The organism is Paenibacillus sp. FSL H7-0323 (assembly GCF_038002725.1).
Taxonomy (GTDB): domain Bacteria; phylum Bacillota; class Bacilli; order Paenibacillales; family Paenibacillaceae; genus Paenibacillus_AQ; species Paenibacillus_AQ odorifer.
The window spans coordinates 3921229-4151914 of record NZ_JBBODB010000001.1; the positions used below are offsets into that span (position 1 = coordinate 3921229).

The following is a 230686-nucleotide window of genomic DNA, read 5'->3' on the forward strand; positions in this document are numbered from 1 at the left end:
AATTGGAATAACAGTACAATCGCAATCGAAGCAGGTAATTGTTCAACGGCGAAGCCATAAAATATGCCAGTTAAACTGATGGTGATCCCAGCGGCTAATAATTTCCCGCCTGTTTTTAACCCTAATTTCTTTCGAGAAAATAATAAGACCAGCAAGAGCAGCATACACCATCCAAAAAAGTATTGTGATCCTACCAATTGTTTCATTCTAAAGCCATCGTTCATTCCAAGCTTGACGATCGTAGAGAGTGAGCCATAACTACAAGCGCCTAAAAAAACTAGTAAAGCATATTTAAATAACTTCATATTCATCGTAAACCTCTTCCCTTTCTCTTGAGCAAGCTCATTAACATAATAAAGCCCCTTGTCATCGAAATGACAAGGGGCGATTGAAACCAAAGAATACATCTTTGACAAAATTCCGCCACTCCATCCACTGGATAGAGTTTGGTTTATTTACTTATAACAACTCCAATCATAATATGATAAATCACACAGGGTGTCAACTTGAAATTTAAGGATTTAGCTGGAACAATCGATAGACAATAACAGCTGCCTGAGCACGAGTTGTATTGGCTTTAGGTGCAAAGTTATCTTTTCCTACACCTTGAATAATCTTTGCTCCGCTCATGAATTGTACAGCCTCACGAGCGTAGGCTGAAACATCAGCGGCATCATTGAAATTCACTGGCTGGTCCACTTCCACGACCGTAAGCTTAGCGAGCTGTGCTGCACGATAAGCCATCAACGCCATTTCCTCACGGCTAATTGTTTCATTAGCACCGAAGGTTCCATCAGATCTGCCCTGAATAATTCCTAGCTGCTGAGCAGCAGCAACGGAGCTGTAGTACCAAGCATCCAGCGAAACATCCTTAAATGTACTTGCCGCATTACTTTCCTCTAGCTCTAATGCAAGCATCAGCATCTTTAGGAACTGTGCCCGAGTTACATTCAGCTGTGGCCCGAAGTTATGATCTCCGGTGCCATTCAGGATGTCTCTGGCGGCGAGGGCTTGAATGCTATTTTGTGCCCAGCCTAGTCCAGCGATATCCTTAAAGGAATTTTCCGCATATGCTACTGCGAATCTGCTGGAATTGTCTGGTCTAAAGATGATTTTGCCAGTTGTCAGATTAAACTGAGAGTTTCTAACCACCTCCACAGTCCCGTCTTCACGGATTTGGTAGACTACTATTTGTTCTACACCTGAAGTTGTCTTTGGTTTGTAATCCCGTTCAACCTTCAGTCCACGCCCAAAGCTGTCAAACTGTTTGCCATCAACAAAGAACTTAAACTCATAAATATCCCCGACATCTGTCTGAAGCGACAGTGTCTTCGCGTCAACTTTGCCAACTACAAGCTTCACGCTTGCGGCGTCAGATCCTGCCATCGCAAGAAGCAGGTCAGCATTTATTCGGAACGTAGACAATCCCATGTCTATATCTAAAAGTTGAATTGCTTTTGCTCCCGCTCCAGCCAACTCACGAGCTGGCAAGGTCAGTTCAACCACCGAGCTGGCAGAGGATGGCTTCATTGTGATTCTCAATACTCCATTCTGCATTGAGCCAATTGCTTGTTGCAGAATCGCTGAGGATACCTCTGCAATAGCTTTACCATTCACATCCGCTGTCACGGAAAGAGTAACTCCATCTGCGTTCACAGTTGGTTCCGGTTGTTTCACTGGTTTGACTGTCGTTGAAGATGAAGTACCGCCCGATTCTGAAACCTGCGATTTTGCCTTAATCTCAATGGACATCGTACCTACAACACCGGAGCCATCTTTAGCTGTCGCTCTCACGGTTACCGTGCCTGCTGCAATTGCAGTGAGCAAGCCGGTATCCGTAATAGTTGCTCGCTCAGTAGCTGATCCATCCTCATTCACTACTGACCAGCTCACTGCTGGATCGGATGCATGGTCCGGCAGGATTACAGCTGCCATTTGCAGGGTTTGCCCTGACTTGATTTCGCTCACATTATCTTTGGAGGAGACTTTTATCTCCATGACGGATATAGGCATGACATGAACAACCGACTGTGCCTCATGCAGGATGTCAAATTCAACATCTGTGTTGGATCCCCGGAAAGAAATAAATCCAAGCGGCACGGCGATTTCACGGGTTGTCTTCTTCGCTTTGAAGATCATTTCTAAGAATTCCGCATCATCGGTCAGGATATTTCCTGCCTCCGTTCCAGCTACACTAACTGTTATTAGACCTGGACTGTCCTCATTAATATGAGTGATGCTGAATCCGTCTGGCAAGGTCTGAGCGGATACGAATTCCACACCAGATACGTCATATGCCATGGTAAAGTCTACAGCATACACTTCCTTGTAGACGGAGGTAGTAACATTTGTAAGCCCTACACGGTAAGTGAAATCCTGTCCTGCCGCCACTTTGACGGGTCCGTTAAGCGTTGCAGCGGGCAGATTACGGGCAATCTCATCTTGTCCGCTGATCTTAATCTCTAGGCTTCCGGATACTCCACTTCCATCTAGAGCTCGCGCCGTTACTTGAACGCTACCGTTCTTTCTAGCTGTCAGCAAGCCCTTCTCATCAATAACCGCTTTATCCGTTGAGGTTACCCCATCTGCTTCAGTTACCGTCCAGATAACTTTAGGATTCGTCGCATTTTCTGGAAGCACAGAGGCTTGCAGCTGCAAGGCACTGCCCTTCGACTCAATGCTGCTAATTCCATCTTTACCCGCTAAAGTAATTGAAGAGACATGTACCGCAGGTATCTGCTCTTGTCCCACTAAGATCTTGGATTGCTGTGGATTCCAGCCATCACTTCCACCAAGCATTGCTTCAATCGTATAGGCAGCCGCCTCTTCTGCTGTTAATTGTTTGGACCAGCTGTAACGTGAAGCTGCATTAGCACCCTCTCCGTAACTTAAAAACTCAGAGAACCGTGCAGTTTTGGAACGACCTTCATACCATTCATGCCAGCCAGTAGCACGAATATGAGCTCCCAGCTCCGTGTTAATGAAGGTAGAGCTGCCATATTCTCTCCATGGCCGGCCCAAATAAACGGTTCCAGCAGCAACGCCCTCACTGGCAGTTAGTCGATTATTGATGAACACATAACCAGGCTTACCCGTTGCCGTGGAAGGCGCAGTAACATAGCCAGCACCCGCACTTTGAATCACATTATTCTCGAATACGGCAGCGGAATTACCGAAGATAAAGTCTACTGTACCTTCAATATGGCTGTCGACGAAATAGGCTCTTCCCTTATCTGCGAACAGGGTATCCTGATATCCTAGAAGCTTAACATTTCTGTACACTCCCCGGTCTCCTTCAGCATATAAAGCGACTGCCTGACCGGCATCCCGCCCAGCACTGTTCTCAACCGTCATGTTCTCCAGTGTGAAATCAGTTGCAGCAGCCTTTAGTGTATAACTGCCGCTGGTGCCCATTTCTTTACCATCTGAGCCAATGGTTTTCGCGGAGTCACCGTTAATAAGTACGGTACCTTCCCGGCTCTCACCGATGATACTAATATTCATCTTACTAGAAGGTACAAGCACCTTCTCCTTATACGTGCCGTTCTTCACTTTAATAATCGTGGTTAGGGCACTATTATCAGGTGCTGCTTGAATAGCGTCATTAATCGTTTTATAATCTCCTGTCCCATTCTGAGCAACAATAATGACAGGAGCTGGAATTCCCTTGACCACCTCGGATGGAAGACTGGCACCCTTATCACCGATGGCGATTACCGCATATTGATAGGCAGTCCCGTTGCTCAAGCCTTTATCGGTATAATCGGTTGCTTCGATGCCGTCGGCCACGACCGCATAACTGCCACCGCTCTCCGAGCGTAGAATTTGATAGCTGCTAGCTCCATCAGCTACATTCCAAGTCAGATGGATATCAGTGTTGCCAGGCTCAGCACTAACTCCTTGTGGAGCCTGCGGCTGGCCGGAATTCTGGTATGGAACCGCTGAGGCAACAGCTGAATCTAGACTACTACGGGTACCATTTATTGCTTTGACTTTGTAATAATACGGTGTTCCGTTTACGAGCCCACTATCAGTAAAGCTTGTGTCTGATAAATCAGACCCGAGCACTTCATAAGGACCTTTCGCCGATGAGGCACGTTTGACAATATACTGGTTCGCCTCCTCAATCGCTGGCCAGCTTAGTTTCACTACACTGTCACCAGCTTCAATGGAAACCACAGGCGTTCCCAAAGGAGATTGCGGAGTAGCTTCAACAGGCGCTGATTCTTTTCCCTCTCCGGCCACATTGGTTGCAGATACGACGTAACGGTAGGTTTGCCCGTTGGCCAGACCTCCGACGCGGTAAGTTGTGCCGGCGATTTCTTTTGCCACGAGTTCATAGCTGCCTGAAGTCTCATTCCACTTCTTGATGCTGTAGCTGGCTGCATTCTCCACAGCATTCCAGCTGAGATCCAGCTGAGCATTCCGGCTTATAGCCGCGAACGATTCTGGCGCAGGCAATTTCACCGCCAAAGCGGATGGGGTAATACTAATTTCATTGGAATTTCCCGATTCACCAGTGGGCGCCATCGCCGAGATAACATAATAATAGGTAGTTTCGTTGGTAACTTCAGTATCAATATATGATGTCTCTGTAATAGCGTTGGCAATAGTCTCATAAGGCCCCCCGCTCTTAAGACTTCTCTTAATATTGTAGGAAGTTGCCCCTTCAAGAGCAGGCCAGGATAGCTGGGCTGCTTGGTTTCCTGGAAGTCCAGTCAGTCCAAGCGGTGTTTCAATCGGCTCAACATAGATCTTTAAATTATCTAAGTAATAATTTCCTGAGCCGCCGCCCGGTGTCTTGGACAAAATACGCCCAATGCCATAGCTGGCGAAATTCGTGGTTGTGAACGGAAAAGAGCCCGCAGGCTGATCATCGATATATACATCCACTTTATCGTTGTTCACATCCACCTTTAGCTTCAGGTTATACCATTGTTTTAGGGAATAAGAGTTCATCAGTTGATGATACTGACTGCTTCCCCTACTCATGGTTAGCGTATATTTACCTGTAGCTTCAGGAAGCGTTGGCTTTCTGCTCTCAATGGAGAATGCCGTTTTGCTTCCATCTGTACTCTGGGCCTGCAGGAACACCGAGGTTCCCGATTCTGTCGCAAACATAAAGTCAGTGTCAATAACGAGTGCACCCGTAATTGGCGCGAATTTGCGGATAAACTGCACGCTGCCGTTCGCACCATCGAACACATTCAACACTTGATCTGACGTATTCCCCTTACTGTCAGACGGTGTGGGAGATACAATAACCTTTTGAATTTCACTCTGTGGATTTGGAGTCACATCATAATACTCTGGTGTCACACCCACAGCAACCTGTTCAAAGTCTTCATCCACATAATACACATTACCTGCTTCACCTTCAGCCGTAGCGCTGGCCTCATCGGAATCAAAGCTTTCACCAAGCTCATTCACTGCACTGACCACGTAGTAATAAGTTTTTCCGGAGCTGAGTCCGGAATCAGTATATAGGCTATCTTTAATTTCAGTATTGATCGTCTTGTATGGACCGCCTGAAACCTCACTACGTTTAACACTATACGACTTGGCAGAACCAACATCCTCCCAGTTCAGCTTCACTTTTTCCTCACCTGCTGTCGCTGTAAGACCACGGGGCGCAGTAGGAAACTGATCACTAAGCGGTTTCAGCTCCACCTCACTGAAGACAGATGCATTATAACGATTAACCTCGTTATCTACCTTAGCGGCATCGGCTGCCAGACCAAAATAAACCGTATCATTCAGGTCAAGCTTCACCGTGCCTACCTTGCTCCATGTTACTTTATCCGGCGATACCAGGCCTGTCACTTCGTTACCAAGACGAACCAGCTTCACCCAATAAGGTGTATTGATGAAGCTGTCCGGTTCTGTTTTTACCACCTTGGCTCCTGTGGTGGAGCGGGTAATCATAACTCCCTTCTTGCCATATTTGACATAAGGGATTGCCAGCATTGTCATTTTAGAGTTCTCATTGAGATTATCACGAATCATGACACCTGCTTTGGCATAATCGTCAGTTCCCGTTACAGAATCGATTCTAGCAATAATTTCACCATTGCCTGTCAGGGTTTGATAAGCAAACTGAAAGTTATCAACAGCCGTTTCGCTCTCTGATGTTGCTCCGATAAGTCCAGCCGATTTGAGCGTAATCTTCCCGCTATCCGGATGAAGCGTAGTCACTCCCGCTATCCCTGGATGGCCAATATCCACCGAAGTCCAAGGAAGAACGGATCCAGACGTGTTGACATGAATAGCCACGTTATCAGATTGTGTCTTGAGACCCTTATTGTCTATAGCCTGAACAACGAGATAATAGGTACCATCCTGCACATTGTTCCAATCGAAACTATAAGGTGCTGTGGTAGCTTCGGCTTGCTTCACACCATTAACGATAAATTCCACCTTAGCAATACCATCACTATCACTGGCAGAGGCTGTAACCTTCACATTGTTGCCTGACTCTATGATTCGGTTATTCACAGGATAATTGATAGCGGTTACAGGATTGTCTGTATGCTCATTCCCTGCTTTTCCCAAAACAATCAGATCATTCAGATACACTTCTAGATTCGTATAGCCCTCCGTAGATAACGTCGTCTTCTTACCATCCTCAGAATCGGTAGGGTCTAGTCCATTAGCAATCTCCCAGCTGTCATCCATACCGTCATGATCCATGTCGATTACATTGGAAGCTGTCTCTGTATAGTCTGGGTAACCGCCTATTTCAATAGGTGAATTAATATGCTGTCCAGTGCGATTCTTCACATCATTAATGACCCGCGCATCGTAAGCATCACGCCTTGGCAAAGTGGCACCAGCATCCGCCATTACATTTGCGTAGGCTTCTTCCGCCGACACTGCCGTATATGGGTTAGGCATCTTTGCCGGCTCCGTAAGCTTAGAGATATCCGAATACTTTTGCACACCCTTCCAGTTGTCTTCAGTAACCTTCGGATTACCATCCATGATGTTCCCATCTATAAACAACCGGGTTTCTGGTGACACTTCCCCAAACAATTGATTTTTTACACTGGTGTAGGTGTTTGGACCATTTTTATAATAATTGTTTGTGATATTATATCGATAATCTTCTGCTCCCCCACCATAGGTCGAAGCGAATCCCCAGTTATAGATAACGTTATTAGACATTTCCGTCAGGTCCACCAATTTGGTCACCGTCGGCAAACGGGGGTTGCGGCTGGTGCTATGAGCAATCAGATTGTGAAGGAAACTGGCATTTTTGCCACCCCAGATTCCTCCGTAGCCGTGACGTCCCTTCTGGTGTGTCGTCATCAGCATACTTTCAGCGGATATCGACCATTGCACAGTAGTATTCTCGTTATCATACAGACTGACCACTTCATCCACCGACCAGCTGAATGAGCTATGATCGATAATGAGATCCTTATGGTACCTTGATCCAAAAGCATCATCTTCACTAGCTACCCGGTCGCCTAACCGGAAACGCATATAGCGCATAATAATATTGTCAGCTTCAACAGAGGTTGTGTAGTCGGCAATTGTAATTCCGTCACCTGGAGCCGTTTGCCCGGCAATCGTCAGATTTGATCCGGTAATCTTGAGGGATTCCTTCAGATGGATGGTTCCCCCCACTCGAAAAACAATGGTCCGATTACTTTGGCTTACCGCATCGCGGAAGGAGCCGGGGATCGGAGTTTCCTTGATACCATAATCAGCCAACGTCGTTACTTCATACACAGGTTGAGCTCTTCCGCCGGTTACATATTTGCCGCCGCCTTCCGCGCCCGGAAAAGCAGGAAGCGCTTCCAAAGAAGCGGCCTCGACACCACCAAATGGCATACATGTTGCAAGAAGACTCGCAACCAGCGCCCCGGATAACCATTTTCTCTTCATACAAGACCTCCTAATATCTATTGGAATAAGAAGGGGGCCCTGTCCTCAGAGCAACCCCTTCCTTAGTAAAGCCGTGTGTATTATTCCTTGCCCTGATAACGGAAATATGCGAAATCAGCACTGCTGCCACCGAACTGCTGCATATCATGCGCCGCAATGCCAACAAAGTTCCCAGTGAAGCCTCCCGACAAAAAGCTGATATTCTGCGGATCGCCAAGTGGCTTCCACTCCGTATCGTCACCCTTAAGATAAACAAATTGCCCAGTCACTTCCTGCACCTCAACCGCGATCCGCACTGTCTCCCTTGCATTTAGTTCAATCATTACAGGCTCCGCAGTGAATTCATCGCGCTGACAGCGCATTAACCGCAGCACCTTGCCACGTCCTTCTTCCTGGCTGATATACGCATAAAGATAGTTATCCTCATTCAGGTATAACAGTAGTCCTGCCATCTGCAGATAAGTATTCGGTTCATATTCAAGCGCTGTTTCAGCGCGGAAGCTTATATCCGTCTGGCGAATAGCCAGAATATGATGCTCAAACAGACTCTGCACGGACTCCCCGGCCCTGATTCTTAACCAGCCCGGTCTTTCAGCAAGGGAACACCAGCTTTCATTCCTAGGAATCCGCAATGTATTCCAGTTCTTTTTCAATTCTGGGCCGTTAAAATCATCCTCAAATTCAAGCGTCCGCACTTGGTTCAGGAACTGTGTTCCTTTAGGTGCTGGTACCTTGAGCTGTGGTGTATTTCCGCCTGAGGTTAGTCTTAACCAGCCCTCCTCATTCCAGTGTACCTGCTGAACGGCAGTCTCTCTCCCCAGTATGGCGTATTCGCCTTCCAGGGGTCGCGTACACAAATGGGCCATATACCATTCACCTTCTGGTGTCTCTACCAGACTTCCATGGCCTGCACATTGAAGCGGCAGCTCGGGATTATCCCGTGAGGTCAACATTGGATTGAGCGGATCCACCTCATACGGACCAAGCAGCGCCTTGGAGCGCGCTACGGTTACCGCATGCCCTGATCCAGTGCCGCCTTCTGCCGTAATTAAGTAGTAATAACCTCCCCGCTTGTAAATATGCGGCGCTTCCGTCTTCTTCAGCGGCGTGCAATCAAAGATTTTCACAGGTTCACCTATTAATTGGCACTGCTCTGGATCGTACTCCTGAATTACAATCCCGCAGGACTTATTGCCTTCCGTAATCCGGTAATCCCACAGCTCATTCAGCAGCCATTTGCGCCCATCCTCATCATGGTACAGAGATGGATCGAACCCGCTGCTGTTTAGGTATACCGGTTCAGACCAAGGTCCCTCAATACCCTCCGCAGTGATCAGATAGTTATGACAGTCTTTAAAAGGCCGTTTGGTGCTCTTAACATCGGTATAAATCAGATAAAACAAACCGTCATAATAACTAAGCTGTGGAGCCCAGATACTGCAATTTTTCGGATTTCCCCGCAGATCCACCTGATGAGTCAGAATATCTGTGCAATGCTCCCAGTCTGCTAAGTCCGCTGATTGATACACCCTCACACCGGGCAGCCATTCAAAAGAAGAAACAGCAATATAGTACATCTCCCCCGCTCTTACAATACAAGGGTCAGGATTGAAGCCTTTTAATATGGGATTGTGAATAACTCCTGTCTGAATGTTATCTGTAATCATCTTCATACTCCTTCCTATTTCCATACATCCGCACCCTTCACCCAAAGCAAATCTGCAGTCTATCCTGTCAATTATCAGTCTGTCTGCTCACTTAGATCTTCCTGTGACGGGATAACGGTTACTTGCTGCACTAATTCTTCCACTTTACGGGTGTTTCTCGATTGGCAGCCGGTGATATCTACCGTTTCTCCATTTTCAATATAAAAAGCCGGTCCTTCATGATTCTCGATCGTCACTTGGCGGAAGCGAATATCTCTTACGTTGCCCAGATAGAACCCACGGTTGTTCATATCCTGGATTCCTGACATCATGGCTGGACGACCAGGGATTGCATTCTCTGCCATGGAAATATCAATATCGGAAAAGGTAATTTCTGAAATGTATTGCTCCGCAAGGCCGTAAAGAAAACCTGCAGCCGCGTGAACATTCCGAGCAGTAATATTAGCAAAATGAATCCGTCGGAAGCAGGGGGTCTCCTCCGTCACCGGATAAGGATTCTTATCCCATACATATTTGTCCTTACCACGTGGTCCGCAGAAATAATAAAGATTAAGAATAAACGGACAGATCACGTCCTCCATCACGATATTGCTGACACGAATATCTTCGACAACACCTCCGCGCCCGCGTCTGGACTTCAGCCGAATGCCGCGGTCCGTCTGCTTGAACACGCAATTGCTGATCACGATATTACGGATATCTCCGCTCATTTCGCTTCCCAGCACCACACCGCCATGACCATGAATCATCGTGCAGTTAGTTATCGTGATATTCTCGCAGGCAACCCGCTCCTTCGTATCCTCCGTCCCTGCTTTAATGGCGATGCAGTCATCACCCACATCGATATTGCAGTTGCTGATGCGGACATTCACACAGGATTCTGGGTCAATACCGTCTGTATTAGGCGAATCCGCCGGATTATAGATCGACAGATTATCAATCGTAACATCATGGCAACAGATAGGATTCACAGTCCAGCTTGGGGAGTTCACGAGTGTCAGATCTCTGAGCGTGACTCTACGGCAGTTGTCGAAGCTGATAAGCTTCGGGCGGGGATACAGCAGTGAATCAGGAGAATTCCGATGTTTATCCCACCAAGGTGCGCCCCTTCCATCCAGCTTGCCTGCACCTGTAACCGATACATTCTCTAGATTTATTCCAAAAATACATGAAGCATGGACGTTCTGCTTCACACCCTCCCAACGGGAATCCACCACCGGATAATCGTTAGGATCAGAGCTGAAGCTAAGCACAGCTCCAGGACTGAGCTTCAGCTCAATATTGCTTTTCATGAAGATAGCACCCGTCTGATAGTGCCCGGAAGGAACATAAACTGTTCCTCCCCCTGCCTCGCTTGCCGCATGAATGGCACGGGCTATCGCTTCCGTTGAAGGCTCTACACTATTAGGATGTGCTCCGTAGTCATTTATATTGTAGATAGACATGTGCTTCACTCGCTTCCTTTCGTCACGACGGGACGCTGCAAATATTCATATTCTCCACAAGCCAGGAGGAATGCGCCAAGCCCCTTCTGATCATTGGTTACGATCGGTTCACTGATATAATAGGCGTAAGTACCATCTCTCCGGTCCTCACCACCGAGTCCAGCGACCTGGCAGTTTTTATTCAGGTTAACCCAGCCATTTTTGGTTTCCAGCACAAATTCAGCAATAAGGCCTTGATAAGCACGGTTAAGAGTCTCGAACCAACTATCATCGAGTACACCAATCCGAATGCCCTTAGCCATTGCATAGGTGATCATGCTAGAGGCGGAAGCCTCCAAATAATTGCCTTTACGGCCGCCCATATTTACAACCTGATACCAGACTCCAGCATCCGCATCCTGAACCTGACGAAGCGCTGTCAGCGTATCTGTCAGTATACGTGCCACGATCTCGTAATCCGCGTGTTCCTTAGGGAGCATGCCGAGTACATCCACTAGCGCCATCACATACCACCCCAGCGAACGCCCCCAAAAGTTCGGAGACAACCCCGTTTCAGGATCGCACCACGGCTGTACCCGCTTTTCATCCCATGCGTGAAACAGGAGACCCGTCTCAGCATCCTTGGTATGACGCTCGCACAGAATAAATTGCCGGGTCACATCGTCCAAACCCTTGCCGCCTTCATACTCAAGTAAATACTCCAGATAGAAAGGAGAGCCCATATACAAGCCATCCAGCCAAATCTGATAAGGATATACATTCTTATGCCAAAACGCACCTTCTGAGGTTCGAGGATGCGTTGTTATCTGCTTTCTTAATAAATCTGCAGCCATTTTATATTTCGCTAACCCAGTTTCTTTATGGAGCACAAATAGGATCTTTCCGTTATTTAAGTGATCAATATTATGTTCGCTCAGGCGATATCCCTTCACAGAGCCGTCTTCCTCAATAAAATAATCCATATTATCTTTGATGAATTGATAATATTTAACCTGCCCGGTCTGTCTCCACAGCAGCTCAAAACCCTTCAAGATGACTCCATAATCATAAGACCATTTTCCATGATATCCGTTATCCTCATATAATCTTGGCGTTCGCTCCATAATCGAATCTGCCATTCGAACACCCCAGCCCATACTCCTAAGTGCATTGTTGTCTTTCATTTTTTCCTCCTGTTTGAATAGATATGGTCCTAAACGCAGCCTCCCCATTTAGGACCCCTCTACTATTTTCTTAGAATATAGTCTGTAGTACGTCTTAAGGATTTACAGCTTTATAAGCTGCTTCATATTCAGTAATGATTTTGCTGCCGCCGGATTTCTTCCACTTTTCAACCTCAGCTTTAAATCCGTTCAAATCAATTTTGCCTAGGATATATTTATAAGTGGCATCTGTCATAATCTTCTGCAACTCAGATCCTTGAGTAGAATAGGTCTCAGATTCCAGAGAGTAAGCAGGATTCAGTACAGCATATTTAGCATTCTCAACGATCAGCTTATCAGCTTCAACTTTGAGTGGATCAGCATCATGGATAATGAATCCATTCTCTAATGGACGAGATGCCGAAAATGGCTGAACTTCTTGCTTCCAGAGATCTGTATCCTTAATCGTAACCGCTTGTTCTCCATCGATTGTATAGTGGACATCCTTAATACCATAAGTCATCAAGCCATAGACATCTTCATTCATAAGATCATTAACAAATTTCAAGATCCGTCTTAACTCATTTTCATCCTTGACTTCGGATTTCGGGAAAGACAACAGTCCCCCAATTCCGTTATTACCAGCCCAGATGGCGCGATCCGCTTCATTACCGGTGGAAGTGATATCGTTAACCATAACCAAATCCATACCATCCTGTATGCCTTTAGACAGATTCAGCAGGTTCTTGCTGTCAAACAAGGCACCCACATAAATTCCAGCCTTTCCTTGCGCAAAATTCTGCTGCTGATCTGTTTTAGCCGTCACAGCGAAATCCTGATTGATATAACCACCATCATAAAGAGTCTTCATATAATCCATGGTCTTGACATAAGCCTCTGTATCGAACTCCGGTGTCATTTTACCCGCATCATCTACACTCCAATAGTTCGGTGTTCCAAAGTATGAGCCCAATGTCTTAAATGCTCCATATACAAGATCGCTGCGGTCCATGAAGCCTGTGGTATCCTTTTTGCCATTACCATCAGGGTCTTTTTCGGTAAACGCTTTCGCAACTTCCATCAACTCATCTGTTGTTTTTGGAACCTGCAGTCCAAGCTTATCCAGCCAATCTTTACGGAGAACAACGCCGTTTCTAGCCAAGGACTTCTGGAAAGGAACCCCGTACAGCTTACCTGCAATCGATGCCGATGTACGTGTATCCTGTGAAATTTTAGCCAAATTCGGGAACTCATCAAGATAAGGACTTACTTCCCAGAACATGCCGGCCTTCAGTGCATTACGTACAGAAGAGTTATCAAGAATAGTCAGGGTAACGATGTCTGCTAGGGAATTCGATGCTAATGAAGTATTAATACGTTCTTCTTTGGAAGGATCCGGAATCCATGAGAATTCAATCTCTGTATTCGTCAATTCTTCAATTTTGTCCAGAATAGGACCCGTTGGTGTTGTAGACGTTTGTAAAATGTTCAGCCAGCTAATCTTTGCTTTAGCATCTAGCACATCTGCAGGTGCAGCAGTTGTTTTAGCCGTTGAATTCGTTCCCTCATTTGAAGAATTTGACTCCTTCGCGTTATTGCCTCCTCCGCATGCAGTGAGTACTAACCCGCTACACAACATTAAGGCTGCAATTTTTTTGTAATTGCGATTCATCAACATTACCCCTTTTACTAATGTATTTGTGTTGTATCTTCCACCTCTGCCCTTAAGGCAGAGGTAAGAATTCAGCATACTGTGAAGCCTAGTAAACACCATCTTCGCCGATTTTTTTGGCTAACTTGTTCGACAGCATAACGAGAATCAAGCCAACCACACCCTTGAACAGACCTACTGTGGTACTGAAACTCAATTGTCCGTTCTTTAAACCAGCTGTATAGATATAGGTATCGAAAATTTCTCCAACTTCGCGGTTCAAGGAATTGATCAGCAAGTACATATGCTCAAAGCCCAGATCCAGCGTGTGGCCAATCTTCAGAATAAGCAAGGTAATAATGATTGGGCGAATTGCCGGCAGGGTGATATGCCATGTTTTGCGCAATCTTGCCGCTCCATCCATCTCAGCTGCTTCATATAACTGCGTATCCACTACGGTAATGGCTGCCAAATAAATAATGGTTGACCAACCAATTTCTTTCCAAATGATCTGTCCGATATACACGGTACGCAACCACTCAGGAGAAGTCAAAAAGCTGATCTTCTGCATCCCAAGGGCCGCCAACATCTCATTCAGCACCCCTCCATCCACATTCATAAATACATAGGAAATGGAGACGATGATAACCCATGACATGAAATGGGGGATATAAATAATCGTTTGAATGGTGCTCTTAAATAACTTGTGCTGAACTTCGTTAAGCATCAGCGCCACTATAATAGGTAGCGGGAAGAAAATAACAATGTTTAATGCAAACAAGATAAGTGTATTACTCAATAGCATAAAGAAGGTAGGTTCTGTAAACAATCGGACGAAATGCTTAAACCCTACCCACGGGCTATCCGCTATACCCAGAAACGGCTGATAGTCCTGAAATGCAATGATAAGACCGCCCATAGGCAGGTACTTAAAAATAACAAAATACAAAAATCCCGGGAGTATCATCAGATACAATAACTTGTTTCTTTTTAAACTCAGCCAGCTAGGCCCCGTTCGCTTTTTTCTTACTGGATTAACTTTCGTGTTCAGCATGGTGACGTTTGCCTCTTTCACCTGATCGGCCTCCTTGATCGCGTTTCTTTACGATTCCCAGATTACGATCATTCGTCCATTACGTATATAATCATCAGATACTGATACTCCAAGAACCCTACAGCTATAAGGTTTTCCAGGCCCGTGCATCTTATAGTGATTACTACAATACATAAAGATCATCTATGCCTTATCACGCTTTTTCCTCCCAAAACAAAGCCCAAGCTAATGATTATATACGGAATAACAGACCCCTGTTAAAGTTTCAATGAAACGATTACAAGGAGGATATCTGCATGTCGCAATCATCTTTTAAAAAAGAAAATATGGGTAGCCGGCTGTTTACTATTGTAAATACCACACTGCTTACACTCATTGCCCTAGCCTGTCTTTTACCCTTTGTCAATGTGTTTGCCAGTTCCTTTGCTTCAACACAGGAGGTAGTAGAAAAAAGCTTCATCCTGTTCCCGACGACATTCTCTTTGGATGCTTACCGTTATATACTGTCAACGCCTACTATCTTTAAAGGGCTTGGCGTATCCATCGGTGTAACCTTAGTGGGTACAGTTGTCAGTATGGTTCTTACCTCTTTAATGGCTTATGGATTATCTAGAAAATATCTATACGGAAGAGATTTCATCAATTTCGTAATCGTGTTCTCCATGCTCTTCAGCGGGGGAATGATCCCTACTTTCCTGGTAGTTAAATATTTCGGATTAATCGATTCCTACTGGTCCATGATCATGCCTGTTGCGATCAATGCTTTTAACCTGATCATTATGCGTAACTTCTTCCAGGCGCTGCCGGAAGGGCTAGAGGAATCAGCCAAGATTGACGGCTCTAATGATTTTGGTGTATTTTTCAAAATCATGCTTCCGCTGGCGATGCCATCTATCGCGACCCTCTCCTTGTTCTACGGGGTAGCTTACTGGAACACTTATATGAGTGCAATTTTATATATGACAGACTCCACTAAGTGGCCTATTCAAGTCCTGCTGCGCCAAATTGTTATCGTCGCCAGCGGGATGCAGGGAGATAATGCTTCTGTTGATATTATCCCACCTGCTCAAACCATCAAAATGGCGGTTATCGTAGTCGCAACCGTTCCAATGCTGCTCGCCTATCCTTTCGTACAAAAACACTTCACCAAAGGAGCCCTGCTGGGTTCTGTAAAAGGCTAAAACATTGCAGCTGCACAAACAGCCAGCCCCGGTCTCCCGGGGCTGGCTGTTTGTGTTCAGCGCCTTACTTCTCCTGTTTCTGGGTTCGGTATGCACCTGGTGTTACATGTTCTTTTTTACGGAAGGATCGAATAAAGTTCTGCGGATTATGGTACTGCAGCCTTTCAGCAATCTCTTTAATGGTCATATCCGTTTCCACCAGCCACTTCTTAGCCATTTCCAGACGATAGTTCATTAGATACTCGCTAAACGTCATCCCGTACTCTTTTTTGAAAATACTGCTTAAATAGTTCGGACTGTAATGGAGGCGATCACCAATTAATTCTAGCGTTAAGTCCTGATCAAATTCCGAGCGGACAATCACCGCAATTTTATCGGATAAGAGGCGGAACTGACGGTCTGTCTTCTCCTTAACGCTGGTCACCATCGGATGGATAACTTCTTTGACCAAAATGCGTTCGATCTCTTCCGGATTACGGATGTCTAACAATCGGTGATACAACGTAGAATTGTCCTCTGTCAGCAGAACCTCTACACCCAGCAGCTGCTCCAGCTGAATCAGATTGTTGACGAAACGTATTAATGTGACTTCGAAATTCAAAGGGTTCTTACTGTGCTTCATCATTTCCCCGAGTAATGGATACAGAGAACAGGAGACTTGTTCTTCATCTCCAATCCGAATCGCGTCAAATAACTGGGACTCAAACTCAGACGGATAATGCAGTAGAACTGGACCCGAGATCACCTTCGATATATCCTCATAGAAGATGATAGACTCTTTGCCCAGATTTAAACGATGATGCAGCGCCTGCTTACTCATCTCGCAAGCTTCCCTACTAAACAATAAATTATCATAAAAATTGCTGATTCCAACGCTAATGGATAGTTTCAAGATTTCTCTAGCTGTTCGAATAATTGTCTTGGCATAGTCCAGTGCTATTCTCCGGTTCTCCTGTTCATTCGCTCCCTCAAAGATCAGGATAGTCGCTTGTGTACGGTCATTTAATAAGATAGGAATCATCCGCCTCTCCTGCGGAATCAGCTCTTCCACCAGTTTGTTAACCGCTACGAGCAGAAGATCCTTATCACTAGCCTGCCGTTCCCCATAGTTATCCAGCTGTATTAGCAGCGTTGCGTACACCGAATTCTGTGACAGCTCATAACCGAAACGAGGCAAACCCAGATTAAGCTCTTCTTGGGATATCCGGCTACGAAACAGATTTAGAATAAACTGAGTTTCCAACTTAGGCATCTCAGACTCAATCAGACCCTCTAGACTTTCTTTCTCCGATAAGATGGTATCAATCGAATTAATAATCCAGTCTACCTCATTCTTAGGCTCTAGCTCCGCATTGGCAGGCAATAATCGGCGCTGAATCTGCCGGAATGGCTTGGTGAAATACAAAGAGATCACATAAGCGACTACCGCAATCAACAACGTAATAAGCAGTACCATCATCACAATCCCGAATCGGGTTGTCTTTAGTGCATCAGAAATTTCTGATTTATCCAAAATAGTTACGTAAATCCAATTATTATAAGAAGATTTAGCATAAATAGCTTTTATCGATTGGTGATCAGCCCGCTCCATGGCAATCGTCCCCAATTGCCCCCCGCCTCCGGCAACATTAGTGATATGGCTAAGTTGATTATTAGTCAGCAGGGACTTTCCAGTTTCCGACTCATATAAAAGCTCACCCTCCCGGTTAAGAATAAACACCGGTGTGTTTCCTTCGGTCTGAAGGGTGCTCTGCAAGGTCTGAAGGGATATATCAGATAAGGCAATCGCCTGTTTGGTCTGTGAGAATACCGGCAGGGTATTTACAAAGCGGATACCCTTATCCGTCTTAACCCAAAACAACCCCCGGCTACGGTTATTAATATAGCTCTCATAAAGTGTCCTGCTCTCTTCTTCCGTTAAATGTGAAAGCTTACCATTGGAAATCTGCCATTTCTGCTCCAAACTGATTAGAGAATAATTAACAAAATCCATCCCCATGCTGGCAATGTAGTTAAGCTGGGAATTAATCTCGCGATACTTCTCAAAATCCTGCTCTGTGATCGGATTTTGCACGACCTCCCTGAAGGAACTGGTGGTACTGTAAGTATTAAAAGCGTATTCAATGGTCTGAATTTTCTGTTCCAGGGTGTTTTTAATTTGAGTAATTAAACTCTGTTTATCATCCGCTACTCTTTCATTTACCGAATTAATCGTCGTCAGATAAATATAGCCACCGAAGCTAATAACCAGGCCAATTCCCAGCACCAGAATAGGAACAAAAATCTTGTAGAATATCCTGCCTCTTTTCATGATAGACTCCTTAAGCATGTAATTATTTTCAATTATAGCGCTTCCAATAGGTTAAACCAAATGTTTTAAATGTGTATAATCGCAACCCTATTTTTATAAAAAATAGAAAACAAAAAAACAAGGCAAAAAGCGCTTCATCAAGCCCAGTGCTCAATGAAGGTTTTTTGCCTTATATTATAATGATTTTATTCCCTATCCTTATATTTCAATCTCTTCCGTTGAATCCGAAAGACCACCACTCTGCACGCCATTATTATTGGCTACCGCAAGAACATATACTTTATATTTAACACCCTTAACAATTAATGCACCATTAACATCTCTTCTCGAGGCTACAATTGTAGGATTCGTTCCGTTAGGCGTTATCGACGTATAATACGAGGATTTCACCTCAATTGCTTCCGCTGAACCAAAACCTTGTTTGGACGGAACCACCAGAATTCGATATTCCGAAATGTTAGACTCGTTAGAGGAACGGTTGAAACTTACTAGTATTTTACCCTCATCCACACTGTACGTTACATTGGTGACAGAGGTTACCGGCAGCTTAGTGGATAAAGTTATGGCATTCGACTCTGAGGACAACACATTAGTGCCTGAGTACTTGCCGCTGCCAATCGTTAACACATACACTCTGTAACTGATTCCACTCTTTATTAAATTTCCGTTTACGTCTCTGGCTGAAGAATCCAAGACTTGACTGGTGTTATTTCCTGAAGTGCCTACCGCTGTGTAATTGGAGCTAGAAACCGCATTTGCCTGGGTTAAACTAAAGCTGCTGTAATAGGAAGTAGGTACAATCAGGATTCGATACTGGCTAATGTACGTTTCATCTGTGGCATGGTTAAAGGATACTTTTAAATCCCTGCCGTCTTCGTAATCATTAACGTCCCTTACATCCAAGCTCGAAATAGGAGCCAATTTGTAATCTACATTCAACGTAATTAAAGGTGAACCAGAAGAAAGAACATTGCTGCCCGAGTAATTCCCGCTTCCGACGGTTAAAACATATACTCTGTAATTGATTCCACTCTTTATCAGGTTACCGCGCACGTCCCTTGATGACGAGGTTAACACTTGATTGGTGCTGGATCCTGTTGTGCTCACTGCTGTGTAGTTGGAACTGTACACATTATTGGCGTCAGATAAACTGAAGCTGCTGTAATAGGAAGTAGGTACAACCAGGATGCGATACTGGCTAATATACGTTTCATTCGTAGCGTGGTCAAAGGATACTCTTAAATCACGGCCATCATCATAGTCATTTACGTCGCTTACATCCAAATTGTAGACAGCACTCACATTGTAGTCAACAGCCAACGTAATTAATGTTGACTCCGTTGAGAGAATGTTGGTGCCCAAATTCTTCCCGCTTCCAATCGTTAACACATACACTCTGTAAGGTGTTCCATTCTTAATCAAATTACCACGCACGTCTCTTGCTGACGAGGCTAACACTTGACTGGTGCTAGATCCTGTTGTGCTCACCGTTGTGTAATAAGAGCTGGAGACATTATTCGCCTCAGATAAACTAAAGTTGTTGGAATAAGCTGTAGGCACAACTAGAATTCGGTACTGGCTAATATACGTTTCATCTGTAGCGTGGTTAAAGGATACTTTTAAATCACGGCCATCTCCAAAGTCACTAACGTCGCTTACACTTAAATTAGAGACATTGACCGAGGACAGCGTAATCGCAGATGAAGCAGCAGACAATAAATTATTGGCTGTATTACTGCCACTATCTACACCCATAACAAACACACGGTAACCAACTCCCGTCTTAATGAGGGCTCCATCCACATCCCTCGCTCCTGACGATAGGATCTGAGTGATATTGGAGCCTGTTTTGTTGACCTGTGTGTAATTTGAACTGCTAACAGCATTTGCTGCCGCCAAATTAAAAGAAGAATAATTAGTAGCTTTGACTACAAATATCCGGTAAGAACTCACCTTGGATTCATCCGATACCTTATTAAAACTTACGGCTAAATCGCGGCCATCACTATAATCGCTCACATCACTTACTTGTACATTACTTGGAGCAACGACTACAGTATTAGTATTAAGCGATATAGTCGAAGAACTATACGAGAGAGCGCTGGTATTATTGCCTTTGCCCACTGCGAAAACATAAGCTACATAGGTTTGATTACCTTTAATGAGGTCACCATCCACATCCCTTGAATTTGCGGTCATTCTAATCGTAGGATTAGTGCCTGTAGCTAAAACAGTAGAATAATTGGCGGATGTAACCTTTTGTGCAGATGAGATATTAAAAGTGCTCCAAGCCTTTACAATCATTACCCGGTAATGATCCACAAGAGCTTCATTAGAAGATTGGGTGAAGCTGACCTGGAGATCACGGCCGTCACCGTTATCACTTACATCCTTTAACTGCACATTCGATGCCGGATTTACAGTTCCAGTTTTACCGCCGGAAGTCGTTATGGTCACTACTTTGGTGCTCGGATTCCAACCCACATCATGACCCAATGACTCACTTACAAACCGTGTAGGAACCATCGTTCTTCCTTTCAAATTCTGTCCCGGCACATCTAGAGTTACAGCTTTATTGTTAATCGTGGCTGTCTTTGAGCCAATCTTTAACATAATCGTTGTATCATCTTTAGTTGCAGTTACAGTTTGTGTTTTCTGATTCCACTTGATGGTGGCATTAAAGGCTTCAAAGATTGCCCGTAGGGGTACCATCGTCCGTCCATTTACCATCACCGGTGCTTGATCTGTGGACAATCGAACCCCGTCAATAAAAATACTGATGGGCGCAGTAGCAGCTTTCACTGAAGATTGAAACATCATCGGCAAAACTAATAAGCCCACTAAAATAGAAATCCATAACTTCTTCACAGATTCACCCTCCTGGAATGACGAATACATTTTTTTCCTAACCTTTTGACGCTCCCACTAGGATAAAAGTTTCACGCTTTATGGTTACAATATTTTAATCTGGAACCCGTTCCTTCGATCCGCCACAAACCGCTCTGTAAAAAGAAAAAGAAAGCGCAGTGTGCGCTCTCTCCTTTGTGTTATTCGCTGATACTTTTATCCACATTTTTCTTCGGAATTCCATCCAATCCGTACTCCCAATCATAAGCATCAAAAATTTTTCTCGCTACAGGTGCTGCACTGCTAGATCCAAATCCGCCTTCAGGAATAACTACAGCTACAGCAAGTTTTGGATTTTCACGTGGTGCAAAAGCTATAAATACTCCGTTATCACGGTTTATGTTTTTACTATCCGTCTGTTGTGAAGTTCCTGTTTTACGCGCAAAATCATAGGGGAAATCTCCGAAGGCACTTTTAACGTCACTGTTCATCCCTTTCTTTATCTCCCGCCAATAGGATTTATCGAAAGTAGTCACTTCATCAAGCACTTCCCGTTTGAATTCTTTGATAACTTTACCTTTGGAGTCCGTGATCTTGCTTACTAGCTGTGGTTTGATTCGTTGCCCTTCATTGGCTAGTGTAGCCGCATATTGCGCCAACTGAAGAACGGTATAACGTCCCTGCTGCCCAAAAGAAGCATAAACAAGTGCCGACTGAACTGAACCCGCTTTAGCTTCAGCTTTATAATTCAGATCACCCAAGTATTCCCTTGGTAAACCTATCCCTGTTGGAACACCTAGACCGAATTCTTTCATATATGTGTCCCATACCCCAATGCCCTTAGACTTGTATTTGTCATACAATTTTTTCCCGATCATATCAACCATATATACGTTTGAAGATTTTTCAATGGCTGTATAAGGATACAAAGAGCCGTAAACATGATTGGATGAGTTCCTTACATTAGTCTCATGTCCTTCCCTACCAAATGAGGTGATCCCCTTATCTTGGTAAGTAGAAGAAGTACTTATAAAGCCCTCTTTTAAGCCAATTAACACACTCAATGGTTTTATGGTCGAACCAAGTAGCACGGTGGATTCAAAATTATGCCCTGATCTTCCCGATGAGTATGGAGTTATCGTTCCATTTTGGTAATGCTTTTCAATTTTTTTATACACCTCTGGAGAGATCGAACCCGTAGCCCAGCTGTTGGTATCATAGTCAGGCATACTTGCCATTGCAATAATATTACCTGTATCCACTTCCATGGCTACAGCGTAACCTGTTAAAGCATCAGGATGTGTTTCTCCCTGAACGGTGTGTGAATGCAACCACTGAATCTGATCTTTAATGGCTTCTTCGGTCTTCAGCTGAATTTTTTTATTAAGGTTCGTCCAGATAGTGCTTCCTTTGACCGGGGGTTCAATACTCACAATTTTTTCTGCCATATTCTGCGGATCTACAGAAACTTCCTTATAACCATTCTGTCCCCGAAGCTCCTTCTGGTATTGCAGCTCCAAGCCATCAAAGCCTACTAGCTCATCCTCTTTATAGTTAAGTCCAGGGTGCTGATTATTTTTCATCGCCTGAAGTACATCCTTATAAAGATCTAAACTAGTAGAGGATTTGAAAAATTTCACGTAGCCAACAGCTTGTACAGCCACCGTATCGGTATCATAATGCCTGCTGCTTTCCTCTATCACTTCAAGGTTTGGATATTCGTTTTTGTGTTCTAAAAAATAAGCGATTTCTTTCTTAGTTAAACCTGATTTAATTCTTCGCGCTACATAACCAGAGAGTTTTTTTGAATATAAATCCATAGACTCAAGGATCTCTTCTGTGGTTAGTTTTTTCTCATTAGAATCACCATAAGTTTCGAAGGCTTCTGCTAACTTGCTGGCGAGCGCCTTTGATTTATTATTTGCCTCAGCAGTTAAGGTAACTTTTTTCGTAGTTTTATCTGTTTTTGTTGCGGTATATTCCTTATCCAAAGTAAGGTACAAAGATTGAACGGGCGTTGAGTATGCCAATTTCTCACCATCAGCAGCGAGGATATTCCCTCTCAATGCCGATAATGCCACTATTTTCGTATCCCGATTAGCCTCAGCTTCAGATAACGTAGGTCCTTCGACAAATTGCAAGACCGCAAGGCGTAGGATAATCACACAAAAAATAATAAAAGTGCTAAAGAAAAAAATGTTGATTCTTAATTCGCCAGAGTTGTTAATAGTTTTGCTGTCGTCTTGTACACCTTTTCTGTCGAAGAGCCTCACATAATCCCACTCCTTATTTCCAAAATTCTACAGCATAAGATTAAAGTATAAACTAGCAAATGGAAATATACAAAATTAAGAATAATAGTTAAATAATTGTTCACAAATCGATAATATCCAATTAAAAAAGCAGCTTTCCCCGGTATGGGAGAATCGCTGCTTTTTGTTTATGGGCGTTGGTGGCCTGCACCAATAAATTGTCATCATTCGTTGAGGCCTACGGACTCAGATGACGTTATATGCCCATTTTTAGCCTTTGGAGCTTGGTTTCGGACTCCAATGACGTTATTTCATAGGAAGAAGGGCAAATCGGGTGCTTTTCATGCCAATAGCGACTATGCGGTCCGTTGTCACTTCAAATGCGAAATAAAGCTGCGTTTAAGGTCATCTGTGTCCGATAGCTGTAGCGTAAGGAAGGGGAATTTTAAACAGATGAAACGATGTTTGAGGCGTTCTTGATGGAGCAAGCTCTAATTAATCAGGGGGTGCCCAGCAGCCATTTTACGGCTGATGGGGCACCCCCTGATTTTTTCTTATAACAAAATCTACACTTTTCTAACCTGTGACCGGTACATTAGAAACAAGAAATACGGAGCCCCAATCAGCATAATAATAAGGCCTGAAGGGATTTCTTTCGGCGCCATTATGGTTCTTCCGAGCGTATCGGCAATGACGAGCATCAAGCCGCCAAGTAATCCTGACAAAACAATCGAGCGTCTCGTATGATGACCAATCATCATCCGCACCGCATGCGGCGCCATGAGTCCGAGAAAGCCAATTGTTCCCACACTTGCAACGGCTCCCGCTGCAAGCAAAACGCCGATAATCATAGCCCAAAGCCGCGTTCCTCGAACCGGCAAGCCCAATCCTGTTGAACTCTCGTCACCAAATGCCAACAAATCGCATTTTCGGCCCAAATAGTATGCAATCGGAACAAGTACAAGCAGGAATACAAATAGGATGTAAAATTGATTCCAGCTTCGTCCATAAGTCGAACCCGTTAACCAAATTAAGGAGCTACTGCTCCATAAACTTCCTTTGACGATCATGACCTGGATTCCGGCAGAGGCAATTGCAGAGACTGCGATTCCAAGCAAGATCAGAACCGATGGATTCAAGGACCTGCGCCAGGCCATAAAAAAGACAAAAGCTGCAGCCAGTGCCCCACCCACGATTGCGGCAAGCGGAACTGCAAATACCGTCAATGCTGGCCAAACGGTCATTACGGCCAAAGCACCAAAGCCAGCCCCTGAGGTCACACCAATAATAGAAGCATCTGCCAGTGGATTTCGAACAGCACTTTGAATCAGTACACCACTGATTGCAAGTGCGATCCCTCCTGCAGCCGCTACGAGTGTACGGGGAAGCCGTAAATTCAGCAGGACGGAATAGGATTGATCCCCCCTATGGAACAGACTGCTCAGCAATTCGCTGATCGGTATTTTTGTTCCCCCAAACGATAAGCTTACGAGGATAATAGCAATCAGCAGCACAGTCATAACTATAGCCGTCGGCACAAAGCGCAGACGCAGTCCCGCCCCACCGATACTCATCGATGATTGGCCAGCGCCTGAGCCCGATATATTTTTCATCTTGGTGAGTACCAGCCAAATGAGCCACGGGGCTCCAATAATCGCCATAACTGCACCAACAGGCATTTCACCCACACTGCTTCGCACTACACGCGCTAGCGTATCCGCTGCCGTGATGAGCAAGGCTCCCCACAACGCGCTTGCAGGAATGAGCAGGCGATGCTTGCGAATTCCACTAAGCCGGACAAGATGGGGAGCCACTAAGCCGACGAAGCCAATCGGGCCGACCACGCTGACTACAACCGCAGCCATTAATACCGATAGGCCAAGCCCCGTCGCCCGAATTAACCCTACTCGCTGTCCAAGTGAACGGGCCGTTGACTCATCGAGCTCCAGCGCATCAAATTGTCTGCCGGCAAATATCGCTGCCAATAGCAGCACTACGACAAAAGGCCAGGCATATATAACACCGTCCCAATCCAACTGGATTAGGGAACCTGAACCCCATAAAAACAGATTTTGTGTTTCTGTTCTTTTAAAAATATGTATGGCCGATGTAAACGCTCCGAGCACCATGGAGACGATCATACCTGACAAAGCCAGCCGAACAGGTGTGGCCGCCTTGCCTCCACTCAATAAATAAGCGGCTAAAGCAGCAAGCAGTCCCCCTGCAACTGCCAACAAAAATGGAAACTCATGCTGCAAAGCAGGAAAAGCTACCATACCAAGCACGACCATAAAGTATGCCCCGGCATTAATCCCAAGTGTATCTGAGGAAGCAAGCGGGTTCTTCGTTATAGTTTGCAATAATGCCCCAGCCACAGCCAGAGCAGCCCCGGCCAGCAGACCAATAACTGTACGTGGCATGCGGATATCCCAGAGCAGATTATGTTCCATTATATCTTGGCGATTCAGCAAGCCATCTATTACAGTAGCTGCAGGGATCTTGGCTTCCCCAAAGCCCAAACTTAAAACGAACAGAATGAAGAGGACGGCAAAGCCGCCCCCAAATATTCCAATGATCCGCCAGTTCATGCCGATAGAGGCTTCTTTGCTACTCTTTTCGTTCATAACCGCACTCATTTCGTTAATGTATTTACAACTTCATCCACGATAACTTTGGAGGAGATCGGACCGCCGAACACCCAAGTAGTACTGCTCAATCCGAAGGTGCGATTCTCTTTCACAAAGTTAAGGCCATTCCAAACGGAATTATCCTTCAGTTCTTTCGTGAAAATATTATCATCCTCTTGGACGATATAGATCAGATTTGTATCCTGAACCGCAGGCAATGCTTCAACTGTAGAGGTGCTGAATCCGTAAACTTCGAAATTTTCAGGTTTCCAGTCGTTTTTCAGACCGATCCGATCCAAAGTTTGTACCGCAAGTGAATTATCTGTAAAAAGACGCATCGTTGCTGCATTCTGGTAGCTGTATGCTTGTGTCAGTACATAGTTCAAGCCTTCTTTGCCTGCATCAGCCAGCTTTGCTTTTGCATCTGCATAATGTGCATCCAAATCAGCAAGAACCTTATCGGCTTCTGCTGTTTTACCTACTGCCGCTGCAATTGTTTTGAAAGTATCTTCCATCAGTGTGTACTGATTACCTTCTCCTTCATTCGGATACAAGCCGAAAATCAATGTTGGAGCGATACTTTTAAGTTGATCATAGATTCCTTCATGCCCACCCGTATTGGCAATAATCAGATCAGGCTTTAATGAAGCAATTGTCTCCAGATCTGGCTCGTCACGGGAACCAACATCAGTCACGTTTGCATCAAGTGGTGCTTCAGAAGTCACATACAGCTTATAGTTTTCGTTATCTGCGTTACCTACTGGCTGCACTCCCAGTGCAATAACATCCTCCGTAAAGGTCCATTCCAATACCACAACTCTTTGCGCAGGTTTGTCCAGCGTAATCTCACCTTTAGAATCCTTTAAAACAATAGGACCGCTTGTAGATTCACTGCCCGCGTTTTCAGCAGCTGGTTTATCAGTTGCTCCCGCGTTCGATGTTGAATTGTTCTTTTGGTTAGTACCACAGCCTGATACGACCAATATAATAGCAATAACCATAAATAAACTAATTAACCTTTTGTGCATTTGCTTTATCCCCCTGGATTCAACGTTCGAAGTTGATTCCATGATAACCGTTATCAATCTATTGATAATGATTATCACAGAAAACATATTAGTAATCTTATACGCGATTCTCCCGAAAGTCAAAGTTAAAATTTAAGGCTTAACCGTCCCTACTCCATGATCTGGTTTGTAATTCTTTCAATGTGTATGGTCAGATACAGCATTTCATCATTTGTTAACTCCCGATTATATGTTTTATCAATATAGATTTTAATTTTCTCGACGCTTGCGAAAGCTTCCTTATACTGCTGCTTTACCAAAATAAATAAGCCATTCTCATTATCAGGAGGTGGAGTACCGTTGATGAGACGTTGTGCAAAAAATTTCAAATGAGTGATAAAACGGTAATAAGCAAGGGACTCCTCATCGTACTCTAGCCTGAAATGGCGCTTCACGATATTTAGGATGTCGTTCATGATCTTGGTGATATTCACCATGTTAGGCATCTCTTCATTTAGTTCTGCATTCACCAGATGGAGCGCAATATGTCCGGCCTCATCTTCGGGAAGTCTGACTCCGAGCTTGGAATGTATAATTTGAAGCGCAGCTTTCCCAACCTCATATTCTTCTTTATAGAATTTTTTGATTTCCCAAAGCATGGCGTTTTTAATCTTCATCCCTTTTGAGAATCTCTCCAGCGCAAAACTGATATGATCTGTCAGACTAACATAAATACTGTCATCCAGCATTTTACCGAGCTGCAGTTTGGCGAAGTTAATAATCTCTTCTGAGAGCTCCATGTGCTCGATTGGAATCTCGGAAAGCAGCGTTTTTAGCTTATCTGAAAGTTTTTGATTACTTAAAGTGAATATCTTTTCAATTTTATCTTTTTCTAAAAAGTCTCCACGTTTTTTCTTAAAGGCCAGTCCTCTTCCCATAACTACTAGTTCAAAATTTTGGTCATCTATGACAGTAACAACATTGTTGTTTAACACTTTTTCGATCCGCATATTACAGCTCCTTACCTTTTCATTTTACGAAGCTAGCACTTTTTTATAGTATTCTATAATAAAAAATCGATCTCTAAGTAGCAGTACTAAGAGATCGATTCCATTCATACCTTATGACTCTTCAATAGATCACACTACAACAGTCAGCAAATCTTCACCCGGTGTAATAACTGTTTTATTGTTACCAATCACATCACTATAATTAGCCGTATTGGTAATAATTATCGGTGTTGTGCATTGATAACCTTCATTTTTTATTTGTTCAAAATCAAACTCAATCAATAGATCACCCTGTTTAACGGTTGCTCCTTCTTGCACCTTCACATCAAAGTATTTACCTTTTAGCTTCACGGTTTCTATACCGATATGAATCAAGACCTCAACACCCTCATCCGATACTACCGCAATACAATGACCTGTTCTGAAAATAGTGGATACAACTCCACTTACCGGTGAATAAAGCTTACCTTCTGTGGGTTCAATTGCAATCCCCTTGCCCATTGCTTCAGAAGCAAAGGCAGCATCATCTACTGAGGTTAACGGGATTACGTTACCAGCCAGAGGGCTTACAACGGTTGAACTTTTAACGGCGTGAGGGAGGATAACCCCGCTTTTTTCAGTATTCGTTTTTTCTTCTACAATATTCACTTTCTTTTTATCTTCATAACCAAATACCATGGTAATTACCATAGCCAATACAATGGTCACACCTGCTATAATCGCTTGAACGACCAGCGGAGAGAATGCGGGAAGACTTAATACGCTCACAAATGCGAAGACTTCCATCTTCACTTTGAAAAGACCACTAAGTGCTCCACCTACACCGCCGGCAATGGTTACATAAATGAAAGTTCGTTTGTAACGAGTCAGCAAACCGTAAATAATAGGTTCAGTTACACCGGAAAGCGCGCCTGGTATAAATGTACTGCCGGCCAATGTTTTCAACTGTTTGTCCTTTGTTTTCAGGAAGATACCCAACGCTACACCCAGCTGCGCGAAGATGGCCATGCCGGCCATTGCATATATTGGATCTCCACCCTTAGCAATGTTCTCAAGAATAATTGGCACAAGTCCCCAGTGCAATCCGAGTACAGTCAAATACGTCCAAGCTATTCCCACAATTGCCCCTGTAACAATACCGCTTTTCGTACTGAGGAACAAAATAGCGTCTCCAATTAAATTCCCTACATTCACGCCAAACGGTCCGAAAGCCAAAATAGTTAACGGAACAATGACAATCAAACATAGCATAGGGACCAAGAACATCTGCAAATCCTTGTGTATAAACTTTCTTAGCTGCTTATCCAATAAAGCGTATATACAGATGGCGATAAAAATCGGAAACACGCTTGATGAATAGTCCGAAATTACTAAAGGAATACCTAAAAAATGCGGAGATTCAACACTTGCTAATCCCGTAATATTAGGTTCAAGTAAAGCCGCACCGATACTGCCACCCACATAAGCATTCACACCCAGCCTAATCGATAACGTAATTCCTAAGAAAATGGGTAGAAAATAAAACACAGCATTACTAGCGCCGGCTAATACTTTGTAAGTTTCACTATCCGCACTTAGAACATGTAACGAAGCAAGTACGGTTAATAGCGCTTTCAACATACCCGCACCTGCTAAAGCACCAATCAGAGGCGAAAAGCTTCTAGAAATAACATCAAAAATCAGAGTCCCTATAGGTTTCTTTACCTTGTTCTCGCCAGAGTCACTGTTAGGGGATATGGATTTGGCAATTTCTTTATACACATCAGCAACATGGGTACCCACTATAACTTGAAACTGTCCCCCTTTGCTAACTACCCCAATAATCCCTTCCATTTTCCCCAAATTTTCTTTATCAGCTTTTTGCTCATCGTTAAGTGTGAATCTTAGTCGCGTGGCACAATGAATCACATTGTTAATATTTTTCTCCCCACCGACAGATTGGATAATGTCTTTACTTAGCTGTTCATAACTCATTTTTATACACCCCTCTGTAACAGATCAATTAATCACGGATATCAGGGAACACAAAAAAACCTAAATCACATCTATGTACGAGTGAGATTATCCCCGTAATCATAAATGAAACTTAGGTTTTGCCTGCTATGCAGTAGCAATCCTGATATCCGATTAATTTAATATTTACAAATTAACATGTTCAATTGATGATGTCAACAATAAACCAGGTCCTGTATAATATTGGATAACAAAAAAAGCCCTGATAGATCAAGAATATCTTGATTATCAGGACTTTTTTTTAGAACAGGCTTTGTCCGTTGGATTCAATTACTTCTTTGTACCAGTGGAAGGACTTCTTACGGTATCTCTCCAGTGTACCTGAACCATCATCATGACGATCTACATAAATGAAACCATAACGTTTCTTCAGCTCGGCGCTTGTTGCGCTAACCAAGTCGATGCAGCCCCAGCTTGTGTATCCCATAACTTCCACGCCATCAGCAATAGCTTCCGCTACTTGAACCAAATGATCTTGCAAATAATTGATCCGGTAATCATCGTTTACGATCTTCTCACCGTTCCCGTCTACAACCAGCTGATCGACGGCGCCAAGGCCATTTTCCACGATAAACAGCGGTTTTTGGTATCGGTCATAGAACATATTCATCACATAACGCAAGCCCTGCGGATCGATCTGCCAACCCCATTCGCTCGCTTCCAGATATGGATTCGGTACCCCGCCCAGCAGGTTTCCTTCTCCTCTGATCTGTTTCTCCGGATCGGCCGTTTCACATGTGCTCATATAGTAACTGAACGATATGAAATCCACGGTATGCTTCAGAATTTCCTCGTCCCCTGGCTCGAAATGAATGTGAATTCCATTTTCCTTAAAGAACCGTTTCATATAGCCTGGATAATAACCTCTGCTATGAACATCCGCAAAAAACATATTTTTGTGATCACTTTGCATCGCCTTGATCAAGTCGTCCGGATGCGGAGTGAGCGGATAAATTGGCATGCTCAGCACCATGCAGCCTATTTTGAAATCAGGATTGATCTCATGACCGATTTTTACCGCCAAAGCACTTGCAATGAACTCATGGTGAATGGCCTGATACAGATCCTGCTTACTCAATTTTTCCAATGGAGTATTGATTCCGCCACTCATAAATGGGAACTCTAGGATAGAATTGATCTCGTTAAAGGTCAGCCAGTATTTGACCTTGTTCTTGTAACGATTAAAGATCGTTCTCACATAACGCTCGTAAAATTCCACCATCTTACGGTTAACCCATCCATCATACTCTCGTGCCAAATGCAGCGGGGTCTCATAATGGGAGATCGTAACTAGCGGTTCGATGCCGTATTTATGACACTCGTCGAACAGGTCGTCGTAGAACTGCAAGCCCTGTTCATTCGGCTCCAGCTCGTCCCCTTTCGGGAAAATCCGGGACCAGGCAATAGACGTCCGGAATACTTTAAAGCCCATTTCCGCAAACAGCTTAATATCTTCTTTATATCGGTGATAGAAATCGATACCAATTAACTTCATGTTATCGTCGGTAGGAACTTCTGTAGGCGCAGACTTAATGCCATGCGGCATGACATCTTGGGTAGACCAGCCTTTGCCATCATCCTGATATGCTCCTTCAAGCTGGTTAGCGGCTACAGCCCCACCCCATAGGAATCCTTCTGGAAATTGTAAGTTCATATTTCTTCCCGCCTTTGCTATTGTGATAGTATAGGTTTACTGCTCTAATCCGAATCCTAAACCTTGGAACGCGTTACATGTCAAGGATTAATCTTGCAAAGGAGATAAGCCGATGTCCACACTTGACGAAATTGCTAAGCTGTCGGGCTTTTCCAAAGCTACGGTATCCCGAGTCCTGAACGATTCTCCCCATGTCAGCAAGGAAACTAGGGAGAAAATTCTCGCCATTATGAAAGAGACGGACTATGTTCCCAATCGGAATGCCATATCTTTATCCAAAGGCCAAACCCAGCAAATCGGCATGATTACCTTAGACCTCAACGAGCTTATTTTGTGCTTCATGAACAGCTTCGTCGAAATTTCCGGCCATTACGGATATCAGACGATTATTTATACCACTGGTGGAGATAAACAAAAGGAACTTCAGGCCTTCGAGGATCTCAAACAAAAAAGAGTCGACGCTCTGCTTATTCTGACCGCTGTTAACGATAAAAATGTCATAACTTCCTACTGCAAATACGGCCCGATTGTGTCTTGGCAACGTATGGACCATCCTGAAATACCGTCAGTTGCCATGAACCAATATGACGGATATGCACTCGCTCTAGAGCATTTGATAGAGCGGGGTTATACGCGTATCGCTAATGCTTTTGGCCGCCCAAGCAGCATAAATACCCAGAGTAGACGACTAGCTTATGAGCAAATCATGACCAAATATAATCTTCCCATCGTTGAGAAATGGTATTACTCCACGATTTATGGAATCCGTGACGGAGAGCAATTGGTGCGAACCCTAATTGGACAACCCGATCAGCCGGATGCTATTCTGTGCTCCAATGATTTGGTGGCGGTGGGCGTTCTGAGCGAAGCACGTAGACAGCAGCTGGATGTGCCCCGTGATCTAGCCATCGTTGGTTTTGATAATTCGGAGCTGTCGCAGACGCTCGGAATTACCACTGTTCGGAATCCGATTGCGGGACAGGCGGAGAACGCCTTTCTTCTGCTGGCTCCAACCCTGCTTGGACTGGATATGGAGCTGCAGCCCCTATCGTTCCAACTGATCGAACGGGAGACAACATAGGTTGCCCATTCTCAGAAGATTCCGACTGTACATTCCATAAAAAAACAGTAAAATTGTATTGAAAATTTTGATGAAGATAGGTGTTTTTTATGACAAATAATGTATTGAATCCTAGGGTTGATAAATTCTTAAGTAAAGCGAAACAATGGCGGGAAGAATATGAGCAGTTGAGAACGATCGTGCTTGATTGCGGGCTGACCGAAGATTATAAGTGGATGCATCCATGTTACACATTTGATGATAAAAACATAGTATTAATTCATGGATTTAAAGAATATTGTGCGCTTCTCTTTCACAAAGGTGCCTTGTTACAGGATCCCAATGGGATTCTAATTCAACAAACAGAAAATGTGCAGGCAGCGCGCCAAATTCGGTTTACGAATGTGCAACAAATCGTTGAAATGGAAGCTGTTCTGAAAGCCTACATTCAAAATGCCATAGAAGTTGAAAAAGCGGGTTTGGAAGTCGAATTAAAAAAGAAAGAGGATTACCTCATTCCTGAAGAGCTTCAGACCAAATTCGCTGAACTTCCTGGCTTGAAAACTGCTTTTGAAGCCTTAACGCCTGGACGGCAAAACGCATATATTTATCATTTTTCTCAAGCGAAACAATCCAAAACCCGCGTATCCCGAATTGAAAAATTCATCCCGCAAATCCTTGAGGGTAAGGGATTAAATGATTAGCGTTGCTGACAATGAGTCAATTAAGCCTTAGGGTTTATTGGCTCTTTTTTTAAATTGTCTTCTTTTAACTGCTTGTAATAATCCTCAACAAAGGCCTTGAACTTTTTAGCGACATTAGTCATGTACCGGTTGGTATACCATGAGATTTCAATGGTGCGGGTACTTATGGGTTCTTCAATGGGAAGAAGCACAACAGAGGATCCTTGAGAACCCCCCCAAGTTACAGCGGGGATAAAAGAAACCCCTAGTCCCGAACGGACTAGACTGCGTACCATCGAAGGCTCATCGCATTCATAAATGATACGCGGAGCAAATCCGGCGGCGTGACAGAGAGAATCCGTCGTTTCGCGCAGCTGCTTGCCTATTTTCAAACTGATAAAACCGTCTTTCGCGAGTTCATTCAGACGTACACTTTTACGGGTTGCGAGCCTGTGCTCATTAGGAACCGCCAGCAGGATTTCTTCCGTTAATACCGGTGTGGACACTGTTCCTGGAATCTTGAGCGGAGTAGAAGAAATACACAAATCAAAAGCCGGATAACGTGAGATCTCCTGATCCTGCTGCAATAGCTTGAATTGAGCTTCCGGGTACTTCTGACGAAATAATGTGATCATATCCGGAAGCAAATAGGAACCCGCTTGGATAAAAATCACCACAGTTCCTGTCGGTCGCTCAGACAAGTCCAATAGCTCTGTTTTCCCCTCCTCTAACGTTTGTAGGGCTAAATCAACTTTCACAAGAAACCGCTTTCCATATTCATTTAATCGAATGTATTTTCCTGTGCGATCAAACAATTTGACGTTTAATTCGCCCTCAAGATTTTTGATCATTTTACTAATAGCAGGCTGTGAGATTTGGAGTATTTCGGCTGCCAGGGTCATATTCTCAAGCTTTGCAACCGTTTGAAAGTACCGAAGCGAAAGTAAATCCAACGAAACCACCCTCTTCTATAACCTTAGAGTTATGTATTTTATATATAATAATATATTTTTCATCATCATAGCAGAACACTATAATAAAGAGAATTAAAAATACATAAGAATCTGCAGGAGAAAGGGGAACTATAAATGAGCACACGAGAACCCATGGAAGAAATTATTACAGTCTCTAGTGGTCAGCTTAAGGGCATACGTCTGCCAGCACTTGGGGCGATCGCATGGTTAGGGATTCCTTATGCGGAACCTCCCATAGATAAGCTCAGATGGAAAGCACCGCGTGAGATAGAACCTTGGACAGGTGTATTGCCTGCATGCCATTTTAATAATAGCAGTGTCCAATTCATTCAAGGGGAACCTGGCGGCAGTGAAGATTGCCTCTTTTTGAATATTTGGCGACCGGATCATGCCGAGGCAAGCTTACCCGTATTCGTCTTCCTCCACGGCGGCGGAAATATTGGGGGTTCGGGACGGGATTTTCAAGGTGGAGAATTGGCGTGTAAGACAAATAGTATAGTGGTTACAGTGAACTACCGTTTAGGAGCAATGGGATTTTTCCGGCATCCCTCACTCCGAACCGGGGACCCCTTGGATGACTCAGGAAATTACGGTCTCCTCGATGTTCTTCATGCGCTAAAGTGGCTGCACAATAACATTATTTGCTTTGGGGGAAATCCAGGGAACATAACATTAGGGGGCCAGTCTGCAGGTGCAAGAAATGCATTAGCTGCTTACCTTTCACCGCTGGGCAGAGGGCTCTTTCATAAGCTTTTTATTATGAGCGGAGGTTTAACAACGGCTGTTACGGAGCAAAGCGAAGAAAAAGCAGATGACATTTTAACAGAGTTATTAATAAAAACAGGAATGGTCAGCACTCAAGATGAGGCAAGAGTATGGATTTCCACACAATCTGCGGATAAGATTTCCGCCTTCCTATATCGTCAGAATGCCTTTCACTTTGTCGAAATCATTCGTGAGACGGGGCTTCAGATGGCTGCTTTTCCCCATTTGATCGAAGATGGCACGGTCATTCCTATTGGTGGCTTCGACAATCTAAATAACCGCGATCACCCTTCCCTGCCGATCATCCTTGGCAGCACTGCCAGCGAATTCTCCGAGTTCACTTTATGGGATACTCATTTCTTCTCCCTAGTGCAAAAGGAAGAGTTAGCCGGAAATCTGGAAGAAAAGAAGCTCTATGAAGCTGCAGTCCAATATGGGAGCGATCTGTATGCAGAATTTAATGTAGAGCAGACTACAGAGATATTATTAAGTGCAATTCCGGAGATGCCCATCTATGCTTACCGCTTCGCCTGGGGGTTAAGAGACGGAGTGATCGATCCTTATATCCGTTTTCTTATGGGTGCCCCGCATGGTGCAGACATCCCCTTCTATACAGGTGACTTTTCCGGTGTCCAGGAAAGATTTCCTGCGGATGTAATTTCCGAGCATAACGAGCCTGGGCGTAACATGCTCTCTTCCCTAATGAGGGACTATTTACGGCATTTCCTATATACCGGTAATCCTAATGCTGAGGGACAACCTGCTTGGCAACGATACACCCCTAATCCCCGGTCTGCGGAAATTCTCTGGTTAGATGCTAGCCAGGATCAAACTATTGTTCAATCCGTCTGCAAACTTGTAAAAAAAGATATCCTGTCCCAAATGGACAATGATCCCCGTTTAGCAGCAGAACAGCGCAATTGGCTAAAAAACAATTTATTTGCGGGACGTTTTTTCTGGTAAGATAAATGATTGTAGAATTCACGTAAAGGAAGGAACATGCTGTTGTGCTAACTTACTTACTGCTCTTAGTCATCGGGCTAGCAGCTGGCATTTCCGGTTCATTGGTCGGACTTGGCGGCGGGTTCATCGTTGTGCCTGCGTTGGCTTTCCTTTTTCCTGATATGGAGCCTTCACATCTGGCTGGAACATCAATGGCGATGCTGCTTTTCAACTCCATCTCAAGTACGTATGTGTACGCAAAGCAGAAGAGAATCGATTATCAAGCAGCGCTCACCTTTGCCGCCGTTTCGATTCCGGGTTCAGTAATAGGTGCACTCTTTACCAAGCAAATGGGCGGGAGAATGTTTTTCGTAAGCTTCGGTATTTTCTTAATCCTTGTCGCTTTATTGCTCTTGTTCAAGCCGAATAAACCCATCCATTGGCCTTTCAAACCAACCGTGAAGCGAAGCTTTTCCGATAATAGCGGTGCTCATTTCGAATATGCTTATCATATGCCTACCGGCATAATCATCAGTTTTCTTGTTGGCTTTGTAGCAAGCCTATTTGGGATTGGCGGCGGGAGTCTTATGGTTCCGACAATGACCTTACTTCTCGGCTTTGCCCCCCATATCGCTGTTGCAACTTCTATGCTTCAAATTTTCCTGTCAGCTATCGTAAGCACCACAACACATGCCTTTTTATTGAATGTTGAATGGTTTATGGTGTTAGCCCTAGCACCTGGCGCAATTATCGGCGGTCAAATTGGCGCACGCCTGGCAAAACGCCTTCCTGCCAAGCTGCTTTTAAAGCTATTAGCCGTTTTTCTCATCATCGTTTCGCTTCGTTTGATGATGAAAGGGTAGGTCATTATGTAAAAAGTCCTGATGGATCAAGAGTTTCTTGATCCTCAGGACTTTTTTATTGTGACTGTGGGACTGATTCCTTGATATCAACGACATTTCAAATTGCAAGGCAGAAACGGATCCCTTCTTCTATCATAATTTAGCCCCCTATAAATAAGCGACTTGGCCAATCCTATCGAATTTTAAGTCTCTTCAGGATTTCTTTAGAATTCCCCCACCTAATTCCTCAGTTTTTTTAGTTAAGATTTCTGTATTGAAGTAAGCGAAGGAGGTGGCATATTGGCCAGTAATACCGTCTTAGAGCTAATCAATCAGTATGGATATCTGATTTTTTATCTTGCTTTCACGTTAGGCCCTTTTGGAATTCCAATCCCTAATGAAATTACAATCCTCACTGGAGCTACCCTAAGCCACATGGGGATTATCAATTCCTGGATGACTTATTTCTGCATTTTATCAGGGCTATTAACGGCCTTTACGGTTGCCTACTTTGCAGGTAAATTCTTTGGGCAAAAGCTGAAGTGCAAATTTGAAGCTAACAGACATTTTAAAAAAGCAGAGCAGATTCTAAAAAAACGTGGGTGTACAGCTATGTATATCGGCATGTTTATTCCAGTTGTACGTTACATCATTCCCATGTTGATCGGGCTCAGCGGTACAAGCTATAAACGATTTGCCCTTATTTCATATCCCAGTGCTTTAAGTTGGACCTTACTGTTCTTTTTTGTAGGAACGTACTTTGGAGATCACATCCTATCAAAATTAATAAACATCTAAATCAATTCTAAAATTATGGAGGAATTCCGAATGAGCTTCAATGAAAAACTCTTATTTTTAAGAAGTTTTATTCATGATCCAAAACAGGTAGGCAGTGTTACCCCGAGTTCCCGGTTTCTGGCACACAGCATGGTTAACCAAGCCCCTTGGCATGAAGTTAAAGCAGTCGCTGAACTTGGATCAGGTACAGGTGCAATCACCCGTGTAATCAATACTAAGGTAACTAGTACAACGAAAGTGTTACTATTTGAGATGGATAAAACCATGAGGCATAACCTGAAGACAAGCTATCCGGACTTTTCCTGTTATCATAATGCTGCTAGTTTAGTAGAAACAATTAAAAGTTCACATATTCATCAGTTGGATTGTATTTTTAGTGGGCTGCCCTTTTTCAATTTTGAGCCCGAATTAAGAAATACATTGGTTGAACAGATCTACCAATCCCTTAAACCTGAGGGATTATTTATTGCCTTTCAGTATTCACTTCAAATGAAGAAGCAACTCTCCGAATATTTTAATATTGATACAATAAAATATGTGCCATTTAATTTCCCTCCCGCTTTCGTCTACGTCTGTCGTAAAAGGGAAACATAATAAAATAACTATAGAAGAGGGGCAGCTTCCATTGAATACAATTCTTGTTGCAGATGATGATTCTGAAATTCGAGATGTGATTCATGTTTACTTAAGAAATGAAGGTTACCAAGTGCTTGAAGCTGCAGATGGTCAAGAGGCGTTGAGTACAATACAAACAACATCCATTCAACTGGTTATCCTGGATGTCATGATGCCTCAAATGGACGGTATCACAGCCTGTCTCAAAATTAGGGAAATATCAAATATCCCAATTATTATGCTCTCAGCCAAGCAAGAGGACATTGATAAAATCACGGGTCTAACTACCGGGGCAGACGATTACATGATCAAACCGTTTAATCCACTGGAACTACTGGCCCGTGTAAAAGCTCAGTTACGGCGTCAGTCCTTAATTGGAAAGGAAGAATTCAACTCTCTGCTTATAATTAAAAACCTGATCATAGATAAAAATAAACATTCCGTAAAGTTAAATGGAATTGAAGTTTCATTAACTCCACTAGAGTTTGCGATTTTAACCCTGCTTGCAAGCCGGCCTGGGCAAGTTTATAGTTCGGAGCAAATTTACGAGAGTGTATGGAAAGAGCCTTACGGATATTCTGACAATACCGTAATGGTTCATATTCGTAACTTAAGAGAAAAATTAGAGGAAAATCCAAGAGAACCTCTGTATATTAAGACAGTCTGGGGAGTTGGTTACAAAGTTGATTAAAATCATACGAAATCTACAAATAAATAAACGCATTCAATCCAATATCTTAATCAGGATGGTGTTGAGTTTCATAATTACCATTGCGATAAATACCTCACTTAGCATCTTGTTCTTTCATTTTGGAAATGCAACAAAATTGGATTGGGTGTTCAATTTTCTTGCCTACCTTCTTACTCCGATGTTTTTCATTATTTTCGTTATTACTTTTTTTACATTGACCCGGCGAATCGTCAAAGATTTAATTGCGCTGGAACAAGGACTTCAGATTATATCCGAAGGTAATTTGAGTTATCGGGTAAATGTTGTGCGCCAAGATGAACTAGGACTGGTGGCTTTGAACATCAACCGGATGGCAGAGCGCTTAGAGCAACAGATCATCAAGGAACGCGAAATAGAAAAATCCAAGATGGAGATGATCACGGGGATTTCACACGACTTACGTACCCCTCTTACAAGTATTATCGGGTATATTGAGCTTTTACGTACAGAATCGTACCAAGATAAAAAAGAATACACACGTTTTATTCAAAACACCTATAACAAGGCGCTTCATTTGAAGAAACTCCTCGATGATTTGTTTGAATATACCCGACTTAATTCGGTGGACTCCCGTTTAAATCTGGAGAGAATCGATTTGTCACAGCTTTTGAATCAATTATTGTTCGAATTCGAACCAATCGCTCAAGAAAACAATGTGCATCTTATAAAAGATATAGATAAGAGTCCAATCATCACCTTAATCGACAGTGAGAAAATAGCCAGAGCCATAGATAATCTACTTATGAACGCCTTAAAATATTCCATCAGCCCGGGAAGCATTAGCATACGAATTACAACTGATTCTGTACACTGTACCATTGAGATTGAAAATAAAGGAACTCCCCTCTCACAGGATCAAGAAAACCGTCTATTTGACCGATTTTATAAGGTTGACCACTCAAGAAAAAGCCAGGGAATTCAAACCGGAGCAGGACTTGGTCTTTCGATAGCTAGGAATATTGCTGAGTTGCACAAGGGTACTTTAACGCTTAAACACACTCATGACGTCTTCACATTCCAACTGAGATTGCCTTTCGGAGAGGATTGCTAATTGATTATGTCTGAATACTTACTTTTCTTACAAGGCTTCCTCAAAGATCCAAAGCGGGTAGGAAATATTCTACCCAGTTCGCAATTATTAGCCAATAAAATAGTCCAGTCTGTACAATGGCATAATGTAAATGCCGTTGCAGAACTTGGAGCTGGTACAGGTGCTATTACACATCTCATGACATCACAATTAACGAATTCTACAAAAGTGCTTTTGTTTGAGCGGAATAAAAAAATGAGAGAACACTTAAAAGCAATTTATCCGGAATGCATTTTCCATTCCAACGCCAGCTACTTACTCAAGAAATTGAACCAGGAAGGCATCCGTGAGTTAGATTGCATAATTTGCGGATTACCATTTTTTAATTTTTCAATTGAAATGCGTGACAAAATCCTACATCAGATTGTTAAGTCACTTAAACCAGGCGGAATTTTAGTTGCATATCAGCACTCGCTGCACATGAAAAAAAGATGGGCTAAACAACTACTTATTGAGAAAATTGAATTTGTGCCTTACACTTTCCCTCCAACATTCGTATATATTTGTCGTAAAAAAGAATGACAGATGAATATTCGGAAAACAGTAATTTCTAAAGAATGTATAAGTATTGAGAATGGAAATGACCAGGCCAATATGCAGCCAATACTGTTGCAGGATTATAAAAAAGTCCTGATGATCAAGATTATCTTGATCATCAGGACTGGATTTAGTGTGAGAAAACTACGTTACAAACGGTGATAATTTATCCCCGCTGTCTCATTCCCTCAAACAGCAAAATCGTCGCCGCCATTGCGGCGTTCAGCGATTCCGCGCGGCCTGCCATCGGGATGATGATACTCTTGTCCACGAGTCGCGCCGTTTCCGGCGAGATGCCTTTGCCTTCGCTGCCGATCAGCAGCCACTGGCTGCCGTGGAAATTGTGCTCATAGCACGATTCTTCGCCCTGCAGCGAAGTGCTCACCAGCAGCGCCCCATTTTCCCGGGCCTGTGGCAAAATCTCACTTAACTCTCCCTCCACCACCGGAAGATGGAACATCGAGCCCATCGTGGACCGGATGGTCTTCGGATTATAGAGGTCGGCACAGCCTTGTCCGAGGATCACTCCGTCTGCTCCCGCTGCATCCGCACTGCGGATGATGGTGCCAACATTGCCGGGATCCTGCACGCCGTCCAGCACAACCACAAGGCTATCCTTCTTCGCTAGGATAGCTTCTACAGCCTGCTGTTCCTTCCGCACGATGGCGAACACCGGCTGCGGCGTATTGGTGCTGCTGCATTTTGAGATGATCGCCGCCGAAACGCCAATCACTTCCATTCCCTGAACGGCCTGAAGCAGCCCCTTAAGTTCAGCAGGCATTCCTTTGTCGAGGTCATAAGCTAGGCATTCCACATCTGCTTCAGCCAGCAGTGCTTCTTGAACCAGATGAACGCCCTCTACGATATATTTACGAGCCTTGTCACGATGCTTTTTCTCCTGTAACCCGGCCCACTCTTTAACCCGCGTATTTTGCGGAGACATGATTTCCATAAAGTCTTCCTTTCTTCTGCCTTGCCATTTATTCTTTGTTCCTACTGATACGCCATCTCCAGCTTCGTCAAATTATCCTTATGCCCAACAATAACAAGGATATCGCCATCGATCAGGCGATCCTCTGCACGGGGAGAGATGTTCATTTCTTCACCTTGGCGAATGGCCATTACGTTGCAGCCAAATCTTGCGCGGATGTCGAGCTCCTGTAGATTTTTTCCGAGCATCGGTCCGGATACCTTCATATCCAGAATACTGTAGTCCGGCGACAGCTCAATATAATCCAATATATTAGGCGAAGCAAGATGATGCGCAACCCGCATTCCCATATCCCGTTCAGGATAAATCACCTTGTCCGCACCAATTTTGCTTAATACTTTGCCGTGCAGTTCACCTTTGGCTTTTGCCAGAATTGCAGGCACACCCAGGTCTTTTAGGATAAGTGTTGTCAGGATGCTAGCTTGTATGTCCTCGCCAATGGCTACAACCACCACATCAAAATTGCGAATACCAAGGGCACGCAGCGCCTCCTCATCCGTGGAATCTGCAGATACGGCATGAGTTACAATACTTGAAATTTCCTGTGTTCGCTGCTCGTCAGCATCAATCGCAAGTACATCAAACCCCATGCCGCTGAGCGCCTTAGCAACACTAGATCCGAAACGCCCCATACCGATGACGGCATATTGTTTTTTGGCCATGTCTATGTACCTCCCGTAGCATTCTATATCTCAAACAGTATAGCATAAGCCAAGAAGAAACGTCATTGCCGTCCTTATGGATGACAACCGTTTCTCGTAGGAATATAAGGATGATATATATGTGTCAAACTTATACTATCTTATATTTGGACAAAAACTTGAATTTCCAGCACCTTTGCAGGGCACATTATAACGAGGTCAATATCACTATATTTTCAAAAAAGGAGGTACATTATGCCCGTTACCATTGACTTGCGCCAGGCGATTATTCATAAAGTGCACGGTCAATCTGAAGAGGATTTACGTCATATGATTGAAGGCTCTGTGGATGGTCCGGAGGCAGCACTCCCGGGACTTGGCGCCGTGTTCGAAATGATCTGGAAGGATTTAGATCCCGCTAAGCAAGATAGGTTGGTTACCATGCTACATGATCACCTGGAGACTATTACCCCTGGGGATATCACATCGTAAACTGACCGCAACTAGTCAAAAACCTCCGCTCACCATGGTGTAACTTCACCTATGGAGGCGGAGGTTTTATTATTACATTCAGAAAGTTATAGCGTCCTAATTATAGTAATGCTTTTGGAGCCATTTCCAGGAATTTAGCTGTCGGGTTCTTATCCATCGCTGTCCGCATAGCATATTCGTTCTCGAACAACACGACAAAATTGCCCTTCTTATCCGTCACCAACGTTGAGTTGATTCTGAATTTGCTCGCATCCGGCTTAGTATCATCTACAATCCAACGTGCAAACTGGTATGGCATTCTCTGCAACTGAACATCCACACCATATTCACCCTTCATGCGGTACTCAAACACTTCAAACTGCAGTTGTCCAACTACACCAAGCAAAATATCGTCAAAGTTGACCGTGCGGAACACCTGGATCATGCCCTCTTCAGTCAGCTGATCGACACCCTTCTGGAACTGCTTTGATTTCAATGCATTTTTTATACTCACTTTAGCAAAAATCTCTGGTGAGAACGTTGGCAGCTCATCGAATTCCATATCTCCTGCTTGGCTCAAGGTATCACCAATTCTAAAAATACCTGGATCAAACAGACCGATGATATCTCCCGGATAAGCTTCCTCTACGATATCGCGGTCTTGCGCCAAAAATTGCTGTGGTTGCGCCAGCTTGATATCTTTACCGGCACGTACATGCTTCACGCTCATACCCCGTTCGAATTTCCCGGACACAATACGCAGGAAAGCAATCCGGTCACGGTGAGCCGGGTTCATGTTCGCTTGAATTTTGAACACATAACCAGTGAATTTCTCATTCGTTGGTTCTACTACCCCTATAGTACTGCGGCGTGGTTCAGGCTTCGGTGCCAGATCCAAGAAATTATCGAGGAAAGTCTGTACGCCAAAATTGTTGATCGCACTGCCAAAGAACACAGGTGTGAGTTCACCACTTAATACTTTTTCATAGTCAAAAGCATCGCCTGCTACATCCAGCAGCTCCAGATCCTGACACAGTTGATCATGCAGATACTCTCCAGCCATTTCACGAATGATTGGATCACGGTATCCGTCAACCTTTTGAACCTTGATTACGGAATGATCGTCACCTTGGAACAGCTCTACCTGATTTTTCATCCGGTCATACACGCCGCATAGCTCACGTCCGCTACCGATCGGCCAGTTCATTGGCACAGAACGAATACCAAGAACCTGCTCCAGCTCTTCCATCAGATCAAACGGGCTACGTCCTTCACGGTCCAGCTTGTTAATAAAGGTAAAGATCGGAATGCCCCGTTTAGCACATACTTGAAACAGTTTAGTGGTTTGGGCTTCCACACCTTTTGCCACGTCAATAAGCATGACCGCACTATCCGCTGCAGTTAGGGTACGGTAGGTGTCCTCACTGAAGTCTTGGTGACCCGGTGTATCCAAAATGTTCACGCGATGATTCAAATAATCAAACTGCATCACGGAAGACGTTACAGAAATCCCCCGCTGCTTCTCAATTTCCATCCAGTCACTCGTCGCATGTTTATTCGCTTTACGGGCCTTAACCGTTCCCGCCAGACGGATCGCGCCACCGAATAACAGCAGTTTCTCCGTTAAAGTTGTTTTACCCGCATCCGGGTGGGAAATGATCGCAAAGGTTCTGCGTCTATCCACTTCCTTTTGCAGCTTCTGATCTATTGCTTTGTTCATTACGCATATCCCTTCATATATAAAATTCCTGCTTCTGCTTCAATTACACTGGGGTTCATCAAATCGGTGCTCTGCTCATTGTTCATACCCCTTCATTTCTGAATGAATAGCTCTTAGGTCTAGCTCCAGTCCGCTTCAAGTGAAAGCATCCTCTAAAGTATATCAAAATCCGGCAGACATTATCTACTAAAAAGCGCGTGCCGCAAAATATCTCCCAAATGGTCTGGATTATGATCCCCACATATCATCGCTCAAGAAAATAGATGTATTTCCTACACTTACTTGAAGTATTAGCATTTTCATTAGCCTTTAGTTGCATTTGATGCAATTAAAAATAAGTTGTGCACGCTTTTCCGCCTTATCCGGTGATTATAGTTGCAGAAAATACATCTAAAAAACTAATCACAACGAGATAAGCGATTTTAATTGTACAAAGTGCAGTTATTAGAACAGTGCCCAGATCCCCTAAATACCGCCTGAAGTCCGATCTTTTAGATCTTAGCATTACAAAAAATCTCCCTGCATCCTCTGCAGGGAGATAGCATTAACTCAAGGTTTAGTTATTCTTCAGCCAAACCACATTATCTTCATCTTGGCCGTTTACAGGCCACCAATGGAAACCTTCTTTAGCAAGCAGTTCATCTGCTTCCACTGGACCCCAAGAGCCAGCAGGATAAGAAGATAAGTCGCTAGACTCTTCGCTCCATGCTTTCGCAATACGATCCACGAATGACCATGCCGAGGATACCTCATCCCAACGAGTGAAATAAGTGGAATCGCCGCGTGCGGCATCATGTAACAAGCGCTCATATGCTTCCGGAGAATTGATTCCAACCAGGCAGCTCTGACAGAAGTCCATAGCCAGCGGTTGAATCTCAGACTCTGAACCTGGTTTCTTGGCATTAATCTTTACATAAATGCCTTCCATTGGGTTCACACGGATTACAAGGAGGTTAGGCTCAAGTTTATGCTTTTGTCCCAAATAAACGTTGGTTGGCATACCTTTGAACTCAACTACCACTTCCGTCGTCTTCACTGGGAGACGTTTACCTGTACGGATGTAGAAAGGAACTCCAGCCCAGCGGAAGTTATCTACAAATACACGGGCAGCAAAATACGTCTCTGTATTCGACTCAGGGTCAACCTTATCTTCCTGACGGTAAGCAGGAAGGGTTTTGCCTTGGTGTAAGCCTTGAATATATTGTGCTCTTACGACATTCTCACGCACCTCATCAGATGTCGCATAAGGACGAAGGGAACGAAGTACCTTCACTTTCTCATCCCGAATATCTTCTGCGAGCAGACGGCTTGGTGGTTCCATAGCAATCATAGTCAGCAGTTGCAGTATATGATTCTGGCCCATGTCCCGTAAGGCTCCCGCATGGTCATAGTAACCACCGCGTTCTTCTACACCTACGGTTTCGCCAAGTGTAATTTGAATATTGGCAATATGTTTATTATTCCAGAGCGGTTCGAAAAAAGCATTAGCAAAACGAATCACTTCGATATTCTGTACCATTTCTTTACCAAGATAGTGGTCAATCCGGTAAATTTCCTCTTCTTTGAAGACCTGACGAATCTGTTCGTTCAGCTGTTCAGCCGACTCCAGATTATAACCAAAAGGCTTCTCAATTACGAGGCGATTCCAACCCGTACTATCCAGCATCCCGCCAGCTTTAAGATTGAAGGAGACACTGCCGAACAATTCAGGCGCCAGCGCAAGATAGAACATCCGATTGCCCGGAATACTGAATTTCTCTTCAAGAACTTCAGTTTGTGCTCTTAACTCGCGGAAACCATCAATATTGTTAATGTCCAGAGATTTGTATTCGAAATGCTGAACAAACTCATTCCATTCGCTTTCTTCTCCCGCTTTGTAACGGCAGAATTCAAGGATGGATTCCTTCACATCACTTCTAAATTCTTCCTGAGTACGCGGGCGCCGCGCCACGCCAATTACCGCAAAATCTTGTGCCAGCTTACCTTCACGGTACAAGCTGTAAATCGCCGGGAAAAGCTTACGCCGGGCTAAGTCTCCGGTTGCCCCAAAGATAAAAAAGACAGCACCGGGTGTGTGCAGTGCATCAAGGGTTTGATTTTCAGCCATGGCTCCTCATCTTTCTGTATGTAATATAGTTTATTGACATGCTCAGCGTCGGTACTAACATAAGGTGAATAACGACGTTATGTCATTTTAGCATATTCCTAAAAAGGATGCTATCACATTCCTGACAAATACTCTCGGGATTTCGCAAATTTCAATTAATATTTCTTATTATTAACTATATCTGCGCTTATATAAGAGAAAAATGTCAATATTCGATGGTTATTAAAGGAAAGCCTATAGTTACGCGGTTTGTCCCCTTCTGATCTTCATGATGCACTGCGATTTGGGCAGAAACTGACTGATTTCCACTCATCACGAAGCGATTCAAATTAGGAATCGAATACGTACGGCTAACCGTTGAGATATCCTTGTAGCTTTCTCCTCCGGTCACAGCTTCAAACCGGTCATGCATCAATGACTCCGTCTGTGCTAGAACTTTTTCAGGTGCTCCCTGTTCTTGCGCGCTTCCTTGAAGGGATACATTCCATTCCGCCTTAATTTTATTCTGTTCAAGAATCATACTTACTTCACGAGCAGCCGCTTGAAAGCTGGCTTCATTTTGCAGATCAGCCGCTTCTAACGTTACAATCACATAACTGTTGCCTTCGCTAAGCTCACTCCAAAATAAGGAGAGCCGCGATTCATATGGTTTTACAGCTTCTGTACGATACGTCATATGTCCATCTTCCTCAGTACCTGACGGTACATTCAATCCGAGACTTGTGCTTAGCTTAGCAACTTCGGCAGACAGATCCGCGTAATTGCTGCTTTCTCCCTGCCACTTTAACACTAAACGCAGCGGTGAATCAGAAACGGTTGTTTCTTTTCCGAGATCAATTAAGCTCACAAGAGCATGATTCAGTTCGGCTCCTGTTGAAGCTTGGTTAACGCCCTCATCAAGAACGGTTGAATTCGCTTTAACACTTTGCAGATTAACTAGCAGAGCCGCAGCGCAGCACACGATTATCATTATAAAAAAAGTCCTTTTTTTTGTTCCGTTGTTCAGCTTCATCTTCCGCATATGTCATTCTCCCTTCGAACCTCTCTAGCAATCTACTAGACAGTATGTTCGAATTAGGAGATTCTATACCTGAAATATCCCCACCAAGTGAGGGTTTATACTTCGATGCGTACTCAAGTACTTTGCGGGAGCCCCAAAACACACTTTCTTGTACAATAAAAAGGACTGAAGCAGAGGCTTCAGTCCTTTATTGTTATTCAGCTAGTCCATTTTTATATGCATAAATTGCTGCTTGGGTCCGGTCTTCCACGCCCAGCTTCGCGAGAATATTCGTCACATGAAATTTCACAGTTTTGATTCCAATAATTAGTTGATCGGCAATATCCTGATTGGATTTACCTTGCGCCAACAGACGTAATACTTCCATCTCGCGCTCCGTAAGCTCTTTATAAGCAGGTGATTCTCCTTTTGCATTGTTTCTAAAACGGTTCATCATTTTAGAGGCCACCTGTGACTCAAGCACGGACTGTCCTCTTGCCGCAGCGCGGATCGCATCCGCCACTTCACTAGCCCGCGAAGTCTTCAGCAGGTAACTAAAAGCGCCCGCTTCAATAACAGGATACATCTTTTCATCGTCCAAATAGCTTGTAAGAACAATAACTTTGATCTCTGGGTACTGCTTCATCAGCTGTTTAGTCGTTTCTATGCCATCCATCCCATCCATTACGAGATCCATTAAGACCACATCGGGATTGTACTCCTGAGCCAGCCGAATGCCTTCTTCTCCACTTCCAGCTTCACCTACGACCTCAATTCCATCCTCGGTACCTAAAACCGCTGCTAGTCCGATCCGTACCATTTCATGATCATCTACGAGTAGTACTTTAATCGCTTCCTCCATCTCCATGGTTACTCTTTCCTCCTATTATTCATTGACTAACGGAACGGTAATCTCAATACGCATCCCTTTACCCGGAGCGGTAATGAACTGAATGGAGCCTCCGATTTCATTAATCCGCTCCTGCATGTTCGACAAACCATAGGAAGCTTGTTTGGTGTCGTCCATCTCAAAGCCGATCCCATCATCACGCAACGTCAAGCGAACTGTATCTCCCCGTCTATGCAGCCGGATTTCCATTTTTTCTGCCTTCGCATGACGAAGTGTATTAGAAATCGCCTCTTGGACGATACGGAACAAGTGATTCTCTACCCCTTTTAACAGCTGCACATCAGGGTCCATTTCAAATACAATTTCGATTGGAACCTTGATCTTAAGCTCCTTGATCAATTCCTGCAGACCTTGTTCGAGGCCCTTTCCTTCCAAATAAACAGGTCTCAAATGCAGCAGCAATGCCCTCATCTCCGATTGGGCAACGGCAGACATTTCTTCTATAAGCGCAATTTGCCGCTGGGCTTTATCGAAATCTTTCTCCAAGGTCCGGCCCACCGCCGTGGCAGTCATGGAGATTGCAAATAGCTGCTGGGAAACAGCGTCGTGCAGTTCACGCGCAAGCCGCTGCCGTTCCTCCATAATAGCAGATACCCGCGCCTGCTCCGCAAGCTTCGCGTTATTCGTGGACAACCGCTGCAGCGTCGTCACTTGATTCTCCCATTTGCCGCTAATCCGGCCAAGCTGTTCTCCGAGCCTTCCCAGCTCATCATCACCTAGATCCGGCATGGACAGCGTCAAATTCCCCTTTTCCCATAATACGAGGGTCTGCCTAAGACGTTCCAACTGCCGCTTCACACGAAAGCTCTGATAAAAGCCATAACCAATCCCAAAGCCCATAGGCAGAAGAATTAGAGTGACGGCTGTCCGCACGCCAAATTTCCAGCTTTCAAAAGGCTTCAAATAGCCATATGTATACATGACATACATTATCACAAGCAGCATGACCAAAGAGAACAGAGCCCCCTCACCCATGCTGCGTGATATCATGTTTTTGTTCTTTTTTTCCATGCGGGGGACTCTCCCTTCTCTATCAAGCTTTTCAGGATAATCGTACATCTAGATCTCCCATTAAATAAGAAACACTAAATTTCACTTTGTATTCACTGCTGTCATAATTAGCTGATTTCCAATTCAGACGGTTCAACATCCCTGTATCTCGCTGGTTGCCGAATTCAATGGACCCAAAGAGCACAAAAGCTTCAATTTCCACGCCGTAATCATCGGACAGGTTAATGTCCATATCGCCAAAAATCCCTTGAAACAGCATGACCGTTTCCTTATGATCCGCCATAGCTAATGAAAGATCCACATCGGCCTCACCCAGTACATGCCAAGAGCTAAGGCTGTGCATCACCCAAGGTGAGCGGTCCCAGTCAAATCTGGATGAAAAGTTCTGCTTCTGCATAAACCCTTCCTTACGCTGTACTCTTTTGGATTTGGTAAAAAACATCCCAAGTGAGATTAAACAAATCCCCAGCACGAGCACCAAATGGTCCAGCAAAAGCAATACAGCACCTATCCCGAGCAGTTTATAGCCCTGCTTTACTTTGCCTGATGTCGTACGGTAGACTCCCAGCAGCAGGAACAGAAGCGCGACAATGGAGAAAAAGCCGAGCCATCTACCAAAAATCATCATGCAGCCAACAGCAATCAGTCCGATGGCAATCAAACGGTTTCGTTTATCCATTTCGCACCTCCTAAAAGTTTTGCGAAGCAAAACTCATTTTATACTATCGGTTAGATATCCGTCACTATGATGAGGAATATTATCACCGTTAAATATTATAGCTAGCCGCTATAAAAGCCATATCGGTATGGAGATCCATACCGTATGGCTTCTTCTTGTCCAGCATATCATATCCGTCCAAGTTTTAGGAACAGGATTTATTGTTCTTTTTTGTTTAGAGAAGGAGCCGCGGGTGTATCATTCAGCTTGTTTTTCAGTAGCGCCAATTGCTCATCCACTTTCAGTTGCTTCTCAACATCAACGGGTTTGCTATAAGCAGCGGATGGGCTGTAAGGTGCACGCATTACATCTGCTTCAGCCTCAAGCTGCATAATTTTCTCTTCCATCCGGTGGAATCCGAGTGATGCACTGCCACTTTCAATGGAATGTACGCTGCTGATTTGCGACATTTGTTTTTTAGCTTTAGCCATTTGAGCACGGGATACAAGCTCATTACGTTTGTTGCGCAGCTTGTAGAACTCATCCTTCATGTCATGCAGTTGTTGCACTAATTCCTTAGCGTGTACTTCAGCTTGTGCGTGAAGATCACTGTATTCCACTTGCTTTTGGTCAAAGTAGATTTTTTCTTCCAACAGCTTGCGAGTTACTTCTTCTTGGCCATTTTTCAGTGCCAGTTCAGCTTGTGATCCACGTTGTGCAGACATTTTTGCTGCTTCTTCCACACGTTGCTTCATACGGCGTTCGTTCGCCATTTGTTTAGCAACTGTTACTTCTGCTTCGTGAATTTCAGCCTCCATATCGCGCAGATATTGGTTAAGCATTACGATTGGGTCCTCTACCTTATCCAACAAGTCATTTACCGACGCTTTTGTCATATCTTTAATTCTTTGAAATACTCCCATGATTTACAATTCCCCTTTCTCATATTTAGACAGTTTTTGTTTGAGTTCTTCTACTTCTTTTTGCAAAGCCTTCTTCTCAATATCCTTCATCATCGCATCCAAACCGGAGTCCGGTGCGGAATAAGCGTTGTTCTTCTCAAAATTAGGATTGTAATTTGGCTGGCGTCCATAAGGTCCATATCCGCCAGTAGCTTGTGGTCCGTGTCCATGTTCCGGTCTGCCTGAGTAGGGTCCACCGTATGGGCCACCCGGTGCCCCAGGCCCTGGTCCAAATGGATTATAATGCGTCGGTTCCTTAGGAATGACCATTGCTGCAATGAAGTATACCGGAATCACCGCACCACCTGTAAACGGAATGCTGACCAGTAATAGAATCCGGAATAACGTGGAATCAATACCGAGTGTCTCAGATAATCCACCTGCAAGACCCGTCATCACTTTATCTCTTGTTGAACGATACAATCGACTCATAGCGCTACTCCTTTCCACCATTGTTCAGTTTCTCCTTTAGGCGAGCCATTTCTCTTTCGAGTACGGTCGCTACGGTCTCACCCGCTTGCACCGCATATTCCTGTCCCATGCGCCGCAAATCACGCAAGCTCTTTGCTTCTAATTCCCAATCCGACATCTGATCTTCCAGACGACCGAACATTTTGGGAACATCACCACCGTTGCCATAAGCACTGGCTCTTTGATTCATCCGTTGCTGCAATCGCAGCGACTCCATTCGTGCCGAATAATACTGACGTTTGCTGTACACCGTTTGATACTCTATTTTCAGCTCATTCAGCTGTGCTTCAAGTTCAAACAAGGATTGCTTGCTCTGTTCTAGCAGCCCGCTATATTGCTCCAGTTTTTCCTCGTGAATGATCTTTTCTTGTAAAGCCAGCTTCGCGAGATGATCCTCGCCTGCTTTAAGTGCCAACAACGCCTGCTCTTCACGTTTGTTTCTCATGGCAGTTGCTTGGTTCACTTGCTGCTGCAATTGCTTCGTGTGGGAAGCATATTGCTGGTACAGCCTTTCAGCTTCACTGATTTCCTCACGGGTTGAATGTAGAAATTGATCAATTAGTTTCACGGGATCTTGGCTTTGCTCCAGACGTTCGTTTAGATTAGCTACAGTAATATCCCTCATGCGACGAAAAACACTCATGATCTCCTGCTCCCTCCCTGCTTCTTGTTTAAGTACATTGCTTCTTAATAAGTACCCTTGTTACTTCTGCCCTTTAATGCTGATACGCCCCAGACGATCAACGCCACTCCTAGAAGTGGTCCAATGATCCAGGAAAGCTTCGCGATCAGGGACATCACACCAATGAACATCAGCACCCAACCGATAATCTTGCGTCCGCTCTTAATCCCGTAGTACCCGAGAACAACCAGCAATACCGGGAAAAGTAATCTGAACATTCCGTGGATCAGAGGAAGCGCAATGCCGAGCAGCATAACCGCACCAATCACAATCAGTACAACCGCTAATCCGTTTCCTTGTCTTCTTTGCATTTTTTCTCACCGCCTTTCGTTGTCCTTAACCTTATAGCCTTATTCTAGGGTAAATCGCAGACTTTCAAAACAGACCAACGACGGTTTTTCGTACTGGACCTTAGTCGAGGTAGCTGTACGACTACAGACCACTGTTGGGCTAGTTGTAGGTCATAACCAACCTTTGCACATATAAATGGGAATGCTACCCATCAAAAATTAAAAGGACACCACCCTATATAGGTGATGCCCTTTTGAACTTTCCTTTAGGGTTAACTATGCGGCTCTTTATCAAAAAACCTCGCTCCGTAATCTTTCAATAATAGTCTTCTTAGATATGCTGTGGTAACACAAAACGGGTACCACAATAGAGATCAGCATGAAGGGGATTATACTAAGAAAAATAGGGGTTAATGTAAAAGTCCAAGTAAAATAATCAAGTTCTGCTCCCATTGCGGGTACTAGGGTAGTATTTGCCAAGCTTCCTAGCACAATCGAAAACATCAGCCCTAGGAAGGCATACCCGCCGCCCTCAAAGATAAGCATTTCTTTTACCTGCTTATCCGTCATGGCTATTGATTGCAGCATGGCAATTTCTCGTTTTCTGGTTAAAATAGAAGTTTGCATGGAATTTATGAAATTCAGAATCCCAATAACACCTAGCAGAATACAAAATGCACCTCCTACCACCTCATACATAAAGATTAAACTACGAAAGGTTTCTCTAGAAGTATTCTTCGAATAGAAATCCAATCCGGTATCCGTATGTAAGCAATAGTCCTCCAGCCATTTTTCTGTCTGAGTTAAATGTTCATCATCTACGTTAAAGATTGTATACATTGGCAGCATAGAATCTGCATGGGCAAGCAGTTCATCCGAAGGCAACAAATACTCTAATCCTATATCATAATATGCCACTGAGTGAATAGCTCCCGGAAAATCAACAATGGCAAGCACTTCATATTCCTTTTCCTTTCCGTTTCCAAAACTCACTTTAACTTTATCTCCCGGATGATAAATGCTGCTTGTACCATCTAGGAATTTCTTACAGTTAGTAACATAGATTCCCTCTCCGTTCTCCCAGCGTTTTTGATCCAAAGCTCCTTCCTTTACTTGAATCATCTGTGCCGGCCACTCACTGAAACCAAATGTATTCACTATTGATCTCCGTTTCACCATTTCCTGAGAACTCAGAAATTCCTCTTGGTCCTTTTCATTCATCAATCCGACTTCTCTTTTCAGCGCAGACATTGCCTGATCACTTAAATTTTGTGTTAAAGGGAGTACATAAACATTACCGCTATTTTCAAGCCCGTCCAATGACTCTACTTGTTTTATGAACTCATTGCTTACACCGGAAGTATCAAATGGAGGCGAATTATTTATGATCGAAGTATCAGCAACCGTAAAGTCCGAAACAGACTGAAACTCAATGAACTTATTAAAATCAAAAGAATGCACAAGACCATAAGTACTATTAAGAATAACCAAACTAAGTGTAAAAGAAAGCGTGACGATGATCACTTTTCGGGGGTTCCTCTTTAAATTAGCCATTGCTAGACGAACGGATGTTATTGGTTGAGCTTTTTTCTTTTTTCTTCTTAGTTCTCCCGCCTGTTTTCCTTCAACATAACTTAGAGCTTCTATTGGAGAAACCCTTGATGCAACCTTTGCTGGCCCTAAGCAACTTAATAACACTGTGCAGAGGCTGAATATAGCGGCAATAGCAAAAATAAGCGGGTGTACACTTGTTACGACGCGCATATCTTCACCAAAAATATCGATAATAGCCGGAACAAGAAAACGACCGATCGTCCAACCTATCACTAGTCCAAAAGGAATACCGATACAAGCAAGATATATTGCCTTATAACGAACCATTCTTTTGATTTGTTTTGAGGTTGTCCCAATGACTTTTAATAAACCATAAGATTTAATTTCTTGTGCAATTGAAATATAGAATATATTGTAGATTAACAAATATCCAGCTAAGAAAATCACTGTGATTACAAGGAAACCTAGAAGTATATTTTGAGGTTCAGATCCTAGAATATCATAAGAAGCGTTAACAGTTATTTGACCATCAAAATCACTTCTGCTGGCAAGTTGTTCAGATTTCGTTTCAATATCCCACGTATTCGAAAACCAAAATTGACTGTTGATATAGCCTGAGTACACATTGGGACGGTTGTTCCATGGTTCAGTTGCCACAGGAGCTATTAAATCTGCATATTCACGAGAAAGCCAAATATTTTGACGCCAAGAGAGCGGATTTCCATCCCAAATTCCACAAACGGTAAAGGTATCTGTTATTGTTTTTTCATCTGTTTTGAAGGTTAACGAAATAGATTGACCTAATGTATGGGGAAGACCCAGCGCATCCAATACCAAGGTGCTTACACTTATGTCTTTCTTTTGCTGTGGCATGTTTCCAAGCTGTGGTAAGCTATACGCCCATTTTGCATACTTTTCCTCACCATACCTCACTTCTGTAGGTAACTTAGAAAAGGCAGCCCCCTGTGCATCACCGATAAGAACCGAATAGGAGATGTCCTTAATCATTAAATCTGAAGAGACTCTTTTATACTCAGGCATAGACATTTGATGAAATCCACCATGAGCATTGCTCCCTGCGATTCTCATCTTGTTATCTTTCATTGACTCTAACAAACTCCCTGCAATAGTAAATACACTGGTGAACATAATCGCAGCCAAGGCTATTGCCAGAATAGCAAAATAATTTTTGCTAGATTTAAGAGAGCGCTTTGCCAACTTTTTCATAGTTTTTCCACTATTGTGTTTCAAAGTTCCCACCTCCCTTGCATTATTATTCTGCTTGTCTTAGCTGTTCAATAACACTTGAACGGGAAATAGATTTGTACAACAAACCAGGAATTATTGAACAGATCAACAAGACAACCCCCGAATATATGATTAAAGAGGTAACCGGATATCTAAACACTCCATAGCCTATATATTCATGCAATATATTAAAGACCAGATAACTAATGCCACTACCCACTATTAATGTAAGAACAAAAGCAATTAGAGCAAACCAGATTCCTTCAAAGGTGATCAGCCATTTAATCTGCTTCTTCGTCGCGCCAATAGATGCTAGAACAGCAAACTCCTGTTTTCTGGATACAATGCTTACTAATATAGTGTTAATAAAATTCAAAACACCGATGCTGCTTAAAATGATAATGATAACAATAGAAAGATTGGAAAAAGACTGCTTTAAGTCAGCAAACGCTTTTGCCTGTTCAATTTTTGAGGTGCGTGAAATGCTGCTGTCTCCGCTTGTAAGGAGTTTGACCTCATTCAACACATCCTGTTCTTTCCCTTTTTGCGCATTAATCTTAATAGAGTAAATCACAGCATCAGAATGATATTTGTTGATAACATTATTTGACACAATTAGCCATGGAGCAGCACCACTATTCATAGCATCACGTTCAAACGTCATTTGACCGCCAATTTTCACCTTATAGCTCTTGTTGTTGTCAATTACCGTAAAGGGTATCTGTACACCTATTGGAATGCCATTCCCATTAATATCAGTTACCAATGCTATCTTCCCTTTGGAAAAGTCGCTTAAATTAATCGGGTTCTTAGCAGTACGGTTATACTCCTCCAGTTTTTTATCATCAATGCCGATCAATAAACCCCAAAAGTTAGTTTTAGGATCTTCCTCATAATGTTTTTTATCTCTGAGTTCCTCATTCACACCTGCACGAAATTCATTGTAATTTCGCAGCCACTCACCATGAGTACTATCTGAATAATGCTGGAAAATAGATACTACCGTCGTTCGTTCGAGTTCACGGATCCCGTTTACTGCGGAAATTTGCGACAACAACTCAGGAGTAAAGTGCTGCTCCTCTGTTGGATTAAAACTGGCTCTGGTCATTTGGTTATACATAGCAATGTCGTATTTAACCTCTGCATTGATGTATTCCTCCGCACTGAAGGATTTTAGAAATGTGGAAAGCACCACAAGTGCAGTGCTGCCTAAGAAGAGCGTTAACACAACAAAAAGCAATCTTTTTTTACTACGGAGTATATTTTTTAACGACATATACGGTATTTTCGCGCCATGTCTACCTCTTGATTTTTGTTTTCCGGATTGTGTATCAGTATGTTTCGACGCTTCAATCGGAGAAATTCTCCCTGCCTTCTTTGCAGGTGCTCTATAGCTTAAAAATAGAGTTAACGCTGAGAAAAATAGGGCCAAGAGCAACACCCATAAGTTGACTTGCCTATCTATGGATGAGAAACCCTCATACGAAGATAAGGCAAGTGGCACTACGTAAAATGAAAGCCCCCATCCCAACAGCATCCCCACAGGCAGGGCAAAAAAGGCTACTTTAGCAACACTGTAATAGACAATTTGCTTGATTTGCGCACTAGTCATTCCCAGCATTTTCAGCAGCCCATAAAATCGTACGTCTCGAGTAATAGAGATATACGCAACGTTGAAAATAATAAGGTATCCATCAAACATAAAAAACAAAACCATTATTACTGCAACCAGTGAATCCTTGACATTCATATTCAATTTACCGTCATATGAAGGAATCAACTGCTGATTTCCATCTAAATCAATGGAGGCTCGAATCTGCTCGATTTTATCGTGATAATGTCTGGTATCTTTAAATAATAACCCTACAAGATTCGGCACTTCCTGCGGATGTTCTCTTAAAAATGTTTCTGAAAAAAAGACAATTCGATTGTTTTCAGAATTGATATTTGCCGTGTCCTCATAGAATCCAGACAGAGTAAAGGGAAGGCTCTGAACCTCTGCGTCGCCGTTTTTTGAAATATCACTGATAGCAACAGACAATGAAACCTCCATTCCAGTCCGCGGCTTTGAGTATCCCAACCTATTCAACAGCCATGTTGACATCATGATTTCATTGCCTTTAGCAGGATAGGTACCCTGCATATTATCTACAAGTGATCCGCTATATTCCTCCCAATTTGTAGAACTGATCATCTGTATATCAATCCCAGCCTGTCCCTTATTATTGACAAGTGATCCCATTTTGGTTTGAATATTCATTTCAGGCTTTAAAATATCAAATTTACTTAATAGATCTAATTGATTCTGTGTTGGACGACTCAAAATAACATTAGCACTTGTCCCGGTTTCTTTCATTTCTTGATGTTTAGATAATTTCAAGTAACTGTAAAATGTGCTGCAAGCTGCTGTAATCAGAATGGTCGTAAGAATGATGGCGCATGCCAATATAATATTTCTGGTTTTGTTTGCCTTATAGTATCTCTGAAATAATTTTCGGATGACGGATGAAGAATGATTTCTATACATTTTTTCCCTCTCTAATCCACGATTTTCCCATCCTCCATACGGAGAATCCGATCAGCACGCAAGGAAATTTCGTTGTTATGTGTAATCATAATGATTGTTTGATTTAGTTGGTGACTAGTCATTTCCAGCAGCTTGATTACCTCTTCACTTGTTTGACTATCCAAATTTCCAGTGGGCTCATCGGCAAGGATAATAGCGGGCTTCATCGCTAAAGCCCTTGCAATTGCTACACGCTGTTGTTGGCCCCCAGACAAATTGTTGGGTAAATTATTCAGCTTCTCCTTCAGTCCTAACATCCTTACAATGATGTTCACATACTCCTTATCCACCTTGTTTCCATCAAGTTCAATCGGCAGAACGATATTCTCGTAGACATTAAGTATCGGCATTAGATTATAATTTTGAAAAATGAACCCGATATTTTTACGTCTAAAAATCGTAAGCTGATCACTGTTCATCTTTGACAGTTCTTTCCCATTCACTTCTACGGTGCCAGAGGTAGGATTATCAAGGCCCCCGAGCATATGCAGTAGCGTAGACTTACCGCTGCCGGAAGTCCCAACGATAGCCACAAATTCACCTTGCTCCACACTCATTGTTATGCCATCCAACGCTTTGACAAGGTTTGGTTCACTACCGTAATACTTTCTCAAGTCGTTAGCTTTTAATATACTCATGCACAACCCCTCTATTTCTTTAGAATATCTGATTCTTCATGTGTCATACCGTCGTGAAATTTCTTGCAATACCAATAACTAGAATAAATAGTGTGTGCTTCGACATTTTTTTCCAAGATCCACTTTATTCCATTAATTTACTATTTTATATAAAAAAATTCGTTTACAATGTTTTTTTTGAGGACTATACTAACTATTTGTTCTAGAAAATTACATTTAATATACAATAAAACATTTTTAAAGATTATAAAGAAAAGTCCACTTTCAACTGTCTACTAAATAAAAATCTCGCTTTCGAATAAATCCCGAGAATGTATAATGATCAAATAAGAAACAAAGGAGAATTACTATGAACATACTGATCGTTGAGGACGACCGTAGTTTAAATAAAGGGATCGCTCTCACTCTTTCTCAAAACAATGTCATGATCCATCAAGCCTACGATATTGCCGCGGCGGAGCATATTTTCGCAGTTAACCCTATTGATCTCATCATTCTGGACATCAATCTGCCAGACGGCAGTGGGCTGGACTATTGCGAGCAACTTCGCAAGACCTCACGCGTACCCATTATTTTCCTAACCGCCAATGATATGGAGTCCGACATTATCACCGGTTTTGCATTGGGGGGCGATGACTATATCACTAAACCATTCAGCCTAATGGTGCTTCGCGCCAGAGTAATGGCAGTGCTCAGAAGAACGGAATCACTAGGGACTGGAAAAATAACATTGGGTCCCTTAGAACTCGATTTTGAGAAACTGGAGTACAGCAAAAATAAACAATCGCTCCAGCTGAGCAAAACTGAGCAAAAACTGCTGCGGCTGCTGGTGACGAATACGGGCAATATTTTGACCCGAGAACAGCTGATAGACAAGATCTGGAGCAAGGATGCCGAATTTGTGGATGAAAACGCATTGACAGTAGCCATCAAACGGCTGCGTGCTAAACTTGAGGATGACCCGGCAGCACCCAAATATATCAAGACCATTTACGGACTTGGATACATGTGGACTGAAGGGCAAAAACCATGAAAACCAATAGTCCACCTGCTAATTTCAAGCAAATTCATAGGCTCTTTTTACTGATCATCCTTATACTAGTGGCCTGTTTTATCGTCAGTATAATGTTTCTGTACGGGTTCGACCCCACTCTGCTCCAACTGACTTCTCTATTTATCATCTGTATATTAGCGACAGGAGCCGTATGGGTCTGGTTATGGAACCGCCAGATCGCAATCTATATACAGACCTTGGATACAGCGATTGAACGGGCTATACATGACCTGCCGCCACTCACTAACTATGAAGAAACTGCTCTGTCTTCGATGGAACATAAACTAAAGCGGTATATAGGGATGTCTAAGGCGAATGAACGAAATATTCAAACAGAGAAAAACAAAATAAAAGAGCTGATCTCGGATATCTCCCATCAAACCAAGACCCCCCTCTCTAATATCATGGTATTCAGTCAGTTGCTCGAAGAGATGCCCGGACTAAATGAGAATGTCCGGCACTACATACAGCATATTAAAGCGCAGTCAGATAAGTTGGATTGGCTGATCCAGTCTCTAATCAAATTATCACGTTTGGAAACAGGAATGATCTCCCTACAGCAGATTGAGGCGAAACCGCTCATACAAACTCTGACGCAGGCTTTATCCCAGATTTATGCACAAGCGGAAAACAAACAAATTACGATCAATATTGACTGCGGGATACACATCTTAGCCTGCCACGATGTCAAATGGACAAGTGAAGCACTATTCAACCTGCTCGAGAATGCTGTGAAGTACACACCACATAACGGACAAATTTCCGTTCTCGCTGAAAGCAACGAGATGTTCACCTGTCTCCACCTTACCGATACTGGACTTGGAATCCCCAGCGAAGAAATCCCTCACATCTTTAAGCGGTTTTACCGAGGAAAGCAAGCGCGTGAATTCGAGGGGGTCGGCATCGGGTTGTTTTTGTCCAGAGAGATTATCACGGCGCAAGGCGGCCATATCAACGTCATTTCTGAAACTGGAAAAGGTACAACCTTCTCTGTTTACCTGCCCCAGCGCTGAAATAGAATGTGTCATTATGGTCAGAATTCAGACACTCTCCTGTCAGATTGATTTGCTACCCTTAAATCATGGACAAACAGATCTCATTGGAGGGGAAGAGTTATGCCGATTCTACAGACTGAAAATTTAAAAAAACACTATGGAAAGGTTGGCGCAAGCGTTAAGGCTTTGGACGGTATATCACTGTCAGTGGATAAAGGGGAGTTTGTCGCCATTGTCGGCACTAGCGGCAGCGGCAAAAGCACCCTTCTTCATATGCTTGGCGGATTAGATCGGGCAACAGAGGGCAAGGTTTACGTGGACGGGAATGATATTTTTGCGATGAGTGATGAGAAGCTGACCATTTTTCGGCGCAGATCGGTGGGGTTTGTTTTTCAGAACTACAATTTGGTACCCATACTAAATGTGCGGGAGAATATTGTGCTGCCCATTGAACTGGACGGTGGCAAAATTGACGAAACTTATCTTGATCTGATCATCCGCACTTTAGGCTTGCAGGAAAAGATGAATACTCTACCTTCTAATCTGTCTGGCGGACAGCAGCAACGGGTGGCAATAGCCAGAGCATTGGCGACCAAACCTTCAATCATCTTAGCAGATGAACCTACAGGTAATCTGGACAGCAAAACAAGCCAAGAAGTGCTGATTTTACTTAAACAGATGAGTGAAAAATTCAACCAAACCATTGTGATGATCACACACAATGAACAAATTGCTCAAACTGCTGACCGTATTATCCGTATTGAAGATGGCGTCATTTTCACTGGACAACTCCGTAGCTCCGGAGTGAGCCAGCCATGATCAGCACGAATAACCATAAGACCATTGCTACTTTAGCCAAAAAAAGCCTCAAAGCCAACCGTGCTCGCAATTTCACTATCATCTGTGCCATCGTACTGACTACGCTTTTGATCACCAGCGTGTTTACCTTGGCGCTCAGTATTAACAAATCGATGCAACGCGCACAAATGCAGACTACCGGCAGCGATTATCATGGAAGCTTCAAATATCTGAATCCTGCCGAGTTGGAGAAGCTGAAGAATCAACCATCCATCAAAGAATATGGCGTCTTCCTTAAGGTTGGCGATATAAGCACCAGTCTGTTCAAGAATCACCGGGTAGAGGTCCTTCGAATTGACGAGAATTATGCCAACCACGGTTTTATCAACTTTATAGCCGGCGGACTGCCCTCCCAAGAGAATGAAATCGTCCTAAATACTTGGGCGCTTGACTTGCTAGGAGCAAAACATGAGTTAGGCCAGACTGTGAAGCTGGATATAGACATTGGTGAAAAAGTCATAAGCCAAGACTTTAAGCTCTCCGGATATTACGAAACCGATCAAAATTTGGCGATGTCAGGATTGGCTTTTGTATCCGAAGCATTTACACAGAAGAACATTTCCCATATTGACCCGGACATCTCTGAAGCAACGGGTTCTTATGTGAACACCGCAGGTCTAGGGGTGATGTTTAATAATTCTTATAATATTGAACAGAAGGTACAAAAGATTTTGACGGACACCGGCCTGGATGTACCTTATGGTGTCAATCCGGCTTATACAAGTGTTTCTCTCTCCGATAATCTACTGAATATCATTCCTTATGCAGTTGTCATTCTTATCACCATGCTGAGCGGCTATTTACTAATCTACAATATCTTTTTTATTTCCGTCGTGCGGGATGTCAAATTTTACGGGCTGCTAAAGACCATCGGTACCACACCCCGACAACTGAAAAAGATCATCTCCATTCAGGCCCGCTCACTTTATCTCGTCGCATTGCCTTTTGGATTGGGGTTCGGGTATCTGCTAGGTCTGCTGATTCTCCCTATGGCCTCCTCATTTTTAAACGGTTCTACTGATAATGTCTATTCTGCTAGCCCGTGGATATTTATTGGTGCAGCAGCATTCTCGTTTATGACAGTATGGATCGCCGCAAGCAAACCGGGCCGAATGGCTTCGCGAACCTCGCCGGTAGAGGCTGTAAAATTTTCCGGAGTCAGCAGCGGTGGAAAACGGAATGCCAAAAAATCAAAACATGGCGCAAAACTTCACAACATGGCGTTCTCCAACCTGTTCAGAAGCAAAAAGAAGCTGATCCTGATGCTCTCTTCACTCTCCTTGAGTATCATCTTGTTCAGTACCATTTTTACAGTAATTTCCTCACTGGATGTGAATAAATATCTGCGTGCCTTTATCTCCGGTGATTTTGTGGTTCAGAATGAAGTGCTAGTCAGTATTACAGGGCCTCGAGACGGTGATCCATATAAGCTTTCAGAGGAATTCGCCAACAATCTAAGTAAAATTGACGGTGTAGAAACTGTTGATAAGGTTTACCACAGATATGTTCCATCTCCTATCGATGATGCTGTCCGGGCTATTTTGGAGCCAATGGCAGCTGCTGACCCACATCCTTATCTTCTCTCCACTTTAGAAAAGGTGGGGATGGTCTACAATCATTTATATGGATTAGATCCGGGCTGGTATGATCTTGTGGACAAGGATATTATTGAAGGGGAGTTTAACAGGCAGAAGTTTGCTTCAGGAAAATATGCGGTCATATCTGAGGCCATGTTTATAGAAGAAGATAGCTACCGCACCTATTATCATCCTGGAGATACAGTCACTTTCGAGAAGTCGGGTAAATCTTATGAAGTGATGGCAGTAGTAAAACATGATGCAGTATATGCTGCCACAACAAAATCTTACTCTATGTTAGGTTACAACATCTTCCTCCCTGCTTCGGAGCTGCAGAAGGAAATGCCGAAGGGTACAGATCCAGCCAATATCGTTTCAGCCACACTACATGTCGATCCGACTAAGCTGGACCAGGTAGAACAAGTGGTCAAAGCTTTAACAGATTCAACTGATGAATTAACTTTAAAATCAAGGGAGGATTACAAGGATGAGCTCGGTGGATTCATTCGCATTTTTCAAACCGTCGGGTATGGGCTTAGCCTGGTCATTGCTCTAATCGGGGTGCTGAATTATATCAACACTGTACTCACCGGGGTAGTCTCCCGCCGGAATGAACTTGCCATGCTGGAGAGTATTGGCATGACTAAAAAGCAGCTAAAACGTATGCTGATCCTTGAAGGATTCTACACCGTTTTGCTAACCGTCCTCATAACCTCAACATTAGGTGTATTGCTGACCTATAACCTTTCCAAAAGCATCACGGATAATATGGCCTTTATGGTATTTCAGATGAGTTGGCTGCCGTTTATCCTCACCGTTCCTATTTTGTTAATTCTCGCTTACACAGTGACACTGAGAGCCTATAAAACGTTATCCCAAGCATCCATTGTGGAACGGCTGAGAGAAGCCGAGTAATGTAAGACACACCTAAATACTCCTATTACAAAAAGGGCAGCCCGGTAAATATCGCCGGGCTGCCCTTTTTTATAGATCCATATTCAGCTTATTTAAACGCAGGCAACGCAATATCCGCGTAATTATCCTCAAGGAACTTCTTCACTTCAGGACCGCTGATCCGTTTAGCCAGCTTTTGAATGGCGTCAGAGTCCTTGTTATCTTCACGTGCCACCAAAGTAATTGTGAATTCGGAATCTTCGCCTTCCGTAATCAGTGCATCTTTCTTCGGTGTCAATCCTAGTGGGCTCGCATAAGCCGGAGTCATGGCTACCAGATCGCCATCATCAAGCATACGGGCCAGCATTAGGAGATCGACTTCTTCAAACTTGAATTTCTTTGGATTTTCAGTAATGTCTGCTTGTGTGGCTTGAATGCCTACGCCTTCTTTTAGCTTAATAAGATCAGCTGCAGCGAACATTTGCAATGAACGGCCGATGTTAGATGGATCATTAGCCATTACAAGCGTAGCCCCTTCAGGAAGATCAGCTATAGTCTTGTAACGTTTGGAGTATCCGCCATAAATAGCGTCATAAACAGGCTGTACCTCTACCAGATTAGAACCTTTGCTTTCATTATATTGCTTCATATAAGGAACGTGCTGGAAAAAGTTAGCGTCTACTTCTTTATTAGCCAACGCCTCATTAGGCTGCACATTATCAGAGAGAACAACGATCTCCAGATCAATGCCATCTTCCTTCAGGAGCGGCTTCACAATATCCAGAATTTCTGTCATAGGTGGGATCAGTGTAGCGATCTTTAATTTGGTTAACTCATCATTACTACCTTTTGCAGCATTGTTCTCGGCTGCTTTATTAGAGCCACAACCCGCTACGACCAATACCATTAATGTAAGCACAAGTATCATTGATTTTTTCATTAGTACTACTAACCCCCAGTTTATATATTGAACTATTTTGTATTACCGCTTATCCAACAGCCTTGCGATAGTCCCCCCGGTGAACTGAACCAATTGGACTAATACAATCATCACTAGAATGGCATAGATCATCACTTCCGTCTCAAAACGCTGATAACCATAACGGATAGCGAAATCACCAACCCCTCCCCCACCAACAACTCCCATCACGGTCGAGAAGGAGATAAAGCTAATTGTAGAAGTAGTAAGTCCAAGGACTAGACCCGAACGAGCTTCCACATACAGAAATTTAAAGATCAAGCCCAGCTTCGAGGCTCCCATCGATAATGCTGCTTCAATGACCCCTTTAGGAACCTCCAGCAACGACTGCTCCACTAACCGAGCGTAATAGGCAATAGCGATTATAGATAATGGAACCGCTGCTGCAATCGTACCAATGGCGGTCCCGACCAGGAAACGAGTGACTGGAATTAGCGCAACGACCAGCAGCAGGAACGGAAAAGAGCGGATAATATTAACGATACTGTTGAGCACCAGAGACAACGTTGTATTCTCATAAAGCTGCCCTTTTCGGAAAAAAAACAACAAGGTACCCAGTGGAAGCCCCAGCAGCACGGCCGCTCCAACAGAAATACCAACCATCACAAAGGTTTCACCAATCGAATCCCACATCTGTGCCTGATATTGAAGTACACTATCAAACATGATCTTCCCCCGCTTTACCAAGAATCTGATCGCGGTATGTCCCGGTACTGGCTGCCGCTGGACGGAATTCACCGTCTTCACGAGAGAACGAATCTACAATGCGCCCTTTTTCCATCACCGATACATGAGTACATATGCTTTTAACAACATCCATCTCATGCGTAACAATGACAACCGTTACTCCAAGACTTGAATTCACATGCTTCAGCACGTTCAAGATATCTGTAGTGGTTCCTGGGTCCAGGGAGGACGTTGGCTCGTCACACAGTAATATTCCCGGACTGTTCGCTAGTGCGCGGGCAATCGCAACACGCTGACGTTGTCCTCCGCTGAGCTGTGCCGGATATTGTTTTGCCTTATCTGCCAGTCCAACAAAATCCAGACACTCCTTCACACGCTTCATTCGTTCATGCTTTGGGACATCTGCCAGCTCCAGCGGGATCGAAACATTCCGCTCTACAGTGACGTTATAAACAAGATTAAATTGTTGAAAGATCATTCCAATCTTTTGCCTTGCTTTACGCAGTGCTTTACTAGGCATTTCGGTCAGGTTGTGGCCATCTACGGTAACCGTTCCCTCATCCGGCTGTTCCAGAAGATTCATCAGTCGCAGCAGCGTAGATTTCCCCGCACCACTCTCACCAATGATCCCATGAATGGATCCCTGCTTTACCTCCAGCGATACCTCATCTACAGCCTGATAGATGCCTTCCTTCAGCTTGAACCCTTTACTTACCCGACTCAGCGACAGTATTAGAAGCTCCCCCTTCCTTTCCCTTATATAATGAACCTCCATCAAGTGAGACATTGTATTACAATTTTCTAAAATCTGTTTTATTAAAAATCTCCTTAAATAATAAGACATTTCTTCTGCTGTGTCATCATTTTTCTTTAAATGATATACCAGGAAGGTTGATGAAAACCTAAAAACCCTTTATACCGGGCTCTTTTTACACATTTATTAATAAAATAAAAAGGGTTAGCAAAGATAATCCTGCCCTCTTGAAATCATGATTCTCCTATTGCCCCACCACTAAACGCTCCACTGTTAATATAGCCATATTTGGTTTTTTTAAGTGTATGAAATGCAGTTAAAGCTACATTTGGTTGCTTGGAGTGTGATTAAAGACCTGCTGTTACGCAAAAAAGGATGTCTAAGCCAATAGCTTAAGACATCCCATAATTCATATAGTAATCCCTGAATCCCTGATCTATCGAGTCCCATACTCGCTAAATCTTTTATGCCTTTTCGCCAAGCTCTCTGCGAATCTTCAAGAACACTTGGTAGCTGCGTTCCGCACATTCCGAAATCGCTATCGGATGAAATCCGGGCAGATCGGCATATAACGTATCGTGAAGCGGTTCGATCCATGAAGCCGGCAACTTACTTGCTCCAAGCTTCGCTCCCATAATTGAGCCCACAGTAGCCCCGTTACAGTCTGTATCCATTCCACCATATACGGAAGTGACAACTGTTTTTTCAAAGTCATTCCCGCCATAAACAAGCGACGCAGCTACAAGAGCAGCATTATTATTTGTATGGACTGCATCATAGTGGCTAAAAGTATCCCAAATGTTACGAACCAACTCCCGCTCACTTTTGGCCTTCTGCGCAATATCTATCCCCCGCAAAACATCACTGGCCAAACGACTGGTACGCGGAATCTCACTAAGGCCTATCTCTAGGATCCGTTCATTATCCTTCTCTGCAAAAGCTGCCGATATCATCGCCGCGTTAAACATCTCACCGTAGATGCCATTTTTCACATGTGAAAATGAAGCGTCGCGCCAGCCTAGTTCTGCCGCAAGCTCAGGATAACCTGCTGCGCCATAAGCCAGTCCATCTGCGCGTATAGCGGCACCAATCCACTCGCGGTAAGGGTTTAAGTGCATCCGCACTCTTTCCTGCCGCACCAGCCAATCCGCAGGCTTCTCGCCATGCAGATGAGAGGTCTCCTGCGCAAAATTCATATATGACTGTGTCTCCGCCGTGCACACCTGACTATATGTTAAATGTGTATGCCACAGCTTTCCGATATCCCAAGAATCCCAGTTCAGACCCTTCTGCTCCAGCAGCATAAGACCCAGGACAGTGTAGCGAATATCGTCATCGCTTTCCATATACTTGATCGTCTCGCGGGTACTCGCATGTGTCCATTCACTTAAGCCAAGACCATATTCAGCCTCTGCCCGTGAATGCCCAGGCGTATAGCCAGTAATTGGCCAGGCGTCCGCACCCTGAAACCATAGCTCAATATTCTCCCAGCCCGGACGGCCATCTTTCCCATAGAGATAGTCCCAATACTCCAGCGGTTTCCCGAGTGCGCAGCCGACACTTCTACCGAGCCAGGCTCCATAGAACTTATCTCTCCATTCCGCTTCGCTCCAGTCCGCCTCAAGCTTACGTGGGCCTTCTGGACGTAGATGACGAATCTCCTCCAGAGAGGATGGCTCTTGATACGGAAAATCCTCACTGATCGTAAGCTCCATTAGCTCATTGTATACCTGCATCAGCTTGAGCTCATCGGCACCAGCAGTCGCTAGCTTATCCGCAAAACCCTCAATCAGACAACCTTCTTCTCCACGCTGAGCAATTTCAAACTGCACGGTCTCTTGAAGTCTCTCCCATCCTGCCATAGGCTACTTCCCTTCAGCCGCTAGCAGCAGCTCTTGATCAAGCTTTTCCAGTGAATCAAAGATCAGCTTCATAAATGCTTCCCGGTCAACGCCCACCAATACTTGCACATTCGCTGGACGATCCGTCTTCTTCCGTCTGTCTGCAACTGTCATTCCCCGCGTCAGCTTGCCTTCTGTCTCCACCGTTACATATAGATGCTCAGATTCAAATAGTTCCGGATGCAGCAGCCAGGCAACAGCACATGGATCATGCAGCGCACTGCCGACATAGCCCATTTTTTTACCGTAAATCGAATAGAAATCCAGCAATTCTCCGACCATTGTAGACACTGGTCCCCGCTCTTTCAATGCTAGGATCTCATCTTCAAAAATAGCAGCCTTATCGGTCACATCCAGACCACTCATTGTGATCGGAATCCCCGACTCAAACACAATACGGGCTGCTTCAGGATCTACATAGATATTAAACTCCGCAGTAGAGGTGACATTCCCATACGAGATACCTCCGCCCATCAGTGAGATTTTTTCAATTCTGTCTTTAATCTCTGGATAAGCCGTGATTAGCAGTGCAATATTTGTTAAAGGAGCCATCGGCACAAGCGTAATCTTCTCCTCTGAAGAACGGATGATATTCAGCATAAACTCCACAGCACCCTGCTCTACAGGGCGAAATTTACTTGGGGGCAAAAGCGGGCCATCCATGCCCGATTCACCATGCGCTTCCTCACCTGTAACAAGCTTGCCGAACAGTGGGCCAGCAGCCCCTTTAGCTACAGGAATGTCAGCATTCACGAAACTGATCACCTTCAGAGCGTTTTCCGTGATTTTATCTAAAATTTGGTTTCCACCAACCGTTGTAATCCCGCGCAGATCTAACTTCTCCGAATTTGCTATGGCAAGCAGTATCGCTATTGCGTCATCATGCCCTGGATCGCAGTCAATAATAATAGGTGTTGGCATAGTTACTCACTCCTTGTCTGTGTATCAATCATTTCAATCGCTATTTAACTAGCGGGCTTTTAAGTTTTTTATTCTTTTTTCGTGTCTCAGATACTGCGTAGATCACAAGTCCAATTACTGTGGCTACATAAGGAAGAGTGGCGATTAGCTCCGCAGGAATCTTTAACACCTGTAGCGCATTCGACAATGCATCTGCAGTACCAAATAATAAAGAGGTCAGCGCCGTGCCTACGGTCGTACTTCTTCCCATCGACTCAGCGGCAATGGCAATCCAGCCCCGGCCAGCGATCATATCGCGGGTAAACAGTGACAAATACCCCATCGACATATAAGCACCGCCTAAACCGGCAAAAAATCCGCTAAGCAGCAAAGCCATATACTGTATTTTTACAACACTTACACCCACGGATTGAGCCGCATGTGGATTTTCACCCACTGAACGAATGCGCAGTCCAAGCGGTGTACGGTTTAATAGATAGTAGACAACAAACACAGCCAATATAGAAACATACGTCAGAATGTGATGCCCCGATAAAATAGGTCCAAGCACCGGGATATCCTTCAACAAAGGAATCTGGACACTAGGTAGAACTTTACTCGCCAGCGAAGTGGAAGAACCCTTGTCGCCACTAAGCAGATAGAGGATAAACACAGTGCCTCCCGAAGCGAACATATTAATGGCCACACCCCCGAGAATGATATGTGTTTTGAATTTCAGGGTGAAAAAAGCTAATATTCCAGCGATCAATGTTCCAGACAGCACCGCCCCAAGCAGACCTACCCATGCGCTATGTGTATAGCTGCTTATGATGACACCCGCTAAAGCGGCAACAAGCATGATGCCCTCCATCCCAATGTTAATGATCCCTGCACGGTTGGAGATGAGTGCGCCGAGCGCGGCGAACAGAATCGGAGTCGTCACGCGAAGGACAGAGAACGCAAAGTCAGTTGTAAAAATCACATCAAACAAACTATTCACGCTTCCTTCGCCTCCTTCAAGAGCATCCGATTTTTCCAGAACTTCAGAAATTGCTCAGCCGAAATCAGAAGAATGATAATTGCCTGTATAATTGAGATCATCTCTGAAGGTACATCAGACAGACGCGCCATCATGTCAGCCCCAATTCGAATGTACGCTAGGAATAATGCAGAGCCGATTACGGACAGCGGATTATTTTTGGCTAACATCGCTACAAGGGCACCATCCAAACCATAACCAGGCAGTGACGTCCATTGGAAACGGTTATACATCCCCAGCACTTCTACGGAGCCCCCCATACCTGCGATAAAACCTGCAATCAAGTGGACGAGAATAATAACCTTGGCTGTCTTCATACCGGAATAACGGGCAAAGTCCCGGTTGATGCCTGTCATGCGCAGCTCATATCCCCATTTCGTTTTGTATAGGAATAGATGAGCTGCAATAATAAGCACGATAACGATAATAAGACCGGTATGAATACGGGTGCCCGAGACCATTTTACTCAGCAGTGCCGTTTTCTCGAATTTGTAGGATACATTGGCAAAAGCTTTAGCATCACGCAGATGATAGTTCAGTAGGTATAGCCCTACTCCGAACAAAATATTATTGAACATTAAGGATGTAACCAACTCATTAGCATTCCATTTTGCCTTCAGAATACCAGGTATTGCCGAGAGCAACGCTCCTACAATTGAACCTGCAGCAATAGCTACCATCGGATGCAGCCAGCCGTCCAGCGTTAAATGAATAGCCAATACGGAAGTTACAACACCGGAGAAATAGAAAATCCCTTCAGCTCCCAGGTTGAACATATTGGCTCGAAACAACAAGGATACTGCCAACCCAGTGAACATGAGCGGAATTGCCATCTCAATCACATTACCAATATGACCTTTACTGGATAACGGCTCTAATAGGAATATACCAATCGTCTTCACAGGCTGATTACTGACCAAAGAGATGATCAGAAAGGCAATAGCGAGTGCAATAACGATTACCGCCGATGTCCGAATGTACTCAAAATATTTAACTTTAAACATGATTTACGGCCCTCCCGATGTGCTCCTCGTCCTGTCGATGAATCCCCAGCATATAAAGACCTAATTCTTCCTCACTAACCTTAGATGGCTCCTCGAAAAAGGCAACAATCTTACCCTCGTACATTACTAACAGACTATCGCTGATCTCCAAGATCTCATTCAAATCTGCCGACACTAGCAAAATCGCGCAATCGTCTGAACGTAATTCCAACAACTTTTGATGTATGAACTGGGCTGCGCCTATATCCACACCCCGTGTCGGCTGTTCTGCAATAAGCAGCTGCGGTTCAGTCGAACACTCTCTAGCTACGACTACCTTCTGCATGTTACCACCTGACAACATTCCTATGGGCTGAGAAGGTCCTGAACAGCGGACTTTAAATTCCTCTACAAGGGATACTGCTAGCTTGGCAATTCGTGAGCCATTCAAAAAAAGACCTTTATTCATTGCTTTTGTACGATACTGAGTAGATAGCAGATTATCAGCTATGCTTGCCTCACTAGCGATCCCTTGCCGCATCCGATCCTCCGGTATATAGGAAACGCCTAGCTTACGAATATCCAAAATATCCGATTCACGGATATCCTTTCCCTTCACTAGTACAGAACCCTGACTTGAGACACCTCTCAAGCTACCTGTAAGAGCTTCAATGAGCTGTGTCTGCCCGTTGCCTTCTACACCAGCAATCCCAACGATCTGCCCACCACGTACCGCAAAATTGATATCCGACAATAATGCTTTGCCATCTGCATCATTCACACCGAGTCCCTGCACCGTTAGTACTGGCTCACTAACAGCCAGAATCTCTTTGTCATATTTCAGCACGACATCTCTGCCGACCATTAACCGCGAGATTTCCTGTTCTGTCACATCCTGTGTTTGAAAAACACCTTCACTACGGCCGCTGCGCATAATCGTAATTCTGTCGCAAATCGCTTTGACTTCCTTTAATTTGTGCGAAATAAAAACTATCGTATGGCCCTGTTCCCTTAATTGCTTAAGCTCGCGGAACAATTCCTCTGTTTCCTGTGGAGTCAACACCGCAGTTGGCTCATCAAGCACCAGAATTTTAGCACCACGCAGCAGCGCCTTAAGAATCTCAACCTTTTGTTTCATCCCAACTGTAAGATCCTCTACTTTTGCCTTTGGATCCACGGCCAGATTGTATTTCCTTGCGGTCTCTTCCGTCATGCGCACTGCCTCGGCATAATTAATGCCAACTCCTCTGCGCGGCTCCATACCCAGCACCATATTCTCTGCCACCGTAAAAGAAGGTACCAACATGAAATGCTGGTGGACCATGCCGATGCCTCTATCAATGGCGTCCTGAGCGGATTGCAGCTTTACTTTTTCACCCTTGATATAGATCTCGCCTTCACTTGGCTCTTCCATGCCGAACATAATCTTCATTAAAGTCGATTTACCTGCACCGTTCTCACCTGCAATCGCATGTATTTCTCCCTCACGTAAAGAAAAATGCACGTCTTTATTTGCAACGACGCCATTGGGATATACCTTGGTAATTCCCCGCATTTCCAGCAGAGCTGTGTACATAGGTCTCAACGCCTTTCAACTTGGAGGTCTGCAAAAATATACAGCTGGAATTCCCCTGACTAGAAGAATCTCCAACTGTAGGTTTATCTCTATAGAGCTGATCTTAAGATTTAAAGCTTAAGGCTTAACTGCGTTACGAATAGCTTCTACCTCTGCGGTTTCCATCCCCATCGCATTATCCACTTTAATTTCTTTATTGATCAGCTTTTGCTTCACTTCTTCAACCTTGGCCTGAAGATCAGCCGGGAATACATTTTTATAAATATCATTCTCAGCAATACCTACACCATCATCTACAAAGCTCAATACATCACGTTTGCCCATTTCTAGCGTACCCTCTTGCAATCTCTTCACTGCACCTAGAATAGCCGTATCAATCTTTTTAATAGATGAAGTAACGATTAGATTTGCTTTTTCACTATCCGTATCGTTAATCAACATTGCCTGATCGGAGTCTACACCAATTGCATATTTTTTCTTCTCTTTAGCTGCGTCAAAGATCCCAAGACCTGTACCCCCAGCCACGTTAAAAATAACATCCACACCGGAGTTATATTGAATTAGAGACAGCTCCTTACCTTTTGCCGGGTTAACAAAATCACCAGCGTACGACACAGCCACTTTTACATCAGGATCAACGTACTGAGCACCTTGAATGTAACCGACCAAGAAAGCATTAATCCCCGGAATATCCATACCGCCGACAAACCCAATCACATTCTCAGGGGTAGCATTCGGCATATCCGATTGTGTAGCTAATGCTGCTACGGCACCTGCCAAGAAAGATACTTCATTTGTCGCATAAGACATGTTGTACATGTTATCTGGTGCTTCATCGATGTCGGTATCATAATTAATGAATTTTTTGTCTGGATACAATTCTGCCGTTGCATTAAACATCTCTGTAATTTCAGAACCGCCAGAAATAATTACATCCCAATCCTCGGAAGCGATATCGTTAAATGTAGGCTCCCATTTCGTTTTATCAACGCCCATTTCAACAACCTTTGTTTCTGCACCAAGTTCATCCTTAACCTTTTGCAAGCCGTTATTAGCGGAATCAAAAAATGATTTATCCCCAAGTGTCCCCGGAATCAGCAATACAACCTTGAGTTTATCCCCTGCACCTGTTTCTCCACCCTCAGCAGCGTTTGATCCAGTATTCGCAGAAGAACCGTTATTGGACGTGTTATTCCCACATGCTGTGACCAGAACCATCACCATTAATAACAACAAAGAAAGAACTTTTTTATTCATTACTCTATTCCACCCCTAATTTTAGTTGGTTAGTAATCCGCAGAATCCCATCTTCACCCATTGTATAATTCACGGTTCAAATGGAAATTCTCTTTTTTCCAAATAAAGTATTATTAAAAGTAATAAATTTAACGTTTAGGCTCAAAAATAGCAATAAAAATACCATTATTATTAATAATCCGCTTTATTTCCGAACGAGATGGCCAGTCAGGTTGCGAACTTTCGGATTTATTGATACGATCATAACAAATATTATTAAAAATAATTATATGATTTCGGTCATTGTTTTGTACGATTCGGCTAAAACATAAGTATTGGAGGATCATCATGGATCGTGTTCTATATATTGTAAGTGCCACACATGAGCTAAATACTTATATCCCTCCACACCAGCATGAATGCTACGAACTAGTCTATTATTTACAGGGGGTAGGGACAACCAATGTTGGCCCACGAAGTTACCATTTTCGCTCCTCTTCTTTCGCGCTTGTGCCACCCAATCATAAACATGACGAGCACCACCGTGAGGATGCAAATGTATTATTTGTAGGCTTCCACTCGGAACACCCTAATATGAGTAATCTGCTCGGCGTATATGAAGATGATAAAGATCAGACCGTTCTTCAAATCCTGCTGCGAATGAAAGCAGAGTTTACACGCAAGCAAGACGGATTCTCTGAGCTTCTAAACCTACAAATGAGCGAGATTACCGTCCATCTTATGAGGCTTCTTAGTGCCTCTGGATATCAATCCCCAACAGAAGATCGAGTACAATATGTCCTTAATTATATGAATGAGCATTATCGCCATAAATTGTCCGTCGAAACACTATCAGAAATGTCCGGATATAGTTACGATCGTTTTCGCCATCTATTTAAAGAACGTTTCGGGTCTTCACCCCTGCGGTATTTGCTGTTAAAACGCCTGGATTATGCAAAATCTCTATTACGTCATACTCAGATGCAAATCTCTGAAGTATCCGCTGCTGCAGGTTTTGTGAACGATGCCCAATTCTGCAATATGTTTAAACGAGAAATAGGTCTTACTCCGCGAGCATTCCGCATTAATAATCAATCAGGTTAATCACTAATCAGATTAAAAAAAGCCGTTGAAATAGAGAGACTCTCTATTCAACGGCTTACTGCTGTAAACCCAAGGACATAAAGAAAAAAGGTTTGTAAGACTGCTTATAAAAGCATTCTTACAAACCTTTTTAAGATACCGGCGAGAGGACTCGAACCTCCACGGTTTCCCACTCGATTTTGAGTCGAGCGCGTCTGCCATTCCGCCACGCCGGCACATATGAACTAAATGGAGGCGCCACCCAGATTTGAACTGGGGATAAAGCTTTTGCAGAGCTTTGCCTTACCACTTGGCTATGGCGCCATGAAAACTTGGAGCGGACGACGGGAATCGAACCCGCGACCCTCGCCTTGGCAAGGCGATGCTCTACCGCTGAGCCACGTCCGCATAAAATGGCTGGGGATATAGGATTCGAACCTATGAGTGACGGAGTCAAAGTCCGTTGCCTTACCGCTTGGCTAATCCCCAATAACATTTTAAAGTAAAATGGGGCGACTGATGGGTCTCGAACCCACGAATGCCGGAACCACAATCCGGTGCGTTAACCCCTTCGCCACAGTCGCCATATTAAGTTGATATTGTTGCCATTATTCATTTTAAAGTAAATGGGGCGGCCGATGGGTCTCGAACCCACGAATGCCGGAACCACAATCCGGTGCGTTAACCCCTTCGCCACGGCCGCCATATTAAACTTTAGAAAGAACTTGGCAGGGGCAGCAGGAATTGAACCCACACCAACGGTTTTGGAGACCGTTGTTCTACCTTTAAACTATGCCCCTAAAAACTGGTGGAGGATGATGGATTCGAACCACCGAACACTCACGTGAGCAGATTTACAGTCTGATGCGTTTGGCCACTTCGCTAATCCTCCAAGGATGGTGCCGGCGAGAGGACTTGAACCCCCAACCTACTGATTACAAGTCAGTTGCTCTACCAATTGAGCTACACCGGCATGGCACTCATTCTTTTGTGATGATAAATGGTGGCTCGGGACGGAATCGAACCGCCGACACGAGGATTTTCAGTCCTCTGCTCTACCGACTGAGCTACCGAGCCATGATGAAAATGGCGGAACCGACGGGATTCGAACCCGCGATCTCCTGCGTGACAGGCAGGCATGTTAGGCCAACTACACCACGGTTCCAAAAGATATAATTGCTTAAGTTAATTGGTTGCGGGGGCAGGATTTGAACCTGCGGCCTTCGGGTTATGAGCCCGACGAGCTACCGGGCTGCTCCACCCCGCGTCAGTAAGAAAGTGTTATGGTGGAGGCTGAGGGGATCGAACCCCCGACCCTCTGCTTGTAAGGCAGATGCTCTCCCAGCTGAGCTAAGCCTCCATAAACAACAATTGTTATTGTACCAAAGTCCACTAGGATAAATCAAGTGAAAATTTGGTGACCCGTATGGGATTCGAACCCATGTTACCTCCGTGAAAGGGAGGTGTCTTAACCCCTTGACCAACGGGCCATACTAATTAAAAATTTGTGGCGGAGAGAGAGGGATTCGAACCCTCGAGACGCTTGTGGCGCCTACACGATTTCCAATCGTGCTCCTTCGGCCAAACTCGGACACCTCTCCATATGGCTCCCCGAACAGGACTCGAACCTGTGACAACTCGATTAACAGTCGAGTGCTCTACCAACTGAGCTATCAGGGAATATTCATACCAGGCTTGATGCCTGAAAACTGAATCCGAAACGAATTTGCATTCTAAGTATAGGATAAGCCCTCGACCGATTAGTATTGGTCAGCTCCATGCATTGCTGCACTTCCACCTCCAACCTATCTACCTCGTCGTCTTCAAGGGGTCTTACTAATTGGGAAATCTCATCTTGAGGGGGGCTTCACGCTTAGATGCTTTCAGCGCTTATCCCGTCCGTACGTAGCTACCCAGCCATGCTCCTGGCGGAACAACTGGTGCACCAGCGGTACGTCCATCCCGGTCCTCTCGTACTAAGGACAGCTCCTCTCAAATTTCCTGCGCCCACGACAGATAGGGACCGAACTGTCTCACGACGTTCTGAACCCAGCTCGCGTACCGCTTTAATGGGCGAACAGCCCAACCCTTGGGACCTACTTCAGCCCCAGGATGCGATGAGCCGACATCGAGGTGCCAAACCTCCCCGTCGATGTGGACTCTTGGGGGAGATAAGCCTGTTATCCCCAGGGTAGCTTTTATCCGTTGAGCGATGGCCCTTCCATGCGGTACCACCGGATCACTAAGTCCGACTTTCGTCCCTGCTCGACTTGTAGGTCTCGCAGTCAAGCTCCCTTATGCCTTTGCACTCTGCGAATGATTTCCAACCATTCTGAGGGAACCTTGGAACGCCTCCGTTACTCTTTAGGAGGCGACCGCCCCAGTCAAACTGCCCGCCTGACACGGTCCCCGTACCCGGTAAGGGTACTAGGTTAGAACCTAGATACGATCAGGGTGGTATCCCAACGGCGCCTCCACCGAAGCTTGCGCTCCGATTTCTACGGCTCCCACCTATCCTGTACAGATCGTACCCAAATTCAATATCAAGCTGCAGTAAAGCTCCATGGGGTCTTTCCGTCTTGTCGCGGGTAACCTGCATCTTCACAGGTATTAAAATTTCACCGGATCTCTCGTTGAGACAGCGCCCAAGTCGTTACGCCATTCGTGCGGGTCAGAATTTACCTGACAAGGAATTTCGCTACCTTAGGACCGTTATAGTTACGGCCGCCGTTTACTGGGGCTTCGGTTCATAGCTTCGGGTTACCCCTAACCACTCCCCTTAACCTTCCAGCACCGGGCAGGCGTCAGCCCGTATACTTCGCCTTGCGGCTTCGCACAGACCTGTGTTTTTGCTAAACAGTCGCTTGGGCCTTTTCACTGCGGCCCCCTCGTGCTATTCACACTACCGGGGCACCCCTTCTCCCGAAGTTACGGGGTCATTTTGCCGAGTTCCTTAACGAGAGTTCTTCCGCGCGCCTTAGAATTCTCTTCTCGCCTACCTGTGTCGGTTTGCGGTACGGGCACCTTCTCCTGGCTAGAGGCTTTTCTTGGCAGTGTGAGATCATGACCTTCGCTACTATAATTTTCGCTCCCCATCACAGCCTAGCCTTAACGATGTGCGGATTTGCCTACACATCAGCCTCACTGCTTAGACGGACATCCATCAGTCCGCGTCACTACCCTCCTGCGTCACCCCATCGCTCATAGCGGATTACGGTGGTACAGTAATTTCAAACTGTTGTCCTTCGACTACGCCTTTCGGCCTCGCCTTAGGTCCCGACTTACCCTGAGCGGACGAGCCTTCCTCAGGAAACCTTGGGCTTTCGGCGGATCAGATTCTCACTGATCTTTTCGTTACTCATACCGGCATTCTCACTTGTGTAGTGTCCAGCGCTCTTTTCAGTACACCTTCAACCCCTACACAACGCTCCCCTACCCCAGATACATAGTATCTAGCCATAGCTTCGGTGGTGTGTTTAGCCCCGTTACATTTTCGGCGCAGAGTCACTCGACCAGTGAGCTATTACGCACTCTTTCAATGGTGGCTGCTTCTAAGCCAACATCCTGGTTGTCTGTGCAACTCCACATCCTTTCCCACTTAACACACACTTGGGGACCTTAGCTGATGGTCTGGGCTGTTTCCCTTTTGACAATGGATCTTAGCACTCACTGTCTGACTCCCGGCAATAAGTATATGGCATTCGGAGTTTGACTGAGCTTGGTAATCCTTGCGGACCCCGCACCCAATCAGTGCTCTACCTCCACTACTCTTATACCGAGGCTAGCCCTAAAGCTATTTCGGGGAGAACCAGCTATCTCCGAGTTCGATTGGAATTTCTCCGCTACCCCCACCTCATCCCCGCACTTTTCAACGTACGTGGGTTCGGGCCTCCAGTGCGTGTTACCGCACCTTCACCCTGGACAGGGGTAGATCACACGGTTTCGGGTCTACGTCCACATACTAATTCGCCCTATTCAGACTCGCTTTCGCTGCGGCTCCACCTTCTCGGCTTAACCTTGCATGTTAAACGTAACTCGCCGGTTCATTCTACAAAAGGCACGCCATCACCCATTAATAGGGCTCTGACTTTTTGTAAGCACACGGTTTCAGGTTCTATTTCACTCCCCTTCCGGGGTGCTTTTCACCTTTCCCTCACGGTACTGTTTCACTATCGGTCGCCAGGTAGTATTTAGCCTTAGCAGATGGTCCTGCTGGATTCATACGGGGTTTCACGTGCCCCGCACTACTCGGGATCCGTCTCGGAGAGAACACAGTTTAGGTTACAGGGCTTTTACCTCTATCGCGGGCCTTTCCAGACCTCTTCACCTACCATATTCCTTTGTAACTCCATGTGAGACGTCCCACAACCCCTAAGAGCAAGCTCTTAGGTTTAGGCTGTTCCGCGTTCGCTCGCCGCTACTGACGGAATCACTATTGTTTTCTCTTCCTCAGGGTACTTAGATGTTTCAGTTCCCCTGGTCTGCCTCTACACACCCTATGTATTCAGGTATGAGTAACTGCGAATTACCACAGCTGGGTTTCCCCATTCGGACACCCCCGGATCAAAGCTTGCTTACAGCTCCCCGAGGCAGTTTCGTTGTTCGCCACGTCCTTCGTCGGCTCCTGGCGCCTAGGCATCCTCCGTGTGCTCTTATTAGCTTAACCTTGATTCTTCCGAAGAAAAATCTCACTAATAACATTTACTTGTTTACACAAGTTGCTAAAAGATGTTCTAAAACGCAAATTCGTTTCGGTATCCAGTTTTCAAGGATCAAGTCTTACTTGAGAGCTTAAACTCTCAAAACTGAGCAACGAGTGAGTAACAGGCCTAAACCTGAGTTTTGGAAGCTGAGCTTCCGATTTGAATGTTCTCATTGCAGAGAACGATTCTCCATAGAAAGGAGGTGATCCAGCCGCACCTTCCGATACGGCTACCTTGTTACGACTTCACCCCAATCATCTACCCCACCTTCGGCGGCTGGCTCCCTTGCGGGTTACCCCACCGACTTCGGGTGTTGTAAACTCTCGTGGTGTGACGGGCGGTGTGTACAAGACCCGGGAACGTATTCACCGCGGCATGCTGATCCGCGATTACTAGCAATTCCGACTTCATGCAGGCGAGTTGCAGCCTGCAATCCGAACTGAGACCGGCTTTGATGGGATTGGCTCCACCTCGCGGCTTCGCTTCCCGTTGTACCGGCCATTGTAGTACGTGTGTAGCCCAGGTCATAAGGGGCATGATGATTTGACGTCATCCCCACCTTCCTCCGGTTTGTCACCGGCAGTCACTCTAGAGTGCCCAGCATTACCTGCTGGCAACTAAAGTTAAGGGTTGCGCTCGTTGCGGGACTTAACCCAACATCTCACGACACGAGCTGACGACAACCATGCACCACCTGTCTCCTCTGTCCCGAAGGCCGCTGCTATCTCTAGCAGATTCAGAGGGATGTCAAGACCTGGTAAGGTTCTTCGCGTTGCTTCGAATTAAACCACATACTCCACTGCTTGTGCGGGTCCCCGTCAATTCCTTTGAGTTTCAGTCTTGCGACCGTACTCCCCAGGCGGAGTGCTTACTGTGTTAACTTCGGCACCAAGGGTATCGAAACCCCTAACACCTAGCACTCATCGTTTACGGCGTGGACTACCAGGGTATCTAATCCTGTTTGCTCCCCACGCTTTCGCGCCTCAGCGTCAGTTACAGCCCAGAAAGTCGCCTTCGCCACTGGTGTTCCTCCACATATCTACGCATTTCACCGCTACACGTGGAATTCCACTTTCCTCTTCTGTACTCAAGCCACCCAGTTTCCAGTGCGACCTCAGGTTGAGCCCAAGGTTTAAACACCAGACTTAAATAGCCGCCTGCGCGCGCTTTACGCCCAATAATTCCGGACAACGCTTGCCCCCTACGTATTACCGCGGCTGCTGGCACGTAGTTAGCCGGGGCTTTCTTCTCAGGTACCGTCACTCCGGTAGCAGTTACTCTACCGGACGTTCTTCCCTGGCAACAGAGCTTTACGATCCGAAAACCTTCATCACTCACGCGGCGTTGCTCCGTCAGGCTTTCGCCCATTGCGGAAGATTCCCTACTGCTGCCTCCCGTAGGAGTCTGGGCCGTGTCTCAGTCCCAGTGTGGCCGTTCACCCTCTCAGGTCGGCTACGCATCGTCGCCTTGGTGGGCCGTTACCCCACCAACTAGCTAATGCGCCGCAGGCCCATCCCTCAGTGACAGATTGCTCCGTCTTTCATTCTTCTCTCAGGAGAAAAAAGAAATTATCCGGTATTAGCTACCGTTTCCGGTAGTTATCCCAGTCTGAAGGGCAGGTTGCCTACGTGTTACTCACCCGTCCGCCGCTAAGTTACTTTGAAAGCAAGCTTTCAAAGTAACTCCGCTCGACTTGCATGTATTAGGCACGCCGCCAGCGTTCGTCCTGAGCCAGGATCAAACTCTCCAATTAGTATTGAAAAGAGCGATATGCTCATTTTGAAACATCTGACGAGAAAATTAATTCTCTAATTTTGGATTTCACTTACGTGATTTCCTACTCACTCGTTGTTCAGTTTTCAAAGATCAAGCTGTTCATTTCGTCGATGCGTTGTTCAGCAGCGACCTTTATAATATATCACAGCGTCCTCGTTTTAGTCAACCTTTTTTTTAATTTCTTTTTTTGGTTGTCTTTCGAATGTTTTCGAAAGCACATCTCTGTGTCAGAGGGACGAGTTATAATTTAACACATGAACAAGGAAAGAGTCAACCATTAATTTTTCTGAATAAATATGAGCGTTTCATATTAGTAAACAAACAAAAAGAGAGTGCTCAGCCTCTCCCTATCCTTGCTCATCTCTCTATAATTAAACATCTTCTGCTGTATCTAATTCATCTCTATAATGTATAGCGGATCGCATGCCCTTCTCCCTCGTGAACATCAGCCCAAGATGTAATCTCTCGGATTAGCGAACGAGAAACCAGCTTTCGTAAAACAAGGGGTAGTTCAGACTCTAATTGACTCAGACCTGAATGCTGCAGTAATTCTTTAATGCTCCATGCTTCCTTACGGCTATTCAAAATATTAAAGAGCAATAGACAACAGTCCGTCATTTTGGACATAATCCCAAATTCACATGCAAGAAGCACAAGCTCCACACGTTGCTCTAAGGTCTCAGTACTGACCGTTAACTCCTCATAAAGTTTATGAACGGAGGTATTCATGCTTTTAACCTGCTCCCAAATAGCTGGCTCGGGGAAAGCACCCACTTCACTCACTTCTATTCTTGCCCAATGATATAAGGCTATCAATACACAGTTGTAAGCATCCATAATAAAGCCAGCCTCTATATAGCGCTTGGATTTCACATACATATGCAAAAAGCGAGCAAACTCCATAAATGCGACCCGTTCCTTAATCGGTCCTTCAAATTGTAATATCTCGCGGCGCATTTCCTCGAGTATTCCCTTGGGGTCCCAGATCACTTCCCCCCTCATCAAACTGATAAGAAGTTCGTTATTATCCCCTGCCATAACAGCCTGCTCCAAAGCAAAAAGGCCGATATGGACTGACTGGGTCCGTTGGTCACCGGCAATGGTATGGCGAACAATATGCTCTCTATCCTGTTCTTCATGCAATACTAACACTACCATATCAAAATCTTGAAGAAGTGCGCTTTGAAACGGAATATCCCCATTCTGCCGCAAAACGACCGCTCCTAAAACATTCTCATCAAACGTTTCTCCACTCAACAAAGTTACATTGGACAATTCCATGCTTCCCTCCATTAAATTTGGCGATTTTGCGTCCAGTCAGTTATAATTCAGTTATAATTATTATTCTACATATGAAAGACAGTTCCTTCTGGACAACCCAACTATATTTAGTTAGGAGCAAACACTCATGAAGTTTAAAACGGCTAAGATCAACGCTTTTCGCACATGGGGATTACTGCTCACAATGCTCGGAATGGGACTTATGGTTTTGGGTACAGCGGGCATCGTGTTTTGGGGCTCAACCGGAAAAGTATTCGCTGGAATCGGTCTTGTAATCGGTTTAATCTCAATGATGGCAAGTCTTGCAATCTATTTCTGGGCTGGGATGCTGTCAACTAGCGCAGTCCAACTGGAATGCCCTGAATGTCACAAGCTGACCAAAATGCTGGGCAAAACAGACCGCTGTATGTTCTGCCATACCATCCTTACTATGGATCCAGCTGAGGCCAATATTACTGCGGAACAACTTAAGAGTCAGCAGCTTAATCAATAAAACACATCTTACAGAAGCTTATTACTAGCGATTTATAATGCAATCAAACATTTGCTTAATACAACAAAGGGGCCCCTATATTGGGAGCCCCTTTGTTTATTATGAATGAAATAATAATTACTTATGAATCCCTTGTAATGCCTCCCACGCAGACGGATTACTAAAGCTGCGATTCCATGAACCGATGCCACCAAGCCCTAAAGACTTAGCAAGCTCAACTCTAGCTTTTAAAGAAACTTTGTCTTCGATCCATATTTTTTTAAGAGCGCCATCCTCCTTATACTCAACGTAATTCTGCCCTGCTGTCTTATCAAAGGTTGGGGTCAGCTTCTTCTCTTTAATAATTTTTTCAACGGCATTCATACTAACCGATTTAGAGCTTACTTTGGTCTTGCCATCCACCTGGGTCTCAGTCCAGATTCTAGTATACAGTGGAATCCCTAGAATCAGCTTCTCAGGCGGCACATCGTCTTCCTCTATGATCCGGCTTAACGAGCTTTCTACCCACGGCAGAGACGCAACAGAGCCCGCTACAGGACTAGCAGCCCAATGCTCGTCATAAGCCATAACAATAAGATAATCAACTACTGAATTAAGAGCTCTACGATCAAGGAATGCTGACCACATCTCACTGTTAGATTTAGGGGTTACGTCTATGGAGACGATTAAGTTTTTGGCTTGAGCCATAGGTTTTAGCTCTCGCATAAATTGTGTAACATTCTCCCCGTCTTTCGTATATACATTCTCAAAGTCAATATTAATTCCATCCAGCTTATATAAATCTGAATACTCGAGGATCTGTACGATCGCGTTCATCCGCTTCTCATAGCTCGACAATGCCTCAGTGGTTATGTCTGGTTCAAAGCTATTGCTGAGCAGCCCCCATACTTCCAAACCGCGCTCATGGGCCCACTGCACATACGCACTATCAGCCTGACTGCGCACATTCCCGTCACCATCTATGATACTGAACCAAGTCGGGCTAGCCACGTTAACGCCCGGAAGCTCACCGAATGTACTTGGGTCAGGTTTGCGTTGATAAACAGCTTCCCAATACAAATTCACTGACTTCCCTTTCCAGCTTCGTTCTGCCCGTGAGGGAGTGGTGCTTTTGGGTTCCACTGTCTTTTGACCGTCTGAGATAATATCACTGGCCTTGGTATAACCCGCATAACCGCTGCTTAACTGCACATACAGCCAGTCCTCATTTTCCTTATTCCAAATACTCACGATGGCACCTGGGGACATATCGGCCACGATGGGTGCGTGAATCGACGCTTCGCTGCGAAGAGCGACTGTCTTATCACCTGCTTCACCTTTCACTTTCCCCAGCGGTACAGTCTCCCCTGCTGTCATTAACAGCACAGCCCCGGTAGTCGTATCCTCTTGAATCTCAAACCCATACAGGTCTTCTAAAACATCCGCAGGAAGATAAGTTATCTTTTCCTTAACTTCAGGTGCCAGCCGCAGCTGCAGCGGACGATTGTTCAGACTAGCATCGGTTTTATCCTCTTGCATATATAGAAGTTCACTTTCCGTTGATAGGATGACCGATTTAGTCTTTTCTTCATAACGAATAGATGAGTCCACATGTTCCTGCAGTAATGGTAGAGGTAAAAGCATGCTATCACCGGTCCCTGAGGTGGAATATCCTGTTAGCTCTCCTTTTACGAAGATAGGATGTTCTAGGCCTTTCCAGTCTGGATCGATGTGCTGGCGATTTGGCAATACAAAAAACACAACCCAATAAGCTGCTGCCGCAATGAGCAAAAGTCCAAAAAAGCGTCGGAAAAGACCTCCGCGCTTTTTGACGCGTTTCTGTCTATATCTTCTGTCCAAAATATATCCTCCAAATATTAGATGATTTTAAGTTAAGTCTAACAATACGATTATAACATCCACTTGGTTCCGGATAACCAGTATAAGTTAGTCATTTTCACTATATTTTGTTATTTTGAAAAAAAATAAAAACGTGAGTCCTCCGCTTTCGGATTTCACACGTTTATTGTGTAGCTTGGCTATACGCCCTTAAGTACAGTAGTATTCTGTCTTATTGTTGCTTCTCTCTGCAACATTTGCAAACTCCATGCAATTCCATACGCAAACCCGTAATTTTGAAGCCCGTTTCCTGCTCTGCATGTATCTCTACATCATGAAGCGAAGGATAACTAAAATCTTCAATCTTACCGCATAGCTGACAGATGACATGATAATGATCAGATACATTGGCATCAAAACGACTGGAACTATCCCCGTAGGTCAACTCGCGAACCATGCCGGCTTCCATAAACATCTTGAGATTATTATATACAGTTGCTACGCTCATGCTCGGAAATTTCGGCTCTAGCGCCCGGTATATATCGTCAGCTGTAGGATGATTCATTGCTTCCATCAAATACGTAAGAATCGCATGACGCTGGGGCGTTATACGGACACCTGTTGTCTTTAATTGTTCCAGTGCATGTTGTACTCCACTCCCCATTACTGTCACCGCCTTTTGAATTTAAAAATAAAAGAAATACTTCTTAAGATTGTAAGACCGATTTTTCAATATTGTCAACGAAGTCTATACATTATATTTATTATTATATAAGAAAAATTACTTTTTTCAATATTTCCTAACATTTAGATTGCTATTTCCTTCAACATGAAGCTTGAACTCGCCGGTCCCCACTTCACCTGATACTTTTTTCTTATCAATTGTAAGTTCAGGCAAATCTGAAGTAATATCACCATATCCACTGGATCCATTCACTGTATAGTTGCTTAACATCGGTAAATACAATTGAATGTCACCAACTGCGCTATAAATGTCCCAATCTCCAGCGACATCAGAAGAGCGAACATCAATGGTACCATTTAGAGATTCGGCATGTAGCTTGGATCTGGCTCCATCCACCTCTAAATTACCGTTTTTGGTAGTAATATCGATATCATTGCTATTTCCGATCGCACTAATATTGCCGACAGCCGTCGATAATTTCAAAGCACCGGTAACATCCCAAGCATTCATATTGCCTCCGCTCGTTGTTAAATCAACGCTGCCTTGAACAGATCTGGCACGGACAGCTCCATTCAGTGTTTTTCCCTTAACATTACCAAAGATACGATGAAGGATCAGCTCTCCATTCCCCGTTTCCAGAGAAATGTCTTCAATGGCTTCTACATTCTGCAACGTGATCCCGCCATTCATAGTGCGAACATCGAGATTAAAGCGGCGATCCTCCGGCAAGTAAATATCTAAATCCATGCGTGGCTGGCGTTTACCGGATTCTCCATAGGCCTTGCTATTCGAGGTGATTTTTATGTTGGGCCCTTCAACAACGTCCACAAAGGACTGTTCTGATATAGCTTCAGCCATCGGCCCATCCAACTGATCTACCCAAACTGTCGTTGTAATTTGAATATCATCCACCGGAGCACGGTGTAATAAAATATCACCATTAATACTATCAATAGATATTTTTGCTGTATTTAATTCCACCGGAACAATTAGCGGGGCTTTCTGATATTTGCTGCCTTTAGCCTCACCATAGTCCACTGCTGCTGCCGTCAGGTTTAGACTGACATTTTTCCATAGATATAAATAATGTTCTTGCTCTGCAACAATAAATACACTCGCAGCTAGCAATATAGCAGATAAAAGCCCACGTAAATCCAATCTGATTCTGGTTCCCTTGGCTGAACGGTTAGAGAAGATAAACATCAGCAGGAACTCAATCCCCCATAACACCGGGATGACTGGCCACCACTTCAAGAGCAGAAGCATATAGTCAGTTCCCTCTCTCCAATCCAAAAACAAAGGAACAGAAATAGCTATCAGTAATACAGAAGCCGTATATCTTCCCACGCGCCGCTTGCGAGGTTCATTGTCTTTACGCTGCACAACTGCTCTGGCAATTTCTCTAGCTCCTATAAATAAGCCACCGCATACTAAAATGACAGACACGGCCATTTCGGCATAATGTTCAATAAAGAACTGGAGCCATGTTGGTTTCTGCCGGAACAGAATAAGCAGGGCGCCCCCTAAGAGCAATAAGAGTCCAAAGGATATCCCAGGCTCGCTGACGATACTACGACGTTTAGGAGCCTCGTTTGCTTTGGTCACAGAAATAGCAAGATCATGATCCTCTGGGAAGCGAAGAAGCCTGTCCGCTGATTGCAATACGTCATACACGTTATAAAAATAGATCACTGGAATAATGAGCGCAAGTAAAATAAGCAGTGGAACATTGATCTGCATCCCGATGGATGAGAAATACAATAAAGCTGAGATATCCAAAAGAATTAGAAAGATGAAGGTGATCCCTTTTCGGAGAAGTCCAAAATACAAATGCCCCGTCCCAGGGATGAGTGCTGCCAGCAGTCCAGCAATAAATTTACGTTTGCGGTGGCGCCGCTTCGGACGCGGAGGAATAATCCTCTTCTGTATCTCATTTTCCTTAGTCTCTATATCAACAGAACCTTGCAGTTCTTCCTGCTCTGGGAGCATTGCAGAGTCATGTTTCATTTTGGACTCCTCCTTTCGTAAATAGTTGTCTATGAATATCTTTTTTCAAAGCGAACCACTCCGATGAAATTCAATCAATTCAACTCCTGGAGCGACTTCCTCCACACCGGTAGGCAGAAAACCATGTTTACTGTACAACGAAACGGCAGGTGTATTCTTTTTGCCTGTCGACACAATGAATTGCTCCATCCCTGCAAAATGCTCAAATACATATTCCAAAAGATGGCTAGCGATACCTCTACGAAAAAAGTCCGGCCCCACCATCATTCGTGTAATCGTCAATTTTCCAGGAGATTCTTCCTCTACAGCAACAGCACCCATTAGTTCCTCATCTTTATCGAAGCAGCCATAAAAACCCTCTTTAGAGCTGCTGAGCATTTCTCTCGTCTCCATCAGAGGTGGTATTTCACGAAAGCCTATAAGTTCAGCTTCCAGTCTATAGGCCTTATGCTGAAGACTCCATAATTCATTAACGGTGCTTTCATCCTGCAGATTTAGCTTGTTAATTGTATTCATCCTAACCAGTCCCCTTATATGCCGCTAAGGGCCTGCCGTTGCCGACAAGCCCTTAGCTTATTACATAAGTATATTACCCCAATTATAAACGCCTCTGGCGTCCTTTTACAGACGACAAGCGTTTAGCTGCTCAATACCTCGATGAGAAGTTTATTAGCAAGACCCGGATTCGCCTTACCTTTACTTTCTTTCATGACTTGTCCGACCAGGAAGCCGATTGCTTTCTGTTTACCCGCTTTATAATCTTCCACTGATTGCGGATTGGCGGCTACGACTGCTTCCACTATCCCTTTAATGGCACCTTCATCGCTGATCTGCACTAGACCTTTTTCCTCAACGATAACAGCTGGCAGTTTACCGCTCTCTAGCATTTCTTTAAATACTGTTTTAGCGATTTTGCTGCTGATGGTTCCGGCTGCAATCAGCCCGATCATCTCGCCTAGCCCTTGTGGTGTAATTTGTACCTGCGACAACTCCAGATTATTACCATTCAAATAGGCAAGCAAGTCACCCATAATCCAGTTAGCTACAGCCTTGGCATCCTGCGTATAGGCAAGACACCCTTCGAAAAAGTCCGCTAACAGTTTAGAGGATGTAATGACGCCTGCATCATAAGCTGTCAGGCCCAGTTCCTCGCTATAACGTGCTTTCCGAGCATCCGGAAGTTCTGGAATCGTTGAACGAATGGATTCTTTCCAAGCATCATCAATATGCAGAACGATCAAGTCCGGGTCCGGGAAGTAACGATAATCATGCGCTTCTTCTTTCCCGCGCATCGATAATGTTTTCCCTTGTGCTTCATCCCAGCGGCGAGTCTCCTGCACAACAACTCCACCATCATCCAGGATCTCAGCCTGACGATATTGTTCATACTCCAGTCCACGCAATACACCGCGGAAGGAGTTCATGTTCTTAAGCTCTGCTCTAATGCCGAATTCCTCTTGTCCTTCTGGGCGTAGACTGATGTTCGCGTCACAGCGCATCGATCCTTCTTCCATCTTGACATCGGATACGTCACAATACTGCATAATCGCACGGATTTTCTCCAGATAAGCACGAGCTTCCTCAGGGGAGCGCAGATCAGGTTCGGATACGATTTCGATAAGCGGTGTTCCCACCCGGTTAAAATCGACTAGCGAGGCAAAACCGCCATCTACGTGCGTAAGCTTACCTGCATCCTCTTCCAAATGAAGACGAGTAATGCCGATCCGTTTGGTCTCTCCGTTAACTTCAATGTCGATCCAACCGTTCAGGCCGATAGGCTGATCAAATTGTGAAATCTGATAAGCTTTTGGTGAATCCGGGTAAAAATAGTTCTTGCGGTCGAATTTGCTAACATCACCAATGGTGCAATTCAGCGCCATCGCTGCTTTCATAGCGTATTCTACCGCTTGTTTGTTGAGCACTGGCAATACGCCGGGGTGACCCAAGCAGACAGGACAGGTATGAGTGTTAGGTGGGGCTCCAAATTCAGTGGAGCATCCGCAAAAGATTTTGGAGTTGGTATGAAGCTCTACGTGAACTTCCAAGCCGATGACCGTTTCGTATTTAGACATAAGTAATCCCATTCCCTCCTTTACTACAGCTGTGGACGCTGCTTGTGATGATCTGTATTTTGTTCAAAAGCATGAGCGACACGCAAAATCGTGCTCTCGTCAAATTCCTTACCGATAATTTGCAGACCTACAGGCATGCCTTCCGCAAAACCACAAGGAACACTCACGGCCGGAATACCCGCCAAGCTTACAGGAATCGTGAGAATATCGTTCAGATACATGGTCAGCGGATCTTCAGTCTGTGAACCCAATTTGAATGCTGTCGTTGGTGCTGTTGGGCCGATGACCACATCATATTTTTTAAAGATGTCATCAAAGTCCTGTTTAATCAAAGTACGCACCTTTTGTGCTTTTAAATAGTAAGCATCGTAATACCCGGAGCTGAGTGCATAAGTACCCAACATAATACGACGTTTAACCTCAGGGCCAAAGCCGCGGCTGCGGGAATTAAGATATAGATCAAGCAATCCTCCGCCTTCATCTACACGTGCGCCATAACGCACACCGTCAAAACGCGCGAGGTTAGATGAAGCTTCCGAAGAGGACAGCAAATAATAAGCTGCTACTGCGTATTCCGTATGTGGTAATGAAACTTCCTCCCAGACAGCACCCATTCCTTCCAGCACTTTAAGTGCAGACAAAACTGTCTCACGCACAGAAGCATCGACACCTGCTCCCAGGTATTCCTTAGGAACAGCAATGCGAAGTCCGGAAACATCACCAGTAAGTGAACTCAAATAATCAGGAATTTCTACTTTAGCCGAAGTAGAGTCTTGGGCATCATAACCAGCAATTGCTTGAAGCACATAGGCAGAATCCTCTACATTACGTGTTAATGGTCCAATCTGATCTAGTGAGGAGGCAAAGGCTACCAGCCCGTAACGTGATACAAGACCGTAAGTAGGTTTGAGACCTACAACACCACAATAGGAAGCTGGCTGGCGGATGGAACCCCCAGTATCCGAACCTAGTGAGAAGAACACTTCGCCCGCAGCTACTGCTGCTGCAGATCCGCCACTGGAACCGCCGGGCACACGCTCTAAATCCCAAGGATTGCGTACAGGACCAAAGCTTGAGTTCTCATTAGATCCGCCCATTGCGAATTCATCCATATTTAATTTACCGATCGTTACGGCATCTGCTTGCTGCAGTTTAGAAGCTACAGTAGCGTTATAAATCGGCTGGAAGTCGCTCAAAAATTGGCTGGCACAAGTTGTGCGCAGGCCTTTAGTTACAATATTATCCTTGATTCCAGCAGGAAGACCAAACAGCAACCCACGTGCTGCTCCGGATGCCAGTTTGTCGTCCAAAGCGCGTGCAGTGCTACGAGCGCCCTCCTCATTCAAGGTCAAAAATGCATTTACGTTCTTATCCCGCTCAGCGATAATCGCCAGCGATTCTTCAGTCAGTTCACTGACCGATACCTCTTTAGCAGTTAACATGCGGTGTACTTCAGGCAATCGATTTTGAAACAGGCTCAAGATTCTTCCCCCTTTCTAATTATGTAGTTATTCCAAAACAGCTGGAACCTTGAAATGTCCGTCTTCATCATCTGGAGCGTTAAGAAGTGCTTCCTCTTGCGTAAGGCTATCCTTCACAACATCCTCCCGCATTACATTGCTGACTTGCAGCACATGCGTGGTCGGCTTTACATTCTCCGTATCTAGCTCATTTAATTTCTCGGCATATTGTAAAATAGCATTCATTTGTTCTGTAAAGGTTGCCTCTTCTTCCGGGCTCAGCTGCAGACGAGCCAGCTTGGCCACATGCTGCACATCTTTAACGGTAATGCTCATAAGAAAAATCCCTCCTGTTTAAAGGGCTAAAGCGCCCGGATAACGTTTTTAATTATATTGTAGAAGCTTGGACAATTCAATGATGGGCTGTAAAACAAACGCTCCTTTATCAAAGTGAAGGGGATTCCTACACATTTTAAAGGAGCGTATCGTTAGTATATTCATAGAGAAGGGTTTTGACAGTCAGTGATTTCACAGCATTTAGCAGCGGTATGACAAAACAAAAAAGCCGGCTTGCGCCGGCCTTCCTTAAATCCAAGCTCGAAGATTCACTTGTTTGATGAAATCCGCTTGGGACATGCTTTCGCTTGACGTTGATTCCGTCTCTTCTATATCCATATCTTCACCGTTCATCAAATGATGGAACAGCTTCTCATTGTACGTGGACAAAGCATAATCAATCAACGCTTCATGCGTTGCTCTCTCAGCCTCAGCTACTAATAAATGTTCTTCCGCCTCAATGTCCTCAGCCGGAACATAAAAGTTCCTATTAGCCTCTGGTACACGAATAACATAGTCAAACGCATTATCGGGATTGCGGTCGTAAGCAATTAGGTAGCCGTATTCCCCGATAGGAAGACTCTGCTCGAAAGCGTCCGCAACAATGACAATCTTCTCTCCTAAACGCAGCATCGCCCTACCTCCTAACCCCAAAATCTTTCAAGATTTTGCTTGTTTCAACAGTCTACTAAAAAAAGATAGAACTGTCTAGTTGAAGGCTGGCCGATCCTACAAATTCTATGAAAATATACTATATTTAATAAAAATATAACTTATGGTTCAAGCGGGTAAGTTATTCTTCCTTGTCAAAAGTGCAGCACCCACTAAACAAATCAAGATCAAAATAGCTGCTGAAAGATAGGGTCCAACCCTGAAGCCTTCTCCAGCCATAAGAATTCCAGCCGATAACCCGGAAAGACCCGCAGGTGCCCATTCAAACCATGAAGGCAATAAGCTTTGGCCTAATGATAATCCTGCCATTAGCGCCAATGCTAAAAAGGCGGCAACTGGAGATTTTAAAAATCCACTAAACAACAACGTAGCTGAGACAGCACATAACAGCCACAATCCATATACTCCAGAAGCTGCGATGACATCTCCCCAAGATAGTGAACCAATCAACTGCTCCGTGTAGTAAGCCGCCCCCGCTGCACCTAATCCTAGAGCAACGATCAACAGGGTCAGCTGCGCTGCCCATTTAGCGAACACTATTGCGGCTGGAGAAACCGGCCTTACCAGAATTAATTCCATAGTTCCGCTATAGCGCTCACCGGCTAAAACATTCATCGCGCCAAGCGCCAATACTAACATTCCGATCGTTCCGTACTGTCCCAGAGATTGCGCCATCACAGCTGCGGCACTCGGTATTTCATACCCCTCTAGCAGACCTGGGGGAACATCACCTGAAGCTTTTAATATTTCCGGCAAATAATAAGTAGTTAACGGCTGCATAATACCTAATAGGATAAAAACGACAGGTATCCAGATTAACTTATAACTGCGAGCCATTTCGAGCATTTCTTTGCGATAAAGGACCCAGGCGCTTCTCATACTCCCACCACCTTCATAAATAAATCCTCTAACGTGGAAGAACCCGCTTCAAATTGCAGTAATGGAATTTCGAGCTGCGCCGCTTCTTGCAGAATCGTCCATCGGGCCATGTCTACATCGTTCACATTAAAAATTGCCTGATCTCCGAACAACTGAGTCTCTAGTACAAACGGTTTGGCAGCAAGAGACTCCAGCCACTGAATAGCTTTTTCTTGCTTCTCTGTACGTAAACGAATAACAGGAAGGCTGTATTGTGTACGCAGCTGTGATAAAGACCCCTTCTCAGCAATCAAGCCCTGATTCATTAAAATAATATCATCGCAAATTTCTTCTGCATCATGCAGCACATGTGTAGAAAAAACTACAGTTGTCTCTTCACGTATCTCCCGCAGCAGTCCCATTACTTCTCTGCGGCCAATCGGATCAAGTGCAGATACAGGCTCATCAAGCAACAGCAGACGAGGCCGGTGCACAAGCGCCTGAGCCAGACCCAGCCGCTGCTTCATCCCACCGGAGTATCCACCAATCCGGCGACGAGCATCACCTTTAAGCCCTACACGCTCAAGCGATTCCAATGCCCTGCTGGTTGCGTCTTTAGTTCCCATTCCACTAAGCTTTGCAGCGAAAACAACATATTCATGTCCAGTCATCCACCCATAAAAAGCTGGGGACTGTGGCACATATCCTAATCCTCTGCGATATTCGGCTCCAGGACGGCTCCCCTCAAATGAAATCATTCCAGAGGTGGGTTCTAGCAGCCCTGCCAGCATACGAAGTGTGGTCGTTTTCCCAGCACCGTTAGGCCCCAGTAAAGCGACGCACCGTTCTTTCTCAATTTCAAAGCTTATATCATTTACGGAAATATGCGCCCCATAGCTTTTGCGCAAATTCTTAACTTGAAGGAGTGACATCAGACATCTTTCCTTCCTATTGTGAAATAAGCTACGCTGCCTAATATATTTCCGCAAATAATGATAATAATCCACATCCATTTTGGACCACGAACGTTATCCGCTTTGGCCAGAGATATCAGACCAATAATAGCAAGCAAAGCCTGCAGAATAATTAACGGCATGATTAAACCCCATTTTACCTCTTCCATGAAGTACCACTCCTTGTAATAGGATGAAAGGAACGAGCTTCTTACTAAAGCTTCACAACTGCTTATTCCGTCTACGTCGCTCAGGAAGAATAACAACAAGTAAGTAGACTAATGCGGGTGACGGAACTGTAGTAATCGCCCACAATCCCCAGAACCAAGCTTTTTTCCCGCGCCGTCTTGCATCCCGGAACAGTAAGGTCCCCTGCAGCATTAACGCTACTGCTATGCCAAACCACAACCAAAGAGGCACATCCTGCAGCTCATTCATTCTTGTACACCTTCTCTATTTCTTCTGATCCTGGCGATCCCTAAGCCACCCAGTCCTACAATAGGAATGATCGCCTGAATAATCCAATAGATCATGGGTGCAGAAGTGAGAATGGATAAAAATGCGCAGATCAGGATCAATGAGACCCCCCAGAATAACAGTAGTTCTTTGCGTTCCCTTCTCTTTCTCTGCACAGCTGCATCAGCCATTAACCACTCCAGTTCCTGTAACGAAGGTGGGGTGAGGTCATCATATTGCGCATCCAAACGTTCAAGCTCTTCAGTAAGCTTGTGCAAATACAGTTCTGGCTCCTTATCCTTCTCCATCCTCATTCAGCTCCTTTCGCAATTGGTTAAGACCAAGGGACACACGCGATTTGACCGTGCCAGAAGGAATTTGCATGATCACACCGATTTCTTCATAGCTATAGCCATAATAATGCTTCAGCAGCACAGCTACCCTCTGAGCAGAGGGTAGCTTGGAAATGGAATCAAGTACTTCACTCCATTCTTCCCCCCTGCTCTCAAACCGCCAACGAATCGAACGGGTGCCCTGCGCCTGCTGTTCCCGTTTCTTCCATTCTGCCTCACGTTTCCAGCGCCGCTTTCGATCGATAAATATTCTGGTGGCTATCGTAATTAACCAAGAGGAGAACGAAGAAGAACCGTTATAGGTATTGATTTTTTCCATACATCTGACCATCGTGTCCTGTACAAGATCCTCTGCCAGCAACGGATCCATAGTCACTTTGAGTAGATATTTGAACAGAAAAGTATAATGTTCTCGCAGCAGTGAAGACAGTGCTGAAGTATCTCCCTGCTGTGCCCGTCTGATTTTCTCCAGCGCCTGATCGCTCATCTGCCCCTCCATTCAGGATTTCGTTCTTATTTGTAATACGATTAAGTATAGTGATTCGTTCAATGCGCTTTAATTTTATTTTTTGAGCTCCCAGAGCTTACGCCGCCATGGCTGAAGCAATCCTGCTTCAGCAGGGAAATGCCAAAAAAGAGGCGTTCTTCTAGGCTCGCCTCCTGAATTCACTGGTATTCTCCCATCCTTATTCTCAGATTGTATGTCCCTGCGTTCTATGGAAGTACAAAAACCGCCCTTTCCAGAACATTCTGAAAAACATCGGCATTTACTGCTGCAAAAACTAGTCCATTTCTCCTTGGAGTCATACCATCCGTAATCCAACGGGTAATATATATTCTTCTCCAATCTATTTCCCCCCATGCTTTTAAACCTATATGTAGACAAAAAAAGAACGCAAACCGGGATTAATTCCGCAGTCTGCGTGCTTCGCGAGGTTAATGTTACATTTAATTAACAATATTGTAGTCCTTTTGTATCCCTTTGTCTATCAAAAATTCCTCGATTCTTGTCAGTTCTACTAGAATGATTGTTTATTGAGGGATATAAGGGTTACGAACTTTTTCAAAACCGATGGTTGTTCGGGAGCCATGACCTGGATAAACCTTCACTTCATCATCCATTTTGTACAGCTTGCCACGAATAGAATCGAACAAATCACGTTCCCTGCCACCAGGCAAATCGGTGCGCCCAACTCCCATCTTAAACAGCACATCTCCAGAGAATAAATCATTCCCGCATAGGAAGCTGACACTGCCCGGAGAGTGCCCAGGTGTATGGTACACGCGGAAGGTATGTCCGATGAATTGCAGAACTTGTCCTTCTGCCAGATCATATTCTGCAGGATCTGTAGTTAAAGGAGATGAAACATCAGGCCACATCAATGAACCATTTAGCTTAGGGCTGCTGAGCCATTCACTCTCTAGTGGATGTAAATAAACAGGGCATTTCTTAGCTTTACGAATTTCGTCTACGCCGCCCATATGGTCAAAGTGCGCATGCGTCAGCAAAATAGCCTCGATCTCCATCCCTTCAATACTCCGCACTAATGCCGCAGGATTCATACCGGGATCAATAATGATACCCTTCGTTGGATCTGCACCTGTCAGCAAGTAGGCATTGGTCTGAAGAGGACCTAAATTAAACGAACGTATATTTAGCATTGGTCTAGAATCCGGAAATCAGACTACGCAGCTCTTTTGCGATAACTGCTTGTGATTCCGTTCCTTCCCCATAAGCTTGCCCCATAGCCTTACGTACTTCTGCGATTTTGCTGTCGTAATCAGCGGCCTCGCGATCAGGATTCTCACGTTTGAACTCTCTCATTAGGCTCTGCACATGCTCTGGACGAGGACCCCAATGTCCAAGCACATATCCGCCGGTATCTGCAAAGATCACAATCGGAACAGATCTTCCGCCCATGGTCAAGAATTCATCCATAAGCTCCTGGTTCTCCTCCAAAATGAATACCTCTGTCTTCATTCCGGCAGTCTCCAAAATACGGAATACCGCAGGGACATTACGAACTACATCTCCACACCAATCAGCGGCAAGGATAAGTACTCGCAAATCATCACGATGGTTCAGGCTTTCAAAAAATTCCTTGTCACTCTCATCTTCCCAAGAAAACTTCTCATACCAGGATTCAAAAGCCTGCTGGTTCTTCGTCATGCTTTCTACAAATTGGCGCGGTGTAAGACCTTTTCCAAATTTATGAGCTACATTCGGTTTCATTTTGCAGTCCCCCTCTTCTTGGATTTAAACCACTTATACACAAAATAAATGATGATTAGTGCTAACGCTACGAGAATAATTTCGTTGGTATACTTAGCTGCTACCTCGTCAATATCTTCCCACTTATTCCCCAATGTCATACCGAGATATACGAACAAAGCACTCCATGGAATAACAGCAAGTGTAGTCAATAAAGTGAACTTACCTAAAGGCATACGAGAAATCCCCGCTGGAACGGAAATGGCATGGCGAACAACGGGAATAAAGCGTGCCGTAAAGATTACGCCTGTCCCATATTTATTGAACCACTCTTCCGAATGATCAATATGCTTTTTTTGGATAAGAATATATTTCCCGTATTTCTCCAGTACAGGCCTGCCCCCATAACGGCCAATCCAATATACAAAGATCTGGGCAATCACTCCGCCTATCGTACCAAACAATACTGCGCCGAAAAAATTAATATCTCCACTCCATACCAAGAAACCACCGAAAGCCAATACAATTTCACTAGGAATAACTTCAATCATCAGTCCGATCATAATCCCAAAATAACCAAGACTCTGAATCCATTCAAATAATGTCGAGATCAGATCAGAAATAAAATGCAAACGTGCTCCTCCTCCCTTTTCCGCAGAATATGGCTACATGTATCAAGCTAATCGCCTTTGGCATCTTTATAAGACACTAAGCGTTTAAGCGAGTGAAATATAAGAACATAAAAGCATAGATACTAATCTTATACTTTCTTATATTTTTAAAAGCTTTGCCGCTCTGCTATATTTTCCAGTTTCTCTTAGCCTATTCTAGCACAAGCAACCTTATCACTTCTACTTACGCGGCAAGCAGCTTCCATCTTCCAATCCATACTTAAAAAGAGTTTGAGTAATAGACATAAACAAAAAAGGTGAACAAATTCCACCAATAAAGGGAAAATGAACACCTTTTTATCTGCGCTCAATCAATAAGCCATCCAGCCGGCATCCGCCGTTATCACCGATCCATTCAAAAAGCTTGCAGCATCTGAAGCTAAAAATAAAGCTACTGAAGCAATCTCACTGCTCTCTCCTGTCCGTGGCATCGACGCCATACCTTCGCCCGCTTTTTGACTCCCAAAAGGACTTGGATCAGACAGATCAATATTTGTCTTTACCCCGCCCGGCGCTATCGCATTACAGCGAATTCCAAGCTTAGTGTATTGAAATCCTATATTTTTGGTCATCCCGATTACAGCATGCTTAGAGGAAGTATAAGCCACTCCCGCACGCGAGCCCGCTAAGCCGCCAATAGAGGCTACATTGATGATACATCCGCTTTCCTGCGCCATAAAAATCGGCAAAACCTTACGAATGGCTCTCATCGGACCGGTTACGTTGACCGCAAGCACCTGCTCCCACAAGTCATCAGTGATCTCGTGCGCTGGCGTCATTTTATCCATAATTCCGGCATTGTTAACAAGGATATGAAGGCCTCCGAACTGTGTGGTTGCGGCATCAATCATTCGCTGTGTGTCCTCTTCCTTCGAGACATCAGCCTTTACGGGGTAGACGACTCCGTGTCCCTCACCCTTTTCCGCCTTTTTGGCTACCGCTTCTACATTCGCCAGATGGATGTCCGCAGCAATCACTTTAGCACCCTGTCGGGCAAAAAGCAGAGCAATCGCTTCTCCAATCCCCGATCCTGCACCCGTAACAACTGCGACTTTATTGGTTAGTATCATATATCCGCTCCTCTGCATCGTATGTTCGGTGCATCAAGGAATGCATGCCCTTCGTTAGTATGAACAGGAGGAGGCTTTGAACGGTCCTTAATTTTAAAGATTCGGTGACACTTTTACACACGCTATTGCTAAGTGAATACTGCATTGACAGCTATTAAAACAAAGAGTTATTATATATTTAGATAATTATTTAAATATCGAAAGGCAGGGTGGAATATGAATGAATCCTTCAAAGCACTAGCTGACCCTACCCGTCGCCAAATCATTCGGTTACTAAGGGAGAAAGATCGAACCGCAGGTGAAATCGCAGATTTTTTCAACATGTCTAAGCCAAGCATTTCTCACCATCTGAATGCGCTGAAGCATGCCGATCTTGTACAGGATGAGCGAAAAGGACAATTTATTATGTACTCGCTAAACACAACAGTCCTCGAAGAGGTTCTCGGTTGGTTATTGGAGCTCACTGGGACAGGTAAGCAAACGGAGACGGAGAGTAAATCACTGGACGGAAAGCAGCAACATCAGGATATCGATTCCAAAAAGGAGGCGGATTAATGATGAAAGATTTCAAATGGAGATGGCAGGATACCCTCATCGTAATATTAGGTTTAGCTACATTAGCCTACGCTCTGATCAATTACAGCAAGCTTCCGCAGGAGTTACCGGCACAATTTGGAATTACGGGTAAGGTCAACAGATACTGGGACAAAAATATAGCTATTTTTGTGTTCGGAATCTTAGGCATTGTGCTCCCGCTGATCATGCAGTTCACACGCAGCATCGACCCTAAGCGGGACAATTACAAAAAATTCGAAAATGCCTATGCCATGAGCAGACTTGCTATTGGGATGCTATTTAATCTAATGCTGGTGCTGTCGATTGCTTACGGTCTAGGTAAAGATATAAATGTTGGGAAGATCGCCATAGGCGCTGTTGGAATAATGTTTATTGCTCTTGGCAACTACATGCCACAGGTAAAAGATAATTACTTGTTTGGGGTTCGTACAGCCTGGACGCTCGCCAACCCCGAGGTATGGCGAAAAACACATCGTCTATCCGGGATAATGTGGATGATCGGTGGCCTACTTATTTTTGCAGGAGCCTTTTTGAGCGGAGCCTTGTCTCAGCTTCTTATTATTACGGCACTCGTACTTGCAATTATCGTGCCCATTCTCTACTCCTGGATGATTTCACGTCCGCTAAAATCGTAAAGCCAGCATACTAAGCCGTCGACTCAAGTCGTCGGCTTGTTCTGTCATTTGGAACTCACGGTCATTATGTTGCCCTCCTTTATTAGCCTCCTCTTCTGCCAACCTTCTATATTCCAGAAGAAGTTCATTCCCAGAGGCGACGCAGACTAGGCCTTCCTTTCGATTTCCTTCTGCAAGCTTTTTTTGCCCCATAAGAAGCATCCCTTCAATCGCCTTCACCCACTTGGCATTGTTGTACTTATCCAGCCTAAAGCTCTGGTCTATCCAATATAACGCTGCCCCCGGATGGTCACTGCTCATCCATCGTTCAGCCAGCTCCCAGCTTAAGCTGGCATTCTCGGGAGAATACAACAAACTCTGCCGAAGCAGACTCACGCTCTGTTCACCCGAGAGCAGCCTAGATAATGCTATAACCGTTCGAGGTGACCGGGGATTCCAACCCAGCGATTGCTGTAGCAACTCTACCTTCACCGAAGGATCCACCGACATAATCGCTTGTCGATAGAACTTCTCTCCTTGAGCGGCGTGAAAAGATAGCACCCCCAGCAGAAGCAAAAAACAACATGCCGCAGTTCCGATTAGTTGGCGAAGGCGGATTTGGGGCGATTTCTTGGGTGTGGGGTAAGCGATTAGCGGATTCGTAGGTGTAGTGACATTGGTGAGCGGGTTCGTAGATGTGGATTGAGCAATTAGTGGATTCGCTTGTGTAGTGACATTGGTGAGCGGGTTCGTAGATGTGGATTGAATTGGCAGCTTGGTCTCAGACTGAGGGTGGGTTGGCGCAGATTGATGTTTCTGCTTATCCTCAGCCAGAGCAAGCGCTGGCAGCCAGAATAGCAGCAGCCAAAATAATCCGTAGCTCCAGTCAAAATCGACGACGCTGTGTAAGACGATGACCAGAAACGGCGGTAGCAACCGCGGCGATTTAGTAGCCAGCAGCCAGCCTGTTGCCAACAGCATAAGGAGTATGGCTGCAAGACCAACGAATCCTAAGTTCAACAGGATGTCAAGGTATCCATTATGCACCTGGCTGCCTACATAAGGGCGAGATTGGGCGGCAAGGTAGGCATGCCGCCAAGTCTCACCCCCACGTCCCAGCCAAGGTGCCTCTGCCGCTAGCCGCCAGGCGTCGCGGTAGAACAGCCCGCGCGCGGATACCGTCGATGACGGTCCGGTAATCCGCTCGCGCACGTGCAGGAGGACGGCGATCCCGGCCGCCGTCCAACCTGCCGCCGCCAATGCCAGCATGGCGGCTCGGGCAGTGCCGGCCGCGCTGCGCTGGCGGCGGCACAGCCACAGGCCGGCTGGCAGCGCGCCGTAGCCCAAAGCCCGGCCAGCAACAGCAGGCCGGGCGCAGGCTCTATCGCCAACCCGGCACGGGCCAGTTGGCGGTAGAGTAGCGCCGCGACGGCCACGGGCGCGGCGCCAGCAGCAAGAAGCGGCGCGATTAGCTGCCGCTTCCAGAGCAAGACGGCGGCGCAGGCGCAAGCCGCCGTCAGCCATGCGCCGCGCGACTCGCTGAGGAGCAGCGCGGCGGTGTACGGGAACAGCGGCAGCAAGCGCAGCAGCGCGGCGGTCGTGCTTCCCGCTTTTCCCTGCTCCGCTTCCACGCCTCCTTCCCCTTTGCTCCTCCGTTCTGCTTCTGCGCACTCCATCCCCAGCCCAACACTTCTTGCTCCCAACATATTCACGCTCTTTTTTGGCTCCCCGTAATAAACAGCAACAGCAAATAGCCGTTCCAGCAGAAAAACAGCCATAACAGCACCAAAAGCATTCGGATATTCCATCAATCCTGCTAACCTAACCCCTGTGGCACTCACTTCCGATGAATTGCTGTAGGCCACAGCGAAAGGCAACTTTACCACTCCGCAAACAGCCAACAAAGCGCTCATGCTCAAAAACATACCCGCCATAGACCAAGTTACATTTACAATCCGCCGCCCCACCCGGTTCACCGCACAAAAACAAACCAATATTGCAAAGCTAGCATACAAGCCCCACCGCAGCATTTCATTCATAGTTCCCTGGGAAGAAAGTGGCCCGCGCAACCAATGAATCACATAAAGCGATAGAATAATTAAAGGGACGCTTAATAATATTCTTAACGCTTTATTTTCTCCGCTAACTACACTACCTTCACTACCTTCACTAACTCCATTGACTCCCGTAATACCACTTACTGCACCTCCCCCACTTTTTCTCCATGCGCCAACCCCAACAAGATAATAAAGCGAGCACGTACAACACAACACAAACCATAAAGTTAGAAAGGGATACATCTCCTCAGTAAAAAACAATCCCCGCAACAAACAAGCACCCACTCCAGCCGTTATCACTAAGGCTCCACAAATATATGCAATTGATGATTCCAGAATCCGGTCTTTTTTAAAACGCCACATTTAGATACCCCTGTATTCGTTAATTTATCTCTATCCTTTCCACATTTCCCTTATACAAGACTAGAACGCAAAAAGACGATACCTCTCCACAAAGGAGCCGTACCGCCCTAATTCCCATTAAAAAGCTATATAGTTGTATAAAGTGCAGCTATTCCCGGGCTCTCGCTGCTTACTTTCACTTTAATTGTACTTTGTGCAACTGTTTTTCAAGAATCCCGCCATATGTGGAGTATTGTTCGTTTTTAAGTGTACAAAGTGCAACTAAATCACTAAAACGCAGCTTCAGAGCATATCCAGTTGCACAAAGTACAACTAAATCAACTCACCATTAGACCGCACTAGCCGTACCGTCCTAACCATTAGATCGCACTCACTGCAACATCCTAATCATTAGGTCACACTAGCTGCACTATCCGAATTCTCATCAAAAAAGCTATATAATTGTAAAAAGTGCAGCTATTCCCGTGCTCTCGCTGCTTACTTCCACTTTAATTGTACTTTGTGCAACTGTTTTTCAAGAATCGCGCCATATGCGGGGTATTGTTCGTTTTTAAGTGTACAAAGTGCAACTAAATTACTAAAACGCAGCTTCTGAGCATATCCAGTTGCACAAAGTACAACTAAATCAACTCACCATTAGACCGCACTAGCCGTACCGTCCTAACCATTAGATCGCACTCACTGCAACATCCTAACCATTAGATCACACTTGCTGCACTATCCGAATTCTCATCAAAAAAGCTATATAGTTGTAAAAAGTGCAGCTATTCCCGTGCTTTCGCTACTGACTTCCACTTTAATTGTACTTTGTGCAACTGTTTTTCGAGAATCCCGCCATATGCGGAGTATTGTTCGTTTTTAAGTGTACAAAGTGCAACTAAATCACTAAAACGCAGCTTCAGAGCATATTTAATTGCACAAAGTACAACTAAACCAACTCGCCATTAGATCGCACTCACTGCAACATCCTACGCTTTCTACCTTAATATTCTCTACCCTTCTACCGAACTCTCAGTAGGAAGCAGATCGGCGCATACGCGTTCGAGGTAGGGTTTTGCTCCCAGAAAATCGCGGAATGCGGTGTATTCGCGCCATTTGACGGAGTTGTCCCCGGCTGAGCTCTTAACGGCACGAATCAAAATGTTCTTCGGTGTATTCTCCAGATCGATGAATTCCAGCAGCTGGCTGCTATAGCCCATCATATCGAGCAATTTGGCGCGAATGGCGTCTGTAGCCAAGGCGGAAAAACGCTCTTTCAATATGCCATGCGAAAGCATAGGGCTCATTACTTCATTTTCGATTTGTGCGAATAATTCATGCTGGCAGCAAGGCACGGACAAAATAACAGACGCTCCCCAACGTACTGCTTTTTCAAGGGCAGCATCGGTAGCTGTGTCGCAAGCATGGAGTGTGATCACCATGTCCACTTGCTCCAGCTCATTATACTCGGCAATGTCACCCACGAAGAACTTCAAGTGATCATAACCGATTTTGGCAGCAAGTTCGTTACAATGCTCAATCACATCTGCTTTTAAATCTAACCCAATGATATTAAGCTCCCGCTTCTTACGAACGGTCAGATAGTGATACAGCGCAAAGGTCAAATATGATTTTCCACAGCCAAAATCCACAATCGTCAACGGTCGGCCTGTTGGCAGATCGGCAAGCACGTCCTCTACCATCTCCAGAAAACGATTGATCTGCCGAAACTTATCATATCTTTTGGCCAGCACTTTACCTTCTTTATTCATGATTCCAAGCTCCACCAGAAATGGCACAGGCTCTCCATCCTCCAGCACATAACGTTTGCGACGGTTGTGAGCTAGATCCGGCTCTTCCTTTTTACTTGGAGACTTGGTTAGGATTGATACTTTGAATTTCTTACTAATAAGCACCTGATAATCGGCTTCTACTGTACACAACAAACCTTGCCGATACGTTTCTCTAAATAAAAGAGATATTTCTTCCGCCGCTAACTCAGCGGGTACGTTGCGATGTTCTACCTTTGTACCAATATAGGACGCAAACTGATAATGCAGCTTCCCCTTTAGTTCAACAGGTTTAACCTGCACTTTGGTACAATTTTCGCCTTTATAACGTACTTGACTTAGGGTAGCCGTAATCAAAGTACGGTCATTAATTAGTTGTTCAATTAGAGCTGTTAAAGATTCCACAACGCACATCTCACTTTCGGGATTAAAAATGGAGAATCTATGTCTCCTAACCATCATCGTTCATTATATCACGTGTTAACAAGGGCGTTCCTTGTTCTAGCAGGGCTTAACATGCAGCTCTCCACTAACTATAGTTAATGCTCGCCCAGACATCTTAATCTCGTCTTTACTTACCTCTAACTGAAGCAAACCTCCACGTTTCGAAGCTTGATAAGCGGTCAACTGCGTACGATTGAGTCTATCCGCCCAAAAAGGTGCCAATGCAGTATGCGCTGAGCCTGTTACCGGATCCTCATTCACTCCTACCTTCGGCGCAAAAAAACGTGATATACAATCTATACCTTCGATAGAGCTTTCTGCGGTAACCGCGAAACCTCTCCCTTCAAGTCCGGATAAAGCTCCGAAGTCAGGGCTGAGTTCGCGAACCCGGGCTTCCTGATCCAGTCGTACAAGTACATTGTCAGCATATCGCATAGTTTCCACCACATTGGCTTCTGCAATACCAAGCGCTGCTGCGAGACCTGAAATTACAGGAGAGGGTTGAAGCTGATAAGGCGGGAAGTACAGTGAGATCAAATCTCCTGAACGAGAAGCTCTGAGCAACCCACTGCGTGTATAGAACCTTGCTTCCATGTCAGGCGCTAGCAATCCGCTCTCCCATAGTACATGCGCACTTGCTAGAGTCCCATGCCCACACAGCTTGACCTCAACTTTAGGTGTAAACCATCGCAAGCGATATCCATCTTCCTCTGGCCAGAGAAAAGCTGTCTCTGACAAGTTCATTTCCGCTGCTGTCTTCTGCATATAACCTTCATCGACGGGATGCTCCAGTAAACATACCGCCGCAGGATTGCCTGAATAAGCCTGTTCTGCAAAAGCATCGATAATATATAAAGGGATATTCATCGTATTCATCAGGTTCCTGCTTCCTTTCGTATCCCTGTTACCCTGCCCCACTCTTTTAACCCCTGCTCTACTTCCTCCAGAGGAAGGGCACCTTGTTCCAATTCTGCAGATGATTTGAGCAGCAGCCGATTGTACAGCTTATCCCCTTCTATTACAACATCTTCTCCTTGCTCCCACAGCCGGTAGAGGCTGTCCTCCGCTTTACTATATCGTCCTACCGACTCCATATACTCCAACAGTAGCCGCTCCGTTTTAGACGGGAGACGATAGGCCTGCACATCCTGCAAGAGTTCATCAATTTCCTGAGTCATATGCAGCAGCTCCCTGTCTGCTCCATGAAGATCCGCGTACAAATATAAGTGTAAAGCTCTCATACTTCTAAATAATGCTGCATCCTTATCGCCATTTGCCGCATAAATGCTGCCTTCTTCCTTCAGCAGTTTGGCCAGACCTTGAAGCTTATCGGACTCAACCACACCGCCAAAACGAAACATATCTATGATATCTTCTACAGATAGTGAATTTAAAAGACGTGAATTCAGCGGAAAATGCCGGTTCAACAGCTCATCGATTTCCCATAAAGCTTCTGTCGTCTTCCGTTCCTGCTTCAGAGAAAATACCTTGGCAACCATCGCCGTCATATCTTCGATCATCCGGACAATATAGTCTCTTCGAAACATGCAATTCCTCCTTTTCCGTACTGTGGTAGCAAAAAATTCAGGACTCAGACCACTTAAGTTATTCTATTGATTTATCTTAAACCATTGCCGAATTCTATGCCAGTTAAGGAGAATACCAGATCATTAGTTAGCCCTTAAAAAAAGAGGCAGCACACGCCATAATGGCTCCGTGCTGCCTCTTTGTAGATGATTTTTTATACGCGGCTATTGTCTAAAACGGAAGCCTGAACAAAATCCTTTATGATCTCGGCTAACCGTTCAGGAGCTTCAAAAAGACTCATGTGGCCTGCACCCGATATCGTTGCTTGCGTTATATTCGGTTTATCCGCAGTAAAGGTTCGTTCAGCAGGAATCAATCCATCCTGCTCGCCAGCAACAAGCAATACCGGCAACGTAGTGGCCGTAATTACATCCCGTCGATCTGGACGCTCACGCATCGCCAGTGCAGCTCCTGCCGCTCCTTGTGGAGGCGTTTTGTAGCCGATTTCTTTAGCGCGCTCCAGCAGCTGTGGGGATACAGAAGCGGTTGCTTCAGCAAACAATCCTGGTACGAAGCTGTCTACGAAAGGAGTAATCCCTTCATTTTGAATCGCGCTGACACTCTTCAGTCGTTTTTCCTTAGCTTCTTCACTATCTGGATAAGCAGTAGAATGAATTAATCCAAAGCCTTTCAATCGAGAGGCATAACGCTGAGCAAACGATAGCGTAATATATCCGCCAAGCGAATGACCAAGCATGATGCATTCAGCAATCTCCAGCGAATCTAACAGACCCAGAACATCATCTGCCATTTGTTCAATACTATAAGGTCCTAATGGAGCTTCCGAAGCTCCGTGACCACGTAAATCGGGAGCAATCACTCGGTAGCCGCTGCTTAAGACAGGAATGACTTGTTCCCAATATTCAGCGCTTCCACAAAAGCCATGCAGCAATACAATAACTTCGCCTTTCCCCTGATCACTGTAGCATATATTGCTTCCGTCACAACGAACTCTTTCCATGGCTGCTTCCCTCTTTCTAGAATACTAAGATAATGTGTCTAATATCTATTATTAAGCAAAACAGCCCGCCTTGAAACGGACAACTTATTTTTAAGTGCCCAATGGGTACTACTGGAGTCCGAATCCTTTTGCTGCCGCTATAGCGATATGTTCTGCCATAACCATCACTCTATGCAGTGGAGTGGTCTGCAACGTTCTATAGGGTTTCGGGCCATTCATATCTACAACGGCCGCCAAACTATAGTGACCAACGGCTGGAAGATTTGCCCCCACCGATTGTGCAGGCTGCAGTGGCTCACTCGAAACGAAGTAATATCCAAGCGCGATCGGAGGGCCCAGACAAGCATCTACCGCAATTACAATATGTCCGGAGGGAATCTCAGCCACTCTGGCCACCAAATTATCTGCATCGCAAGGAGACGGCAACGTACCGATTACATGTCGGAAGCCATGTTCCACAAGTTTGCTGCCCGTCAGCGGACCGAGTGCATCTCCTGTAGACCGATCTGTTCCAATGCACAGGAACGTGACTTCCTCGGAGGAATGCAGAGCAGCTATTTCCATGAAAAAGGACACTAATCCAGCATCGTCCATTTTAATGCGTTTTCCGCTTCCCTGTTCTCTGATTGCCAATACATTTCCTCCCTTCGATGATATTTTTGATCTCATGCCTTTAATTTAACATGATTTCAGGGAACCCGACAAAAAAATGGTGGTCAAGCTGCCAAACATGGTAAAATACATGAATCAGTATACAGAGAGGATGTTTTAACCTAATGGATTTAACAAAGCCTAGTCAGGAAAATGTTGAGTATATGATCGAGGCTATCAAAAACAAATTAAAAATGGCCAGTGCCGCGGCTATGCAAGCCTCCGCTTTTTCAGTAGATCATTATGAAGATATCTATGATGTTTATGAGGTAGCCATGGGCAGCGACAGACTGAGTATTTCTCAGGTGGAAGCACTCGTCTCCGAACTCGGCCGTCTACGTCATAAATAATAGTTCTCCCTATTACAAGAAGAACCGATGTTGCCGTCCTTTAAAGATGACCACCGCTTCTCGTAGAAAAAAGCCCTTCGCTGTGTATCCAGAAGATGGATTCGTAGTCGAAGGGCTCTTTTAAAATGATCCTACTTTATGAAATTAAGCTTGAACTCAGTATCCGCATGGCCTACTCGTGTACCCCCGTCATTGTAAATCACGCCTGAAAATGCATTGCGCAGCTTTTCCAAGGTATTTTTCTGACTATAACCAATTTGATTTAAAATTCCCTGTACAATAAGTCCCCACTCTTCTTCCGATCCGTCCAGAATCTTGAAGGCAATCCCCAGTCGCTCACGGCGTAAGCCGAAGCAATAGACACCCTTAAATCCACCCTTAGCAATAATATTATCATCTTCCAAAAGAATAGAATCAAGGCGACCAGATCCAGAAACCATCTCCGGATAAGCATTCATTGCCGTTGTAATAGTAGTAACCGCTTTGCGAGTAGCTTCATCTGCAATCAAATCCGGATTGGCTAATTTCAAATAGGCCGTCGCCAAGGCGGTCAGAGGCAGAGCAAATACCGGCAGCCCGCATCCGTCCGTACCTAAACCGATACTGTCTGGGGCCACACCGGCCATATAAGCAATGGTGTCGATAATCTCACGCTGCACCGTTTGCTCCGGCTGTGAGTATTCTTCAAGCGGCAAACCTTTGAGCTTACTGTAAGATAAGATACCCATGTGCTTGCCCGCACAGTTATGATAGAACTTTCTTTTGCCCGCACCACGAATGGCGTTCTCCCTACTGGAATAATCCAGCGGGTAACTCGTTGCACAGATCATTTGTTGCTCATCGATGCCAATCTTGGAGGATATGCTCTCTAGCGCAGCTACATGGTAGCTCTCTCCCCGATGAGAGGCGGTCATCAGGGCAACCTCTGCGGGTGTAAAGCCGTAATGCTCCACAATCCCCCCACGTACGCCTGGAATAGCCTGAAGGGGTTTAGCAGCTGAACGGGTGAACGATACAAATTCCGGATCACCTGCATACCCCTTTAAATTTCCGTTCTCTCCTACGATGGCAATATGCCCACTATGGACACATTCCAGCAAATCCGCCCGATACTCTCGTACTAATACGGTTTCCATGATTTCTCTCCTCTTTAACTAGATGCTCTATAACTCACAAGGACTTATTAGTATTCACATTTAATAAATGCTAGAAAATAACCCCGTGCTCCGGGATTTTTGAGTACTCTACAAACTCCCTTAAGTGTTGGTTCCATGAGGAATTCTACTCCTATTTTCATTATTCTTCAATCCTGTCCCCACCAAGAAGATTTTAGAAACCGGATAAAATATAAAAAACCGCTTCCTTCTCAGAACCTTGATCTCTGAGTAGAAAGCGGTTTTTATGGAATTCAGCGTAGCCTCACAAGGGTAGCGCAGTTCGTCTTATCCTTTGCTTGCACCTGCGGTCAGGCCATCCACCAAGAAACGCTGTAGGAAAATGAACAGCAGCGTGACTGGGAGAGCGACCAATACCGCTCCGGCAGCGAACAACGTAAACTCGGTTGAGTTACTTTGGTTTACCATCCGGTAAAGCCCAACGGCGAGCGTTCTTGTATCCTCCGTACGCAATACAAGGTCGGCGAATATAAAATCCACAAAGCAGCCGTTGAAAATCATAAGGCTGGCATAGGTGAGCATCGGCTTAGATAACGGGATCATGATAGAAAGAAATACTTTCATATGACTCGCCCCATCCATTCGCGCAGCATCTTCCAAGCTTTTAGGAATCGTATCAAAAAAACCTTTAGCCACAAAAACATTCGTGATAATAGCACCGCTGCTGTACACGAGCACAAGTGCCCAATGAGAATTCAGTAGCCCAAGTGTGTTCAGCAGCACGTAAACTGCAATCATAGCCATAAATCCCGGAAACATCTGCAGAACTAGGAGCGTGGTTAGTGTAGTTTTTCTGCCCGTAAATCGATAACGAGAAATGGCGTACGAAGTCAGCAGCAGCAAAAAGGTGCCGAGCAGCGTAGACAACGCCGCAATCTTTAGCGTATTCATGAACCATAGCAAATATTTAGTTTGCTCAAACAGTTCCTTGTAATGAACAAAGGTGAAATTCTTAGGAATCAATGAGTCACTGAACAAACTGTTTCCTGTTTTGAACGAAGACATAATAATCCAGAAAGCTGGGAAAAGACTAATAAAACTGAGCACAATCAGCAATAAATGGCTTCCAAACGTTTTTAACGCTTCCGTCAGTCTTAGCTTCATGCAATCATATCCTCCTCTTTAAAGGATCGCGTCCGCCGGTAGCTCCAGATGGAGAATGTCGCGACCATCAGGAAGATGACAATCCCGATGACAGAAGCAAAGCTGTACTGTGACTGGTTCAGCGCCAGTTTATAAAGCCAAGTCACCAGCAGGTCAGTGTGGCCCGCGTACTGGTAGTTAGGATTAACCGGTTCTCCGTTAGTCATTAGATAAATGACATTAAAGCTGTTAATGTTGCCGGCAAACTGCATAATCAGGATAGGTGCGGTTGCGAACAATACCATGGGCAGCGTAATCATGCGGAATTTATAAAATGACCCAGCACCGTCTACTTCTGCCGCTTCATACATATCCTTCGGAATTGTTGTCAGCACCCCAAAGGCCAGAATCATGGTCACCGGAATGCCGATCCACATATTAGCCAGAATTACAGTGACCTTAGCCCAGAAAGGATTGGTTAGCCAGGCCACACCCTCCAGTCCCAAGGCTCTTAAATAACTATTGATCGGTCCGAATTGATTATTGAACATATTGCGCATGACGAGCAGAGAAATCATATTGGGAATAGCGAAAGGAACGATCAGAAGTGTGCGCCAAAGCTTTTTGCAGCGGACACGGGGCTGGTGAATAAGTACTGCAATAAGCACACCTCCAATGTAAGTCGTCGCAGTAGCAATAACCGCCCAGATCAAGGTCCAAGTCAGCACTCCACCAAAGGTGGAACTCCAGACATCCAGACTAAGCATTTTATTAAAATTACCGAAGCCCACCCAGTCTACCAGATGTGCTGGCGGTAAAATCGGGTCGGCATAGTTCGTAAACGCCAGTAGCACCGAAAAAACAAGTGGTAATATCGTCAGAAAAACCACGGCCACAAAGGGAATCGCGAGGACAAGATAGGCAAAATTCCTCCGCCCCATAGCTCTGAGCGATTCAGCGAATGAATGAATGGGCTCTTTCCGGTCCCGTGCAGCTCCAACTAGGAATGCATCTCTGATGTTCAGTAAATGAAAAGCTGTATAAAAGAGCAGAGCCAGCAATGCCATTAGACCATTGATCATCATAAAAATGGAGTGGTCGCCTTCCACCATCCGGGTTAATTTGCCTACCTTGACCATACGGCTTGGAAATTCACCAAGCGTAATTAAGCCATGCAAATGTCCCATCAGATCATGAGCAATATAGTAGATTCCAGCAGACCCCACCAGCAGGAATACCAATCCTTTCAGCCACTGCCGGTTGTAGAACTGGCCCAGTCCCGGAATAATAGCCGAGAGTAGCGCTGCGCCTGTTTTCTTCCTCATGGTTAAATCACCTGCCCTTTACTTCGACTCCAGATCGGCCTGAATCGTGGTTACAGTCTGATCTAGCGTCTGTTTAACATCAAGATTTGAGTCGTTCCACAGGGACACAAACGCTGCTTTTAGGGGTTCCCAGACCGATTTAATTTCTGAAACGGAAGGCATTGGAACGGAATTTTGGAATTGCTCGAAGAATCCGCCAATAATAGGGTCATCTTTGATTTCCGGCGCTTCTCCAGCCTCTATACTCGCAGGAATCGCTCCCGTCATCTCAAAATTCTTAAGCTGATTCTCCTTATTGCTTGCAAAATGTGCGAACAAACGGCCTGCGACCGGATATTCCGTATATGAGTTGACATAATACGATTTGACCCCGGAGAAAGAAAGACTGTCTTGACCGTCAGGTCCCTTTGGAAGAGGCGCCACACCCAGGTTAACATTTTCCTTAAACGCCGCTATGGACCACGGCCCGTCGATATTCATCGCCAGCTTACCTTCTTGGAACAACTGTGTTTTCACGTCATAAGTGATATCTCCTGCATTCAAAGGCAGAATTTTTTTGAGGCTCTGCAGAAACGTAAACCCTTTGATAGTGCCTTCATTGTTCAATCCAATATCCTTGAAATTCGTATTGTTGTCTCCGTAAATATATCCGCCGAAGCTGCCAATAAACGGATAGCTGTAATATCCGACGAATTCCCACATGATTGCGAATTTGTTTTCCTTCGGATTGTTGTACGTATCTGCAAAAGCAATCACATCATCCCACGTTTTAGGAGCGTCAGGAATCAGGTCCTTGTTGTAGAACAGCGCATAGGTTTCTACCGATTTAGGATAACCGTAAAGAATGCCATCATAAGACGATGCCTGAACGGCTGTTGCCACCATCGTTGATTTGGTTTCTTCCTCAAAAACATCATTTGGCAAAAGCAGCCCTGCTTTTACGGCTTGCCCGATCTGGTCATGGGGCAGAGTCAACACATCTGCAGCAAGTTTAGACGGACCATCCGTCGCCAGTCTTGCGCCTTGATCACCACCTGCCATTTCCTCAACTGTGACGGGAACATCATATTCTTTTTCGAAATCAGCAGCAATCTGCTTCATGTACTCAAGCTGCTCCTTGGCTTCCCAGACCATCAGTTTGGCCCCTGCTTCTGGTTTCATTTCCTCATCGGTGGTATTCTCTCCGGAAGTATTTGTCTCATTTGTGGTTCCCCCCGGCTCGTTCACTGCGGAATTCGGACTCGAATTCGGCTTTGATGCGGAGTTCCCATTGCCTGAACCGCATGCGGTGACCGTCAAAGTTAACAGCAGGCATAGGACTAAACTAAATGTTACCGCTTGCATTTTGGAACGTTTACTCTTCTTCATTTGCTCATCTCCCCTTCGTTCATGAGTGATTAAACCTAACCCGCATTGAAAAAAAGCATATAAAAAAGGTACAACCTCATTTGCACAAAGTGCCGAGGTTGTACCTTTCCAGGTAACAGTGCCTTTAATTTGAATGCGTGTTATGAAAAATCAAGTTCGTTCGCCCTCATTCTATAATATCCATAATTTTGATTGCAATCAGAGTATAAGTCCAAAAAAGACGGTTTAACAAAGTTTATCTTTTCTTTTCTTTTATTTTCTCTTTATCCCTACCACATACTAAAAATTCCATATTGTAAATTCTTGTGAAATAACCTCTTGCTTTGCTCTTGAGGGTTATGGTAAGATGCAGACAAATTTAAAGGCAATGAAACCGCCAAGGGTTCAACCTCTGAAAATCATGAGGTTGGCCCTTTTTTGCGTTTACATGCCTGAAGGGATGGAAAATGAGTATGATTCAACCGGAAGCCGTTTATCACCGTATGGGACAAAATTGGTCATATGCCTACGATGAGTCTACACTTCATATTCGCATAAGAACTAAGCGGGACAACGTATCACAGATCGATCTTTTCTGTGGAGATAAATTTGGCTGGGACAAAACGCATGAGGTCATTCCAATGCAGCGCCTCGCTTCTGACGGCTTGTTCGATTACTGGCAAGCCTCCGTCCGTCCCGTTTACCGCAGACTCGCGTATTACTTTGCGCTTTATGACAAAGACGAAGTTCTTTATTTTTTGGAAAAAGGTTTTTATCCAGAGCCACCTGCTGTGGTATATGAGGGCTTGTTCGACTTTCCATTTTTGAATCGTGAAGATGTCCACTCCCCTCCATCGTGGGTGAAAGATGCAGTATTTTATCAAATATTCCCGGAGCGTTTCGCGAATGGGGATCCCACCAATGATCCGACAGATGTACTGGAATGGGGCGGCACGCCGAGTCCTCGGAATTTCTTCGGAGGGGACTTACAGGGTGTACTAGATCATTTGGATTATCTCTGTGAATTGGGCATCAATGCTATATATTTTAATCCTTTATTTGCGGCAACCACCAATCATAAATACGATACAAAAGATTATTATTTGGTCGATCCTCATTTTGGCACCAATACATTGCTGAAAGAGCTTGTGGACTCCTGTCACTCCAAAGGCATCCGTGTCATCCTGGACGGTGTCTTTAATCATTGCGGACATACCTTCCCGCCATTTGTTGATCTGCTCGCGAACGGGCAATCTTCACGTTATGCGGATTGGTTCCATGTACGCGAGTGGCCGCCACAGGTCATCGACGGAATTCCCACCTATGACACCTTTGCATTTGAGCCTATCATGCCTAAGTTCAACACTGAGAATCCTGAAGTCATAGAATATCTACTGAATGCAGGTCGCTATTGGATCGAGGAAATCGGTATAGACGGCTGGCGGCTTGATGTCGCAAATGAAGTCTCCCATTCGTTCTGGCGGCAATTCTGCAGTGCGATCAAAAGCATTAATCCAAAAGCCTATCTCGTAGGAGAAATCATGCATGATTCCTTGCCGTGGCTGCTTGGCGATCAATTTGACGCCGTTATGAATTACCCGCTAACGAATATTCAAATTAATTTTTTCGCTCACGGACAGATCAATGCTGCACAATTCTCTCAGTCGGTTGCTACAATGCTAGCGAATTATCCGCAACAAATTACGGAAGCCGCCTTTAATCTGCTAGACAGCCATGATACAGTTCGTTTCCTGACACTTTGCGGCGGTGACATCAGGAAGTTAAAGCTGGCCGTTTTGTTCCAGATGACCTTTCAGGGAGCACCCTGTATTTATTATGGCGATGAAATCGGAATGGATGGCGGATACGATCCGGACAACCGAAAATGTATGGAGTGGGACTCCCAGAAACAGAATCAAGAATTGTTCGAATACTATCGCTGGACGATCAGCCTTCGTAAATCTCATCCCGCATTCCGGAGCAGTGGATTTAAAGCGCTGGAGATTCCGGGTTATCCAAAGCTGCTTGTATATGAGCGGTGGGACAAACAAAGCCGGTTCATAATCGTATTGAACAATGAAGATGTTATGGCCGAAGTCATCATTCCTGTAACCGGAGCAGACACGATATGGGTAAATCTAAAGACGCAGAAGCGGACTGAAACCTCCACATCCCAGCTGCATCTGAATCTGCCTGAATTCGGCTATGCGGTACTCCAAGCCGTTAATGATTAATCCGTAACATTATAAATTCAATCGTGGAAGGATGGAGACATATGCTGCATATCACAGCCTGTCTTCGCCCTTCTTTTTGCGCATAAACAAATCTTGATAAAGCCCTAAAAAGGCGGTTTATATGACCTAAAGCCCTCTAGGTTACCGTATCCTCCCTTAAACTCCCGTAATCTCCCCCTTGCTCTTCAACTGTTTCAGCCCATACGCCAAAGTTTATATACGAAGTAAGATAAATTATAAGGAGTGATTGGTGATGAGTAACGTAGAACATGAAGTAGAGAACGGAAGCAGCTTATTAAAAGGTATCTTTATTGGTAGCTTAATTGGTGCCGCAGCAGCCCTGCTATTTGCACCAAAGCCTGGTCGTGAAATGCGCAGTGATCTGTCAGATAAACTTTCTCAAGCTACAGACAAGACCAAAGAAGTTGCTGGTGCCGTAACTGACAAAACCAAAGCTATTGCGACAACCGTTGGCGAAAAAGCAACCGATTTGGCTAGTACGGTGTCAGATAAAGCTTCTGATATCTATACCACTGTCAGTGACAGCAAACAACAAATTGCCGCCACTCTTCAAGAGGCTGGAAGTAAAATTGGTGACACTGTAAGTGAAGCCTCAAGCAATGTAAGCTCGGATGTTAAAGACGCCTCTAAAGACGTAGCTGATGAAGCTAAAGCATCCTCTAAAGAGGTTGCCAATCAGGCTAAGGATGCGAAAGAGGATGTAAAATCCTCCTATAAATCCAATTACTAATCTGCGGCATCATACAGCTATCACTTTAACAAACAACAGCCAGCTGACCGCAGCTGGCTGTTGTTTAGTTACACCTTTATTCACATCAGCAGATACAACTAGACATTTAATTAATGCCCGTTCGGGCTATAGAAAGCAGGGATGGCGCATGGCAGATTCAAATAACCAAACAAAACCTTATGAAATTGATGAACATCCTTTCGAGTTGCGACATGAAGTGAAACGCTTAAACAGTCGTCTTGATAAGATCGCTCACTCACTGGAAAAATCAGAATTCAAAGACATTCTCGACAACTATTCAGATCCGAAAAAAAGAATCATCACAAACCTGATGGCCGGTATATCTCGGGGACTTGGACTATCTCTCGGAACATTTGTAGTCCTTGGTTTATTAGGCTACATTCTTAGTCTTTTTCTTAATGTTCCAGTAATCGGAGAGTATCTTGGCGAAATTAAAAAATACATTGATGCTAATAGCTAACCGCAAGACTATCAATCTATTCCCCAACTATCGACCGCTTCCCCCGCTTGTCCGTCTAATCCTCTAGGTTGGACGGACAAGCGGGGGAATAAGTCTACAACAGTATACAAATAAAGGACATGCGGGTCTCCAGTCAGCGGAGAGAGGCATGTCCTTATCGTCGAAAATGTATATTACCCATACAGGAACTCAATAGGAAGAGTTGGCCATAATCTGCTTTAACTTCTCAGTGGCCCGCTTCTGTATGCGTGAAACGCTCATCTGTGATACCCCCAGCTTCTGGGCGATCGCCCGCTGGGATTGTCCATCTTGGAACGCTAACAGCAGCACCTGCTGCTCCTGTTCCTTCAATTGACCTAGTGCTTGCTGCAAATCCATACGTTTCTCTACGGTCTCGTAATCATTTGCGTCAGAGCTGATCAGCTCGCCTAGTGTGGCTCCTGTCTCCTCTTGAGAAAGGGGCGAGTCTAGGGAGACGTAATGATAACATTCTCTGCCCGCCAGTACTTCTACAGTTTCTTCAACAGACAAATCAAGATAATGAGCAATCTCATCCACCGCAGGCGAACGTTCCAGCTTTACTGTTAGTTCGTCAATCGCGTGTTGAACAAGTGCTCCCTTTTCTTTTATCCGTCTAGGTACCTGTATGTACCAAGATTTATCACGTAGGAAATTCTTCATATGTCCAATCATGCTTTTCATCGCATAGGGCTCAAAAGGGATTCCAAGGCTAATATCATATTGCTGTAATAACCGGATGAGCGCCATTTGCCCGACCTGATATAAATCCTCATACAAGTCGGGGCGGTTGCGAGAAATTTTTCCAGCAGCCATTTTTACCATAGGCTCATATTTCTTAATCAGCACTGTTGCGCGTTCATTATCCTTAGTCTGCTGATATTCCCAAATTTGGGTGACTGCTTCATTCATGGACTCGGGGGGAGTCACCTTATCACTCATACCTTTTCCTCGCTAAAGTTAAGGTGCTTCTTCAAAGTTACTACCGTCCCTCTTCCGGCCTCACTTACGACGCTCACGTCATCCATCAACGCTTGCATTAAGTAGAACCCTAAACCGCCGACCTGAACGTCACTTAACTCTTTATCATGCAGTGTTATACGCTCACTGGACGAGTCTTCCAAACCGTCAAAGCTCTCCCCCTCGTCTTTGACTGTAATGGATAGGGCACTTTCACCCACCTCAAAGATTACATCAACCATTCCGTCTTGTTGTCCATAGGCGTACAATACTGAGTTGTTACACGCCTCTGATACAGCTACCTTCATATCTTCAATATCTTCGTAGGTGAAGCCCATTTTTGAAGCAATACCATATAAATTCAACCTAACAATATCCACATACTCTGCGCTAGCCGGCAGCTGAAGAATTACTTTTTGCACATCATCACTCATTCTTTGTTCTATCCTTTCCTAGTGGGAATTCTCTTGGGAGGCAAAAAACTTGGTAATACCAGTCATGTCAAACAGCTTCTGAATTTGGGGAGGAACATCCTCAACCATAAACTTAACGTCCATACCTTGTCTTGATTTCAGGATCGAAAGTAGAATACCAATACCCGTGCTATCGATGTATTTTAATTCTTTAAGATTTATTACTAAATCATGCTTCGTATCACCTACAAGCGGCTCCATTACCAAACGGAAATCGGAAGCCACGGATAGATCAAGTTCACCATTCAGGAAAACCGTACATACACTTTCTTTTGTCTCTGTCTTAGCGTGAAACTTATTACTTTTATGCGTGTTCATAGACGATCTCTCCTGATAAATATTTTCTATATTAATAACCTCATAGTCCTACCTTTGAAACAAATAACATTAAAATATAAACTAGTAAATCTTGGGTTACGCCTGAAAAATAGATGTATCTGTTTCAACCATCCGATTATCGCTGCTAGAATACCGAGAGATAATCTGCTTAATACTACTCATCTTAAGTGGCTTGCTGATATAGTCATCCATTCCTGAGGCTTTACAGCGATTCTGGATGCCATCCATGACATTCGCAGTCATTGCAATAATAATAGTCTTCTCAGCCGCCGGACCGCCTTCTCGACGGATTTGAGCGGTTGCCTCCAGGCCATCCATTACTGGCATTTGGAGATCCATAAAGATAAAATCATAGGGCTGCTTAAGCGCCATTTGCACAGCCTGTTTCCCGTCCTCAGCCATATCAGCTTCATAGCCGAGCTTATCTAGCATGCTAACCATCAGACGCTGATTGATAGGATGGTCATCTACAACAAGGATTCGGCTTCTGCTCTCCTGATTAAGAAGAAGATGAGGCGATTCCTCTTCTTGATAACCTCCTGTCAAATCTTCTCCAGGTACGGATGCTTGTATCGTAAAAATAAAGGTAGCTCCTTTTTGCTCCATGGATTCTACCCGTATTTCTCCGCCCATCATGCCTACAAGGGATTTACATATGGCTAAACCAAGCCCTGTTCCCCCGTATTTCCGTGTCATTGAAGAATCCAGCTGTGAGAACGGTTGGAACAATCGGTCGCATTTCTCTGGAGAAATACCAATCCCTGTATCCATGATCGTGAACTCGACTTCTACCTTGTTCCCAGATGTTTCTTTGATGGAAGCGACTAAATAGACACCGCCTTGATTCGTAAATTTAACTGCGTTAGCAATCAGATTAATTAATACTTGGCGTAAACGGGCCATATCTCCATATAAAAGTCTAGGCAACTTCTGATCGATAAAATAAGCAAGCTCCAGGTTCTTTTTTCCCGCTTCCACCGAAAAGAGGCTGAACACCTCTTGAATACATGTGCGAAGTTCGAACAGCTGCTCTTCGATTTCCATTTTACCGGATTCCATTTTGGTGAAATCAAGAATATCGTTTATCACCGTAATCAACGTGTCTGCACTTTTCCGAATGATCTCGGAATACTCCTTCTGCTCAGGAGCAAGGTCAGTCTCCATTAATAAATCAATCATACCCACTACGCCATTCATTGGTGTACGAATCTCATGACTCATCATAGCCAGAAATTCCGACTTCGCTTTGGAGGCGATCTCCGCCTCTTCCTTAGCCTTTACGAGCTCACTATTTATGATTTCCAGTTCTTTCGTCTTTTGCTGCAGCAGCATGGTCTGAGTCTGATGCTTCTTGCTCGTAATATACATCTCGACAAAACCTTGTATCTTAGACTTCAGAATTTGTGGAATGAAGGGCTTGACCATATAATCAATAGCCCCTGCAGAATAGCCCGCGAATAAATGCTCCGCTTCCTTACTATTCGCAGAGATAAAGATAATCGGAATTTCCTTTGTTTTTTCTCTGGCTTTAATCAACTTTGCGGTCTCGATCCCATCCATACCTGGCATCTGCACGTCCAGTACGATGACAGCAAAATCATACCTTAACAAACACCGCAGCGCTTCTTCGCCGGAGGTGGCTTTGACTAGCTCATAATGCTGGCTTTCAAGTACCGCCTCCAGCGCCAGCAGATTTTCAGGACGGTCATCTACTAGTAGTATATGAATTGGTTCTTGAAACCCCATAGGACCACCCTCCTTCATGCGTTATTTTATGTTACGGTATATTTTTTCTACTCTGTCCAAAGACTCATAACAATCGCTGTACTTCGTAAAGTGAATGGATTCTTTAGAGCCTAGAACAAGTATTCCAAAACGACTTAAACTTTCATGAAACAAGCCGTGAACATGATCCCGCAGCTCATCATTGAAATAGATCATCACATTGCGGCAGAAAATAACATTAAACTCATTAAAAGAAGTATCTGTAGCCAAGTTATGCTCAGCGAATATAATGTTTTTGCGTAAATATGGCTGTAAAATAACCGAGTTATACTTCGCTGTATAGTATTCAGAGAATGCCCGGGTACCTCCCGCCTCCAAATAATTCTTAGTGTATTGCTTCATTCTGCTAATATCATAGACGCCTTCCTTAGCCTGCTGTAAAGAACGCTCATTCATATCTGTGGCATAAATCCGAGCCTTATCGTAAAGCCCTTCTTCATGAAGCAGGATGGCCATAGAGTATACTTCTTCACCAGTGGAGCATCCAGCATGCCAGATACGAATATAGGGATAAGTCCTCAACAACGGAACTACCTTCTGGCGAAACGTTAAAAATAACCCCGGGTCCCTAAACATTTCGGTAACCGGAATGGAGAGACTATAGACAAATCGTTCAAAACAGGCACGATCATGCAGCACCTTTTCTTGCAGCGCGGATATGCTGTGTACATTCTCCGCATGCACATGATGCCAGATACGTCGCTTCAAAGAAGGCAACGCATAATTCCGGAAATCATATCCATATAAACGGTGTACTCCATCAAGGAGCAGCTCGATCTCAATTTGCTCCAACTCGTCACTTCCTACCATAACGGGCTGCTCCTCATATCCGTGTTCTATCGCTTTCATTGTTATCCCGACTCCCTTATTAACACACCGTAATTCTAGTCATGTTAGTTCTTAAAAAGGTATTACCCCAAATTTGAGTTTACGAATACAACCAGACACGCATTAACGAAAGAAGTTGACCTGTTGCGATCGGTTTCTTCATATAATCAGAAGCTCCCGCTTCAATACATTTGGCGCGATCCTCTTTCATTGCTTTGGCGGTAAGCGCAATAATAGGCAGTTTCTGATATTGCGGCATTTCACGGATTCGGCGCATAGCTTCATATCCGTCCATTTCCGGCATCATCATATCCATAAGCACGAGATCAAAATCTTCTTGCTCTACCAGCATTTCCAGCGCTTCACGTCCATTCTCCGCAAACTTCACTTCCATGTGGTATTCTTCCAGTACACTAGAGAGTGCAAAAACATTACGAATATCATCATCGACGAGCAGTATTTTCTTCCCTTCGAATAACTCTTCTTTGTTATGCAGCTTCTGCAAAATTTTACGTTTATCTTCCGGAAGATTGGCTTCTACCCGGTGCAAGAACAACGTTGTCTCATCCAGTAGTCGTTCCGGAGAACGAACATCCTTAATAATTATGGATTCAGCATACTTGCGGAGCTGTGTCTCTTCTTTGCTATCTAAATCCTTACCTGTATAAATAATAATAGGAAGATCATTTAATTCTTCATCATCACGAATCTGATCCAGCAATTCAAAGCCGTTCATATCCCCAAGCATAAGATCCAGAACCATACAATCATATCTCTGCTTGCGCAGCTCCATCAGTGCCTCATTGCCGGTTGATACCGCGGTGATAGCTACATCATCGTGACCAATCAATTCCATAATGGAACGACGTTGAATCTCATCATCTTCAACAATCAGAAGGTACTTCACTGTGCTGGACGTATAGTTCTCAATTTGTGAGAAAGCCCGCTCCAATGCTTCTCTTGAAGATGGTTTTCTAAGATACGCCATAGCTCCCATCATTAATCCTTGCTTCACTTCATCGTTCACTGAGATAACATGAACAGGAATGTGACGGGTCTGAGATGCACTTTTCAGCTCTCTAAGAATGGTCCAGCCGTCCATTACAGGCAGCTGTATATCGAGAATGATCGCATCTGGCAAATAAGTTTTTGCCATCTGCAGTCCTATATCGCCTTGAAGCGCTACTAAACCTTTAAATCTGCGCCCACGAGCCATGTCTAACAAGATTTTCGCAAAGCTTTCATCATCTTCAATAATAAGCAGGACTTTGTCATTCGCCGTCAAATTGTCACGGTCATCCTCAATTGTCAGTTGTGGAAGGGGTACGTTAACGGCTGCTGGCACTAAGGTTGGAAGCATGTCTCCAATATATTCATCATATGTGGAATCCTCTTTGGACACCGCAGCTTCTATTTCTGCACGTTGTTTACTGTAATTTGCCTTCACCGGCAAATATAAAGTGAAGGTACTGCCTTGTCCCTCACGGGATTCGAGCACGATAGCGCCACCCATTATACGAACCAATTCACGGCTGATCGACAATCCCAACCCCGTGCCTCCATATTTACGGCTGGTTGTTCCGTCTACCTGCTGGAAGGCTTCGAATACAATATCTGTTTTGTCAGCCGGAATACCAATGCCACTGTCCTTCACAGCAATAGCAATATATTCATTATCACTCGGCAGATTTAGTGGCAAGAGATTATTATCTGCCGGGCTAACTGAAAACTCGATAAAACCTTCGGTTGTAAATTTAAAGGCATTGGAAAGCAGGTTTCTTAAAACCTGCTTCAACCGGTGACTATCGGCAATTACGCTATCTGGCAGCGGCTCGTTAAAGGCTATCCGTAAGGAGAGTCCTTTTTTGATCGCCTGCGGAGCAAAATTCTGCTTCACAAAGCTTTTCAGCTCAGTCAGTTTAATTTCTTCATGATTCAGTTCCATTTTTCCTGCATCAACCTTGGATAGATCAAGAATTTCATCAATCATTTTAAGCAGATCAGCACCTGACATGTAAATCGTATGGGCAAATTCAACCTGTTTCTCCGTTAGATTACCATCCTTGTTCTCAGTAAGCAGCTGAGACAAGATCAGCAGACTGTTGAGCGGCGTCCGCAATTCATGGGACATGTTCGCCATAAATTCCGATTTATATTTACTAGTCACGGATAATTGCATAGCCTGTTTCTCTAGCTGAACCTTAGCATGCTCAATTTCATCTTTTTTCTCCTCAACCTCCTGCACTTGCTCCTCTAGTGCACGAGTCTTGGCGACGAGTTCCGTATTGTAATGCTCCAGTTCCTCCTGCTGACGTTGCAGCAGTTCTTCTGAACGCTTAAGCGCATCTGTCTGCTCTTCCAAGTTCTCATTAGAACGGCGCAGTTCTTCTTGCTGAGTCTGCAGCTCCTCTGACTGACATTGCAGTTCTTCCGTAAGTGCTTGTGACTCACGCAGTAATTTCTCTACAATCAGACGACGACTAATATTATTGAAAATAATGCTTAAATTATTCGCAAGTTGTTGCAGCAAATCATTTTTCAGACTGCTAAATGGCTGGAATGAAGCGAATTCTACTACACCGAGCAGCTCGTCTTCAAAAATAAGCGGATGAATGGAAATATATCCTGGCTGTGAATCCACAAAGCCGGATTTCACGGAGATATAATCTTCAGGAGCCCGCTCCAATCTGATTGGGTGCATATCAAGCGCACTTTGTCCTACAAGCCCTTCTCCAATCAAAAAACCTTCCTTTGGTTTCTTATCGTTATCTACTGCATAATAACCACTGCTTCGTAAAAAATCGGGACGATTAGCATCCTTCAAATACACAGCTCCAAACTGGGCTCCGAGCACAGGGGTGAACTCGTTGATAAAGGTCTGTGAGACCTGATCCAATGAGCTAACCCCCCGGAGAAGTTCTGTCACCTGAGCAACATTTGCATTCAGCCAGGATTGATCATTCTGTGCCTGTGCATAAGCCTGTTCCATTTGCTGTTTCTCTTCAAGATCTAACGCCATTTTCTTAAAGACAAGGGCAACCTCACCAATCTCATCTTTCGAAGTAACCTTTATGCGCCTTATGGCCCGAATTCTGCCGTTGCCAAAGCTGGTAATCATCATCGAAACGACATTAAGCCCCCGCGTAATGCTTGGAATGATCCATAAAACAACTCCAAGTCCAAGTAGCAGGCCCACAATCATCATCAAGATGACCATCTGAGTAGAGCTTTGATAGGCATCTTTAGCTTTTGCGCTCTCTTCATTCATAATAAAGGCATTATAATCAGAGAGACTGTTCAGAGCATTTAACACGGCATTCTGAATCGCTTGTCCCTCTGTGTTAGAATACGTGCTGGCATTCTGGAAATAACCAGCTGATAGCAGCTTCAATATTTTTTCCTGATAATTTAGATAGATCGTATAAGAATCATCAATTTGATTAACGATCTGCATCTCTTCAGCGCTAGTCATTGATTCTTTTATTTTGTCGTAGTGCTCATTCGCCTTAGCTATTTTTTTATCAATCTCTTTTTTTTGTGATTCTACCGTTGATGTATCCGCGCTTAACATGGTCGTCGTTAATATGCGCGCCATATCATTCACTTCTCCACGCATACCTGAAGAAGAGCGCCCCTTCATATATCTATCCTGGTAACCCTCAAGCTGACCATTCATATAATCCAAACGATCGTATCCAATCATAGTAAGTGCCAGCATAATCGCCAGCATCGCACTAAAACCAATTAAGAGTTTAGCCTTTATTTTCATCCTCATTCTGTTCCCTTCTTCAGTGAGATCCACACTATACATTTGTCATCGTCACGCTCTTTAGGAACATCAGCATTGAAAAAAGCAGCCCGTATAGTTTCTTCCTTCCATTCATGCTCAACATTTAAATGCTTAATCATAAACTTCAGCTGCTCTTCCTGTTCACCCTCAACCAGCTCCAGCAGACCATCTGTATAGAGAACCAAATGCCCTTCATCTTCGTAGGTCAAGCTCTGAGGCTGAATATCAATCCGTTCAAACAGGCCTACAGGGTGACAATTACTTTCCAGCAAGACCGGAGTCTTAGCTGCGCCTTCAAAAAATAGCGCAGGTGGATGCCCGGCGTTAACGTAGTCAATACGCTTTATACGAGTGTCGATCACAAGATAAATCGTCGTAAAATAATATTGAATCAGCTTTTTCTCAATATAAAGTTGGTTAAACCTTCGATTGAGTTCCTGAATTACCTTTTCCGGCTCTACATAGGTAGTTACCGTATCCTTTAATACTGACGCAAGGAACATGCAAAAAAGAGAGGACGATATACCGTGTCCCATAATGTCCAGGAGGATTACGCCATATCGGCCATCTCCAAGGGGATACCAGGCATATAAATCACCCGCCAATTCAGAGGAAGGCTGATAGATAGCATGCACCTCGAAATTCTCTTCCTGCAGGGGTAGGCTGAGTACAGCATTCTGCACGAGTGCAGCCAGTCTCAATTCCTCCTGAATCCGCTGATCCCGTTCCTTATGCCAATCTTTCTCACGTTTTAACCGCAGAGCAAGCCGAATCCGGGCCATTAGCTCCACTTTATTAATAGGTTTCGTAACATAATCTACTGCACCTGCATCCAGCGCTTCGGCCAATTTCTTAGAATCGCCTACAGCTGTAACCATTATTATTGGAATATCCTTAAGATGTTCGTATTGCTGCACAACACGACATGCTTCGATCCCATCCATTTCTGGCATCATCATATCCAGTAAAATCAGATCAATATCTGACATCCGGGGACGTCCATCTTCACTCCCCGAACCGATTCCAAGCCGTTCCAGCATCTCTTTGGCAGAGGATGCGGTTACGAAATTTCGGTAATCTTCTTTTTTCAGGATTTCACGGATAATGATAACATTAGTCGGATTGTCATCCACGATTAAGATTCTCATCATCTTCACCTCACACGATTAGTATTACGACCGTAAAATTCTGCAAACCTACTAACTATATCATACGCTATTTCACAGTGTTATTTCTATTTTCATAATATGTAAATATAGTCATAGGATCAATTTACGTATTCAGCAAAGTAACCTCCAGCCCCACTATACCTAGTGGGGCTGGAGGTTACTCTATTCTAAAGACAGCCTATGTTTATTAACCAATTTGCTCAAATATGAAACAGATTAGGAAGAAATACTATCAAATAAATCAATTCCTTCAAATTCACCCGCCAAATTTCGATATATTTTGAGTGCGTTATTCCCTCTCAGGTATACATCCCCATCTTCGGCTATAAAATACGGTTTGCCCAGAGTATCTTGCAGATTATCTGTTAAAGGATCGATTTCTACGCCATCTACATGTAAACCGAACTGCTGTGCTTGCGGAGGTGCAACATGTACATAAAGTACAACACCCTCGCCCACACCCACTGTCACATCTGCGTAATGGTACTCCACTGTCTCTAGCAATGGATCATTTGTCACCGCAAGCGGATTGCCTTTGGTCAGAAGCAGTTCTTCCTTTGTGGTGTATAAAGCGACACCTTGCAGAGAATCAAAGCGATTTATATATGGGCTGGATTCTGAAGCATGTTCAAATGCGAGAACCGACTTAGGTTGTTCAATAAAAGTAGAGATAGGCACCAACTGTGGAGACGCATCAAAGTATGGGAAAAGAAGACCAAATAAAAGGATCATCATGTTCATGTTGTGTCCCACCTTTCTTATCTGCAGCCACCGATTACAGAAGCCTTACTATCTTATGCTTAATGACGAAATTTCTTCCAAAGAGTTGCAGCTACGTCTACACCTTTTAGCACTGTAGCTATTTTTCCCGGTGACTTCTCAGCATAAATGGCATCATAGGAGTTAACAGTACGTTCTTCAGCAGGAGTTAGCGGAGCTTCTTTTATAGAGACTTCCTTACTTTTCTCCTTCAGCTCACGCGATTTACGATATTTCTCGATCACTGTGACTGACACTTGTTTGACTGTTAAGGTTAGCTCATTCATAACATCACCCAGATTCTTGACAGAATCGATGACTGGGTCAATCTTCTGAATCTTATGCTGTACATCGGCAGTGATTTCATTTGCGTGTCTGACCGTCGTTTTCACTTCATAAGTAAGCTCATCCATCGTCTTCTGTACTTCCACCAAGGTTTGGCTGACTTTGTCGAGTGAATCCTTTGCCGACTTTAAAGTTTTAATTAAAAAGAAAACAAGTACTGCGAATGCAATTGCGACGAGTGCTACACTAAGTTCAATGATCATATTCATAACCCCTTCCATATCTCATAAATATCGGCTAATCAGCCTTGTATACTGCATAGTTACCCCTGGTCCCATAAGCCGAAACATCTTGTCGAGCGTTGTCAAGAGTCCCTCTTCCCTTTTGTTTCAAAATCAAAGTCCCCGTTTATACAATGACTACATTAATCAAAAAAGGATAGGTGATATGTAATGTTAAAATGGTCCGCAATACTACTTGTAGTCGCAGTAATCGCCGGTATCTTTGGTTTCTTCAACCTAGTAGCTGCCGCTGCTGGTCTTGCTAAGATCCTGTTCTTCGTCTTCCTGGTTCTGTTTGTAATTTCTCTCTTCACGGGACGCAGAGGCAGATCTATGTAGCCCCTCTTATTAATGGTGTGACTGTTGTATCCCTCCCATATCTATCCATATATCTTATTCATCATGCAGAAAGTATAGGTCATTCCTGCACAGATGTCACTTGAGAAAATAAGAAATGTTGAATGGGTGGTTCATCACGCATCAATTACGTTTACTAGCTTATTAACAAACAGCGCTTTTGGAAAAAAATACATCCAACCCCCACAGGAGGAACCAAACATGAAAAAAATCGCCAGCCTTACAGTAGCCTTAGGACTTATGGCTTCCATTGCAGCTACAGCTTCAGCAGCTGAAGTAACAGGAACTACTACGGCTCCTGCAACCGTAACTGGAAGCACTTACAGCAATTCTTTTGAAACCATTATTACTCCAGCGGATATGAGTCCAGCTACACCGCAAATAGTGCTGACTGAGAAAACACCTTTCTACTTTTCAGTCGGAGGTATAATTCCAGCAGGCTGGCTTGGCGTTCAGACTCTTGATACAACAGGTGAAGTCATTTCGGATACTTGGGGTAATGAATGGAGAGAAATTTACACTTGGCTAGGAAAAGCATGGGTTAAGGTTCCTGTATCAGCCAATGTGATTTTGCCATAATTAATCAATAAGCGAAGAAGGGGTGTCCCAAGAGCCAAGAAAATGGCCGATGGTACTGCCCTTTTTTTATGTGGAGAGTACATATTCTGAACAGATAAACAGGAAGAGCTACCCCTTCAGTAGAGAATTCTACTAAAAGGATAGCCCTCTTGCGCGTACGCCCGCCATCGTTCACCCGTCACAAACATGCGATGCTGTCGCTTCCTGCATTTTCATATATTTAGCGAATGACCGAACCTCCGTAGAGAAAACGATTCATCCAAGAAGCGCTTAGTTTATCTACTCTTACCCCGCCTGAAGCTACGGAATAAGTTTGTAGAACTTGTCCATCTCCTAGATACATTGCAACATGCGATATTCTAGCTGTAGATTTGTCGATTCCCTCATAAGCAGAAGCAGAATTCCCCTTATAATCCATAAAGAACATTAAGTCGCCGCGCTTCAAATTGGAAATAGACGTAACCACCGTACTATTCGACTTCACCCAATCTCCCTGTTGACGGGAATCCGCCGGCAGTTTGAGATTGGCTGCATCCATAAAAATTTGCCGGATGAAGTCCGAGCAATCAAAGGTGCTTGTATCATTTCTGCTGGAGCCATACTCATAAGGCGTTCCTAGATATCCCATACCTGCAGCAATCACCCGTTCGATTTGGGCTGAAGCCCCCGGTGTGGTTACAGGTGGATTGGGTGTAGGCGTTGGTGTTGGTGTTGGTGTTACCGTTCCAGATCCCCCACCGTTTCCTGAAAGTGTACTATATTGTTCACTTGAACTTATATATCCGATGCTACCATCCGCCGCTTTAACTTGATACCAGTAACTGTTAGGCTGCGCCAGAACTTCTACTTTTTCTCCCTTATTCAAAAGCTTCATTATTTTCCCGCTTGTTGAAGGTGAAACTCGAAGATTCACACCATACTTAATGGTGCCAGTTTGTGCCGATGGTGTCGTTACTGAAGCAGAGGATACACTGATATATTTATCTCCTGCACTTGTATAACCCACTGAACCATCAGCCGTTTTTACTTGATACCAATAGCTGTTAGGCTGCGAAAGGATCTGCACTTGATCTCCCTTTTGCAAGTACTTCACTATTTCTCCGTCAGTAGAAGGGGTGCTGCGAAGGCGAACACTAGCCTCGATCACACCTGTTTGAACGGCTGAAGCTGCTGTAACTGAATTAGATGAACTTGAGGCTGCCGCTGCTTGTCCAGGAGCAGATACTCCTAAACCTGCAACAATTGCAGCAGATACTAACAAAGATGCTGTAATTTGCTTATGTGATTTGATCATACGTTCCCCCAAATTCCATGATGAGATTTCAATAAAGGATTGTACTACATTATTCCTTTATGCCCTCATTATAGGCTTGCCCGGGATTTGGAACATGCTCCAAATTTCACATATAATCATGCCACTTTATGGTAACACACAGGTCTAAAGTCTCGATTTCTCCTTGAATATGTGTTATTTTTCCTTAATATAGCATTTCGCGATTTATTTTTTAGGTTCCACGTGCACCTGCACATTCATAATATTATGCATTTTGCTCATTCTTTCTTCGATGGAATCACTTATTTCATGACCTTCCGTCACAGAAATATTCGCATCCACTTCCACTACAACATCCACATGCACATGATTACCATGAACCCGTGCCTTCACATCTTTAATCTCTTCTACTCCCGGCGTTCGAGCAATCGTACTGCGTAGATCCATCAATTTATCTTGATCAAAGCCATCGGTAAGCCGATAGGTCGAATCACGAAAAATATCCCAAGCGGTCTTGGAGATAATGAGTCCGACAAGAACAGCTGCTGCGGAATCAATCCATGGCAAACCAAACTGTGCACCCACAATCCCAACTGCGGCTCCAACACTGACCATTGCATCAGAAAAATTATCCTTAGCCGCTGCCATAAGTGCCCCACTGTTAATTTGTTTGGCCAGTCTTTTGTTATATATGTATACCCCCATCATAGCTACTGCACATACAATAGCCACCCCTGCCGACCAGAGCTGCGGCGTTTCTTTTGTACGATCGAAAAAGGAACGCACCGCCTCCACAATCACTTGAAGGCCCACTACCGCCATGATAAAAGAAGCCAACAACGCCGCTACGGTCTCTGCCCGGAAGTGCCCATAAGCGTGGTCAGAGTCAGGTGGCTTCCGCGAAATCCGTAACCCCACCAGTACAGCTATGGATGCTACGATATCTGTTAAATTGTTGACCCCGTCCGCAACGAGTGCGCTAGATGCAAATAAATAACCACAAACCAGCTTGAATGATGATAGGATGAGGTAAGCCGCTATGCTCACCCAAGCTCCTCGTTCACCTTTACGTATATCTTCGTAAATATCAGTCATTCTTGGCTCCCCCTCTTTTCCCCGATTATTTAAAATACGGAAAAGAATTCTTTCAATTATTCTTGCCCTTGTGGCAGCATTTAAAAACAATTAGAATAAAGTGTAAGGACTTGCTTCGAAGGAGGTTATCATAATGAGCGAAAGCAACGATAAAGGAAAAATCAACTTAGCGGAAGCTATCCGTAAAAAACTGGAACAGAAGAAGCAACAATCTTCCTCCAAGCCTGGATCCACATTTCAGGCCGGTTCCGCCAAACCGCTAAAAAGCCAAAATAACAAAAAGCCTAACAACCAACGCCGTCGTACTGGCGGATCTTAGTATTTACTTATACTTAAACATAAACGGCTGCGAATCCCTCGGGGAAACGCAGCCGTTTATACGTTCGTCCTGCCTGATAGGATGGATTAGAACTCTTCAAATTCATAACTGCTTTTCTTTAATGTACGATTAGCCAGCTGAAAACATGCGCTTTGGGAAACCTCAAGGGCTAAAGACTCCTGTCTTGGAAACCCCGCATACACCCCGTAGCATTCTACTTGTTAATAACTTTTCAAAATTGAAATTATAAAGACAGCTACCCTGATCCTAAAAGGATTAGTGTAGCTGCTTCATGGATTCCTTCCGCATAGCGGAAATTAAATATTATACTTCTACAGGATACATGCGCTGGCGCATTTCCTTAATTTCTGGATTCTCCAAATATTCATCGTAGCTCATGGAGCGATCAATTACACCTGTAGGTGTAATCTCGATGATGCGGTTAGCAATGGTTTGGATGAACTGATGGTCATGGGAAGTGAATAGAATCGTGCCATCGAAATCGATCAGCCCGTTATTCAGTGCCGTGATGGATTCCAGATCCAAGTGATTGGTTGGTTCATCGAACACAAGCACGTTCGCGCCGTTGAGCATCATTTTGGCCAGCATACAGCGAACCTTCTCGCCCCCGGACAGCACACTTGCTTTCTTCAGTGCTTCTTCTCCGGCGAACAACATACGGCCCAAGAATCCACGCAGGAAAGTTTCGTCCTGATCTTTAGAATACTGGCGTAGCCATTCTACAAGATTCATTTCCACACCATCGAAATAGCTGGAGTTGTCTTTCGGGAAATACGCTTGAGTTGTAGTTACTCCCCATGTATATTCGCCCGCATCCGCTTCTTGCTCACCCATGATCACATCAAACAGCAGTGATTTAGGCTGGGAGTAAGGGCCTACAAACGCAATCTTATCCCCTTTATTTACTACAAAGCTAATTTCATCAAGAAGCTTTTCACCTTCAACCGCTTTGGACAATCCGCTGACTGTCAGCAATTGTTTACCCGCTTCACGTTCTGGTTTGAAGTTAAGGAACGGATATTTACGGTTGGACGGACGAATGTCGTCCAGTGTAATTTTCTCAAGTTGCTTCTTACGTGATGTCGCTTGTTTAGACTTGGAAGCATTGGCCGAGAAACGCTGGATAAATGCCTGCAATTCCTTGATTTTATCTTCCTTTTTCTTGTTCGAATCACGCTGCAAAGCTTGCGCAAGCTGACTGGACTCATACCAGAAGTCGTAGTTGCCGACGTACATCTGGATTTTGCCAAAATCAATATCCGCAATATGCGTACATACTTTATTCAGGAAGTGACGGTCATGGGATACGACGATAACAGTACCTTCATAGTCCATGAGGAAGTTCTCTAACCAGCCAATAGATTCGAGATCCAAGTGGTTGGTAGGCTCATCTAGCAGCAGGTTATTTGGACGGCCAAACAAGGCTTGCGCCAAGAGTACCCGTACCTTTTCATTGCCGCTCAGTTCGGCCATTTTTTTGTCATGCAGTTCACGCATAATTCCGAGACCAATCAGCATGGCAGCTGCATCTGGCTCAGCATCCCAGCCGTTAAGCTCAGCGAACTCACCTTCAAGCTCCCCTGCACGCAGGCCATCCGCTTCTGTGAAATCGGACTTCGCATAAAGCGCATCCTTTTCTTTCATAATTTCATAAAGACGTGTATGACCCATAATTACGGTCTCAAGTACTGGGAATTCATCATACTCAAAATGGTTCTGTTTGAGTACTGCGAGACGTTCGCCCGGTGTAACATGTACCTCACCGGTATTTGCTTCGATCTCACCAGACAGAATTTTCAGAAAGGTTGATTTACCGGCACCATTGGCACCAATCAAACCGTAGCAGTTACCAGGGGTGAATTTTATGTTTACATCTTCAAAGAGAGCGCGTTTTCCGTAGCGGAGTGTTACGCCGCTTGTGCTAATCATTACGCATTACCATCCTTTTCACTTAGGGTTTCGGCTCATTATAGCATAAATAGAGAGCAAAAAGCCCGTAAAATAGCCTTTTCAGCTGTTCTCTCCAATACTAAAGTTATTCCAGCTGCTGTACAGAGGTCGCCAGTTAGGAGGAATTTTTTCAATTATTGTCCAGTTATGCGATTCTCGGGTTGTATAATAAGCGTTTCGCCATAGCTGAGCGTACGGATTCTTTCTTCAGAAATACCCTGTTTAAGCCGGGCACTTTCCATCCGATCCAGCGCTTCCCGGGCCGTATCATCAGCAAGTCTATAGGTGCCGTAATGCATCGGAATCATGGTCTCCGCTCCAACATCTACAAATGCTTGTATAGCCTCTTCAGGGGTTACATGCTGCGAGGTCATGAACCACTCCGGTTCATAAGCTCCAATCGGCATGAGTGCAACATGAAGCTTATAGCGGCTCCCAATCTCCTTAAAACCCGGAAAATAACCGCTATCTCCTGCGAAATACAGGTTAGGGGACAGCTTGTCGCTATCCGATTCGATCGGCTGCAGAATGTATCCTCCCCAATGAGAAGTATTCGTGTCCCAAGGTGTTCTCCGCGTCCAGTGCTGAGTCGGCACAAAGGTAAGCTTAATTTTACCTAGCGTATTTTCCTGCCACCATTCCATTTCTATGCAGTTGCGAAATCCTTTGCGGAGCATCTTTCGTTTCAAGCCTACAGGAACAACAAGGGTTGTCCCTGCTCTATATAATTTACGGATAGAAGCCATATGCAAGTGGTCATAATGAGAGTGCGAGATCAGAATCAGGTCAATGGGAGGCACTTCGCTGAGCGGAATCCCGGGTTGCCCCAATCTTTTCTCAAAGCCTAGTCTTCTCGCCCAGATTGGATCAGTAATGATATTCATCCCTTCATATTGAAGGAAAAACGTTGAATGCCCAATCCACGTAATGGTGGTCTCCAGGCGATTCTCCGCCAGATAAGCTAACCTCGGCGGCGTACTTGGCACTACATATGAATAATCTTTTTTCTTCCGTCGACGTTCCTCCCGCCACTTACGAAACTCTTTAAGTGTTTTATCGGTACTCACATTGTCGAGGTTATTGTAGCGAAATTTAGCCATAGAGCACCTCATCTTTAGAAGTTTGCCGAGCATGCTTTACTTTAGCGAATATAATACAACTATATTGAACGGCAGAGTATTTTGCAAAATATACAAGTTACTTGGTAATGGTGCGCCCTTTTTCCGCAAAATATCTAAGTACCCTTTTGTGTTTCACGCCAGAAATGAGATAATATGTGTATAAAGTATGGCGGTGCATATACCGTTCAAGGGGGAGCTACGTATGAAGATTACTTTTATTGAACCGACTCCAAGTCCAAATACGATGAAGCTTCATTTGGACGAAAGTCTGGAACCTGGAATCCGCAGAACCTATACACCAGAAAGTGAACGTTCCGCACCTGCCTGGGCACGCGAAATGTTAACGATACCGGGCGTTATTAGCATCTATCACGCTGCTGACTTTGCAGCGCTCGAACGCAAGGGCAATGCGGATTGGGCAGCGATTCTAAGAGAAGTTCAGAACCGCTTCGGCAACAGCGAAGGCTTAAATGACGATTGGAATCTTGCCGATGAGAACGCTGGCGCTCATTTCGGCGAAGCTCAAGTCTTCGTCCAGATGTTCCGCGGAATTCCGCTGCAAATCCGCGTTAAGACCGGCGCGAATGAAGAGCGCATCTCCTTAGCAAACCGCTTCACGAAGGCGGTTATGGATGTGGCTAGCGCCGTGATGATTAAAGAGCGTAAGCTCACTGATTACGGCGTGCGTTATGGCGAGCCCGCGGAGATTGCACGCGAGGTGGAGCAAGAGGTCGAAGCGGCGTATCCGCAGGAACGCCTCGACTCTCTCGTGCAGCAAGCCATTGCGCACGGCGCCGAAGGCGAGTTCGTCGAGCAGAGACGAACCCGCAGTCAGGATGAGCTGCTGCGAGACCTGAAGCATGAGGATTGGCGCGTGCGCTACGCCGCGCTGGAGGATCTTACGCCGACGGCGGAGCTCCTGCCGGAGCTTAAGGCGGCGCTGCACGATCCCAAGCTGCATATTCGCAGGCTTGCGGTCGTGTATCTAGGCGACCTTCGCACGCCTGAAGCGATGGAGCTGCTCTATGAGGCGATGGCAGACAGCGCGCCAGCCGTGAGACGTACGGCAGGCGATACGCTGTCCGACATCGGCGATCCTGCCGCCACGCCAGTGATGACGGCGGCACTGACAGATAAGAGCAAGCTTGTCCGCTGGCGCGCAGCTCGTTTCCTCTATGAGGTGGGCACATCCGATGCCCAAGAAGCGCTGTCAGTTGCGGCGGAAGATCCGGAATTCGAGGTTGGACTTCAGGCCAAAATGGCTTTGGAACGTATCGCTTCCGGTGAAGCAGCGGCGGGTACCGTTTGGCAGCAAATGTCAGAGCGTCGTCGCAGCTAACATTCCCTACCGGATTTTGTCATTGCTTGACTTGCGAACTTGCTTTATACTAATTCCTGTTGTTTATAAATGAATGAAGTAAAGATAGCCTCGTCATACTAAGATGAGGTAGAGGTCGCGGATATAAAGAGTACGCGCGTGGAGACGTTAGAGCCGTCTATGAATCGCGTCGAAAGGAATATCTGCCGAAGTCTGCACTGTCGCTCTTACAGCGGTGCAGGCTGGGGCCGTTGCCGAAAGGCACGGAACTGTCACATTGTATAACCTGCATAGCAGCAGGTCATAATGTGTTGCGCTATCTTCACAGGGAGTATGATGCGGAGCTGTATAGATGGAAACCGCAGATATAGTCTGCGGTTTCTTTGCGTTTACAGAATTTGTATATTTAGTGTTTGTCCATAACCTTATGGAGACCACCAAATACACTCTCCCGCTCTGCGGGAGGAAGCAGCTCAGCACTCCCCGTTCATGAATTGAAAGATTAGATCATAAGGAGTGTCAAATCATGCAGGGCAAGCAGCAAAATCTAGCACAAGGCAACGTAGGTAACCCGCCTGAGCTAAAAAAATCATTTAAAGCAAGGCATTTGACCATGATTGCGCTTGGAGGATCTATTGGTACTGGACTCTTCCTGGCCAGTGGTGGCGCTATCGCTTCAGCCGGACCCGGTGGAGCACTTCTAGCCTATACGGCTGTTGGTGTTATGGTTTATTTCCTCATGACCAGTCTGGGAGAGCTCGCTACCTATTTGCCGGATTCGGGCTCATTCAGCACTTACGGCACGCGTTTCGTCAGCCCCGCTTTTGGGTTCGCCATCGGCTGGAACTTCTGGTATAACTGGGCGGTTACGATTGCAGCAGAATTGTCTGCCGCCACCGTCATTATTAAATATTGGTTCCCGGACAGTCCCTCCTTTCTCTGGAGTCTCGTGTTCCTGCTGCTGATGTTCGGTCTTAATTTCCTATCTGCTCGTGGATACGGAGAATCAGAATATTGGTTTGCCATTATCAAAATTATTACTGTTATCGCCTTCCTTATTGTCGGAGTTTTGATGATTTTCGGAATCATGGGCGGAAAAGCCGTAGGCTTCAGCAATTTCCAGATCGGGGGCAGCTCGTTCCACGGTGGCTTCTTCGCTTTCGTCGGTGTCTTTATGGCTGCGGGATTCTCCTTCCAAGGCACCGAGCTAATCGGTGTTGCAGCAGGTGAGAGTGAGAACCCTCGCCGTAACGTACCTATTGCTATTCGCCAAGTCTTCTGGCGTATATTAATCTTTTATATCCTCGCTATACTAGTAATCGGAATGCTGATTCCTTACACGAATCCAGATCTGCTGCGCGGTGGTATTGATGATATCGGAGTCAGTCCGTTTACGATCGTATTTAATAAAGCAGGACTTGCTGTTGCCGCATCCGTCATGAATGCTGTCATTCTCAGCTCCGTATTGTCAGCCGGGAACTCGGGAATGTACGCCTCCACCCGCGTCCTGTACGCTATGGCTAAGGATGGAATGGCTCCACGTGCTCTAGGCAAGCTTAATCGCCGCGGTGTTCCTGTTGGTGCTTTGCTCGTGACCACAGCCGTTGGTATGTTAGCCTTTTTAGCATCATTCTTTGGTGATGGTGCTGTATACAACTGGTTGCTTAATGCTTCCGGTATGTGTGGATTTATTAACTGGCTCGGCATCGCTGTCTGCCATTATCGTTTCAGACGCGCCTTTATAGCTCAAGGTCATTCCCTTGATGAGCTGCCTTACCGGGCTAGATGGTTCCCGTTTGGGCCTATATTTGCCTTAGTACTTTGTACGGTAGCCATCCTTGGCCAGAATATGGGTGCCTTCTCAGGTGGAAACATCGACTGGTACGGTATTGCCGTTTCCTATATCAGCCTGCCATTATTCGTCTTGATTTGGGCCAGCTATCGCTTCTTCCGCAAGAGTAATATTATTCCTTTGGAAAAATGCGATCTTAGTACTCACCCAGAATAAATAGACTCCGCAAAAAAGGGATATCCAGAAGCCTGAAAGGCTGCGGGATATCCCTTTTTATATAAATCAATCTAGTATATTCAACTCCTCATTTTACTTAGCCCTTTGCCTATTCCCAAGTCACATACACTTTTAGATCACCCGTATTATCAAAAGAAGTGCTAGAATAAGACACTTCCTCTAGTCCAAGTTTATATAACTCCTGTAGATCATTCTTCAGCTGGGTTCCACTACCGTGATAACGGAATAATAAAGATCCCTCTCCTGAAGCGACAGCCTTATTCGCCAGCTGAATTAAATCTGCTGCTGAACGTACAATCCGTTCCTCGGCATACAGCTCATAATTAAGGTCCTTCTGAAGCTGCTTATACACCCCGGCGTTCTGTCCTCCACGCTCTACAAGTGCTGACAAGGTCTTATAATAGGCAACCGAAGCTGCCGGATAAGACTTCGTCCAGCTATGGTCCTGACGCATTTGTGCATCCGTCTTCAAGTAATACGCGGTGCTTACCACGCCGGCTTTATCAGGTGTCGGGTCATCCCAAGTTGTGTCGAGATGATACCATCTCCCTTCGAGCAGCACTAGATTCCAAGCATGAGACTGGCTGCGTCCTCCCGGCTGTTTTGCAGTGCCCTCGACGATTTTATTACTGAATCCCGCTTCCTTGAGCAGCTTATAGGTCAACAGCGAATACCCTTGGCAAACGGCACTGCCACTCTTCAGGCCTTCATAAGCCGTATATTTACGATAAGAGGTATCATACTTCAGACGCAGCACCACCCAGTCGTGGATAGCCTTAACCTTCTGATGATTATTCATGCCCGGTGTAATGATCTTCTTGAGCGTTGCCTTTACTTCTTTGTTCACAAAAGCGGTCTGCTCCAGCGTTTCCAAGTATTTCACTTCTACCGTAACCTTTACAGAACTTTTGCTCCCTCGATAAGTGTATCCGTAGCTATCTATGATGTAATACAAATAGGGATCGCTATTCATCGCTTGATCTAGACCCGTTTGTATCTGTGTTTTTAAATTCGAGGTTTTCCCCTCATAAGTAAAAGTGATAGTCTCTCTACGATTATTCATCGCACCGGTTAGCTTCTGGGCAATTTCACTCACAGAACGAACGGTCGGTGAAGTCGTGGCCGCATAAGCATGCCCCCAGGTCCAATACAATGTCGGGGGAATGGCTGCGCAAATAATCACTCCTCCAAGAATGACTTTTGCCAACGTGAAGCGTTTTTTCCACATAATTATTCTGATCCTCCGGCTCCTACAGACTTATTCAAAACCCTCCATTTAATAGATAATGAAGACTTGGGCAAAAAAAGACTGTTCTCTGTAGAATAATTCTACTCTGAGAACAGCCTCTAAGCCAGATCAATATGAATTATTTCTTTAGGGGTGTAATGATATAGGTCTCTCCTATTACTGTTTCAAATTCCAGCCCCGCTCCTTCAATCTGTGTACCATCCGGTTTTTGAATGAGCAAAGGCTGGTGTTGAACAATTCTGCAGGATCGGCCATGAGTCGAGGTAACCTCTGCCCTAGTTAAACAGCCCCCGCTCCATTCTATAGTCATGACAAAGCCACCACGTGCCACCAACCCTTTCACGCTGCCTTCAGACCATTCCTCTGGAAGAGCAGGTAATAGTTCCAGACCCTCCTGATGACTCTGCAAAAGCATTTCTGCTATTCCGGCTGTAGTGCCGAAGTTTCCATCAATCTGAAACGGAGGATGATTTCCGAACAGGTTCGGCAAACTGGAATCTTGCAAAATGCGACGTAGACAGCTAACCGCACTCTCGCCATCCTTCAGACGCGCATAAAGATTAAGCAACCATGCTGCGCTCCAGCCTGTATGGCCACCTCCGTGTTCTATGCGTTTCTTCAGTGTTAAGGCTGCCGCCTCCGCTAGCTCTGGTGTGGAGGAAGGGCTAATTACGTTCCCAGGGTACAGGTCATACAAATGAGAAACATGACGATGCCCAGGCTCTTGTTCAGCAAAATCCTCATTCCATTCGCGGACAGTTCCGTCCGGTGCGATCCCTTGGTGGGCAAGCTGTTTCTGTTTCTGCATAAGCTCCTGACGCAGCTCTACATCGGTATTTAAAATATCAGCAGCCTGAATGCAGTGCTTGAACAACTCAGCGATAAGCGATAAATCCATAGCTGAGCCAGCCGAGACACTGCATGGTGTGCCGTCAGCAGTCAGAAATACATTCTCTGGCGAGGTAGACAGACCTGTGGTCCATCTTCCATCAGGCAGCTCTACTAGCCAATCCAGACAAAACAATGCGGCTCCCTTTAATATGGGATAAGCTGTGCGCAAATAGTCCTCATCTGGACGAAAAGCGTAACGCTCCCATAGATGGCGAGAGAGCCATACCCCGCCCATCGGCCAAAAAGCCCACATCGCCTTACCGTCTGATGGAGAAGTCATCCGCCACAAATCGGTATTATGGTGTACTGTCCAGCCACGTGCGGCATAATGAATACTCGCTGTACGGCTGCCAGCCACGCTAAGCTCCGTGATAAAATCTATTAAAGGTTCATGGCATTCACCCAATCCGCATAACTCGGCTGGCCAATAATTCATTTCGGTGTTTATATTTGTCGTATAATTGCTGTTCCATGGTGGCTGAATATAGGGATTCCAAATGCCCTGCAGATTCAGAGCTTGCGTCCCCGGCCGTGAGCCAGCAATCATCAGGTAGCGGCCATACTGGAACAGCAACGCTTCCAGTTCAGGATCTGCCTGTCCTTCGCGGTATTGTACCAGGCGCTCATCAGTCGGAAGCTCTCCTCGGGAAGCAGCAGATGCAAGCGTCAACTCCACACGGTGGAACAAGGATTGATGATCCTCTAAGTGGCGCTGCTTAAGCTCTGCGTATCCTTTAGAGGCTGAAGCTAACTGCACTAGGCACAACTCCGCTGGCAGCTTGCCACCGCTTCCCGGCATCCGGTCATACCCGGCATAATCGGTTGCCGCAGCCAGACGAAGGGTAATGGAGTGCGCGCCAGAAATCAACAGCGAGCCGTTCTCCGCTACACAAGTCCCACCTTCCGTCTGGATCTCCATAACCGCAGCAAAACTTATGCCAAGCCCCTCTTCATATAATACGGCACGCGGGTGATCCCCTACGTAGTTATCAGCCACATGCGACGGGGCACGGCCAGTCATAATCAGCATGCCATCCGGAGTAATCTCCGAGTTGAAAGGATGTGGTGATGCCAGATCCGCCCAGAAATCTGGCAGAGTAGCTTGGCCCTCCCCCCCCTCAGCACGGATATGAAGAGCTATAATGTCATCCGGTCTGCTGGCCAATACTTCACGTACGATCCTTACACCACCGGCAGTATAGGCTACCGTAGCCAACGCCTGATCCAGATCAAGCTCTCTCCGGTAATCCTCTACAGGACCTGCAAAATTAAACTTCATTCGCAAATCTCCAAGCGGTTGATAGGATTCCGTCCGGCTGCCTAACATTTTGGCGTCCACCAGTGCTTCTGCTTCCTTGTATTTCCCCTCTGCAACTAGCTGTTTAGCTGGAGCCAAATGCCGCAGTGCCTCATAGTTGGCTTTATCCCGCGGGAAACCTGACCATAGAGTGTCTTCATTTAATTGAATCCGTTCTTCTTCGATTCCACCAAAGACCATGCCGCCCAGCCTGCCGTTACCTACGGGCAGCGCCTCTTCCCATACAGCCGCCGGCTGCTTGTACCATAACTCATGCCGTCCGGAGTTCTTGCTCTCTCCCATGTATATTCCTCCTGTCCTGTTATTACCGGTGAAAAGCAATCAGCGGGAGGCCCGGACTTTCGTTCGGACTTCCCGCCATCTTCATGCTTTTATTGGATTAGACGAAAATTAATAATTAATCATTCCAAAGTTTCACGCGTTGTTTAACCAGCTCTTCACGCAAATCTTCAGCTTTCGTTACACCAGCTTTATCAAGCTCAGCCATGTAAGCATCCCAAACTTTATCGAAATCAGCTGGTTTAGACAAGATTGCTTCTGGGATCCGTTTCCAACTGATATCCTTCAGCTTGTTGTCAAGAACGACAATTTCGCTATCCCCAGGAATCGTGATGTTCCATGCTGCGCCCCAAGGTTTAACTTTGAACTCATCTTCACTTGGGAAGAGGTCTTTCCAAGTTGTTGCTTTGTAAGCAGCAAGTGTTTCTTTTTCAACCGCATTGTAACCTACAGTTACTTGCTCAGGGAAACGAGTTGTGTAGTAGTTACCAGATGGATCCAATACACCGTCGCCATAGTGAGCGCTCAGCAATGCATAGTTTGATCCGACATTACCCAAACCAGTTTCTTTTTGGAAGTTGGTAGTGTCATTATATTTACGGTCGTTCACATCTTCAGGAATGACACGTTTGCCATCAACAACATTGTAGTGTTTGCCTTCAATACCCCAGTTAACCAATACTTGACCTTCGTCGGAAGCTAGGTAGTCCAGGAATTTAATCGCACGAACTGGATCTTTAGCATCTACGCTGATCCCAATTCCGTTACCACCCATGAAGCCTGTAGGCCAGAAGGAGGTTTCTTTGTACTCCTCAGACAAGGTTACAGGATAGTGTCCATAGCCTTGATCCAGCTTGCCCTCAGCTTTCAATGCTCTTTCTCCATCGCCATAACCCCAGTCTTGGTCAATCAAACCAATAACGCGGCCGGTAGCGATTTTAGCTTTGTACTGATCATACTTTTGAACGAAACTTTCTGGATCAAGCAATCCGATATCGTTCATGTGGTTGAGCCAGCGGAAATATTCTTTTTCAGCCGGACGACGGAAGTGATAAGTTACTTCTTGGGTGTCGATATCAATCGCATATTCACCATCGTCAGGAGAACCAGTAGTAATAAATGCTGGGTTAGTTACTGTAATGTACATGTACCAATCATCTGCATTCAAAGTCAGGCCGATGTTTTTGTTACCATTTTCATCGGTAGGATGTTTTTCCAGGTAAGCCTTGATTACGTTCTCATAATCTTGAACAGTTTTGATTGCAGGATATCCAGCTTCTTTAACAGCACGGTGCTGTAGTTCAAATCCGCCACCAGCATCAAAATATTTGTTGTCCACACCTGCATAGGTAGGGATGGCATAAATCGCATGATCATCGTCACTGTAACGTGAACGTTTCATGCCTTCTTCGCCCAATACTTTTTTGATATTCGGAGCATATTTTTCAATCAGGTCTGTTAGATCAAGCATTGCGCCTGCATCCACCAGCTTACTGACATCAGTCTTAGCACTGATCAAATCCGGATATTCGCCGCTCGCTGCGATCAAGGCTACTTTTTGTTGAGGATCACCAACTGCATATTCAGCATTTAGGGTTACTCCCGTTTTTTCCGTAATCACTTTACCAACTTCATCTTGCATACCTGTCCAGTTCGGGTTAGGGTCTGCACTGAAGAAGGTCATCGTGAGCGGGGAAATATCCTCAGCCGCATTGGTCGCATTTCCAGCATTAGTTGCATTGCCGCCTGTATTTCCAGCTGCAGCATTACCATTGTTGCCATTGTTACCGCCGCAGCCTGCAAGCACACCGAGCAGCATAATAGAAGTGAGCGTTAATGCCGTAGCTTTGGCTTTTATCTTTCTATTACTTCCCATTAAATAAACCCTCCTTAAAATTGTTTATCTATCGTATCACAGGTGAAGACCTGTTAATACTTTACCCAGCTTGCCAAAAGAAAACGGATACACAATAGGTTTTAAGCATAGGGGAGACTATGCTCCCCCGTTAAACTGTGATTAGCTCTTCACAGCACCAAGTGTCATACCTTTAACAAAATACTTCTGAATGAACGGATAAACCAACAGGATCGGTACGGTTACGACAATCGTAATCGCCATTTTGAGCGACTCCGGCGAGACCTGATTGGAAGCCAGCGAAGCAATGTTGGAGCGGTAGTCGCCTCCGTTACCACTGGTTGTGGTCTGTAGAACCTTCATCAATTCATATTGCAATGTGGTCAAGTTAGGGCTTGAACCATTGTACAGATAAGTATCAAACCAAGCATTCCATTGACCTACTGCTAGGAACAGCGCGATCGTTGCTAGCGCTGGCTTCATCAATGGCAGAATAACGCGGAAGTAGATAGTAAAGTCATTGGCTCCATCCAGCTTCGCCGATTCCTGCAGCGCATACGGCAGGCCGTCGATGAAGGAGCGGATAACGAAGACGTTAAAGGCACTAACCAGTCCAGGCAATACATAGACTGCAAAGCTGTTCATCATATGCAGATCCTTGATCAGCATATAGATTGGAATCATTCCTCCTGAGATATACATGGTCATTGCCAAGAATGTGGAGACAAACTTGCGACCTGCAAAGTCAGGGCGGCTGATCGTAAACGCCAGCATCGAGGCACTGATCAGTCCGAACAAAGTACCGATAATTGTCCGCAAAGCGGATATTTTAAACCCGGTGATTAATCCGGAGAAAGTGAAGATCTTTAGGTAATTGTCCCAGGTAAAATCCCGGGGATAGATGGTCACTCCACCGCGCACACTGTCCACTGAATCATTCAGTGAGATGGCAAGCACGTTCAAAAACGGATAAATCGTGATTACAACCACGAACAGTACTACAAAATATACAAAGAAATCAAAGATCCGGTCTGACCATGACTTTCCGGTGATAGCTGAATTTCCCACTGTAACGCTCTCCTTTCATGAAAAGGGCAATTTACTGCCACGATTGGGTAGAAGGGCCTTCTGTGCTACAGAAGGCTCTCTTTTGTTGTACGTTTGAAGATTCCATTAATCGTAAACAGTAGAATTACACTGATCACTGAGTTGAATATATTGATCGCAGTACCGTAGGAATATCTCGCCATGCCCAGTCCGTATTTCAGTGAATACAAGTCTAGCACTTGAGAATAGTCGGTAACGAGGTTGTTTCCGAGCAAGAATTGCTTCTCAAAGCCGATATTGAGCAAATTACCCACCGACATAATGAGTAGTACAGTAATTGTTGGGCGAATACCCGGAAGTGTAATATGCCATACCTGACGAAGCCTGCTGGCACCGTCTACCCGGGCCGCTTCGTACAATTCAGGCCCAATACCTGCGATAGCTGCAAGGTAGATGATGGCGTTCCATCCGGTCTCTTTCCAGACATCCGATAAGGTAACGATTCCCCAGAAGAGATGGCCCTGGGCCATAAACTGGATAGGTGCGTCTATGAATCCTATTCCTAACAAGATATCGTTTACAAGACCATTTTCACCAGATAACATTTTAGTTACAATCCCCGCTGCAACCACCCATGATACAAAGTGGGGCAAATACGAGACTGTTTGAGCAAATCTTTTAAAGAAGCCAAGACGCACTTCATTGAGCAATATTGCAAACGTTATTGGAAAGATAAATCCTGCGACTAAGCCCATTCCACTCATCGCCAGCGTATTACGCAGCGCCAGAAGGAATTGCGAGTCACTGAACAGTGTCTTAAAGTGTTCAAAACCTACCCATTCTTGTTCAAAAAAGCCACGTGCAGGCTTGTACTTTTGAAAAGCCATCGTCCAGCCCCATAACGGGAGATAACTGAAGACGAATGCCCAGATCACAAAAGGTATCGACATCATCCATAAGTACTTTTGATTCTTAAAGCTTCTCCAAAACCGTCCTCCTGAAGCAGGCTTTTTGTTGCGTGTTCGGGTATCCGGCGGGATTTGAGAAGTTACTGTGTCCGCTTTCATAAAGCCCCTCCTCTCTATGTCTATATTCTAAATCTCTGTAAGCGATTGCAGTACCCTATAAATTCGACCTAAAATCAGGTGAAAATTAGAGATTTAGAGCCCAAATAAAGCGGATACATCGTTGAAAACACTGAAAACAAACATGAATTTACTGAAAATATAATCAAGTGAAATTATTTGATTTCATAAATCGATACGATACTTAATCCCCTGTCTATTTCACACAATTAATACTTCATCCCATAATTAAAAAACGCCCCGAGCTAACGTTCTATAAGTGAACGTGGCCGGAAGCGAAGGCGCGGACTGAAATGACTTATTTAAGCAAATTGCACATCTTATTGGGTTAGGCGGATTATATAGACCTTATTCACTTAAAAAACCACCTTTTGGAGAACATTTGCAGCTAATAACGTACATGGAGTCCGATAAATCGAATTTGGACTCGAAATAGCCCAAATAACGACTCTGGAGTCCGTCAAACCCGCGAATGAAGACTATAATGTGCTCTCAGATGAGGCGTAACAAGTATACCCGTAACCCCTGCCCTGCTCCTCAACGAAAACCTCCGTATGGTTCAATTAAAATTAATTACTTTAATATCATCTTTTCTAGAAAATATTACCTGATACGTCAGTAGTTTAACTATTTCAGATACATATTCCTTATACGCACATGCCGAGTCGACATTATCTGTTGTACCTGCAATTTCTTTTCCTAAAGGAGGGTAATAGGAGAGCAATGAAAAACAAAAACATCAAGATATTATTATTGATTATCGCCGCAGTATTATTGACACTAAATTTATTTCAATTCAATAACAACGTAAGCCATAACAGATTAATGAATAGGCTGGACCTGAATCTGACATCAGAACTCGACGGTCTAAGAGTGGAATTAGAACGATCCTCAACACCAAGCATTCTTGCTGTAGAGCAAGCGAGTAAAATTGCTGCCCTTTCGACGTATTCAACATTAGGGTTCGATTATGGATATACCTTGGAAACCAGAATACATGACAAATATGTACAAAATGAACCTTTTAAAGAGATGGATCAAATTCAAGAGTTACTTCTGGCCCTTCAAAAGGACCCTGCAAATCAAGAATTGCAACAAAGATTAGATTTATTATTAGTGAAGTAGCTTTAATGTAAGAAAAAAAGCCACAGCTAAAGCTCAGGTTATACCTGAACTGCAACTGTGGCTTTTTGGGCTTCTATTTTAGATGTTTTTGCGAAAAGAACTTGGGGAGAGTCCTACATATTTACGGAACTTGGCGTTGAAGTAATCGGGGTTCATGTACCCAACTTTCTCGGCCACCTCATATACTTTCATGCCTTGCGCTAGGAATTGCTTCGCCTTCTCAATCCGCACTTTGTCCACATACGTATTGAAGTATTCCCCGGTAGTGTTCTTGAACATTTTACCTAGATATGCGCTGTTGTAATTAAATAACTCAGATAAGGTCTCAAGCTTAAGGTTCTCATTGTAACGGCGGTTGATTAGCTCCGTAATTTTTTTGATCTCATTCCCTTTGCTGCCACTGGACATTTGATCGGCGATCTCCGCCATGAAATTAACGGCCTGCTCTTGCAGGTCTGCCAGATAATGACTATGGTAGAGCTCACCGATCGGCGGGGAATGCTTAGCGGCATTGCTGCGAATCTCTGGATAGACCGGTTCGAGACGGGCCAACACCGTACTGAGAATCCGCACAAATGTATCTTTGATCTGCTGCTCCTCACTGCCCGCAGCCAGTAGCTCTGCACAGATCGTATCCACCAGCGGTTCAATGGCCGCGCGGCTTCCAGTTTCAACAGCAAGCATTAGGCGGCTCTCCGCATCCTGCCCTTCTTCGGTGTACGCCTCCGCCACTCCAGGAAACAACATACCGGAGAGATCGGCGCTGATCAGAATCCCTTTGCGGTAAAAGAATGCCCGGCGCAGCAGTTCACGCGCCACTTGAAAAGACTGTGCCGCCTCTTCTGGTCCAGCTACAGGGCCTCCCGTTGCTGCGCTGAAGTCGTATCCCTCGCGGCAAATTAAGGAAGCAAGCTCTTCCATCAGCCGCTCCTGTTCCTGCTTTCCTGGCAGCGGCTCTTGCAGCAGAAATCCAATATATGGCGGCATCGTGAAAAACATCCGCTCTTCACTGCTGGCAAAATACTGTTCTACCGCGGCCTTAACGGCCCGCTCCCCTTCCTCACTGCCGCCCGCAGGCGCGAGTAATTCGAGTAGGATCACTTCGACACGGTCTGATTTAAGACCCAGTGCTGCCGCCTGCTTAGCAGGATCATTCTCCCCCTCCTCCGCAGTTGAAGGCTGCAGCAATGTACGCAGCAGGCTTTCGCGATTACGGGCAGGCTCCTCTTCATTCCAGCGGCTAAAGCGATCTTCCTGAGCGATCGTGACTCTGAGTTCCTCCAAATAGTTGATTAGCTCTTCCTCATCCACCGGCTTCAGTAAATAGCCGTCAATGCGGTAAGAAATGGCTCGTTTGGCATACTCAAAATCCGCATGACCACTTAAAATTAGCACATGGCTGGTCGAGCCTTCCTCGCGCAGCTCACCGATTAACTCCAGCCCGTCCATACCAGGCATGCGGATATCCACCACAATCAGTTCCGGATAAAAAATATGATATTTCTCCTGAGCTTGCAAGCCGTTGGCGGCCGTAGCCACCACCGTATACCCTAGCTCTTCCCAAGGGATTAGAGCCCGAAGGCCTTCCCGCAGCTTTGGCTCATCATCAACAATCAATACTTTGATCATAGATTTATGTCCTCCATTGGAATACGAAACGTAATAGATGTTCCTTCATTCATCCGGCTTTCGATATTCAGTCCATATTCAACACCGTAGGATAACTTCAAACGGTCGTGTACATTGCGCAGCCCGATGCGTGCCTCTTCCTGCTCATCACGAACCTCAAGGGTATAACGGATCTGCTCCAGCTTGTCCGGAGTGATCCCGGCTCCATTATCGGTAATGGTAAAGACCGCATGATTCTGCTCACGCTTGATATTCACCGTAACCATTGCTCCATCCATCGTGTTGTCTAACCCATGAATCACCGCATTTTCCACAAGCGGCTGCACAATCAGCGGCGGGATGTAGAGTGATTCGACGGCAGGGTCTACAATAAATTGATATTTCAAACGATCCTCATAACGGAATTGCTGAATATCCAAATAACAACGAACCACTTCAAGCTCCTGGCTAAGCAAAATTTTACTTCGGCCTACCTCCAGATTACTGCGCATCATTTTGCCAAGAAGACGCACTACCCGTGCAATCTCCACTTGCCCTTTCATATGGGCCTCCATACGAATAGATTCCAGCGCATTGAACAAGAAATGAGGATTGATCTGGCTTGCCAGCATTTTAAAACGGATATCATTCTGTTTCTGTTCCAGCAGACTGTTCTGGTCATTAGATTCCTGTACCTCGTACATCAAATCGTTAATACTCCGTACCATAGAATTGAACTGACGAGCTAACAGAGCAATTTCATCTTTGCCATCAATTTTTAATGAAGTGTCAAAATCACCCGTACTAACGCGGTTAATATGTCTGCTTAACTGCAATAATCGACGTGAAAATAATGAAGAGAAACTATATATGATTAAAAAGGCCAATAAAACGCTTACGGCAATCACGGTAATCGAAAGCTTAATCACCCGATTAGGTTCTTTGACTATACTATCAATAGAAAAAACAGAAATAATTCGCAGGGCGTTACGGCTGGCTTGTGGTTTAAGTTCTTCTATCACTATTTTGGAGGCTTCACCATCTACTTCTGCCTCATAGCTCCCGCTTCCTTGCCCCAAAAGCTTTGTATCAAAAGAAACATCTGCCAGTTTCTTTCCTGTCCGATCGCTCCGGTTCGCAGCAATGATATTATCCTGATCATCCACGATCATGGTATCAAATGATTCCTGGCTCAGAATTGAGGTTAGCTGGTGACTGTTTACATTAATAACGAGCACGCCAATTTTACTGGAGCCCTCCAGCTCGATTTTGCGGACAAGACTTAAATAATTCCGCTGATCACGCTCATCCTCTATATATTCCCAACCGACGAGGCTATCGTACCGCTGTGCTCTTTGATACCACTGGCTCTCCTTAATGGCAGACGAAGGATTGATCAGCTCCCAGTTGTTAAGCAGCGTAGCATTATCAGTGTATAAACGTATGTTGGATATGTCTTTATATAATCTTAGGTATTCACGCATATCAGTGTAATCCCGATAAGCCTCAACCACATCATAAGTGCTTACATACTGGCGTATGGCGAGTTTTTTCAGCCGGGCATCATTGGACAATCGATACGCTATATCTTGCGATACACCGATGACTTCTTCTGTTCTTTTTTTTACCCGATCTACGTTAATTGAAGCTTGCTCCAGTGCGTTCTCAAACGCCATGGTCCTCATCTCAATCGTAAGATAACCACCTACCAGTAATACCGGTAAAAGTGTAGTCAGTAAAAAAGCAAGCAGCAGCTTATTGCGGATTTTGATGTCATTCAGCACCTTAACAAACCATTGAAACATGGCCTTTCGCCCCCCGAAACCTTCACTATCTCATGTACAGGCTGCCACTACCTTGGAGATATTCCATACTTTACAGAAGAAAAATGAAAACGGCAACATTTTTGAATATTGCCGTTCATCACCTCTATAAAGAAGATGGTCTTTAAAAAGGCCTTCCGCCAGATGCGAAAGACCTCTTTTATATCAGACAGATTGATAAATGGCGTTTTATTGGCGATATGCAGCCAGCTTGTTATTCAATTCGCGGGTCTGGCCGTAAACTTCCTGATAGAGGTTGAATAGACCGTCATAGATTGCCGTTTGTTTCGGATCTGGTTTATAAACATCAGCAGGACGGATAAACGCTTCTGCACATTCCGCAAGGGATGTGAACCATCCGCTTCCATAAGCCGCCAGCATAGCTGCTCCCATTGCCGGACCCTGTTCACTTTCCAGCTTCACGATGGATGCATTGAAAATATCAGCCTGCATTTGCAGCCAAGCCTCATTTTTAGCTCCACCACCAATTGCAATGATCTCTGTAATCTCTTTGCCTGACTCACGTACAATCTCAATGGATTCACGCAGTGAGAAGGTAATGCCTTCTAATACTGCACGTGTAAAATGCGTCAACGTATGCCCTGAATCCATACCAATAAAGCTTCCGCGAATATTTGCATCTGGATGTGGTGTACGTTCTCCTACAATATAAGGTGTGAATAACAGGCCGCCGCTGCCAGCTGGAATAGAGGAAACTCCGCTTAACAGCTCATCAAAGCTTTTGTCCGCCGCAAAGGTTTCTTTGAACCACGTAAGGCTATAACCAGCAGCTAGTGTAACCCCCATAATATAGTAGGCATCTTTTTCACCATGGTTAAAGAAATGGACTTTGCCTTCGAGATTCAAATCTTTATTGCTCTCATAAGAAAGAACTACACCAGATGTACCAATACTGCACATGGTCCGGCCTTCTCCCAATACACCCGCTCCGAGCGCGCCACAAGCATTATCTGCACCACCAGCAAATACCTTCGTTGAAGATAAAAGACCTGACGCTTCAGCAATGTCCGGCAATAAAGTTCCAGTCTGTTCAAAGGATTCTACCAATCTAGGACAAAGAGAAAGCGGAAGTTCAAAAGCCTCTGCGATTTCTGCACTCCATTCTTTAGAACCTACATCCAATAACAACGTTCCGGCAGCATCGGAGTAATCCATTGCATAATCACCCGTCAACCGATAACGAACATAATCTTTTGGCAGCAGGAACTGATGCGCCTGTGATAATACTTCTGGTTCATTCTCTTGAACCCACAGAATCTTAGGCAGTGTAAAACCTTCCAATGCTTTGTTTCTGGCGATATCGATCAACTTCGTTCCAAGCGTCTTCTCAATCTTACGGCATTGTGCAGTAGTACGGGTATCATTCCAAAGAATAGCTGGACGCAGCACTTGCCCTTCTTTATCTACTAGTACCAATCCGTGCATTTGTCCGGAGAAACTTAGACCGTCTACTTGAGACGGGTCTATGCCTGATACTTCAATCAGACGGCGCAGGCTGACCAGCGTGCCTTTTACCCAATCCTCAGGATTTTGCTCACTCCAGTTCGGTTGGGGTCTGCTTAGCGGGTAGGACTCGGAATGCTCAAAAGCCACCTTCCCCTGCGGGTCCACTAGAACAGTCTTCACTGCACTAGTCCCCAAATCAACACCTATAACGTATTTCATTTTTGACCTCCTAAAAGTTTTGTTAGCATAGACTTCATTGAATTACTTCGAGCAAAACTTACTTCGTAAGCATCTTGCTTAGTTTTTACTACAAAAAGGGGGCTGCCGAAGAATGCTCTCTTCAGCAACCCCCGTTGCATTTGTTCAAACTCGACTCAAAGCCTAAGCTTCAAGCTCCCTATAAGGACTACTCAGCCAAGATGTATTGGTTAAGGGTAGCTCTCAGGTATTCTTGACGTCCGGATTGGTTAGGACGTGGGTTCTCATTGTTCAAAGCATATTCAGCCAAAGAAGCCAATGTTGCTTTACCGGAAACGATGTCTGCACCAACGCCTTCTGTGAAGCTGCTGTAGCGTTTGTCAATGAAATCTTCGAATACGCGATCTTCGATCAATTTAGCAGCAACTTTCAAGCCTTTTGCGTAAGTATCCATACCAGCGATGTGTGCCAAGAACAGATCTTGTGGCTCGAAGGAAGGACGACGTACTTTAGCGTCGAAGTTAATTCCGCCTTTGCCAAGACCGTCATTCTTCAATACTTCATAAAGAGTAAGTGTTGCATCGTAGATGTTTACTGGGAATTCATCAGTATCCCAACCAAGCAGTGTATCCCCTTGGTTAGCGTCAAGTGATCCAAGCATGCCATTAATACGAGCTACACGAAGTTCATGTTCAAAAGTATGACCTGCAAGCGTAGCGTGGTTAGCTTCAAGGTTCAGCTTGAAGTGCTTGTCGAGGTTGTATTTTTGCAAGAACGAAATTGTTGTTGCTGCATCGAAATCATATTGATGTTTAGTAGGCTCTTTTGGTTTAGGTTCGATCAGGAATTGACCATCAAAACCAATTTCCTTAGCGTAATCTACAGCCATGCTGAACAGACGTGCAATGTTATCTTGTTCAAGACCCATATCTGTATTCAGCAATTCTTCGTAACCTTCACGGCCGCCCCAGAATACATAGTTGCTTGCGCCCAGACGTTTACCAACTTCCAGACCTTTCTTCACTTGTGCTGCTGCATGTGCGAAAACATCAGCGTTAGGTGTAGAACCTGCACCGTGCATATAACGCGGGTTAGTGAACATATTAGCTGTATTCCACAGCAATTTCTTGCCGGAAGTCTTCATGCCTTGTTCAAGGATATCAACAATAGTGTCGATGTTGCTGTAGAACTCACGCAAAGATGCGCCTTCTGGTGCGATATCTACATCATGGAAGCAGAAGTAAGGCAGATCCATCTTGTCCATAAATTCGAATGCTGCTTCAGCGCGAGCTTTAGCTTTATCAAGACCACTCAATTTGTCCCAGCTGCGAATTGCAGTTTCAGCGCCAAACGGATCAGAACCGCCAGCAGTTAATGTATGCCAATAAGCCATTGCAAATTTCAGATGTTCCTCCATAGTTTTGCCGGCTACGACTTCTTTAGGATTGTAGAATTTAAATGCATAAGGGTTGGTGGAACGGCTTCCCTCGTAAGAGATTTTGTTCACTGTCTCAAAATAAGCCATTGTGTAATCCTCCTCATATTGTGCTACGCTAGCAAGCGTTTACAGCATCATCTTAACACATCTTTTTGACTTTGTATATTGGTTAAACAAAGTTTTTTTATAAAATTTCCGCCTCTTTAAGTCTCCCTTGCCTATCCGTTTAATATTCAAAAAATCCAACAAACATAGATTTCCTCTTTTCTGCCGATGTATTGCAATTTCCAGCACATCACTCTAGACTAAGTGGCATACAACAAAAGGGAACTATGCTAAAAAGGATGTGTGATTCGTGAAGGTTACCGGAGATCAGGCGCTGGTCAAAAAAATCAATAAATCGATCGTACTACATACTATTCGAAGGAACTCTCCGCTCTCGCGCGCCAAGGTTTCAGAGATGACCGGACTGAATAAAGCTACCGTATCCAATCTGGTGGCTGAGCTATGCGCTCAAGAATTAGTGACTGAAGTTGGACCAGGTCAATCCAGTGGCGGACGTAAGCCGCTAATGCTGCATTTTAACAGCATGGCCGGCAGTGTAATCGGTATAGAGCTACGGGTGAAGCAACTGACAGCCGTCTTATGTGATTTAAGTGGTGGCATTCTTTTCGAAAGCGATTTCTCCCTGGACAATCATGCTCTGCCTTATGTACTGGAACGGATGAAAAAAACAATTTCAGACTTGATTGATAAAGCACCTGAATCCCCATACGGTATCGTCGGCATCGGAGTAGGTGTCCCCGGGATGGTGGATGAGAACGGGGTTGTTCTTTTTGCTCCCAACCTTGGCTGGGAAATGGTCGACCTGCGGGGTATTTTGGAGGCGGAATTCGCGGTTCCAGTCACTATTGATAACGAAGCTAACGCAGGTGCACAAGGTGAACTGAACTTTGGGGCGGCAAAAGATGTTAGACATCTGCTCTATATCAGTGCGGGTTCAGGGATCGGATCCGGTATTATTATTGGCGGAGAGCTGTACAAAGGTGCAAGAGGATATGCCGGCGAGACCGGACATATGACGATTGAAGCACAAGGCAAGCCGTGCAGTTGTGGGAGCCGTGGCTGTTGGGAGCTATATGCCTCGGAGAAAACCTATGACCATTCCGAGTTCTCCCTCCCTGCTCATACCACACAAGAACTGGTCCGTTATGCAGCCGCTGGACAAGAAGACGCCTTGCGCCACTTCTCATCTATGGGTGAATATCTCGGCATCGGAGTAACGAATCTAATCAATAGCTTTAATCCAGAGCTGATTGTCATCGGTGGAGCCTTATCCGAAGCAGAAGCCTGGTTAGGGGAGCCCCTTCGCCGGGTTGTAGCCGAGCGTACACTTCCTTATCATAAGCAGCAGCTCGAGATTACCTTCTCCAAGCTGGGCAGCCGAGGCACGATGATAGGCGCGGGGTTCTCTGCAGTTATGCATTTTCTAGGCGATATTCGGGTGACCGTTTAATGTAGTCTAATGGACAACGTTTTGCGGGACAGTTTCACGGGTGAAATTCAAGAGCGGATAGAATTGACGTAAAATTGCCGCATTTAGGTGGATCAAAAGTGCAGTAAAAGCAACTTAAATCCTATATAATAAAGGATAAGTTAGTGTGACATTTATCACTACAACCCCTTTTTTGAAATGGAGAGCGAGTCCATGACCTATGTTGATACGTCTGATATCTCGGCACAGATGTTCATCACTGTGTTGCTTTTTCTGCTCATTATTGCCCCTTTGATCAGTCTCGGTGTGCTCCGTTTTTTTCAAGCCAAAAAGAAATCAGGATTCATTCTGATCGGCAGCGGTGTTGCTGTATACGTCCTATTTCAGATCATTACCTCTTTCACTCAAGCTTAAATTGAACTTTGCGATTTACATCATAAAAAATAGCCTCCGCATATTAGCGTCAGGCTATTTTTGTATACTTAGACCACAAAAAGATCACCTCCAAAATGGAAGCGACCTTTTGCAATTTCCTCACAGAAATATATTTAATTAAACAGTCGCCAATGCTTTGTCGAACTGAGTTTTATTCATCCCCACGATTTTGTGCTCACCAATTACAGTTACAGGAACAGCTCTCATTCCCATATCCCAAACCTGCTGCGCGTAATCATCATTCTGCTCAATATTACGCTCTTCATAGGCTACGCCTTTTTCACTCAAAAAGCTCTTCACCTGACGGCAATGTGGACAATTTGTTGATGTATATACAATTACATTTTCCATCATTAGACCTCCTATGGAAGATTACAGTTATGTTACAGAATAACCGCGCTATGTTCCAGACTTTCAATGTATTTCTCAGCATCCATAGCTGCCATACATCCACTGCCTGCTGCTGTAATTGCTTGTCTATAACGGGTATCCTGCACATCACCACAAGCGAATACGCCTGGGATATTAGTTTCAGAAGTACCTGGGTTAGTCATGATATAACCTTCAGTATTAGTTGTGATTTGTCCACCCAAAAATGCAGTGTTAGGATGGTGGCCAATCGCCACAAACACTCCGCTTGCTTCAATGATTTCTTCTTGTCCGGTCTCATTGTTCAGCACTTTTAGTCCACTCACGCCTTTGTCTCCAGAAGTTACTTCCAGAGGAGTACGATTCAGGCTCCAAGCTACTTTAACATTATCGCGAACGCGATCCTGCATGATCTTGGAAGCACGTAGCTCTTCACGACGGTGTACCAGCGTTACTTTGGAGGCAAAACGAGTCAAGAAACCCGCTTCCTCAAGCGCAGAATCTCCACCGCCAACAACCACGATCTCTTTATTACGGAAGAAGAATCCATCACAGGTAGCACAGGTGCTTACACCGCGTCCCACATTATCCTGCTCGCCTGGGATACCGAGGTATTTTGCCGTAGCGCCAGTCGAAATGATCAGGGTATCCGTCGTAAGAACACCCAATCCTTCAACATTAAGCTTAAAAGGACGCTCTCCAAGTTCTACACTGTTCACCCAACCCGTACGGAATTCCGCACCAAAACGTTCAGCTTGTTTACGCATATTATCCATTAAGTCTGGACCCATAATTCCATCAGGAAATCCCGGGAAATTCTCCACTTCTGTAGTGGTGGTCAATTGTCCGCCAGGTTGAGGTCCTTCGATTACTAGTGGGTTCAAATTGGCACGAGCCAAGTAGATAGCAGCAGTCAACCCCGCCGGTCCGGTTCCAACAATTATTGATTTATACATATCTATATCCTCCTTGAGTTAGACGGCAGTGACGTCGCTTCTTATTTAAAATAATTATAATGTAGTCTTAATTATGCTAACTGAAAGCAAAAATGTCAATAAGCCAGACTCCCTCAGGGAAAAATCATTTGTGAACAATTTAATTTTTGGCAATAAATAATACACAGTAACATCACTGACCTCTTACCGCAACAATCGCAGCCCATTAAGAATAACCAATATCGTACTGCCTTCATGACCGATCACGCCAAAAGGAAGGGCGATGCCCTGCACAAAGTTACTGATCATCAGAACCGCGATTACTGTTACAGCAAAAATCATATTTTGCTTCACAATACGCTGTGAGCGCCGTGCCAATGAAATGGTCGAGGCGATCTCTTCAATATTATCATTCATAAGCACTACATCGGCGATCTCAAGCGCTGCACCACTGCCTTTCATGCCCATTCCCATACCAACAGTCGCTGTAGCCAGAGCAGGCGCATCATTCACACCGTCACCCACCATCACAACATTACCGTGCTCTTCACGAAGCGCCTTAATATGCTTTACTTTATCCTCTGGTAAAAGGTCGGCAAATACTAAATCTACTCCGGTTGAAGCCGCAATAACTTTTGCTGTAGCTTCCCGGTCACCCGTAAGCATAGCCACTTTAATCCCCAGCTCCTGCAGCTTCCGCACTGCGGCTTCTGCTTGTGGGCGAACTGTATCCTGCAATGCAATCATACCTGCAATATGCTCACCGTCCAAAATAATGGAGACAGTCTTCCCCTCTTCCGCCAACTGCTGCCGTTTAGTTCTCCAGAATGCAAGCTCAGAGTTCATCGCAGATGAAATCAGCTCATCCAGAAAATTGGACTTTCCAATTTTCCAGAGATGCCCGTCAACTTGACCTTCAATTCCCCAGCCAGTGATGGTTTTACTTTCCTGCACTCCCCGCAGCTCCAGATATTCTTCCTCAGCTTTACGCACAATGGCTTCCGCCAATGGATGGCGTGACATATGCTCAATGGATGCGCTAATCGCCAGTAATTCTTCCCGGTTGTAGCCTTCAGCTGCAATAAAGTCTGTCACCTGCGGAGTTCCCTCTGTAAGGGTCCCTGTCTTATCAAAAGCTACAACAGAGGTCCGAGCCATATTTTCGAGGTGGACCCCGCCTTTAAATAAAATCCCTTTTCGCGCACTTTTGGAAATGGCCGACAGCATCGCAGGCATAATCGATGAGACCAACGCACAAGGCGAGGCTACTACAAGAAAAACCATCGCTTTATAAAAGGTTGCGCTCCAGCTCCAGTCCAGCAAAAAGGGTGGAAGGAAAATAAGAGCCACAGTCGAGGCAACGACTACCCGTGCATAGATGGCTTCCAGTCTTTTAATGAATCGCTGTGAGTTTGGAACATCCGTCTCTGCTTCTTCTACCATCTTAATGATCTTGGAAAAAAGTGTGTTCTCTGCTGATTTCGTTACTTCAATATAAAGTGGGCCTTCTCCATTGACCGTACCTGCGAATACCTCGCTGCCAGCACATTTTTCAACAGGCACTGACTCTCCTGTAATGGAAGCCTGATCTACTGCCGATTCTCCTCTGTACACCTTACCATCTGCAGGAATAAGATCCCCTGGACGTACAAGCAACAGATCTCCAATTACTAACTGATCGATAGCTACCTCGTTCATGCTTCCTTTTTCAATCCGCATGGCTGTGGCAGGTTTCAAGGCCATAAGTGAGGAAATATCCTTCTTACTCCGTTCCATCGTATAGCTCTCTAGTGCTCCACTAAGCGCAAAAATAAAGATGAGCATAGCACCTTCATTCCAGTACCCAATGGTAGCTGCGCCTAGTGCGGCCGCAATCATCAGCAGGTTCACATCGAGATCACGTTCTTTGACGAGCGTCTCAACGCCTTCTTTGGCTTTGTTCCAGCCACCAATGGTATACGAAATAACATAAAGTACTATAGAGAAAACTTCTGACCAGCTGCCCATAGCCCAAGCAAAAAGCATAAGTACTCCGCTGCCAAGCGCAGCCTGCATCTCGGAGTTGCTGAGCATGGCTCTCAGATCGAACCGGCGTTTTGGAGCGCCTGGTTTCTTCATGCTGCCGGAGATTGAGGTTTGCTGGGGTAAATGTTTTGATGTTGCTTGCATAATAATCACCATCCTGAAAGTTTTGTGTAGGATTACTTCATTGACTTCTCTTTGCAACAAAACTTGCTTCGGGAGCATACGTTTTGTTTTGTCTAAATGATAATGAGAGCCATTCTTAAGACCCCTAAAATGACACATGCTGCCCCGGCTTAGCCGGGACAGCATGAATGATAACTATGAGTAGTGAGAATGATAATCATTGTTGCAACAGTACAACTATATTTCCTTAGTGCAACTTATATTTTAATAATACCACCTTGAACGAAAAAGTAAACCCTACCTTCTAGGCTATTTGTCATAAATTTAAACTAACGTTTTCCTCTCTTAGCTGCGTATTTTATTTAAAAGCTCGGATAGGACTTGCTCTTCGACTGGCGTCGAATAAGCTCCACCTTCAAAAGACTTCATCGCTCCAATTCCAGCTTGGAACACAAACCGTATACGCCCTTTGCGAACCTTTTTATCCGTATACATCTTATCAATCAGCATTCTATTTGTAATGGTTGCTGGTATTTCAGTCGGAAGTCCCGCCTTCTTCAACAAAGCAATCACACGCTGAGTTTGGTCAGCCGTTACATACCCCAACTGCTCTGCCAGCTGCACCTGAACCGCGAGTCCAATCGCAATAGCCTCACCATGTAATAATTCATAACCACTTAATGCCTCTAACGCCCGGCCAGCAGTATGCCCCAGATTTAGAATTTGGCGCAGGTTGCTCTCCAGTTCATCCTTTTCCACCACGCTGTACTTGATCTCACAATTATGAAAAGCAATCCGTTCGCAAACCTCTCGATCTAATACAAGATCGCCTTCTGAGGAAACCACTCGCTCCATATTCTGTTCAAGAAACTCAAAAAAATCAGCATCCGCGATGCAGGCATGTTTGATTGTTTCAGCCAACCCACTACGAAGCTCACGTACCGGAAGCGTTCTCCAAGTGGCTAGGTCAATGTAGACCTTTTTAGGCTGATGAAAAACACCAATTAGATTGGTTGCAACCGGTGTATTCACGCCCGTTTTACCACCAATAGAAGCATCCGCTGCTGCTAAAAGGGTAGTTGCATAGTTCAAACTTGGCACTCCCCGACCAAATGTTCCAGCCAAAAAACCTGCCAAATCCGTTACCGCTCCACCTCCGATGGCAAGGATACAGCAATCTCGTCCGTAAGAACGGCTTAATAGCCGGTCCTCCAGCTGTGCCTTCGTTTCTCGGGTTTTAGACTTCTCTCCAGCAGGGAAAGAAAATAACTCCGCTTGAAAATCATTCTGATGCAGTTGTTCCAGCAAGGCTTGTCCATACAGGGCTTCAACTTTTGAATCTGTAATAATCGCGAATTTGCTTACATTCTCGACAATTCCATGTTTCAAATCCTCGATCAGAGCGCCAAAAAGACCTTCCCCAATCTCAATATCGTAAGAATGATCTACGACCTTTTGCAGGCCAACTCTAAAATTTGTAGACATCTACAGCACCCCTATTCAGCAAGATGCTAATAAAATTCGAGCCTCCACTCTCATTATCCTGTTTATGTAAAATGTAAGGAGAAGCTGGAAACAAATGCGGAGGTTCCAAAACTAATGTTGTCTGTAGCTATTGGTGATAGTACAGAGGATCGGTGCAGATTAGTTTGAGTGCGGGGTTGAGTACGGAGGTTGAGCGCAAAGTATGAATACGACACGAGTGATGAACGTATGATGCAAGTTGCTCGCGTATGTTGCTACTATCGGACTCAGCTGACCCTAATCGCTGATTTTAAACACATTTGGTATTCTAACGGACTCCATTGCAGCTATTGACCTGAAAAGAACTAAATATGTACCTTTTCCTAACGAATAGTGTCTCTGGTGTCCGAAACCATGCTTAAAAAGCTAAAATCAGGCAAATAGCGTCATCTGGGTCCTTAAGCATCGGGGGGCGGAGGAGTGCGGAGGTTGAGTTCAGAGTTTGAATGCAAAGCATGAGTGCAAATTAGTTTAAGTGCGGTGTTTGGGCACAGGGTGGGAGTACGGAGGTTGCATCCAAAGCATGAGTGCAGATTAGTTTAAGTACGGAGGTTGAGTATAGTGATTGAGTAAAGGGATATATGTACGCTGTTGAAGCAGGCAGCTAACGACCAAAAAAACAAAGCAACGATTCTCCGATAACCGGATAATCGCTGCTCTGAAGTCTTTTTTCGATTCTTATATAAACTGCACCGTATCGTTCATCAGAAAAAGCTTACTGCCTTCCCCCGGCGGCAGTATCCAGCGTTTCACGCTGCCTGGCGATCCAGATCAGGCAGGCCGCTCTCAGCAGCGCTTCGGTCCGCTGACCGGCGCTGCAAAAGATCCCGCTGAGCCCGATCTGATACAGATCGGCCAAAGCCGACGCCGCCGGTGTCCCCGCGGCGAGCACCACCGCCGCCGGCTTCACGCTCGTCACGGCGGCAAAGATCTTCCCCGCCGCCAGGGCGAATTCCTCCGCGGCGGTCTCTTCCGGCGCGTGTTCACCCGCCGCGCCGTCCAGCACTAGGAAATCGGCGATACGCGCGATTTCCGCAGCGGCGGCAGGCTCCACATCGGGCGCGATCAGCGCCCCGATGCGGCATGCCGCCGCATAAGCGTGGCCGAGTGTCTGATCGGCCACGTCTTCGATGAATTCGCGCTTTGCAGCGAATTCGGCTGCACTTGCGGTGTAGGCGACCAGCAGGTCAAGGCGGCAATCGCCGCCTTGCCGCTGGCTCTCCGCCACCGCAGCGAACAGCGCTTCGAGCTGCGCGTCCTGAAGCGCGGCAAGCTTGGCGGGCTGCGCCACCGCAAGCGACTCTGGATGCAGCAGGGTGACCGCTGCCCATTCGCCATCCGGCGATTCGAGCAGCTCGGCAACAGCTGCACGCAGACGATAAGAGATTCGCTGCAGAATACGCGCTGTTTGGAGTTCATCTTCGCTAGATAACCAGTTCTCATAAAGACAGAACAGCTCTGGTTCCAGCAGCCATTCCTCACTCCGTATCAAACACGGGCCCGCTTGAACAGTCCTTGTTCCTTCCCGTCCAGCAAGACGTTCTTCTCTTCCTTCACGCAGCACTAGGAATGTCGATGGTTCCCCCGGCCGCTTAAAATAAGACCGCTTCAAAGGCTCAATGACATCCCTCTGCTCTACTCCAGCGATAAATTCTGCGGCAGCGGAGGCTACGGATCCAGCTTGGCTCATTTCCATTCCCACAGTCCGATCACCAGCCTTATACATGAACTTGAACGGGCGCTCTTCACTACTCCGCAAACCATCCTGCTGACGTTCACCCTTCATCCTCGCACCCACCCTTTATCTTTGGATTGCTGCCGGTATGCCAAGCTATATAACATAAGCGACCGACATTTCATTTACCTACCTCACTTATAAATACGGGAGCCACACCTGAAATATGCAAGCGTTGCCAAATCTGATGAATATTCCAACTTTTTTAGGCAACAAAAAAAGCATTACCACAGAGCGGTAATGCTTTTCGAAATATAAACTTCTATTGTTGACTGGCAGCAATTGCTTGCTCCAGATCATAGATAATATCATCAATGGACTCCGTCCCGATCGACAAACGCAGCAATTCCGGCGTTACTCCGGCTGTGATTTGCTCTTCATCCGACAGCTGTGCATGAGTTGTGCTAGCTGGGTGGATGATCAATGACTTGGAATCCCCAACATTCGCTAAATGAGAGAACAGCTTCACATTCTCAATCAGCTTACGTCCCGCAGCACTTCCACCTTTAATACCAAAAGTAAGGATCGCACCTTGGCCTTTAGGCAAATACTTTTGCGCTAATTCATGAGATGGATGCGTAGGAAGTCCCGAATAACTTACCCATTCCACATCTGAATGTGCCTCCAAATATTGCGCTACCTTTAGCGCATTCTGGCTATGACGTTCCATCCGCAAATGAAGAGTCTCCAGACCTTGCAGCAGCATCCAAGAGTTGAACGGAGAAATCGCCGCCCCTAAATCGCGAAGCAATTGAACGCGGGCTTTAATAATATAAGCAATCGGGCCCACCGCTTCCGTATAAACCACTCCATGATAGCTTGGATCTGGCTCCGTAAGACCTGGGAATTTACCGCTTGCCTTCCAATCAAATTTACCGCCGTCAACAATAATCCCGCCAATGGATGTACCATGTCCACCGATGAATTTGGTTGCCGAATGGACAACAATGTCCGCGCCATGCTCAATCGGACGCAATAAATATGGACTTGGGAACGTATTGTCTACGATGAGAGGAATCCCATGTTCATGGGCGATCGCTGCAACTGCCGCAATATCCAGAACATTTCCCTGTGGGTTGCCGATTGTTTCTGCATACAAGGCTTTGGTCTTATCTGTAATCGCAGCACGGAAGTTCTCAGGATTATCCGAATCTACGAAATGTACCTTAATACCAAGCTTAGGCAGTGTTGTCGAAAATAGATTATAAGTCCCGCCATATAGGCTTGCTGCAGATACAATTTCATCCCCAGCGCCCGCAATATTTAGAATGGAAAAGGAAATAGCCGCTGCCCCGGAAGCTGTAGCAAGCGCACCTGCCCCGCCCTCAAGTGCTGCCACACGCTGTTCAAATACATCCGTAGTTGGGTTCATCAGCCGAGTATAAATATTACCGAATTCTTTAAGCGCGAACAGATCCGCTGCATGATCAGCATCACGGAACCCGTAGGAAGTGGTCTGATAAAGCGGTACAGCACGTGAGAAAGTAGTTGGATCAATTTCCTGGCCTGCATGGACAGCCAAAGTTTCAAACGACAGCTTGCGATCTTCTGACATAGGTATTTCCTCCCCTATAATTAAGTATAGAAATGATTAACAATTTTGAATTGTACCCATTCTCTCACAAACCACGTCATTTGAAAAGAAAAAAATCTCATTATTCCGGTGTGAATTATTGTACTTTGGTCAAATGCTTCTGCTAGTGTCCTCTACCTACTGGATAACGCTTTCAATATAAATTAATAAAAACCTCAACCTTATGTATAAAACACAATCGCTAATCAAGCTGATCGGTTAATAGTTTGAATCAGGACAGCGGCGAATGAGCTTGTCCTCCTCACTCGCCGCTTCCGATTCAGCCCTTCGGCTTAGTAATTGCTTTGGCTTGTTTCGCCTTTAGCAATCGCTACACCACCACTAGTTCCAATACGGCTTGCACCTGCTTGTACCATTACATGTGCATCTTCTGCACTACGTACACCACCGGAAGCTTTTACACCGATATTAGGTCCAACTGTAGCACGCATAAGCGCGATATCTTCTTTCGTTGCCCCGCCTGTAGAGAATCCAGTGGATGTTTTTACGTAATCTGCTCCGGCCTCAACAGATAGCTTGCAGGCACGAACTTTTTCTTCTTCCGTTAACAGACAAGCCTCAATGATGACTTTTGTCAGGGCTTTGCCACGCGCTGCATCTACAACAGCTGCAATATCACGTTTAACCAGCTCATCGTTGCCATCTTTTAATGCTCCGATATTGATGACCATATCCACCTCGCCTGCACCTTTAGCGATAGCATCGGTAGTCTCGAATGCTTTGCTCTCTGTTGTCGATGACCCCAGCGGAAAGCCGATTACTGTACATACTTTAACCTCAGGCGTATCTTTCAGCACTTCATGGGCAGTAGCTACCCAAGCAGGGTTTACGCAAACAGAAGCAAACTTATAAGTTTTAGCTTCCTCCGCCAATTTAATAATGTCTTCTTTCCGTGCATCTGCTTTAAGCAGTGTATGATCAATGATCCCCGATAGTGTAATTTCGCTCATTTTTATTATTCCTCCATGATTTGGATAGTAGTTTTTTTCATCTCTGTAATCATACCAATAGAACTGTGCTTTGCAAAGCAAACAGGGTGGGCATGCCTACCTCAAACCTTAATTTGTGCAGATTTTATGGATTTTAAGTAGTTTATCATTCCCTAAATTATCTTTTTAAAAAAATAAAGGTTTAATCCCCTAAACTTTCCCAATTAAAAATACGATAATAGTCTTAGATAAATAGGTTTTTTTATCCTATTCATCAAAATTTTTCTTAGATAAAACTTAGGAGGAGATTAATCAAAAATGGGAAACTTCAATTTCGCCACAAATGCTGCCGATCAAAAACTGAATGTACAAGTGGAAGGAACTATGTCGCCAGAAGATGCAGGACGTTTCATTAATGAGTACAACCAAATCATAAGTGCATTCGACCCGAAACAATATGAGATCATCCTAGATTGCAAGACATTGAATGTATCCTCAAAGGACACACTTCCCATGCTTGAGCAATGCTACATACTGTACAAACAATCCGGATTTAAAAAAGTAACCTTTATTATTGCCAAAAGCCCTGTCCTAAAAATGCAGTTAAGCCGAGTGGCACGGGCAACGAAATTAGAAAATTACGAAATTATTGAAGCATAGGAGGCGCCACTTGGGACATATAGCGATTCGCCAAGCTGCTTATTACCACCCAGAGCATATCGTAGATAACGAATATTATCTGAAGCATTTTCAGAGTATGGGCAAGGACATCAAACGATTCCTAGAAGTCATGGGTCGCGACCGGAGATACATCGTAAAAGAACAGGGTGAAAATGCTCTGACGATGGGATTAAAGGCTGCCCAAAAAGTGCTTAGCGAAGCGAATTTGCAAGGTGAGGATATGGACATGATCATGTTCGCTTCACAGACGCCAGAGTACACCTATCCTACCAATGCACTTCTCCTACACCGTATGCTTCAAGGTAAACACCGGACCATTACGCAGGATTCCAATGCTAACTGCGCAGGAATGGTCTCCGCCGTGGAGCAGACAAGTCGTTATATGCAAGCCAATCCCAGCATCAGGTACGCACTCGTTGTAGGAAGCGACTACAGCTCAGTAAACTGCAATACAGATGATGAAATTACTTACCCTAACTTTGGGGACGCCGCAGCAGCAGTGATTCTAGAGCGCAGCAGTGAGCATGCAGGCTTCATAGATTCCCTTTATTACACCGATTCTGAAGGCTCCGAAAATATTATGTTCCCGGCCTGCGGCCTGTCGAATATTTATCAAGAGGGTATGACCCCAGAGCAGATTCGGATACGGTGGACCCCTTTTGACGGTACAGTGTGTGTGGATGCGGCTATAGCGGATATGAAGGAGCTTCTCTCACGCAACGGTCTGACTACGGATGATATCTCTGCATTCTGCCTTTCACAATTCTCACTGAAAAATATCGAGCTCATCCAAATCGGACTTGGGCTAACCGCAGAAAAGTTCATTTATGTAGGCGACGAGTTCGGCTACACAGCCACAAGCAGTCCTTTTATCGCCTTTCAACGCGGAGTCGAGGACGGACGAATTAAACGTGGCGATTATGTCTTCTTTTGGTCAGTTGGCGCTGGCTGGCAAATTCCTACGATGCTTTATCAATATTAATAGCATAAAAAGCCCTACTTCTATAGAAGTAGGGCTTTCCTATCAGAGGATCAGTTGTTGATACACTATGGGCTGTCCTTATTGCCAAACCCGGAATTATATAAGGTAAAATAGGTAGCTTTTTTGCGTACGAGCCACTATCGGACACAGCTGACCTTATAGGCAGCATAATTGCACATTTGGGAAACTATCGGACCCCATAGCCGCTATTGGCATAAAAAACACCAAATCCGAACCTCTACCTAAGGGATAGCGCCACTGGAGTCCGAAGCCATGCTCCTAAGCCTTAAAACTTACAAATAACATCTTCTGAGTCCGTAAGCGTAACGGGATAATAAATACTCTGTTGAAGCAGACAGCTACGATCTCAATCACAGAACAGCAAATTGTGAAATAAATCAGAAATCCAATAATGAATTATTTAGTCAGGGATTGAACATCCACAAAAGGTGTAGCTCCCCCTGTTACAGATGGCAGCACGCCGTTCCATTTTTCCAGCGCTTTCTCCTGAACCTCAATTTGCTTCAGCTGCACCAGCTCAGGTGTAACCTCTTGCTTCTTAAGTCTTAAAGATTCAGCCTCTGCTTGCGCCTGGGCGATTTTTTGCTTCGCTTCAATCTCAATCCGCCGGAGATCATTTTCGGCCTTCAGCGCCTGCTGCTGGGCGACCTGCTTTGCTTCAATCGACTGGTTAAATGCCTCCGAGAATTTAAAGTTAACGATGTTAATATCGTTGACGATCAGGTCATATTTTGCCAGCCTAGCGGTTAAGTGCTCACTGATCTCACTCGACACTACATCACGACGCGTAATCAAATCCTCTGCTGGATATTTGGCTGTCACTTCTTTAACGATTTCTTGAATGGCCGGATTGATAATTACACTATCAAAATTACCTCCGATATTGTTCATCAGATTAAAGGCGGAAGCCTTATTTACGGAATAGTTCACCGCCACATGTGTGGACACGGGCTGAAGATCTTTTGAAGAGGCTGAAGTATCGGTCTCCGCCTTCGTTACCTGTGTATTGACCTGAATCACCGTCTGAATAAATGGAATTTTAAAATGAATGCCGGGTGACAATGTATTGTCATTTAATTTACCAAAGGTTTTGTATAAACCTACATGCCCATATTCCACAGATACAAAAGAGTTCGCGCCGATCAACAATACAATAAGCACCGCTGCAATACCGGTGACTATTTTTCCCGGACGCAGCTGTTTCAATTTCGGATTCATTTGCATATTCATCCAATACCCCTCCTAGATTATGGATAATCATTCAAGCTTAACCGTCTATACGGAGGTTTAGGGTAAATGGTCGCAGGAAATATTTCAACAGCAGTGGTCATGGCGTTACCGCTCTGGGATCAGTCCTTCTACGGTCAACCGGAATTTCTTGCTCTGCTTGTCCCCGATATTAGAAGCTTCATATATTCCTTCATCCGTTAGCACCACGGAGTCCGCCTTTAAAGCATCATTAACAAAAGTTATCTCAGCGTGATCAACATTCCAGCGGTAAATATAGGCACTCATCGGATTTCCATGTGCGGCTACACCCTCAAAAGATCCATCCTGATCAACATCCAGCTCTTTGGAATGTCCGGTATCAATTTGCAGCAAACCCGAGGGGTTACCGCTCTCGTCGATTAAATAATAGTTACTGAGCGAGTTATTTGCTCCTAGTCCCCCGGTGATTTTCAACACCTTTTCGCTAAATAGCCGCACTACTTCTACCTTGATATCCTCCGGTTGACGATAATTATAAGTTCCTATCGCCCCTAGACTGTATTGTCCTTTGGAAGTAGAAGTTCTGGCATACACATAGTCTTCGTCACTAGCCATCGTATACACACTCACTTTGACTCCTCCAAAATCCTCCAGCTTCTTCTCTGTAATCAAAGTAGCGCCTGTGGGTGGAGCACTTAGTTGAGAGACTATGGGTATTGTATCCACCAGCTTCCACTCCAGCTTAATGAGGTTAGCAGCGGTGTTTGTTGGCTTCGGTCTTGAGGTGTGGTAGTCGTTATCCGATTGAGCGGGGGATGGGTCCACCTGATGTTGGCAACCTGCCAGCAGATTCATTAGAAGCAAGGCTGTCAGCGTAACGGATTTATGTAAAGGAAACATCCTTGATCACTTCCTAACCTCTTTTAAAATTAAATCTTTCATTAATCATAGATGAAGTTAGACATTCAAATGTTACTTTTAGGAGGCGGGAGGGTTAATTTATTGTCTTTTGAGGACCTACTTCGATCAAAAAAAATTAAATTGGCATACAAAAAACCCGCATCAAATGCGGGTTAAGGTTAGCTATCCAGAATCAAGAGCCTAGCAGTTCACGCGCCAGTAGCCGGTAAACCTCTAGCCGTTTCTCCTGCGAATGTGGGATGCTGCATATCATTGCTTCTTGGAATCCATATTGTGCTTGTTCTTCTTGCAAACGTACGGCGATGTCTTTAACCGCACCAACTAAATGAATCTTGCGCCCTTCCTTGATTGACATCCGGTCAATTTCCGATAGCGAAATGTTCTGAGCTTCTTCTGGTGTCAGCACCTGAGTAATCCGGCCCTTACTCATCATCAACCGAAAAATATCCTGCGGTAATGCTTCATACTCAGCTTCTTCCTTCGTTTCTGCTGTGGTCACCATATAGGATACACTGATCTCTGGTTTGTCCATAAAGATAGAAGGCTGGTAGTTATTCCGGTAATGGTCCAAGATCTCATTATTCATCGCACCATTAAAAAATTGTGCGAAGGAGTATCCGACTCCCATTTGTGCAGCTTTTCGCGCACTATTGCCGCTCGAGCCTAACAACCATACTTCAGGGAGCGCCACCTTCGTTGGAGCAGCGAGATTTTTGGCATATAGCTCATCTTCCGGAATCTGATCACTAAGCAGCTGCATGGTAATGCCAAGCTTGTCATACATATTATGCAGCATTAACTCACGGCCTTCAGATAAAGCGTACATGGCGCTTGTATCGCCACCAGGAGCTCGTCCCACACCAAAATCAATTCTCCCCGGGGAAAAAGCACTTAACGTTTTAAATACTTCAGCCAGCTTAAGCGGAGAATAATGCATCATCATTACACCGCCGGTGCCGATTCGAATACGGTTGGTCTTGGCGGCTAAACGGGCAGCCGTTACTTCCGGAGCTGAGCTAGCAAATGTATTTCCGCCATGGTGCTCTGCCATCCACATTCTGCTATATCCCAGCTCATCTGCTAGAATAGCGAGTTCTTCTGCTTTATTCAGGGCACCTTCCGCAGTGTTGCCGCTTGTCACGGGTGCCTGATCCAATATGCTTAATCTCATGCGAATACATCCCTTCTTTGGTTAGATGACCATTTTATTACTGACCCATTCCTCTAGGGCTGCAATCTTATCTTTAAAGCGTTCACCACGCATTTCCTCCGACAACGAAGCAATAGTCTCCCGCTTTAATACGGCTTTCCAAGAGGATTCAGCTTCTTCCATCAGATTCGATAACAGGCAGCAGCTGTCTTCTTTTTCTAAATCCAACATATCTACCAGAATACCATTCGATGAATACAGCGACTGCTGGCCTTCCACCGCGAGGTAAACGTCATATACACGAATATCTTCAGGGCTTTTCTTTAATTTAAAACCGCCTTTAATGCCGGGAACAGACGTGATGATGTCTGCGGTTACCAGCTTTCTTAACAGTTTCTGAAAATAGGTCGCCGATGCTCCGAGCTGCTGGCTAATCGCTTCCCCAGACAACACCGCCTTATCCGGCAGCATGTTGAGTAGAACCAGTGCATATACCGACTGCTCTACCCCTGTTTTCATATGCATGTACAGCACCTCTATTTACGTAAATAGTTTGATTCAAACTGAGATAATACCATCCGCGTATAAAACGGATAAACATTATCCACTTTATATTTTATATTATTTTAAACCCAAAGTAAAACCTTGCTGGCCTTTCTTTCAGTTAATATCTGCTATAAAAAAAAGATCGCGCATATAGCGCAATCTTTTTTCATATGGATAATCCCACCCGCTGAACCAGCTGTGAGCTCTGGTCATTAAGTCCGGTAATGGTGACTTTTTTACCATGCTCGGCGTATTTGCTCATCGTCTTCGCTATGGCATGGACAGCGGATTGGTCCCACACATGGGAGTGTGAAAAATCGATAATAATATGATCCGGATCGCTATCGTAGGCGAATTCATGAATGAAGTGGCTTGTCGTGCCGAAGAACAACTGGCCGGATACCGCATATGTTTTGGAAGAGGTTGCTTCCTGAACAGTTAGGCGGATCGAAGCTATTTTCCAAGCAAACGTTAAAGCACTTAGCAGAACTCCAAACAAAACCCCAATAGAAAGGTTGTCCGTAACCACCACAGTGACCACCGTCACAATCATAACCAGCGCATCGCTTAGCGGAACACGGGTTAAAGTTTTGAGTGAGCCCCATTCAAAGGTGCTGATACAGACCATTATCATTACGCCGACGAGCGCACCCATCGGGATCTGCTTCACCACATCGCCAAGTACGATAATTAAGAATAATAAAAAGATCCCTGATACAAACGTGGACAGACGCGTGCGTCCTCCTGACTTCATGTTAACCATCGATTGGCCAATCATCGCACAGCCTGCCATCCCTCCGAAAAAACCAGTGACTACATTCGCAAGCCCCTGTCCCTTCGCCTCTCTGTTCTTATCACTACCTGTGCCCGTAATATCATCTATTAAGGTGGCAGTCATCAGGGATTCCAATAGCCCAACTACAGCCAGCGAAAGTGAATATGGCAAAATAATAAGCAGCGTATCCAGCGTAAATGGGATTTGCGGGAGATGGAATAGTGGCAAAGTTGCTGTAATATTCCCCATATCGCCTACGGTTCTTACGTCCAGATGAAGAGCGATGCTAAGAATAGAAACAATAACAATCGCTACAAGTGCTGAAGGTACGGCTTTGGTAAACCGAGGAACCGTGTAGATAATAAGCAAGGTCAGAGCTACCAGTCCGTACATCACCCAGCCTTGTCCTTTAAAATGGGTAAGCTGTGCCATAAAAATCAGTATCGCCAGCGCGTTGACAAAACCCGTCATAACCGGCTGTGGCAAAAACGTGATAAACCGCCCCAGCTTTAGCATCCCCATCAATATCTGAAACACGCCAGCCAATACAGTTGCCGCGAACAGATACTCTATTCCGTGTTCCAGTACGAGACTTCCGACTAACAGAGCCATAGCTCCCGTAGCCGCCGAGATCATTCCGGGTCTGCCTCCGGCAAGTGCTGTTACAATCGCAATGCAAAAAGAGGCATATAAACCAACCATCGGACTTACTCCCGCCAGGATCGAAAAAGCGATCGCTTCAGGAATCAGCGCAACGGCTACGGTCATCCCCGATAAAATATCGGTTCGAGTGTTAGAAAACCACCCATTATTTAAGGTAAGCTGCTTCAAAATCTATTTTCCTCCTGTGACTATTAAAATGTGTGGATCTTTTGTCAGAAAAGACCCGGGGCCGGTGCAACGCTAATGTTGCTTATTGTACTCGACCCACCTTCACCTTCACAAAAAGATTAGTTAGACTTGTAAGCGCTTATACACCTCATTTTCTAGCGAATCCTTAAAATATCAAGCAAATTCTATATTTCTAGATTACCGGTACAATCCGGAAGCCTTCACTTCATTAAAGAAGGTGTTGAATTCATCAATGTTCAGCTGCTGAGCGGCATCAGACAATGCCGTTGCAGGATCAGGATGCACTTCCACCATAATACCGTCAGCTCCAGCTGCGAGTGCGGCTTTCGCACATGGAATAAGGATGTCTTTGCGGCCTGTCGAGTGAGTTACATCAACCAATACTGGCAAATGACATTCCTGTTTGAGAATTGGCACTGCTGAGATATCAAGCGTGTTACGGGTCGCTTTTTCATAGGTACGAATTCCACGTTCAATCAGCATGATCTGTGTGTTTCCACGAGACATGATATATTCCGCTGCATGGATGAATTCATCGAGTGTGGCAGCCAATCCACGTTTCAGCAGTACCGGCTTGTCGACTTCTCCGACCGCTTTTAGCAGCTCGAAATTATGCATATTACGTGCACCAATCTGGATGATATCCACATAATCAAGTGACTCTTCAATATGTCTTGGATCTACAATTTCGCTGATGGTCAGCAGTCCATATTCATTTGCTGCTTCTCGTAATATTCTTAAACCGTCCATTCCCAGCCCTTGGAAATCATAAGGTGAAGTCCGAGGCTTGAAGGCACCGCCACGCATTACACGTACTCCGGCTTTTTGCAGGGCGGCAGCTACGGTGCGAGTCTGCAGTTCACTTTCCACAGAGCAAGGTCCGGCTACCATCAGTGAAGAAGGACCGCCAACCGTTACATCTCCCGGCAGAACAATCACTGTATCCTCTTTGTGGCTCTTGCGGGCTACCAGTAAAGTTTTTTTATGATCATCTGTTTGTAAGTCCAGAGAAGCTGAGAAAATTTGTTTGAAGAGGCTACGGATCGTCCCGTTAGTGAAAGGGCCATTGTTGCTCGCTACGAGCTTATCCAGCATCTGTTTTTCCCGTTCTGGATCAAATTTAGGGACACCTTGTTTTTCTTTTACTCCTCCAATCTCCTGAACAATCTTAGCCCGCTCGGAGATCAGCTCCAGCAATTGCCCATTAATTTCATCCAGACGACCTCTAAGAACATCCAATTCCACGTTACTCATTACCCTTCCACTCCCTCTTTTTATTATAATTTGGAACGCAAAAAGGCCCCCCGTCGCAAGGGACGAGGAGCCGTGGTACCACCCTTATTTAGAATTAACCCGAATACTAGCACAAAGGAATAGAATCTCATGTTCCCCTGACTAAGAATTAATTCTGTCTTTCACCCGGTAACGCGGGGCGCGGGCCTCCCTACTCATACCTGCCACAACCTGTGACAAACTACTTCAGGGGCCAACTCGGAAGTGAACTTCGGCATTAATCGTCTCATGAGGGTGCTCTCAGTCTCCGGCACGCCTTCCCTGTTAAGATCCGCTATAATGCTTACTCTCTTCGTCATAGTCTTTATCTATGTCAGCGCGGCTTTTGCGCTGGTTTCTGCTATCTTAATCAAAAAACGTCCCCGATGCAAGATAATAATGGAACGCAGAGTAGCTTTAACGCAATAAATTTTTTTGACTGATCCATACCCATTATCTATCCTATTCCAACCTGGCAATTACGGTTCCAATTCCTTCAAGCTGTATTGTTTGACAGCGATAATTGAATTGTTTACAATTTAATTATTATAAATATTTCCTGTTCTTTTTCAAAAAGCATAGATAACTGAAGGGATGTAGCAGCCATGAGCATTTATCAATATTCAGCACGCAGTATTCGGGGAAAAGATATCGAGCTAGAGCAATACAAAGGTAAAGTGCTACTGATAGTGAATACAGCAAGTAAGTGCGGATTTACCCACCAATATTCAGATCTGCAAAAGCTTTATGAGCGGTACGAGGAACGCGGCCTCCAAATTCTCGGCTTTCCTTCCAATCAATTTGGAGAGCAAGAACCCGGCAGCAATGAAGAGGTTAATGTATTTTGCCAAATCAATTACGGGGTAACCTTCCCACTCTTTGAAAAGGTTGACGTAAAAGGCGAAGCTAAACACCCTCTTTTCACCTACCTGACAGAACAGGCTGGATTTGAAGGGTTCGACATCAACCATTCTTCAGGAAAGCTGCTGCAAAGCATGCTTGAAGACAAAGATCCAGAGGCTCTGAACAATGACGAAATCAAGTGGAACTTCACTAAATTCCTGATTGATCGCGAAGGCAATGTGGTCACTAGATTCGAATCTACGGTGGACCCGCTGGATATTGAACCAGCTATCGAAGCCCTGCTATAAGTTTCTAATATATGAAATATCCGCCCAGCTTTCGGGCGGATTTTTTGGGTTTAAGCATCTGCTTAATCATGTTCGGTACTGCTCGGTAAACACTTCAAAATAAGGAGTCGTGTCCCTCTCCGCCATCGAACCATTCGCACCAGGTCCCCAGCCGATTTCAGCACGCCAGCTTCCCAACACACCTGACTGAATCAGCGCCTCCTCATTTACACCGATCAGCTGATCCGCCTGTGGTGCCACGTATAAAGCATCTACAGGACAATAAGCTTCACACATGAAACAGGTCTGGCAATCTTCCTGACGGGCAATGACCGGAATCTTCCCCTGCATTTCGAATACGTTCGTCGGACACACTTTCGTACACAGCTTACAACCAACACAACGCTCCAAGCTGATTAATTCGATCATATCGTTTGCCCCTCCTTCAGCGCATTCAGTTCATGAGCATGGGGTACAGCCTCTGTACTGACGCTTATATGTTGAATACCGGATAAGCTCAGCCGGTGAGTCTGGCGCGGATCAAGCTCCGGATATTCCGCTAGCTTTTGCAGTCCGCGGGTCTCTTTCCGGGCGAGTGCCGCGGTGTACATCCACCTGCCGACCGCGAGCATAGCCGCGGCTTCACGTGATTGCACGATGCCCTGAACGCTGGCAGGAGCCTGCCCGTTCAAATAGGGCATCAAGGCATTCAGCCGCTTCAAGGCTGAAGAAATGCCCGGCTCGCTGCGGAAATAATTGATCTGCAGCGGCAAGATTTCACGCTGGATTGCCGCGATTAGCGGCTTCACCTCCAGCGTTTCCGAGGCATCGGCGCCAGCCGCCAGCCCGTAGCGTCCCGCTGCGGTCAGCTTGCGGCTGTTCGCCTGTCCTCGGCAGGACAGCGCATGCTGCGCGGCTCCCTGTCCAGCCCAGCTTCCGCTGCACATGGCCCAGGAAGCGTTATAAGCCCCGCCGCCGGAGATGGCGCCGGTCACTTTCTCGCGAGATGCGGCATCTCCGGCCGCATAGAGTCCGGGCACGGTCGTCTGGCAATCCGTGCCGCTCAAGCGCAGACCCCCAGTGCCGCGCATCGTGCCCTCATAGCGCAGGGTAAGCGGGAATTTCTGCTTAAACGCATCAATTCCCGCCCGCTCCAGCGGCATAAAGAAAATCGGATGCGCTTTGCGCAGGAAATCCTGTTTCTCCGCGGTGTCTGCCAGATCCAGCGAAGCGTAAACCGGACCCTTCAGCATCAGCTCAGGAATGCTGCCAAAGGTCCGATCCCCTCTATGCAACGGATGACCGTCCGCGTCATAGAGAGTGGCCCAAGCCAGCATGCGTCCACGTGTTACGGTTCCGTCCGCAAAGCTTGGCGCATATTGGCGGCTGAATTCCATACCCGAAAGATCAGCTCCCACCTCTGCGGACATCAACAATCCTTCCCCTGTCAGCACGTTGCAACCAAGACCTTTGCTGAGAAAAGCACAGCCGCCGGTAGCCATCACAACGGCATTTGCCTTCACTTCCCAGGACTCTCCTGTCAGGCGGTTGATCCCACGCGCTCCACCAACACCGTGTTCATCGTGAAGAAGTTCCAGCGCTGGTGACTGATCAAGAATTGTGACCCCTGCTTTGCGCACAACTTTTCGCATAATCCGCATATATTCTGGTCCATGGAGATGGGTACGCAGTGAGTTTCCTTCTTCATCCTTCGGAAACGGATACCCCCACTGCTCCACTTGAGCCAGGTTCTGCTCTACCTGATCCAGCACCCGGTGAATCCAAGCATTCTCCGATAAATATCCGCCTGCCTTAAGTCTGGCCTGCACTGCCTGCTCCCGCAGCTCGGCAATGGGAGGAATAACTAGCAACGTTGTTCCTCCCGGTGCAGTCGCGCCACTAGTGCCCAAGTAGCCCTTATCCGCCAGGACTACCTTTGCACCTTGCGAGGCTGCACTCCATGCCGACCACGCCCCAGCAGGACCTCCGCCAAGCACGAGGACATCCACTGTCATTTCCTTCTTAAGCTGCGACATATTTTTTCCTCCTACACCATTAGCTGAGTTAGTTGAACTTAAAAATCACTAAAGGGAGGAGTGGCGGAGAGGCGGCCGAAAGTCCAAACATTCACCGCAGTCACTCAATTACCTTTACAGAAGAATCTTAAGTTCAATTAAAGCAACCTTTAAGCAACTTATTTCAGCTGCCAATCGCTAATATTGAAGTCTTTTTTCGCTAACTTCTCTTCGACGAGGAAGTTTTTGGTACCGTCCAGCAGCTTTGTTCCTTCATCAGTGAACGCAGTATCCTTGATATCACTAATCGGATTCACTTGCTTCGCCAGCTCAGGCGTTGTATCTCCGATTTCAGCCAGAAATTGATAATACTCATCTTCATGCTGCTTCAAGTCTGCCAAGGCTTTCTCTCTAGCTTCGTTCCATACCTTCGGAAAATCAGGGAATTTCGCCAGATAATCCTCAGACACAACTGTTGCGCTAGAACCAAGCAGGTTCGGGTGCTTCGAGGCATCATCCAAGTGAGTGTAACCTTGGTCAATCAGCTTCAGCGCAGGAACACCTAGATTTGTTGTAGCATCTACATCTCCACGGGCTAAAGCTGCAGTAGCATCAGGAATGAGCATATGCACGAGTTTGTAGTCGGTCACGCCTTCTTCCTGTAGTAATCCAACTACATAACGGTGCATGAAGGAGCCTTTTTGAATCGCGATAGTTTTACCTTGCAGATCTTTCACCGTCTTGGGCCCATCCTTCTTGCCGATCAAATAACCAATCGTGTTCGCGGAAGATTGTGAAATCAGACGGGTCTTGGCTCCAGAAGCGTAGGCAATAATAGCAGGTGTATCTCCAAGGCTGCCGATATCCAGCCGACCACTAATCAAGGATTCTGTCTGATCCGGACCGTTTGGAAAGCCAGTAAGCTTCACTTCAGTAATGCCGTATTTCTTCAACTCTTCTTGAATAATCCCTTTATAAAAGCCCCAACCCTCTGCACCGCCGGGCACATTCAATTTGTTGGAACCGATAAACCCAAAGTTCAATACCGCTGGAACATTGCTCGTGCTCGTGGCCCCTTCTCCCGCCTTCTCCGTATTTGATCCCCCGGAGGCAGATGCTCCATTGCCGCCCGTATTATTTCCGCAAGCCTGAAGCACCAGCATGGCCATCATAATTGTAGTTAAAAGTGCAAACCGAATCTTCCTAGAACGTTTCCCTTGAATCTCTCTGTACGCTTGTTTCATTGTTTCTCCCCCTAGGTTTATGCTATTTATTTAAATCTTGATCCAGCTCAGAACCCTGCCCTCGACGCCAATTTATACATAAAGTCATGGCTTGCCACCGGCTGCCTGCCCTTACCCCAGCCTACTTTTTCACGATAACCGCCAAGTAGTTTCTGCTCCTGAAGTTCCGCTTCTGTCACACCAATAATATTCTCAGAGTCTGGTGCAACGTAGAGAGCATCGACAGGACAATACAGCTCACACATAAAGCAAGTCTGGCAATCACTCTGCCGGGCAATAACAGGAATGCCATCCTCTACCCGTTCGAAAACATTAGTCGGGCAGACAGATACACATTGGTTGCACTCTACACATCTGGCAGCGCTGATCACCTCAATCACGATAGAACACCCTCCTTAGCCACGGCTTCCGTCTTCACCCATACCTGATCTAATCCGCCACTGATCAAGCGGTGATGCTGGCCATGATCTGTAGCCTTGAAATCCTCACGCTTATGCATGCCTCTCGTCTCTGTACGAGCAAGTGCAGAATTGTACATCCAGCGGGCTGTTGCGGTCATGGCTTCGGCTTCCCGTGCCTTGACCCCTTCTGGCGTACGCTGAATTTCGCGGCTTCGTTGCTCTTTCCACAATCCATCCAGACGATCTAGTGCAGACGTCAGCCCTTGTTCTGTCCGGAACAAATTGATATCATACGGCTTCACCTCAGCCTGTACAGCAGACACATACTCTGCTGTTTGGGCTGCCACTCCCGGCTTCACTTCCTGATGCACCAGTGGTGATGATGATAAGCCGACTGGACTACGCTGCGCAGCGTGCGACCCCAGACTCTGTGCATAGACAGCAGCTCCTTCACCAGCAAAAGAACCTGAAGACATCGCCCACGCCGCATTATGGCTGCCACCGCCAGTAAAACCTCCGCAAATCAGCTCGCGGGTAGCAGCATCTCCTGCCGCGTAAAGTCCGGGAACACCTGTGCCGCAGCTTTCATCTGTAATATGAATGCCACCCGTCCCCCGAACCGTGCCTTCGAGCCGCAAAGTAACCGGAAACGCATCCTTGAACGGATCAATTCCCTGGCGGTCAAATGGAAGGAAAAAGTTCGTCTGCGCCACCCGCAGCAGCGGTCTTAAATCCTCTGGTGCCCCATCCAGCTTGGCGTACACCTGATTACCTGCCAACAGATTCCGGGCAATTACAGAACGGCCTTTCTTGGAACCGGCTCCCTCCACAATGCTTCCATCCTCATAATAAAAGCTGGCATAGCTGTAATACGCCGTCTTGGTCACCGAAGAGAACGTAGGGCAGATCGCATAGGCATTGGAGAATTCCATGCCGGACAGATTCGCCCCAGCCTCAGCAGCGAAGAGATAACCATCTCCGGTCAACACGTTGCAGCCAAGTGCCTTGCTTAGGAAGGCGCAGCCTCCGGTAGCAATAACGACTGCTCCTGCCTGAACAGTCCAGGTTTCTCCACTCTGGGTATGAACTCCAGCCGCTCCAGCTACGCCATGCTCATCTGCCAGGAGTTCCAAGGCTGGGCTGTGATCTAGAATTTTAACGCCTGCCTTTTTCACCAGCCTACGCATTAATTTCATATATTCCGGTCCTTGCAGACTTCTTCGGAATTGATTGCCCTGCTCATCTACGGGGAATGGATAACCGGAAACACCCAGCTTGTTCATATTGGCATAGGTTTGATCCAGCACCCGGTCCATCCAGCGAGATTCAGCCAGCTGCCCGCCAAGCGCATAACGACTTGCTTTTGCCTCTTTCCGGAGCTTCTCATCCGGCTTCACATACCAGACTCCCGTTCCCGACGGTGCCGTTGCCCCACTTGAACCGCAGTACCCTTTATCTGCAAGGATTACTTTGGCCCCCTTCGCTGATGCAGTAAGGGCTGCCCACGTTCCTGCCGGACCTCCTCCGATAACGAGCACGTCTGCCACCAAATTCACCGATCCTTTTTTCACCGATCCACTCATATGTTTAAGACCTCCTCAGTTTGTTTAGCCTTCGTAACTATCGCGCCAGAACAGGAACTTTCGTTCAATAATCCGGAACAAGGAATCGATCAGCTTACCGACAATTGCGAAAATAATAATGCCTACGAATACAACCTCTGTATTAGAGTTCTGCTTCGCTTCATTGATAAGAAACCCAATACCTGACTGTGATCCAATAAGCTCTGCTACAACCAAACCAATCCAAGCTACAGCCAGCGACAACCTTAGCCCTAACAAAATTCCAGGCAGCGCCGCCGGGAGTATAAGCCTGCGCAGCTTCTGATATGGACTGAATCCCAATACACGAGCTACTTCGAACAATTTATTGTCCACATTGCGGATGCCCATAAACGTATTAATATAGAGCGGAAAAAATGAGCCTGTCATAATGATCACAACTTTTGACATCTCTCCAAACCCGAACCAGAGAATAATGAGCGGCGCTATAGCTAAATGGGGAACAAGCCTAAGCACTTGTACGCTAGGATCGAGCACATATTCTACACTGCGAAACAAGCCAGTCAGTACGCCGAATAGAAGACCCAACACACCTCCAATAAGAAATCCGATGCCCGCCCTACCCATGCTGACACCCAGATGATGAGTTAACTCTCCAGTAACCAACAAGTCGGTAAAAGCTCTTGCAATCGAAAGCGGAGTCGGCAAAAAGGTTGCGGAGACCAGCCCCGTACTCCCTGCCAGCTGCCAAAGGACTAACGTCACCACCGGGATAATTGCACCCATTCCCCAATCAGAGAGCAGGGTTTTCCATGCAACTTGTATTGCAGGTTTCTTCGGTGTCTTCTTGGATAAAGGAGCTGTGCCGCTGCTATCCAGCGTTTCTCTGGCTCTTTTAGTATTTTTGATAATAGCTTCTACTCCATCGCTCATGGTGCATCCCCCTTTTGTTTAATGAGCGTTCAAGGTTATCCGCGATAACTGTCTTGCCATCTCAACAACCGTCGTTCAATGTAACGAACAATGGAATCACTCAACAATCCAGCTACGGCAAAAATAATAATTCCCACGAACACCACTGGTGTGTCCGCGAATTGACGCGCGTCGGACATCATGTATCCAATGCCTGAGGTAGATGCAATAAGCTCTGCCACTACTAACCCCAGCCAAGAAAGCCCTAGAGAGAGACGCACTCCAAGAATAATGTTCGGCAGCGCTGCTGGAAGTACTAACCTGCCAATCTGCTTCAATCGGCTGAAGCCAAGTACCCGGGAAACTTCGAACAGCTTGTTATCCACGCCGCGAATTCCCATGAACGTATTGATATAAAGCGGGAAAAAAGCTCCCTTAGCAATCAATAGCACCTTCGACTCCTCACCGATCCCGAACCATAAAATGAACAGCGGTACTACCGCCAGACTGGGAATCATGCGGATCATTTGCAGGGAAGGATCTAACAGCTTCTCCGATCTGCGGAACAGGCCTACGAGAAGTCCTAACAGCAGACCCAGTCCACCACCTAGCAGGAATCCAGAAAAGGCTCTGACCAAGCTGATTCTAAAGTTCGGCCACAGATCGCCTGAAGCCGCTAAAGTTACAAAAGATTCCGCAATCGTATACGGCGTAGGGAACAGCATCTCCGAGATCATTCCATAATGCCCGAGCGTCTGCCACAGAATTAGCACACTGCCCGGCAGCAAAAGACCAAGTCCTAGTGTTGCCACCTTTCCGGGTCTTCCGGAAGTTCTTATGACTACAGCCCGATTTGTCATACTTTGAACCCACCTTTTTTCAGCTTTACAATCACTTTAAATAAACAGAAAGAGACCCTCGAATGTTAATGCCTTCGAAAGTCTCCATGGGTATGGTCGACCTATTTTATATTCCGGCTCCGTCTGTAAGCTCTAGCTCATCTACCTTTTCAAAATAATTCAACACCTTCAAACGCAGCTCTTGAAAGGATGTCGTTGTTTTTTTCCGTGGATACGGTAAATCTATCGGTACAATTTTACGTATTTTCCCGGGACGCGGCTCTAGAATCACTACCCGATTCCCCAAGAACACAGCCTCATCAATATCATGTGTCACAAAAATCATGGTTGTTTGGTTAGCCCGCCAAATGTCCAGCAATACCGTCTGCATATGAGCCCGAGTGAATGCATCCAGTGCACCAAACGGTTCGTCCAGCAGCAGTATTTTCGGATTGCGCAGAAGTGCACGAGCTATTGCCACCCGCTGGGCCATCCCTCCCGACAACTCGCGGGGATAAGATTTCTCAAATCCATTTAACTTCACCAGATCAATCAATTCATCGACCTTCCGCCTAACCTCCTTGTTCCCTAGCGGTAAATCAGAGGCAATATTCTTCTCAACGGTAAGCCAGGGAAAGAGGCGATGCTCCTGAAAAATAAAACCCTTATCGATCCCAGGACCCCCAATCTCCGCCCCTTCCAGGGTGACACTGCCAGTGTACCCGCTATCCAGACCGGCTACGATGCGTAATAGTGTACTTTTTCCACAGCCGCTGGGGCCGATGACTGTAATAAATTCGCCCTCCTGTACATGGAGATCTACATTATGGAGTGCTTGAACATGACCACCGGCAGACTCAAAACGTTTATTTAGGTTCGAAATAGACAGCAACGCTTCTCCCACCTTGACCCCTCCTTTAATCTGTATGGACAAAAAAAACAGAGGCATTGCGTTTTTACATTCGCAATACCTCTGTAGGAACAGTCGGCAATCATTATTCAAAGTAAATCAATTGGAATTATAATATTTAAAATATCATCGATTTTATAAGCTGTCAACAAAAAACAAGCCCTTTTATGGAATAGAAGTGGAGTTATTTCTAGTTCATAAGTTAGAAAAGCAATGAATTTAATCACTTTTAGTAGGATGAAAGTATTAAAAAACTTTGCTTTTGCGTCGATATAATGAAGTAAGCTTATGACAAATTGGTTCTAAGGAAGGGGCTTTTGCTTGAAAAGCATATCATTAAAATGGGGAGCAACACTTGTTGCCCTTAACACCTTGTTCGGTGGTACTCTCTATGCATCTGCAGCTGAAATCACTCCACCGTTCTCCGATTTAACCGAAATACAACAGACGAAAAGTGCCGCAATCCTCGAGGCTGCTCGTCTAGGATTGCTTAAAGGCGATCCCAATGGACAATTCAGACCCACTGCAGCTATGACTCGCCAAGAGCTGGCAGCCATTTTAGCGAAGACCTTAAAGCTAGATTCCTCAGTGAATTCCGCTTCTTCCTTTAGAGACGTATCTGATTCCAGTTGGAGTGTCTCCGCTATTGAGGCTGTTAAAAAGGCAGGATTTATGGAGGGTGATCTTACAGGTAATTTTAATCCATCCAGACCTGTAACTAGGGAAGAGCTTGCAGTTATATTTGTACGTGCCATCCGCGGAACTGGAGCACAAGGCGGACAAGCCAACAAGGTTAATGACGAATCCACAATCAGCAATTGGGCAAAAGAGTATACTGATGTCGCACTACGTCTTAAACTTATAGACTCTCCCGAAGATATGTTCAGCCCCAAAGGTACTGTTCAGCGGCAGGATATGGCTTCTTTTCTGCTGAATATTTTTAAAGAAGAACAACAAACTGCAACGATCGACAATATAGATGGAGATTTCGTAACGATCAATGGCACGCCTTACCTCATTGAAGGTACACTCAAAGAATTAATGGGTGATAGCAACCATGATGCTTTAAGAGGAGCTGTCCTTAAGTTCAATTCCTTGAATCGTCATGTAGATGGTTTGCAAGAGCTTGAAATTGTACAAAAAGGGGTTCAACTAAATACCTCCGGCTTTCCCTCCGGTTCTTTGCTCAATATTTCTGGAAATGATGTTGTTATTAAAGGTAATGTTACCGGTGATCTAAAGATTAAAAATGGCGTTTCGAGTATAACTTTTCAGGGCCAAATTGGGCAGATCATTGTGGACTCTATAACTCCAGTTACTATTCATGGCAGCGGTCCCCTGCAAACCTTAAAAATAGTCGAAGGCGGCGCTAGGATCACCATCGATCCCTCCTTGTCTATTCAAAATCTGCAGTTGCCTGGCAACAGTCTGCCTTCACATTTCATAACAAATTACACAGCCATTCAAGATAATATCCAAAAGGTTCAAAATGCATCAGGAGCCGTTGCTCCTGCATATACTTCGTCCACGTCTGCTAACTCCGTGAGCGATCCGACTCCGAGTCCTACTCCGACGCCTACTCCCGTAGCGACTCCTGAGCCTACTCCGGTCGCGACTCCGAGCCCTACTCCAGTGGCGACTCCTAGTCCTTCTCCGGTGACGACTCCTAGTCCTTCTCCGGTGACGACTCCTAGTCCTTCTCCGGTGACGACTCCTAGTCCTTCTCCGGCGACGACTCCTGAGCCTACTCCCGTAGCGACTCCTAGTCCTTCTCCGGTCGCGACTCCGAGCCCTACTCCGGTGACGACTCCGAGCCCTACTCCCGTAGCGACTCCTGAGCCTACTCCTGAGCCTACTCCTGAGCCTACTCCCGTAGCGACTCCTAGTCCTACTCCGGTGACGACTCCGAGCCCTACTCCCGTAGCGACTCCTAGCCCTACTCCGGTCGCGACTCCTAGTCCTTCTCCGGTCGCGACTCCTAGTCCTACTCCGGCGACGACTCCTGAACCTACTCCGGTCGCGACTCCTAGTCCTACTCCGGTGATGACTCCTAGTCCTACTCCGGTCGCGACTCCTGAGCCTACTCCCGTAGTGACTCCTAGTCCTACTCCGGCGACGACTCCTAGTCCTACTCCGGTGACGACTCCTGAGCCTACTCCCGTAGTGACTCCTAGTCCTACTCCGGTGAACCATGCACCAGTCGTGCAAAATAATATTGATCCAATATCTGCTCTGATCACAAGTGGTGTCCAAAACGTCGACATCAGTAATGTGTTCATTGATCCGGACGGCGACCCGCTTACATTCGCAGCTGCATCCTCTGACGCTAGCGTTGCCACTGTATCTGTAAATGGGAATCATCTCAACCTTGTGCCGGTCGATTCAGGCACAGCCATGATTACAATAACAGCAATGGACGGCCAAGGTGGCGTTAACACTGCTACTTTTGCATTCACTGTAACGTCTAATCAGCCACCAATTGCGATATCTGGAATCACTACTCAACTCTTAACACCAGGTATCACTGCACCACGTACATTTGATCTGGCCCAGCTTTTTCAAGATCCCGACAATGACATGCTTACTTATTCAGCTTCTATAGATAACTTAAATGCTGGTACACTTAGCCTTAATGGCAACACTCTGACGGTAACTCCGGCAGCTAATAGTTCAGCTAGTGGTTTAGTGACCCTCACAGCAACGGATGATAAAGGAGGTTCAGCTACCTCAACTTTCACCTTGATTACAGCCCAGCTTGTAAACAACGGCTTTGTGCCAATAACCACCAAGCAAGGTGTATCCAATATTTCCTTCGATATTTCCAAGCTGATTCCTAATGAGAGTCAATTTAAAGTGTATACAGAAAGCAGCACAGGTTCATTGAGCGGACCTGCAACTCTGAATGGAGCTATATGGAATGGTCCTACAAGTCCAGGAACGGTATGGATAGTAGGTTCTGATGGCAAAGCGGTTGTATTATCTATAAGCGTGGCTTCACAGGGTACCTCTGAGCTATTCTTCTCAGAGTATCTGGACGGCGGTGACGGCAGAATCGCAGTTGAGCTGTACTATAAAGGAAATGGTAATCCCGCAGGAAAAGCAGAAGGTTACACCCTTGAAGTTCACCAATTTATGAAAGCCACCCAAACCAAACAGGTTTATTCCCGGCCATTATTTCCTGTACCTGTAGCAATGCCGTATATGTTTATAGATTCTACTTTTGGGGACGCATTTGATTTAATGAATATCTCCTATTACAATGATGAACTGAGTCTATATAATCCAAAAACATATAATATTACAGCATTAGTACTGAAGAAAAACGGCCAAATCGTGGATGTTCTCGGTGACCCTACCTCTACTCAGCAATTCCTCTCCACAGGTGGAACTATTGTCCGTAAATCTGGTATATACACTGGATCACAGCAGTATTCACTTGAGGGCGAGTGGAATCAATATCCCAAAGGAACTTACCAGTATTTTGGAAGCCATACTCCTTAAGCAGCCCTTTCTAATGTAAAAAACAAGCAGGCAGTGAGCCTCCAGATATTGGAGAAACACTGCCTGCTTGTTTATCTGCATTGCGTAGGGTTAAGTCGACTTTGGGTAAACCTCGGAATAACTCCTCCGGATTCCCCGTATATTTTAATCGCCGAATCTAAACCCAATCTTTGATTTAGTTGCATTCTGTACACTTATTTCGTATAAAAAAGGGGTTGTCCTGAATATAACTGTATTCTATACAATTAAAATCCAGAAAAACCACCTTTAGCTGAGGAAATCATGAAAATAAGTGTACTGAATACAGCTATTTTTTGGGGACAATTTATTCGATGAGTTATAACTGTACAAAATACACTTATATGCTCCCACCGTCACTCCAACCTATGTCTACCGCTTCAAAATCTGCATTTTGCCTCCACTTGTTACTTATACTTCTGCATCTACTCCCTCTACTCCCACTACTTCCTCTACTCCCTCTACTCCCACTACTTCCTCTACTTCCACCACTTCCACTACTTCCACTACTCCTACTCCTTCTACTTCCTCCACAACTTCTACCGTTTCAAAATATCACTTCAAGCATATCGCTCCCCCGGCTCTTAGCAACGCTGCTTACATCAGATATCTTAAATATAAATACACGCTGGAGATCACAATGGACAACAGCATTAAAGGAAATCCGACCTTCAAATACTTCATGAATGTAATCGGGTACCCCTCTTTTCCTGCCAAACCCGCCACGATCAAATTAGCACTCGCACCAATCAATGTGCCATTGCCACCCAGACAAGCGCCTAAGGCCAAACTCCACCATAACGGCTCCAAATTGCTGATCCCCATATTGCCCATCTCCTGAATCAGCGGGATCATAGTTGCTACAAAAGGGATGTTATCCAGAAATGCCGAGGTAATGGCGCTGACCCATAAAATCATCATTGAGCTCATCAGCACATCACCATTCGTTATTTCAATCGCTTTTGCTGCCAGCTCTGCAATCACACCTGTCTCTACAAGCCCTGACACCAACACGAACAGTCCGATAAAAAAGAAGATCGTAATCCATTCCACGCTGTGAAAAGCTTTTTCCAGCATATGTTCCCCTCCGGTCAGCAGCAGCAGTAAAAATGCACCAGCCAGTGCAACCGTAGCGGACTCCAAATGTAACGCCTGATGTAAAAAGAACCCGGCAATCGTAATTGCCAGTACGATCAAACATTTTCGCAGCAACTTATGATCTGTAATCATAACCTTCTCATCCATGTCCATGATGCTCTGCTGCAGTTCAGGTGTAGTTTTAATTTGTTTACCGAACATCAATAACAGCAGCGGGATATACGCCAAAACAATGATGATAATCACGGGTGTCAGATTGCTAATAAAAGCCATGAAGGTCAGCTCCTTAACCGCACTGCCAATCATGATATTAGGTGGATCTCCGATCAAGGTTGCCGTTCCGCCTACATTAGATGCGATAATTTGTGACATCAAAAAAGGCAGCGGATGTATGCGCAGTTGTCTTGTAATACTGAAGGTGACTGGCACCATAAGCAGCACTGTCGTCACATTATCCAAAAAGGCTGAAGCCACTGCGGTAATCACAAACAAAGCAATCAGTATTCTCTTCGGCTTCCCCTTCGCCAACTTAGCTGATTTCACAGCTGCGTATTTAAAGAGCCCCGTCTCTGCGGTAATCCCTACAATCATCATCATCCCTACAAGCAGTCCTATAGTATTAAAATCGATGTGCTGCAATGCCGTCTCCTGATCCACAATGCCCATCGCTATCATGACGATAGCTCCTAACATCGCCAGAATGGTACGGTGAATCTTTTCGGAAATAATAAGTCCATAAATCAGCAGAAAAATGCCTATCGCCCAAACCGCTTGCTGTTCCATAATATCCCTCGGTCCTTCTATGTAATTTCGTTAACTTACAGTCTACTCATACTATAACCTTATTATCATAAAATAGATTTGTATTTTTCGCACTGGGATTGTGGAATCATTCCACTAAAAAACGACTCTGCCGGATGTTTATCGGAGAGCCGTTGTAGATTCGATTATTTCATTTTCAGAGCCTGAGGCTCCTTGAAAGCAGTTAACTTCCCTTTACTCTGCACAATAATCATCCCATCCTCCAGCAAGGTTGGGCCGAATACTCTACCTGATGTTTTGAGCTGCACGATAGGTTTGGCGGTAATTAGATCAATAGCAACCAATTTCCCATCGGTCTGGGCAACATACATGCCATGTCCGAGCAGATCGAAGCGGGCAATCGGATTGCTGATTCCTCCGTACTGGAACACAGATTTATTAGACATTTTAACACCATAGATGCTCTGTTCGTTACTAAAAAGAATTCTTCCATCATAAGGACCCGCCGCGTAGGATAACTTAGCTCCGATGGATTCATACGAATAATTATCTCGTGTTACGGCAGCTGGATCAACATTTACTAGGTAGCCATAGACTCCTTTTTGTCCCCCAATATATATCCTGTCCCCAATGATCCAGGCTCTGCCTCCGCTAGTCATATATTCTTCTTCTGGTTTCGGATGATTAGGATCTATATGAGCGGGGTTATACTCTACAGCCTTTACAAGCTTACCTGTCTTCACATCCAAATGATCGAGTGTCGTCAAAGGAAGAGGGTCTACCAATGTAGCTTCCCGTTGTGAGATAAGCGTAGTCCCCTCTGCTGCAATCGGAAGACTATGATTACCACTATTCCAAAGCTCTTTACCTGTTGTTCGATCAAACGCATGTAAAATGTCATACGTATACGCTCCGGACTCTGAGTTTTGAGCTAGCACCAGATTCCCCTCAACCATAAATGGTTCAAACAGCATTTCGCTGAAATTATCGCGCCACTGCAACTTGCCATCTTTCAGATTGTAGGCTTGAATATCGCCATTAGCAGCGAATAGCTGCTCTTTATCAATTAACAATTTACTGACACCTTTACTGGTTGCCGATGAGCTCCATTTATTTTTGCCCGTAGCCGCGTTAACTGCATAGATCGTACCTGCCTCCGAAGTGACGTAAGCCACGCCATCCTGATAGAGCAGCGGCGTTGTTAATTTGGAGCCGTATTTCCACATTACTTTTCCAGTCTGGACGTTAATCGCTAAAAGCTGACCCTTTTGAAGGATAAAAGCTTTGCCCGCTCCGACTGCAACAACACCCTTACCCATGATATAATCCGACGGCACATCTTTCAAAGCTGGCAAATCCATTGTTGTTGACCATTCAACCTTCGCAGCAGGCAGGTTTGCATAGTAATCATCACCATTCGAGCCTATAAAAGAGGTGTGTGGATCAACCGCAGCTGCTTGTACCGGATTTACCATAAGCAATACCCCTAAACCAATAACTGCAGTACGAAGATAAGATTTCAATATTGTTCCTCTCACCACCAAACTCCTCCTCATATAAGTAACTGCCTCATTTGGATAGCTTCTTAAAATCAAATATAATAATATTGGACGAGCAGGACATAATCCTTATGGATTATTATTCCATTTTGTCAAAAACAACAGAAGAATTCAAAACATTTACTCACAAACTTACATTTTGTAAGTCATTGTGTTATAATAATCACATTCCTCCATACACGGACAGGCTTTAGCAAATATATGAATAACAAGGGGTTTGTGAGCATGAGTAACGAAGCAACGGCAGCACCAGCATCCGATTTTGAATTTGGTATCTATACCTTAGGAGACATCGTAGCGGATTGTCATACAGGGAAGAAGATCAGTCCAAAACAACGTCTCGACGAAGTTGTAGCTGCAGCTAAGCTGGCAGATGAGGCGGGACTTGATGTATTTGGTGTAGGTGAGCATCATCGTCTTGATTTTGTAATTTCTTCGGTGCCAGTGGTGCTGGCTGCCATTTCTCAGGTTACTAACAGAATTAAACTAACGAGCGCAACAACCGTATTAAGCACCATTGATCCTGTACGGGTGTTCGAGGATTTCGCCACACTTGATTTGCTGTCGAATGGACGTGCAGAGATTATTGCGGGGCGTGGTGCTTTTGTGGAGTCTTTTCCGCTCTTCGGGTATGAGCTTGAAGATTATCACCGTCTATTCTCCGAGAACATCAATTTACTCTTGGAGCTTAACAAACATGAAGTTATGAACTGGGAGGGCTCCTTCCGTTCATCGCTGAAGGATTCGGAGATTGCTCCACGTCCATTGCAAGAGAATCTTCCGCTCTGGATTGGTGTAGGCGGTTCTCCAGAAAGTGCGGAGAAGGCCGGGATGCTCGGGACCGGAATGGCTATCGCCATCCTAAGCGGCAGTCCAGAGCCTTTTCAAGAGCTTGCCGCAACCTATCGGCGTGCCGGAATTCAAGCAGGACATTCACCTGAAGATCTAAAGATTGCGATCACTAGCCACGGCTACATTGCTGAAACCTCACAGCAGGCGTTGGATGAATATTACCCTTACTACTATAGTTACCGTAACTCTATCAGTCCAAAACCGGGTCAAGAGTACAAGGTGTCTCGTGATGACTTTGGGCAATATGTATCTGCTGATAACACGATGGCTGTAGGCAGCCCGCAGCAAATTATCGAAAAAATTCTCTATCAGCATGAGCTGTTCGGTCATAGCCGCTTTATGACTCAGCTCGATATCGGCGGCCTTCCTTACGCTCAGGTAGCCAAAGCCATTGAACTTTTGGCAACAGAGGTTGCACCTGTCGTACGGCGCGAGATCGCCAAGAAGAACAGCCGTTAGAATGGAATACCAAAAAGGGGCCCTCAAGCCAACGGCTGAGGCCCCCTTTTTATAAAAAAAAATCACGCAAAGGATGGTTTATTATTATCTACTTTCCCGCTGATAAGCTTCTTATATTCGTCGTCTCCGCCGTCCAAAGAAGGTGCAGTATAAATCTGAGCTGAAGCTGGCTGCTGAGCAGAATGACTCGAGCCTGCTTTTCTTTTGGTGCTTTTGTCATCGCCGCCTGCACTCCTGCTCCCACCACTCGCAGATCGGAGAACAGCATCGGATAAGCTGTTAATACCTTTTATTCTCTTCATGCTGAATCCTCTCCTACTAAATGATTGATGGTACGGAATAAATCCTGATTATTCCCAACTACCGCCTTAAGATCATCTGCAGATAATCCATCACTTCCTGAGAAATGAACGGAAAGAACATACTTCTTACCTAGAGGATAGCATAGGATATATACCTCTGCAACTTCCGTGCGTTGAAAAAAAGTCCATTTACTCGATAAAAATGCATCTACCACACTAGGCTGCTTCTCATTCCCTTTCGTTACAGACAAGGGATAGGAGTGACCACGTCCGACATTCCCCCCCACCTGAACAAGTTGTTCCTTCTCTTGTGCCTGCCAGATGGCTGCACCGATTACACGACAATGCTTCGGAGGTAAAAAGGAATTGCGTATCGCCTCACTAAGTGCGTGATATTTATCTCCATTCTCGGAGATGGTCACATTACTATTATATTGCCAAAAAAAATGAAGGATACTTTCCTTGCGCCTTAAATCCATCTTTAGCTGCTCTAAATCTTTAAGCGGGTCACGGAATCTTCCACGTTCTTGAATACTATCAATAATCTTACCACAGCTCACATCCACAGCAGCCGTAGGATTATCGTGATGCACTTCATACTCTAAAGATGTAATTCCCGCTAAATCAGATAGCAGATGATATTCTTCTACATTTTCTCCAGGGATGAGATCATCACGCGCAGTTACCTGATCAGGCACTAGACAAAAAACACGGCTGCGCCGTAATCTAGCCCAAAACAAACCCATTTCAAACCCCGTATTATCGCGGGTCACATAATAATATTTACCACGGATTTTGGCGACATCATCTGGCGAGAACACAAATACGGCAAAATCGCTCTCATCCAAATTTCGCTCCAACGCCTCCATAGTGTATTCATTCGCCCGAAAAGCGTTGGCATACCAAGGATGCACTTCAGCATCCCTCTTCAGCTGCTCATGAATCGCTCTTGCATAACGTATAGACTCCCTGGAAGATCCAATGAATAGCTTTGGTTTAGTCACGGCAATGCTCCTTCATCCTCTTTCCCGATATGTAATAATTATACAAGTCTTTAGACCACCAGAAAAGAGGCCATATTCTCAAAAAATATTATTCTAAACCTCGTAAATTGGGTAAGGAATTACGACTACTCTCAAAAAGCGAGGATACTATGAACAAAATGATAGGTGTCACCCTGCTCACAGCTTGCCTTTTGGGTATAGCAGCGCCACAGTCTGCTGAAGCAAAGACAGCAGCGGGAAGTTATACCGCACAGGTATATGCGAGTTCTTTAAATGTACGCGATGAACCGGCTAAGAATGCAACTGTTGTAGGATCAATTAAGAATGGGGCTCGGGTTACTGTGACTGATGAGCAGCACGGATGGTTAATGGTTAAGGCGGGGAGCACCTCTGGCTGGGTAGCGGGTTATTACCTAAAAAAGGTGAACAGCAACTCCCTGCAATCCAGCGCTTCTGGAACGTCTATTGCTACTAAAACCAATACTGCCTCGTCAACATCAGCCAATACTTCTAGTAGAACTTCAAAGGCTACAGTCACGGCTGATTCTCTGCGCATCCGAAGTGGCCCAGGAACTCACTATAAGGTGCTCGGTTCTTTAAAAGCCAAGGATACAGTCACTCTCCTTCTTCATCAGAACGGCTGGGCTCGAATTCGCACAGTCAGCGGTGAAACCGGTTGGGTGGCAGAGCAGTATATCCGAAGTGGAAGCACATCAAGCAGTACAAGCAGCGTAAGCACCGTCCAGCATAAAGGCGGACTACGAGGAAAGCTGATCGTCATCGATCCTGGTCATGGCGGGAGTGATCCGGGCATGCTTGGCACTACATATAACACCATGGAAAAAGATTTGAATCTGCATACTGCACTTTATGTCCGCGATGCTCTTGTTACTAAAGGAGCACGGGTAGAGATGACGCGCACCCGAGACGATCAGAAGCCGACGTTAGCTCGTCGTGTTCAGATGAGCCAAGCCCTGCGTGCTGATGCTTTTGTAAGCGTTCATTATAATTCTTCACCTAAAAATGTGTCCGGAACGTTGACCTTCTTTTATTCAGAAGCGGATGATTTGAAGCTGGCGCGGGCGATTGAAACCCGGCTGGGGCAAGGCATCGGTCTGAAAAGCAACGGGTTGTCCTTTGGCGATTATCACATCCTAAGGGAGAATCGGATTCCAGCTACCTTGGTTGAGCTTGGATTCCTTACCAATCCTACAGACGAGTCCATTGTCCGCAAGGCCTCCTATCAGAAAAAAGCGGCTAAAGCCATCGCTGAAGGCGTTGCGGATTATTTTAAATAACTGGCTGGAACAACACTCCAAAAAAAGCCCGACCCATGTATCTCTCAGGTATGATCTGAGGAGATCTGTGGGTCGGGCTCTTTTGACTGCTTCCTTATACGAGCATTTGATAGACCAAGAACAAGTTCAACGATACAACCAGACCGGAGATAATCCAGCCCAGAGTGGCTGTCATTTTGCGATTCACTAACCCGCCCATAATCTGGCGATTGCTTGTAAACACAACCAGCGGAATCAACGCGAACGCAATCCCAAAGGACAGGATCACCTGACTGATCACGAGTGCTTTGGTTGGATTCACACCAAAACCAATGATCGCTAGTGGCGGAATGATGGTAATCGCACGGCGCAAGTACAGGTTAATTCTTTTGTTGATGAAGCCTTGCATAACCACATCGCCAGCCATAGTCCCTACGGAGGAACTCGACAGTCCCGCAATGAGTAGTCCCAACCCAAACGAGATCGCCGTTACTGGCCCAGCTAAGTGACCAAATTGTTGAAACGCGACATCCAGATCCTCAACCACGAGACCATTTTTGAAAAACAATGCCGCGGAGACAATAACCATAGCCAGATTTACTGCACCTGCGATAATCATCGCAATAATAATATCTATAAATTCCAATTTGAAAATCTGTTTTTTCTCCGATTCATTCACCCCGACGATACGGTTCTGTGTAAGTGATGAATGCAGGTAAATCGCATGTGGCATCACGGTTGCGCCTAGAATTCCTGCGGCCAATAGGATGCTGTCCACCCCTTCAAACTTAGGTGTAAACATGCCTACGGCAACTGCTCCCATATCCGGTTTAGCTACAATAACTTGAAAAGCGAAGGCTAATACGACTATAAGGATCATCGCGGCAATCCCTGCCTCTAAGGAGCGATATCCCCGGCGTTGCAGCTCTAAGATAGCAAATGAGCCCACCGCAGTAATCAGTGCTGCTGGCAGCATCGGAATATCAAATAAGAGATATAGTCCTAATGCCGCCCCGATAAACTCTGCCAGATCCGTAGCTATAATCACTAGCTCACTTTGAATCCATAAGAAGATCGATACACTCTTCGGAAAACGATCATGGGCGATCTCAGGCAAGTTCTTGCCTGTCGCAATCCCCAGCTTGGCGGATAACGCTTGGATTAGCACAGCCATTAGATTAGAGGCCACGATCACCCACAATAAGAGATATCCATATTTGGAGCCCGCCGTAATATTGGTGGCAAAATTACCTGGATCCAGATAAGCAACAGCAGCGATAAAAGCTGGGCCTAGAAAAGGAAGTAATCGTTTAATCCCTTTGATCTCCCCGTTAAGTACGGCTTGTGCTGAAATCGAGTTCTTATGTTGTTTTATATGTGGTTGTTCTACTAAAGTTTGTTCGAGCATTTCAATTCCTCCTCTTGCCCTGAAAAAGTTGTCTATATACACGAAAGTTTCCCCTGTGCAACTTATATATAAAGTATATGCTTATTTCTGAAAAATGTAAACATGTTTCATATGGAATTTTCATTTGCTTGTTCACCAACGACTAGGCACAAAAAAAGCTGGACGATGATCAGGAATTACCCGATCTTCGCCCAGCTTAAGCTGCTTATGAATTTTTCTTCCATGTGTCCTTCAGCGGTACTATCCGGTTCAGCACCAGCTTATCTGCCGTGGTATACTTCTTATCCACGCAGAAAAATCCGTGCCGGATCAATTGAAATTTATCTTCTGGCCTTGCGTTGCCCATTGATGGCTCCAGCAAACAATCCTTCAGGATCGTTAAGGAATCTGGATTAAGATACGCGTCCCAGCGCTCACCGTCTTCTTTAGGACCGTCGTTATCTTTCAGCAGCCGCTCATATAGATGAACATCAGCCTTGATAGCCTGGTCTGCCGATACCCAGTGAATGGTTGCCTTAACCTTCCGTTCATTAAACCCGCTTCCGCTCTTCGTTCTCGGATCATAGGTGCAGCGAAGCTCTAGGATTTCTCCGGTAACTTCATCCTTGATTACTTCATTGCACTTTATGAAATAAGCACCCTTCAGCCTTACTTCGTTCCCCATAGTCAGCCTGTGATACCCTTTTGGCGGCTCCTCCATGAAATCTTCTTGTTCAATATAAAGGGTTCGTGAAAAAGGAACCTCTCTTTCTCCAAGTGACTTATCTTCACTGTTATTCTCAATCGTCAGCCATTCATTATGATCTTCAGGATAATTAGTAATGACCACTTTTAAAGGCTTAAGAACAGCCATCACACTTGGAACCTTTGCCTTCAAATCTTGTCTAAGCGCATGCTCTAACATGGCAATATCCACAATGGTGCTATTTCTGACAAAGCCAATTTCCTTCACAAAATTCCGGATACTCTCCGGCGTAAAACCTCTTCTGCGTAAACCGCGAAGCGTAGGAAGTCTCGGGTCATCCCAGCCATCCACATAATGGCCTGTAACCAGCTGTCTGATATACCGTTTACTCGTCACAACTCCGGTGATGTTCACCCGTCCAAACTCTCTTTGCTTAGGAGCCTCAGGGATATCCAGCTCCTTCAATACCCACTCATAGAGCGGCCGATGATCCTTAAATTCAATCGAGCATAAGGAATACGTAATCCCTTCGATAGCATCTTGTATAGGATGGGCAAAATCATACATCGGATAGATACACCATTCGTTACCCGTTCTATAATGCTCCGCATGAATGATTCTGTAAATCACCGGATCACGTAAGTTGATATTAGGTGAGCTCATATCTATTTTAGCCCGCAACACTCTGGCTCCCGTTGGATAATCTCCAGCTTTCATCTCCGTAAATAACCGCAAATTCTCTTCCACAGAACGCTCCCGGAACGGGCTGTTTTTTCCCGGCTCCGTAAGCGTCCCTCTATAGGCTGTCACCTCTTCAGGTGATAAATCACAGACATACGCCTTTCCTTTTCGGATTAACGTAACTGCGCTATTGTATATTTTCTCAGAATAGTCTGATCCATAAAAAATATAGTCCGGTGGATAGCCCATCCATTGAATATCTTCGATGATGGCATTTACATACTCCAGATCCTCTTTTAAAGGATTGGTGTCATCAAAGCGCAAATGGAACTTCCCGCCATACTTTTTCGCAGTCGTATAGTTCGTATGAATAGCATACGCACTGCCAATGTGCAGATACCCGTTAGGCTCCGGTGGAAATCTCGTGCAAATATCTCTACTGTAAGTCCCTGCTTCCAGCTCTTCTTGAATCAATCTGTCGATGTAACTCTCTGCTAATACTTCCGGTTCCTCGTTCATTGGTGTTACCTCCTGTTTATAAGTGATATCCGCCTGCTTAATCTGCAAAATAAAAAGAACCTCACCTCCAAGACTTATGGTCTTGGGGACGAAATTCTCGCGGTACCACCCCAGGTTCATTAATATGTCGCCATATTAATCTCATCAAGTACGGCAAAACATCTTGCGCAGTGCTTATACTCTAGCTCTATAACAGGAGCTCCCGTCATACCATCCCCTTAGTCCGGTTCCGATATGCCGCTCAGAGGCTTGTTTCGATAAAATCCCCCTTACCCTGTTCTCATCATCCAGGGCTCTCTGTGAAGGAATGATTTCATGTACTCTTCTCGTCATCGCGTTTGATTATTTTGTATAGGATACCAAAAAGATAACCCTATGTAAATGTGCTTATTCCCCGCTAAGCGCCGTTAGGAGCTCCAATACTACTTCATTGTCAGGCTCTGCAGCCAAAGCTCTACGCGCGTATTCCAATGCAGCAGCTTCAGCTCCTAGCTCATAGTTACAGATTGCCATGCTATACAGCACTGATGCCAATGGTTCTTCCGTACTCGCATGCATGGAGCGTTCTAAGTAATCCAATGCTTCCGCGAATTTATCCATTTCATACAGCAGCAACCCCGCATCTAGCGACAGATCATAACTCTGTTCCATCGGATAATAGCCCGTCCACATCAACTGTATACCTCGCTGTAGATCCAGCATTTCTTCATCACTGGCACCCGGCAGCAGCTCCGAAATCTGTTCAGCGCTATGGATAAACCATTCAGCATCATACCCACCCAAACGCCAAAAGGCCAAAATTTGCTGCAGCCCCATCGTATCTAATTGCTGATCCATCCATTCCTTCATACTAAAGAAATCATCCGGGCCAAAACGTTCTATAAACCGCTTGTAACCCAGCCGAGTGTTTGTATAGCTCAGCGGTGTTGGTAGCATAAGAATACAGCCGATGTTCAGGTTTTTATAGTGATGACTGGTGAATATTGAATGCGCCCCTTTTTGTTTCAGCACATGCTCTATCGCATGATAATTCGCGGTCAAAGAGAAGCTTCCGTGATGAATCAGCAATGGAGGTTCTGCAAATTCCCAGTTCTCTAAGCGATGGTCTCCCTTATCCGCTGTAAGCAGCACGAATCCCTCTGTAGAGAGCCGCGCAAGCCGCTCCAGACAAGTAAGCCCCACCACCGGAAAGAGTATATGTGAATCCTCCAGCTTCTGCTGATAAAGCGCTATAACGTCATGATAGGGATAAGTCTCCTCTTCATAACTAGCCACACGCCTATAATGGTACTGCGGGATGATTTTGCCGAGCGCATCGGAGGGGTTATCCGGATCAACTTCCGCCGAATACTGGATCGAAACCTCACATTCATATATTTTTCCTTCATCCACATAAATTAATTCTTGCGGAATGCTGTCAAAAAAGTAATTTGCCACAATCACCAATGGCTGCTGTAAATCACCCGGCCGAATGCTGAGCTTAGCGTGTACTAAATGTAGTTCTACATCCTGCACAGCATCAAAACGAGCGAAGTCCAAAATACCCTGCTCTACGTAAGGAAGTAGGCTCGGGTGCTGCTGCCAGCTGGATATATTTTTGGAAGGCAAATCACTCATCACATAACGAAAAGGAGGAAGAGGAATATCTGCGTAGTCTACGATTTCACATAACTTTTTAAGCACATGGAAGGCTAACCGGCCAGCTCCCGCTCCAAGTTCTAGAATCGTAACGGTCTCTGAGAGATGCCCTTGTCCAGCCCGGTCTTGCAGAAATCCAAAGATCATCTCTGCGTATGCTGTCGCAATCATAGGGTTACTCGTGATGTACTGCGGGACCTGATCATTATTCCAAGCCTTTAATCCCTGCTCTTCATAATATGTTCGTTGCAATTCCCAAATCGGTGCTTCGCTGAAGCGATATTGCTGCTCTTTGTTACCTGTCATCTGTTTCTTTACCCGCTCTCTGTCTAGCTTGTTTGAATAATCTATAGCAATTGCCTTATTGCGCTCTCAAGGTGCGTGACCTGAAAATGACGTATTCAGCCTCTGTTGGTATGTTAACGGAAAATGATAATAATGCCGTCTTGGAGGTTGAGGAATCAGGTCCTTTCAACGTTTGATAAAAAGAATTCCCTTTACTGTCCACACTCACCAGCTCTAATTCCGCGTTTCCTTTAGGGATGATGAATCCGGAGGTATTTTGCACGCCTAAGGTCAATCTATATTCTTTCCCGGATTGAGCCTGCGTTAGCATAGTAGGATATAACGGATACGGATGTGCTGTCGTTTCGAGTGGATAAGGAGCAAGCGCACGATCTGCCTCAGGCTTCACCCATTCCTCCCCTTTTCTGGCTCCAATACCAAGGGTTAATTTATTCACATTATTAAATTGCACTTCCCAGCGAAAAGACTTAAGCCCTTCTAAAATGGGAGACGCCGGAACAAACAGAGTGCCATCCTTTATCTCTGGAGCAACGCCTAATGAATCTACGGTCTCCCCATTAAAATCTGCCTCTAGCTGCCCTGCTTTAATATTTCCTACCGATCGGTCCAGCAGTGAAACAGTAATACTCTTGCTCAGAGCGTCATAGAGCAAATCTGCGCCAATCGCATTGGAGAAGGCTCGAATCGGCACCATTAATTTACCTGCTTTGAAATAAGGGGCGAGTTTACCTGGAAAAAGCACGTAATATCCCCCGTATGACAGTGGCATTACCTGTGTCCCTAACTGGACAGCTGCCGACACCGATGTAGGTGTAACCGCAGATCCCGCGGCGAACATAATCACTAATAGACCTATTACGCAAGCTTTTATTTTCCCTAATCGTTGTAAGGACTCCTTGATGTGAATCATCACAAACCCCTCTCCAGTTCATCTAGAACCTTAGCCTCTATTAGTAATAATCAATGATGACCCTACACATGTCAACTTGTACCACTTCTGCTATCCATCATAAAAGACAGCATTCCGCATATATTTTCATTGAACGCTTTAGGAACAAGAAAGGAGAACATCTTATGACTTCTGCTGGACAGGATTCGGCAAACAAAACAAACATCCCCCAGCCCATCCGAAGCGATGGCACAGGGGGATTAGATAAAGGACCCCGCGATGTTATGCGGGATCTTGAGAATCCGGATATGTTCGTTCCTCCGGTGACTGATGCGGGCCTGGTTCCCAATTTGAAATTTTCTTTCTCTGATGCGCATATGCAGCTTAATCATGGTGGCTGGTCCAGAGAAGTAACCGTCAGAGAACTCCCTATCGCAACTACACTGGCAGGTGTGAATATGAGCCTGACCCCCGGTGGAGTACGAGAGCTTCACTGGCATCAGCAAGCGGAATGGTCTTATATGCTGTTAGGCCGCGCTCGGATTACTGCTGTGGATCAGAATGGACGGAACTTTATAGCAGATGTAGGACCTGGTGATCTATGGTATTTTCCGCCGGGTATTCCTCACTCTATACAAGGTCTTGAAGAAGGCTGTGAATTTCTCCTTGTCTTCGACGACGGAAGCTTCTCTGATCTGAATACCTTGTCTATTTCCGATTGGTTCGCCCATACGCCTAAAGAGGTACTTTCAGCTAACTTTGGAATACCTGCCGAGGCCTTTGACTCCATCCCCACTGAACAAGTCTATATTTATCAGGATCAAGTTCCCGGCTCATTACAAAGCCAAAAGGTGCAATCGCCATATGGAGAAATTCCACAGAGCTTCAAACATTCGCTGTTGGCACAGCCTCCATTAAAGACTCCTGGCGGGAGCGTCAGAATCGTTGACTCCAGCAACTTTCCGGTCTCCAAGACCGTGGCTGCTGCACTGGTAGAGATTGAACCTGGAGGAATGAGAGAGCTCCACTGGCACCCCAACAACGATGAGTGGCAATATTATCTTACCGGAAAAGGACGGATGACTGTGTTTGCCGGAAACGGTGCAGCACGTACCTTTAATTACAGGGCTGGCGATGTTGGGTATGTTCCTTTTGCATTTGGACATTATATTCAGAATACAGGAGAAGAATCGTTGTGGTTCCTCGAAATGTTCAAAAGTGACCGTTTTGCCGACGTCTCTCTGAACCAATGGATGGCTCTCACTCCCCATGAATTGGTTCAAAGTAATTTGAACGTTGGGCCCGAAATGATCAATGCCTTACGGAAAGTGAAATGGCCAGTGGTGAAATACCCAAAGTTAAAAGAATAGGTTACTTCCTCCCTTTTGCTTATTCACCCGTCTCCGCAAATTGTTTGATTCTTTCACCAATCTGGTCACGCACATGCTGGAACACTGCCCACTTCTCTTCATCACTCCCTTGCGCTTTTGCCGGATCATCGAAGCCCCAGTGTTCCCGTTTGACCTTCGGAGGGGTCATTGGACATTTATCCGCAGCATCTCCGCATAAGGTAATGACCAGATTCGCATTATTCAGCAGATTAGCATCAATAATATCCGAAGTCTGGCCGGAAATATCTATGCCTACTTCGCTCATCGCTTGTACAGCTTTTGGATTTAGACCGTGAGCTTCAATACCTGCACTGTACACGCTCCATTCTTTTCCTAGATATTGCTTAGCCCAGCCTTCAGCCATCTGACTTCTGCAGGAATTCCCTGTACATAAAAAATAAATCGTTCTCTTGTTCATCTTGATCTTCCCCTGTCCAAATTAGTTAATCAACAACCACATATAAAGACCTAAAAGCGTAATAAATAACGTTGGAATGGTTAAAATAATACCTGTCTTAAAATACGTTCCCCAAGAAATCTTCACGCCTTTAGCCGAAAGTACATGTAGCCACAGCAGTGTGGCGAGTGAGCCAATCGGAGTGATCTTCGGTCCTAAGTCCGAGCCTATAACATTCGCATATATTAAAGCCTCTCTAATGATTCCAGTGGTATGCGTAGCATCAATGGCAAGCGCGTCAATCAGAACGGTAGGCAGATTATTCATCAGCGATGAGATCAATGCAGCTATGAAGCCCATACCCATCGTTGCGGCAAATAAGCCCTGATCAGCAATAGACCCAATCATCTTAGCAAGTAAATCCGTCAGCCCAACATTTCGAAGTCCATATACTACGACATACATTCCAATGGAAAAGAACACAATCGCCCAAGGCGCTCCTGTAATCACTTCTTTCACCTTGACGTAAGGGCTTCTTCTCGCGAGAAGCAGGAACAAAATAGCTATGATCCCCGCAACCACAGATACCGGAATACCCAAAAATTCGCTGACAAAATACCCTACCAAAAGAACAGCCAATACAATCCATGACAGCCGGAACATTTTTTTGTCTTTAATCGCCTCATGCGGATCTTTTAGCTGTGAATCGTTAAAATGCTTGGGAATACTTTTGCGAAAAAAGAAATAGAGCACCACGATGCTCGCAACAAGGGAGAACAACGTAGGTATAATCATCTTGCCTGCATACTCCATAAACGTAATTCCGAAAAAATCCGCTGATACGATATTGACCAGATTGCTGACCACGAGCGGCAGTGAGGTGGTATCGGCAATAAAACCGCTGGCGATAATAAACGGAAAGACTTTTTTCTCATCAAAATGCAATGCCCTTACCATCGCAAGCACAATAGGCGTAAGAATCAGAGCCGCTCCATCATTCGCAAAAAATGCAGACACTAACGCACCAAGAACGATGACATACACAAACATTCGTCTGCCATTCCCGCGGGCAGCCCGCGCCATATGTAAAGCAGCCCATTCAAAAAATCCGATTCGATCCAGAATTAAAGAAATCAGAATAATAGCCACAAACGCTAAAGTAGCATTCCACACGATCTGCGTTACATCCAGAACATCATTAAAGCTGACTACCCCAGCTAGCAAAGCTATGATCGCGCCACCGCAGGCTGACCATCCAATCGATAAATTACGGGGCTGCCAGATTACAAGGATTAAAGTTACTAAAAATATAAGGATAGCTACAATAGCCAAAGTGCCATCCCCCTTTTACTGCAAATCCACATCTTTTTCAACACCCCTATATAAGCATGTGACTTCAATCCAATATCATTATATAACTATATGATTATATATAAATCAAAAAAATCCTTACCTGAAATTTAGTCGCAGCATGGCTCTTTAGCCTCTTTATTCAGTTCAGCCAATATCGATTTGGAACTAGGCATCTGTTGAAGAACAGCTTTAAGATGTGGTTTATCCTCGACATTTAACGAATAATGTACCCACTGTCCCCGCTTGCTTTCCCGAACGATTCCTCTACTTTTCAATTTCCGTAAATGCTGGCTAATCGCCGGCTGGGAAATGTCAAAGATATCAACGAATTCACACACGCACCATTCCCGCTCTTTCAGAAGAGAAAGCATTGCCAATCGTGTCTTATCTCCGAACAGCTTCAAGTCTTCAGCAATTTCCGTTAGTGTCTGCATTCCTTCTCTCCTCCTCTTGAAAGTATATAAGCTAATACTTATATTCTAGTGAACTTACCATTGGGAAGCAAGAGTTAATTTTTAGCGGGCTACCGTCCACTCATGCTCCAACATACTGAACATCAAAGAATCCCGCCATCCATCTTTAATAAGCAAAGCATCTCTTAATCTTCCCTCATAAGTCATACCTATCTTGGTGAGTACCTTGGATGATCCGCTATTTCTAGGGTCACAGGTCGCATATATTCGATGTAGTTGCAGTTCTTCAAAGCCAAATTTCAACATTCGTCTGGCCGCTGCTGTAGCGACTCCCTGTCCCCAGGCATCAGGATGGACAATATAGCCGATTTCGCCGCTTCTGTCCGTATGGCTTCTAATATTTAATTCAATCATGCCGATCAAATGTTCAGTTCCTACTGCAACTATGGCTTGCGCGAACCGAGTTCTGGGAACTTTTTGAGAGTCTTCTATTGCTTGGTTCACAAATGAAAGGGTCTGCGTTTGCCTTAAGCTTCAGCCCGTTAACTATTCATAGGGTTGAGAGACAGGGATCGAGACAATAAACTGAGTTCCTTCCCCAACCTTGCTCTCCACTTCTATTTTACAATCATGCATTTTTAGAATTTTTAAAACAATGGATAATCCAAGTCCATTCCCTTTATGAACGCTGCTCCGCGCTTTATCCACCATATAAAAACGATCAAAAATGCGGGGCAATGCTGCCTCTGGTATGCCTTGACCAGAATCTTTAATAGAAACCTTCACAAACGCTATAGAACGCTCGATTTCGACATGAATGATACCCTCTTGGCTTGTATATTTTATAGCATTATTGATTAGGTTTTGCCAGACTTGATCAAACAAATCTTTATCCACCGTAATTTGGCAGGGTAATAAATCCAATTCTATCTGAATGTTTTTCTGTGCCCATTGTGGCTCCGCCAGAACGATCGCTCTTCTTAACTGTTCATCCAGCTGAAAAGTGGTGAGATTAACCGGATGATGTTCTGAATCAAGCGAGGCTAATCTAAGCAGATTGTCACTTAGGCGGGATAAGCGCAGCGTTTCCTGATAAATAATATCCAGATGTTCTTTTTGCTCTTCTACTGGAACGACACCATCTTGCAGCGCTCTAGTAAACCCTCTAATGGACGTAAGCGGAGACTGCATTTCATGAGAGACATTGCTGACAAAATCATCACGAACAGAGTCTATCTTTTGCAGCTCACTAGCCATATGATTAAAGCTTTCCATCAGTTCCCCGAACTCATCTTGATTTTTATGCGTCAAGCGCACAGATAAATCGCCTGATGCCATTTTTTTAGCTGCTTCCGTCAGACGTTTGATAGGCTTAACAATGAATCCGGACATCAAGAGAATCAGTAAACTTCCAATGACTAAAACCGTTAGAAGTGTAAAAAACACGTTGCGTCTGAATGTGATCAAGCTCGACGAAAAATCAATTTTAATGATGAGCGCAGCTTTCTCCTTATCTACGATGGGAATGCCAACAATAGCAACACCAGACTTATCATTAAGCATCACTGCGTCTGTGGAATCTGGCTTAAATAGAGCGGCAACCTTCTCCTTATCCACTGAAAAAACAGCATCACTCCACTCATTCACTCTCACTTTCGCAATATCGACCCCATATTTATTGAGCAGTTTAGTAAATGCCTGTGCTTTTTCCGGATCATCGATTAGGGTAAGCACTTTGGCTACGTCCCCAGCTACTCTAATGAAGATATGGTTTGGGGTCACATTATTTTCGGAAAACCGTACATTTAGCAAAAAAGAGATCATTAAGCTGACGATCACAATCCCAATGAACGTAATGACAATACGCAGACGCAGGCTTTTTTTTAACATTTAGGCCAACTCCAGACGGTATCCAAGTCCTCTTACCGTAGAAATAATTAGCTCGGGAATCGATTCAAGTCTTTCTCTCAGACGTTTGATATGCACATCTACCGTACGCTCGTCGCCTTCATAATCGACACCCCAAATATTTTCTATGAGCTGAGAACGCGTGAATATTTGCCCTGGCGAACCCGCCAGAGCAAATAACAACTCACATTCCTTTTTCTTCAACTCCACCGTTCTCTGAGCCGTAACAACGTTCAAATTCCCCAGATCAATCATCACTGCGCCTAGTTGAATCACACTCGAGGAGGTTAAATGATATCTTTTTAATAGTGATTTTACCCTCAGGACCAATTCAATGGGATCAAACGGTTTGACTAAATAATCATCTGATCCGGCATTAAATCCTCTGACTTTGTCCTTAGATTCTCCTCTAGCTGTAACCATCAGAATTGGAATATCGATATAAGATCGGATATCTTCGGTCAATTCAATACCATCTACATTTGGCATCATCACATCTACAATCACCAAATCGATCTTTGTATGCGCTAGAATGTCTAATGCCTCTTGACCGTCTGCTGCTTCCACTACGGAAAATTGGTTTTTTTCAAGATATAATCGTATTAATCTACGGATATGAGAATCATCATCCGCCACTAGAATCGTGTTCATCTCTCAATTTTCCTCTCCGCTAACCTATTTATTCATATCGTAGAGATTCCATTGGATCCAGTTTGGCAGCCTTAGAGGATGGCATCAAACCGGCGATAATACTAATCAGGGTACTCACAACGATCCCAAATAACACATAATAACCGGATAGATTAATAAGTTTCACTCCAAAAGCATTGTCCAAGAGAATATTTAACACATAACTAATGACAATGGCAAAGAGTACCGCAAAGATACCGCTGAATACACCTAATAAAGCTGATTCAGAAAAGAATATACGTTTGATATCTTTTTTCCTTGCGCCAATTGCCCGAAGAATCCCAATTTCCTTAGTCCGTTCCACTACACTGATATATAGCACAACCAATATCATGATCCCTGATACGAGAAGTGAAATCCCGGCAATACCAGAGAGAACTATAGTAGCCATATTCACATAAGTTGTGATTCGCTCCATGATTTTTGCCGATTGAGAACCTGAGAATCCAGCATCAACAGCGGCTGCATTAATATCATTCACATATTTCATATCGGTTGCAAAAGCATTAACTTGAATTGGACCTATTGTAATCCCCTTGTCAACATACATTTGCTCCAGAGTCTGCGCTGGAAGATAACCCGTGGGTTGCATTTGCGCTCTTGGATCAGTGCTTTCATAAATACCAGAGATAGTGACTTCTTGTTCCAATGTGATCGGTTTATGCTTAGCATCCATTTCATTAATATATAGATAAATCGATTTCCCTACTAAAGACTCTGGACTGTCATTTCCGCTTAATTTACTTGCCGTTTTCACGGGTAATAATATCTCTTTGCCCTCTGGAAAAGCTCCTGCGGTAATCGTCTCTTTAGCAAAAGCATCCGTTAAGGTTGTTAATTGTGTAAGACTAACCGTCTGATCTGCATAAACCATAGTAGATTTGCCCGAAATGGAAGTGATGGTTTCTACATAATCAACATTTGGAATATTTCGGATGGTTTCAATATCGGCAGCCGTAAACGTTTCGCCGGGCAACATCATTGCCTCTGGACCTTGCATGCCTTTAGCTTCTTCACTGGGTTTAGTTATATCCACGAGTAAAGGATCCATACTTGAATTAATTTCGTCATTCATATAGTTCGTAATTCCATTCCCTAAGGAAAGCATCAACAGTACGCTTAAAATACCAATAGACCCACCCAAAGCTACCAATACATTACGTTTGGCGTTGAGTTTCATGTTCTGCAGAGCCATTTTAAAAGATGCAAATAAACTGAGATTCCGGGATGACCCCTCTCCTCCATCGTAACTAATCAAAGAGCGGTCCTTTAACTGAATATCATCTTTAATCCGTCCTTCTTCCACCTTTACGATACGGGTACCAGAGTCGGCTACTTTCTGTGAGTGGGTCACGGTAATGACCAATATCCCTCTTTTGGCTATGCTGTCCAATAAGGCTAAAATTTGATCGCCGGTATCCTTGTCCAATGCCCCTGTAGGTTCATCTGCCAAAATAATATCAGGATTATTCGCTAGCGCGCGGGCGATGGACACTCTTTGCTTCTGTCCACCGGACAGCTGATTGGGACGTTTTTTCAGGTGCTCTTTCAAGCCTACCTCAGTCAAAATATCTATAGCACGTTTATTACGGTCCTTCTCACTGGTATCCGTCATCTGCATCGCCACTGTAACATTCTCCAAAACTGACAGATGCGGGATCAGATTGAAATTTTGAAAAACGAAGCCAATATTGTTCTTGCGATAATCATCCATTTCCTTTTCGGTCATCGTGCTTAAATTCTTTCCGCGGACAAGGACCTCGCCTTCATAATCGGAGTCCATTCCCCCAATGATGTTCATCAGTGTGGACTTTCCGCAGCCAGACTCACCTAGAATAGAGACAAATTCACCTGTCTCAAAGCTTAGATTCACATCATGGAGTACTGGCACCTTTTCTTTACCGTACAAAGTATATGATTTCTTTACATGTTTAACTTCTAATATTTTCATTTATTTCTCTTCCTCTCCTGGTCATGCTCTATATCTCTTTTGATGTTTCATATCCTAACAAATTTGTGTGAACTGATAATGAACTGGATAGCCACATGGAAGAGTCAGAGCTACAGCAGATATTTAGGTTAAGCAATATAAAAAGGCGAATTCACACTCAAAATGAGTGGAACTCGCCTTTTCTATTCGGCTTATTTTCAAAAGAAATTAGTGCATGAGGTAATAAGCTAATCCTCCAACTTGTTTTCCGGCGTAATAAACGATGTCTATAATCACCACTGTTAATACAAATTTCGAGAGCAGCGGATATTTCTTAAATAAAGGCTTTATATTTTTCTCTATGTACTCCATTCGCGCGCCTCCTTTCTTAAGCTAGTGCTCTTTTTCGGATCAGCCTAATCTGGCCTCTATGATTGATTTCATCCTCAAAAACGTGAAACCACATAAAATAGTAGTTCGCAGGTTTGTTATGCCAGAATTCCTCTTCAGTATATAACCAATTATCATCGACGGTTGCGAATAATTCATAAGTCTTTTGTCTAACTTCATTTAGGCGATCTAAATAATAGCTCAGGTCATTCCCCTTAATATTGGCTCGTCCTTCGTCTCCTAAATTTAATGCTGGCCCCCATCTCGTTAGCTCTTCTTCAGACAAATCTCTTTGCTCAAACGTTGCTACTTGATATGCATATTCTACAGCAGCGTAGTGCAATAATAACGCTCCAATAGAGTTACTCTGAGCATCCAATAAATAATCCAGTTGTTCCACAGTTAGACCCTTAACGGCTTCTAATGTTGTATATCTTGCATAGTTCATCATGGATAAAAGTCGGCTGATTTGCGGGGAGTAACCTGGGATATCTGTAATCAAAAATATTTGGTTCATGTCAATCATATGGATGTTCCTCCTTGATTTCTTCAGAATAATACTCTAAATACCTGAATGGTTCAGAATTATGAATTACAGGTAATGACGATCAAGATGCAAAAGTGAGGTGCTTAACACCATGAATAAAACTAACAAAACTATGTATTGGGTTGTATGGGCTTCAACTTAGAAAGTCTCCATCCTAACAAGACCTAGTCGCTTCCCTTCCACTATAGCTTCGGATCTGGAATGTACACTAAGCTTCTCAAAGATTCTCGTCAGGTTATACTCTACAGTCCTTTGTGACATTAAAAGCTTGCTGGCTATGTCTTTATTGCTTTTTCCACTAGCTACTTCTTGGAGTATTTCCTGTTCTCTTTGATTAATGGACACTTCTTCAAGCAGCCGATTATCCCGGTGATTAGAAATCTTGATATCATTTCTTCGTAGCTGTTTAAGTAAAGACACCGGAATGACCGCCTCATTCCTTAGTGCACAACGAATGGTATTTAACAACTGTTCCCGGGAAGCTGTTTTAGAGATAAATCCTGTGACCCCTGACTCCATCAAAAGATTATAATGAGCACTGATCTCATATCCGGTATAAATCACCACTTTAGATTCAGGATCACGTTGAACGGCTTTTTTGGCGAATTCAAGTCCGCTGATCGTAGGCATGTTGAGGTCGCATAAGATCACATCAAATTCTTGTTGCTCCAGCCTATCCAAAGCTTCCATCGCTGACAAAACAAAAGTAACCTCCATATCCGCGTCCTGCTCAATCATAGTTTTGGTTCCTTCTCCGACTGAAGGATGATCATCAACCAACAAGATACGTATCATCGTCATCGCCTCCTCTGTGCTTTTCTTCTACAAAAGCCATTGTCGGTAAATAAATAATAACCTCCAGTCCCTTCCCTTTCTCCGAGGTAAAAGTGCACTCCCCCTCTAAGCTAGCAACACGTTCTTTGATTCCAGACAGGCCCATATGCTGAAAAGATTCCCTGATATCAACTATATTCATGCCAATCCCATCATCCTTATATCGAAAATAGAGGTGCTCTTGCTGGTCCAGCTCAATTTCAATCTGATTCGCCTTGGCATGTTTCCCGGCATTCCGCAGGAGCTCCTGTACTATTCGATACAACGCAATCACCAGGTCTTCACTTAGCTCACCAATCGGACTGGATGTAAAGGTGATAATGTAGTTGGACTGCAGCTGGGCATACTCAAACAATAGTTCCAGTGCCTTCACAATTCCGGTCTCTCTTAGCAGCGGCGGACGCAGTTCATTGCAGGTCTCCCTAATCTGATATATCACATCCAGAAGTCCCTCTTTAATCTGAAGCAGCTCTGGCAAAATATCCGCCTCAATATCATGATCGGAGATCAGTGTTTCCAGCCTGCGAAGCCAAATGAGCTGATCCTGAAGAGCAGAATCATGTAAATCCGCCGCCAGCTTTCTGCGTTCTTTCTCTGATAAGTTAAAGATCAGGCGTAGAACCCATGGTGCTGCATGTAGCTCTTTTTTCATCTCTGCTTCAAGGTCTTCAATCAAGCCTTCAATAAGATATAAATTCTCATAGACAATACTCGCATAATTTGCGAGGGTATTTAACCAGTTAAGCTCATCCGAATTAAGCTTTGTATGGTTCTTCTTATGATCAATCCAGAGGAGATGAAATTTTTTTTGGTGACGTCCGATTACGAGTAAGATCCCCTGTTTGAGTTGAACTACTTCTCCTACCTTAAAAACTGGAGATTTCGATACAAATTCTATGTTGATCTCTTGGCCCGAATTGTCGACTATTTGTTCGAGGTTACTCATATCCTCATCTCTCTCAAAAAAAGCAGACCGATTAACCGGTAAAATCTCATTGATTTCCTTGTGAATTGCAGCCTCCAAATCAGACCGCTTCATAACCTTGGAGATTTGCTTCGAGAATCGCTCCAGACTACCTTGATAATGATAAAGCTCACGGAACAGTTTAGGCCGGAAATAATAATCTATTTTCTCCTTAAAGAATAAAAAGATTGTAATAGATAAATATACAACCAAAAACATCTGAATCCATTTGATCCAATCATACTCTTGCCTGCTCTGAATGATCGCAAGTACGGCTACAATCATTAGCGCCGGAAAAAAAGCAATTAATAAATAATATTTAAACCGATTAAAAGCGAAATCAATATCAAATAGTTGCCTAGCCGTCAGCAGATAAAAATAAGTAACTGGCATCAAAAACAAAAAGATCGTAGTAATTTCGTAAGGAATCAGGTTGACCCCAACAGCAATGGGTGCAGCTGAGAAGAGAACAAACGGTGTAAACGCAAGGATTTGTCCGGTAAGCATAATTTTAAACATCGATTTAAGCGCTGTGCTTCGATAAGTAATGTATAAATATAGCAGCTTAAATATGCTGTAAAAAATCCCAAAAACAAAGAACCCAATAATAATTAACCTTACAAAGGAATACAAGGATCTATCCCAGGAGTAAACCATTAGACTGGAGGTGGAAAATAGGCTTAGTAAAATGACCAGGCCATAGTATATTTTGATTACAGTAGTAGATAGAACTAATACATCAAATCGTTTCAGATATACTTGGAGAAAGTGAATAAAAACCAGTGGAATTAAAGGCAACACGCTACCCATCGCGATTCTACCTATAAGATCAGATCTACTTGAGGCATATCCCGCAAAGTAAGTTATTCCGACTAATAAAAAGAATAAAATCAGCAGCTCTGCTGAGCGATCCCCGCTTTTCCTGCGGTATAATAGAAGGCTTAACACTGCCAAAAAAACAAATGTCGCTCCAGGGACTACAAGCTGGGTAAACGTATGATAGATGGAGGACTTATTCTCAATATCATAATGCAAAGCAAGTGGAGCCCCCCCTTTGGAGTTACGAAGAAGGTCAACGGATTGAACCTGAGTTAAGCTTCCATATCTCACAGCTTCATCCACTTTATCAATCGGCTTCCCATTAACCCGTAATAAGATATCCCCTTCCCTTAGATTCTGTTTATACCCTTCGCTTGAAACGTCTGCCTCAGCAATATAATATTGCCCTTCTTCATTCTGCTCCAGACCAACGCCAAGCAAGATGTTAGAGTGAATGACCCACACAAAATGAATAATAAGAAAAACAAAAAGGCAAAGTAACCCTGATATGAATAACTGGCGGAGTTTTACTGTCATTTCAAATCCCCCGAACGAACAAAATTATACATATCTCTATTCTTATTTGGTATTCCCCTACCATTTTATATGAATCACAAAGGAAATTATATACTTTTATGCATGATATTCCTTCTCCTCTAAATATCCGCATTGAATTATAGCTCTATCCTGGCTTTTTGCTGCTTCACTCTGTGGTTTCGATCCAGAATCCATATCGCTGCGCAGCCATATAAAATCACTGGAACCCAACCACTCTCCCCGGCTACATACTCCAACATAGGTGAAGAACTGAAAGTAATATTGTGCAAAACACTATCTACAGCATTATTAGTTCCGTGTAAAAGCACTGCCGGCCAAATACTACCGGAGGTCAGACGCAGTTCATTTATAATGATGCCCGCAAACATAACAGATAAGGTAAAGAGCACCACCACGAGCCAGCGGCTTCCAGAGGAATGATAAGCACGCGGCCCAAGAATCGCCGGATAATGCCATATAGCCCAGATTAAGCCCATTGTTACACTAGAACTTACTCTTCCCATCCATTGAAAACGCGGGAGCAGCCAACCCCTCCAACCGATCTCTTCCCCCAAAGCAGATAATGAACCAAGAACAATGTAAACGAGCAAATATATAGCAGTCTTGATCCATGAATCTGGAGAAATTAAGCTTGAGTTCCATCCCATCCAATAGACAGCATATCCCGCTCCCAGTGAACCTAAGGGAATAACTAAAGCCAATATGTATTCTTTGCCTCCCCTAAATTTGAAGCCCAACCTTCTCCATCCCTCAGCACTGTATCCATCTCTCACAATCAGAAACATCATGATACATACTGTGAAAAAAGGAGTAAATCCATACAGACCTTGCGCCGATTCCGGAAGCAGCAACATCCCTAACGCCATTGCCCATACGAAAATAATAAATAGAAGAGATTGTTTCTTGTCTGAGAGCAATATTATCACCTACCCTTTTTAGATATAAGGAACTATATCTTCCTATTTAATCCAATTGTATATAACCAGGCAGGACGTTTCACCGAAAACAACGTTCGTTAAAACCACAATTCTTTTGCGGTACTGCATATCTGTATGCCGCAAAGTCTTCAGTAAGGTTGTCCTAAAAATAGTGAAATGGTGAGCGATGTGCGATGTGCGATGTGCGATGTGCGATGTGCGATGTGCGATGTGCGATGTGCGATGTGCAGCGTAAGTGTAAACTAATTAGGGAAATACTCCCTGAAAATAGCCGATTTTGGCTCTAAAAGGACGGAATCAGGGAATTCCTCCCTAAATAATCAGGGGGATTTCTTTATTAGTTACTGAATCGGCCAAAATTCAGGGAAGTTTTCCCTAATTATAAGTCTGATGAACAGAAATCTCTGAATTTTAGGGAGAAATTCCCCAATTGCTGTATAAGTGCTTCACTTATTGCATCCTTTGGAGCATCAATAGGTACGCCCCTTGATTCAATTGGTTATCAAATAAAGGATGCTCCACCGTAACATTAGAGATCAGGTGGCTTTACTTTTGCCCCTAATCTACTGAAACAAACAGTAGTTGACCAAAAATGCAAAACAGCGATTCTCCAATATTAGGAGAATCGCTGTTCTGTTTGACTTTTATGGTTTTGGGCATGAACGTTTTGGAGACAGCCTTTTTCTAACTATACGTTATCTTAATAGGTCCACCAGTTACCAGACATAACGATCATCGAAAACAGCTTGATGCTGTCTTCATAGTAATCTTCTGCAGCACTGCTTGCTGTGTGGCTCCAGAGAGAATTCAACCAGCTTTGGTAAGTTGATGAGGTCATCGCACTGACTCCAAATGGAGCATAGAAGGCACCGCTATTGTAACTTCCAAATACGGTTCCGTTTAGCTTATACCCATCTTTTATACTACCAGGTGTACTGCTTACTTTAGTCTTAATCCAGCTATTCATCTTATTGAGCTGCGTAAGCGCCCTGCTGTCTCCAGTAATCAAATAATCTGTTGCGATCCGCCATGGGGTACGACAAGAATTGTAATTGTAATTCCCGTCATTGGCATCCTCAAGGAAATTCGCCGCAGCAGGTTTATACACACCCCCAGAGTAAACTACGAAATCAGGCAACAGCCCAGTGCTAGAGCTATAACCCGTATAAAGGCTATTTATAATCGTGTACGTTTTATCGATAACATTCGTCCAGCGGGTATCTCCTGTAGCCTGTTGGAATGCTTTTAAATGATTTAGCATGAAATCAGAAGGTCTAGTTGCCGTATTATACGAGCCGCTATTCGCCCAGTCACCTAGACGGATCGTCCACTGTGTCTGGTTAATCTCATTGTCCATAATCGCATTAATGATATCTTTTGCAGCTTGTAAATAATTGATCGTACCACTACTTCCCCACTGCTTGTCCGCAAGCAGCAATGAGAACGCTATATCCATATCTCCATCTGTAGCAGAGTCCTCGCCTTCAATATTTTGAAAGCTGCTGTTTTGCTTCCAGGACATCAAATAAGGGTTAATTGCACTTGGGTGAGCCTTGTAATAATTATATAAGCCGTCAAAATAAGTCTGAGCATTGCTGTCATAACCAGCCATCAAAACTGTGAACAACATCCCGTAACCATGTGCTTCAGATACCGTTTCTCCATCTGAATTATACTTAACGTAATATTTGCCAGTGCCAGCTGGTTTGAGATAGGCCGTTTTCCACGCATCCCATTTGGTCTTCACTGAATTATCCATACTGGTCTGGGTTACATTGTTTGGCTTGATAGATCCACTCGTGTAGGTGGAATGTTGCGGAAAAGGTTTGTTCACTGCTGCAAACGCGGAACCGGCAGGAAGAATACTAATTACCAAGCATACGACAATAAGGCTTTTCCAACTCAACCTAAGCTTTGCATCCTTCTTCATCATTCATTGCCTCCTCTTCAATTGTGGTAATAAATTTGAAAGAAAACAGCAAGCTAATTCGTATTCGCTATCATTGTAATACAGAATATGGAATTAATATATAAGCAATTCCATTAATAGATCATTAGTACTATATACCTGAGACTTAGATTTGTTCTCACTCCTCAACTAAAAAAAGGATGGTTCCACAACCAACTTCATTCATGGCTGTGCAAACATCCTTTAGATAAAAATCCATTCGCTATTCTCGTAATTTATTCAATTTGAATCGATACGCAATGTATGGAAGACCCGGAAAGACCAACATACAAAGTGTGACCACTACTAACACCAGGCTGATATTCCTCACGATCTCAGGTAACCATCCATTAACGCCCAAGATCGCTAAGAAGATAAAAGCAATCAAAGCTATAAGCAATGGCAAGGCTACTTTGCCCATCGTTTTCTTTTCACGTTCATATTTGTCAATGAGGGTCCCTGTGTCCGAGTAGATAGGCGCCGTACCTGCAGCTGCCCGAAAGATATGAAACCCATTTCCGGCAGAACAGACATAAGTCCATCCGGCATCTTCAAAAATCAAATAATACTCCTCATCGACATTCGTGTGATAATCTACACTGTACTCAAGATTCTGGGGATCTCCCTTTCTTAACTTATAACCCAAAGGTGCAAAGCTCTCCAGGAGCCAGCCCCTTTTGGCATACTTACTCAATTTCTGCATATCTCCTTTTTCAGTAAAAGCTAAGCCCCCGCTGGTCACATATTTTGTATTCTTCATGCCTATTCCCCACCTTTTATTTGAGAATTTGTTCTGCATGTCTAATCATTTCTTTTCGGCGCTCTACTTCTTTTCTTAGCAATCCAATTCCTTTTTCCGTTGCAATATACGTTTTTCGTTTGTCGTCCTCTTCTTCTTTATACAGCTCAATAAATTCAGCCGCTAACAGCTTCTTAATGGTTGTATACATGGAAGCAGGCCCAATTGAAAATTGATTGTTCGTCATCGTTTCGATTGATTTCATAATCAGATATCCGTGTTTGGCTTCGACTAAAGACAAGAGAATATAAAATGCAGTGTCTGTGAGCTCTCCCATTTCCAATGAGTCCGTTCTTGACACTTAATCACCTCCTCATATGTATCATTAAAAGATATATCATTAAATGAACTATATCTTTTAATGATACACTTGTCAACTGCTGGCATAAAATTCAAACTACCTTCTCATACTAGGTGAAGAATATGGAGGTGAATGTCATGCCCAAAAATAGTGCCAATCCCAAAGAAGCTCCAGGAAAACATCAACCAAGTAAGAAAAACAATGCGGAGAATAACAACAATTTCAATGAAGCCGCTCAGATGGTGAACATCGATAAGGCTGCTGATTATGTGCCCAGCTTAAACGGTGTCTCCAAAACTGATGTTTAAGCTATACCGCTAATAACTTCTTCAATCAAAAAACACTCCTCAGAATTTTCTGAAGGAGTGTTTCAATCCGTGGCAGCTTCATTTCAAGTTCTCTAACTCAGCAGTCACTTTTTCAATTAAGTTCACGAAGGAAGCCAGCTCTTGAGAGCTTTTGACCTGATCCTTGGAATACATGGAGTTATGTTCCGATTCTTTTTTCACCTTGGAAAGGGTGGCATTGATATTGTCGAGTTTCTGGTCAATGGTTACCAGTGAATCCTTTGAGCGACGGGCTAGCTTACGAACTTCATTAGCCACAACTTCAAAACCTCTTCCAAACTCCCCAGCTCTGGCTGCTTCAATAGCCGCATTCAGGCCTAAAAGATGCGTATGATCAGCCACTTCTCTAATCATCGTACCCACTTGATGAATAGACTCCACCTCTTTGTCCAAATATAATACCGTTTGATGCGTTTTCTCTTGATAATCAGCATTTTTACTAGCTAAACTTTCTATCGATTCACTGCTATCCTTTAATTGAACCATCAAAGATACCAGCTCCTGAACGGCTGAACTCACTCCTGTAAGCAGGTGATTTTGCTTCTCCAGCAAGTTTTCTATTTTTGCTTTTTCATCCACTTCATAGGCTTCAAGAACGAGCTGTGAATCGAGATTAAACATCTTGGTTAAGGCATGGATAACAGGCTTCCATTCGTTTGGTAATATCCGTTCAAAATAAGCAGTAGCCAGATCCAGATATAATATGTACGTCCCCAAATACCAATTCGTTGTTAATCCAATACGGGAATGGATTTTCCCGATAAGCAAACGTCTTTCAATAAATGCTTCATCGATCACACCAGCGGCCATAGATAAAAAATACCACTGCTGTGTTTCTTTCAATCGATCCAGTGTACTGTGCTGCTCAATGATGTGGAGCAGCTCTGGCTCCATCGTCATCTGTTTATACAGCTCCTCAACCAATGAGCTAACGATTAAGTTGAATTCTTTCTCCTTGCTTTTTAATAATTCTAAATCAGCCTCAGTAATCCCTATATAGCTAACTTGCTGGAGTCGTTCTGGACTAAGATTGATCATACCGTCGTTAACATCCCTCTCATAACTGTTTATTTTTCTCAGCCATCCCCTATGGCATCTATATCTCTTGATTATAAAGGTATTATTTCAATAAATTTTAACACTATATTTACCTATATTGCTTAATAATTTTACAAAACCTCACTAGTTGCCCTTAGATTTGGCTTCCTATTCATGAATAAAGGGCTGCCGCAGCAGCCCTTTCAGTTTCAAGCTTTAAATTACGCCGCCATTTCACGGCAAACTTTTGCACAAGCTAAGCAAGCTTCTGCACATTGCTGGCAATGTTCATGATCATGCTTTTGGCATTCGTTGCCGCAGGCTTCACAAGCTTCTGCACAAGCTAAACAAATCTCTTTTGCATATTTACTGTTCATCGACATGGCATGAGCTGCAAACTCGCATATATCTGCACATTCACGATCCAGGCGAATGCACTCCTTCATCATCCCCACATGATCCTCATCCAAACAAGCTGAGTAACAGTGATTGCAAGCTATCATACATTTTAAACACTCATCGATACACTCTTTGTAGTTTTGATGTGCCATAACACATTCTCCTCTCAATTCATTAATTAGGATAGTCCCCTACTCTATATATACCCAATTTGAGCAAATAAAAAAGGATTCCGGGGAATCCTTCCGATTGATCAATTATCTAATTAATTTATTGATGGTAACTAATAGTTCATCCAGTACCTCGTTCTCACCTTCCTGGATACGTTCCACTACACAACTTTTCATATGATGCTCCAGCAAAAGCTTGCCCACGCCGTTCAATGCAGATTGGACCGAGGAGATTTGATGCAACACATCATCACAATAGGTGTCTTTTTCAATTAACCCTTTTAGCCCTCTAACTTGACCTTCAATTCTATTGAGCCGGCTAATCAAATTCTTTTTAGTTTTATCTGAGTGATGACTTTTCCGCTCATCCGTACTGCATGATTCATGCTCGTGAGTCAGATTATCCATGCACCGATCACCCCTTTCCTCGTATTTTTATTATACTATAGCCCCCCTATTCTATTCAAAAAATAAATCATTGATTAGATTTTCAATTCTTCATGAACTATAGCTGAAGTTTCAACCTGAATGGTTGTATGTTGAATTTTGAAATGATCGGCAATTAACCGAATCGCTTGCTGCAAAATGCGTTGGTCATCTGCTTCCTCTTCAATTAAGATATGACAGCTGAGTGAATCTAATCCCGAAGTTATGGTCCAGATATGCAGGTCATGGACATTTTTAACCCCCTCAATGCTTTCGAGGATTTCCTTTACTTCAGCTGGATTAATTGTAATCGGGGTGCCTTCCATAAGGACGTGAACGGTATGTTTGATAATTCCCCATGCCCCTCTAAGAATCAATAGAGCAACCAGTACGCTTATGATTGGATCAGCAACATACCAGCCAAAAATCATCATGATTAAACCGGCAATAATTGCCCCTACTGAACCTAAAGCATCACCAAGCACATGGAGATAAGCACTACGGAGATTAATGTTATTTTTCACATCCCCTTTTCTCATAAGCGACCATGCACTAGCCACATTGGCTAAAAGACCAATACTTGCGATCAGCATCATAGATCCGCTGGCAACTGTCGGCGGCTCAAAAAACCGCCCATAAGCTTCTACAATGATAAATCCAGCAACTACAAATAAAGTAACTCCGTTTAAGAGTGCCGCCAAAATTTCAAATCGATGAAAACCATACGTTTTGTTCGGAGAAGCAGGTTTAGTTGCAAACCAGACCGCTACTAGGCTTAATGCTAGAGAGCTTGCATCGTTTAGCATATGCCCACTGTCCGATAACAGGGCTAAGCTGTTAGTAATCAACCCACCAAAAAACTCCAAAAACATAATTCCAACCGTAATGATCAACGCAATCAAAAGCCCTTTTTTATTTCCACTAGGATCAAAATGTTGATGCCCGTGAGAACCATGGGAGTGACTGTGTCCTTCATGAGCGTGACTGTGTCCTTCATGAGCGTGGTCGTGGTTACTGTGATCGTGATTGGACTGTTGCCCGTGTACATTCTCGACCTGATGATTGCGTTTGTTCTTCTTGTTCATCATGCTTAACCTCCTATTACCTTCAGCTAGATAGTATTCGTAGCCCTGCGCAGTTACATTCAAAAGCTCCAGTTAATAATAACATATGAGCATGTGTTCATGTGTTATTATTAACTGGATTTTTCTTCTTGTCAATAAAAAAGCAACAAATGATTGTCTCTGACCTAATAAAATAAAGAGGACCCTCCGCAGCTCTTCCTGCATGAAGGATCCTCTCGAATCAGAACCGTGTATTAAATCAAATCTGATTGTTGCAGCAATCTTTGGATGATAGCCGCAACTTCTGCTCTCGTAATGAAGGCTTGTGGGGCAAGTACATTTCCGCTTCTGCCCGTGATGATTCCTGCTTGCAGGCTGTCTGCGATGCCACTCTTCGCCCAGTCTGATGCTTCATTCGCATCCGTGTAAATGCTCAGCAGCTCGCTTGCTTCTTTGGCCGGAAGTTTTGTCTTCAGATCGGTAATCACCATAGCTTTAGCAATAATACTCATCGCCTGTTCCCGAGTAATCTTGTCTGTTGGATGGAACGCTCCATCTTCAAAACCGTTGATTAGCTTATAGGAGTAAGCTGTCTGCACCGCATCATTATACCAATCTGAGACCTTTACATCCGCAAAGGATGTTGTCCCGCTTTCCAACTTCAATCCCAATCCACGTACGATAATCGCCGCAAATTCTGCACGTGTAATCTCCAGATTAGGGTTAAACAAATCGTCGCCGACTCCATTAATAACCTTACGGGAAGCCATCTCATTGACAATTTCCTTAGCCCAGTGGGTGGCGACATCCTTGAAGTTCTGTGGATCTTGAACTACAAAATACGTACTGTTCGTTAAACTGTGTATTTTCGCAAAGTGTTTGCCATCAATGGCAACAATCTGTGTGGGTACATGGCGGAATGTCCCCCCCGCTTCAAGCACTAGCCCAGTCGTGATCTTCTTAAGGTCTACACCATCCGCTAGAGGAATAGTTCTTTCCACATAGGTATTAAACTTAGTGAGTTCAACAGTTTTCCCAGCGTAAGTAACCTTCACCGTGAAATCTAATGGCTGAGCTACTAACGTTAGCTTTTCATTGGCTGCCAACATTTCTATTCTTTTCAGTGCATCCGCAGTCGGAACAGAAATTGAAATTTGCACCTTCACATCTTGTAGAGCAATGTCTGTGCCAAACTGTTTTGAAATTGCACTGATATCAATCTGTGCTGCTGATATTGTATAAGTACCTTTTGGAGTACGAATGATTAGCAGCGCCTGCTTCTGCTCCATATCTTTGATGATTTGGCCATTAAGCTCGCCAATAATCACATCTGAAGTCGCAGTCACAGGGATAGTTATAATTGCATTCTGGTCTTCCTTTTCGATACGTTGCTCTATTTTTGCCTGATCTACAACAATCGTGGTAACCGTCTGCCCGTTATGCTCAGATATCGTTGCTGTTCCGGCATTTTCAACCTTACCGTTCACCAATACCTCAACCATGCTGCTAGATGGTGTAGCTGTAGCTGTAGCAGTGGATCCTGCTGTTGCAGTTGGTGCAGTTGTTGAAGGTGGTGCAGTCGGTGTTGATGTCGGTGATTCTGTTGGCGTTGGCGTTGGCGTTGGTGTTGGCGGTGTAGGTGTAACCTCAACCTCCGTTGATGACTTCGGTGTCACGGAGTTCGAAACTTCAGAAGCTACACTACTACCAGCGCTATTAATCGCTTTAACTGTAAACGAATAAGTGGTTCCATTCGCTAGACCTGTTACCGTTATTGGACTTGTTGCCCCAACCGTTACGATATTACCCGGAGAAGCAGTAACCTCATAATTCGTAATTGGAGTTCCCCCGTTCGAATCAGGAACTGCAAATGTCACAGTCGCCTCGCCATCTCCCGCTACCGCTATTAAGTCCGTAGGTGCAGATGGTGATGTTCTTGGTTTCGTGCTGACTTCGTTAGAAGCTGCACTCTCCCCGCCCGGATTAGATGCCTTAACTACGAAATAATAAGATTGGCCATTAGTTAACCCTGTCACATCATAGTTGTAGACAGATTCGCTTACTGTAGCCACTTGGGTCTCATAGATTCCAGAAGTGATACCTTGATATATAGTGTATCCAATCGCACCCTTCACCGGATCCCATGTTAAGCCGATGAGGCCATTACTTGCCACAGGTGAATGAAGTATTGGCGCGCCCGGCGCTGGAACCTGAGGCGTTCTAGTTACTTCATTGGAAGCCGCACTGATACCATCAGGATTAACAGCTTTAACAATAAAATAATAAGCAGTTCCATTAATTAATCCTACAGCATCGTAACTGTTCTCAGAGCCACTTATAGTAGCTACCTCAGCTCCATAAACACCTGAAGCTGTAGACTGATATACAGCGTAACTATCGGTACCATATACGGGACTCCAAGTAATACGAATATGTCCGTTTCCTGCTGTTACAGACTCAATACTTGGCGCAGCAAGTTCAGGCCAGGTAAGGTCAATAACTGCACTAGTGATCTCTGTAAGTCCTGTCGCATCAAATGCCAGTTGCGCTCCGGTAACTCCAGCTGCATTCGTAGCTCCCAGATCCGTAAAGGAAATGAGGCCCGCTACTGCTGTCAACGTCGTATTCCCCGTCAACGTCCAGCTTCCTGTGTCCTTCTTCGACACAGTAACAACCGTACTGTTGTCGCCAAGGTTTACATTCCCAAACTGATCCAGCAGCGTTATCACTGGCTGCTGCGCGAAGCTACCGCCATTGGTCTGCGGGGCACTTACGCCTGTGGTCAGCTTCATTGTCGCCGTGCTACCTGCGACAGGTGTAATGTTCAGCGCTGTTGCCGCTGGCGTGGCTACGCCTGCTTGGCTGAACACAACAGCCTGTGCTCCCGCTTTATTCAGCTTCAGGTTCACCTGAGCTACACCCTCAACGAAATCAACGTTGATCTTGCTCGGTGAAGCTGCCAAAGCGGTACTTCCTAAGCTTCCGTACGTTCCGTCCGGCGCAACATCATAACCCGTTACCGTCACTTCTTTTGTTCCGGTAAACGTTGTATCCGTATTGCCCAGCGAGTTCTTCACAGTCAGCGTAATGCCATTATCTACACCTACAACTGGTGTCAAAGTCGCCGCTGAGGCAGTGATGCTTTGCGCTCCCTGTGGTTGTGGAAGATTCACGGTAGCGCTAGTGATCTGTGGAAGACCTGTCGCATCAAATACCAGTTGCGCTCCGGTGATTCCAGCTGCATTCGTAGCTCCCAGATCCGTAAAGGAAATGACACCCGCTACTGCCATCAACATCGTATTCCCCGTCAACGTCCAGCTTCCAGTGTCCTTCTTCGACACAGTAACAACCGTACTGTTGTCGCCAAGGTTTACATTCCCAAACTGATCCAGCAAAGTAATTACTGGCTGCTGCGCGAAGCTACCGCCATTGGCTTGCGGGGCACTTACGCCCGTGGTCAGCTTCATTATCGCTGTGCTACCTGCGACAGGTGTAACGTTCAGCGCCGTTGCCGCTGGCGTGGCTATGCCTGCTTGGCTGAACACAACCGCTTGCGCGCCAGCTTTGTTCAGCTTCAGGTTCACCTGTGCTACACCCTCAACGAAATCAACGTTGATCTTGCTCGGTGAAGCTGCCAAAGCGGTACTTCCTAAGCTTCCGTACGTTCCGTCCGGCGCAACATCATAACCCGCTACCGTCACTTCTTTCGTTCCGGTGAACGTTGCATCCGTATCGCCCAGCGAATTTTTCACGGTCAGCGTAATGCCATTATCTACACCTACGACAGGTGTCAACGTCGCCGCTGAGGCGGTGATGCTTTGCGCTCCCTGTGGCTCTGGAAGATTCAACGCTACACTAGTGATCTGTGGAAGTCCTGTCGCATCAAATGCCAGTTGGGCTCCGGTGATTCCAGCTGCATTCGTAGCTCCCAGATCCGTAAAGGAAATGACACCCGCTACTGCCGTCAACGTCGTATTCCCCGTCAACATCCAGCTTCCTGCATCCTTCTTCGAAACAGTAACAATCGTACTGTTGTCGCCAATGTTTACATTCCCAAACTGATCCAGCAGCGTTATCACTGGCTGCTGCGCGAAGCTACCGCCATTGGCTTGCGGGGCACTTACGCCCGTGGTCAGCTTCATTATCGCTGTGCTACCTGCGACAGGTGCAATGTTCAGCGCTGTTGCCGCTGGCGTGGCTACGCCTGCTTGGCTGAACACAACCGCTTGCGCGCCAGCTGTGTTCAGCTTCAGGTTCACCTGTGCTACACCCTCAACGAAATCAACGTTGATCTTGCTCGGTGAAGCTGCCAAAGCGTTGATTCCTAAGCTTCCGTACGTTCCGTCCGGCGCAACATCATAACCCGCTACCGTCACTTCTTTTGTTCCGGTAAACGTTGTATCCATATTGCCCAGCGAGTTCTTCACAGTCAGCGTAATGCCATTATCTACACCTACGACAGGCGTTAACGTCGCCGCTGAGGCAGTGATGCTTTGCGCTCCCTGTGGCTCTGGAAGATTCAACGCTACACTAGTGATCTGTGGAAGTCCTGTCGCAGCAAATGCCAGTTGGGCTCCGGTGATTCCAGTGGCATTCGTAGCTCCCAGATCCGTAAAGGAAATGACACCCGCTACTGCCCTCAACGTCGTATTCCCCGTCAACATCCAGCTTCCTGCATCCTTCTTCGAAACAGTAACAATCGTACTGTTGTCGCCAATATTCACATTCCCAAACTGATCCAGCAAAGTAATTACTGGTTGCTGCGCGAAGCTGCCGCCGTTAGCCTGCGGCGCACTTACGCCCGTGGTCAGCTTCATTATCGCTGTGCTACCTGCGACAGGTGCAATGTTCAGCGCTGTTGCTGCTGGCGTGGCTACGCCTGCTTGGCTGAACACAACCGCTTGCGCGCCAGCTTTGTTCAGCTTCAGGTTCACCTGTGCTACACCCTCAACGAAATTAACGTTGATCTTGCTCGGTGAAGCCGCTAAAGCGGTGCTTCCTAAGCTTCCGTACGTTCCGTCCGGCGCAACATCATAACCGGTTACCGTCACTTCTTTCGTTCCGGTGAACGTTGTATCCGTATCGCCCAGCGAATTTTTCACGGTCAGCGTAATCCCATTATCTACACCTACGACAGGTGTTAAAGTCGCCGCTGAGGCGGTGATGCTATATGCAAGAGTAGGTCCTAGGTTCAGGGTCATTTTAGTGAAATAATCCCCCACGACCTTAAAATTAGTACCATCGTAAATAATGCCATTAAGATTAGAGGTAAGATCAGATGTTTCCTGAGTCCACGTGGATCCGTCTGCCGAAGAGAATAACTCCCCCTTCAATCCAACAGCCAGAAAACTCCCATTACCAAAGCTGATATTATTTAGTGCGCTAGCTGACATTGTAACCTTCGTAAAAGTTACCAAATCTTCTGTGGTTAGAATTACTGCCTGCTGGCTAAGTGTATCTTCTCCAACCAGAATATAAGCTCTACCATCATAGGCAATTCCCTTTAAAGAAGTATTGGGGAACCCAATCTCTAAGGGCACATTCCACTGTATTCCATCTGATGATTTTGCGATAACAACGCTCTCTTGCTCATAAGTAGTACTATTGTATTTCATCCCAAGAGCTACAAATTGATTATTCAAGTAAGCTACTGTATTAAATGCAAAATCCCCATTTTTAAATCTCTCTGTCCATGAGGTTCCGTTAACTGAAGAATAAATTCCGCCATAATCGGAAACAGCAACGTACTGATTTGTGCCAAAAGCAACGCCAGTCAGATTGTCCTGCACTCCGGTATCTGTCATAGTCCAAGTATCACCGTTGGTCGAGGTCACCACTTTGGCGTTAAGATTGTAGTTTTCTTTATCTGTAACCGCAATAAACTTCCCTGCTCCATAAGTGACCGCATTCATTCCCGGCAGCTTGGAGGGTGTGACATCGTTCCATACTGCGGAGCTATTAGATTTGTAAATAGAGCCATATTCCCCGGATGAGACGGCAACATAATTGCCATTACCATCCTTAGCAATACTTTTCAGATTACCGCTGACATTACTCCACGCCGATAGGTCAGAAGAAACCAGTAAGCCGTTGCCCCCTGAAGCAACATATTTTCCATTTCCGTAAACCATATTGTTCATCATCATTGTTGTATGGGTATCCGAAGATGTCCACTGGGTGCTGTCCAGCGGAGCCGCAGAAGATTTATAAATTACACCCTGCCCAAACAACAAATAGCTCCCATTTAAAGAACCTCCCCCATAAAATTGCTTGTTATCCCATGAGGCATCAACGGTCCAATTAGCACCGTCTGTAGAGGTGAATACTTTTTTAGCATACGGAGTCACGATATAACTAAAGAAACGATTATTTAAATAGATTACATTCGTAACATAAGGCCAACTAGAGTTATAGTGGTTGATCACAAGATCGGTTAAGGTGACCGTTGTCCAATTGATCAGATTCGTTGAGGTATAATAGACAGCATTGTTAGCAGAGACCACATATTTGTTGTTGCCATAAGCAATATCCGTTAAGCTTTGCATTCCGAATATTGCATTGGTAGAAGTGATTCCTGTGTCTGTCCAGTTAATGCCATCCGAGGATTGTAGTAGAGTTACATCATAAGAAGGTGGATTGGTGCCAGGTTTATATACTGACTGCCATACAAAGAACTTTTCATTGACCGCTTTCAACCTTTCCGGTGTGATAGCTAACGTTTTTTTTGTCCAATTTTCACCATCGAGTGAATTGTAAACTGCCTTTTCGCTACCATCAATAGCTAAGAACAGCCCATTAGCGAACACAATAGAAGTTAGTTTGGGGTTCCCCGCCTTTTTTGAGATAGACCAATCTACGCCATTTGATGATGTAGATATCCCTCCTTGGCCCACCGCTACAAAAACATTGTTACCAAAAGCAACACTGCTCAAATTTCCAGCTGATGTGGAGCTTTGATCTATGATATTGCTATTGCTATTGCTATTGCTGGGTGCTGCATAAATTACTGCAGGCATAAACAGAGAACTGACGATAGAGAATACTAAACTTATTGCTAATAAAAGATTGCCACTCCGCTTAATCACAATTTTCCCCCTTTGGCATTACACCAAAATATAAATACTTCCACCATATGGAGATTAGATGTCTTTTCTAAGATTTGTAGCCATTTGGTTTGATTTTTATATCGGTATAATCCGAGAGAATTATTACGAATTTAACATTAAATTTTGATTAAAAACAACAATAATTTACACGCTTCACCTATCCATTTCCACAACCTTACAAATGAGAAAAAAACCTATTAAATATCAGGACTTAATCCTGAATTTAATAGGCTTTCAAGCTTTTTCTCGTAGAACTTTTTAAGCTGCTTAATCTTTTTTATTAAATAGAAATCGCTGCTTCTAAAGCTACTTCCATCATGCCGTTGAAAGAATTTTGTCTTTCTTCTGCCGTGGTTACAGCATGAGTAACTAACGAATCGGAAATGGTAAGAATACATGCAGCTTGTTTACCTAACACTTTCGCATTATGGAACAACGCATAACTCTCCATTTCTACACAAACACAGCCATGTTCATTGTAAAATTCATTAACTCCAGGCACATTGTCTTCATGATAGAATACATCGCTGGAATGAATTCTCGCCGTCAGAACTGGCTTGTTAATACGTGTAGCCGCTGCTTCAATGACTTCGTTCAATTCTTTACTTGGCAGCTGGATATCTCCTTCTACACCGCTTTGCACATAGGCATATGTAGATTCACTCCACGCGCTATCCGCCAACACCACGTCAAATAAATTCAATTTATCAGTATATGCTCCAGCACTACCGATACGAATGATGTTTTCCACACCATAGTTTTTGTATAGTTCATAAGAATAAATACCGATACTTGGCATTCCCATTCCCGAACCCATTACCGAAACCTCTTTGCCTTTATAAGTTCCTGTATATCCAAACATATTACGTACCGTATTAAATTGGGTTGGGTTCTCCAAATAGGTTTCTGCAATATACTTCGCTCTCAAAGGATCTCCTGGCATTAATACTGTTTTGGCGATTTCACCATTTTGTGCTGCATTGTGCGGCGTTGACATAATTTATTCCTCCTATGTTGATTACTCATTACTATCTTACTATACCATTCATGATTTTAAATATACGTTTAAAATTTTCTTTTATTGCGACAAAAATACTGCTACTGAATCTCTTTTTATAATTTATTAGCAAACTCGTTAAGTTTTTGGGACATTATCTTTATTTCCTCAATAAATGTAGAAGTATGCTGAACAGATGCCGCCTGTTCTTGGCCGATAGCTGCTATCTTCTCTATCGAATTAGCCATTTGATTCGTAATTCCCTTAATCTGTAACATGGTTTTATTTATGTTTTGCGTCGAGGCGACGGTTTCCCTTGAAAATTTCCGGATTTCCTTGGCTACGACTTCAAAACTTCTACCTTTCTCACCTGCATGCGCTGCTTCTATTGCAGCATTCAGCCCAAGTAAATTCGTTTGATCAGCAACCCTGTTTATAATGGATAGGACTTCTGTTGTATTCTCCACATCTTTTCCAGCCTGCTGAGATTGAATGAGTAGTTCCTGAGAGTGATCGGAAAGTGAACTTACGCCATAGGAAATATTATTAATTTGCTCATTGGCTTGGGATAATGATTCCGAGATTTGTTCTACAATGGCTTTTAATTCACTTTGTCTTCGAATCTGAACTGCAATCCCGCCAATGACTTGTCCCGTTTGATCGTGAAGAGGTGTTGCTGTACCTGTAAACTCAAATCCATAAAAGTGGGCTGGAACATCGGACTTCAAGGTACGATTCTCTTGTATCGCTAAGTAAAGTGGTTCTTCTTTGTGTAAAGGTTGTCCTTCGTTAATGTTTAAATTTATGGTGTCGCCAGGAAAATAAGCAACGAACCGTTCCAAATCACATATCGCTATTGATAAATCAGCGGGGATAGATAATTTTATAATTGGTATAAGTGAGATAAATTTGTCTAACGATTCAATGTTGTTAATCACAGAAATATAGTCTCCATTCCAGCAAAACGTTATTTATAGCGCACCAAGTCTAACCAGATCATGCCTTACATACATGCATTTAATCTAAACCCTTAATTTTGCTTAATTCATATTTTAGATATGTATTCGCGAAAATCTTCATAAAATCCTCCAAAAAAGTTTACAAACACCCATTTCTCTCTCACAAAAGATAAAAAAAGCCCCCACTTTGTGAAAAGTGAGGGCTTTCGTTCTCTTGCTGTTACTAACAATATCGATTAGTTACGGATCAGATAATCAAATGCTCCTAGCGCTGCAGTTGCACCGGATCCCATCGAGATAATGATTTGTTTATAAGCACTATTAGTGCAGTCACCAGCAGCAAATACTCCTGGTAAGCTAGTAGCACCATGGCTATCTACAACAATCTCACCTACGCGAGTACGTTCAACTGTGTCACCTAGCCATTCTGTATTTGGAACCAGACCAATCTGTACAAATACACCCTGCAATTCAACATGGTGAGTTTCTTCTGTCGCACGATCAACATAAGAAATACCATTTACCTTATCAGTTCCGGTAATCTCTTTAGTTTGCACGTTTTTAAGAACAGTAACGTTAGGAAGGCTATAGAGACGATCTTGCAGTACAGCATCAGCTTTGAGCTCTGGAGCAAATTCCAGAACCGTTACATGCTTCACTATACCTGCAAGGTCAATAGCTGCCTCAATACCTGAGTTACCGCCGCCAACAACTGCAACATCTTTGCCTGCAAACAAAGGACCATCACAGTGTGGGCAGTAGGCTACACCTTTGTTCTTGAATTCAGCTTCACCAGGCACGCCCATATTCCGCCAACGAGCACCTGTAGACAGAATGACCGTCTTACTCTTTAGAACAGCACCGTTCTCAAGTTCAACTTCAATTAAGTCATTTTTGTCTAGACGTCTGACACGCTGCAATTTCATCACATCAATGCCATACTCTTTTACTTGCTCTTCAAGTTTAGCTACGAGTTGAGGACCTTCAGTGTACTTCACACTAATAAAGTTCTCGATACCAAGCGTGTCGTTAACCTGTCCGCCAAAGCGTTCAGCAACAATACCTGTACGAATACCTTTACGTGCCGCATAAATGGCTGCACTTGCACCAGCTGGGCCGCTGCCGACAACAAGCACATCATATGGAGCTTTATTGTCAAACTCAGATGCGTCCACACTGCTGCCCATTTTAGCTAAAATTTCTTCAACCGTCATACGACCACTTTCGAAAAATTCACCATTAAGGTAGACGCTTGGAACAGACATAATTTCTTTGCTTTCTACCTCTTCTTTGAATACTCCACCGTCAATCATCGTATGGGTAATGCCCGGATTAAAGATACTCATAAGATTCAGTGCTTGTACAACATCAGGGCAATTATGACAGCTCAGGCTAACATAAGTTTCAAACTTATATTCACCACTAATGCCTTTGATCTGATCAATTACACTTTGCTCAACCTTAGGAGCTCTTCCGCTAACCTGCAACAGAGCCAATACTAATGAAGTAAATTCGTGTCCAAGCGGAGTTCCGGCAAAGGTTACGCCTGTATCTTCACCCACACGATTTACACTAAAGCTTGGGGTTCTAGACAGTTCGGTTCTTTCCACCGTAATCCTAGGTGACATTTTGGCAATTTCATCAACTAGTTCGGTCATCTCTTGTGATGCCTCGTCAGCGCCTGCACTGAGTTTCAGTACTACATCGCCTTCCAAGAGTTCTAGGTATTGCGCTAGTTGAGCTTTTATTTCTTGATCTAGTTTCATTTAGCTTTCGCTCCTTAAATCTTACCTACAAGATCGAGACTTGGTTTAAGAGTTTCTGCACCTTCCGACCATTTCGCTGGGCAAACTTCACCTGGATGATTGCGTACATATTGCGCTGCTTTAATTTTGTTAACAAGAGCGCTAGCATCACGGCCGATACCACCAGCATTAATCTCAACAGTTTGAATAACACCGTCTGGATCAATGATGAATGTACCACGATCAGCAAGACCGTCAGCTTCGATCAATACATCAAAGTTGCGGGAAACCACATGGGAAGGATCGCCGATCATAATGTATTTCACCTTGCCAATTGCTGCGGAGCTTTCATGCCATGCTTTATGTGTAAAGTGTGTGTCAGTAGAAACGGAATATACTTCAACACCTAGTTGTTTGAGGGTTTCATATTGGTTCTGCAAATCTTCTAGTTCAGTTGGGCATACGAATGTGAAGTCAGCTGGGTAAAAGCAAACTACACTCCATTTACCTTTGAAGTTTTCTTCTGTAACATCGATAAATTTCCCATCTTGAAATGCGCTTGCTTTGAATGGTAGTACTTCTGTTCCGATTAATGACATATTGTTTAATCTCCTTTGGGTTTAATTTATGAATAGAGTGGATACTATTTATAATTATTATAATTAACCAAATTAAGGCCTGTCAAGTTATTTATAATAATTCTAATATGATAATCGTTGTCAGTCGCTAAATGTTCATACAAATTCCTTTCTTTCGGATTTAAATACAACACTTTATCATCTGACTGATGCTCATTCGTGCTTATTGACTATTATGGTTTAGTTTACATGTTTTATGTAGTTCAATTTCTACAATTCGATGTCTTCTACTATTAGATTGATAATATTCAAGGATTCTTCCGCTACTGTTGGGTTAGAATAATATCGATTTCCATTATAGGTGATCAGTGCTTTCCATAAAGCCCACCCTCTTGCTCTATTCCACGTTTGTGCATCCATGTTTAATACCTTTTTAAAGATCCTTCTACTAGCCTGATCAAAAAAAGTCCACGCCATTGCAGCATCACAAGCAGGATCACCCACCCCTAATATGCCAAAATCAATGACTGCACAAAGCTGTCCGTCTTTGACTAATATATTTCCAGGTGCGACATCACCATGAACCCAAACTGGTTCTGACTCCCATTCAGAGTCTAATGCCAGTTCCCAGATCTTTTTCAATAGACCTTCATTAAAAATATCTTTATTATGCTCAATCGCATTTCTAGATTCCTCATCATATACAGCTAAGGACCCACATCTATAAAAATTATGCTCTCCGGCTAAAGGTCCCCCACTAGCATCAATAGACTGTAATTCAATTAAAAAGCTTCCCAAGTCTCTCGCAAATTGATTGAGATCATTAATGTTCTCATGGGATAAAGTCTCTCCCTTTAGCCAATTATTAATAGACCAAGGCCAGGGATATTCTTTGGTAGGTGTCCCTTTCGCTAATGGTGTTGAAATAGGTAACGTCAGTCCTTTCTTTAAAAAAGGTAACCATTGTTGTTCTTTCTCCACTTGAGGAACATAAGCGACTGCACTTGGTAATCGCACACTCATCTGTTCACCTAAATGAAAAGTCCGATTATCATGCCCACTGAATTTCACAGGTCTGATCTCTAAATCGGACCATTCAGGAAATTGTTCATTTATTAATCTTGCTACTAAATC

Annotated in this window: 184 protein-coding genes, 16 tRNA genes, 2 rRNA genes, 1 riboswitch and 1 other annotated feature (2 of these 204 running past the window's edge); of the genes, 39 read left to right on the plus strand and 163 right to left on the minus strand. The window is 44.7% G+C overall.

Translation table 11 applies throughout. From position 1 onward, the window contains the following. From MHH89_RS17745 to MHH89_RS17775, 7 genes are all read right to left on the minus strand, one after another. Positions 1-305: the beginning of an EamA family transporter gene (locus MHH89_RS17745; protein ID WP_076130480.1), read on the minus strand. Its footprint begins 622 nt before the window's first position; 305 of the gene's 927 nt are visible here — the first part of the coding sequence; the start codon lies at positions 303-305; its stop codon lies off the left edge, out of view. Between the two features lie 208 nt (positions 306-513). Next, the gene (locus MHH89_RS17750) at positions 514-7890 is read right to left on the minus strand and encodes a pectinesterase family protein (RefSeq protein ID WP_341087737.1); all 7377 of its coding nucleotides are present in this window, start codon (positions 7888-7890) and stop codon (positions 514-516) included. Positions 7891-7970: 80 nt separating this feature from the next. Beyond that, complete coding sequence (locus MHH89_RS17755; RefSeq protein ID WP_341087738.1) at positions 7971-9557, minus strand: glycoside hydrolase family 43 protein; 1587 nt, start codon at positions 9555-9557, stop codon at positions 7971-7973. Positions 9558-9631: 74 nt separating this feature from the next. Then, complete coding sequence (locus MHH89_RS17760; protein WP_341087741.1) at positions 9632-11002, minus strand: glycoside hydrolase family 28 protein; 1371 nt, start codon at positions 11000-11002, stop codon at positions 9632-9634. Positions 11003-11007: 5 nt separating this feature from the next. After that, entirely contained in the window at positions 11008-12165 is a 1158-nt protein-coding gene (locus MHH89_RS17765; RefSeq protein ID WP_341087743.1) for a glycoside hydrolase family 88/105 protein, read from the minus strand. Positions 12166-12259: 94 nt separating this feature from the next. Beyond that, the gene (locus tag MHH89_RS17770) at positions 12260-13816 is read right to left on the minus strand and encodes an extracellular solute-binding protein (protein ID WP_340033662.1); all 1557 of its coding nucleotides are present in this window, start codon (positions 13814-13816) and stop codon (positions 12260-12262) included. A gap of 88 nt (positions 13817-13904) precedes the next feature. After that, on the minus strand, positions 13905-14762 hold the full coding sequence (locus tag MHH89_RS17775; RefSeq protein ID WP_370511181.1) for an ABC transporter permease: 858 nt from the start codon (positions 14760-14762) through the stop codon (positions 13905-13907). Between the two features lie 383 nt (positions 14763-15145). Between MHH89_RS17775 and MHH89_RS17780 the strand changes: the two genes are divergently transcribed. Next, positions 15146-16030, plus strand: a complete 885-nt coding sequence (locus MHH89_RS17780; RefSeq protein WP_076130456.1) for a carbohydrate ABC transporter permease — start codon at positions 15146-15148, stop codon at positions 16028-16030. Positions 16031-16094: 64 nt separating this feature from the next. Here the strand turns inward: MHH89_RS17780 and MHH89_RS17785 are convergent, their stop codons facing one another. From MHH89_RS17785 to MHH89_RS17820, 8 genes are all read right to left on the minus strand, one after another. Next, positions 16095-18341: an AraC family transcriptional regulator gene (locus tag MHH89_RS17785; protein ID WP_076130455.1), complete on the minus strand. Its 2247-nt coding sequence runs from the start codon at positions 18339-18341 to the stop codon at positions 16095-16097. A gap of 198 nt (positions 18342-18539) precedes the next feature. Then, the gene (locus MHH89_RS17790) at positions 18540-21209 is read right to left on the minus strand and encodes a copper amine oxidase N-terminal domain-containing protein (protein WP_076281966.1); all 2670 of its coding nucleotides are present in this window, start codon (positions 21207-21209) and stop codon (positions 18540-18542) included. 179 nt (positions 21210-21388) lie between these two features. Beyond that, positions 21389-23461: a peptidoglycan D,D-transpeptidase FtsI family protein gene (locus MHH89_RS17795; RefSeq protein WP_340033663.1), complete on the minus strand. Its 2073-nt coding sequence runs from the start codon at positions 23459-23461 to the stop codon at positions 21389-21391. A 545-nt stretch (positions 23462-24006) separates the two neighbouring features. Next, positions 24007-26064 (minus strand): iron ABC transporter permease, encoded by a 2058-nt coding sequence (locus MHH89_RS17800; RefSeq protein ID WP_076307012.1) that lies wholly within the window; start codon positions 26062-26064, stop codon positions 24007-24009. An 8-nt stretch (positions 26065-26072) separates the two neighbouring features. Beyond that, positions 26073-27095, minus strand: a complete 1023-nt coding sequence (locus MHH89_RS17805; protein WP_076130322.1) for an ABC transporter substrate-binding protein — start codon at positions 27093-27095, stop codon at positions 26073-26075. Between the two features lie 149 nt (positions 27096-27244). Further along, a complete protein-coding gene (licT, locus tag MHH89_RS17810; RefSeq protein WP_341087750.1) occupies positions 27245-28084 on the minus strand; it encodes a BglG family transcription antiterminator LicT in 840 nt (279 codons plus the stop codon). A 129-nt stretch (positions 28085-28213) separates the two neighbouring features. Beyond that, entirely contained in the window at positions 28214-30058 is a 1845-nt protein-coding gene (locus MHH89_RS17815) for a beta-glucoside-specific PTS transporter subunit IIABC (RefSeq protein WP_341087752.1), read from the minus strand. A 280-nt stretch (positions 30059-30338) separates the two neighbouring features. Next, entirely contained in the window at positions 30339-31751 is a 1413-nt protein-coding gene (locus MHH89_RS17820) for a glycoside hydrolase family 1 protein (RefSeq protein WP_076220000.1), read from the minus strand. Between the two features lie 112 nt (positions 31752-31863). Between MHH89_RS17820 and MHH89_RS17825 the strand changes: the two genes are divergently transcribed. Further along, positions 31864-32832, plus strand: coding sequence for a LacI family DNA-binding transcriptional regulator (locus tag MHH89_RS17825; RefSeq protein ID WP_341087753.1), 969 nt, complete (start codon positions 31864-31866; stop codon positions 32830-32832). Positions 32833-32921: 89 nt separating this feature from the next. Then, positions 32922-33515: a YdeI/OmpD-associated family protein gene (locus tag MHH89_RS17830; RefSeq protein ID WP_076098816.1), complete on the plus strand. Its 594-nt coding sequence runs from the start codon at positions 32922-32924 to the stop codon at positions 33513-33515. Positions 33516-33535: 20 nt separating this feature from the next. On the opposite strand, the gene MHH89_RS17835 is transcribed toward MHH89_RS17830, so the two are convergent. After that, entirely contained in the window at positions 33536-34447 is a 912-nt protein-coding gene (locus MHH89_RS17835) for a LysR family transcriptional regulator (protein ID WP_341087755.1), read from the minus strand. 135 nt (positions 34448-34582) lie between these two features. Here MHH89_RS17835 and MHH89_RS17840 point away from each other — a divergent pair, with 135 nt between their 5' ends. The 7 genes from MHH89_RS17840 to MHH89_RS17870 all read left to right on the plus strand — a co-directional run bounded on the left by MHH89_RS17840 (position 34583) and on the right by MHH89_RS17870 (position 40772). Beyond that, a complete protein-coding gene (locus MHH89_RS17840) occupies positions 34583-36196 on the plus strand; it encodes a carboxylesterase family protein (RefSeq protein ID WP_341087758.1) in 1614 nt (537 codons plus the stop codon). A 44-nt stretch (positions 36197-36240) separates the two neighbouring features. Next, on the plus strand, positions 36241-37038 hold the full coding sequence (locus MHH89_RS17845; protein ID WP_076098819.1) for a sulfite exporter TauE/SafE family protein: 798 nt from the start codon (positions 36241-36243) through the stop codon (positions 37036-37038). Between the two features lie 279 nt (positions 37039-37317). Beyond that, the gene (locus tag MHH89_RS17850; RefSeq protein WP_076281974.1) at positions 37318-37815 is read left to right on the plus strand and encodes a DedA family protein; all 498 of its coding nucleotides are present in this window, start codon (positions 37318-37320) and stop codon (positions 37813-37815) included. A gap of 30 nt (positions 37816-37845) precedes the next feature. After that, the gene (locus MHH89_RS17855; RefSeq protein ID WP_076144587.1) at positions 37846-38409 is read left to right on the plus strand and encodes a class I SAM-dependent methyltransferase; all 564 of its coding nucleotides are present in this window, start codon (positions 37846-37848) and stop codon (positions 38407-38409) included. Between the two features lie 31 nt (positions 38410-38440). Continuing rightward, positions 38441-39121 (plus strand): response regulator transcription factor, encoded by a 681-nt coding sequence (locus MHH89_RS17860; RefSeq protein ID WP_036685458.1) that lies wholly within the window; start codon positions 38441-38443, stop codon positions 39119-39121. A gap of 55 nt (positions 39122-39176) precedes the next feature. Beyond that, positions 39177-40211, plus strand: coding sequence for a sensor histidine kinase (locus tag MHH89_RS17865; RefSeq protein ID WP_341004322.1), 1035 nt, complete (start codon positions 39177-39179; stop codon positions 40209-40211). A 6-nt stretch (positions 40212-40217) separates the two neighbouring features. Continuing rightward, a complete protein-coding gene (locus MHH89_RS17870) occupies positions 40218-40772 on the plus strand; it encodes a class I SAM-dependent methyltransferase (protein WP_081383349.1) in 555 nt (184 codons plus the stop codon). A gap of 181 nt (positions 40773-40953) precedes the next feature. On the opposite strand, the gene MHH89_RS17875 is transcribed toward MHH89_RS17870, so the two are convergent. Both MHH89_RS17875 and MHH89_RS17880 read right to left on the minus strand, forming a co-directional pair. Then, positions 40954-41739, minus strand: a complete 786-nt coding sequence (locus MHH89_RS17875; protein ID WP_076280285.1) for a TrmH family RNA methyltransferase — start codon at positions 41737-41739, stop codon at positions 40954-40956. A 41-nt stretch (positions 41740-41780) separates the two neighbouring features. Continuing rightward, positions 41781-42440 (minus strand): potassium channel family protein, encoded by a 660-nt coding sequence (locus tag MHH89_RS17880; RefSeq protein WP_036685517.1) that lies wholly within the window; start codon positions 42438-42440, stop codon positions 41781-41783. 234 nt (positions 42441-42674) lie between these two features. Between MHH89_RS17880 and MHH89_RS17885 the strand changes: the two genes are divergently transcribed. Further along, positions 42675-42911, plus strand: coding sequence for a small acid-soluble spore protein SspI (locus tag MHH89_RS17885; RefSeq protein ID WP_076130310.1), 237 nt, complete (start codon positions 42675-42677; stop codon positions 42909-42911). A 100-nt stretch (positions 42912-43011) separates the two neighbouring features. Here MHH89_RS17885 and MHH89_RS17890 read toward each other — a convergent pair whose 3' ends face one another. From MHH89_RS17890 to MHH89_RS17950, 13 genes are all read right to left on the minus strand, one after another. Then, on the minus strand, positions 43012-44610 hold the full coding sequence (locus tag MHH89_RS17890) for a peptide chain release factor 3 (RefSeq protein ID WP_076130309.1): 1599 nt from the start codon (positions 44608-44610) through the stop codon (positions 43012-43014). A gap of 556 nt (positions 44611-45166) precedes the next feature. Further along, the gene (zwf, locus tag MHH89_RS17895; RefSeq protein ID WP_036685526.1) at positions 45167-46717 is read right to left on the minus strand and encodes a glucose-6-phosphate dehydrogenase; all 1551 of its coding nucleotides are present in this window, start codon (positions 46715-46717) and stop codon (positions 45167-45169) included. Positions 46718-46922: 205 nt separating this feature from the next. Further along, positions 46923-47738, minus strand: coding sequence for a YwmB family TATA-box binding protein (locus MHH89_RS17900; RefSeq protein ID WP_280753757.1), 816 nt, complete (start codon positions 47736-47738; stop codon positions 46923-46925). 193 nt (positions 47739-47931) lie between these two features. After that, positions 47932-48585, minus strand: a complete 654-nt coding sequence (locus MHH89_RS17905) for a response regulator (RefSeq protein WP_036685532.1) — start codon at positions 48583-48585, stop codon at positions 47932-47934. Between the two features lie 18 nt (positions 48586-48603). Next, positions 48604-49638, minus strand: a complete 1035-nt coding sequence (locus MHH89_RS17910; RefSeq protein WP_076130326.1) for a sensor histidine kinase — start codon at positions 49636-49638, stop codon at positions 48604-48606. A 31-nt stretch (positions 49639-49669) separates the two neighbouring features. After that, positions 49670-50317: a cell wall-active antibiotics response protein LiaF gene (gene liaF / locus MHH89_RS17915; protein ID WP_036685537.1), complete on the minus strand. Its 648-nt coding sequence runs from the start codon at positions 50315-50317 to the stop codon at positions 49670-49672. A 197-nt stretch (positions 50318-50514) separates the two neighbouring features. Next, positions 50515-51219 (minus strand): PspA/IM30 family protein, encoded by a 705-nt coding sequence (locus tag MHH89_RS17920; RefSeq protein WP_036685540.1) that lies wholly within the window; start codon positions 51217-51219, stop codon positions 50515-50517. Between the two features lie 3 nt (positions 51220-51222). Further along, positions 51223-51690, minus strand: coding sequence for a PspC domain-containing protein (locus MHH89_RS17925; protein WP_036685653.1), 468 nt, complete (start codon positions 51688-51690; stop codon positions 51223-51225). 4 nt (positions 51691-51694) lie between these two features. Beyond that, entirely contained in the window at positions 51695-52372 is a 678-nt protein-coding gene (locus tag MHH89_RS17930; RefSeq protein ID WP_036685541.1) for a PspA/IM30 family protein, read from the minus strand. A gap of 44 nt (positions 52373-52416) precedes the next feature. Further along, complete coding sequence (locus tag MHH89_RS17935) at positions 52417-52722, minus strand: LiaF transmembrane domain-containing protein (protein WP_076130307.1); 306 nt, start codon at positions 52720-52722, stop codon at positions 52417-52419. Positions 52723-52992: 270 nt separating this feature from the next. After that, positions 52993-55506: an ABC transporter permease gene (locus MHH89_RS17940; protein ID WP_341087763.1), complete on the minus strand. Its 2514-nt coding sequence runs from the start codon at positions 55504-55506 to the stop codon at positions 52993-52995. Between the two features lie 22 nt (positions 55507-55528). Beyond that, positions 55529-58030 (minus strand): ABC transporter permease, encoded by a 2502-nt coding sequence (locus MHH89_RS17945; RefSeq protein WP_339244957.1) that lies wholly within the window; start codon positions 58028-58030, stop codon positions 55529-55531. A gap of 11 nt (positions 58031-58041) precedes the next feature. Continuing rightward, positions 58042-58707 carry an ABC transporter ATP-binding protein gene (locus tag MHH89_RS17950; RefSeq protein ID WP_341087765.1) on the minus strand — a complete coding sequence of 222 codons (666 nt, stop codon included), beginning with the start codon at positions 58705-58707 and terminating at the stop codon, positions 58042-58044. Between the two features lie 349 nt (positions 58708-59056). Here MHH89_RS17950 and MHH89_RS17955 point away from each other — a divergent pair, with 349 nt between their 5' ends. The 4 genes from MHH89_RS17955 to MHH89_RS17970 all read left to right on the plus strand — a co-directional run bounded on the left by MHH89_RS17955 (position 59057) and on the right by MHH89_RS17970 (position 64106). Next, on the plus strand, positions 59057-59740 hold the full coding sequence (locus MHH89_RS17955; RefSeq protein ID WP_076130304.1) for a response regulator transcription factor: 684 nt from the start codon (positions 59057-59059) through the stop codon (positions 59738-59740). Then, complete coding sequence (locus tag MHH89_RS17960; RefSeq protein ID WP_341087767.1) at positions 59737-60774, plus strand: sensor histidine kinase; 1038 nt, start codon at positions 59737-59739, stop codon at positions 60772-60774. The genes MHH89_RS17955 and MHH89_RS17960 overlap by 4 nt, the downstream gene beginning before the upstream one ends. A gap of 102 nt (positions 60775-60876) precedes the next feature. Next, the gene (locus tag MHH89_RS17965; RefSeq protein ID WP_076184824.1) at positions 60877-61575 is read left to right on the plus strand and encodes an ABC transporter ATP-binding protein; all 699 of its coding nucleotides are present in this window, start codon (positions 60877-60879) and stop codon (positions 61573-61575) included. Continuing rightward, a complete protein-coding gene (locus tag MHH89_RS17970) occupies positions 61572-64106 on the plus strand; it encodes an ABC transporter permease (protein ID WP_341087769.1) in 2535 nt (844 codons plus the stop codon). Before MHH89_RS17965 ends, MHH89_RS17970 begins: the two co-directional genes overlap by 4 nt. 88 nt (positions 64107-64194) lie before the next feature. Here the strand turns inward: MHH89_RS17970 and MHH89_RS17975 are convergent, their stop codons facing one another. From MHH89_RS17975 to MHH89_RS18015, 9 genes are all read right to left on the minus strand, one after another. Beyond that, the gene (locus MHH89_RS17975) at positions 64195-65025 is read right to left on the minus strand and encodes a MetQ/NlpA family ABC transporter substrate-binding protein (protein ID WP_036685556.1); all 831 of its coding nucleotides are present in this window, start codon (positions 65023-65025) and stop codon (positions 64195-64197) included. Positions 65026-65067: 42 nt separating this feature from the next. Next, a complete protein-coding gene (locus tag MHH89_RS17980; protein ID WP_036685560.1) occupies positions 65068-65730 on the minus strand; it encodes a methionine ABC transporter permease in 663 nt (220 codons plus the stop codon). Then, positions 65723-66484, minus strand: coding sequence for a methionine ABC transporter ATP-binding protein (locus MHH89_RS17985; protein WP_081387310.1), 762 nt, complete (start codon positions 66482-66484; stop codon positions 65723-65725). The genes MHH89_RS17980 and MHH89_RS17985 overlap by 8 nt, the downstream gene beginning before the upstream one ends. Before the next feature lie 485 nt (positions 66485-66969). Next, a complete protein-coding gene (locus MHH89_RS17990) occupies positions 66970-68367 on the minus strand; it encodes an ADP-ribosylglycohydrolase family protein (RefSeq protein ID WP_341087770.1) in 1398 nt (465 codons plus the stop codon). 3 nt (positions 68368-68370) lie between these two features. After that, on the minus strand, positions 68371-69327 hold the full coding sequence (locus tag MHH89_RS17995) for a nucleoside hydrolase (RefSeq protein WP_076184827.1): 957 nt from the start codon (positions 69325-69327) through the stop codon (positions 68371-68373). 40 nt (positions 69328-69367) lie between these two features. Beyond that, entirely contained in the window at positions 69368-70306 is a 939-nt protein-coding gene (locus MHH89_RS18000; protein ID WP_036685567.1) for an ABC transporter permease, read from the minus strand. After that, positions 70303-71349 (minus strand): ABC transporter permease, encoded by a 1047-nt coding sequence (locus tag MHH89_RS18005; protein ID WP_036685569.1) that lies wholly within the window; start codon positions 71347-71349, stop codon positions 70303-70305. Before MHH89_RS18005 ends, MHH89_RS18000 begins: the two co-directional genes overlap by 4 nt. Then, the gene (locus MHH89_RS18010) at positions 71342-72904 is read right to left on the minus strand and encodes an ABC transporter ATP-binding protein (protein WP_076130297.1); all 1563 of its coding nucleotides are present in this window, start codon (positions 72902-72904) and stop codon (positions 71342-71344) included. The genes MHH89_RS18005 and MHH89_RS18010 overlap by 8 nt, the downstream gene beginning before the upstream one ends. Positions 72905-73021: 117 nt before the next feature. Continuing rightward, complete coding sequence (locus tag MHH89_RS18015) at positions 73022-74161, minus strand: BMP family ABC transporter substrate-binding protein (protein WP_076280292.1); 1140 nt, start codon at positions 74159-74161, stop codon at positions 73022-73024. A 327-nt stretch (positions 74162-74488) separates the two neighbouring features. On the opposite strand from MHH89_RS18015, the gene MHH89_RS18020 reads away from it, so the two are divergent. Next, positions 74489-75244 (plus strand): AraC family transcriptional regulator, encoded by a 756-nt coding sequence (locus MHH89_RS18020; RefSeq protein ID WP_076130295.1) that lies wholly within the window; start codon positions 74489-74491, stop codon positions 75242-75244. 136 nt (positions 75245-75380) lie between these two features. Here the strand turns inward: MHH89_RS18020 and MHH89_RS18025 are convergent. The 19 genes from MHH89_RS18025 to MHH89_RS18115 form a co-directional block, all read right to left on the minus strand. Further along, positions 75381-75459, minus strand: a tRNA-Leu gene (locus MHH89_RS18025). A 14-nt stretch (positions 75460-75473) separates the two neighbouring features. Then, positions 75474-75547 (minus strand) — tRNA-Cys (locus MHH89_RS18030). Between the two features lie 9 nt (positions 75548-75556). Beyond that, positions 75557-75631: transfer RNA gene (locus tag MHH89_RS18035), tRNA-Gly, on the minus strand. 6 nt (positions 75632-75637) lie between these two features. Then, positions 75638-75712, minus strand: a tRNA-Gln gene (locus tag MHH89_RS18040). Between the two features lie 19 nt (positions 75713-75731). Continuing rightward, positions 75732-75807, minus strand: a tRNA-His gene (locus MHH89_RS18045). Between the two features lie 43 nt (positions 75808-75850). Continuing rightward, positions 75851-75926, minus strand: a tRNA-His gene (locus tag MHH89_RS18050). A gap of 23 nt (positions 75927-75949) precedes the next feature. Beyond that, positions 75950-76023, minus strand: a tRNA-Trp gene (locus tag MHH89_RS18055). 6 nt (positions 76024-76029) lie between these two features. Next, a tRNA-Tyr gene (locus tag MHH89_RS18060) sits at positions 76030-76115 on the minus strand. 5 nt (positions 76116-76120) lie between these two features. Then, positions 76121-76196, minus strand: a tRNA-Thr gene (locus MHH89_RS18065). Between the two features lie 28 nt (positions 76197-76224). Further along, a tRNA-Phe gene (locus MHH89_RS18070) sits at positions 76225-76300 on the minus strand. Between the two features lie 10 nt (positions 76301-76310). Continuing rightward, positions 76311-76388: transfer RNA gene (locus MHH89_RS18075), tRNA-Asp, on the minus strand. Between the two features lie 25 nt (positions 76389-76413). After that, positions 76414-76490, minus strand: a tRNA-Met gene (locus MHH89_RS18080). 17 nt (positions 76491-76507) lie between these two features. Then, positions 76508-76583: transfer RNA gene (locus tag MHH89_RS18085), tRNA-Val, on the minus strand. 55 nt (positions 76584-76638) lie between these two features. Further along, positions 76639-76713 (minus strand) — tRNA-Glu (locus MHH89_RS18090). Between the two features lie 18 nt (positions 76714-76731). Next, positions 76732-76824: transfer RNA gene (locus tag MHH89_RS18095), tRNA-Ser, on the minus strand. Between the two features lie 3 nt (positions 76825-76827). Next, positions 76828-76903, minus strand: a tRNA-Asn gene (locus MHH89_RS18100). 60 nt (positions 76904-76963) lie between these two features. Further along, positions 76964-79889: ribosomal RNA gene (locus tag MHH89_RS18105) — 23S ribosomal RNA — on the minus strand. A gap of 232 nt (positions 79890-80121) precedes the next feature. After that, positions 80122-81679, minus strand: a 16S ribosomal RNA gene (locus tag MHH89_RS18110). The 16S and 23S rRNA genes sit together here with 16 tRNA genes alongside, the layout of an rRNA operon. A 425-nt stretch (positions 81680-82104) precedes the next feature. Then, positions 82105-82983 carry a nucleotidyltransferase-like protein gene (locus tag MHH89_RS18115; protein ID WP_076128632.1) on the minus strand — a complete coding sequence of 293 codons (879 nt, stop codon included), beginning with the start codon at positions 82981-82983 and terminating at the stop codon, positions 82105-82107. Positions 82984-83110: 127 nt separating this feature from the next. Here MHH89_RS18115 and MHH89_RS18120 point away from each other — a divergent pair, with 127 nt between their 5' ends. Further along, on the plus strand, positions 83111-83476 hold the full coding sequence (locus MHH89_RS18120) for a DUF2614 family zinc ribbon-containing protein (RefSeq protein WP_036680151.1): 366 nt from the start codon (positions 83111-83113) through the stop codon (positions 83474-83476). A 117-nt stretch (positions 83477-83593) separates the two neighbouring features. Here MHH89_RS18120 and MHH89_RS18125 read toward each other — a convergent pair whose 3' ends face one another. The 18 genes from MHH89_RS18125 to MHH89_RS18210 form a co-directional block, all read right to left on the minus strand. After that, positions 83594-85315, minus strand: a complete 1722-nt coding sequence (locus MHH89_RS18125) for a glycosyl hydrolase family 18 protein (RefSeq protein WP_341087771.1) — start codon at positions 85313-85315, stop codon at positions 83594-83596. A gap of 211 nt (positions 85316-85526) precedes the next feature. Further along, positions 85527-85958 (minus strand): peroxide-responsive transcriptional repressor PerR, encoded by a 432-nt coding sequence (gene perR / locus MHH89_RS18130; RefSeq protein WP_036680160.1) that lies wholly within the window; start codon positions 85956-85958, stop codon positions 85527-85529. 126 nt (positions 85959-86084) lie between these two features. Further along, positions 86085-87986, minus strand: coding sequence for a DUF4097 family beta strand repeat-containing protein (locus MHH89_RS18135; protein WP_254849011.1), 1902 nt, complete (start codon positions 87984-87986; stop codon positions 86085-86087). Positions 87987-88031: 45 nt separating this feature from the next. Next, positions 88032-88502 carry a GNAT family N-acetyltransferase gene (locus tag MHH89_RS18140; protein WP_076146333.1) on the minus strand — a complete coding sequence of 157 codons (471 nt, stop codon included), beginning with the start codon at positions 88500-88502 and terminating at the stop codon, positions 88032-88034. 122 nt (positions 88503-88624) lie between these two features. After that, on the minus strand, positions 88625-90070 hold the full coding sequence (gene gatB, locus MHH89_RS18145; RefSeq protein ID WP_036680163.1) for an Asp-tRNA(Asn)/Glu-tRNA(Gln) amidotransferase subunit GatB: 1446 nt from the start codon (positions 90068-90070) through the stop codon (positions 88625-88627). Between the two features lie 11 nt (positions 90071-90081). Beyond that, a complete protein-coding gene (gatA, locus tag MHH89_RS18150; RefSeq protein ID WP_076128638.1) occupies positions 90082-91539 on the minus strand; it encodes an Asp-tRNA(Asn)/Glu-tRNA(Gln) amidotransferase subunit GatA in 1458 nt (485 codons plus the stop codon). Positions 91540-91566: 27 nt separating this feature from the next. Continuing rightward, positions 91567-91854, minus strand: a complete 288-nt coding sequence (gatC, locus tag MHH89_RS18155; RefSeq protein WP_036680166.1) for an Asp-tRNA(Asn)/Glu-tRNA(Gln) amidotransferase subunit GatC — start codon at positions 91852-91854, stop codon at positions 91567-91569. Positions 91855-92103: 249 nt separating this feature from the next. Further along, entirely contained in the window at positions 92104-92487 is a 384-nt protein-coding gene (locus tag MHH89_RS18160; protein WP_036680170.1) for a hypothetical protein, read from the minus strand. A gap of 147 nt (positions 92488-92634) precedes the next feature. Beyond that, positions 92635-93405 (minus strand): ABC transporter permease subunit, encoded by a 771-nt coding sequence (locus tag MHH89_RS18165; protein WP_076128640.1) that lies wholly within the window; start codon positions 93403-93405, stop codon positions 92635-92637. Next, entirely contained in the window at positions 93402-94316 is a 915-nt protein-coding gene (locus MHH89_RS18170) for an ABC transporter ATP-binding protein (RefSeq protein WP_076128642.1), read from the minus strand. Before MHH89_RS18170 ends, MHH89_RS18165 begins: the two co-directional genes overlap by 4 nt. Next, entirely contained in the window at positions 94316-94507 is a 192-nt protein-coding gene (locus MHH89_RS18175) for a PLDc N-terminal domain-containing protein (protein WP_036680175.1), read from the minus strand. The genes MHH89_RS18170 and MHH89_RS18175 overlap by 1 nt, the downstream gene beginning before the upstream one ends. Before the next feature lie 52 nt (positions 94508-94559). After that, a complete protein-coding gene (locus MHH89_RS18180; RefSeq protein ID WP_076128644.1) occupies positions 94560-94775 on the minus strand; it encodes a hypothetical protein in 216 nt (71 codons plus the stop codon). Next, positions 94772-95101 (minus strand): YxlC family protein, encoded by a 330-nt coding sequence (locus MHH89_RS18185; protein ID WP_076128645.1) that lies wholly within the window; start codon positions 95099-95101, stop codon positions 94772-94774. The genes MHH89_RS18180 and MHH89_RS18185 overlap by 4 nt, the downstream gene beginning before the upstream one ends. After that, positions 95088-95633 carry an RNA polymerase sigma factor SigY gene (gene sigY / locus MHH89_RS18190; protein WP_076179762.1) on the minus strand — a complete coding sequence of 182 codons (546 nt, stop codon included), beginning with the start codon at positions 95631-95633 and terminating at the stop codon, positions 95088-95090. The genes MHH89_RS18185 and sigY overlap by 14 nt, the downstream gene beginning before the upstream one ends. 545 nt (positions 95634-96178) lie before the next feature. Beyond that, positions 96179-96808, minus strand: a complete 630-nt coding sequence (locus MHH89_RS18195; RefSeq protein WP_076128651.1) for an MBL fold metallo-hydrolase — start codon at positions 96806-96808, stop codon at positions 96179-96181. A 4-nt stretch (positions 96809-96812) separates the two neighbouring features. Beyond that, entirely contained in the window at positions 96813-97379 is a 567-nt protein-coding gene (locus MHH89_RS18200) for a thioredoxin family protein (protein WP_076128653.1), read from the minus strand. After that, the gene (locus MHH89_RS18205) at positions 97376-97990 is read right to left on the minus strand and encodes a DedA family protein (RefSeq protein ID WP_036680184.1); all 615 of its coding nucleotides are present in this window, start codon (positions 97988-97990) and stop codon (positions 97376-97378) included. The genes MHH89_RS18200 and MHH89_RS18205 overlap by 4 nt, the downstream gene beginning before the upstream one ends. Before the next feature lie 350 nt (positions 97991-98340). Next, on the minus strand, positions 98341-99099 hold the full coding sequence (locus MHH89_RS18210) for a glucose 1-dehydrogenase (protein WP_076219277.1): 759 nt from the start codon (positions 99097-99099) through the stop codon (positions 98341-98343). A 216-nt stretch (positions 99100-99315) separates the two neighbouring features. On the opposite strand from MHH89_RS18210, the gene MHH89_RS18215 reads away from it, so the two are divergent. After that, positions 99316-99654, plus strand: a complete 339-nt coding sequence (locus tag MHH89_RS18215; RefSeq protein WP_076179758.1) for an autorepressor SdpR family transcription factor — start codon at positions 99316-99318, stop codon at positions 99652-99654. Beyond that, positions 99654-100310, plus strand: coding sequence for an SdpI family protein (locus MHH89_RS18220; protein ID WP_052097330.1), 657 nt, complete (start codon positions 99654-99656; stop codon positions 100308-100310). The genes MHH89_RS18215 and MHH89_RS18220 overlap by 1 nt, the downstream gene beginning before the upstream one ends. On the opposite strand, the gene MHH89_RS18225 is transcribed toward MHH89_RS18220, so the two are convergent. The 6 genes from MHH89_RS18225 to yyaC all read right to left on the minus strand — a co-directional run bounded on the left by MHH89_RS18225 (position 100299) and on the right by yyaC (position 108103). Next, the gene (locus MHH89_RS18225) at positions 100299-101960 is read right to left on the minus strand and encodes an O-antigen ligase family protein (RefSeq protein WP_341087776.1); all 1662 of its coding nucleotides are present in this window, start codon (positions 101958-101960) and stop codon (positions 100299-100301) included. The two genes, MHH89_RS18220 and MHH89_RS18225, sit on opposite strands and share 12 nt — an antisense overlap. 1741 nt (positions 101961-103701) lie before the next feature. Continuing rightward, on the minus strand, positions 103702-104892 hold the full coding sequence (locus MHH89_RS18230) for a class I SAM-dependent methyltransferase (protein WP_076303094.1): 1191 nt from the start codon (positions 104890-104892) through the stop codon (positions 103702-103704). Between the two features lie 87 nt (positions 104893-104979). Beyond that, a complete protein-coding gene (locus MHH89_RS18235) occupies positions 104980-105798 on the minus strand; it encodes a PhzF family phenazine biosynthesis protein (protein WP_254849012.1) in 819 nt (272 codons plus the stop codon). Beyond that, on the minus strand, positions 105798-106469 hold the full coding sequence (locus MHH89_RS18240) for a DUF6483 family protein (protein ID WP_076282738.1): 672 nt from the start codon (positions 106467-106469) through the stop codon (positions 105798-105800). The genes MHH89_RS18235 and MHH89_RS18240 overlap by 1 nt, the downstream gene beginning before the upstream one ends. Positions 106470-106663: 194 nt before the next feature. Continuing rightward, positions 106664-107470 carry an alpha/beta fold hydrolase gene (locus MHH89_RS18245; RefSeq protein ID WP_076220034.1) on the minus strand — a complete coding sequence of 269 codons (807 nt, stop codon included), beginning with the start codon at positions 107468-107470 and terminating at the stop codon, positions 106664-106666. A 108-nt stretch (positions 107471-107578) separates the two neighbouring features. Continuing rightward, positions 107579-108103: a spore protease YyaC gene (gene yyaC / locus MHH89_RS18250; protein ID WP_254848857.1), complete on the minus strand. Its 525-nt coding sequence runs from the start codon at positions 108101-108103 to the stop codon at positions 107579-107581. Between the two features lie 143 nt (positions 108104-108246). Between yyaC and MHH89_RS18255 the strand changes: the two genes are divergently transcribed. After that, positions 108247-108471: a DUF1128 domain-containing protein gene (locus MHH89_RS18255; RefSeq protein WP_036680203.1), complete on the plus strand. Its 225-nt coding sequence runs from the start codon at positions 108247-108249 to the stop codon at positions 108469-108471. Positions 108472-108602: 131 nt separating this feature from the next. On the opposite strand, the gene MHH89_RS18260 is transcribed toward MHH89_RS18255, so the two are convergent. From MHH89_RS18260 to MHH89_RS18275, 4 genes are all read right to left on the minus strand, one after another. Further along, complete coding sequence (locus MHH89_RS18260; RefSeq protein ID WP_076128665.1) at positions 108603-109607, minus strand: asparaginase; 1005 nt, start codon at positions 109605-109607, stop codon at positions 108603-108605. A 306-nt stretch (positions 109608-109913) separates the two neighbouring features. After that, positions 109914-110750: a sugar ABC transporter permease gene (locus MHH89_RS18265; RefSeq protein WP_076128667.1), complete on the minus strand. Its 837-nt coding sequence runs from the start codon at positions 110748-110750 to the stop codon at positions 109914-109916. Continuing rightward, positions 110747-112054 (minus strand): carbohydrate ABC transporter permease, encoded by a 1308-nt coding sequence (locus MHH89_RS18270; protein WP_076128669.1) that lies wholly within the window; start codon positions 112052-112054, stop codon positions 110747-110749. The genes MHH89_RS18265 and MHH89_RS18270 overlap by 4 nt, the downstream gene beginning before the upstream one ends. Positions 112055-112072: 18 nt before the next feature. Continuing rightward, a complete protein-coding gene (locus tag MHH89_RS18275; protein ID WP_339188527.1) occupies positions 112073-113422 on the minus strand; it encodes a sugar ABC transporter substrate-binding protein in 1350 nt (449 codons plus the stop codon). 446 nt (positions 113423-113868) lie between these two features. On the opposite strand from MHH89_RS18275, the gene MHH89_RS18280 reads away from it, so the two are divergent. The 3 genes from MHH89_RS18280 (at position 113869) to MHH89_RS18290 (ending at position 116867) form a co-directional block, all read left to right on the plus strand. Next, entirely contained in the window at positions 113869-115635 is a 1767-nt protein-coding gene (locus tag MHH89_RS18280) for a glycoside hydrolase family 13 protein (protein WP_341087783.1), read from the plus strand. A gap of 253 nt (positions 115636-115888) precedes the next feature. Beyond that, entirely contained in the window at positions 115889-116386 is a 498-nt protein-coding gene (locus tag MHH89_RS18285; protein ID WP_076128671.1) for a YtxH domain-containing protein, read from the plus strand. A 148-nt stretch (positions 116387-116534) separates the two neighbouring features. After that, positions 116535-116867 (plus strand): DUF5665 domain-containing protein, encoded by a 333-nt coding sequence (locus MHH89_RS18290; protein WP_036680215.1) that lies wholly within the window; start codon positions 116535-116537, stop codon positions 116865-116867. A gap of 189 nt (positions 116868-117056) precedes the next feature. Here MHH89_RS18290 and MHH89_RS18295 read toward each other — a convergent pair whose 3' ends face one another. The 9 genes from MHH89_RS18295 to MHH89_RS18335 form a co-directional block, all read right to left on the minus strand. Continuing rightward, positions 117057-117827 (minus strand): sigma-70 family RNA polymerase sigma factor, encoded by a 771-nt coding sequence (locus MHH89_RS18295; RefSeq protein WP_076128673.1) that lies wholly within the window; start codon positions 117825-117827, stop codon positions 117057-117059. Then, complete coding sequence (gene rsbW, locus MHH89_RS18300) at positions 117824-118279, minus strand: anti-sigma B factor RsbW (protein WP_341087787.1); 456 nt, start codon at positions 118277-118279, stop codon at positions 117824-117826. Before rsbW ends, MHH89_RS18295 begins: the two co-directional genes overlap by 4 nt. Before the next feature lie 18 nt (positions 118280-118297). Continuing rightward, the gene (locus MHH89_RS18305; protein ID WP_076128675.1) at positions 118298-118636 is read right to left on the minus strand and encodes an STAS domain-containing protein; all 339 of its coding nucleotides are present in this window, start codon (positions 118634-118636) and stop codon (positions 118298-118300) included. Between the two features lie 96 nt (positions 118637-118732). Then, entirely contained in the window at positions 118733-120403 is a 1671-nt protein-coding gene (locus tag MHH89_RS18310) for a response regulator (protein WP_076128677.1), read from the minus strand. 21 nt (positions 120404-120424) lie between these two features. Next, the gene (locus MHH89_RS18315) at positions 120425-121291 is read right to left on the minus strand and encodes a CheR family methyltransferase (RefSeq protein WP_051491113.1); all 867 of its coding nucleotides are present in this window, start codon (positions 121289-121291) and stop codon (positions 120425-120427) included. 79 nt (positions 121292-121370) lie between these two features. Next, on the minus strand, positions 121371-125039 hold the full coding sequence (locus MHH89_RS18320) for a response regulator (RefSeq protein WP_076128810.1): 3669 nt from the start codon (positions 125037-125039) through the stop codon (positions 121371-121373). Between the two features lie 2 nt (positions 125040-125041). Further along, positions 125042-126208: a SpoIIE family protein phosphatase gene (locus MHH89_RS18325; protein ID WP_076128679.1), complete on the minus strand. Its 1167-nt coding sequence runs from the start codon at positions 126206-126208 to the stop codon at positions 125042-125044. Between the two features lie 237 nt (positions 126209-126445). Next, positions 126446-126970, minus strand: coding sequence for a hypothetical protein (locus MHH89_RS18330; protein ID WP_076128682.1), 525 nt, complete (start codon positions 126968-126970; stop codon positions 126446-126448). A gap of 59 nt (positions 126971-127029) precedes the next feature. Then, complete coding sequence (locus tag MHH89_RS18335; protein ID WP_036680224.1) at positions 127030-127536, minus strand: DUF948 domain-containing protein; 507 nt, start codon at positions 127534-127536, stop codon at positions 127030-127032. Between the two features lie 189 nt (positions 127537-127725). Here MHH89_RS18335 and MHH89_RS18340 point away from each other — a divergent pair, with 189 nt between their 5' ends. Beyond that, complete coding sequence (locus tag MHH89_RS18340; protein ID WP_036680225.1) at positions 127726-127893, plus strand: DUF1328 domain-containing protein; 168 nt, start codon at positions 127726-127728, stop codon at positions 127891-127893. 219 nt (positions 127894-128112) lie between these two features. Beyond that, entirely contained in the window at positions 128113-128490 is a 378-nt protein-coding gene (locus tag MHH89_RS18345) for a hypothetical protein (protein WP_076128684.1), read from the plus strand. 220 nt (positions 128491-128710) lie between these two features. On the opposite strand, the gene MHH89_RS18350 is transcribed toward MHH89_RS18345, so the two are convergent. Both MHH89_RS18350 and MHH89_RS18355 read right to left on the minus strand, forming a co-directional pair. Beyond that, complete coding sequence (locus MHH89_RS18350) at positions 128711-129784, minus strand: C40 family peptidase (protein WP_076128686.1); 1074 nt, start codon at positions 129782-129784, stop codon at positions 128711-128713. 204 nt (positions 129785-129988) lie between these two features. Further along, a complete protein-coding gene (locus MHH89_RS18355; RefSeq protein WP_076128688.1) occupies positions 129989-130858 on the minus strand; it encodes a cation diffusion facilitator family transporter in 870 nt (289 codons plus the stop codon). Positions 130859-130991: 133 nt separating this feature from the next. On the opposite strand from MHH89_RS18355, the gene MHH89_RS18360 reads away from it, so the two are divergent. Then, on the plus strand, positions 130992-131177 hold the full coding sequence (locus tag MHH89_RS18360) for a hypothetical protein (protein WP_036680230.1): 186 nt from the start codon (positions 130992-130994) through the stop codon (positions 131175-131177). A gap of 324 nt (positions 131178-131501) precedes the next feature. Here the strand turns inward: MHH89_RS18360 and MHH89_RS18365 are convergent, their stop codons facing one another. Together MHH89_RS18365 and MHH89_RS18370 are read right to left on the minus strand one after the other, a co-directional pair. After that, positions 131502-133127 (minus strand): ABC-F family ATP-binding cassette domain-containing protein, encoded by a 1626-nt coding sequence (locus tag MHH89_RS18365; RefSeq protein ID WP_036680232.1) that lies wholly within the window; start codon positions 133125-133127, stop codon positions 131502-131504. A 155-nt stretch (positions 133128-133282) separates the two neighbouring features. Further along, positions 133283-134248, minus strand: coding sequence for an MBL fold metallo-hydrolase (locus tag MHH89_RS18370; protein ID WP_341087792.1), 966 nt, complete (start codon positions 134246-134248; stop codon positions 133283-133285). A gap of 223 nt (positions 134249-134471) precedes the next feature. On the opposite strand from MHH89_RS18370, the gene MHH89_RS18375 reads away from it, so the two are divergent. Together MHH89_RS18375 and MHH89_RS18380 are read left to right on the plus strand one after the other, a co-directional pair. Continuing rightward, the gene (locus MHH89_RS18375) at positions 134472-135608 is read left to right on the plus strand and encodes a virulence factor (protein WP_076128692.1); all 1137 of its coding nucleotides are present in this window, start codon (positions 134472-134474) and stop codon (positions 135606-135608) included. 101 nt (positions 135609-135709) lie between these two features. Beyond that, positions 135710-135914: riboswitch (Lysine riboswitch) on the plus strand. Positions 135915-136113: 199 nt separating this feature from the next. Then, positions 136114-137595, plus strand: a complete 1482-nt coding sequence (locus tag MHH89_RS18380; protein WP_341087794.1) for an amino acid permease — start codon at positions 136114-136116, stop codon at positions 137593-137595. A gap of 109 nt (positions 137596-137704) precedes the next feature. Here MHH89_RS18380 and MHH89_RS18385 read toward each other — a convergent pair whose 3' ends face one another. The 5 genes from MHH89_RS18385 to MHH89_RS18405 all read right to left on the minus strand — a co-directional run bounded on the left by MHH89_RS18385 (position 137705) and on the right by MHH89_RS18405 (position 145322). After that, complete coding sequence (locus MHH89_RS18385; protein ID WP_076128696.1) at positions 137705-138844, minus strand: transglutaminase domain-containing protein; 1140 nt, start codon at positions 138842-138844, stop codon at positions 137705-137707. A gap of 139 nt (positions 138845-138983) precedes the next feature. After that, entirely contained in the window at positions 138984-141356 is a 2373-nt protein-coding gene (locus MHH89_RS18390; RefSeq protein WP_341087797.1) for a glycoside hydrolase family 95 protein, read from the minus strand. A 115-nt stretch (positions 141357-141471) separates the two neighbouring features. Beyond that, the gene (locus MHH89_RS18395) at positions 141472-143229 is read right to left on the minus strand and encodes an ABC transporter substrate-binding protein (protein WP_080742630.1); all 1758 of its coding nucleotides are present in this window, start codon (positions 143227-143229) and stop codon (positions 141472-141474) included. 141 nt (positions 143230-143370) lie between these two features. Then, complete coding sequence (locus tag MHH89_RS18400) at positions 143371-144276, minus strand: carbohydrate ABC transporter permease (protein WP_076128700.1); 906 nt, start codon at positions 144274-144276, stop codon at positions 143371-143373. Between the two features lie 65 nt (positions 144277-144341). Beyond that, positions 144342-145322 carry an ABC transporter permease gene (locus tag MHH89_RS18405; protein ID WP_076100584.1) on the minus strand — a complete coding sequence of 327 codons (981 nt, stop codon included), beginning with the start codon at positions 145320-145322 and terminating at the stop codon, positions 144342-144344. A gap of 741 nt (positions 145323-146063) precedes the next feature. Between MHH89_RS18405 and MHH89_RS18410 the strand changes: the two genes are divergently transcribed. Next, positions 146064-146465, plus strand: a complete 402-nt coding sequence (locus tag MHH89_RS18410) for a hypothetical protein (RefSeq protein WP_341087800.1) — start codon at positions 146064-146066, stop codon at positions 146463-146465. A gap of 78 nt (positions 146466-146543) precedes the next feature. On the opposite strand, the gene MHH89_RS18415 is transcribed toward MHH89_RS18410, so the two are convergent. The 4 genes from MHH89_RS18415 to xylA all read right to left on the minus strand — a co-directional run bounded on the left by MHH89_RS18415 (position 146544) and on the right by xylA (position 153086). Then, positions 146544-148094: a response regulator transcription factor gene (locus tag MHH89_RS18415; RefSeq protein ID WP_341087804.1), complete on the minus strand. Its 1551-nt coding sequence runs from the start codon at positions 148092-148094 to the stop codon at positions 146544-146546. Then, positions 148091-149878 carry a sensor histidine kinase gene (locus MHH89_RS18420; protein WP_076128708.1) on the minus strand — a complete coding sequence of 596 codons (1788 nt, stop codon included), beginning with the start codon at positions 149876-149878 and terminating at the stop codon, positions 148091-148093. Before MHH89_RS18420 ends, MHH89_RS18415 begins: the two co-directional genes overlap by 4 nt. Positions 149879-150085: 207 nt before the next feature. Next, positions 150086-151582 (minus strand): xylulokinase, encoded by a 1497-nt coding sequence (gene xylB, locus MHH89_RS18425; RefSeq protein WP_076310337.1) that lies wholly within the window; start codon positions 151580-151582, stop codon positions 150086-150088. A 187-nt stretch (positions 151583-151769) separates the two neighbouring features. Continuing rightward, the gene (xylA, locus tag MHH89_RS18430) at positions 151770-153086 is read right to left on the minus strand and encodes a xylose isomerase (RefSeq protein ID WP_076128712.1); all 1317 of its coding nucleotides are present in this window, start codon (positions 153084-153086) and stop codon (positions 151770-151772) included. A gap of 268 nt (positions 153087-153354) precedes the next feature. On the opposite strand from xylA, the gene MHH89_RS18435 reads away from it, so the two are divergent. Further along, complete coding sequence (locus MHH89_RS18435) at positions 153355-154515, plus strand: ROK family transcriptional regulator (RefSeq protein WP_076179356.1); 1161 nt, start codon at positions 153355-153357, stop codon at positions 154513-154515. Positions 154516-154707: 192 nt separating this feature from the next. Then, the gene (locus tag MHH89_RS18440; protein WP_036680251.1) at positions 154708-154908 is read left to right on the plus strand and encodes a hypothetical protein; all 201 of its coding nucleotides are present in this window, start codon (positions 154708-154710) and stop codon (positions 154906-154908) included. Between the two features lie 138 nt (positions 154909-155046). Here the strand turns inward: MHH89_RS18440 and MHH89_RS18445 are convergent, their stop codons facing one another. The 7 genes from MHH89_RS18445 to deoC form a co-directional block, all read right to left on the minus strand. Beyond that, positions 155047-155280 (minus strand): glutaredoxin family protein, encoded by a 234-nt coding sequence (locus MHH89_RS18445; RefSeq protein ID WP_076128716.1) that lies wholly within the window; start codon positions 155278-155280, stop codon positions 155047-155049. 32 nt (positions 155281-155312) lie between these two features. Beyond that, positions 155313-156254 carry a thioredoxin-disulfide reductase gene (trxB, locus tag MHH89_RS18450; protein WP_076128718.1) on the minus strand — a complete coding sequence of 314 codons (942 nt, stop codon included), beginning with the start codon at positions 156252-156254 and terminating at the stop codon, positions 155313-155315. A 183-nt stretch (positions 156255-156437) separates the two neighbouring features. Next, the gene (locus MHH89_RS18455) at positions 156438-158402 is read right to left on the minus strand and encodes a heavy metal translocating P-type ATPase (protein ID WP_341087810.1); all 1965 of its coding nucleotides are present in this window, start codon (positions 158400-158402) and stop codon (positions 156438-156440) included. 324 nt (positions 158403-158726) lie between these two features. Continuing rightward, positions 158727-159866 carry a 3-dehydroquinate synthase gene (gene aroB / locus MHH89_RS18460; protein WP_076280567.1) on the minus strand — a complete coding sequence of 380 codons (1140 nt, stop codon included), beginning with the start codon at positions 159864-159866 and terminating at the stop codon, positions 158727-158729. Between the two features lie 754 nt (positions 159867-160620). Further along, positions 160621-161691, minus strand: a complete 1071-nt coding sequence (locus MHH89_RS18465) for a hypothetical protein (RefSeq protein WP_076128725.1) — start codon at positions 161689-161691, stop codon at positions 160621-160623. A gap of 211 nt (positions 161692-161902) precedes the next feature. Beyond that, positions 161903-163195, minus strand: a complete 1293-nt coding sequence (locus MHH89_RS18470) for a homocysteine synthase (protein WP_036680260.1) — start codon at positions 163193-163195, stop codon at positions 161903-161905. 311 nt (positions 163196-163506) lie between these two features. Further along, positions 163507-164184 carry a deoxyribose-phosphate aldolase gene (gene deoC, locus MHH89_RS18475; RefSeq protein WP_036680262.1) on the minus strand — a complete coding sequence of 226 codons (678 nt, stop codon included), beginning with the start codon at positions 164182-164184 and terminating at the stop codon, positions 163507-163509. Positions 164185-164481: 297 nt separating this feature from the next. Between deoC and MHH89_RS18480 the strand changes: the two genes are divergently transcribed. Together MHH89_RS18480 and MHH89_RS18485 are read left to right on the plus strand one after the other, a co-directional pair. Next, positions 164482-164823 (plus strand): hypothetical protein, encoded by a 342-nt coding sequence (locus MHH89_RS18480; RefSeq protein WP_076099934.1) that lies wholly within the window; start codon positions 164482-164484, stop codon positions 164821-164823. A gap of 10 nt (positions 164824-164833) precedes the next feature. After that, positions 164834-165826, plus strand: a complete 993-nt coding sequence (locus MHH89_RS18485) for a ketoacyl-ACP synthase III (RefSeq protein ID WP_076277142.1) — start codon at positions 164834-164836, stop codon at positions 165824-165826. Positions 165827-166243: 417 nt separating this feature from the next. On the opposite strand, the gene MHH89_RS18490 is transcribed toward MHH89_RS18485, so the two are convergent. From MHH89_RS18490 to MHH89_RS18515, 6 genes are all read right to left on the minus strand, one after another. Further along, positions 166244-167077, minus strand: a complete 834-nt coding sequence (locus MHH89_RS18490; protein WP_076128733.1) for a prohibitin family protein — start codon at positions 167075-167077, stop codon at positions 166244-166246. A gap of 105 nt (positions 167078-167182) precedes the next feature. Continuing rightward, the gene (locus MHH89_RS18495) at positions 167183-167956 is read right to left on the minus strand and encodes a hypothetical protein (RefSeq protein WP_076308758.1); all 774 of its coding nucleotides are present in this window, start codon (positions 167954-167956) and stop codon (positions 167183-167185) included. 193 nt (positions 167957-168149) lie between these two features. Next, positions 168150-169148: an LLM class flavin-dependent oxidoreductase gene (locus MHH89_RS18500; protein WP_076308759.1), complete on the minus strand. Its 999-nt coding sequence runs from the start codon at positions 169146-169148 to the stop codon at positions 168150-168152. Positions 169149-169169: 21 nt separating this feature from the next. Beyond that, positions 169170-169652 (minus strand): RrF2 family transcriptional regulator, encoded by a 483-nt coding sequence (locus MHH89_RS18505; protein WP_076137019.1) that lies wholly within the window; start codon positions 169650-169652, stop codon positions 169170-169172. 187 nt (positions 169653-169839) lie between these two features. Continuing rightward, complete coding sequence (locus MHH89_RS18510) at positions 169840-171282, minus strand: SulP family inorganic anion transporter (protein WP_076185450.1); 1443 nt, start codon at positions 171280-171282, stop codon at positions 169840-169842. Positions 171283-171477: 195 nt separating this feature from the next. Next, the gene (locus MHH89_RS18515; RefSeq protein ID WP_076277139.1) at positions 171478-172554 is read right to left on the minus strand and encodes a bifunctional 3-deoxy-7-phosphoheptulonate synthase/chorismate mutase; all 1077 of its coding nucleotides are present in this window, start codon (positions 172552-172554) and stop codon (positions 171478-171480) included. Between the two features lie 623 nt (positions 172555-173177). Here MHH89_RS18515 and MHH89_RS18520 point away from each other — a divergent pair. Further along, positions 173178-173723: a glutathione peroxidase gene (locus MHH89_RS18520; RefSeq protein WP_038573366.1), complete on the plus strand. Its 546-nt coding sequence runs from the start codon at positions 173178-173180 to the stop codon at positions 173721-173723. A 66-nt stretch (positions 173724-173789) separates the two neighbouring features. Here the strand turns inward: MHH89_RS18520 and MHH89_RS18525 are convergent, their stop codons facing one another. From MHH89_RS18525 to MHH89_RS18560, 8 genes are all read right to left on the minus strand, one after another. Next, entirely contained in the window at positions 173790-174131 is a 342-nt protein-coding gene (locus MHH89_RS18525) for a 4Fe-4S binding protein (RefSeq protein WP_076099941.1), read from the minus strand. Continuing rightward, the gene (locus MHH89_RS18530; RefSeq protein ID WP_340394636.1) at positions 174128-175738 is read right to left on the minus strand and encodes an FAD-binding protein; all 1611 of its coding nucleotides are present in this window, start codon (positions 175736-175738) and stop codon (positions 174128-174130) included. Before MHH89_RS18530 ends, MHH89_RS18525 begins: the two co-directional genes overlap by 4 nt. Before the next feature lie 158 nt (positions 175739-175896). Further along, on the minus strand, positions 175897-176961 hold the full coding sequence (locus MHH89_RS18535) for an ABC transporter substrate-binding protein (RefSeq protein WP_076282670.1): 1065 nt from the start codon (positions 176959-176961) through the stop codon (positions 175897-175899). A 47-nt stretch (positions 176962-177008) separates the two neighbouring features. Next, positions 177009-177341 (minus strand): 4Fe-4S dicluster domain-containing protein, encoded by a 333-nt coding sequence (locus tag MHH89_RS18540; RefSeq protein WP_076307272.1) that lies wholly within the window; start codon positions 177339-177341, stop codon positions 177009-177011. Beyond that, positions 177338-178945, minus strand: coding sequence for an FAD-dependent oxidoreductase (locus tag MHH89_RS18545; RefSeq protein WP_036680291.1), 1608 nt, complete (start codon positions 178943-178945; stop codon positions 177338-177340). The genes MHH89_RS18540 and MHH89_RS18545 overlap by 4 nt, the downstream gene beginning before the upstream one ends. Before the next feature lie 24 nt (positions 178946-178969). Further along, on the minus strand, positions 178970-179857 hold the full coding sequence (locus MHH89_RS18550; RefSeq protein ID WP_339188546.1) for an ABC transporter permease: 888 nt from the start codon (positions 179855-179857) through the stop codon (positions 178970-178972). Positions 179858-179892: 35 nt separating this feature from the next. Further along, positions 179893-180696, minus strand: a complete 804-nt coding sequence (locus MHH89_RS18555; protein WP_076128755.1) for an ABC transporter permease — start codon at positions 180694-180696, stop codon at positions 179893-179895. 106 nt (positions 180697-180802) lie between these two features. Continuing rightward, the gene (locus MHH89_RS18560; RefSeq protein ID WP_081389081.1) at positions 180803-181624 is read right to left on the minus strand and encodes an ABC transporter ATP-binding protein; all 822 of its coding nucleotides are present in this window, start codon (positions 181622-181624) and stop codon (positions 180803-180805) included. A gap of 282 nt (positions 181625-181906) precedes the next feature. On the opposite strand from MHH89_RS18560, the gene MHH89_RS18565 reads away from it, so the two are divergent. Then, the gene (locus MHH89_RS18565; RefSeq protein ID WP_341087815.1) at positions 181907-185086 is read left to right on the plus strand and encodes an S-layer homology domain-containing protein; all 3180 of its coding nucleotides are present in this window, start codon (positions 181907-181909) and stop codon (positions 185084-185086) included. A gap of 615 nt (positions 185087-185701) precedes the next feature. On the opposite strand, the gene MHH89_RS18570 is transcribed toward MHH89_RS18565, so the two are convergent. Together MHH89_RS18570 and MHH89_RS18575 are read right to left on the minus strand one after the other, a co-directional pair. Further along, positions 185702-186985 carry an ArsB/NhaD family transporter gene (locus MHH89_RS18570; RefSeq protein ID WP_036680299.1) on the minus strand — a complete coding sequence of 428 codons (1284 nt, stop codon included), beginning with the start codon at positions 186983-186985 and terminating at the stop codon, positions 185702-185704. Between the two features lie 164 nt (positions 186986-187149). Beyond that, entirely contained in the window at positions 187150-188502 is a 1353-nt protein-coding gene (locus MHH89_RS18575; protein ID WP_341087817.1) for an outer membrane protein assembly factor BamB family protein, read from the minus strand. A 246-nt stretch (positions 188503-188748) separates the two neighbouring features. Here MHH89_RS18575 and MHH89_RS18580 point away from each other — a divergent pair, with 246 nt between their 5' ends. Beyond that, positions 188749-189834: an LLM class flavin-dependent oxidoreductase gene (locus MHH89_RS18580; RefSeq protein WP_341087820.1), complete on the plus strand. Its 1086-nt coding sequence runs from the start codon at positions 188749-188751 to the stop codon at positions 189832-189834. A gap of 62 nt (positions 189835-189896) precedes the next feature. Here the strand turns inward: MHH89_RS18580 and MHH89_RS18585 are convergent, their stop codons facing one another. After that, positions 189897-190136: a hypothetical protein gene (locus tag MHH89_RS18585; protein WP_036680302.1), complete on the minus strand. Its 240-nt coding sequence runs from the start codon at positions 190134-190136 to the stop codon at positions 189897-189899. Next, positions 190133-191140 (minus strand): TIR domain-containing protein, encoded by a 1008-nt coding sequence (locus MHH89_RS18590; RefSeq protein ID WP_175617364.1) that lies wholly within the window; start codon positions 191138-191140, stop codon positions 190133-190135. Before MHH89_RS18590 ends, MHH89_RS18585 begins: the two co-directional genes overlap by 4 nt. Before the next feature lie 149 nt (positions 191141-191289). Here MHH89_RS18590 and MHH89_RS18595 point away from each other — a divergent pair, with 149 nt between their 5' ends. Continuing rightward, on the plus strand, positions 191290-192438 hold the full coding sequence (locus tag MHH89_RS18595) for an N-acetylmuramoyl-L-alanine amidase (protein WP_341087822.1): 1149 nt from the start codon (positions 191290-191292) through the stop codon (positions 192436-192438). A gap of 94 nt (positions 192439-192532) precedes the next feature. Here MHH89_RS18595 and MHH89_RS18600 read toward each other — a convergent pair whose 3' ends face one another. From MHH89_RS18600 to MHH89_RS18615, 4 genes are all read right to left on the minus strand, one after another. Next, positions 192533-193825, minus strand: coding sequence for an Nramp family divalent metal transporter (locus MHH89_RS18600; RefSeq protein ID WP_076219332.1), 1293 nt, complete (start codon positions 193823-193825; stop codon positions 192533-192535). A 205-nt stretch (positions 193826-194030) separates the two neighbouring features. Beyond that, positions 194031-195710, minus strand: coding sequence for a glutamine--tRNA ligase/YqeY domain fusion protein (locus tag MHH89_RS18605; RefSeq protein WP_076307274.1), 1680 nt, complete (start codon positions 195708-195710; stop codon positions 194031-194033). An 81-nt stretch (positions 195711-195791) separates the two neighbouring features. Further along, positions 195792-196052: a binding site (T-box leader), on the minus strand. 45 nt (positions 196053-196097) lie between these two features. Continuing rightward, positions 196098-197654 (minus strand): SAM-dependent methyltransferase, encoded by a 1557-nt coding sequence (locus MHH89_RS18610; RefSeq protein WP_341087824.1) that lies wholly within the window; start codon positions 197652-197654, stop codon positions 196098-196100. Positions 197655-197709: 55 nt separating this feature from the next. Next, positions 197710-198564, minus strand: a complete 855-nt coding sequence (locus MHH89_RS18615; RefSeq protein WP_341087826.1) for a copper amine oxidase N-terminal domain-containing protein — start codon at positions 198562-198564, stop codon at positions 197710-197712. Positions 198565-198728: 164 nt separating this feature from the next. Here MHH89_RS18615 and MHH89_RS18620 point away from each other — a divergent pair, with 164 nt between their 5' ends. Further along, complete coding sequence (locus MHH89_RS18620) at positions 198729-199913, plus strand: oxalate decarboxylase family bicupin (RefSeq protein WP_076308768.1); 1185 nt, start codon at positions 198729-198731, stop codon at positions 199911-199913. A gap of 19 nt (positions 199914-199932) precedes the next feature. Here MHH89_RS18620 and arsC read toward each other — a convergent pair whose 3' ends face one another. The 15 genes from arsC to MHH89_RS18695 all read right to left on the minus strand — a co-directional run bounded on the left by arsC (position 199933) and on the right by MHH89_RS18695 (position 214723). Beyond that, positions 199933-200352 (minus strand): arsenate reductase (thioredoxin), encoded by a 420-nt coding sequence (gene arsC / locus MHH89_RS18625; RefSeq protein ID WP_076282680.1) that lies wholly within the window; start codon positions 200350-200352, stop codon positions 199933-199935. A gap of 21 nt (positions 200353-200373) precedes the next feature. Continuing rightward, positions 200374-201663, minus strand: coding sequence for an arsenic transporter (locus tag MHH89_RS18630; RefSeq protein ID WP_076277127.1), 1290 nt, complete (start codon positions 201661-201663; stop codon positions 200374-200376). 128 nt (positions 201664-201791) lie between these two features. Beyond that, positions 201792-202118, minus strand: a complete 327-nt coding sequence (locus MHH89_RS18635; protein ID WP_076128778.1) for an ArsR/SmtB family transcription factor — start codon at positions 202116-202118, stop codon at positions 201792-201794. 81 nt (positions 202119-202199) lie between these two features. Then, a complete protein-coding gene (locus tag MHH89_RS18640) occupies positions 202200-202601 on the minus strand; it encodes a GNAT family N-acetyltransferase (RefSeq protein ID WP_339188563.1) in 402 nt (133 codons plus the stop codon). A 42-nt stretch (positions 202602-202643) separates the two neighbouring features. Next, positions 202644-203987 carry a sensor histidine kinase gene (locus MHH89_RS18645; RefSeq protein ID WP_081392613.1) on the minus strand — a complete coding sequence of 448 codons (1344 nt, stop codon included), beginning with the start codon at positions 203985-203987 and terminating at the stop codon, positions 202644-202646. Then, on the minus strand, positions 203988-204656 hold the full coding sequence (locus MHH89_RS18650) for a response regulator transcription factor (protein ID WP_076128780.1): 669 nt from the start codon (positions 204654-204656) through the stop codon (positions 203988-203990). It abuts the gene before it with no gap. A gap of 28 nt (positions 204657-204684) precedes the next feature. Next, positions 204685-206646, minus strand: a complete 1962-nt coding sequence (locus MHH89_RS18655; RefSeq protein ID WP_076128781.1) for an ABC transporter ATP-binding protein/permease — start codon at positions 206644-206646, stop codon at positions 204685-204687. A gap of 207 nt (positions 206647-206853) precedes the next feature. Further along, complete coding sequence (locus tag MHH89_RS18660) at positions 206854-206997, minus strand: hypothetical protein (protein WP_162636847.1); 144 nt, start codon at positions 206995-206997, stop codon at positions 206854-206856. Between the two features lie 16 nt (positions 206998-207013). Next, positions 207014-207532 (minus strand): DinB family protein, encoded by a 519-nt coding sequence (locus tag MHH89_RS18665; protein WP_076128815.1) that lies wholly within the window; start codon positions 207530-207532, stop codon positions 207014-207016. A gap of 168 nt (positions 207533-207700) precedes the next feature. Further along, complete coding sequence (locus MHH89_RS18670) at positions 207701-208357, minus strand: response regulator transcription factor (protein ID WP_341087829.1); 657 nt, start codon at positions 208355-208357, stop codon at positions 207701-207703. Then, complete coding sequence (locus tag MHH89_RS18675) at positions 208335-210716, minus strand: ATP-binding protein (protein WP_341087830.1); 2382 nt, start codon at positions 210714-210716, stop codon at positions 208335-208337. Before MHH89_RS18675 ends, MHH89_RS18670 begins: the two co-directional genes overlap by 23 nt. Before the next feature lie 137 nt (positions 210717-210853). Next, positions 210854-211654, minus strand: a complete 801-nt coding sequence (locus MHH89_RS18680) for a CPBP family intramembrane glutamic endopeptidase (protein ID WP_341087833.1) — start codon at positions 211652-211654, stop codon at positions 210854-210856. Positions 211655-212375: 721 nt separating this feature from the next. Next, complete coding sequence (locus MHH89_RS18685) at positions 212376-213608, minus strand: glycosyl hydrolase family 8 (RefSeq protein WP_256717231.1); 1233 nt, start codon at positions 213606-213608, stop codon at positions 212376-212378. 238 nt (positions 213609-213846) lie between these two features. Further along, complete coding sequence (locus MHH89_RS18690; protein ID WP_076193619.1) at positions 213847-214383, minus strand: DUF2812 domain-containing protein; 537 nt, start codon at positions 214381-214383, stop codon at positions 213847-213849. Between the two features lie 16 nt (positions 214384-214399). Further along, positions 214400-214723 (minus strand): PadR family transcriptional regulator, encoded by a 324-nt coding sequence (locus MHH89_RS18695; RefSeq protein ID WP_036681391.1) that lies wholly within the window; start codon positions 214721-214723, stop codon positions 214400-214402. 137 nt (positions 214724-214860) lie between these two features. On the opposite strand from MHH89_RS18695, the gene MHH89_RS18700 reads away from it, so the two are divergent. Beyond that, entirely contained in the window at positions 214861-215031 is a 171-nt protein-coding gene (locus MHH89_RS18700; protein ID WP_155288200.1) for a hypothetical protein, read from the plus strand. A 78-nt stretch (positions 215032-215109) separates the two neighbouring features. Here the strand turns inward: MHH89_RS18700 and MHH89_RS18705 are convergent, their stop codons facing one another. The 10 genes from MHH89_RS18705 to MHH89_RS18750 form a co-directional block, all read right to left on the minus strand. Next, positions 215110-216108 carry a globin-coupled sensor protein gene (locus MHH89_RS18705; protein WP_076128790.1) on the minus strand — a complete coding sequence of 333 codons (999 nt, stop codon included), beginning with the start codon at positions 216106-216108 and terminating at the stop codon, positions 215110-215112. 221 nt (positions 216109-216329) lie between these two features. Beyond that, on the minus strand, positions 216330-216659 hold the full coding sequence (locus MHH89_RS18710; RefSeq protein ID WP_076193614.1) for a four-helix bundle copper-binding protein: 330 nt from the start codon (positions 216657-216659) through the stop codon (positions 216330-216332). A 105-nt stretch (positions 216660-216764) separates the two neighbouring features. Further along, positions 216765-217085: a metal-sensitive transcriptional regulator gene (locus MHH89_RS18715; RefSeq protein ID WP_076128794.1), complete on the minus strand. Its 321-nt coding sequence runs from the start codon at positions 217083-217085 to the stop codon at positions 216765-216767. A gap of 74 nt (positions 217086-217159) precedes the next feature. Next, a complete protein-coding gene (locus MHH89_RS18720) occupies positions 217160-218191 on the minus strand; it encodes a cation diffusion facilitator family transporter (RefSeq protein ID WP_081390592.1) in 1032 nt (343 codons plus the stop codon). Between the two features lie 230 nt (positions 218192-218421). Then, positions 218422-225252, minus strand: coding sequence for an S-layer homology domain-containing protein (locus MHH89_RS18725; RefSeq protein WP_341087836.1), 6831 nt, complete (start codon positions 225250-225252; stop codon positions 218422-218424). 301 nt (positions 225253-225553) lie between these two features. Continuing rightward, complete coding sequence (gene deoD / locus MHH89_RS18730) at positions 225554-226270, minus strand: purine-nucleoside phosphorylase (protein ID WP_036681380.1); 717 nt, start codon at positions 226268-226270, stop codon at positions 225554-225556. Positions 226271-226386: 116 nt separating this feature from the next. After that, complete coding sequence (locus MHH89_RS18735; RefSeq protein ID WP_076129804.1) at positions 226387-227208, minus strand: methyl-accepting chemotaxis protein; 822 nt, start codon at positions 227206-227208, stop codon at positions 226387-226389. Between the two features lie 257 nt (positions 227209-227465). Next, positions 227466-228995: an alkyl hydroperoxide reductase subunit F gene (ahpF, locus tag MHH89_RS18740; protein ID WP_076277814.1), complete on the minus strand. Its 1530-nt coding sequence runs from the start codon at positions 228993-228995 to the stop codon at positions 227466-227468. A 14-nt stretch (positions 228996-229009) separates the two neighbouring features. Then, a complete protein-coding gene (gene ahpC / locus MHH89_RS18745) occupies positions 229010-229573 on the minus strand; it encodes an alkyl hydroperoxide reductase subunit C (protein WP_036681373.1) in 564 nt (187 codons plus the stop codon). A gap of 249 nt (positions 229574-229822) precedes the next feature. Continuing rightward, positions 229823-230686, minus strand: partial view of an aminoglycoside phosphotransferase family protein gene (locus MHH89_RS18750; RefSeq protein ID WP_341087839.1) — the 3' portion only. The gene runs 18 nt beyond the window's last position; the window shows 864 of its 882 coding nt (coding positions 19-882); the start codon falls outside the window, past its right edge; the stop codon is at positions 229823-229825.

Bases quoted from the DNA above. Each gene is read 5' to 3' on its own strand.
- MHH89_RS18325 (WP_076128679.1), bottom strand. From the start codon at position 126,208: ATGAGAATCTTAATCGTGGATGACAATCCGACTAATGTTATCATTATC.
- MHH89_RS17885 (WP_076130310.1), top strand. From the start codon at position 42,675: ATGCCCGTTACCATTGACTTGCGCCAGGCGATTATTCATAAAGTGCAC.
- MHH89_RS18270 (WP_076128669.1), bottom strand. From the start codon at position 112,054: ATGAGGAAGAAAACAGGCGCAGCGCTACTCTCGGCTATTATTCCGGGA.
- MHH89_RS18005 (WP_036685569.1), bottom strand. From the start codon at position 71,349: ATGTTTAAAGTTAAATATTTTGAGTACATTCGGACATCGGCGGTAATC.
- MHH89_RS18670 (WP_341087829.1), bottom strand. From the start codon at position 208,357: ATGATACGTATCTTGTTGGTTGATGATCATCCTTCAGTCGGAGAAGGA.
- MHH89_RS18495 (WP_076308758.1), bottom strand. From the start codon at position 167,956: ATGTTTCCTTTACATAAATCCGTTACGCTGACAGCCTTGCTTCTAATG.
- MHH89_RS18180 (WP_076128644.1), bottom strand. From the start codon at position 94,775: ATGAATGAGCTGCAGGATGTGCCTCTTTGGTTGTGGTTTGGCATAGCA.
- MHH89_RS18580 (WP_341087820.1), top strand. From the start codon at position 188,749: ATGAGTAACGAAGCAACGGCAGCACCAGCATCCGATTTTGAATTTGGT.
- MHH89_RS18010 (WP_076130297.1), bottom strand. From the start codon at position 72,904: ATGTACACAGCTCTGCTGGAAATGCGGGGAATTACCAAGGTATATCCC.
- MHH89_RS18635 (WP_076128778.1), bottom strand. From the start codon at position 202,118: ATGCAGACACTAACGGAAATTGCTGAAGACTTGAAGCTGTTCGGAGAT.
- perR (WP_036680160.1), bottom strand. From the start codon at position 85,958: ATGGGGAGTGGAGTACAACATGCACTGGAACAATTAAAGACAACAGGT.
- MHH89_RS18115 (WP_076128632.1), bottom strand. From the start codon at position 82,983: ATGGAATTGTCCAATGTAACTTTGTTGAGTGGAGAAACGTTTGATGAG.
- MHH89_RS17900 (WP_280753757.1), bottom strand. From the start codon at position 47,738: ATGCGGAAGATGAAGCTGAACAACGGAACAAAAAAAAGGACTTTTTTT.
- licT (WP_341087750.1), bottom strand. From the start codon at position 28,084: ATGCGGATCGAAAAAGTGTTAAACAACAATGTTGTTACTGTCATAGAT.
- deoC (WP_036680262.1), bottom strand. From the start codon at position 164,184: ATGAGCGAAATTACACTATCGGGGATCATTGATCATACACTGCTTAAA.
- MHH89_RS17805 (WP_076130322.1), bottom strand. From the start codon at position 27,095: ATGCACAAAAGGTTAATTAGTTTATTTATGGTTATTGCTATTATATTG.
- MHH89_RS18345 (WP_076128684.1), top strand. From the start codon at position 128,113: ATGAAAAAAATCGCCAGCCTTACAGTAGCCTTAGGACTTATGGCTTCC.
- MHH89_RS18185 (WP_076128645.1), bottom strand. From the start codon at position 95,101: ATGGAGAAGGATAAGGAGCCAGAACTGTATTTGCACAAGCTTACTGAA.
- MHH89_RS18505 (WP_076137019.1), bottom strand. From the start codon at position 169,652: ATGCATATGAAAACAGGGGTAGAGCAGTCGGTATATGCACTGGTTCTA.
- MHH89_RS18335 (WP_036680224.1), bottom strand. From the start codon at position 127,536: ATGATCATTGAACTTAGTGTAGCACTCGTCGCAATTGCATTCGCAGTA.
- MHH89_RS18710 (WP_076193614.1), bottom strand. From the start codon at position 216,659: ATGGCACATCAAAACTACAAAGAGTGTATCGATGAGTGTTTAAAATGT.
- MHH89_RS18355 (WP_076128688.1), bottom strand. From the start codon at position 130,858: ATGACTGATATTTACGAAGATATACGTAAAGGTGAACGAGGAGCTTGG.
- MHH89_RS18490 (WP_076128733.1), bottom strand. From the start codon at position 167,077: ATGAATATGCAAATGAATCCGAAATTGAAACAGCTGCGTCCGGGAAAA.
- MHH89_RS17820 (WP_076220000.1), bottom strand. From the start codon at position 31,751: ATGAACTTACAATTTCCAGAAGGATTCCTATGGGGTGGGGCTGTAGCC.
- MHH89_RS17990 (WP_341087770.1), bottom strand. From the start codon at position 68,367: ATGGCAGGATGGGAGAGACTTCAAGAGACCGTGCAGTTTGAAATTGCT.
- MHH89_RS17905 (WP_036685532.1), bottom strand. From the start codon at position 48,585: ATGGAGATGGAGGAAGCGATTAAAGTACTACTCGTAGATGATCATGAA.
- MHH89_RS18660 (WP_162636847.1), bottom strand. From the start codon at position 206,997: ATGGAGTACATAGAGAAAAATATAAAGCCTTTATTTAAGAAATATCCG.
- MHH89_RS18420 (WP_076128708.1), bottom strand. From the start codon at position 149,878: ATGTTTCAATGGTTTGTTAAGGTGCTGAATGACATCAAAATCCGCAAT.
- MHH89_RS18520 (WP_038573366.1), top strand. From the start codon at position 173,178: ATGAGCATTTATCAATATTCAGCACGCAGTATTCGGGGAAAAGATATC.
- MHH89_RS18320 (WP_076128810.1), bottom strand. From the start codon at position 125,039: ATGAAAATAAAGGCTAAACTCTTAATTGGTTTTAGTGCGATGCTGGCG.
- MHH89_RS18515 (WP_076277139.1), bottom strand. From the start codon at position 172,554: ATGAGTAACGTGGAATTGGATGTTCTTAGAGGTCGTCTGGATGAAATT.
- MHH89_RS18560 (WP_081389081.1), bottom strand. From the start codon at position 181,624: ATGCCTCTGTTTTTTTTGTCCATACAGATTAAAGGAGGGGTCAAGGTG.
- MHH89_RS17920 (WP_036685540.1), bottom strand. From the start codon at position 51,219: ATGGGAGTATTTCAAAGAATTAAAGATATGACAAAAGCGTCGGTAAAT.
- MHH89_RS18480 (WP_076099934.1), top strand. From the start codon at position 164,482: ATGGGAAACTTCAATTTCGCCACAAATGCTGCCGATCAAAAACTGAAT.
- MHH89_RS17880 (WP_036685517.1), bottom strand. From the start codon at position 42,440: ATGGCCAAAAAACAATATGCCGTCATCGGTATGGGGCGTTTCGGATCT.
- MHH89_RS18020 (WP_076130295.1), top strand. From the start codon at position 74,489: ATGGATCGTGTTCTATATATTGTAAGTGCCACACATGAGCTAAATACT.
- MHH89_RS18600 (WP_076219332.1), bottom strand. From the start codon at position 193,825: ATGCTCGAACAAACTTTAGTAGAACAACCACATATAAAACAACATAAG.
- MHH89_RS18380 (WP_341087794.1), top strand. From the start codon at position 136,114: ATGCAGGGCAAGCAGCAAAATCTAGCACAAGGCAACGTAGGTAACCCG.
- MHH89_RS18305 (WP_076128675.1), bottom strand. From the start codon at position 118,636: ATGAACACGCATAAAAGTAATAAGTTTCACGCTAAGACAGAGACAAAA.
- MHH89_RS18340 (WP_036680225.1), top strand. From the start codon at position 127,726: ATGTTAAAATGGTCCGCAATACTACTTGTAGTCGCAGTAATCGCCGGT.
- MHH89_RS17755 (WP_341087738.1), bottom strand. From the start codon at position 9,557: ATGATTACAGATAACATTCAGACAGGAGTTATTCACAATCCCATATTA.
- MHH89_RS17765 (WP_341087743.1), bottom strand. From the start codon at position 12,165: ATGAAAGACAACAATGCACTTAGGAGTATGGGCTGGGGTGTTCGAATG.
- MHH89_RS18615 (WP_341087826.1), bottom strand. From the start codon at position 198,564: ATGATTCACATCAAGGAGTCCTTACAACGATTAGGGAAAATAAAAGCT.
- MHH89_RS17855 (WP_076144587.1), top strand. From the start codon at position 37,846: ATGAGCTTCAATGAAAAACTCTTATTTTTAAGAAGTTTTATTCATGAT.
- MHH89_RS18645 (WP_081392613.1), bottom strand. From the start codon at position 203,987: ATGTTAAAAAAAAGCCTGCGTCTGCGTATTGTCATTACGTTCATTGGG.
- MHH89_RS18470 (WP_036680260.1), bottom strand. From the start codon at position 163,195: ATGTCAGAAGATCGCAAGCTGTCGTTTGAAACTTTGGCTGTCCATGCA.
- MHH89_RS17975 (WP_036685556.1), bottom strand. From the start codon at position 65,025: ATGAAAAAATCAATGATACTTGTGCTTACATTAATGGTATTGGTCGTA.
- MHH89_RS17970 (WP_341087769.1), top strand. From the start codon at position 61,572: ATGATCAGCACGAATAACCATAAGACCATTGCTACTTTAGCCAAAAAA.
- MHH89_RS18445 (WP_076128716.1), bottom strand. From the start codon at position 155,280: ATGGAAAATGTAATTGTATATACATCAACAAATTGTCCACATTGCCGT.
- MHH89_RS17935 (WP_076130307.1), bottom strand. From the start codon at position 52,722: ATGCAAAGAAGACAAGGAAACGGATTAGCGGTTGTACTGATTGTGATT.
- MHH89_RS18290 (WP_036680215.1), top strand. From the start codon at position 116,535: ATGGCAGATTCAAATAACCAAACAAAACCTTATGAAATTGATGAACAT.
- MHH89_RS18715 (WP_076128794.1), bottom strand. From the start codon at position 217,085: ATGGATAATCTGACTCACGAGCATGAATCATGCAGTACGGATGAGCGG.
- MHH89_RS18315 (WP_051491113.1), bottom strand. From the start codon at position 121,291: ATGAAAGCGATAGAACACGGATATGAGGAGCAGCCCGTTATGGTAGGA.
- MHH89_RS18330 (WP_076128682.1), bottom strand. From the start codon at position 126,970: ATGAACATGATGATCCTTTTATTTGGTCTTCTTTTCCCATACTTTGAT.
- MHH89_RS18465 (WP_076128725.1), bottom strand. From the start codon at position 161,691: ATGAAGGGTGAACGTCAGCAGGATGGTTTGCGGAGTAGTGAAGAGCGC.
- zwf (WP_036685526.1), bottom strand. From the start codon at position 46,717: ATGGCTGAAAATCAAACCCTTGATGCACTGCACACACCCGGTGCTGTC.
- MHH89_RS17865 (WP_341004322.1), top strand. From the start codon at position 39,177: ATGGTGTTGAGTTTCATAATTACCATTGCGATAAATACCTCACTTAGC.
- MHH89_RS17930 (WP_036685541.1), bottom strand. From the start codon at position 52,372: ATGAGTGTTTTTCGTCGCATGAGGGATATTACTGTAGCTAATCTAAAC.
- MHH89_RS18275 (WP_339188527.1), bottom strand. From the start codon at position 113,422: ATGAAGAAGAGTAAACGTTCCAAAATGCAAGCGGTAACATTTAGTTTA.
- xylB (WP_076310337.1), bottom strand. From the start codon at position 151,582: ATGAAATACGTTATAGGTGTTGATTTGGGGACTAGTGCAGTGAAGACT.
- MHH89_RS18015 (WP_076280292.1), bottom strand. From the start codon at position 74,161: ATGAATAAAAAAGTTCTTTCTTTGTTGTTATTAATGGTGATGGTTCTG.
- MHH89_RS18455 (WP_341087810.1), bottom strand. From the start codon at position 158,402: ATGCAAGCAACATCAAAACATTTACCCCAGCAAACCTCAATCTCCGGC.
- MHH89_RS17775 (WP_370511181.1), bottom strand. From the start codon at position 14,762: ATGATACTCCCGGGATTTTTGTATTTTGTTATTTTTAAGTACCTGCCT.
- MHH89_RS18405 (WP_076100584.1), bottom strand. From the start codon at position 145,322: ATGAAAGCGGACACAGTAACTTCTCAAATCCCGCCGGATACCCGAACA.
- MHH89_RS18410 (WP_341087800.1), top strand. From the start codon at position 146,064: ATGAAAAACAAAAACATCAAGATATTATTATTGATTATCGCCGCAGTA.
- MHH89_RS18245 (WP_076220034.1), bottom strand. From the start codon at position 107,470: ATGGAAAGAGTTCGTTGTGACGGAAGCAATATATGCTACAGTGATCAG.
- MHH89_RS18235 (WP_254849012.1), bottom strand. From the start codon at position 105,798: ATGAATACGATGAATATCCCTTTATATATTATCGATGCTTTTGCAGAA.
- MHH89_RS18415 (WP_341087804.1), bottom strand. From the start codon at position 148,094: ATGATCAAAGTATTGATTGTTGATGATGAGCCAAAGCTGCGGGAAGGC.
- MHH89_RS18530 (WP_340394636.1), bottom strand. From the start codon at position 175,738: ATGTCGCAGCTTAAGAAGGAAATGACAGTGGATGTCCTCGTGCTTGGC.
- MHH89_RS18285 (WP_076128671.1), top strand. From the start codon at position 115,889: ATGAGTAACGTAGAACATGAAGTAGAGAACGGAAGCAGCTTATTAAAA.
- MHH89_RS18170 (WP_076128642.1), bottom strand. From the start codon at position 94,316: ATGTCACTCCTTCAAGTTAAGAATTTGCGCAAAAGCTATGGGGCGCAT.
- MHH89_RS18365 (WP_036680232.1), bottom strand. From the start codon at position 133,127: ATGATTAGCACAAGCGGCGTAACACTCCGCTACGGAAAACGCGCTCTC.
- aroB (WP_076280567.1), bottom strand. From the start codon at position 159,866: ATGTCTACAAATTTTAGAGTTGGCCTGCAAAAGGTCGTAGATCATTCT.
- MHH89_RS18135 (WP_254849011.1), bottom strand. From the start codon at position 87,986: ATGAAACATGACTCTGCAATGCTCCCAGAGCAGGAAGAACTGCAAGGT.
- MHH89_RS18690 (WP_076193619.1), bottom strand. From the start codon at position 214,383: ATGAAGAATACAAAATATGTGACCAGCGGGGGCTTAGCTTTTACTGAA.
- MHH89_RS18360 (WP_036680230.1), top strand. From the start codon at position 130,992: ATGAGCGAAAGCAACGATAAAGGAAAAATCAACTTAGCGGAAGCTATC.
- MHH89_RS17875 (WP_076280285.1), bottom strand. From the start codon at position 41,739: ATGGAAATCATGTCTCCGCAAAATACGCGGGTTAAAGAGTGGGCCGGG.
- MHH89_RS17785 (WP_076130455.1), bottom strand. From the start codon at position 18,341: ATGAAAAGAGGCAGGATATTCTACAAGATTTTTGTTCCTATTCTGGTG.
- MHH89_RS17870 (WP_081383349.1), top strand. From the start codon at position 40,218: ATGTCTGAATACTTACTTTTCTTACAAGGCTTCCTCAAAGATCCAAAG.
- rsbW (WP_341087787.1), bottom strand. From the start codon at position 118,279: ATGAGTGATGATGTGCAAAAAGTAATTCTTCAGCTGCCGGCTAGCGCA.
- MHH89_RS18390 (WP_341087797.1), bottom strand. From the start codon at position 141,356: ATGGGAGAGAGCAAGAACTCCGGACGGCATGAGTTATGGTACAAGCAG.
- MHH89_RS18555 (WP_076128755.1), bottom strand. From the start codon at position 180,696: ATGACAAATCGGGCTGTAGTCATAAGAACTTCCGGAAGACCCGGAAAG.
- MHH89_RS18280 (WP_341087783.1), top strand. From the start codon at position 113,869: ATGAGTATGATTCAACCGGAAGCCGTTTATCACCGTATGGGACAAAAT.
- MHH89_RS17955 (WP_076130304.1), top strand. From the start codon at position 59,057: ATGAACATACTGATCGTTGAGGACGACCGTAGTTTAAATAAAGGGATC.
- MHH89_RS17980 (WP_036685560.1), bottom strand. From the start codon at position 65,730: ATGTTTGATAGTGTACTTCAATATCAGGCACAGATGTGGGATTCGATT.
- MHH89_RS18595 (WP_341087822.1), top strand. From the start codon at position 191,290: ATGAACAAAATGATAGGTGTCACCCTGCTCACAGCTTGCCTTTTGGGT.
- MHH89_RS17830 (WP_076098816.1), top strand. From the start codon at position 32,922: ATGACAAATAATGTATTGAATCCTAGGGTTGATAAATTCTTAAGTAAA.
- trxB (WP_076128718.1), bottom strand. From the start codon at position 156,254: ATGTATAAATCAATAATTGTTGGAACCGGACCGGCGGGGTTGACTGCT.
- MHH89_RS18310 (WP_076128677.1), bottom strand. From the start codon at position 120,403: ATGGGGTTTCAAGAACCAATTCATATACTACTAGTAGATGACCGTCCT.
- MHH89_RS18650 (WP_076128780.1), bottom strand. From the start codon at position 204,656: ATGAACACGATTCTAGTGGCGGATGATGATTCTCATATCCGTAGATTA.
- MHH89_RS18200 (WP_076128653.1), bottom strand. From the start codon at position 97,379: ATGAAACCGAATGTAGCTCATAAATTTGGAAAAGGTCTTACACCGCGC.
- MHH89_RS18350 (WP_076128686.1), bottom strand. From the start codon at position 129,784: ATGATCAAATCACATAAGCAAATTACAGCATCTTTGTTAGTATCTGCT.
- MHH89_RS18120 (WP_036680151.1), top strand. From the start codon at position 83,111: ATGAAGTTTAAAACGGCTAAGATCAACGCTTTTCGCACATGGGGATTA.
- MHH89_RS18605 (WP_076307274.1), bottom strand. From the start codon at position 195,710: ATGAACGAGGAACCGGAAGTATTAGCAGAGAGTTACATCGACAGATTG.
- MHH89_RS18295 (WP_076128673.1), bottom strand. From the start codon at position 117,827: ATGAGTGATAAGGTGACTCCCCCCGAGTCCATGAATGAAGCAGTCACC.
- arsC (WP_076282680.1), bottom strand. From the start codon at position 200,352: ATGAACAAGAGAACGATTTATTTTTTATGTACAGGGAATTCCTGCAGA.
- MHH89_RS18685 (WP_256717231.1), bottom strand. From the start codon at position 213,608: ATGATGAAGAAGGATGCAAAGCTTAGGTTGAGTTGGAAAAGCCTTATT.
- MHH89_RS18140 (WP_076146333.1), bottom strand. From the start codon at position 88,502: ATGAATACAATTAACAAGCTAAATCTGCAGGATGAAAGCACCGTTAAT.
- MHH89_RS18655 (WP_076128781.1), bottom strand. From the start codon at position 206,646: ATGAAAATATTAGAAGTTAAACATGTAAAGAAATCATATACTTTGTAC.
- MHH89_RS18265 (WP_076128667.1), bottom strand. From the start codon at position 110,750: ATGAAGCTAAGACTGACGGAAGCGTTAAAAACGTTTGGAAGCCATTTA.
- MHH89_RS18210 (WP_076219277.1), bottom strand. From the start codon at position 99,099: ATGATACTAACCAATAAAGTCGCAGTTGTTACGGGTGCAGGATCGGGG.
- ahpC (WP_036681373.1), bottom strand. From the start codon at position 229,573: ATGTCATTAATCGGAACAGAAGTACTACCATTCAAAGCAAGCGCATTT.
- MHH89_RS18165 (WP_076128640.1), bottom strand. From the start codon at position 93,405: ATGAGAAGCGCCTGGGTCCTTTATCGCAAAGAAATGCTCGAAATGGCT.
- MHH89_RS18610 (WP_341087824.1), bottom strand. From the start codon at position 197,654: ATGACAGGTAACAAAGAGCAGCAATATCGCTTCAGCGAAGCACCGATT.
- MHH89_RS18160 (WP_036680170.1), bottom strand. From the start codon at position 92,487: ATGCTGCGTTTAGGAGAGAAGATTGTCATTGTTGCGGACGCTTTCGAG.
- MHH89_RS17995 (WP_076184827.1), bottom strand. From the start codon at position 69,327: ATGCCAACACCTATTATTATTGACTGCGATCCAGGGCATGATGACGCA.
- MHH89_RS18550 (WP_339188546.1), bottom strand. From the start codon at position 179,857: ATGAGCGATGGAGTAGAAGCTATTATCAAAAATACTAAAAGAGCCAGA.
- MHH89_RS18535 (WP_076282670.1), bottom strand. From the start codon at position 176,961: ATGAAACAAGCGTACAGAGAGATTCAAGGGAAACGTTCTAGGAAGATT.
- MHH89_RS17910 (WP_076130326.1), bottom strand. From the start codon at position 49,638: ATGGAAAAAAAGAACAAAAACATGATATCACGCAGCATGGGTGAGGGG.
- MHH89_RS18255 (WP_036680203.1), top strand. From the start codon at position 108,247: ATGGATTTAACAAAGCCTAGTCAGGAAAATGTTGAGTATATGATCGAG.
- MHH89_RS18675 (WP_341087830.1), bottom strand. From the start codon at position 210,716: ATGACAGTAAAACTCCGCCAGTTATTCATATCAGGGTTACTTTGCCTT.
- MHH89_RS17800 (WP_076307012.1), bottom strand. From the start codon at position 26,064: ATGAACGAAAAGAGTAGCAAAGAAGCCTCTATCGGCATGAACTGGCGG.
- MHH89_RS18585 (WP_036680302.1), bottom strand. From the start codon at position 190,136: ATGAAGAGAATAAAAGGTATTAACAGCTTATCCGATGCTGTTCTCCGA.
- MHH89_RS18260 (WP_076128665.1), bottom strand. From the start codon at position 109,607: ATGGAAACCGTATTAGTACGAGAGTATCGGGCGGATTTGCTGGAATGT.
- ahpF (WP_076277814.1), bottom strand. From the start codon at position 228,995: ATGAAACTAGATCAAGAAATAAAAGCTCAACTAGCGCAATACCTAGAA.
- MHH89_RS18700 (WP_155288200.1), top strand. From the start codon at position 214,861: ATGCCCAAAAATAGTGCCAATCCCAAAGAAGCTCCAGGAAAACATCAA.
- MHH89_RS18440 (WP_036680251.1), top strand. From the start codon at position 154,708: ATGACCTATGTTGATACGTCTGATATCTCGGCACAGATGTTCATCACT.
- MHH89_RS17890 (WP_076130309.1), bottom strand. From the start codon at position 44,610: ATGAACAAAGCAATAGATCAGAAGCTGCAAAAGGAAGTGGATAGACGC.
- MHH89_RS18375 (WP_076128692.1), top strand. From the start codon at position 134,472: ATGAAGATTACTTTTATTGAACCGACTCCAAGTCCAAATACGATGAAG.
- MHH89_RS17840 (WP_341087758.1), top strand. From the start codon at position 34,583: ATGAGCACACGAGAACCCATGGAAGAAATTATTACAGTCTCTAGTGGT.
- MHH89_RS18705 (WP_076128790.1), bottom strand. From the start codon at position 216,108: ATGATCAATCTTAGTCCAGAACGACTCCAGCAAGTTAGCTATATAGGG.
- sigY (WP_076179762.1), bottom strand. From the start codon at position 95,633: ATGAGCGATCAGGCGCTGGAGAAAATCAGACGGGCACAGCAGGGAGAT.
- MHH89_RS17950 (WP_341087765.1), bottom strand. From the start codon at position 58,707: ATGAGTATATTAAAAGCTAACGACTTGAGAAAGTATTACGGTAGTGAA.
- MHH89_RS17750 (WP_341087737.1), bottom strand. From the start codon at position 7,890: ATGAAGAGAAAATGGTTATCCGGGGCGCTGGTTGCGAGTCTTCTTGCA.
- MHH89_RS18230 (WP_076303094.1), bottom strand. From the start codon at position 104,892: ATGTGCGTTGTGGAATCTTTAACAGCTCTAATTGAACAACTAATTAAT.
- MHH89_RS17945 (WP_339244957.1), bottom strand. From the start codon at position 58,030: ATGTATAGAAATCATTCTTCATCCGTCATCCGAAAATTATTTCAGAGA.
- xylA (WP_076128712.1), bottom strand. From the start codon at position 153,086: ATGGCTTATTTTGAGACAGTGAACAAAATCTCTTACGAGGGAAGCCGT.
- deoD (WP_036681380.1), bottom strand. From the start codon at position 226,270: ATGTCAACGCCGCACAATGCAGCACAAAATGGTGAAATCGCCAAAACA.
- MHH89_RS18175 (WP_036680175.1), bottom strand. From the start codon at position 94,507: ATGGAAGAGGTAAAATGGGGTTTAATCATGCCGTTAATTATTCTGCAG.
- MHH89_RS17960 (WP_341087767.1), top strand. From the start codon at position 59,737: ATGAAAACCAATAGTCCACCTGCTAATTTCAAGCAAATTCATAGGCTC.
- MHH89_RS18525 (WP_076099941.1), bottom strand. From the start codon at position 174,131: ATGATCGAATTAATCAGCTTGGAGCGTTGTGTTGGTTGTAAGCTGTGT.
- MHH89_RS17760 (WP_341087741.1), bottom strand. From the start codon at position 11,002: ATGTCTATCTACAATATAAATGACTACGGAGCACATCCTAATAGTGTA.
- MHH89_RS18370 (WP_341087792.1), bottom strand. From the start codon at position 134,248: ATGGCTAAATTTCGCTACAATAACCTCGACAATGTGAGTACCGATAAA.
- liaF (WP_036685537.1), bottom strand. From the start codon at position 50,317: ATGGATAAACGAAACCGTTTGATTGCCATCGGACTGATTGCTGTTGGC.
- gatC (WP_036680166.1), bottom strand. From the start codon at position 91,854: ATGAGCATTACCGTTAAAGATGTGCAGCATGTGGCCAAGCTGGCTCGT.
- MHH89_RS18215 (WP_076179758.1), top strand. From the start codon at position 99,316: ATGAATGAATCCTTCAAAGCACTAGCTGACCCTACCCGTCGCCAAATC.
- MHH89_RS18665 (WP_076128815.1), bottom strand. From the start codon at position 207,532: ATGAACCAAATATTTTTGATTACAGATATCCCAGGTTACTCCCCGCAA.
- MHH89_RS18545 (WP_036680291.1), bottom strand. From the start codon at position 178,945: ATGAGTGGATCGGTGAAAAAAGGATCGGTGAATTTGGTGGCAGACGTG.
- MHH89_RS17965 (WP_076184824.1), top strand. From the start codon at position 60,877: ATGCCGATTCTACAGACTGAAAATTTAAAAAAACACTATGGAAAGGTT.
- MHH89_RS18720 (WP_081390592.1), bottom strand. From the start codon at position 218,191: ATGATGAACAAGAAGAACAAACGCAATCATCAGGTCGAGAATGTACAC.
- MHH89_RS18240 (WP_076282738.1), bottom strand. From the start codon at position 106,469: ATGTTTCGAAGAGACTATATTGTCCGGATGATCGAAGATATGACGGCG.
- MHH89_RS17815 (WP_341087752.1), bottom strand. From the start codon at position 30,058: ATGAGTTATGAACAGCTAAGTAAAGACATTATCCAATCTGTCGGTGGG.
- MHH89_RS18395 (WP_080742630.1), bottom strand. From the start codon at position 143,229: ATGGGAAGTAATAGAAAGATAAAAGCCAAAGCTACGGCATTAACGCTC.
- MHH89_RS17770 (WP_340033662.1), bottom strand. From the start codon at position 13,816: ATGAATCGCAATTACAAAAAAATTGCAGCCTTAATGTTGTGTAGCGGG.
- MHH89_RS18620 (WP_076308768.1), top strand. From the start codon at position 198,729: ATGACTTCTGCTGGACAGGATTCGGCAAACAAAACAAACATCCCCCAG.
- MHH89_RS18385 (WP_076128696.1), bottom strand. From the start codon at position 138,844: ATGTGGAAAAAACGCTTCACGTTGGCAAAAGTCATTCTTGGAGGAGTG.
- MHH89_RS18500 (WP_076308759.1), bottom strand. From the start codon at position 169,148: ATGAGATTAAGCATATTGGATCAGGCACCCGTGACAAGCGGCAACACT.
- MHH89_RS18570 (WP_036680299.1), bottom strand. From the start codon at position 186,985: ATGGAACAGCAAGCGGTTTGGGCGATAGGCATTTTTCTGCTGATTTAT.
- MHH89_RS17780 (WP_076130456.1), top strand. From the start codon at position 15,146: ATGTCGCAATCATCTTTTAAAAAAGAAAATATGGGTAGCCGGCTGTTT.
- MHH89_RS17925 (WP_036685653.1), bottom strand. From the start codon at position 51,690: ATGAGTCGATTGTATCGTTCAACAAGAGATAAAGTGATGACGGGTCTT.
- gatB (WP_036680163.1), bottom strand. From the start codon at position 90,070: ATGGGATTACTTATGTCTAAATACGAAACGGTCATCGGCTTGGAAGTT.
- MHH89_RS18220 (WP_052097330.1), top strand. From the start codon at position 99,654: ATGATGAAAGATTTCAAATGGAGATGGCAGGATACCCTCATCGTAATA.
- MHH89_RS18195 (WP_076128651.1), bottom strand. From the start codon at position 96,808: ATGCTAAATATACGTTCGTTTAATTTAGGTCCTCTTCAGACCAATGCC.
- MHH89_RS17825 (WP_341087753.1), top strand. From the start codon at position 31,864: ATGTCCACACTTGACGAAATTGCTAAGCTGTCGGGCTTTTCCAAAGCT.